At 64.4% G+C, this 228,550-nt stretch carries 209 protein-coding genes, 2 tRNA genes, 2 other RNA genes and 1 pseudogene (2 of these 214 running past the window's edge); 114 read left to right on the forward strand and 100 right to left on the reverse strand.

Annotated elements, in window-relative coordinates; all coding sequences use genetic code 11:
* Positions 1-39: the 5' end (the start) of an HpcH/HpaI aldolase/citrate lyase family protein gene (locus tag WQQ_RS12205; RefSeq protein WP_007185493.1), read on the reverse strand. 855 nt of this gene lie to the left of the window's left edge; only the first 39 of its 894 coding nucleotides appear in the window; it begins with the start codon at positions 37-39; the stop codon falls past the left edge of the window.
* 371 nt (positions 40-410) lie between these two features.
* Between WQQ_RS12205 and WQQ_RS12215 the strand changes: the two genes are divergently transcribed.
* Together WQQ_RS12215 and WQQ_RS12220 are read left to right on the forward strand one after the other, a co-directional pair.
* Positions 411-1,172: an SDR family NAD(P)-dependent oxidoreductase gene (locus WQQ_RS12215; protein ID WP_007185494.1), complete on the forward strand. Its 762-nt coding sequence runs from the start codon at positions 411-413 to the stop codon at positions 1,170-1,172.
* On the forward strand, positions 1,169-2,149 hold the full coding sequence (locus WQQ_RS12220) for an NAD(P)H-dependent flavin oxidoreductase (RefSeq protein WP_007185495.1): 981 nt from the start codon (positions 1,169-1,171) through the stop codon (positions 2,147-2,149). Before WQQ_RS12215 ends, WQQ_RS12220 begins: the two co-directional genes overlap by 4 nt.
* A 104-nt stretch (positions 2,150-2,253) precedes the next feature.
* Here WQQ_RS12220 and WQQ_RS12225 read toward each other — a convergent pair whose 3' ends face one another.
* Positions 2,254-3,441, reverse strand: a complete 1,188-nt coding sequence (locus WQQ_RS12225) for a lipid-transfer protein (protein ID WP_040454077.1) — start codon at positions 3,439-3,441, stop codon at positions 2,254-2,256.
* 283 nt (positions 3,442-3,724) lie between these two features.
* Here WQQ_RS12225 and WQQ_RS12230 point away from each other — a divergent pair, with 283 nt between their 5' ends.
* Complete coding sequence (locus tag WQQ_RS12230) at positions 3,725-5,155, forward strand: NAD-dependent succinate-semialdehyde dehydrogenase (RefSeq protein ID WP_007185498.1); 1,431 nt, start codon at positions 3,725-3,727, stop codon at positions 5,153-5,155.
* 77 nt (positions 5,156-5,232) lie between these two features.
* Here WQQ_RS12230 and acuI read toward each other — a convergent pair whose 3' ends face one another.
* Positions 5,233-6,216, reverse strand: coding sequence for an acrylyl-CoA reductase (NADPH) (acuI, locus tag WQQ_RS12235; RefSeq protein WP_007185499.1), 984 nt, complete (start codon positions 6,214-6,216; stop codon positions 5,233-5,235).
* A 242-nt stretch (positions 6,217-6,458) separates the two neighbouring features.
* Between acuI and WQQ_RS24730 the strand changes: the two genes are divergently transcribed.
* Positions 6,459-6,719, forward strand: coding sequence for a TetR/AcrR family transcriptional regulator (locus WQQ_RS24730; RefSeq protein WP_202800659.1), 261 nt, complete (start codon positions 6,459-6,461; stop codon positions 6,717-6,719).
* 323 nt (positions 6,720-7,042) lie between these two features.
* Here the strand turns inward: WQQ_RS24730 and pqqE are convergent, their stop codons facing one another.
* The 5 genes from pqqE to pqqA form a co-directional block, all read right to left on the reverse strand.
* On the reverse strand, positions 7,043-8,203 hold the full coding sequence (gene pqqE / locus WQQ_RS12240) for a pyrroloquinoline quinone biosynthesis protein PqqE (protein WP_007185501.1): 1,161 nt from the start codon (positions 8,201-8,203) through the stop codon (positions 7,043-7,045).
* Entirely contained in the window at positions 8,200-8,487 is a 288-nt protein-coding gene (gene pqqD / locus WQQ_RS12245) for a pyrroloquinoline quinone biosynthesis peptide chaperone PqqD (protein WP_007185502.1), read from the reverse strand. The genes pqqE and pqqD overlap by 4 nt, the downstream gene beginning before the upstream one ends.
* Position 8,488: 1 nt before the next feature.
* Positions 8,489-9,184: a pyrroloquinoline-quinone synthase PqqC gene (pqqC, locus tag WQQ_RS12250; RefSeq protein ID WP_007185503.1), complete on the reverse strand. Its 696-nt coding sequence runs from the start codon at positions 9,182-9,184 to the stop codon at positions 8,489-8,491.
* Positions 9,181-10,098, reverse strand: coding sequence for a pyrroloquinoline quinone biosynthesis protein PqqB (gene pqqB / locus WQQ_RS12255; protein ID WP_007185504.1), 918 nt, complete (start codon positions 10,096-10,098; stop codon positions 9,181-9,183). Before pqqB ends, pqqC begins: the two co-directional genes overlap by 4 nt.
* A gap of 107 nt (positions 10,099-10,205) precedes the next feature.
* Entirely contained in the window at positions 10,206-10,286 is an 81-nt protein-coding gene (gene pqqA / locus WQQ_RS12260; protein ID WP_157534732.1) for a pyrroloquinoline quinone precursor peptide PqqA, read from the reverse strand.
* Positions 10,287-10,530: 244 nt separating this feature from the next.
* On the opposite strand from pqqA, the gene WQQ_RS12265 reads away from it, so the two are divergent.
* Genes WQQ_RS12265 through WQQ_RS12275 form a run of 3 tightly spaced genes read left to right on the forward strand, consistent with a single transcriptional unit; the run spans position 10,531 to position 15,103 of the window.
* Positions 10,531-11,877 (forward strand): HAMP domain-containing sensor histidine kinase, encoded by a 1,347-nt coding sequence (locus tag WQQ_RS12265; protein ID WP_040454354.1) that lies wholly within the window; start codon positions 10,531-10,533, stop codon positions 11,875-11,877.
* Positions 11,874-12,515, forward strand: a complete 642-nt coding sequence (locus WQQ_RS12270) for a response regulator (protein WP_040454080.1) — start codon at positions 11,874-11,876, stop codon at positions 12,513-12,515. Before WQQ_RS12265 ends, WQQ_RS12270 begins: the two co-directional genes overlap by 4 nt.
* The gene (locus WQQ_RS12275; RefSeq protein WP_007185508.1) at positions 12,515-15,103 is read left to right on the forward strand and encodes a M16 family metallopeptidase; all 2,589 of its coding nucleotides are present in this window, start codon (positions 12,515-12,517) and stop codon (positions 15,101-15,103) included. Before WQQ_RS12270 ends, WQQ_RS12275 begins: the two co-directional genes overlap by 1 nt.
* On the opposite strand, the gene WQQ_RS12280 is transcribed toward WQQ_RS12275, so the two are convergent.
* Complete coding sequence (locus tag WQQ_RS12280; RefSeq protein ID WP_007185509.1) at positions 15,100-15,900, reverse strand: DODA-type extradiol aromatic ring-opening family dioxygenase; 801 nt, start codon at positions 15,898-15,900, stop codon at positions 15,100-15,102. The two genes, WQQ_RS12275 and WQQ_RS12280, sit on opposite strands and share 4 nt — an antisense overlap.
* A gap of 119 nt (positions 15,901-16,019) precedes the next feature.
* On the opposite strand from WQQ_RS12280, the gene WQQ_RS12285 reads away from it, so the two are divergent.
* Positions 16,020-18,407, forward strand: coding sequence for a TonB-dependent receptor (locus tag WQQ_RS12285; protein ID WP_007185510.1), 2,388 nt, complete (start codon positions 16,020-16,022; stop codon positions 18,405-18,407).
* An 11-nt stretch (positions 18,408-18,418) separates the two neighbouring features.
* Here the strand turns inward: WQQ_RS12285 and WQQ_RS12290 are convergent, their stop codons facing one another.
* The gene (locus WQQ_RS12290; RefSeq protein WP_007185511.1) at positions 18,419-18,784 is read right to left on the reverse strand and encodes a hypothetical protein; all 366 of its coding nucleotides are present in this window, start codon (positions 18,782-18,784) and stop codon (positions 18,419-18,421) included.
* Positions 18,785-19,018: 234 nt separating this feature from the next.
* On the opposite strand from WQQ_RS12290, the gene WQQ_RS12295 reads away from it, so the two are divergent.
* Entirely contained in the window at positions 19,019-19,831 is an 813-nt protein-coding gene (locus WQQ_RS12295) for a TOBE domain-containing protein (RefSeq protein ID WP_007185512.1), read from the forward strand.
* Between the two features lie 11 nt (positions 19,832-19,842).
* Here the strand turns inward: WQQ_RS12295 and WQQ_RS12300 are convergent, their stop codons facing one another.
* The 3 genes from WQQ_RS12300 to modA are packed head-to-tail and all read right to left on the reverse strand — an operon-like array spanning position 19,843 to position 21,977.
* Positions 19,843-20,502 carry an ATP-binding cassette domain-containing protein gene (locus WQQ_RS12300; protein ID WP_007185513.1) on the reverse strand — a complete coding sequence of 220 codons (660 nt, stop codon included), beginning with the start codon at positions 20,500-20,502 and terminating at the stop codon, positions 19,843-19,845.
* Positions 20,495-21,202 (reverse strand): molybdate ABC transporter permease subunit, encoded by a 708-nt coding sequence (modB, locus tag WQQ_RS12305; protein ID WP_007185514.1) that lies wholly within the window; start codon positions 21,200-21,202, stop codon positions 20,495-20,497. The genes WQQ_RS12300 and modB overlap by 8 nt, the downstream gene beginning before the upstream one ends.
* A gap of 4 nt (positions 21,203-21,206) precedes the next feature.
* Positions 21,207-21,977, reverse strand: a complete 771-nt coding sequence (gene modA, locus WQQ_RS12310) for a molybdate ABC transporter substrate-binding protein (RefSeq protein WP_007185515.1) — start codon at positions 21,975-21,977, stop codon at positions 21,207-21,209.
* 187 nt (positions 21,978-22,164) lie between these two features.
* Here modA and WQQ_RS12315 point away from each other — a divergent pair, with 187 nt between their 5' ends.
* On the forward strand, positions 22,165-22,515 hold the full coding sequence (locus WQQ_RS12315) for a DUF1304 domain-containing protein (protein WP_007185516.1): 351 nt from the start codon (positions 22,165-22,167) through the stop codon (positions 22,513-22,515).
* On the opposite strand, the gene alkB is transcribed toward WQQ_RS12315, so the two are convergent.
* Together alkB and WQQ_RS12325 are read right to left on the reverse strand one after the other, a co-directional pair.
* A complete protein-coding gene (gene alkB / locus WQQ_RS12320; RefSeq protein WP_007185517.1) occupies positions 22,512-23,162 on the reverse strand; it encodes a DNA oxidative demethylase AlkB in 651 nt (216 codons plus the stop codon). The two genes, WQQ_RS12315 and alkB, sit on opposite strands and share 4 nt — an antisense overlap.
* A gap of 28 nt (positions 23,163-23,190) precedes the next feature.
* A complete protein-coding gene (locus WQQ_RS12325; protein ID WP_040454082.1) occupies positions 23,191-23,379 on the reverse strand; it encodes a hypothetical protein in 189 nt (62 codons plus the stop codon).
* A 128-nt stretch (positions 23,380-23,507) separates the two neighbouring features.
* Between WQQ_RS12325 and WQQ_RS12330 the strand changes: the two genes are divergently transcribed.
* The gene (locus tag WQQ_RS12330) at positions 23,508-24,953 is read left to right on the forward strand and encodes a dihydrolipoyl dehydrogenase (protein ID WP_007185519.1); all 1,446 of its coding nucleotides are present in this window, start codon (positions 23,508-23,510) and stop codon (positions 24,951-24,953) included.
* A 104-nt stretch (positions 24,954-25,057) separates the two neighbouring features.
* Positions 25,058-25,501 carry a PA2169 family four-helix-bundle protein gene (locus WQQ_RS12335; RefSeq protein WP_007185520.1) on the forward strand — a complete coding sequence of 148 codons (444 nt, stop codon included), beginning with the start codon at positions 25,058-25,060 and terminating at the stop codon, positions 25,499-25,501.
* A gap of 71 nt (positions 25,502-25,572) precedes the next feature.
* On the opposite strand, the gene WQQ_RS12340 is transcribed toward WQQ_RS12335, so the two are convergent.
* Entirely contained in the window at positions 25,573-25,860 is a 288-nt protein-coding gene (locus tag WQQ_RS12340) for a hypothetical protein (protein WP_007185521.1), read from the reverse strand.
* A gap of 121 nt (positions 25,861-25,981) precedes the next feature.
* Positions 25,982-27,595, reverse strand: a complete 1,614-nt coding sequence (locus WQQ_RS12345; protein ID WP_007185522.1) for an ABC-F family ATP-binding cassette domain-containing protein — start codon at positions 27,593-27,595, stop codon at positions 25,982-25,984.
* Between the two features lie 230 nt (positions 27,596-27,825).
* Here WQQ_RS12345 and WQQ_RS12350 point away from each other — a divergent pair, with 230 nt between their 5' ends.
* The 3 genes from WQQ_RS12350 to WQQ_RS12360 all read left to right on the forward strand — a co-directional run bounded on the left by WQQ_RS12350 (position 27,826) and on the right by WQQ_RS12360 (position 29,487).
* Positions 27,826-28,092 carry an EF-hand domain-containing protein gene (locus tag WQQ_RS12350; RefSeq protein ID WP_007185523.1) on the forward strand — a complete coding sequence of 89 codons (267 nt, stop codon included), beginning with the start codon at positions 27,826-27,828 and terminating at the stop codon, positions 28,090-28,092.
* A 161-nt stretch (positions 28,093-28,253) separates the two neighbouring features.
* Positions 28,254-29,087, forward strand: a complete 834-nt coding sequence (locus WQQ_RS12355) for a DUF3014 domain-containing protein (protein WP_007185524.1) — start codon at positions 28,254-28,256, stop codon at positions 29,085-29,087.
* A gap of 70 nt (positions 29,088-29,157) precedes the next feature.
* Complete coding sequence (locus tag WQQ_RS12360; RefSeq protein ID WP_007185525.1) at positions 29,158-29,487, forward strand: glycine zipper 2TM domain-containing protein; 330 nt, start codon at positions 29,158-29,160, stop codon at positions 29,485-29,487.
* A gap of 89 nt (positions 29,488-29,576) precedes the next feature.
* On the opposite strand, the gene WQQ_RS12365 is transcribed toward WQQ_RS12360, so the two are convergent.
* Entirely contained in the window at positions 29,577-30,776 is a 1,200-nt protein-coding gene (locus tag WQQ_RS12365; RefSeq protein WP_007185526.1) for an MFS transporter, read from the reverse strand.
* A 94-nt stretch (positions 30,777-30,870) separates the two neighbouring features.
* Between WQQ_RS12365 and WQQ_RS12370 the strand changes: the two genes are divergently transcribed.
* The 9 genes from WQQ_RS12370 to WQQ_RS12410 all read left to right on the forward strand — a co-directional run bounded on the left by WQQ_RS12370 (position 30,871) and on the right by WQQ_RS12410 (position 39,333).
* Entirely contained in the window at positions 30,871-31,863 is a 993-nt protein-coding gene (locus WQQ_RS12370; protein WP_007185527.1) for an NAD(P)H-quinone oxidoreductase, read from the forward strand.
* Positions 31,864-31,974: 111 nt separating this feature from the next.
* Positions 31,975-32,403, forward strand: a complete 429-nt coding sequence (locus tag WQQ_RS24735; RefSeq protein ID WP_202800661.1) for a polyhydroxyalkanoic acid system family protein — start codon at positions 31,975-31,977, stop codon at positions 32,401-32,403.
* Positions 32,404-32,412: 9 nt separating this feature from the next.
* The gene (locus WQQ_RS12380; RefSeq protein WP_007185529.1) at positions 32,413-33,546 is read left to right on the forward strand and encodes an AI-2E family transporter; all 1,134 of its coding nucleotides are present in this window, start codon (positions 32,413-32,415) and stop codon (positions 33,544-33,546) included.
* A 157-nt stretch (positions 33,547-33,703) separates the two neighbouring features.
* Positions 33,704-34,927 carry a GTP-binding protein gene (locus WQQ_RS12385; RefSeq protein ID WP_007185530.1) on the forward strand — a complete coding sequence of 408 codons (1,224 nt, stop codon included), beginning with the start codon at positions 33,704-33,706 and terminating at the stop codon, positions 34,925-34,927.
* Positions 34,927-35,982 carry a CobW family GTP-binding protein gene (locus tag WQQ_RS12390; protein WP_007185531.1) on the forward strand — a complete coding sequence of 352 codons (1,056 nt, stop codon included), beginning with the start codon at positions 34,927-34,929 and terminating at the stop codon, positions 35,980-35,982. The genes WQQ_RS12385 and WQQ_RS12390 overlap by 1 nt, the downstream gene beginning before the upstream one ends.
* The gene (locus WQQ_RS12395) at positions 35,979-36,635 is read left to right on the forward strand and encodes an ABC transporter ATP-binding protein (RefSeq protein ID WP_007185532.1); all 657 of its coding nucleotides are present in this window, start codon (positions 35,979-35,981) and stop codon (positions 36,633-36,635) included. Before WQQ_RS12390 ends, WQQ_RS12395 begins: the two co-directional genes overlap by 4 nt.
* The gene (locus WQQ_RS12400; RefSeq protein WP_007185533.1) at positions 36,632-37,861 is read left to right on the forward strand and encodes an ABC transporter permease; all 1,230 of its coding nucleotides are present in this window, start codon (positions 36,632-36,634) and stop codon (positions 37,859-37,861) included. The genes WQQ_RS12395 and WQQ_RS12400 overlap by 4 nt, the downstream gene beginning before the upstream one ends.
* 4 nt (positions 37,862-37,865) lie before the next feature.
* Positions 37,866-38,804, forward strand: a complete 939-nt coding sequence (locus WQQ_RS23040) for a DUF3299 domain-containing protein (protein WP_007185534.1) — start codon at positions 37,866-37,868, stop codon at positions 38,802-38,804.
* 40 nt (positions 38,805-38,844) lie between these two features.
* On the forward strand, positions 38,845-39,333 hold the full coding sequence (locus WQQ_RS12410; protein WP_007185535.1) for a Fur family transcriptional regulator: 489 nt from the start codon (positions 38,845-38,847) through the stop codon (positions 39,331-39,333).
* 90 nt (positions 39,334-39,423) lie between these two features.
* Here the strand turns inward: WQQ_RS12410 and WQQ_RS12415 are convergent, their stop codons facing one another.
* From WQQ_RS12415 to WQQ_RS12450, 8 genes are all read right to left on the reverse strand, one after another.
* Positions 39,424-39,654 carry a hypothetical protein gene (locus WQQ_RS12415; RefSeq protein ID WP_157534670.1) on the reverse strand — a complete coding sequence of 77 codons (231 nt, stop codon included), beginning with the start codon at positions 39,652-39,654 and terminating at the stop codon, positions 39,424-39,426.
* Positions 39,655-39,756: 102 nt separating this feature from the next.
* The gene (locus WQQ_RS12420; protein ID WP_007185537.1) at positions 39,757-40,545 is read right to left on the reverse strand and encodes an SDR family NAD(P)-dependent oxidoreductase; all 789 of its coding nucleotides are present in this window, start codon (positions 40,543-40,545) and stop codon (positions 39,757-39,759) included.
* Positions 40,546-40,588: 43 nt separating this feature from the next.
* The gene (locus tag WQQ_RS12425) at positions 40,589-41,398 is read right to left on the reverse strand and encodes a phytanoyl-CoA dioxygenase family protein (protein WP_007185538.1); all 810 of its coding nucleotides are present in this window, start codon (positions 41,396-41,398) and stop codon (positions 40,589-40,591) included.
* Positions 41,399-41,422: 24 nt separating this feature from the next.
* Entirely contained in the window at positions 41,423-43,912 is a 2,490-nt protein-coding gene (locus WQQ_RS12430; protein ID WP_007185539.1) for a TonB-dependent receptor, read from the reverse strand.
* A complete protein-coding gene (locus WQQ_RS12435; RefSeq protein ID WP_007185540.1) occupies positions 43,909-45,591 on the reverse strand; it encodes a neutral/alkaline non-lysosomal ceramidase N-terminal domain-containing protein in 1,683 nt (560 codons plus the stop codon). The genes WQQ_RS12430 and WQQ_RS12435 overlap by 4 nt, the downstream gene beginning before the upstream one ends.
* 10 nt (positions 45,592-45,601) lie before the next feature.
* Positions 45,602-46,918: a D-arabinono-1,4-lactone oxidase gene (locus tag WQQ_RS12440; RefSeq protein ID WP_007185541.1), complete on the reverse strand. Its 1,317-nt coding sequence runs from the start codon at positions 46,916-46,918 to the stop codon at positions 45,602-45,604.
* Between the two features lie 11 nt (positions 46,919-46,929).
* Complete coding sequence (locus tag WQQ_RS12445) at positions 46,930-48,162, reverse strand: alanine racemase (protein WP_050997715.1); 1,233 nt, start codon at positions 48,160-48,162, stop codon at positions 46,930-46,932.
* Between the two features lie 17 nt (positions 48,163-48,179).
* Entirely contained in the window at positions 48,180-48,707 is a 528-nt protein-coding gene (locus tag WQQ_RS12450) for a TetR/AcrR family transcriptional regulator (protein WP_007185543.1), read from the reverse strand.
* Positions 48,708-48,940: 233 nt separating this feature from the next.
* Between WQQ_RS12450 and WQQ_RS23045 the strand changes: the two genes are divergently transcribed.
* Both WQQ_RS23045 and WQQ_RS12460 read left to right on the forward strand, forming a co-directional pair.
* Positions 48,941-51,589, forward strand: a complete 2,649-nt coding sequence (locus WQQ_RS23045; RefSeq protein ID WP_007185544.1) for a neutral/alkaline non-lysosomal ceramidase N-terminal domain-containing protein — start codon at positions 48,941-48,943, stop codon at positions 51,587-51,589.
* Positions 51,590-51,758: 169 nt separating this feature from the next.
* Positions 51,759-53,180 carry a histidine kinase gene (locus tag WQQ_RS12460; RefSeq protein WP_007185545.1) on the forward strand — a complete coding sequence of 474 codons (1,422 nt, stop codon included), beginning with the start codon at positions 51,759-51,761 and terminating at the stop codon, positions 53,178-53,180.
* A 213-nt stretch (positions 53,181-53,393) separates the two neighbouring features.
* Here the strand turns inward: WQQ_RS12460 and WQQ_RS23050 are convergent, their stop codons facing one another.
* The 5 genes from WQQ_RS23050 to WQQ_RS12480 all read right to left on the reverse strand — a co-directional run bounded on the left by WQQ_RS23050 (position 53,394) and on the right by WQQ_RS12480 (position 57,422).
* Positions 53,394-55,346 (reverse strand): CocE/NonD family hydrolase, encoded by a 1,953-nt coding sequence (locus WQQ_RS23050; protein ID WP_007185546.1) that lies wholly within the window; start codon positions 55,344-55,346, stop codon positions 53,394-53,396.
* Positions 55,347-55,674: 328 nt separating this feature from the next.
* The gene (locus WQQ_RS12470; protein ID WP_007185547.1) at positions 55,675-56,181 is read right to left on the reverse strand and encodes a YIP1 family protein; all 507 of its coding nucleotides are present in this window, start codon (positions 56,179-56,181) and stop codon (positions 55,675-55,677) included.
* A 106-nt stretch (positions 56,182-56,287) separates the two neighbouring features.
* Positions 56,288-56,512, reverse strand: coding sequence for a DUF4169 family protein (locus WQQ_RS12475; protein ID WP_007185548.1), 225 nt, complete (start codon positions 56,510-56,512; stop codon positions 56,288-56,290).
* Between the two features lie 36 nt (positions 56,513-56,548).
* Complete coding sequence (locus WQQ_RS25105; RefSeq protein WP_007185549.1) at positions 56,549-56,680, reverse strand: hypothetical protein; 132 nt, start codon at positions 56,678-56,680, stop codon at positions 56,549-56,551.
* Between the two features lie 136 nt (positions 56,681-56,816).
* Positions 56,817-57,422 (reverse strand): TIGR00645 family protein, encoded by a 606-nt coding sequence (locus WQQ_RS12480; RefSeq protein ID WP_007185550.1) that lies wholly within the window; start codon positions 57,420-57,422, stop codon positions 56,817-56,819.
* Between the two features lie 293 nt (positions 57,423-57,715).
* Between WQQ_RS12480 and WQQ_RS12485 the strand changes: the two genes are divergently transcribed.
* The 7 genes from WQQ_RS12485 (at position 57,716) to WQQ_RS12515 (ending at position 70,835) form a co-directional block, all read left to right on the forward strand.
* Complete coding sequence (locus tag WQQ_RS12485) at positions 57,716-60,646, forward strand: PEP/pyruvate-binding domain-containing protein (protein WP_007185552.1); 2,931 nt, start codon at positions 57,716-57,718, stop codon at positions 60,644-60,646.
* Positions 60,647-60,871: 225 nt separating this feature from the next.
* Entirely contained in the window at positions 60,872-62,203 is a 1,332-nt protein-coding gene (locus WQQ_RS12490; protein ID WP_050997677.1) for a serine hydrolase, read from the forward strand.
* The gene (locus WQQ_RS12495) at positions 62,200-63,519 is read left to right on the forward strand and encodes an Npt1/Npt2 family nucleotide transporter (protein ID WP_007185554.1); all 1,320 of its coding nucleotides are present in this window, start codon (positions 62,200-62,202) and stop codon (positions 63,517-63,519) included. Before WQQ_RS12490 ends, WQQ_RS12495 begins: the two co-directional genes overlap by 4 nt.
* A gap of 147 nt (positions 63,520-63,666) precedes the next feature.
* Positions 63,667-65,229 carry a glycerol-3-phosphate dehydrogenase/oxidase gene (locus WQQ_RS12500; RefSeq protein ID WP_007185555.1) on the forward strand — a complete coding sequence of 521 codons (1,563 nt, stop codon included), beginning with the start codon at positions 63,667-63,669 and terminating at the stop codon, positions 65,227-65,229.
* A gap of 456 nt (positions 65,230-65,685) precedes the next feature.
* Positions 65,686-67,905, forward strand: a complete 2,220-nt coding sequence (locus tag WQQ_RS12505; RefSeq protein WP_007185556.1) for a hypothetical protein — start codon at positions 65,686-65,688, stop codon at positions 67,903-67,905.
* Between the two features lie 50 nt (positions 67,906-67,955).
* Positions 67,956-69,770, forward strand: a complete 1,815-nt coding sequence (locus WQQ_RS12510) for a DUF1302 domain-containing protein (RefSeq protein WP_040454374.1) — start codon at positions 67,956-67,958, stop codon at positions 69,768-69,770.
* 285 nt (positions 69,771-70,055) lie between these two features.
* Positions 70,056-70,835 (forward strand): hypothetical protein, encoded by a 780-nt coding sequence (locus WQQ_RS12515; protein ID WP_007185558.1) that lies wholly within the window; start codon positions 70,056-70,058, stop codon positions 70,833-70,835.
* Positions 70,836-70,953: 118 nt separating this feature from the next.
* Here WQQ_RS12515 and WQQ_RS12520 read toward each other — a convergent pair whose 3' ends face one another.
* Together WQQ_RS12520 and WQQ_RS24340 are read right to left on the reverse strand one after the other, a co-directional pair.
* Positions 70,954-71,991 (reverse strand): fatty acid desaturase family protein, encoded by a 1,038-nt coding sequence (locus WQQ_RS12520; protein ID WP_007185559.1) that lies wholly within the window; start codon positions 71,989-71,991, stop codon positions 70,954-70,956.
* A gap of 258 nt (positions 71,992-72,249) precedes the next feature.
* Positions 72,250-72,537: a hypothetical protein gene (locus WQQ_RS24340; RefSeq protein ID WP_157534673.1), complete on the reverse strand. Its 288-nt coding sequence runs from the start codon at positions 72,535-72,537 to the stop codon at positions 72,250-72,252.
* A 155-nt stretch (positions 72,538-72,692) separates the two neighbouring features.
* Between WQQ_RS24340 and WQQ_RS12525 the strand changes: the two genes are divergently transcribed.
* From WQQ_RS12525 to galE, 3 genes are all read left to right on the forward strand, one after another.
* The gene (locus WQQ_RS12525; RefSeq protein WP_040454088.1) at positions 72,693-72,995 is read left to right on the forward strand and encodes an H-NS histone family protein; all 303 of its coding nucleotides are present in this window, start codon (positions 72,693-72,695) and stop codon (positions 72,993-72,995) included.
* A gap of 272 nt (positions 72,996-73,267) precedes the next feature.
* Complete coding sequence (gene kdsA, locus WQQ_RS12530; protein WP_040454090.1) at positions 73,268-74,122, forward strand: 3-deoxy-8-phosphooctulonate synthase; 855 nt, start codon at positions 73,268-73,270, stop codon at positions 74,120-74,122.
* Between the two features lie 164 nt (positions 74,123-74,286).
* The gene (gene galE / locus WQQ_RS12535) at positions 74,287-75,276 is read left to right on the forward strand and encodes a UDP-glucose 4-epimerase GalE (RefSeq protein WP_007185563.1); all 990 of its coding nucleotides are present in this window, start codon (positions 74,287-74,289) and stop codon (positions 75,274-75,276) included.
* 150 nt (positions 75,277-75,426) lie between these two features.
* Here galE and rfbD (WQQ_RS12540) read toward each other — a convergent pair whose 3' ends face one another.
* The 4 genes from rfbD (WQQ_RS12540) to rfbB (WQQ_RS12555) all read right to left on the reverse strand — a co-directional run bounded on the left by rfbD (WQQ_RS12540) (position 75,427) and on the right by rfbB (WQQ_RS12555) (position 79,070).
* Positions 75,427-76,296 carry a dTDP-4-dehydrorhamnose reductase gene (gene rfbD, locus WQQ_RS12540; protein WP_007185564.1) on the reverse strand — a complete coding sequence of 290 codons (870 nt, stop codon included), beginning with the start codon at positions 76,294-76,296 and terminating at the stop codon, positions 75,427-75,429.
* The gene (gene rfbC / locus WQQ_RS12545; RefSeq protein WP_007185565.1) at positions 76,296-76,847 is read right to left on the reverse strand and encodes a dTDP-4-dehydrorhamnose 3,5-epimerase; all 552 of its coding nucleotides are present in this window, start codon (positions 76,845-76,847) and stop codon (positions 76,296-76,298) included. The genes rfbD (WQQ_RS12540) and rfbC (WQQ_RS12545) overlap by 1 nt, the downstream gene beginning before the upstream one ends.
* A gap of 279 nt (positions 76,848-77,126) precedes the next feature.
* Complete coding sequence (gene rfbA / locus WQQ_RS12550) at positions 77,127-78,002, reverse strand: glucose-1-phosphate thymidylyltransferase RfbA (protein ID WP_007185566.1); 876 nt, start codon at positions 78,000-78,002, stop codon at positions 77,127-77,129.
* A gap of 3 nt (positions 78,003-78,005) precedes the next feature.
* A complete protein-coding gene (rfbB, locus tag WQQ_RS12555; RefSeq protein ID WP_007185567.1) occupies positions 78,006-79,070 on the reverse strand; it encodes a dTDP-glucose 4,6-dehydratase in 1,065 nt (354 codons plus the stop codon).
* 233 nt (positions 79,071-79,303) lie between these two features.
* Here rfbB (WQQ_RS12555) and WQQ_RS12560 point away from each other — a divergent pair.
* Positions 79,304-79,379 (forward strand) — tRNA-Phe (locus WQQ_RS12560).
* Positions 79,380-79,505: 126 nt separating this feature from the next.
* Here the strand turns inward: WQQ_RS12560 and WQQ_RS12565 are convergent.
* From WQQ_RS12565 to WQQ_RS12580, 4 genes are read right to left on the reverse strand one after another with little or no spacing between them, the layout of a single operon-like run.
* Positions 79,506-80,747, reverse strand: a complete 1,242-nt coding sequence (locus WQQ_RS12565) for a hypothetical protein (protein ID WP_007185568.1) — start codon at positions 80,745-80,747, stop codon at positions 79,506-79,508.
* Between the two features lie 2 nt (positions 80,748-80,749).
* The gene (locus WQQ_RS12570; protein WP_157534674.1) at positions 80,750-81,454 is read right to left on the reverse strand and encodes a hypothetical protein; all 705 of its coding nucleotides are present in this window, start codon (positions 81,452-81,454) and stop codon (positions 80,750-80,752) included.
* Positions 81,451-82,701 carry a hypothetical protein gene (locus WQQ_RS12575; protein ID WP_157534675.1) on the reverse strand — a complete coding sequence of 417 codons (1,251 nt, stop codon included), beginning with the start codon at positions 82,699-82,701 and terminating at the stop codon, positions 81,451-81,453. The genes WQQ_RS12570 and WQQ_RS12575 overlap by 4 nt, the downstream gene beginning before the upstream one ends.
* A gap of 53 nt (positions 82,702-82,754) precedes the next feature.
* A complete protein-coding gene (locus WQQ_RS12580; protein WP_007185572.1) occupies positions 82,755-83,459 on the reverse strand; it encodes a hypothetical protein in 705 nt (234 codons plus the stop codon).
* Between the two features lie 456 nt (positions 83,460-83,915).
* Here WQQ_RS12580 and WQQ_RS12585 point away from each other — a divergent pair, with 456 nt between their 5' ends.
* On the forward strand, positions 83,916-84,980 hold the full coding sequence (locus tag WQQ_RS12585) for a CE1 family esterase (protein WP_083844537.1): 1,065 nt from the start codon (positions 83,916-83,918) through the stop codon (positions 84,978-84,980).
* Positions 84,981-85,414: 434 nt separating this feature from the next.
* On the opposite strand, the gene WQQ_RS12590 is transcribed toward WQQ_RS12585, so the two are convergent.
* Entirely contained in the window at positions 85,415-85,789 is a 375-nt protein-coding gene (locus WQQ_RS12590; protein ID WP_007185574.1) for a hypothetical protein, read from the reverse strand.
* Between the two features lie 111 nt (positions 85,790-85,900).
* Here WQQ_RS12590 and WQQ_RS12595 point away from each other — a divergent pair, with 111 nt between their 5' ends.
* The 3 genes from WQQ_RS12595 (at position 85,901) to WQQ_RS24345 (ending at position 90,809) form a co-directional block, all read left to right on the forward strand.
* Positions 85,901-86,740 (forward strand): hypothetical protein, encoded by an 840-nt coding sequence (locus WQQ_RS12595; protein ID WP_157534676.1) that lies wholly within the window; start codon positions 85,901-85,903, stop codon positions 86,738-86,740.
* A gap of 190 nt (positions 86,741-86,930) precedes the next feature.
* Complete coding sequence (locus WQQ_RS12600; protein ID WP_007185576.1) at positions 86,931-88,274, forward strand: UDP-glucose dehydrogenase family protein; 1,344 nt, start codon at positions 86,931-86,933, stop codon at positions 88,272-88,274.
* 198 nt (positions 88,275-88,472) lie between these two features.
* Positions 88,473-90,809, forward strand: a complete 2,337-nt coding sequence (locus WQQ_RS24345) for a hypothetical protein (RefSeq protein ID WP_007185577.1) — start codon at positions 88,473-88,475, stop codon at positions 90,807-90,809.
* 81 nt (positions 90,810-90,890) lie between these two features.
* Here WQQ_RS24345 and WQQ_RS12605 read toward each other — a convergent pair whose 3' ends face one another.
* From WQQ_RS12605 to WQQ_RS23765, 13 genes are all read right to left on the reverse strand, one after another.
* Positions 90,891-92,321 carry a mannose-1-phosphate guanylyltransferase/mannose-6-phosphate isomerase gene (locus WQQ_RS12605; RefSeq protein WP_040454095.1) on the reverse strand — a complete coding sequence of 477 codons (1,431 nt, stop codon included), beginning with the start codon at positions 92,319-92,321 and terminating at the stop codon, positions 90,891-90,893.
* A gap of 95 nt (positions 92,322-92,416) precedes the next feature.
* Positions 92,417-93,286, reverse strand: a complete 870-nt coding sequence (gene rfbD / locus WQQ_RS12610; RefSeq protein WP_007185579.1) for a dTDP-4-dehydrorhamnose reductase — start codon at positions 93,284-93,286, stop codon at positions 92,417-92,419.
* The gene (gene rfbC / locus WQQ_RS12615; RefSeq protein ID WP_007185580.1) at positions 93,286-93,837 is read right to left on the reverse strand and encodes a dTDP-4-dehydrorhamnose 3,5-epimerase; all 552 of its coding nucleotides are present in this window, start codon (positions 93,835-93,837) and stop codon (positions 93,286-93,288) included. Before rfbC (WQQ_RS12615) ends, rfbD (WQQ_RS12610) begins: the two co-directional genes overlap by 1 nt.
* A gap of 187 nt (positions 93,838-94,024) precedes the next feature.
* On the reverse strand, positions 94,025-94,900 hold the full coding sequence (rfbA, locus tag WQQ_RS12620; protein WP_007185581.1) for a glucose-1-phosphate thymidylyltransferase RfbA: 876 nt from the start codon (positions 94,898-94,900) through the stop codon (positions 94,025-94,027).
* A gap of 1 nt (position 94,901) precedes the next feature.
* On the reverse strand, positions 94,902-95,963 hold the full coding sequence (gene rfbB, locus WQQ_RS12625; protein ID WP_007185582.1) for a dTDP-glucose 4,6-dehydratase: 1,062 nt from the start codon (positions 95,961-95,963) through the stop codon (positions 94,902-94,904).
* A gap of 85 nt (positions 95,964-96,048) precedes the next feature.
* Positions 96,049-97,149: a DUF1972 domain-containing protein gene (locus WQQ_RS23745; protein ID WP_083844538.1), complete on the reverse strand. Its 1,101-nt coding sequence runs from the start codon at positions 97,147-97,149 to the stop codon at positions 96,049-96,051.
* Between the two features lie 6 nt (positions 97,150-97,155).
* Positions 97,156-98,394, reverse strand: coding sequence for an oligosaccharide flippase family protein (locus WQQ_RS12635; RefSeq protein ID WP_157534677.1), 1,239 nt, complete (start codon positions 98,392-98,394; stop codon positions 97,156-97,158).
* Between the two features lie 68 nt (positions 98,395-98,462).
* Positions 98,463-99,737 (reverse strand): O-antigen polymerase, encoded by a 1,275-nt coding sequence (locus WQQ_RS23750; protein ID WP_007185586.1) that lies wholly within the window; start codon positions 99,735-99,737, stop codon positions 98,463-98,465.
* 34 nt (positions 99,738-99,771) lie between these two features.
* Complete coding sequence (locus WQQ_RS23755; RefSeq protein ID WP_192812975.1) at positions 99,772-100,890, reverse strand: glycosyltransferase family 4 protein; 1,119 nt, start codon at positions 100,888-100,890, stop codon at positions 99,772-99,774.
* A 50-nt stretch (positions 100,891-100,940) separates the two neighbouring features.
* On the reverse strand, positions 100,941-102,188 hold the full coding sequence (locus tag WQQ_RS23760) for a polysaccharide pyruvyl transferase family protein (RefSeq protein WP_083844539.1): 1,248 nt from the start codon (positions 102,186-102,188) through the stop codon (positions 100,941-100,943).
* A gap of 108 nt (positions 102,189-102,296) precedes the next feature.
* Positions 102,297-104,144 (reverse strand): LamG-like jellyroll fold domain-containing protein, encoded by a 1,848-nt coding sequence (locus WQQ_RS24350; protein WP_007185588.1) that lies wholly within the window; start codon positions 104,142-104,144, stop codon positions 102,297-102,299.
* 17 nt (positions 104,145-104,161) lie between these two features.
* Positions 104,162-105,052: a hypothetical protein gene (locus WQQ_RS24355; protein WP_157534678.1), complete on the reverse strand. Its 891-nt coding sequence runs from the start codon at positions 105,050-105,052 to the stop codon at positions 104,162-104,164.
* Between the two features lie 154 nt (positions 105,053-105,206).
* Positions 105,207-106,094 carry a polysaccharide biosynthesis/export family protein gene (locus WQQ_RS23765; RefSeq protein ID WP_237715073.1) on the reverse strand — a complete coding sequence of 296 codons (888 nt, stop codon included), beginning with the start codon at positions 106,092-106,094 and terminating at the stop codon, positions 105,207-105,209.
* 94 nt (positions 106,095-106,188) lie between these two features.
* Between WQQ_RS23765 and WQQ_RS12655 the strand changes: the two genes are divergently transcribed.
* A protein-coding gene (locus WQQ_RS12655) for an IS3 family transposase (RefSeq protein WP_157534484.1) occupies positions 106,189-107,309 on the forward strand; the annotation gives its coding sequence in 2 pieces (ribosomal slippage) (positions 106,189-106,447 and positions 106,447-107,309; 1,122 coding nt in all).
* A 247-nt stretch (positions 107,310-107,556) separates the two neighbouring features.
* On the opposite strand, the gene WQQ_RS24360 is transcribed toward WQQ_RS12655, so the two are convergent.
* The 5 genes from WQQ_RS24360 to WQQ_RS12670 form a co-directional block, all read right to left on the reverse strand.
* A complete protein-coding gene (locus tag WQQ_RS24360) occupies positions 107,557-108,777 on the reverse strand; it encodes a hypothetical protein (RefSeq protein ID WP_157534679.1) in 1,221 nt (406 codons plus the stop codon).
* Positions 108,778-108,889: 112 nt separating this feature from the next.
* Positions 108,890-111,136 (reverse strand): polysaccharide biosynthesis tyrosine autokinase, encoded by a 2,247-nt coding sequence (locus tag WQQ_RS12660; RefSeq protein ID WP_007185590.1) that lies wholly within the window; start codon positions 111,134-111,136, stop codon positions 108,890-108,892.
* Positions 111,137-111,159: 23 nt separating this feature from the next.
* Complete coding sequence (locus tag WQQ_RS23770) at positions 111,160-112,236, reverse strand: polysaccharide biosynthesis/export family protein (protein WP_083844541.1); 1,077 nt, start codon at positions 112,234-112,236, stop codon at positions 111,160-111,162.
* Positions 112,237-112,331: 95 nt separating this feature from the next.
* On the reverse strand, positions 112,332-113,591 hold the full coding sequence (locus WQQ_RS23060) for a sugar transferase (RefSeq protein WP_050997679.1): 1,260 nt from the start codon (positions 113,589-113,591) through the stop codon (positions 112,332-112,334).
* An 88-nt stretch (positions 113,592-113,679) separates the two neighbouring features.
* Positions 113,680-114,366, reverse strand: coding sequence for a sugar transferase (locus tag WQQ_RS12670; protein ID WP_007185593.1), 687 nt, complete (start codon positions 114,364-114,366; stop codon positions 113,680-113,682).
* A 538-nt stretch (positions 114,367-114,904) separates the two neighbouring features.
* Here WQQ_RS12670 and WQQ_RS12675 point away from each other — a divergent pair.
* From WQQ_RS12675 to WQQ_RS12705, 8 genes and pseudogenes are all read left to right on the forward strand, one after another.
* Positions 114,905-115,336, forward strand: coding sequence for a low molecular weight protein-tyrosine-phosphatase (locus WQQ_RS12675; RefSeq protein WP_007185594.1), 432 nt, complete (start codon positions 114,905-114,907; stop codon positions 115,334-115,336).
* Positions 115,337-115,555: 219 nt separating this feature from the next.
* A pseudogene (miaB, locus tag WQQ_RS12680) lies at positions 115,556-116,878 on the forward strand (tRNA (N6-isopentenyl adenosine(37)-C2)-methylthiotransferase MiaB); the annotation flags it as partial.
* A gap of 282 nt (positions 116,879-117,160) precedes the next feature.
* Complete coding sequence (locus WQQ_RS12685; RefSeq protein ID WP_007185596.1) at positions 117,161-118,162, forward strand: PhoH family protein; 1,002 nt, start codon at positions 117,161-117,163, stop codon at positions 118,160-118,162.
* A 212-nt stretch (positions 118,163-118,374) separates the two neighbouring features.
* Positions 118,375-118,785: an endonuclease domain-containing protein gene (locus tag WQQ_RS23065; RefSeq protein ID WP_272942417.1), complete on the forward strand. Its 411-nt coding sequence runs from the start codon at positions 118,375-118,377 to the stop codon at positions 118,783-118,785.
* Positions 118,757-118,830: transfer RNA gene (locus WQQ_RS12690), tRNA-Gly, on the forward strand. The genes WQQ_RS23065 and WQQ_RS12690 overlap by 29 nt, the downstream gene beginning before the upstream one ends.
* A gap of 188 nt (positions 118,831-119,018) precedes the next feature.
* A complete protein-coding gene (ybeY, locus tag WQQ_RS12695; protein WP_040454101.1) occupies positions 119,019-119,495 on the forward strand; it encodes an rRNA maturation RNase YbeY in 477 nt (158 codons plus the stop codon).
* 28 nt (positions 119,496-119,523) lie between these two features.
* Positions 119,524-120,384 (forward strand): CorC family transporter, encoded by an 861-nt coding sequence (locus WQQ_RS12700; RefSeq protein ID WP_050997680.1) that lies wholly within the window; start codon positions 119,524-119,526, stop codon positions 120,382-120,384.
* 317 nt (positions 120,385-120,701) lie between these two features.
* Positions 120,702-121,958 (forward strand): Lnb N-terminal periplasmic domain-containing protein, encoded by a 1,257-nt coding sequence (locus WQQ_RS12705; protein WP_007185599.1) that lies wholly within the window; start codon positions 120,702-120,704, stop codon positions 121,956-121,958.
* A gap of 332 nt (positions 121,959-122,290) precedes the next feature.
* On the opposite strand, the gene WQQ_RS24365 is transcribed toward WQQ_RS12705, so the two are convergent.
* Positions 122,291-122,464 (reverse strand): hypothetical protein, encoded by a 174-nt coding sequence (locus WQQ_RS24365; RefSeq protein ID WP_007185600.1) that lies wholly within the window; start codon positions 122,462-122,464, stop codon positions 122,291-122,293.
* Between the two features lie 99 nt (positions 122,465-122,563).
* Here WQQ_RS24365 and WQQ_RS12710 point away from each other — a divergent pair, with 99 nt between their 5' ends.
* From WQQ_RS12710 to WQQ_RS12725, 4 genes are all read left to right on the forward strand, one after another.
* On the forward strand, positions 122,564-122,872 hold the full coding sequence (locus WQQ_RS12710) for a hypothetical protein (RefSeq protein WP_007185601.1): 309 nt from the start codon (positions 122,564-122,566) through the stop codon (positions 122,870-122,872).
* Positions 122,869-123,771 carry a PhzF family phenazine biosynthesis protein gene (locus WQQ_RS12715; RefSeq protein WP_007185602.1) on the forward strand — a complete coding sequence of 301 codons (903 nt, stop codon included), beginning with the start codon at positions 122,869-122,871 and terminating at the stop codon, positions 123,769-123,771. The genes WQQ_RS12710 and WQQ_RS12715 overlap by 4 nt, the downstream gene beginning before the upstream one ends.
* Before the next feature lie 17 nt (positions 123,772-123,788).
* Positions 123,789-124,256 carry a hypothetical protein gene (locus WQQ_RS12720; RefSeq protein WP_007185603.1) on the forward strand — a complete coding sequence of 156 codons (468 nt, stop codon included), beginning with the start codon at positions 123,789-123,791 and terminating at the stop codon, positions 124,254-124,256.
* 664 nt (positions 124,257-124,920) lie between these two features.
* Positions 124,921-125,268, forward strand: coding sequence for an MGMT family protein (locus tag WQQ_RS12725; RefSeq protein ID WP_007185604.1), 348 nt, complete (start codon positions 124,921-124,923; stop codon positions 125,266-125,268).
* A gap of 76 nt (positions 125,269-125,344) precedes the next feature.
* On the opposite strand, the gene metW is transcribed toward WQQ_RS12725, so the two are convergent.
* The 4 genes from metW to proC all read right to left on the reverse strand — a co-directional run bounded on the left by metW (position 125,345) and on the right by proC (position 128,738).
* Positions 125,345-125,968 carry a methionine biosynthesis protein MetW gene (gene metW / locus WQQ_RS12730; RefSeq protein WP_007185605.1) on the reverse strand — a complete coding sequence of 208 codons (624 nt, stop codon included), beginning with the start codon at positions 125,966-125,968 and terminating at the stop codon, positions 125,345-125,347.
* Positions 125,969-126,157: 189 nt separating this feature from the next.
* Positions 126,158-127,306, reverse strand: coding sequence for a homoserine O-succinyltransferase MetX (gene metX, locus WQQ_RS12735; RefSeq protein WP_007185606.1), 1,149 nt, complete (start codon positions 127,304-127,306; stop codon positions 126,158-126,160).
* Between the two features lie 13 nt (positions 127,307-127,319).
* Entirely contained in the window at positions 127,320-127,883 is a 564-nt protein-coding gene (locus WQQ_RS12740) for a YggT family protein (protein WP_007185607.1), read from the reverse strand.
* Positions 127,884-127,892: 9 nt separating this feature from the next.
* Positions 127,893-128,738, reverse strand: coding sequence for a pyrroline-5-carboxylate reductase (proC, locus tag WQQ_RS12745; protein ID WP_007185608.1), 846 nt, complete (start codon positions 128,736-128,738; stop codon positions 127,893-127,895).
* Between the two features lie 349 nt (positions 128,739-129,087).
* Here proC and ilvA point away from each other — a divergent pair, with 349 nt between their 5' ends.
* Together ilvA and WQQ_RS12755 are read left to right on the forward strand one after the other, a co-directional pair.
* The gene (gene ilvA, locus WQQ_RS12750) at positions 129,088-130,626 is read left to right on the forward strand and encodes a threonine ammonia-lyase, biosynthetic (protein WP_040454385.1); all 1,539 of its coding nucleotides are present in this window, start codon (positions 129,088-129,090) and stop codon (positions 130,624-130,626) included.
* Positions 130,627-130,660: 34 nt separating this feature from the next.
* Complete coding sequence (locus WQQ_RS12755) at positions 130,661-131,281, forward strand: outer membrane protein (RefSeq protein ID WP_007185610.1); 621 nt, start codon at positions 130,661-130,663, stop codon at positions 131,279-131,281.
* 186 nt (positions 131,282-131,467) lie between these two features.
* On the opposite strand, the gene WQQ_RS12760 is transcribed toward WQQ_RS12755, so the two are convergent.
* The 9 genes from WQQ_RS12760 to sohB form a co-directional block, all read right to left on the reverse strand.
* Entirely contained in the window at positions 131,468-131,956 is a 489-nt protein-coding gene (locus WQQ_RS12760; protein ID WP_007185611.1) for an EVE domain-containing protein, read from the reverse strand.
* Between the two features lie 11 nt (positions 131,957-131,967).
* Positions 131,968-132,534, reverse strand: coding sequence for a 5-formyltetrahydrofolate cyclo-ligase (locus tag WQQ_RS12765; RefSeq protein WP_040454387.1), 567 nt, complete (start codon positions 132,532-132,534; stop codon positions 131,968-131,970).
* Positions 132,535-132,553: 19 nt separating this feature from the next.
* Positions 132,554-132,736, reverse strand: a non-coding RNA gene (gene ssrS, locus WQQ_RS23775) — 6S RNA.
* 101 nt (positions 132,737-132,837) lie between these two features.
* Positions 132,838-133,173, reverse strand: a complete 336-nt coding sequence (locus WQQ_RS12770) for a cell division protein ZapA (RefSeq protein ID WP_007185613.1) — start codon at positions 133,171-133,173, stop codon at positions 132,838-132,840.
* Complete coding sequence (locus WQQ_RS12775; protein WP_007185614.1) at positions 133,166-133,363, reverse strand: hypothetical protein; 198 nt, start codon at positions 133,361-133,363, stop codon at positions 133,166-133,168. Before WQQ_RS12775 ends, WQQ_RS12770 begins: the two co-directional genes overlap by 8 nt.
* Before the next feature lie 207 nt (positions 133,364-133,570).
* The gene (locus WQQ_RS12780) at positions 133,571-134,968 is read right to left on the reverse strand and encodes a DegQ family serine endoprotease (protein ID WP_040454105.1); all 1,398 of its coding nucleotides are present in this window, start codon (positions 134,966-134,968) and stop codon (positions 133,571-133,573) included.
* Between the two features lie 124 nt (positions 134,969-135,092).
* Positions 135,093-135,725 (reverse strand): YbhB/YbcL family Raf kinase inhibitor-like protein, encoded by a 633-nt coding sequence (locus WQQ_RS12785; RefSeq protein ID WP_007185617.1) that lies wholly within the window; start codon positions 135,723-135,725, stop codon positions 135,093-135,095.
* 168 nt (positions 135,726-135,893) lie between these two features.
* The gene (locus tag WQQ_RS12790; RefSeq protein ID WP_007185618.1) at positions 135,894-138,329 is read right to left on the reverse strand and encodes a DUF1302 domain-containing protein; all 2,436 of its coding nucleotides are present in this window, start codon (positions 138,327-138,329) and stop codon (positions 135,894-135,896) included.
* Positions 138,330-138,490: 161 nt separating this feature from the next.
* Positions 138,491-139,522 carry a protease SohB gene (gene sohB / locus WQQ_RS12795; RefSeq protein ID WP_007185619.1) on the reverse strand — a complete coding sequence of 344 codons (1,032 nt, stop codon included), beginning with the start codon at positions 139,520-139,522 and terminating at the stop codon, positions 138,491-138,493.
* Between the two features lie 214 nt (positions 139,523-139,736).
* Here sohB and WQQ_RS12800 point away from each other — a divergent pair, with 214 nt between their 5' ends.
* Entirely contained in the window at positions 139,737-140,828 is a 1,092-nt protein-coding gene (locus WQQ_RS12800) for an OmpA family protein (protein ID WP_040454106.1), read from the forward strand.
* A 205-nt stretch (positions 140,829-141,033) separates the two neighbouring features.
* On the opposite strand, the gene WQQ_RS12805 is transcribed toward WQQ_RS12800, so the two are convergent.
* Positions 141,034-141,426, reverse strand: a complete 393-nt coding sequence (locus WQQ_RS12805) for a hypothetical protein (RefSeq protein ID WP_040454107.1) — start codon at positions 141,424-141,426, stop codon at positions 141,034-141,036.
* A 195-nt stretch (positions 141,427-141,621) separates the two neighbouring features.
* Here WQQ_RS12805 and WQQ_RS12810 point away from each other — a divergent pair, with 195 nt between their 5' ends.
* Positions 141,622-142,026 carry an OmpA family protein gene (locus tag WQQ_RS12810; RefSeq protein WP_040454108.1) on the forward strand — a complete coding sequence of 135 codons (405 nt, stop codon included), beginning with the start codon at positions 141,622-141,624 and terminating at the stop codon, positions 142,024-142,026.
* A gap of 19 nt (positions 142,027-142,045) precedes the next feature.
* On the opposite strand, the gene hemH is transcribed toward WQQ_RS12810, so the two are convergent.
* The 5 genes from hemH to WQQ_RS12835 all read right to left on the reverse strand — a co-directional run bounded on the left by hemH (position 142,046) and on the right by WQQ_RS12835 (position 148,955).
* Positions 142,046-143,182 (reverse strand): ferrochelatase, encoded by a 1,137-nt coding sequence (gene hemH, locus WQQ_RS12815; RefSeq protein WP_007185622.1) that lies wholly within the window; start codon positions 143,180-143,182, stop codon positions 142,046-142,048.
* A gap of 9 nt (positions 143,183-143,191) precedes the next feature.
* A complete protein-coding gene (locus WQQ_RS23070; RefSeq protein ID WP_007185623.1) occupies positions 143,192-144,880 on the reverse strand; it encodes an alanine/glycine:cation symporter family protein in 1,689 nt (562 codons plus the stop codon).
* A 6-nt stretch (positions 144,881-144,886) separates the two neighbouring features.
* On the reverse strand, positions 144,887-146,332 hold the full coding sequence (locus WQQ_RS12825) for an amino acid permease (RefSeq protein ID WP_007185624.1): 1,446 nt from the start codon (positions 146,330-146,332) through the stop codon (positions 144,887-144,889).
* A gap of 213 nt (positions 146,333-146,545) precedes the next feature.
* Positions 146,546-147,460, reverse strand: a complete 915-nt coding sequence (locus tag WQQ_RS12830) for a hypothetical protein (RefSeq protein ID WP_007185625.1) — start codon at positions 147,458-147,460, stop codon at positions 146,546-146,548.
* Between the two features lie 220 nt (positions 147,461-147,680).
* Complete coding sequence (locus tag WQQ_RS12835) at positions 147,681-148,955, reverse strand: OmpA family protein (RefSeq protein WP_157534680.1); 1,275 nt, start codon at positions 148,953-148,955, stop codon at positions 147,681-147,683.
* A gap of 299 nt (positions 148,956-149,254) precedes the next feature.
* Between WQQ_RS12835 and WQQ_RS12840 the strand changes: the two genes are divergently transcribed.
* From WQQ_RS12840 to WQQ_RS12905, 14 genes are all read left to right on the forward strand, one after another.
* Complete coding sequence (locus WQQ_RS12840; RefSeq protein WP_007185627.1) at positions 149,255-149,545, forward strand: co-chaperone GroES; 291 nt, start codon at positions 149,255-149,257, stop codon at positions 149,543-149,545.
* A 41-nt stretch (positions 149,546-149,586) separates the two neighbouring features.
* Positions 149,587-151,239 (forward strand): chaperonin GroEL, encoded by a 1,653-nt coding sequence (gene groL, locus WQQ_RS12845; protein WP_007185628.1) that lies wholly within the window; start codon positions 149,587-149,589, stop codon positions 151,237-151,239.
* 153 nt (positions 151,240-151,392) lie between these two features.
* On the forward strand, positions 151,393-152,541 hold the full coding sequence (locus tag WQQ_RS12850; protein ID WP_007185629.1) for a glycoside hydrolase family 5 protein: 1,149 nt from the start codon (positions 151,393-151,395) through the stop codon (positions 152,539-152,541).
* A gap of 15 nt (positions 152,542-152,556) precedes the next feature.
* Entirely contained in the window at positions 152,557-153,357 is an 801-nt protein-coding gene (locus WQQ_RS12855) for a glycosyltransferase (protein WP_007185630.1), read from the forward strand.
* An 82-nt stretch (positions 153,358-153,439) separates the two neighbouring features.
* Positions 153,440-156,208, forward strand: coding sequence for a bifunctional [glutamate--ammonia ligase]-adenylyl-L-tyrosine phosphorylase/[glutamate--ammonia-ligase] adenylyltransferase (gene glnE / locus WQQ_RS12860; protein WP_007185631.1), 2,769 nt, complete (start codon positions 153,440-153,442; stop codon positions 156,206-156,208).
* Between the two features lie 262 nt (positions 156,209-156,470).
* Positions 156,471-157,133, forward strand: coding sequence for a sulfotransferase family 2 domain-containing protein (locus WQQ_RS12865; protein ID WP_007185632.1), 663 nt, complete (start codon positions 156,471-156,473; stop codon positions 157,131-157,133).
* A 45-nt stretch (positions 157,134-157,178) separates the two neighbouring features.
* Positions 157,179-158,984 (forward strand): asparagine synthase (glutamine-hydrolyzing), encoded by a 1,806-nt coding sequence (gene asnB, locus WQQ_RS12870; protein WP_007185633.1) that lies wholly within the window; start codon positions 157,179-157,181, stop codon positions 158,982-158,984.
* A 6-nt stretch (positions 158,985-158,990) separates the two neighbouring features.
* Positions 158,991-160,133 (forward strand): glycosyltransferase, encoded by a 1,143-nt coding sequence (locus WQQ_RS12875; RefSeq protein WP_007185634.1) that lies wholly within the window; start codon positions 158,991-158,993, stop codon positions 160,131-160,133.
* A 153-nt stretch (positions 160,134-160,286) separates the two neighbouring features.
* A complete protein-coding gene (locus WQQ_RS12880) occupies positions 160,287-161,153 on the forward strand; it encodes a glycosyltransferase family 2 protein (RefSeq protein ID WP_007185635.1) in 867 nt (288 codons plus the stop codon).
* Positions 161,154-161,209: 56 nt separating this feature from the next.
* On the forward strand, positions 161,210-162,205 hold the full coding sequence (locus WQQ_RS12885; RefSeq protein WP_007185636.1) for a glycosyltransferase: 996 nt from the start codon (positions 161,210-161,212) through the stop codon (positions 162,203-162,205).
* A complete protein-coding gene (locus tag WQQ_RS23075) occupies positions 162,202-163,359 on the forward strand; it encodes a glycosyltransferase (RefSeq protein WP_007185637.1) in 1,158 nt (385 codons plus the stop codon). The genes WQQ_RS12885 and WQQ_RS23075 overlap by 4 nt, the downstream gene beginning before the upstream one ends.
* Entirely contained in the window at positions 163,356-165,089 is a 1,734-nt protein-coding gene (locus tag WQQ_RS23080; RefSeq protein ID WP_007185638.1) for a glycosyltransferase, read from the forward strand. The genes WQQ_RS23075 and WQQ_RS23080 overlap by 4 nt, the downstream gene beginning before the upstream one ends.
* A 149-nt stretch (positions 165,090-165,238) precedes the next feature.
* A complete protein-coding gene (locus WQQ_RS12900) occupies positions 165,239-166,294 on the forward strand; it encodes a polysaccharide pyruvyl transferase family protein (RefSeq protein ID WP_007185639.1) in 1,056 nt (351 codons plus the stop codon).
* Entirely contained in the window at positions 166,291-167,154 is an 864-nt protein-coding gene (locus WQQ_RS12905; RefSeq protein ID WP_050997683.1) for a glycosyltransferase family protein, read from the forward strand. The genes WQQ_RS12900 and WQQ_RS12905 overlap by 4 nt, the downstream gene beginning before the upstream one ends.
* On the opposite strand, the gene WQQ_RS12910 is transcribed toward WQQ_RS12905, so the two are convergent.
* From WQQ_RS12910 to WQQ_RS12930, 5 genes are all read right to left on the reverse strand, one after another.
* A complete protein-coding gene (locus tag WQQ_RS12910; protein ID WP_007185640.1) occupies positions 167,090-168,289 on the reverse strand; it encodes a glycosyltransferase in 1,200 nt (399 codons plus the stop codon). The genes WQQ_RS12905 and WQQ_RS12910 overlap by 65 nt on opposite strands.
* Positions 168,286-168,966 (reverse strand): hypothetical protein, encoded by a 681-nt coding sequence (locus WQQ_RS12915; RefSeq protein WP_007185641.1) that lies wholly within the window; start codon positions 168,964-168,966, stop codon positions 168,286-168,288. Before WQQ_RS12915 ends, WQQ_RS12910 begins: the two co-directional genes overlap by 4 nt.
* A 92-nt stretch (positions 168,967-169,058) precedes the next feature.
* The gene (locus WQQ_RS23085) at positions 169,059-169,715 is read right to left on the reverse strand and encodes a hypothetical protein (protein WP_007185642.1); all 657 of its coding nucleotides are present in this window, start codon (positions 169,713-169,715) and stop codon (positions 169,059-169,061) included.
* A 54-nt stretch (positions 169,716-169,769) separates the two neighbouring features.
* The gene (locus WQQ_RS12925) at positions 169,770-170,867 is read right to left on the reverse strand and encodes a glycosyltransferase (protein WP_007185643.1); all 1,098 of its coding nucleotides are present in this window, start codon (positions 170,865-170,867) and stop codon (positions 169,770-169,772) included.
* Positions 170,864-171,901, reverse strand: coding sequence for a glycosyltransferase family 9 protein (locus WQQ_RS12930; protein WP_007185644.1), 1,038 nt, complete (start codon positions 171,899-171,901; stop codon positions 170,864-170,866). The genes WQQ_RS12925 and WQQ_RS12930 overlap by 4 nt, the downstream gene beginning before the upstream one ends.
* Positions 171,902-172,018: 117 nt before the next feature.
* On the opposite strand from WQQ_RS12930, the gene WQQ_RS12935 reads away from it, so the two are divergent.
* A complete protein-coding gene (locus WQQ_RS12935) occupies positions 172,019-172,939 on the forward strand; it encodes a branched-chain amino acid transaminase (RefSeq protein ID WP_007185645.1) in 921 nt (306 codons plus the stop codon).
* Positions 172,940-173,026: 87 nt separating this feature from the next.
* Here the strand turns inward: WQQ_RS12935 and WQQ_RS12940 are convergent, their stop codons facing one another.
* A complete protein-coding gene (locus tag WQQ_RS12940) occupies positions 173,027-174,139 on the reverse strand; it encodes a glycosyltransferase family 4 protein (RefSeq protein WP_007185646.1) in 1,113 nt (370 codons plus the stop codon).
* Between the two features lie 169 nt (positions 174,140-174,308).
* Between WQQ_RS12940 and hldE the strand changes: the two genes are divergently transcribed.
* The 4 genes from hldE (at position 174,309) to eutC (ending at position 180,638) form a co-directional block, all read left to right on the forward strand.
* Entirely contained in the window at positions 174,309-175,748 is a 1,440-nt protein-coding gene (gene hldE, locus WQQ_RS12945; protein ID WP_007185647.1) for a bifunctional D-glycero-beta-D-manno-heptose-7-phosphate kinase/D-glycero-beta-D-manno-heptose 1-phosphate adenylyltransferase HldE, read from the forward strand.
* A 140-nt stretch (positions 175,749-175,888) separates the two neighbouring features.
* Positions 175,889-177,805: an N-acyl-D-amino-acid deacylase family protein gene (locus WQQ_RS12950; protein ID WP_007185648.1), complete on the forward strand. Its 1,917-nt coding sequence runs from the start codon at positions 175,889-175,891 to the stop codon at positions 177,803-177,805.
* A gap of 641 nt (positions 177,806-178,446) precedes the next feature.
* A complete protein-coding gene (locus WQQ_RS12955) occupies positions 178,447-179,841 on the forward strand; it encodes an ethanolamine ammonia-lyase subunit EutB (RefSeq protein WP_007185649.1) in 1,395 nt (464 codons plus the stop codon).
* Positions 179,838-180,638: an ethanolamine ammonia-lyase subunit EutC gene (eutC, locus tag WQQ_RS12960; protein ID WP_007185650.1), complete on the forward strand. Its 801-nt coding sequence runs from the start codon at positions 179,838-179,840 to the stop codon at positions 180,636-180,638. Before WQQ_RS12955 ends, eutC begins: the two co-directional genes overlap by 4 nt.
* Here the strand turns inward: eutC and WQQ_RS12965 are convergent.
* Complete coding sequence (locus WQQ_RS12965; RefSeq protein WP_007185651.1) at positions 180,626-182,803, reverse strand: TonB-dependent siderophore receptor; 2,178 nt, start codon at positions 182,801-182,803, stop codon at positions 180,626-180,628. The two genes, eutC and WQQ_RS12965, sit on opposite strands and share 13 nt — an antisense overlap.
* A gap of 202 nt (positions 182,804-183,005) precedes the next feature.
* Between WQQ_RS12965 and WQQ_RS12970 the strand changes: the two genes are divergently transcribed.
* Positions 183,006-183,350 carry a hypothetical protein gene (locus WQQ_RS12970; RefSeq protein WP_007185652.1) on the forward strand — a complete coding sequence of 115 codons (345 nt, stop codon included), beginning with the start codon at positions 183,006-183,008 and terminating at the stop codon, positions 183,348-183,350.
* 78 nt (positions 183,351-183,428) lie between these two features.
* Here the strand turns inward: WQQ_RS12970 and WQQ_RS12975 are convergent, their stop codons facing one another.
* From WQQ_RS12975 to WQQ_RS13025, 11 genes are all read right to left on the reverse strand, one after another.
* Entirely contained in the window at positions 183,429-185,381 is a 1,953-nt protein-coding gene (locus tag WQQ_RS12975) for a family 2A encapsulin nanocompartment cargo protein cysteine desulfurase (RefSeq protein ID WP_007185653.1), read from the reverse strand.
* Positions 185,382-185,392: 11 nt separating this feature from the next.
* Positions 185,393-186,316, reverse strand: coding sequence for a family 2A encapsulin nanocompartment shell protein (locus tag WQQ_RS12980; protein WP_007185654.1), 924 nt, complete (start codon positions 186,314-186,316; stop codon positions 185,393-185,395).
* Between the two features lie 79 nt (positions 186,317-186,395).
* Positions 186,396-186,671, reverse strand: a complete 276-nt coding sequence (locus tag WQQ_RS12985; RefSeq protein WP_040454113.1) for a helix-turn-helix domain-containing protein — start codon at positions 186,669-186,671, stop codon at positions 186,396-186,398.
* Positions 186,668-187,615: a serine O-acetyltransferase EpsC gene (epsC, locus tag WQQ_RS12990; protein ID WP_007185656.1), complete on the reverse strand. Its 948-nt coding sequence runs from the start codon at positions 187,613-187,615 to the stop codon at positions 186,668-186,670. The genes WQQ_RS12985 and epsC overlap by 4 nt, the downstream gene beginning before the upstream one ends.
* Positions 187,616-187,702: 87 nt before the next feature.
* On the reverse strand, positions 187,703-188,194 hold the full coding sequence (locus WQQ_RS12995) for a rhodanese-like domain-containing protein (RefSeq protein WP_007185657.1): 492 nt from the start codon (positions 188,192-188,194) through the stop codon (positions 187,703-187,705).
* A 147-nt stretch (positions 188,195-188,341) separates the two neighbouring features.
* Positions 188,342-188,629 carry an Rdx family protein gene (locus WQQ_RS13000; protein ID WP_007185658.1) on the reverse strand — a complete coding sequence of 96 codons (288 nt, stop codon included), beginning with the start codon at positions 188,627-188,629 and terminating at the stop codon, positions 188,342-188,344.
* 4 nt (positions 188,630-188,633) lie between these two features.
* Complete coding sequence (locus WQQ_RS13005; protein ID WP_007185659.1) at positions 188,634-189,473, reverse strand: NYN domain-containing protein; 840 nt, start codon at positions 189,471-189,473, stop codon at positions 188,634-188,636.
* Positions 189,474-189,498: 25 nt separating this feature from the next.
* The gene (murA, locus tag WQQ_RS13010) at positions 189,499-190,767 is read right to left on the reverse strand and encodes a UDP-N-acetylglucosamine 1-carboxyvinyltransferase (RefSeq protein ID WP_007185660.1); all 1,269 of its coding nucleotides are present in this window, start codon (positions 190,765-190,767) and stop codon (positions 189,499-189,501) included.
* A gap of 47 nt (positions 190,768-190,814) precedes the next feature.
* Positions 190,815-191,033 carry a BolA family protein gene (locus tag WQQ_RS13015; protein ID WP_007185661.1) on the reverse strand — a complete coding sequence of 73 codons (219 nt, stop codon included), beginning with the start codon at positions 191,031-191,033 and terminating at the stop codon, positions 190,815-190,817.
* Positions 191,034-191,054: 21 nt separating this feature from the next.
* A complete protein-coding gene (locus WQQ_RS13020) occupies positions 191,055-191,822 on the reverse strand; it encodes an ABC transporter permease (protein WP_040454115.1) in 768 nt (255 codons plus the stop codon).
* Complete coding sequence (locus tag WQQ_RS13025; RefSeq protein WP_007185663.1) at positions 191,819-192,748, reverse strand: ABC transporter ATP-binding protein; 930 nt, start codon at positions 192,746-192,748, stop codon at positions 191,819-191,821. The genes WQQ_RS13020 and WQQ_RS13025 overlap by 4 nt, the downstream gene beginning before the upstream one ends.
* A gap of 164 nt (positions 192,749-192,912) precedes the next feature.
* Between WQQ_RS13025 and WQQ_RS13030 the strand changes: the two genes are divergently transcribed.
* From WQQ_RS13030 to WQQ_RS13120, 19 genes are all read left to right on the forward strand, one after another.
* Positions 192,913-194,364: a cryptochrome/photolyase family protein gene (locus tag WQQ_RS13030; RefSeq protein WP_040454117.1), complete on the forward strand. Its 1,452-nt coding sequence runs from the start codon at positions 192,913-192,915 to the stop codon at positions 194,362-194,364.
* Between the two features lie 25 nt (positions 194,365-194,389).
* On the forward strand, positions 194,390-195,382 hold the full coding sequence (locus tag WQQ_RS13035; RefSeq protein WP_040454119.1) for a KpsF/GutQ family sugar-phosphate isomerase: 993 nt from the start codon (positions 194,390-194,392) through the stop codon (positions 195,380-195,382).
* The gene (locus WQQ_RS13040) at positions 195,382-195,903 is read left to right on the forward strand and encodes a KdsC family phosphatase (RefSeq protein WP_007185666.1); all 522 of its coding nucleotides are present in this window, start codon (positions 195,382-195,384) and stop codon (positions 195,901-195,903) included. The genes WQQ_RS13035 and WQQ_RS13040 overlap by 1 nt, the downstream gene beginning before the upstream one ends.
* Complete coding sequence (gene lptC / locus WQQ_RS13045; RefSeq protein WP_007185667.1) at positions 195,900-196,472, forward strand: LPS export ABC transporter periplasmic protein LptC; 573 nt, start codon at positions 195,900-195,902, stop codon at positions 196,470-196,472. Before WQQ_RS13040 ends, lptC begins: the two co-directional genes overlap by 4 nt.
* The gene (gene lptA / locus WQQ_RS13050; RefSeq protein WP_007185668.1) at positions 196,447-197,118 is read left to right on the forward strand and encodes a lipopolysaccharide transport periplasmic protein LptA; all 672 of its coding nucleotides are present in this window, start codon (positions 196,447-196,449) and stop codon (positions 197,116-197,118) included. Before lptC ends, lptA begins: the two co-directional genes overlap by 26 nt.
* A complete protein-coding gene (lptB, locus tag WQQ_RS13055; protein ID WP_007185669.1) occupies positions 197,115-197,843 on the forward strand; it encodes an LPS export ABC transporter ATP-binding protein in 729 nt (242 codons plus the stop codon). The genes lptA and lptB overlap by 4 nt, the downstream gene beginning before the upstream one ends.
* Before the next feature lie 187 nt (positions 197,844-198,030).
* Entirely contained in the window at positions 198,031-199,491 is a 1,461-nt protein-coding gene (locus WQQ_RS13060) for an RNA polymerase factor sigma-54 (RefSeq protein ID WP_007185670.1), read from the forward strand.
* Between the two features lie 92 nt (positions 199,492-199,583).
* Entirely contained in the window at positions 199,584-199,925 is a 342-nt protein-coding gene (gene hpf / locus WQQ_RS13065) for a ribosome hibernation-promoting factor, HPF/YfiA family (RefSeq protein ID WP_007185671.1), read from the forward strand.
* A 131-nt stretch (positions 199,926-200,056) separates the two neighbouring features.
* Positions 200,057-200,515 carry a PTS sugar transporter subunit IIA gene (locus WQQ_RS13070; RefSeq protein WP_007185672.1) on the forward strand — a complete coding sequence of 153 codons (459 nt, stop codon included), beginning with the start codon at positions 200,057-200,059 and terminating at the stop codon, positions 200,513-200,515.
* 11 nt (positions 200,516-200,526) lie between these two features.
* Positions 200,527-201,078, forward strand: a complete 552-nt coding sequence (locus WQQ_RS13075) for a hypothetical protein (RefSeq protein ID WP_007185673.1) — start codon at positions 200,527-200,529, stop codon at positions 201,076-201,078.
* Positions 201,075-201,935, forward strand: a complete 861-nt coding sequence (gene rapZ / locus WQQ_RS13080) for an RNase adapter RapZ (protein WP_007185674.1) — start codon at positions 201,075-201,077, stop codon at positions 201,933-201,935. Before WQQ_RS13075 ends, rapZ begins: the two co-directional genes overlap by 4 nt.
* A complete protein-coding gene (locus WQQ_RS13085; RefSeq protein ID WP_007185675.1) occupies positions 201,932-202,330 on the forward strand; it encodes a PTS sugar transporter subunit IIA in 399 nt (132 codons plus the stop codon). Before rapZ ends, WQQ_RS13085 begins: the two co-directional genes overlap by 4 nt.
* 18 nt (positions 202,331-202,348) lie before the next feature.
* Positions 202,349-202,615: an HPr family phosphocarrier protein gene (locus WQQ_RS13090; RefSeq protein ID WP_007185676.1), complete on the forward strand. Its 267-nt coding sequence runs from the start codon at positions 202,349-202,351 to the stop codon at positions 202,613-202,615.
* 109 nt (positions 202,616-202,724) lie between these two features.
* Complete coding sequence (ptsP, locus tag WQQ_RS13095; protein ID WP_007185677.1) at positions 202,725-204,467, forward strand: phosphoenolpyruvate--protein phosphotransferase; 1,743 nt, start codon at positions 202,725-202,727, stop codon at positions 204,465-204,467.
* A 260-nt stretch (positions 204,468-204,727) separates the two neighbouring features.
* On the forward strand, positions 204,728-205,321 hold the full coding sequence (gene petA, locus WQQ_RS13100; protein WP_007185678.1) for a ubiquinol-cytochrome c reductase iron-sulfur subunit: 594 nt from the start codon (positions 204,728-204,730) through the stop codon (positions 205,319-205,321).
* Between the two features lie 18 nt (positions 205,322-205,339).
* A complete protein-coding gene (locus tag WQQ_RS13105; protein ID WP_007185679.1) occupies positions 205,340-206,593 on the forward strand; it encodes a cytochrome b in 1,254 nt (417 codons plus the stop codon).
* A complete protein-coding gene (locus tag WQQ_RS13110; protein ID WP_007185680.1) occupies positions 206,590-207,366 on the forward strand; it encodes a cytochrome c1 in 777 nt (258 codons plus the stop codon). Before WQQ_RS13105 ends, WQQ_RS13110 begins: the two co-directional genes overlap by 4 nt.
* Positions 207,367-207,483: 117 nt before the next feature.
* Positions 207,484-208,128, forward strand: a complete 645-nt coding sequence (locus tag WQQ_RS13115) for a glutathione S-transferase N-terminal domain-containing protein (protein WP_007185681.1) — start codon at positions 207,484-207,486, stop codon at positions 208,126-208,128.
* Positions 208,129-208,186: 58 nt separating this feature from the next.
* Positions 208,187-208,609, forward strand: coding sequence for a ClpXP protease specificity-enhancing factor (locus WQQ_RS13120; protein ID WP_007185682.1), 423 nt, complete (start codon positions 208,187-208,189; stop codon positions 208,607-208,609).
* 14 nt (positions 208,610-208,623) lie between these two features.
* On the opposite strand, the gene WQQ_RS13125 is transcribed toward WQQ_RS13120, so the two are convergent.
* Together WQQ_RS13125 and WQQ_RS13130 are read right to left on the reverse strand one after the other, a co-directional pair.
* Positions 208,624-208,974: a YraN family protein gene (locus tag WQQ_RS13125; protein WP_007185683.1), complete on the reverse strand. Its 351-nt coding sequence runs from the start codon at positions 208,972-208,974 to the stop codon at positions 208,624-208,626.
* Between the two features lie 6 nt (positions 208,975-208,980).
* A complete protein-coding gene (locus tag WQQ_RS13130) occupies positions 208,981-210,864 on the reverse strand; it encodes a penicillin-binding protein activator (protein WP_007185684.1) in 1,884 nt (627 codons plus the stop codon).
* A 45-nt stretch (positions 210,865-210,909) separates the two neighbouring features.
* Between WQQ_RS13130 and rsmI the strand changes: the two genes are divergently transcribed.
* The 17 genes from rsmI to ftsA form a co-directional block, all read left to right on the forward strand.
* Entirely contained in the window at positions 210,910-211,794 is an 885-nt protein-coding gene (rsmI, locus tag WQQ_RS13135; protein ID WP_007185685.1) for a 16S rRNA (cytidine(1402)-2'-O)-methyltransferase, read from the forward strand.
* Positions 211,795-211,820: 26 nt separating this feature from the next.
* Positions 211,821-212,207: RNase P RNA component class A (gene rnpB / locus WQQ_RS23210), an RNA gene on the forward strand.
* Between the two features lie 325 nt (positions 212,208-212,532).
* A complete protein-coding gene (locus tag WQQ_RS13140; RefSeq protein ID WP_007185686.1) occupies positions 212,533-212,973 on the forward strand; it encodes a division/cell wall cluster transcriptional repressor MraZ in 441 nt (146 codons plus the stop codon).
* Positions 212,974-213,048: 75 nt separating this feature from the next.
* Positions 213,049-213,957 carry a 16S rRNA (cytosine(1402)-N(4))-methyltransferase RsmH gene (gene rsmH, locus WQQ_RS13145; RefSeq protein WP_007185687.1) on the forward strand — a complete coding sequence of 303 codons (909 nt, stop codon included), beginning with the start codon at positions 213,049-213,051 and terminating at the stop codon, positions 213,955-213,957.
* A complete protein-coding gene (ftsL, locus tag WQQ_RS13150) occupies positions 213,950-214,288 on the forward strand; it encodes a cell division protein FtsL (RefSeq protein ID WP_007185688.1) in 339 nt (112 codons plus the stop codon). Before rsmH ends, ftsL begins: the two co-directional genes overlap by 8 nt.
* Positions 214,285-216,120 (forward strand): peptidoglycan D,D-transpeptidase FtsI family protein, encoded by a 1,836-nt coding sequence (locus WQQ_RS13155; protein ID WP_007185689.1) that lies wholly within the window; start codon positions 214,285-214,287, stop codon positions 216,118-216,120. Before ftsL ends, WQQ_RS13155 begins: the two co-directional genes overlap by 4 nt.
* Complete coding sequence (locus WQQ_RS13160) at positions 216,117-217,625, forward strand: UDP-N-acetylmuramoyl-L-alanyl-D-glutamate--2,6-diaminopimelate ligase (protein ID WP_007185690.1); 1,509 nt, start codon at positions 216,117-216,119, stop codon at positions 217,623-217,625. Before WQQ_RS13155 ends, WQQ_RS13160 begins: the two co-directional genes overlap by 4 nt.
* Entirely contained in the window at positions 217,622-219,022 is a 1,401-nt protein-coding gene (locus tag WQQ_RS13165) for a UDP-N-acetylmuramoyl-tripeptide--D-alanyl-D-alanine ligase (RefSeq protein WP_007185691.1), read from the forward strand. The genes WQQ_RS13160 and WQQ_RS13165 overlap by 4 nt, the downstream gene beginning before the upstream one ends.
* Positions 219,022-220,107: a phospho-N-acetylmuramoyl-pentapeptide-transferase gene (gene mraY / locus WQQ_RS13170; protein WP_007185692.1), complete on the forward strand. Its 1,086-nt coding sequence runs from the start codon at positions 219,022-219,024 to the stop codon at positions 220,105-220,107. The genes WQQ_RS13165 and mraY overlap by 1 nt, the downstream gene beginning before the upstream one ends.
* A gap of 53 nt (positions 220,108-220,160) precedes the next feature.
* Positions 220,161-221,519: a UDP-N-acetylmuramoyl-L-alanine--D-glutamate ligase gene (murD, locus tag WQQ_RS13175; protein WP_040454126.1), complete on the forward strand. Its 1,359-nt coding sequence runs from the start codon at positions 220,161-220,163 to the stop codon at positions 221,517-221,519.
* Complete coding sequence (gene ftsW, locus WQQ_RS13180) at positions 221,516-222,781, forward strand: putative lipid II flippase FtsW (protein ID WP_007185694.1); 1,266 nt, start codon at positions 221,516-221,518, stop codon at positions 222,779-222,781. Before murD ends, ftsW begins: the two co-directional genes overlap by 4 nt.
* Entirely contained in the window at positions 222,778-223,845 is a 1,068-nt protein-coding gene (gene murG / locus WQQ_RS13185) for an undecaprenyldiphospho-muramoylpentapeptide beta-N-acetylglucosaminyltransferase (protein ID WP_007185695.1), read from the forward strand. The genes ftsW and murG overlap by 4 nt, the downstream gene beginning before the upstream one ends.
* Positions 223,839-225,269: a UDP-N-acetylmuramate--L-alanine ligase gene (gene murC / locus WQQ_RS13190; protein ID WP_007185696.1), complete on the forward strand. Its 1,431-nt coding sequence runs from the start codon at positions 223,839-223,841 to the stop codon at positions 225,267-225,269. The genes murG and murC overlap by 7 nt, the downstream gene beginning before the upstream one ends.
* On the forward strand, positions 225,266-226,177 hold the full coding sequence (gene murB, locus WQQ_RS13195) for a UDP-N-acetylmuramate dehydrogenase (RefSeq protein WP_007185697.1): 912 nt from the start codon (positions 225,266-225,268) through the stop codon (positions 226,175-226,177). Before murC ends, murB begins: the two co-directional genes overlap by 4 nt.
* Positions 226,174-227,145 (forward strand): D-alanine--D-alanine ligase, encoded by a 972-nt coding sequence (locus WQQ_RS13200; protein ID WP_007185698.1) that lies wholly within the window; start codon positions 226,174-226,176, stop codon positions 227,143-227,145. The genes murB and WQQ_RS13200 overlap by 4 nt, the downstream gene beginning before the upstream one ends.
* A 1-nt stretch (position 227,146) precedes the next feature.
* Entirely contained in the window at positions 227,147-227,977 is an 831-nt protein-coding gene (locus WQQ_RS13205; RefSeq protein WP_007185699.1) for a cell division protein FtsQ/DivIB, read from the forward strand.
* Positions 227,970-228,550: the start of a cell division protein FtsA gene (ftsA, locus tag WQQ_RS13210; RefSeq protein ID WP_007185700.1), read on the forward strand. Its footprint extends 649 nt past the window's final position; the window shows 581 of its 1,230 coding nt (coding positions 1-581); the start codon lies at positions 227,970-227,972; its stop codon lies beyond the right edge, outside the window. Before WQQ_RS13205 ends, ftsA begins: the two co-directional genes overlap by 8 nt.

Genomic DNA, 228,550 nt, shown 5'->3' on the forward strand with positions numbered 1-228,550 from the left:
CCAGGAGCGGGCGCTGAAAGTTTTGCGTTCTGCCGCCATTTCGTTTCTTTTCCTCGTTCTTGTCGCGCCCAGATGAGATCAGCATCGCTACGAATCGGCAAGATTCATTGGGGCCAGGATTCGTCGCGACGATTGGGCTAGTTCCAGCCCTTTTTTGCGATCAAAGCAGGATCATCCGGAGGGCTGGCCGGCACGCTGCGCGGAATCGTCGCTTGGCGCAGCCGCCGGTCGAGGAACTGCCGCGCCGGCCCCTGCCGCCCGGCGAGCGTCGATGGCTCGGTTGCCGGACAGCCGGCGCATGGTGATCGCCTGCGCGCTGTAGGCTAGGCGTCCGCGCAGCGTCGCGATACCAGACATCGACTGAAAAACGCTCAAAACGATCATCGGGGCGAACCCGAAAAGGACTGTGAATGGAGATCAAAGGAGCCACGGCAATCGTCACCGGTGGCGCATCGGGCCTCGGTGGCGCGACCGCGGAGCGCCTCGCCAAAGCCGGAGCCAGGGTCACGATCTTTGACCTGAACGCCGAGCTCGGCAAGAAGAAGGCGGCCGAGATCGGCGGCCACTTCGTCGCCGTCAACGTCACCGACGAAGCCGCCGTCGAAGCCGGGCTCGACGAGTCCGAGGGCGTCAACGGCAAGGCGCGCATCCTCGTCAACTGCGCGGGCATCGGGCCTCCGGGCAAGGTCATCGGACGCGATGGCAAGGCGCTGCCGCTCGCCGAGTTCAGCAAAATCGTCGCCATCAACCTGTTCGGCACTTTCAACGTGCTGTCGAAGTTCGCGGCGCGCCTGCACACGGCCGATCCGATCGGCGAGGAACGTGGCGTGATCGTCAACACCGCGTCGGTGGCCGCCTACGAAGGCCAGATCGGCCAGCCCGCGTACGCCGCCTCGAAGGCCGGCGTCGTCGGCATGACCTTGCCGATCGCACGCGAACTCGCGCGCTACGGCATTCGCGTCAACACCATCGCGCCGGGCCTGTTCCTCACGCCGCTGCTCGAATCGCTGCCGCAGGAGGCGCAGGACTCGCTCGGCAGGCAGGTGCCGTTTCCGAGCCGTCTCGGCAAGCCGAACGAATACGCGCTGCTCGTCGAGAGCATCGTCGTCAACCCGATGTTCAATGGCGAAACCATTCGCCTCGATGGTGCGATCCGGATGGCCGCCAAATGACGATCAGGACACGCTTCACCGAACTGCTCGGCATCGAGCACCCGATCGTCCAGGGCGGCATGATGTGGGTCGGCCGCGCCGAGCTCGCGGCTGCGGTTTCCAATGCGGGCGGCCTCGGCATCCTGACTGCGCTGACGCAGCCGTCGCCCGATGCGCTGCGCGCCGAGATCGACCGTTGCCGCAAGCTTACCGACAAGCCGTTCGGCGTGAACCTGACGATCCTGCCGTCGGTGAACCCGCCGCCGTATGCGGAATACCGCAAGGCGATCATCGACAGCGGCATCAAGATCGTCGAAACCGCCGGCCACAAGCCGCAGGAACACGTCGACGATTTCAAGTCGCACGGCATCAAGGTCGTGCACAAGTGCACGGCCGTGCGTCATGCGCTGTCGGCCGAGCGCATGGGCGTCGACGCGATTTCGATCGACGGCTTCGAATGCGCCGGACATCCGGGTGAAGACGACATTCCGGGCCTGATCCTGATTCCGGCCGCCGCCGACAAGGTCAAGATTCCGATGATCGCTTCGGGCGGTTTCGGTGATGGCCGTGGTCTGGCCGCGGCGCTCGCGCTCGGGGCCGAAGGCATCAACATGGGCACGCGCTTCTGCGCGACCGTCGAGGCGCCGATCCACGACAACGTCAAGCAGCTCATCGTCAACAACGACGAGCGCGGCACTCGCCTGATCTTCCGCAGCCTCAAGAACACCGCGCGCGTCGCGGCGAACAGCGTGTCGGACGAAGTGGTCGCCCGCCTGTCGAAGCCCGGTGCGGTGTTCGAAGACGTGCGCGAACTGGTGCCGGGTGCCAAGGGCCGCGTCGCGCTGGAGACCGGCAATGTCGATGCCGGTTTGATCTGGGCGGGCCAGGTGCAGGGCCTGATTCACGACGTGCCCACCTGTAAGCAGCTGATCGATCGCATCATCGGCGACGCCGAAGCGATCATTCGCGGCCGGCTGGCTGGTTTCATCGGCAACTGAGTCATCCGGCATCGGCGGCCTGGCGTCGACACTTCGCGGGCATGAAAAAAGCCGGCTGCGGACTCGCTCCGCAGCCGGCCTTTTTCGTTGACCCGAGCGCCGGATCAGCGATCGTTGCGATACATCGTCACCACGCAGGCGCCGCCGAGACCGAGGTTGTGCTGCAAGGCGACACGCGCGCCCTCGACCTGGCGTGCGCCCGCGGTGCCGCGCAGCTGGCCGACCAGCTCGGTGCATTGGGCGAGACCGGTCGCACCGAGCGGATGGCCCTTCGACAGCAAGCCGCCCGACGGATTCGTCACGTAGCGGCCGCCGTAGGTGTTGTCGCCATCGTTGACGAACTTCTCGGCGCCACCGACCGGGCACAGGCCCAGCGCTTCGTAGGTGATCAGCTCGTTGTGCGCGAAGCAGTCGTGCAGCTCGACGACGTTCACATCCTCCGCGCCGACACCGGATGCTTCGTAGACCTGGCGCACCGCATCCTGCGTCATGCCGAAGCCGACCACTTCGCGCATGTCGCGCGCACCGAAGGTCTTGGCCGTATCCGTCGTCATCGCCTGCGCGGCGATCCAGACGTCGGCCTTCAGGCCGTTGCGCTTGGCGAAGGCCTCGCTGCAGAGCACCGCCGCGGCGGCTCCGCAGGTGGGCGGGCAGGCCATCAGCCGCGTCATCACGCCTTCCCACATCATCGGCGAGGCCATCACCTCTTCGGTGGTGACGGGCTTGCGGAACAGGGCGAGCGGATTGTTGACCGCGTGCTGGCTGGCCTTGGCGCGAATCTTCGCGAAGGTCTCGAGCCTGGTGCCGTACTGCTGCATGTGCGCAAGGCCGGCGCCGCCGAAGAAGCGCAGTGCGAGCGGCACTTCGCTATTGCCGACGAGTTCGTCGGCCGCGGCGTCGAAGCGCTCGAACGGGCTCGGACGATCGCCGAAGGCGGTCTTGAGCGCGCCGGGCGTCATCTGCTCGAAGCCGAGCGCGAGCACGCATTCCGCCGCGCCCGAGGCGATCGCCTGGCGCGCGAGGAACAGCGCGGTCGAGCCGGTCGAGCAATTGTTGTTGACGTTGACCACCGGAATGCCGGTCATGCCCACTTCGTAGAGCGCGCGCTGGCCGGCGGTGGAATCGCCGTAGACATAGCCGACGTAGGCCTGCTGGATCTGGTCGTAGCCGATGCCCGCATCGGCGAGTGCCGCATGCGTGGCCGCAGCCGCCATCGCGGGGTAGGGCTCGTTGGAGCCCGGCTTGACGAACGGGATCATGCCGACCCCGGTTACGAAGACTTTGCGACTCATGGCGTTTTCTTCTGTCTGGTGAAAGAGGGTATCGACAACGCTCGACTCTGCGGGCCGTCGCCTCGGCGGCCTGCCGATGAAATGCGGACCGGAGGCGTTCGATGGATAATCGCAGGCATTGTTGATCGATGTTGCTGCCCCGGCTCGCCGATTCAAGCCTTATGCCACAGGCGCGGGACGCCAGACCCCACTCTCTTGAGTGGGGCGCCGACCTGATCGGGCGTAATGAACCCTGCCGTTGCAGCGGTGTCGCGTAACGAGACACTTTTCAGGAGACGCCAGCATGACGCAGTGGATGCGCGAAGCGAGCCTGATCGCAGGGCAGTGGGTGACGGCGGATCGCTGGATCGACGTCGATGATCCGGCCACCGGCGAACGCATCGGCCGGGTGCCGCGTTGCACCGGCGAGCAGACCGCGCAGGCGATCGCCGCGGCCGAGCAGGCGATGGGCCCGTGGGCCAAGCGCCCGGCCAAGGAGCGCGCCGGCATCCTGCGCCGCTATTTCGACCTGATCCTGGCGAACCAGGACGCGCTGGCCGCGCTGCTGACGCGCGAGCAGGGCAAGCCGCTCGCCGAAGCCAAGGCCGAGATCGCCTATGCGGCCGGGTTCATCGAATGGTTCGCCGAAGAGGCCAAGCGTATCTACGGCGACGTGCTGCCGAGCCATGCGGCCGACAAGCGCATCGTCGTGCTCAAGCAGCCGATCGGCGTCGTCGCGGCGATCACGCCGTGGAATTTCCCGGCCGCGATGATCACGCGCAAGATCGGCCCGGCGCTCGCCGCCGGCTGCGGCGTGGTGCTCAAGCCCGCTTCGCAGACACCTTTCACCGCGCTCGCGCTCGGCGCCCTCGCGCAGGAAGCGGGCTTGCCCGACGGACTGCTCAACGTGGTGACCGGCAGCGCCGCCGAAATCGGCGACGTGCTGACCTCCAGCCAAACGGTGCGCAAGCTGTCGTTCACGGGCTCGACCGACGTCGGCGCCAGGCTCTATGCGCAGTCCGCGCCGTCGATCAAGAAGCTCAGCCTCGAGCTCGGCGGCAATGCGCCCTTCATCGTCTTCGACGATGCCGATCTCGAGGCCGCGGTGGTCGGCGCCATCGCCTCCAAGTTCCGCAACGCCGGCCAGACCTGCGTCTGCGCCAACCGCATCTACGCGCAGGCCGGCATCTACGACGCCTTCGTCGAAAAGCTCGCGGCCGCCACCGCGAAGCTCAAGGTCGCGCCGGGCACCGAAGCAGGCTCCGAGATCGGCCCGCTGATCGACGACAAGGCCGTCGCCAAGGTGCGCGAGCACATCGACGATGCCCTTTCGGGCGGTGCGCGCGTGGTCACGGGCGGGCAGGCGCACAAGCTCGGCGGCCGCTTCTTCGAGCCCACCGTGCTCGCCGACGTGAAGCCTTCGATGATGATCAGTCGCGAGGAGACTTTCGGCCCGGTGGCGCCGGTGTTTCGCTTCGAAACCGAAGACGAAGTCATCGCGCTTGCCAACGACACGCCATTCGGCCTGGCCTCGTATTTCTACGCGCGCGATCTGGGCCGGGTCTGGCGCGTGGCCGAGCGCATCGAGGCCGGCATCGTCGGCGTCAACACGGGCTTGATTTCGACCGAACTCGCGCCGTTCGGCGGCGTGAAGCTCTCCGGCCTCGGCCGTGAAGGCTCGCGCTACGGCATCGACGACTATCTCGAGATCAAGTACGTCTGCATGAGCGTCTGAGACGCTTGCGGTGCGCCGCAAGCGAAAAGAGGCGGGCCGCTTGCGCGAGCCCGCCTCTGGTTCGCGGCGATCGAAGCTCAGGCGTTCACATCGACCACGACACGGCCGCGAATCTTGCCCGAGACGATGTCCTCTCCGGCCTGCACGGCGCCGCTGAGGCCGACGAGCCTGCTGATCGATTCGAGCGCGTTTCCGTCGAGATCGCGAGCCAGGCGCTGCCAGGCGGCTTGGCGCAGGGCGATCGGGGCCATCACCGAATCGATGCCGAGCAGTGCGACGCTGCGCAGGATGAACGGGGCGACCGAGGCCGGGAAATCCATGCCCTGGGCGAGGCCGCAGGCGGTGACGACACCGCCGTAGCGGGTCTGCGCGGTGGCGTTGGCGAGCGTGTGGCTGCCGACCGCGTCGACGACACCCGCCCAGCGTTCTTTCTGCAACGGCTTGCCAGGGGCCGACAGCGTGTTGCGATCGATGATGTCGGCCGCGCCGAGCGACTGGAGGTAGTCGCCTTCGCTGGCCTTGCCCGAAGAAGCGACGACCTTGTAGCCGGCCTTGGCGAGCAGGGCGATCGCCACGCTGCCGACGCCGCCGGTCGCGCCGGTGACCAGAATTTCGCCCGCTTCGGGCCTCACGCCGGCTTTTTCGAGCGCGTTGACGCAGAGCGCGGCGGTGTAGCCGGCGGTGCCGATCGCCATCGCCTGCTTCGCGGTGAAGGCCGACGGCAGTGCGATGAGCCACTCGGCCTTCACGCGCGCCTTCTGCGCCAGGCCGCCCCAATGGCCTTCGCCGACGCCCCAGCCGTTGAGCACGACGCGGTCGCCTGCCTTCCACTGATCGCTCGTGCTCGACTCGACCACGCCGGCGAAGTCGATTCCCGGCACCATCGGAAACTTGCGCACCACCGGCGATTTGCCGGTGATCGCGAGGCCGTCCTTGTAGTTGATCGTCGAGTATTCAACGTTCACCGTTACGGCGGCTTCGGGCAGTTGCGACTCGTCGATGTCCGTGATGGAAACGGACTGCGCGGTCTCGTTCTTGTTGATGAGCAGAGCTTTGAACATGCGTTTCCTGTAGACACCGAGATGGGAGGGGTGGCCAGCGCACGGGCTGTCGTGAACGGCGAACTTAAAATAAACAACGGTATTGGTTTTGTGTCTTCGCTTAGCGTGCGGCTGAGCGTGACGGCGATCGGCCGGAGCTTCAGACCGGCCGCCAGCATACCGATCGGTATGTTTCGCTGCACGGCCTGGCCATCGGTCGACGCGATTCCGCATGCAGACGATTGCAGACCGATCGCGGCCCCTTGGATATCGGCTGGCATCGCCGTTTGGTTACAGGCTGGATTGAAGAGGGACAGGCAGAGGGCGCCAGATGGTGTCGGCGCCGCGATCCGGAGGGGACGCGCACGGCCATGCTCGAGGCGGCCGGCGCACTGCTCGCGAAAGAGGGCGCGGAAGGACTCAGCGTTTCGCAGATCGCACCGCTCGCCAGGGTCAACCGAGGCACCGCCTATCGGCACTTCCAGGCCCGCGTAGCTCGAAGCAAGCACGAGCTGGTTCGGTGAACAGCTCGTCGAAGCCGTTTTCGCGCGGCGCCGGACCCGCGCTTCGGTCGAGCCTTCGACGCGCAGGGCGTGATCGAGCACAGGGCCGGTTTCCCCTGCGCAGCCCTGGGCCCGGCCGTGCCCGGCTGTTCAACTGCTGAGCTCGCCGCATCCGGCCGACGCCCTGTTCTGCAGACACGCGTGCGGCGGCGGAGTCTCTACGGCAACACGCGCCGGATCACGATCCGGAGCGCGCCGCCACGCTGACGCGAAAGCCGGCCAGAAAGGCCGCAACGCCCCGGAATCGAGCCGCCAAGCCGTAGCGCCTGGGCCGAGGTGCTTTATTAAAAAGCGCGGTCGAGCGCGCGGGATTCCTTGGGGCCGCGAAACACCAGTGGCTTCTCGATCACGCGCGGCCGGGCTGCGGCTTCGATCGCCTGCTGGATCAAGTGATGGTGTGCTGACTTGTCGCAGACCGGGTCGGCAGCGGCCGGATCCTGCGCGAGCATGAACGCCTGGCAGCGGCAGCCACCGTGGTCCTTCTCTTTCTCGGGGCAGCTGCGGCAGGGCTCCTGCATCCAGCCGTCGCCGCGATAACGGTTGAAGCCTTCGGAGCGATACCAGACGTCCGACAGGCTCATGTCGCGCACGTTCGGAAACGCGAGGCCGGGCAGCATGCGCGCGGTGTGGCACGGAACCGCGGTGCCGTCCGGCGTCACGGTCAGGAACACGTTGCCCCAGCCGTTCATGCACTTCTTGGGCCGCGTCTCGTAATAGTCCGGCACCACGAACAGCAGCTTCATCTTGTTGCCGAGCTTCTCGCGCCATTGATTGGTGATCGCCTCGGCGCGCTGCAGCTGTTCGCGCGTCGGCATGAGCTGCTCGCGATTGAGCTGCGCCCAGGCGTAGTACTGCACGTTGGCGAGCTCGAGATAATCCGCATCGAGCTCGACCGCGAGCTCGATGATGCGCTCGACGTGATCGATGTTGAGCCGATGGATCACGCAGTTCATGACCATCGGATAATCCTGCGACTTGATCAGCCCGGCCGCCTTGCGCTTGAGGTCGAAGGTGCGCGTCGACGACAGGAAATCGTTGACCTCGCGCGTCGAATCCTGGAACGAGAGCTGGATGTGATCCAGCCCGGCCTGCTTGAGCGCGACGATGCGCTGCTCGTCGAGCCCGATGCCCGAGGTGATCAGGTTCGTGTAATAGCCGAGCCGGCGCGCTTCGGCGACGAGGATCTCGAGATCCTTGCGTTGCAGTGGCTCGCCGCCCGAGAAGCCGCACTGCACGGCTCCGAGCTCACGGCCTTCACGCAGCACGCGCAGCCAATCGTCCGTCGACAGCTCGTCTTCGTGACGCGCGAAATCGACCGGGTTGTAGCAGAACGCACAATGCAGCGGGCAGCGATACGTGAGTTCGGCCAGCAGCCAGAACGGCGCGCCGACATCGGGCCTGCGCTCGACCAGCGCCGGCGCCTTCGCATCGGCGACCGCGCTCACGTCCACTCCACCCAGCGCTGCTGTTCGGCGAGATCGAGGAAGGCGAGCACATCGTCGGCGAGGCCTTCGGTTTCGAAATCGCGTTCGAGTTCGGCGACCACTTCGCCGACGCTGCGCTGCCCGTCGCAGCGGCTCAGAATCTGCCCGGCGCTCGCGTTGAGCTGCACCATGCCTTCGGGATACAGCAGCACGAAAGCCTGCTGCGCTTCTTCCCATTGCAGGCGAAAGCCGCGCGCGACGCGCGGCTTCTTTTCCAGCGGCGCAGGCTGCAGTGTCGCGTTCATGTCAGCGCACTCCGTAGGCGAGCGCCATGGCGTCGTTCATGGTCCACAGGATGTCGAGCTTGAACTTCAGAATGGACAGCGCTTTTTGTTCCGCGTCCGGGCCCTTGAAGTAATCGATCGTCACGCGCAGCGCCTGGTCGACATCGCGGCGCGCTTCGGACAGGCGCTTCTGGAAGTAATACAGGCCTTCGCGCTCGATCCACGGATAATGCTGCGGCCAGTTCGCGAGACGTTCCTTGTGGATCTTCGGCGCGAACAGCTCGGTCAGCGACGAGCACATCGCCTCCTGCCAGGGCGCGCGCCGCGCGAAGTTCACGTAGGCATCGACCGCGAAGCGCACGGCCGGCAGCACGTGGCGCAGGTCTTCGAGTTCCTCGCGCGACAAGCCCACGGCGAGCGCCAGGCGCGCCCAGGCCTCGATGCCGCCTTCGTCCTCGCCATGGCCGTCGTGATCGAGGATGCGCTGTATCCATTGGCGGCGAAGTTCGCGATCGGGGCAGTTCGACAGAATCGCCGCGTCCTTGAGCGGAATCGAAATCTGGTAGTAGTAGCGGTTCGCCACCCAGCCGCGAATCTGTTCGGGGGTCGCGCGCCCTTCGTTGAGCATGCGATTGAACGGATGATGGATGTGATACGCCGTGCCCTGCTCGCGCAAGCGGGCTTCGAAGGCGGCAGCGGTGTCGAGCGCAGCGTTCATAGGATGATCTCCATGCCGTCATAGGCGACTTCGACGCCGGCCGCGCGCAACTCGGCGTATTGAGGGCCGTCCTCGTCGAGGATCGGATTGGTGTTGTTGATGTGGATCAGGATGCGCCGCGTGCTGCTGGGCAGCTGTGCGAGCCAGCTCAGCATGCCGCCTTCGCCCTGCTGCGGCAGATGGCCCATGCTGCGCGCGGTTTTCTTGCTTGCGCCGAGGTCGACGAGCTCGGTGTCGGTCCAGCAGGTGCCGTCGACGAGCACCGCGTCGGCACGGTTCATCGCATCCCAGACGCGGGCTTCCATTTCGCCAAGGCCGGGTGCGTAGAAGAGCCGCTTGCCGGTGTTCGCGTCCTCGATCAGCAGACCGATGTTGTCGCCTGCGACGGGCCGGTCGCGATGCGGCGAGTACGGTGGCGCATTGCTGATCAGCGGCAGCGCGGTGAAGCGCAAGCCCTCGAAAGCGGCGATGGTGAACGCTTGGCCATCGATGGGGATGGTGTTCCAGTCGACGCCGCAGTAATGACCCAACAGATTGAGCAGCGGATTGCCGCGCGTGAGGTCTTCGTGAACCGGCGCGGTACACCAGAGCGGCCAGCGTTCGCGATGTTCGCGCAGCATGTAGAGGCCGGTGGTGTGATCGATCTGCGCGTCCATCAGCAGGATCGCGGTGATCGCGGTGTCGCGCAGGGCGCGTGCGGGCTGCAGCTCGGGGAAGCGCTGCAGCTGCGTGAGAATGTCGGGCGAAGCGTTGCAGAGCAGCCAGCGGGTATTGTCGCCGGTGATGGCGATCGACGATTGCGTGCGCGCCCGGGCTTTCACGGTACCGCGACGAAGTCCGTCGCAATTGGGGCAATTGCAGTTCCACTGAGGAAAGCCGCCACCGGCTGCCGAGCCGAGCACGTGGATGCGCATGCTGCTCTCTCCTTTGGGCGGGAATCGGGGAACCGGCAATGGGAAATCGTCAGAAGCGACGGCAAGCCGTGCTTTTGCGATTCCCCATTGCCGATCCCGTTGCCAGCTCAGCGGTTGGCGATGTACATCGTGATTTCAAAGCCAAACCGCATGTCGCGGGCCGTCGGGGTTTCCCATTTGAGCTTCATGATGATGGTCTCCATTGATTTCGCATGACGGTCCGGTACTGACCGCAGGCGCAGTCTCGGCGAGCCGGCGGGCCGGCCGCCTCGCGATGCCCCTGAGTTGGCGCTCACGATTTTCTGTAGCCCGAAGCCGGCGCTCGGCCGGCACTGCCCGAGAAGCCGCTACGGCAGTAGCATGCGCAGCCATGAGCGCGATCCATGCACCGATGCCGGCAAGGCATCAGAACCCGATGGCCGGAGCGGCCGCTTGAGCCTGCGCTTGCGCATCAACCTGATGATCGCCGGGCTCATGCTCGTGTTCATCGCCGTGGTACTCGCGACGCAGATTCTGGCGACGCGCAAGAGCGTGCTCGAGGAGACTCGGGCCAGCAACAGCGTGGCTGTGCGCCTGCTGAGCGCCTTCATCTCGCCGGACGACGTGCAGAGCAACGAAGTGCTACGGGCCACCTTGCAGCGGCTCGGGCGCGTGCGCTCCACCGAGATCGTGCTGCGCGATGCGCTCGGGCAGGTGGTCTACAGCTCGCCTCCATCGACCTACAAGGCCGGCCGCAGTGCCCCGCGATGGTACGCGCGGCTGGTGAGCCCGGCGCCGATCGAAGAAGGCTTCATCCTGCGCGACGGTGCGCTTTCGCTGCAGTCGAACGCTTCGCGTGCCGTGCTCGACGGCTGGGACGACACCAAGCGCCTGCTGCTGCTCGGCCTGGCTTCGCTGCTGCTGGTGCAGCCGCTGGTGCTCTGGCTGGTTGGCCGGGCGACGCAGCCGCTGCGCGAGATCGTCGTCGGCCTCGAAAGCATGGAGCGCGGTGCTTACCACACACGCCTGCCGAAGCTGCCGAGCAAGGAATCCGACACCATCGGCCAGGCCTTCAACCGCATGGCGCAGGCGATCGAGGACAACATCGATGCACGGCGCGAGGCCGCCGAAGCCACCGTGAACCTGCGCCGCAGCCGCGAGCTCGCCAATCTGGTCGAACTGCGCATGGAGGACGAGCGCCGTCAGATCGCCCGCGAGCTCCACGACGAAACCAGCCAGAGCGTCACCGCCATTCACAGCCTCGCCTTGTCGCTCTCGCGTCGCGAGCTGCTCGACGAGGAGGCACGGCGTGTCGCCGGCACGATCGCCGCTGCGGCCGGCCACCTGCACGGTGTCGTGCACGAGATGATTCCGCGCCTGCGCCCGCTCGCACTCGACAACCTGGGCCTCGCTGACGCGGTGCAGAACCAGATCGACGACTGGCGCATGCAGCACGAGGGCCTGCGTATCGAAGGGTGCGTCGAAGATCTCCCAGAAGAGCTCGACGAGCGCGTTACGCTGGCCGCTTTCCGCCTGTTCCAGGAAGCCTGCAGCAACGCCTTGCGCCATGCGCAGGCCAGCCATATCGACGTTCGCATGGCGACGGATGGCGATAGCCTGGTCGTGCAGGTGCGCGACGATGGCATCGGCCTGCCCGACGACTGGCGCAGCAGCCGCGGCTATGGTTTGCGCGGCATGCGCGAGCGCGTGCAGACGCTCGGCGGCGAACTGGCGATCGAACGCCGCCATCCGCGCGGGACGCGCGTATCGGCCCGCCTGCCGCTCAAGGTGAGCGTATGAGCAGGAAGATCCGCGTCATGCTCGTCGACGATCATGCGATGGTGCGCATGGGTTTTCGCATGCTGCTCGGCGGGACTCAGGACATCGAGGTCATCTGCGAAGCCGAGGACGGCGAGGCCGCGTATCAGCTCTTCCCCGAGATACGGCCGGACGTGGTGGTGATGGATCTGTCGATGCCCGGCATGGGGGGCATCGAAGCCCTGCGCAGGCTCACCGCCCGAGATCGCGAAGCGCGCGTGCTCGTGCTGTCTGCGCATGAAGACAGCGCACATCCGCGCCGGGCGCTTAAGGCCGGCGCGATGGGCTATGTCTCCAAGCGCAGCGCGCCCGAGGAGCTCATCGACGCGGTGCGTTCGGTCGGTGCGGGGCGCATCTATCTGGGCGTGGAGCTCGCCCGCAAGCTCGCGGTGCAGGAGCTGCACGGAGCCGCGAATCCGGTCGAAAGCCTGTCCGAGCGCGAGTTCGCGGTGTTCCTGCAGCTCGCCAAGGGCCAGTCGGTCGCGCAGATCGCCGAGACCTTGCACCTGTCGCCGAACACGGTCGGAACGCACCTCTACAACATCAAGCAGAAGCTCGGCGTCGGCAACCAGGCCGAGCTCACGCTCATCGCGGTACGCAACGGGTTGCTGGACGTGTGATGGCGGCGCCCGCGCAGCTGCATGCTTTCAGCCTCGACAACGGGCTGCGCGTGCTGCTGAACGAGGATCGTCGTCTGCCGCTGGTGGCCGTGCATGTGGCTTATCGAGTCGGCTCGGCCGACGAAGCGCCCGGGCAGCATGGGCTTGCGCATCTGTTCGAGCACCTCATGTACGGCGGCAGCGAGAATCTGCCGGGCACCTACCTGAGCCATCTGTTCGCGGCCGGCGCACACGATCTCAACGGACGCACCACGCTCGACAGCACGCATTATTTCGAAACCGTGCATCGCGACGCGCTCGACTTCGCCCTGTTCGCCGAAGCCGATCGCATGGGGCGGCTCGTGCTCTGCGAAGAGACCTTGGAGAAGCAGCGGCAGGTCGTGCTCAACGAGCTGAGGCAGTATCGCGAGCGCTCGCGTGGCCGCCTCGTCGAGCGCATCGATGCCGAGTGCTATCCGGCCGGACATCCGTACCGGCACGGCGTCATCGGCAGCGAGGCCGACTTGCTGGCACTGCGCCTGGATCAGGCGCATGAATTTCGCCAGCGGCACTATCACGCGGCTAATGCGGTACTCGCGCTCGCGGGCGATTTGACCCGCGATGAGGCAATGCGCCGCTGCGAGCGCGCCTTCGGCGGTTTGCCCGCAGGCCCGCCGATCACCCGAGACCCCGTCGAAGTTTCATCGAAAGCAGCCCGCTCGTGGGGTTTCGACGATGCGTCGCCGAGCCCCCAGAAGCGCCTCGTCTGGCAGTTGCCCGCGATGCCTTCGCCCGATCGCGAGGGCATGCGCCTGTTCCAGATCGCACTCGAAAGCCGGCTGCGCGCCGAGTCCTCGGCAGGTACGAGCCTGCCGCGCATCGGACTCGCATTCCACCGTCTCGCGACTCGCCTGGAGTTCGAATGGAATGCGCCGGATCCGGCGCGGATCGAGCGATCCTTCGATGCGTTCGAGGCGCTGTGGAATCGATTGATGAAAAGCGGCTTCAGCGCTTCGGAAGCCGAGCAATCGCGCCGACTGCGCTGGCGCCAGCGCTTGCTGAATCTCGATGCGCGCAGTGGTGTCGCGGCGCTGATGATCGAAGGCGAGCTCGCGCAGGGCGACTTGGCGTCCGCATTCGTTTCACGTGAGCGGCTCGCTGCCATCGATCCGACAGCCGTCATGCGGCGCTGCTTCGCAGCGGATGACGTTGGCGCGGCTCCGTGGTCGCTCAGGTCTTCGGCTGATTCATTCCCTGCAAGCAGCACGGAGAATGCAGGGCCGGTCAGCCCAAGGCGTCGGCCGCCGCCAGCGAGCGCAGACTGCCGAACGCTCGAAAACGGTTTGCAGCTCACGCTGCAAGCTCGAAGCGGCGCCGAACTCGTTTCGGGCCGCTTGCTGCTGCGCGCGGGTTCCAGCGCCGAGCCTTCGGAGCAGATGGGAGTCGCCGAGCTCTGCGCCGAAGCCTCGCTGCAAGCCCGGGTCGGCGGCATGAGCTGGCGGCAGCGGGCCGAGGCGATGGGCTGCGAGATCGGCGTCGAGGTACAGGGCGAGGTCTTGCGCCTGAGCTGGTCGTCCGCGCTGGCGCAGTGGCGCGATGCGCTCGCGCTCGTCGAACAGTTTCGGGGCGTCGCAATCGACGCCGAGGCTTTCGCCGCCGCGCGCTCGCGCCAGCTCGCGGCGATCGAACTGGCTTCGGCATCGGCCGAAGCGGCGACCCAGCGTGTACTGCCGGCCCTGCTGTTCGATTCCGCGCAGGCATCGGTGCGCATCGCGAGCGGCTTGCGCTCGACCGTCTCGGCCCTGGGCCTGGATCAGGCGATCGCTTTCAAGCAGAAAGCCTGGGGCCTCGCCGATGCGCGATGCGTGCTCGTCGGCGATCTCGAACCGGGCGAGGCGATCGAAGCGCTCGAGCGCTGGAAAGCAGGGCCGGAAACGACGCGGCCAGGCATCGAAGCCGCTGTGCCGAAAGCGGCGAGCCCTTCGGTGCATCTGCTCGATATTCCGGGCGCGCGGCAGACGTTGCTGACCGTCGCCTGGGCGTTGCCGAATCCCGCGCGCGAAACCGAGCCGGCGCTGCGCGCACTCGATCTGTTGCTGGCCGGCAGCTTCTCCTCGCGCCTGAACCTGCGCCTGCGCGAGGAGCTCGGCTGGACTTACGGCGTGCGCAGCCGCCTCGGCGACATCGCAGCCGCTCGCCGCTACGAGATCCAGGCCTGGATTCCGGCCGAGCGCAGCCTCGATGCACGCGCGGAAATCCTGCGCGCGGTCGAGGCCTTCAGTCACCAGCGGGTCGACGCGGATGCGCTCGCGAGTCTGCAGCGCGGCGAGGCCTTGCGCACGCTGGGACGCAGCGAGCGCATCGAGGATGCGGCAAGCGAGATCGAAGGCCGCCTGCGGCTCGGGCTCGATCCGCGACTGGCACCCGATCTTTCCCGGGTGACGGCGGAACAGCTGCGCGAGATTGCCACAACGCGGCTCGATCCTGGCCGCGCCATCAGCCTGTTCGCGGGCGATGCGACGCGACTGCGTGGGCTGCCGTCGGCAGCGGGCCTCGCCGCGACCAGCGTTCACGCCGACGCCGAAGCGCTTTATTCGCGCCAGCGCTAGCCGAAGCGGAATCCCGACGTCGCGACACCGAAGACGAGCTCGCCGAACAGGCGCTTGCCGATGTCCTGGCCGGCCGCGCCGGCCGCGACCATCAGCGGCAGCAGATGCTCCTCGCGCGGATGCGCGGCGCGCGCGGACGGAGCACGCTCCCAATCGCGCAGCCGCTCCTTGCGCGTTTCGGGGTCGGCGGTGAGCGCCTCGTTGAGCCAGCGGTCGAACTCGATCGACGGCCGCTGTCCGGCGCCGCCGTAGCCGCGCATGTTGTGATAGCTGTAGCCGCTGCCGATGATCAGCACGCCCTGTTCGCGCAGCGGGGCGAGCGCCGCCCCGACCGCGAGATGCTCGGCCGGATTCAGGCCCGCGCGCAGCGACAGCTGCACGACCGGAATATCCGCCTGCGGATAGATGAGCTTCAGCGGCACGAACACGCCATGGTCGAAGCCGCGCTCGCGATCGATTTCCGCGGGCAGGCCGGCGACACCGAGGCGCCGTACGATCTCTTCGGCGAGCGCGGGATCGCCGGGCGCCGGATACTGCAGCTCGTAGGTGTGCTGCGGAAAGCCGTAGTAGTCGTAGATCAGCGATGGCTGCGGGTGCGCGGTGACGCTGTAGCGCTCGGCCTCCCAGTGCGCGGAGACCACGAGCAGCGCGCGCGGCTTGTCGCCCACCTCGACGGACAGTCCGCGCAGCCAGGCTTCGAGCGAGCGCCAGGTGTCGGGCGGATTCCACTCCATGAAGAAGCAGGGTCCACCGCCGTGGGCGATGAACAGCGTCGGCAGGCGGCTGGCTTCGGTCATGGGGTTTCCTCGCAACGTGGACACGCTAGCCTACACCGTCGCTAGTAGATGCCGACCCATCGGCGCGCCGTGGCCCGACTCTTGGGTTCTGCACGGCGACATTACAAGGGGAAGGGGACATGAAGATCGCATCGACGCTGGCCGCGCTGTGCCTGGCGGGCACGCTGCCCGTGTTCGCGCAGGAGCCGGCGCCAGCCGAGCTCGACACCATTGCGGTCGGTCCGCGAGCCGATGAGGCCGAAGCGAACCCCGCGCCTCAGGCCGGCGAGTCCGAGGCCGTCGCCGAGATCATCGTCACCGCGCAGAAGCGCGCGCAAAGCCTGCAGAAAGTGCCGGTGTCGGTCGGCGTGGTCGATGGCCAGGCTTTCGCGCAGTCGGGCAACTTCGATGCGGGCGCGATCGAGAATTTCGTGCCGAACGTCGAGATCGACATCGATGCGCAGGCGCCGGTGATCGGCATTCGCGGCTACAACACCGAGACCGACAACGTCGGCTTCGAGCCGGCCGTCGGCCTGGTGCTCGACGATCTCGCGCTCGGCCGTCCCGAGTTCGTGCCGGACGGCCTGTTCGACATCGAGCGCGTCGAAGTGCTGCGCGGCCCGCAGGGCACGCTGTTCGGCAAGAACACCATCGCGGGCGTCATCAACTTCCGCAGCGCCGAGCCGGACAGCGGGTTTGGCGCCGGCCTCGCGCTCACGGGCGGCGATCCGCGTCAGCGGCGGGCCGAGGGCTATCTCAACGCCCCGCTCGGCGACGATGCCGCCGCGCGACTCGCCGGCGTCTACTGGGACAAGCGCGGCGATGTCTGGAACAGCACGCTGCAGCGCCACGAGAATTCGCAGGAGCAGTCCGCGGTTCGACTCAAGACCGGCTGGCGCAGCGAGCGCTGGCATCTCGCGCTCGCCGGCCAGTATTCGGACACGCATGCGAGCTACGCGCCCTGGCAGCTTTATGACGCGAGCGCGGCCTCGCTGCGCTACGCGCAAGGCTATGACGTGCAGACCGAGGACGATCCGCTCGACGCGCGCACGGCCTTCGATCAGCCCGGCTTCGTCAATCGCACCTCGAACCTCGTGCGCGGGCTCGCCGAATACGAGGCCGGCGACTGGGGCGCGCTGCACGACGTCACGCTGACGACCATCGTCGGTCACGCCGGGTTCGACCTGACCACGCTGATCGATTCCGACGTCAGCGCGGCCGACATCATCCACACCGATTTTCTCGTCGACTACGCGCAGGATTCGATCGAGCTGCGGCCGTCCGGAACCGCGGACAGCCTGTTCGGGCTCGGCGGCAATGTGGAATGGACGCTCGGTCTCTACGCGTTCCGCTCGAAGATGACGAGCCATCTCGATGCGGTGGCGGGCGACGATCTGATCGACTTCGCGCTCAGCGCGGCCGGCGTCGAGGCGCTCGGCGGCCCGGATCTCGGGCCTGTCGGCGAGCTCATCGATTTATTGCCGAATCTGCCGGGCATTCCGCTCAACGATGCGCTGCTGCGCGGCTTCGCGCAGGACACCGAAAGCTACGCGCTGTTCGGGCAGATGAGCTGGTCGCTGACCGACCGGCTCGCGGCGATCGTCGGTGCGCGCTTCGGAATCGAATACAAGAAAGCCGACTTCGATGTGCGGCGCGTGGGCCTGGGCATCGTCGGTCTCGTGATCGGGGCCGAGCCGTTCACCGATACGCGCAAGCGCCGCGAGACCGATGTGTCGCCCAAGCTCGGCCTGCAATACGAATTCACGCCCGAGGCGATGGGCTTCGCGACCTACACGCATGGCTTCAAGGGCGGCGGTTTCAATGCCACCGCGAGCGACGACAGCAACCTGGAGTTCGAGCCCGAGCGCGCGACGAGCTATGAAGCCGGGCTCAAGTCGCGCTGGTTCGATCGGCGCCTCACGCTCAACACCACGGTCTATCGCACCGACATCGACGATCTGCAGACGGTGGATTTCGACGGCGTGGCCTACAAGACCGCCAATGCGGCGAAGGCGCGCTTGCAGGGCGTGGAGATCGAAACGCTGTGGCGACCGCAGAGCGGCTGGTTCAGCCTCGCGGCCGCGGCGGCTTTCAGCAAGGCCGAATACGTGAAATACGACAATGCGCCGGCGGCTTCGGAAAACGCCGATGCGGAAACCCAGGACTTGAGTGGACGCACGCTGGCGAATGCGCCGCGCGTGACCGCGACCCTCTCACCGCAGCTGCACTTCGGGCTGCCGTGGAACGCGAGCGGGCTGCTCGGCATCGACCTGAGCCATCGCGGAGATCAGTACTCGGCGGTCGATCTGGATACGCACAGCTTCCAGAAGGCCTACACGCTGCTCGGTGCGCGGCTGGCTTTGACGAGCGCAGACGAGCGCTGGCAGTTCGTCGTCAACGGCACCAATCTGACCGACAAGCGCACGCTCGATCTGGTGTTCGATCACAGCGTGTTCGCGAGCACCTACGTGGCGCAGCAGAATCCGCTGCGCAGCGTCTCGGCGACGCTGCGCTACGGGTTCCGTTAGGCCGCACGGGTTCAGCGCGCCGAGGCGACTTGTAGGGCGAGCGAGGGCAGCAGCGATTGCAGCTGCGTTTCCAGCTCGCTGCGCAGCTCGATCTGCTGCTGGAGCAGCGCAGCGTCGGTGCGGGCGGTGAACAGCTGCTGCTGCAGCTGTTGCTGCAGTTCGCTGCGCAGCTCGATGTCCTGCTGACGCAAAGCCGCATCGGCCTGGGCGGCGATCTGCAGGCCGACGGCGGTGCTCGCGAGCGGCATCGCGCTGGCATCGGCAGCCGTGCTGCTCAGGCTCGCGAATGCGATGCCGCAGCTCAGAACGAGGCCGCTGATGCTCATTGCGCGGGTGGCGTGGCTGAAGGTGTTGCGGATGATGTTGAGGTTCTGCATGGCACGACTCCTTGAGTGGATGGGTGTGGACGCCTGTTGGATAGCGACGCGCGTGCCAGCTTGGAAAAATTTCGCAAGCCTTTATTTTTGCTTGTGTTATTTGAATATGGTCAGCGCCGGAAAGTGTCCGCGGACAGTTGCCGGGGCGATCGGCGTCCGCGTCCGGTGACCGCGGACGCGCGCTACCATGCGACCCGTTGCCGGTTGTTCCACCCACGCCGTAGCGAGAAGCCCATGCCGCGTTCCACCCTGCAGGTCAGCTCCGCGCTGACGCTCGAAACCCGCTCGGGGCATCTCGCCGGCAAGCGTTGGGTCGAACTGCTGGCCGCCATCGAGACCACGCAGTCGATCTCGTCGGCCGCCAAGGCGATCAAGCTCAGCTACAAGGCGGCCTGGGACGCGGTGGAAGCGATGAACAATCTCGCCGATGCGCCGCTGGTCGAGCGCTCGGTCGGCGGCAAGGGTGGCGGCGGCACCAAGCTCACCGAGCGCGGGCGCCAGCTCGTCGAGACCTTTCGCGCGGTGGAGCAGGAGAACGCGCGCTTCCTCGCGGCCGTCAACGCGCGCATCCGCAATGCGGAGCGCGATCTTTCACTGATCGGAAAATTCAACATGCTCACGAGTGCGCGCAATCACTTCTCGGGCAAGGTGCTGCGCGTGCAGCGCGGCGCGGTCAACGACGAGGTGGAGCTGCAGATCGCCGGCGGCGAGCGGCTGATCGCCGTGGTCACGCACGAGAGCACCGAGACGCTGCGCCTTGCGCCCGGCGTCGAAGCGATCGCGCTGATCAAGGCTTCGTGGGTGATGATCGCGATCGAGGACGACGGCGCGCCGTACAGGCTGTCGGCGCGCAACCGCCTGCTGGGCACCGTGAGCCGGCTCACGCCCGGCGCGGTCAACACCGAAGTCGTGCTCGAACTCCAGGGCGGCAAGGTGATGGCGGCGATCATCACCAACGAAGCGGCCAGGGAGCTCGGGCTCGCCGTGGGCGTGAAGGCCTCGGCGATCTTCAAGGCTTCGAGCGTGATTCTCGGCGTCTCGGGCTGATTCGCGCGGCCTCAGCGCAGCGAAGCCTCTTCGCCAGCGGGCAATCGTCCGCTTCGCATGCTCAGCACGCGATCGGCCAGGTAATCGACCTCGGCGGTCGCATGCGTGACGTAGAGCATCGGGACGCGCGTTTCCTGCTTGATGCGCCGCAGGAACGGCAGGATCTGCTGCTTGAGCCGATCGTCGAGCGAGGACAGCGGCTCGTCGAGCAGCAGCAGGCGCGGCGAATACAGCAGCGCGCGGCCGAGCGCGACGCGCTGGCGTTCGCCGCCCGACAGCTGCGATGGACGGCGCGCCACGAGCGGCCGCAGTTCCAGCAGGTCGACCACCGCATCGAAGCCCAGCCGGCGCTCCGCCGGTTTCAGCCGGCGCCAGCCGTAGAGCAGGTTGTCGCGCACCGACAGATGCGGAAACAGCTGGCCGTCCTGGAACACGAGGCCGAAGTGGCGCTTCCACGGCGGAACGAACTGCCCGGCGGCGACGTCGACGAGGGTTTCGTCGCCGAAGCGCAGCGCGCCGGCCTGCGGTTTGAGCAAGCCCGCGAGCAGGGCCAGCAGCGTGCTCTTGCCGGCGCCCGAAGCCCCGACGATGCCGGTCACGCCGGCTTCGATGCGCGCAGTGGCGGCCAACGTGAACTCGCCGCGCCGGTAGCGCAGGTCGAACTCAAGCATGCGGGGTTCTCGCATCGCCGATCAGATGCTCGGCGCGGCGGCCGATCCAGTGGCTCGCGAGCAGCGCGCAAACCGCGAGCGCGATCGACAGCAGCACGAGCCGCGCGGCTGCGGCTTCGCCGTCGGGCAAGTGCGAGTACGAATAGATCGCCAGCGGCAAGGTGCGCGTCTGGCCCGGGATATTGCCGACGAAGGCCATCGTCGCCCCGAATTCGCCGAGGCTGCGCGAGAAGCACAGCACTGCGCCGATGACGATGCCGGGCAGCGCGAGCGGCAGCGTGATGGTGAAGAAGCTGCGCAGCGGCGTCGCCCCGAGCGTGGTCGCGGCCTGCTCGAGCCGCGTGTCGATCATGCGGAACGCCAGCCGCACGGGCTGCACCATGAGCGGAAACGCGATCACGGCCGACGCCAGCACCGCGCCTTTCCAGTCGAACGCGAAGACGATGCCGAAATGCTGCTGCAACCAGCTGCCGAGCGGGCCGCGTGTGCCGAGCAGCATCAGCAGCAGATAACCCGGCACCACCGGCGGCAACACCATCGGCAGCTGGATCAGCGTTTCGATCAGCGCCTTGCCGAAGAATTCGCGCCGCGCCATCAGCCAGGACAGCGCGATGCCCAGCGGCAGGCACAGCAGCGTCGCGAAGGCCGCGACTTTGGCCGACAGCCAGACGGCCTGCCATTCCTCGGGTGTCAGCGCCATGCGGTCAAGGCGCGGACGTGAGCCGCGTGAAGCCGTGGCGCTCGAATGTCGCGGCGGCTTCTCTGGAGGTGTGCAGATAGCGCAGGAACTCGCGCGCCGCCGGCCGCGCATTCCCGACCAGCGCCACCGGATAGACGATCGGCTCGTGCGCGTCTTCGGGGAAGGTGGACATGATCTCGACCTTGTCGCTGATCGCCGCGTCGGTCGCGTAGACGATGCCGGCCGCGCATTCGCCGCGCTCGACGAAATTCAGCGCGGTGCGCACGTCGTCGGTGCCGACGATGCGCGGCCTGATCGCCTCCCACCAGCCCAGGGCTTCGAGGCTTTGGCGGGCGTAGATGCCCACCGGAACCACGCCGGGTTCGCCCGTGCAGAGCTTGCCGTCGAAGGCCCTGGCGAAGTCGAAACCCCTGCGCATCTCGGCCCGGAAGCGCCGGCCCTTCGGCGCGATCAGCACGAGCGTATTGCCGAGCAGGTCGATGCGCGTGGAGGCTTCGATGCGACCGCGCTGCTGCAGGTAGTCCATCCAGTTGCGGTCGGCCGAGGCGAACATGTCGGCCGGAGCGCCGGCCTCGATCTGCTTGGCGAGCGCGGACGAAGCCGCGAACGCGAGCGTCGGTGCCGTGTGTCCGCCCTGTTTCCACTGCGCGGCGATGTCGGTCAGGGCGCTCGTGAGGCTCGCGGCCGCGAACACGCGCACGGCTTCCTCGGCGCGTGCGGTCAGCGACGAGCACAGCAGCAAGGCCAGAACGAACGGCCGCAGGAAAAGGCGCATGGTTTGCCGAAGACGAGGGACGCTATGGAGATTTGTATATAACGTGGGCAGTGTCAATCGAGCTCTCGTTCGAACCTTCGGTCGAGCCCTCGATTGAGCCGCCGGTCGAACCGGGCAATCGGCGCGGTCGTGCGCTGCGCGCCGAACCCGCGCGCGGCCTTATGATCGAGACAAAAGGGGAGAACGCATGAAGCTGATCGCCGATGTCGCCATCGTGCTGGTGGCCCTGCTGCACCTGTATTTCCTGGTGCTCGAAATGTTCTGGTGGACCAAGCCGATGGGCCGGCGCGTGTTCGGCCTGTCCGCCGAATTCGCGCTCGCGTCGAAGGCGCTCGCGGCGAACCAGGGGCTCTACAACGGCTTTCTCGCCGCCGGCCTGCTCTGGGGCCTCATCGACGGGCTCGCCGCGTTCAAGCTGTTCTTCCTGGGCTGCGTGATCGTGGCCGGCGTGTTCGGGGCGATCACGGTGAACCGGCGCATCCTGTACGTGCAATCGCTGCCGGCGGTGCTGGCGCTGGTGCTCGTTCTCTCGAGCTAGAAGACTTTGCGGAAGGTCAGGTTGTAGCGCAGCGATCCGGTTGCCGGATGCTGCGCCTGGGCGATCGGTTGCACGCCGTGATACGCGAGCCGCGACACGCCGCCCCACACCACCACGTCGCCGTGCACGAGGCGCGAGCGCTTGGTCGGGCCGCTGCGCGTGTTGCGGCCGAACACGAAAATCGCGGGCACGCCGAGCGAGACCGAAATGATCGGCGCCTGCACGTCGTGCTCGTCGCGATCCTGGTGCAGCGTGAGCCGGCTTCCGGGTTCGTAGCGGTTGACCAGGCAGGCATCGGTGCTGAGTTCGTCGTGATAGCCCGCCGCATTCGCGGCCTGCTGCGCGAGTTCGGTGAACACACGCGGCAACGCGGGCCATGCTCGCTGCGTGATCGGGTCGATCGCCTCGTAGCGATAGCCGTGCGTATCGCTGACCCAGCCGAGTCGCCCGCAATTGGTCATCGCCACCGACATGCGCTTGCCGCCCGGCACGATCAGGTGGCGAAACGGTGATTGCGCGCTGATCGTGTCGATCTGCGCGAGCAACTCGCTTGCGACATCGAGCGCGAAGCCGCGCAGGATCACGGCTCCATCGGCGAGCGCTTCGGTGCGGCGCTCGGTTTCGATCGAGTCGAACAGATCGCTCATCGCGAGGCTCTGCGTCCGTTCGCGGCCGTCATTCGAGACGCTTGAGCAGTTCGAGTCCGCGCTGCGTCACGACATGCATGTGATTCCAGCCCGCCATCAGCAGTCCGAGCTTTTCGAGTCGCGCGAGTATCGGCATCGGGGCCTGCAAATCCTGCTTGTCCTGCGCGTAATTGCGCAGCCATGCCAACTCATCGGCGGTCAAGCTTGGGTCATCCATGATCGGCTCCAACAGGGTTGAACAGCGAGCTGAAAGCGGTTTTTCCGCAGCGTGTCTGGCCAACATCGTGCAGGTTCCCACTATAACGCCGGCTTTCGACTTCGCTGGGCGAGAAACCAGGAGGGCGAATGAAAGAGTTGAGCTGCGATGTCGCCGTGATCGGCGCCGGTACAGCGGGACTCGCGGCCAGCGGAGCGGCTCATCGCGCCGGCGCGAAAGTCTTGCTGATCGAATCGGGCTCGTCGGGAACCACCTGTGCGCAAGTCGGCTGCATGCCTTCGAAGCTGCTGATCGCCGCCGCCGAAGTCGCCCACCAGGCCGCGACCGCGAGCATTTTCGGCATCGAAACCGCACCGATTCGCATCGATGGCCGCTCGGTCATGGCGCGCGTGCAGCACGAGCGGAACCGCTTCGTTCGATCGGTGCTCAAGTCCTATGAGGCGATTCCGGCCCAAAGCCGGCTCACCGGGCTTGCGCACTTCGTCGACGGGCAAACCCTCGAAGTCGAAAACGAGGCAGGTGAACGCTCGCGGGTGCGTGCAAAGGCCATCGTCATCGCCACCGGCTCGCGCGCCAGCGTGCCGAAGACCTTCCAATCGGTGGCCGCGCGGGTACTGACCAACGAGACGATCTTCGAGCTCGAGACGCTGCCGGCGTCCGTCGCGGTGATCGGCGCCGGAGCGGTGGGCCTCGAACTCGGCCAGGCTTTGCATCGGCTCGGCGTGCGCACGGCGATTTTCGATCGCGATACCGATATCGGCGGCTTGCGCGACGAAGGCATGAATCGTCATGCCCGCAGCTTGTTCGCCGAAGAACTCGATCTGCGGCTCGGCGTCGACATCCAGGCGGAGCCTGCGCCCGGAGCCGCCGATTGCGTGCGCATCAAGTGGCAGGCCAAGTCGGGCGAGGGCGCGGAGGGCACCGCGGATTTCAGCCACGTGCTCGTCGCGGCGGGCCGTCCGCCGAATCTCGAGGCCCTGCGCCTGCAGCGCGCAGGCGTGAAACTCGATGAGCATGGCGTCCCCGAGTTCGATGCCGGAACGCTGCGCTGTGGAGACAGCCGGGTCTTCATCGCGGGCGATGCGAGCGCCTGGCGCCCCTTGCTGCACGAAGCGGTCGATGCCGGAACCATCGCGGGACACAATGCGGCGCGTTTCCCCGACGTTCGCGTTTCGACGCGCAGCGCTCCGCTCGCGATCACGTTCACCGATCCGCAGATCGCGATCGTCGGTGACACCTCGCTGAAGCCGCGCCTGGTCGGCAAGGCGGACTTTTCGGATCAGGGACGCGCGCGCGTGATGAACCGCAATCGCGGCTGCGTGAGGCTCTACGCCGATCCTTCCACGAATCGCCTCACCGGCGCCGAGATGATCGGCCCCGCGGTCGAGCATCTGTCGCATCTGATCGCCTGGGCCGTGCAGGGCGATGCGCAGGTGCGCGAGCTGCTCGAATTGCCGTTCTACCACCCCACGCTCGAGGAAGCCTTGCGTTCGGCCTTGCGCGATCTGTGCGCCCAGCTGCGCCTGGTGCCCGCGTACGAAGTGGGATCGATGGAGTATGGGCCTGCGATCTAGGGGCCTGTAGGAGTTTTCGTATGAACCATTGGCGACATCGTGGTTCAAACACCGGCGGCATGGACGTCGCGTCGTAGTTTCATTCACGTAAAAAGGAGGATGTCATGGACGACACCATCAAGACTTTGAACAACCTGATCGAAACCTCGGAAGATGGGCTCAAGGGTTTCAAGGAAGCGGCCGAGAAGGCCACCGAAGCTAAGCTCAAGCTGCTGTTCAACGAGCGCGCGGCGGCCTGCCAGCAGAGCGCCAACGAGTTGCAGTCACTGGTGACTTCGCTGGGCGGGAAGCCCGAGACATCGGGCAGCGTGGCGGGTGCGGCCCATCGCGGCTGGGTCAAGGTCAAGGCGGCGGTGAGCGACAGCAATGTCGCGGTGCTCGAGGAAGTCGAGCGCGGCGAAGACTACGCCAAGGCCGCGTACGGCAAGGCGCTCAAGGCCAATCTGCCGCCGCAGGTTCGCAGCGTCGTCGAGCGCCAGTATCAGGGCGTGCTGAGCAATCACGATCGCATTCGCGATCTGCGCAACCAGTACCGCGCAGCCGCTTAGCTTAGTGGTGCGATACGGCCGGGCGGCTTTCGGGCCGCCCGGTTTTTTGTGCCCGATGCTGTGTGGATGGATCAGGGAATCCAGTTCCAGATGTCCGGCTGCGTGTCGAGCCAGTCGTGCGCCGCAGTCTTGAGGTCATGGTTGGCGGCGTCGATCGAATACACCGAGCTTCCTTCCTGCGTATCCGATGTCAGCACGTAGCCGCTTTTCTGCGCCTCGTCTTCGAGAAAACGCAGATAAGCGCTGATGTTGGCATCGTAGGCTTCCACCGCGACGCGCTGGTTGCTTTCGATCTTGAGCGCGGTTTCGCGGTGTTGCGGCAGATGAAAGGTGATCGTGGCTTGGGGCGCTGAACTCATTTCGGTCTCCTGTCGTCGGTAGCGCCGACGCGGCGCCACCGGTGCGGGTGGTTGTGGCGACAGGCTGAGCGATGCTTGCTGAGCTCAGGCTGGCTGATGAGGCCCGCGCGCGAGCGTCTCCTCAAACCGCCGCGCGCTTGCCGGGTTTCTTGGCTGCGCCGTTGAGGTCGCGCGTGTTGAGCCACTTGGCGTAATCGTCGAGATCGCCGTCGAAATCCACGCAGCGGCCGTCGGCGATCAGCCAGAATTTTTCGCAGGTGCTCGTGAGCAGGTGGCGATCGTGCGAGACCACCAGCACCGCGCCGGCGAACGACATCATCGCGTGCTCGAGCGCGTGGCGCATGTCGAGATCGAGATGGTTGGTCGGCTCGTCGAGCAGCAGCAGGTTCGGGCTTTGATACACCACCATCGCGAGCGCGAGGCGCGCCTTCTCGCCACCCGAGAACGGGCCGACCGGCTCGTAGACGCGATCGCCCTTGAAGTTGAAGCCGCCGAGGAAGGTGCGCAGGCTTTGTTCGGTCGCGCGCGGGTCGATGCGCCGGAACAGCACGATCGGCGAAGCGTCCGCATCGAGCTCCTCGGTAGTGTGCTGGGCGAAGTAGCCGACGCGCAGGTGCGGATCGCGCATGAGCTCGCCACCGAGCGCCGGAATGGCGCCCGCGATGGTCTGCACGAGCGTGGATTTGCCTGCGCCGTTCTGGCCGAGCAGGCCGATGCGTTCACCCGGCGCGACCAGCACGCGCAGCTTGTCGAGAATCACGGCCTCGCCGTAGCCGGCGGTGACGTCGTCGAAACGAACCAGCGGCGAAGGCAGGCGATCGGGCTCGGGGAATTCGAAGCTGAACTCGGAATCGGCGTGCACGGCCGACACCATCTCCATGCGTTCGAGCGCCTTGATGCGGCTCTGCGCCTGCGTGGCCTTGGCGGCCGAGGCGCGGAAGCGGTTGATGAATTTCTGCAGGTGCGCGACCTGCTTCTGCTGCTTGGCGTAGGCGCCGGCCTGCAAGGTCATGCGCTCGGCGCGCTGGCGCTCGAACTGGCTGTAGTTGCCGGTGTAGAGCGTCGCCTTCTGGTTTTCCAGGTGCAGCGTGTGCGTGGTGACGTCGTCGAGGAACTCGCGATCGTGGCTGATCACCATCAGCGTGCCCGGATACTGCTTGAGCCAGCCCTGCAGCCAGATCACCGCGTCGAGATCGAGGTGGTTGGTCGGCTCGTCGAGCAGCAAGACATCGGAGCGGCGCATGAGCGCGCGCGCGAGGTTCAGGCGCATGCGCCAGCCGCCCGAGAAGCTCGACACCGGCCGCTGCTGGGCTTCCTGCGAGAAGCTCAGCCCGTGCAGCAGCGAGGCGGCGCGGGCGCGGGCCGAATAGCCGCCGATGATCGCCAGGCGCTCGTGGATCGCGCAGATGGTGTCGATGTCCTCGGCGGCCTCGGCCTTTTCGAGCCGGCGTTCGAGATCGCGCAATTCGACGTCGCCGTCGAGGGCGAAATCGATCGCGAGGTCGGGCAGGGCGGGCGTTTCCTGGGCCGCGGTGGCCACATCGAGGTGCTTGAGCGACGACATCTCGCCCTTGTCCGGTGCGAGCTGCCCCAATACGGCCGCGAACAAAGTCGACTTGCCGGTGCCGTTACGGCCGATGAGGCCGACATGCCAGCCTCCATGGATCGAGAAGTTGGCGTCTTCGAGCAGGGCGCGGGGACCGCGGCGGAGGGTGAGGCGAGAGGCGGAAATCATCCGCCATTGTACGGGGCCGCAGCGTCCCGCCTCATTGGCCTTACCGATGCATCCGCAAGGATTTTTTTGTGAGGCCCGGTTCAGCTGCCAGTTTTGAGCCCGTTTTTTGCTTAAGTGGAGCTTGCCGAGCGGCAACGAAGCCGAGCGGCGGCTACCGAGCGTTTTTCGCCGGGCGCGTCATGAGGGCGCTATCCACTTAATTTTCGTCAAATTTTTTTGGGAGCGTTACCGTGTCCAAGACTTTCCTCGCCGCCATCGCCCTCTCGCTCGTCTCGTCCGCCGCGCTTGCCGACGGCTACAACAAGGGCACCTACACCGGCACCTCGGGCGCCGACAGCCCGCTCGCCGTCAACAACTCCGACTACGAAGACAAGAACGGCGACGGCTGCCTCGACGCCAGCGAACTCAAGCCGGGCTCGCAGCTGTTCAAGCGCCTGCAGACCCGCGACAAGAACGGCGACGGCAAGCTCTGCAAGGACGAGTACTACTTCAACTAAGCGCCGATCGGCAGCATCCAACCCCCGGCGCCATCCTGGCGTCCGGGGGTTTTGTCTTTTGGTGGCACGCCCTTACGCGGCGGCACTGCCTTGATATTCCGGGCGCTCTTCACGAAAGTCGGACCTGAGCCCGCAGACGTGCAATGCAAGGAAACAACGGAATGAAGGCAAAGGATCTGATCGGCGCGCTATTGGTGGTCGCCATTGTGGCGGCCGGTGCGCTGTGGCTGTTCCGCGAGCAGCTCGGCCTGGCCGCGAAGACCGAACCCGCCCCGGCGGTCGTCGAGCACAGGCCGGAGAGCATTCTCGAACCGGGCCGCGCGCTTACGCCGCCGCCGCCCGAGGTGGCCGACGACGCGCCGGCCAGCCCGAACGAGGATCCCGCCGTTGCGCCCGCTCCGCTGCCGAGCCTGCAGGACAGTGACGAACCCGTGCGCCAATCGCTGATCGATCTGTTCGGCCTCGACGTGGTCGAGCAGTATCTGCTGCCGCAGGCGCTCATCATGCGCTTCGTGGTCATGGTCGATAACCTGCCCAATCCGAACCTGACCGCGAAGATGCGCTCGATCCGCAAGGTCGGCGGCGATTTCGTCGTCGAGCAGCGTGACGACCGCATTTATCTGAGCGACGCCAACCCGGCTCGCTACGCTGCGCTCGTGCAGGCCTTGCAAGTGGCCGACATGAGTCGCGTCGCGGCGTTTTATCGCCAGCATTACCGGCTGTTCCAGCAGGCTTACGACCAGCTCGGCTATTCGCAGAGATCGTTCAACCAGCGCTTTGCTTACGTGCTCGATCACCTGCTCGCGACGCCGCAAGTCGAAGGACCGATCGAACTCCTGCGCCCGCGGTTTTTCTACGAATTCGCCGATCCGCAGTTGCAGGCCTTGTCGTCCGGACAGAAAGCGATGCTGCGCCTGGGAGCGGGGAACCGGGTCATCGTCGAAGCCAAGCTAAGTGAACTGCGCAGGCTGATTTCGCAGCTGCCGCCGAGCTGAGCTGAGTTCACAGCCAATTCATCGCCGAGGGCTAGCTTGAAGCCGTCTGACGACAAGGAGGTAGCACGACATGGACGTCTCTACAAAACTAGCTCTCGCCGCATTTCTCGCCGCCAGCTTCACGGCTCCGGCGATGGCCGACACCTATGTCAACGACCAGGGACAACGTGTCGAATGCCACGATGAACAGGTCAAGACCAAGGACGGTCATCCGGTTGCGGCACCGCTCGCCGGTGCGGTGGTCGGCGGCGTCGTGGGTCACCAGTTCGGTGGCGGCCGCGGGCAGGACATCGCGACGGCGGCCGGTGCGGTCGGCGGTGCTTATGCCGGCAAGAAGTACAACGACAACAAGACCGACGACAACATGTCGGTGCGCCAGGTGTGTCGGCCCGTGGGCTGATCGATTTCTCCCGATGACGTGATGTGAAGAAACCCGCCGCATGGCGGGTTTCTTCGTTTCTCAGGCTGGACGGGATACCGGCATGCGCCTCAAGGAGCCGTCCCGCCCGCCGCGGGCAGCGGTGATGGCGCATCCTTGGGCGGCCTGCTCGCGAAACGAAAGCTGCGGAACCCCAGCGCGACCGAAATGGCGCCGACGAGCGCGATCATTCCCGCCACGCCGCTCCAGCCTGCGTGTGCCCAGATCGCGGCGGGCAGTACGCCGCCGACGCTGCCGCCCAGGTAGTAACAGGTCACATACAGGCCCACCGAAGGCGCGCGCGCCTCGCCCGACGCTTCGGCGACGAAGCTCGTCGCGGCGGCCTGGGCGCTGAAGAGGCTCGCCGAAAACAGCGCGAGCGCCGCCACCACTGCGGGCAACGAGGGCAGCAGGCTCAGCAGCAGGCTCGCGATCACCGCGAGCCAGGACAGTGCGAGTACACGTGCGTGACCGTAGCGATTGAGCAGCCTGCCGCTGTATGAAGTCGCGAAAATGCCGAACAGGTAGACGGTGAAGATCGACGACATCGCCGCCGGCCCGAGCGAAAACGGCGCTTGCGCGAGCCTCAGCGTGATGTAGGTGAAGCCCGCGATCAGCGCGAACAGCAGCGTGAATCCAACCGCATAGGCGCCGCGCAGTTCGCGGTGCGCGAGCAGGCGTCGCATCGTTACGAGCGGGCGGGCGCTGGGGCGCGCAGGCTGGGTTTCGGCCGGCAGCCAGGCGCGGATCGCGATCGCAAGCCCGAGCTGGATCAGCGCGAGCGCGGCGAAGCCCCAGTGAAAGCCGGCGAATTCGGAGACCATTCCCGACAGCACGCGCCCGCAGAAACCGCCGCCGATGGTACCGGCGACGTAAAGGCCGGTGACTTGCCGGGCTTCGGCGGCCGGCCATTCGGAGCCGATGTAGGCGACCGTGACCGCGAAGATGCCGGGCAGGAAAATCCCTTGCACGAAGCGCGCTGCGATCAACTGTTCGGGCGTCTGTGCGAGCGCCGCGCCGAGCGAGGGCAGGCAGACGGCGAACGCGGCGAGTACGATCACGCGCCGACGGCCGATGCGGTCGGCCAGCAGCCCTGCGAATGGCGCAGCGAAGGCGACGCCGAGCGTGCCGGCGGAGACGATGGTGCCCGCGAGCGCCGCGCTGTCGCCGAGCCAGGCGTGCAACAGCGGCATCAGCGACTGCGGCGCATAGAGGCTGAAAAAGGCCGCGGCACCGGCGAGGATCACCGCGAGACGGCGGCGGTCGGGCATGAGGTTCTTAAGCGAGGTGGATGAGTTCAGCGCGCTAGTGTCCCACAGCGGCTGGTTTCGCTCAGCGAGGCTGCAGGCAATTTTGGAGATTCCCATGCGGATGCGTTACGTAAAAATGAGTGGAGCCGGAGGCCCGGAACTGCTGAGCCTCGATCAAATGCAGGCCCCGCAGGCCGGGCCGCAGCAGGTGCTGATCCGCGTGCTTGCGGCCGGCGTCAACCGGCCCGATCTGGCCCAGCGCCAGGGCCTTTATCCGCCGCCGGCCGACGCGAGCCCGATCCTCGGGCTCGAAGTGGCCGGCGAGATCGCGGCGGTCGGCGAGGGCGTGACGCAGTGGAAGGCCGGCGATCGCGTCTGCGCGCTCGTGCATGGCGGCGGCTATGCCGAATACGCGCTCGCTCACGAGTCGCACTGCCTGCCGTGGCCCAAGGGATTCGACGCGATCCGTGCCGCCGCGCTGCCGGAGACCTTCTTCACGGTGTGGGTCAACGTGTTTGGCATGGGCGCGCTCGCGCCCGGCGAGACGCTGCTCGTGCATGGTGGCAGCAGCGGCATCGGCACGACGGCGATCCAGATCGCCAAGGCGCTCGGCTCCAGGGTTTTCGTCACCGCGGGCAGTGCGTCCAAGTGCGAAGCCTGCGTGAAGCTCGGCGCCGACGCGGCGATCCACTATCGCGAGCAGGATTTCGAAGCCGAGATTCGCGAGCTCACCGGCAAGCGCGGCGTGGACGTGATCCTCGACATGGTCGGTGGCGCGTATCTGCCGAAGAATCTGCGCTGTCTCGCGCTCGACGGGCGCATCGTGATGATCGCGACCATGCAGGGCGCCAAGGTCGATGGCGTCGACCTGCGCGAGATCATGAAGCGCCGTGCACGGCTCACGGGGTCGATGCTGCGCCCACGCAGCGTCGCCGAGAAAGGCGAGATCGCGGCCGACTTGCGCGAGCACGTCTGGCCGCTGCTCGATGCCGGTCGTGTCGCGCCTGTGATCGAGCGCGTGTTCGCGTTCGAAGACATCGCCAAGGCCCATGCGGCGCTCGAAGCGGGCTCGCACGTCGGCAAGATCATGCTCAAGCTCGGCGACTGAATCGCACCGATCCGGAGTTCACCACCGATTCAGTGCTGGAGCTCCACCGTGAGCGTCAAAGTGTCGATGCGGCAGTGACGATGATCCCGAGAAACCGGCCTCGGCTCGCGTATGCCTCATCAATGGCGGCTCCTGCTCGGTGCTATTGAGGCGGCCAGCGCTCTTTTGCAGAATCAGGTGCTGGTCACACCGGCGCACTCGGTTGTTCAAACATCCGACGCCGCCTCGACATTTCTCAAATCAATAAATAACCAGGGAGCCGACATGGCCGATATCGAAGTCACCCGCGCACACGGAAAATCCGTCGAAGAAGCACGCAAGATCGCGGAGAGGCTGGTCGCCCAGCTCAGCGAAGAATTCGATTTCAAGCATCGCTGGGAAGGCGACACGCTCAAGTTCGAGCGCAGCGGCGTCCACGGCCAGCTCGCGATCACACCCCGGGATCTGCAGATCTCGGCCAAGCTCGGCCTGTTGCTGAAGCCGCTCAAGGGGCGTATCGAGAAGGAAATCCAGGTCACGCTGGACCAGCAGCTCGCCTGAGCCCGAGCGATGAGCGCCTCCACCGGATCGGTCACGCAGTCGGCTTCGCCGGTCTCGTCGGGCGAACCCCTCGCGCTCGATCGCAGGCGCGACTCATCGACCGCCTCGGCGATCGCGGTGGTCAATCACACCCTCGTCGTCGTCCTCGCCATCGCCGCGCTCGTCGCGGCGCTGCTGACCCTCAAGCTCGTCGTCATGAGCGCTTTGATCGGGCTCGGCATTGGCGTGTTGCTGGCTCCGCCGCTGCAAGGCTTCCAGCGCCGTTTCCATCTGCCGAAGGCAGCAGGCGCCGCAGTGGTGCTGCTCGTCACCGTGCTCGCGGTCGGCGGCGTCGGCTACGGCATTTTCTATATCGCCGATGCGCAGATCACTTCACTGTCGGAGCGCATGCCGCAACTCATCGAGCGGCTGCAGGCGATCACCAACGGCGTCGCCGCGCGCTATCCGTGGATCGGGGATCGCGCCGAGTCGTTCAACGTGGCCGACACCGCGCGCACGGTCGGTGAGAAAGTGTTCCTGGGCGCCTGGTCGAGTTTCGGCCTGCTCGGCGGTCTGGTCTTCGCGTTCGTGATCGGCCTGTACACCGCAGTCGAGTCGGAGACCTATTACCGGGCGGCGCTCCAATCGCTTCCGTCCCGGCATCGCGAAGCCGCGGCGAGTTTTCTGCAGGAGAGCGCACGCACGCTGCGCAACTGGTTCCGCGCTCAGCTCACCGACATGGCGATCATAGGCTCGCTTACGGCGGTCGGCCTGTGGATCGTCGGTGCCGACTACTGGCTGCTGTTCGGTCTGCTCACGGGCTTGCTCGGCATCATTCCGTATGTGGGCATCGCCATCGTCGTGACCTTCTCGGGGCTCGTGACCCTGGCGTCGGATCCGTCCCGCCTGCCCTGGGTGCTCGGCGTGTTCGTCGCCACGCAGCAGCTCGAAGGGCATTTGATCCTGCCGCTGGTCATGAGCGGCCGTGCTTCGCTGCCGGCGGTGCCGCTGCTCGTGTTCATGCTCGTGCTCGGCAGCTGGGGTGGCCTGCTCGGCGTGCTGATGGCCCCGCCGGTGTTCGCCTTGCTGCTGCTGGCGTACAAGCGGTTCTATCTGCCGCGCATGGAGCGCGACCGGTCGCCGCCCCAGGCCGCATCAGCCTGAGCGCTCGCTGCGCATCAGCCGCGCCATGGCGGCTCCCGGCCGCCGATCCGCGGTTGTCTCCGAGCCACCGGCAATGATCGATCCCCGTATCCGAACACCTCGGTCGAAGTGCATTGATGTTATGTTATAACGTACATAACTCGGGCAAGGTGAACCCATGGAAACGAACGTCCCGGCCGGGCTTCCGGTCACGGTGCTGTCCGGCTATCTCGGTGCGGGCAAGACCACGCTGCTGAATCACATCCTGGCCAACCGTGAAGGAAGGCGGGTGGCGGTGATCGTCAATGACATGAGCGAGGTCAATGTCGATGCGGCGATCGTCGGCGAGCAGGCTTCGCTCTCGCGTACCGAGGAAAAGCTCGTCGAATTCAGCAATGGCTGCATCTGCTGCACGCTGCGCGACGATCTGCTCAAGGAAGTGACCCGGCTCGCGCGTGAAGGCCGCTTCGATCATCTGCTGATCGAATCGACCGGAATTTCCGAGCCGATGCCGGTGGCGGCGACGTTCTCGGTTCGCGACGAGGCCGGCTTCTCGCTGTCGGATCTGACCTGCATCAGCTCCATGGTCACCGTCGTCGATGCGCGCAATCTGCTGGCCGATTACAGCTCGACCGACTTCCTGCGCGACCGTGGCGAAGCGCTCGGCGAGGATGACGAACGCAATGTGGTCGACCTGCTGGTCGAGCAGATCGAGTTCGCCGACACCATCGTCGTCAACAAGATCTCCGAGGTCGACGACCTGCAGCGACGCGATGTGCTCGCGGTGGTCAAAGGGCTCAATCCGGGCGCGCATGTCGTGCTCGCCGACTACGGCCGAGCGCCGCTGCACGAGCTGCTCGATACCTTTCGCTTCGATCCGGCGCAGGCGGAACGCAATCCGGGCTGGGCCAGGGAATTGCGCGGCGAGCACACGCCCGAGACCCAGCAATACGGCATCGGCAGCTTCGTTTATCGGCAGCGCCGGCCGTTTCATCCGCAGCGCCTGTATGCGTTGTTTCATTCGAGCTGGGACGGCGTGATTCGCTCCAAGGGCTGGTTCTGGATCGCCAGCCGGCCCGACTTCGTCGGCCAGATGTCCCAGGCCGGCGGAACGCTCACGCAAGGTGCGGTCGGGCTTTGGTGGGCCAGTCCGCGTGCCGGACAGGCGCCGCCCGAAGTAATGCAGAGACTGCGTGCCATCTGGGATCCGGTCTATGGCGATCGCCAGCAGGAGATGGTCTTCATCGGCATCGGCCTGCAGGAGCAGGCGTTGCGCGCGCGGCTCGATGCCTGCCTGCTCAGCGACGATGAACTGGCGCTCGGACACGAGGGCTGGCGCCGCTTCGAGGATCCGTTTCCGCATTGGGGCATGAGCGCGGACGACAGCCTCGGCGAGCACTGATGAGCGACGACGTCCACCAGGCTTCAGCCGATACGCGCCTTCCGGTCTGCGTGCTGACCGGCTTTCTGGGCGCGGGCAAGAGCACCTTGTTGAACTTCGTGCTGCGGCATCCGCGAATGGCCGGAACCGCCGTCGTCATCAACGAGTACGGTTCGGTCGGTGTCGATCATCATCTCGTCGAGTCGGCGCCCGAAGACACCGAACTGGTCGCCGACGGTTGCCTTTGCTGCACGGCCAACGGACAGCTCGCCGACGCCCTGATGAGCCTGTTCCAGCGTGCGCAGCGGCGCCGGTTCGCGCTCAAGCGCCTCATCATCGAGACCACCGGCCTGGCCGAACCGGGGCCGATCCTTCAGCAGTTGCTACGTCACCCGCAGCTCGCGGAACGCTTCGTGATCGACAGCGTGGTGACCTTGGTGGACGCGCTCAACGCACCGCCGACGCTGGATACCCAGGACATCGCGGTTCGGCAGGTGACGGGCGCCGATCGGCTGCTGGTGACCAAGACCGACCTGGTCGGCGAAGTGGCCGCGCTGGCGCTGGAGTCGCGCCTGGCCGCGATGAACCCCGACGCGACCGTCGAACGCGTGCTTGCCGGTGCGGCGCAGCCCGGGCAGCTGTTCGGTGGAGCGCATCGGCGCAGCTCGGATGGCGACGATCTCGGGCAGCTGTTCGCCAATGCGGATCGCATTCGCTTCACCCCGGCTGCGACGATGAAGCTCGACGCTTCCGTGCGTCCGGGGCCTACGCCGGCGGAGCAGGACATTCAGACCTTCAGCCTGATTCTCGACGAACCGGTCGCGGCATCGACGTTCTACGGCTGGCTGCCGTTTCTGCGCCAGCTGTGCGGCCCGACGCTGCTGCGCGTGAAGGGACTCGTCAATCTGAAAGGGCAGTCCGCGCCGATCGTGATTCACGGTGTGCAGGAGACCTTTCACCCGACGCGACAACTGCAAGCCTGGCCGAGCGACGATCGTCGTACCCGGCTAGTCTTCATCACCCGCGGCTGGGGGCAGGAAATCGTCGGTTCGACGCTGGAGTGGTTGCGCAGGTGACGCAAAATTCAGCGGTGCTGGACATTCGATCGCTTCGATTCGCCTACGGCGATCGAACGGTGCTGCAGCTCGAAGAGCTGTCGTTGCAGGCGGGCGAAACCGGCGCCGTGCTCGGACCTTCGGGCTCCGGAAAAACCACCTTGCTGCACCTGATCGCGGGCCTGCTGCGGCCGACGCAGGGCACGGTGGCGATCTGCGGCCAGCGCCTCGATGCGCTCGGCGCCGCCGCTTGCGATCGTTTTCGCGGGCGGCATCTGGGCATCGTGTTTCAGCGCCTGCATTTGCTGCCCGCCTTGAGCGTGCTCGACAACCTGCTGCTCGCTCAGCGGCTCGCAGGCGTGGCGCATGACGCCAAGGCCGCGCAATCGCTGCTCGATGCGCTCGACATCGGCTCGCTGGCAGGCTCGCGTCCGGCAAGTCTGAGCCAGGGGCAGGCGCAGCGCGTGGCGATCGCGCGTGCGCTCGTGCACAAGCCCTCGCTGCTGCTCGCCGATGAACCGACGTCGAGCCTCGACGACGACAACGCGGCGCGCGCCATCGACTTGTTGCGGACTCAAGCCAGGGCCGTCAACGCGGCTTTGCTCGTGGTGACGCACGATCGGCGCATTCGCGGCAGGCTCGATCGCGAACTGCGCATCGGGAGCGCGTCATGACCTGGTTGCGACTGGCGTTCGCCAACCTGCGCGCGGCGCCGCTGACGTCCTTCATCAACGTGCTGCTGTTCGCGCTGGGAACCGCGAGCATCGTGCTGCTGTTGCTGATCGGCGATCAGTTCGCGCGCAGCGTGTCGCGCGATGCACGCGGCATCGATCTGGTGCTCGGCGCCAAGGGCAGCCCGGTGCAGCTGATCCTGTCCAGCGTCTATCACGCCGACGTGCCGACCGGAAATATTCCGAAGGCCGAGGCCGATCGCTGGGCAGCCGATCCGCGCGTGGCCCGCGCGGTGCCACTGTCACTGGGCGACAGCTATCGCGGCTTTCGCATCGTCGGCAGCACGTCGGATTACATCGCGCTGTATCGCGGCCATCTCGCAACCGGACGCGAATGGAAGGCTCCGATGGAAGCGATCGTCGGCGCCGCGGTGGCGCGTGAAGCCAGGCTCGCCGAGGGCGCTCGGTTCGCCGGCGCGCACGGACTGGTCGCGGGTGGCCACGCGCACAAGGCGCATCCGTATCAGGTCGTGGGTGTGCTGGCGCCGACCGGCACCGTGCTGGATCGTCTCATCCTCACCTCGCTGGACAGTGTCTGGGCGCTGCATGCGGATCATCACGACGACGAAGACCAGGACCACGATGCCGACGAAGCGCACGATCACGCAGAGCCTGCGAGTGGGAAGCGCGAGATCACCGCGATGCTGTTGAGCTACGCCTCACCGCTGGCCGCGGCGACATTGCCGCGCCAGATCAATGCCGGATCGAATCTGCAAGCCGCGGCTCCGGCGTTCGAATTCACGCGGTTGCTGCAACTCGTCGGCATCGGTCTCGATGGCCTGCGGGCCTTCGCTGCCGTGCTGATCCTCACGGCCGGCTTCAGCGTGTTCACCGCGCTTTACGGAGCGCTCAAGGCACGCCGCCTCGATCTCGCGATGCTGCGTTGCCTGGGCGCGACACGTAGCGAGCTGTTGGTCAGTCTGTTGCTCGAAGGCCTGATGCTCGCATTGCTCGGCGCGCTGCTGGGTTTTGCACTCGGCCATGGCGCGATGGAATTGCTCGGTCACTGGCTCGCGAGCACGCGTGGCGTTGCCGCGACCGGCTGGATCTGGGTTGCGGACGAAGGCGGGCTGTTGCTCGGCTTGCTGGCCGTGGGCCTGCTCGCTGCCGCGCTGCCCGCGTGGCAGGCCTATCGCGCCGATGTCGCGCGCACGCTCGCACAGGGCTGAGACGATGCGCGCCATCACCATGCCGTGGCTGTTCGTTCTGCTCGTGTTCGCAATCGGCGGCTGCAGCAAGACGCGGAGCGATGCCGAGGGCACAGCGGAGACGACCGGATCGGAATCTGCGCTGGCGGCCGACGAGCAAGCAGAGCCTCCGGCTGCTGATGAGGCGAGTGCAGATACCATCGACCTCGGTGAAATCCCGGCTCCGATCGCGGCCAAGGACGCCAAGACCGTCAAGCTGCAGGTGGTTTCCGAAAGCGGCTATGTCAACGAGCGCAATCAGTACGTGATCGATCTGCTCGAGCGCGATTACGCCTATCTGAGCGCCCGCGTCGAAACGCCCGAAGGCCGGCCGGTGCAGGGCGCACGCGTGCATTTCGCTGTCTCCGGAACCAGCCGCGTTGCGGGCGTTGACGAGGTCGAGGCTGGCATCGCCACCGACGAAAGCGGCACCGCGGAGTTCGGCGTGGTCGGCGGGGCCATGGGTCTCGACGTGATCAAGCTCAGCGTCGGTGAGTCCACGGCCGATCTGGTCGTCAACGTCATCAGCCTCAAGGCGGCCGGATATGCGGCGCTCGACGAGGTGGAAGGCGCCCTGCGCTGGGACGATCTGATGAAGGCTCGTGTGCGCTACGAAGGCGAGGCGATGCGCGTCGATTTCCCGGCCGCCGTCAGCGCACAAAGCGGCAAGCCGGTGAAGCTCACCGGTTTCATGATGCCGCTGGAGCCGCAGCAGAAGCAGACCCATTTCCTGCTGGCCTCGAATCCGCCGAGCTGCTTCTTCCACGTTCCCGGAGGGCCCGCCGGTGCGGTCGAGGTGTTCGCGCCCAAGGGCATCGAATCGTCGTGGGACCCCCTCGTGCTCGAGGGGCGATTCGAAACCGTGCGGCGCAGCGAAATGGGCGTCATCTATCGGCTGCGCGATGCGCGCATCGTCAAGCCCTGAGTCCGTGCCAAGCCGAGCGTCCCCGACTATCCTTTGCGACATGCCCGCCAAGCCCGCCGCCAAACGCAAGCGCCCTGCGCCGTCCGATCTCGCCGCGCCGCTGCTGCGTCGCGCCGAGAAGCGCTGCGCTGAGGCCGGCGAACAGCTCACGCCGGCACGCATCAACGCCTATGCAGAACTCGTCGCCCAGGGCCGCGCGGTCAGCGCCTATGAGCTGCTGGCGCTGCTGGAGACGCGCGAAGGCCGCAAGCTGGCGCCGCTGACGGTCTACCGGCAGCTCGAATTCCTGACCCGCGTGGGCCTCGTCCACCGGCTGGCCTCAACGCAATCCTTCCTCGTCTGCGAGCACCCCGACCATCCGCACGAAGGGCTTTATCTGGTCTGCTCGTCCTGCGGGCGTGCCGACGAACTCGAATCGGACAGCCTGACGCAGCTGATCGGCAAGGCCGCCAAGAGCCGTGGCTTCAAGTCCGAAAAGCGCATCGTGGAAGTTCAGGGCACCTGTCACGACTGCGCCGAAAAGCAGTAGCGCCACGCCGCGGAAACCAGCAGCGCCCGCAATGCTGCGGTGTGTAATCCCGCGGGTGTCGTGCAGGCCTGCCGGACTCGCCGCCAGGGCTCAGGTCTTGGCCTTCATGGTGTAGCCGTGATCCATCATGCAGCGCTGCACGAGCGTTTTCTGGTCTTCTTCCAGGCGCGTGATCAGCGATTCTTCCTTGCAGGCCATCAAATCGTTGCGCATGGTGGCCTCGCTGACGCCCGGTGCGGAGTAGACCCAGCGATCCCCCGCGCAGGCGCCCAGCGCAAGACAGCACAGCAAGGCCAGCCGGGAGAGGAGCGATCGGGACATGGGTGACAGGTGGCGGCGACGGAGGCGCAAGCCTAACGCAGCCGCCTCCATGGCGCTGAATCGGTTTGCATCGGCCCCCGAAGGCTCGCCAAGGCCCTGGCCCTACTGGGTCGCGACGCTGCGATAAAGCGCGCCGACCACCTTGCGCAGCAGCCAGCGCGGGCCCAGGCGCGGGCTGATGGCGAGCAGCTTGTTGTGGAAGCGCGGAATGATGATCGCGGGCTTGCGGGCCAGCGCGTCGACGGTGATGCGGGCCACGTCGGTGGCCGACATGATCAGCGCGTCGGGCGCCGCCTTTTCGATCTGGATGCCGGCCTTGTCGAAGAACGGGCTGCGCGTGGTGCCCGGGCACAGCACGGACACGCTGACGCCACGCGGGGCGAGCTCTTCGCGCAGCGATTCGGAGAAGATCAGCACGTACGATTTGCTCGCCGCGTAATTGCTCATCCACGGGCCGGGCATGAAGCCCGAAACCGACGAGACGTTGAGAATCTGCCCGCGTCCGGCGGCGGCCATGCGCCTGCCGATGCGATGGCACAGCGCGACGAGCGCCAGCACGTTGACCTGCAACAGGTCGCGCTCGGATTGCCAGCTGTTGTCGACGAAGCTGCCGCTGGTGGTGAAGCCGGCGTTGTTGACGAGCAGGTCGATCTCGAGCGCCTCGGCTTCGAGCGCATCGAGCAGCTGAGTGACCTGCTGCGCGTCGGCGAGGTCGCAGACGCGTTCGATCACTTCGACGCCGTTCGCGGAGCGCAATTGCTGGCCGATCGTCGCGAGCGCCTCGGCCCTGCGGCCGACGAGGATCAGCGAGCGGCCGCGAGCGGCCAGGGTTTCGGCGAGCGCCAGGCCGATGCCGCTGGTGGCGCCGGTGACGAGTGCGTAGGCCGTCATTGGCAATAATCTCCCTTGGTCTTCAAAAAATCCGGCTTGCGATTCATTTCGAAAGCTTGGCGAGCCGCTGATACAGCGGCGTCGGGCTGGCTTCGTGCTTGGGCGCATAAGGCCCGGACACCACCGGGATATAGATCACGCGTCGGCGGCTCGCTTCGCCGGTCTGCGTCGATTGCGCGACGCGATGCCAGAGCCGGCCGTCGTGCACGGTCAGATCACCCGCGCGCGGCACGATCGCCACTTCGCGCGGGTCTTCGCGGTGATCGATGAAGTAGCGCTTGCGGAACAGCATCTGCCAGATCGACTGCCGATGCGTTCCGGGCAGCAGGCGCAGACCGCCGTGCTCGGTGCCGAGCGTGCTCAGGTGCACGCCGACGTTGAGCAGCGGCTGCAGCCGCGTGCCGAGGAAGATGTCGCGCAGGCCGTCGGTGTGCCAGCCCAGGCGGCTGAATTCGCTGTCCGGCCCGTGCACGTAATGGTTGAGCACCATGCCGTCCTTTTCGTGCGTGCCGATGCGCACGTCGTCGCGCCCGATCAGCTCGAACAGCAGATTGAAGCGGGGATCGTCGAGGAAATTCGCGAGCCGCTGGTCGTAGAGATTGGCGAACGCGAAGCGCTGCACGATCTTGCTTCCGTCGAGATCGCGGCCGTAGCGGATCGGCACGCCGTTGACCTTCTCGCGCGCCTCCGCCACCCACTGGCGCTCGACGGCCTTCGACGCTTCGATCAGCGTCGCCACCTGGCGCTCGTCGATGAAGTTGGCGAAGTGCAGAAAGCCGTGGCGCTCGAAGTGCTCGCGCTGTTCGTCGGTGAGCTTCGATCCGAGTTCGAAGCGCTGGTAGTCGTTAACCATGTTGCGGTCCTGAGTGCTTGCGCACTAATCGAAATTGAAACGCAGGGTCATGCCGTAGCTGCGCTCGTCGCCCGCGGTTCCGCCGTAGTCGCCGACGCCGTAGAGCGCGTAGATGGCGGCGAGGTAGCGTTCGTCGAACACATTGCGCACGAACGCGGAGACGTCCCAGCGACGCTGCGCATCGCGCAGGCCCAGTCGCGCGTTGACGATGTCGTAGGCGTCGATATAGCTGCCTTCGCCGTGCTCGACCGTGGCCCAGGCGCCGCTGCGGTAGTAGTAGTCGAGCCCGCTGTAGAGCTCGAAGGCCTCGCGCAGGCGCAGGCTGTATTCGGCACCCGTGCTGACGGTCCAGCGCGGCGCGTTGTAGAGCGTCTCGCCGGACAGATCGCGCGTGTTCTGCCGCGTTTCGACATCGGGCGCGTTCGGAAAATCGAGCGTGACGGCGTCGTTGTAGGCGGCCGATGCGCGCAGCAGCAAGCCGGGCGCCGCGATGCCCTGCGCCTCGGCCTCGGCGCCGCGCAGGCGCACCTTGCCGACGTTGAGCAGGTTGATCTGCCGCGGGTTCGGAATCAGCGTCTGCTCGTCGTCGAAAGTCAGCGCCTGGTAGTCGTCGACATCGGTCTGGTAGATCGCGAGCGCGGTGCGCAGGCGGTTGGCGAGCCAGCGGTTCTTGAGTCCGATCTCGTACGACAGCGCCTTCTCGGGCTTGAACGTCGGCGGCACCGAGTCGCCGGTCGCGCCGAGGTTGATGCCGCCGCCCTTGTAGCCGAGCGCGATCGAAACGTAGGCGTTCGTATCGTCGTTGGGCTTGTAGCTCAGCGCGGTCTGGCCCGAGAAGTTGCCCTCGTCGCGCTTGGTGTAGCGCTCGTAGTCGCCGCCCGCGACGCCGTCGAGCAGGCCGTCGAAGGTGGCGCCACGCAGGTCGATTCCGAGCAGGTCGCCGAGCGGCGTGAGCACATTGGTGGCCGCCAGCACCGAGCAGTTCGGGCAACCGCCCGTGCGCGTACGCAGCACGCCGGCATCCTTCCACTCGTGCGTGTAGCGCAGACCGGTGGTCAGATCGAACTGCTCGCTCAGATGCCAGTCCACCGAGCCGAACGCGGCCGCGCTATGGCTCTTCTGGTAGGTGTCGGTGTCGATGCGCATGCCGTCGAGCGTCGCGGGCGGAATCAGCGCGTAGAGCACCGGCCCGAAGTTCGAAACGGTGGCGAACGGCAGCGCCTGGCGAATGATGCCGCCGAAGGTCCAGCCGCCGATGTCCTTGCCGAGGATGTTGCGCTCGTCCCCCGTCAGGTCCTGATACAGGTAGAACAGGCCGGCGGTGGCGTTGTAGCGCTCGTCGTCGATGTTGATGCGCAGTTCCTGGCTGAACTGCCGATGGTCGTTGGCGATGCCGGTTTCGGGAATCAGCTCCAGCGAGGTGGCGTCGTCGCTGGTCGGCTTGGCGGTCCAGTGCCGGTAGGCGGTGATGCTCGTGAGCCGCTGCGCTTCGGCGTAATCCCAGTTGAGCTCGACCGAGACGGCCTTCTGCTCGACTTCGCTGTGCGTGCGCGTGTCCGCGTCGGCCTGGCGGTCATACGGGTTCAGCGAGGCGCGCTCGTACTCCATGAACTCGTCGCGTGCGCGCACGGCGTCGCGATAGACGATCAGCGGATACACGCAGCAGGTTTCGTCCTGTTTGCCGTATTCGGCGATCAGCCGCGCCGACAGGCTGTCGATCGGCGTCCACAACAGCTGCCCGCGCACGCCGTAGCGATTCTGCTCGTTGAGATCGCTGCCGTCGTAGCGGTTGGTGTACTGGCCTTGCTTCTGCGTCACGTAGCCGGTGAGGCGGCCGGCGAGCACACCGTCGACGAGCGGCCCGGTGACGCTGCCTCGCGCCTGGCGGAAATCCTGATCGCCCAGGCTGCCTTCGATCGAAGCCTCGTAGGTCTGCGACGGCAGCTTGGTGGCGATGTTGAGCGCGCCGGCCGTGGTGTTCTTGCCGAACAAGGTGCCCTGCGGTCCACGCAGCACCTCGACGCGATCGAGATCGACGAGGTCGAACATCGACAGCCCCTGCCGGCCCAGATAAACGCCGTCGAGGAACAGGCCGACGCTGCTCTCCATGCCGTCGTTCTGCGAGGTCGAGCCCAGGCCGCGGATCGTGTATTGCGTGAGGCGAGGGCTCGCCACGCTCACGGTCATGCCGGGCGTGCGCTGCTGGATGTCCTGCGGACGAAACAGCCCGGCTTCGGCCAGATCGTCTCCGCTGACTACGGCCATCGACACCGGCACCTGCAGCGCGCCTTCCTCACGGCGACGCGCGGTGACGATGACTTCGGCGAGTCCGGTCGCCGGGCCGCTGTCGGCTTGTCGCGGCGCCGGCTCGCTTTCACTTTCCGCGGTGCCCTCGACCGCGATGGCGTCGAGCCCGGCGGTGCCGCCGTCGGTCGCGGAAGTTTCCTGCGCCGGCGCGCCGCTCGCGAAGCCTGCCAGCAGGGCGAGCAGGCAAGTGGATGTCAGCGGCCTCATCGCACACTCCGTTTTTCGAGTGTTTCGGGCGAGAAGATTTTTTCGGGCAGGGACTCGAACCGACGCTCCGCCGCGGGCTTGGTGCATTCGCGCAGCAAACGGCGGTACTCGGTGCGAAACGCGTCGTGCGTACGACTACCGAACATGGTGTGGCCTCCTTCATACGACTGCGCCTGGTATTCGTGCCAGGTCGTGCAGTAGCCGGAATAGGAATTCGCGTAACTGGAGATCACCACGTGGCGTACGCCGCAGGACGCAAGTGCTTCGAGACAGAGTTGCTGCAACTGCTGACCGGCGACGGTGGTGATTTCGCCGGGAAAACCGATGATCGCGAGCTCGCCGATGCGCAGCATCTGCAGCGGCAGCACGGTGGGAACCCAGGGCAGCTCGTCGAGCGCGCCGGCACGATCCTGGCGCTGCATTTCGGCCAGCGCGCGATCGAGGAAGGACGGCAGGAACTGCCGGCTCTTCATGCCGACCAGCACGCCGTCTCCCGATTCGCTGACGATGAGCTTGGGCTGCTGCGCGCGCAGCAGCTCGGGACGCTCGCGCTGCAGGCGCTTGTTGGCGCGCGAGGCGAGCAGGCGGACGAGCGACACCACCGGCTCGCGGATGCCCGGGCCGTCGACCGGCGAGCCACGATAGAACGCCAGCCCGTGACACGGCGCGCTCGTGCGTTCGCCGCTTTTTCCATCGGCGAAATCGGCATCGATCTCGACCTTCGACAGATCGCGATTGACGAGCGCCGCATCGAGCGTGTCGACGCCGAGCGCATGCGTGGCGTCGAGCTCCTGGATGATCTTCCAGGCCTGCTCGCTTTGCAGCTCGCCGTTGTAGCGCGCGTTGTCGATCTCGTCGCGCGTCGGTCCGCGCAGCCAGTCGGGCTTGGTGTCGCCCTGCGCGTTCGGTGACACGTCGCCCGCGAAATGCTGGGCGAAGATCGCCACGCTGCCGGGCCCGAGCCGGGCTTCGAGCGATACCGCCGCATAGCCCTTGTTGTCGGACGACAGCACCGACAGCCGGCTGCTGATGCTCGTCGGATGCACGCCGAACCAGTTGATCTGGCCGATGCAACGGCCATCCTCGCTGCTCGCTTCGAGCAGCCACATGCGCCGGTCGATCGCCTTGTGCGTCTCGTGGTCGCCGAACTTCGCGACCTGCGGATTGCGGTTGTAGGCCGACAGCGAGCGATTGAAGGCGACGTCGATGTCGTCGGCGAAGGCCTGGCAGGCGAAGCGCAGCTGCGCGGCTTCGCGCTGCGACCAGGCCTGCAGGCTCGCGGTCACGAGGCTGTCGACGATGGCGTCGAAGATCTGCGGCCGGAAGCCCGGCACCGCGAAGTTGTAGAACGGATAGTGCGAATAGCCGCCGGGCCCGCAATGCGTGTGCTGCGAGCACAGCATGTAGCGCTCGCTCTCGAGCGACTCGCGGCCGAGCCTGGCCTGCAGGCGTTCGACCACGGCGCGCCGCAGCTCCGGAAACACCATGCAGATTTCGGACTGCGCGAAGAACAGCGGCTTGGCTTCGTCGTCGTCGGCGGCGAAGCAGAACACGCGGCTGTAGAGCGGCGTCGAGCGGGCCAGCGCCTTGTGGTTCGGCTGGCCGTAGCCGAGCAGGCCGTAGTCGCCCGTCGGCACGTGGATCTCCTGTTTTGCGGCTCCGATTCGCAGTGCTTGCATGGCGAGCCTTTCAGGGATTGAACAGGCGTTGCAGCAAGGGGTTCAGGAACAAGCCCTTGGGATCGAGCTCGCGGCGCAGGCGCTGGAAGTCGTGCCAGCGCGGATACCGCGCGGCGAGGTCGCTCGCGCCGAGCGAATGGATCTTGCCCCAGTGCGGACGGCCGCCGTGATTCAGGAAGATCGCCTCGGCCGCGGCGAAATAGCGCTCGTGTTCCATGCCGACGTACTGGTGCACCGAGATCGATACCGAATCACGTCCGTAGAACGGCGACAGCCAGATGTCGTCGCCGCGCACGTGGCGATACTCGATCGGGAAATGCACGAGCACGGGCTTGCGGTTGACGTACTCGGCGAGCTCGCGCATCGCGTCGGGGCCGCGCTCGATCGGCAGCTCGTATTCCATTTCCTGGAAGCGCACCAGCCGCGCGGTCGCGAACGCGCGATGGCAGTCGGCCACCATCGTGCTCTGGTTGCTCGGGCTGATGTTTGCGATGAGCCTGCTGACGCCCGGAGCCCAGCCCGGCTTGGCGCGCACGAGCCGCGAAAGCAGCCCGAACAGGCCGTTTTCGAGCACCAGTTCGGAAGCCGTGGTCAGGCCGTTCGACGACTCCGGCTGATCGGTCCAGTCCATCAGCTTCACCTGCGTGAGCTGCGTGTGCGGCATCCAGAAGAATTCGAAATGCCGGTACAGCTTGGCGAGATCGAGCGACTGTTCGAGGCACTCGTCGAGCGGCATGTTGCGCTTGATGAGCTTGAGCCGGTACGCGGGCTCGAGCTCTATGTCCATTGCGGTGATGATGCCGAGCGCGCCGAGCGACACGCGTGCCGCGTCGAACAGCTCGGCGTTCTGCGTCGCCGAGCAATGCACTGGCTCGCCGCTGGCGAGCACCAGGCTCAGGCCGCGCAGCTGCGTCGAGATCGAGCCGAGCTTCAGGCCCGTGCCGTGCGTGCCGGTGGATACCGCGCCGGCGAGCGTCTGCTTGTTGATGTCGCCGAGGTTGGTCATGCCGAAGCCGCGCCTGGCGAGCTCCTTGCCGAGCCAGGACAGCTGCGTGCCGGCCTGGATGCGCGCGCGATGACCATCGATCGAGTCGATGCCGCTCAGCCGGTCGAGCGTCACCAGCGTGTCGCTGGTCTTCACGAGCGGGGCGAACGAATGACCGCTGCCGGCCACGCGCAGCTTGCCGCCGCGCATCGCCACTTCGCGCACGATTTCCTGCAGGGCCGGAACGCTCGCGGGCGCGATCGTGTGGCGCGGCGTGAAGCGCACCGAGCCCGACCAGTTGCTCCAGGGTTTCGAATCCGCGATCAAAGTGCTGTGCGTCATTGCAAGCGTCCCTAGAAGAAGTTCTGTCCCTGGCCGCGATAGGTCGGCGTGGTCGCCACCGCCTGGTCTCCGCGGAACAGCAGCAGCCGGTCGAAGCGCTCCATCATTTCGCCGGCCTTGGCATGCCTGAAAAACAGCGGGGCTCCGAGCCCCGGCGTGAAACCCGGCGGCAGCTTCACCGGCGTCTGGACTTCGCCCGCGCCCTCGTCGCCGAGCAGGCGCATGCCGGACGGCAGGAACGGGCTCGGCAGGCGATCGGCGCCGGCCGGGCCCGAGGCGATGTAGCCGCCGCCCGTGCAGGTCGCCAGGCCCGGAGCCGGACGGCGCACGACGGGCAGCGCGAAGAAGGCCGCGGGCAGGTGGTGGAAGTGGCCGAAGTGATCGAACAGCGTCGGCGAATACAGCCCGGAGCCCGCGGTGGCTTCAGTGATGCAGGTATCGGCCGCGGTGGCTTCGAGGCTGCCGGTGCCGCCGCCGTTGACCAGGCCGATGTCGTGTCCGGCTTCGCGCAAGGCCTGCACGATCTGCCGGCGGCGCCTGCCGAGTTCGCGCTGCGAATGCCGCTTGAGCGCGCGCAGCAGCTGATTGCGCAGCGGCGAACCCGGCGCACGATCCTGCAGGCCGGCGAGCTGCGCTTCGTAGCCCATCGCGCCGACCAGTTGCAGCGCACCGGCCTGCTCGCGAATGCAGGCGGCCACCGCGAGCGCGGCCTGCGCATCGCGCAGCGGCGAGCGGCGCACACCGAACCAGAGGCCGGGCAGGTCGCTCGACATGTCGAGGTCGAGCGCGACGCGAAAGCGCACGCCGAGCGTCCGCGCGGCCTGCGCGAGCGCGAGCGCCTGATCGGCTTCGTCGATCATCAGGGTCAGCGTGGCGCCGCTGCGCACGGCTCGCGCGGCGGCGGCGAAATCGTCGGCTTCGAGCGTCGGATATCCGACCAGCAGATCGTCGAAGCCCTGCTGGTGCAGCCAGGCCGCTTCGCGTGCGCTGTAGCAGAACAGTCCGCGGAACTGCGCGGACATCGCCTGCACGTGGCGCAGGATCTCGACGCAGCGGATCGACTTGGTGCCGAGCCGGATCGGCAAGCGGCCCGAGCGCAGTTGCAGGGCCTGCGCATTGGTTTCGAGCCGATCGAGATCGACGAGCGCGAGCGGCAGGCGCTGACCCTCGACCACGCGCAGCAGCCGCCGGTAATAGGCCTCGCCGTCGCGCAGGGCCGGTTCGGCCATGGGCGTGGGCAGCATGGATGCTTCGGCGCGCGTCATTCGCGCAGCCCCTTGCTGTCGCCGTTGGCGAGCTGCTTGAGCAGCTTGACCACGCGCGCGCGCTGCCGGGCGTCGAGCGGCGAAACCTGGAACAGCTCCATGAGCCAGAGCCCTTCGGTCGCCAGGTGCACGAGCGCGGCGCGCTCGAACGGCACGTCGTGCGAGATCGCGGCGAAGCGGGCGCGGAAGTAGTCGCCCACGCTTTCGATCATCGCCGGGCTGCTGTTGAGCACCGCGAGCAGCGCGCCGCTGACGTGATCGTCCTCGTCGGGTTCGCGTACCGAATTGGTCACGTAGGCCTTGAGCTCGCGGCCCGGCCCGACTGGTGTTTTGGCGAGCACGCTTTCGTAGGCCGCGCGGTTGTGCGAGGTCACGCGTTCGAGCAGGGCTTCGAGCAAGGCTTCCTTGCTCGGAAAGTGATACAGCACGCCGCCCTTGCTCGCGCCCGCGCGCAGGGCCACCGCATCGAGCGTGAGCTTGCCGGCGCCCTGTTCGAGCACCACCGCGGCGGCGGCGTCGAGCATGAGCTCGCGCGCGCTCGGCCGGCCGCGTGTGGCCGCGCCGTCGCTTTTGGATGCTGCTCTGGAGCTTCGCGTGACCGGCATGCCTGGGATTGATGCTTGATGCGCTAATTTATGTACCGACTGGTCGGGACAGTAAAACCGGTGTCCGGCAGGGTCAAGCTGAGGGGGATTTACCCTTGTGGCCTGCATGCAAAAGGTCTATCGATATTCGTCCTGAGCATGGGGAAACGGGAATGAAAAAGGTCACCAACGCCGGCCTGCGAACGCAGGGGAATTCGCACCGGCCACCGTCGCGGATTCGCGCCTGGTGCCTGGCGCTGCTGCTCGCGGGCTGCGGCGGCAGCAACTCGCCGGATGGTCCGCCGTCGTCGCCACAGGCGGCGCTGCCGCCCGAGGCGAGCTGCGTGCTCGAAAGCCCGGCGCTCGCGGTCGGCACCACGCCCGAGCTGACCGTCAACGGCACCACCTACACGCGCAGCCACGTGCCCGACGCGCCGGGCCCGCTCGAGCTGCCGCGCAAGGACGTCGGGCCGGCGCCCGAAGGCCCCTGCCGCGACAGCCGGCGGTTTCGTTTCGGCAGCGGCCTCTACGACACCACCGGCCCGATCGGCGGGCAGCCGACCGGCCACGCCGACCTCGCCGGCATGGTGCTGCCGCCGCAGCCGCAGATCGGCATCCACACGCGGTTGTACGCGCGTGCATTCGTGATCGAGTCGCCGTGCAACGGCAAGCGCGTGGTCTACGTCTCCGACGATCACACCTTCTCGACCGCGCTGGTGCGCCAGGAAGTGCTCAAGCGCCTCGCCGCGGACGCCAGCCTCGGCGGCAAGTACACGGGCGACAACGTGATGCTCTCGGCCACGCACACGCATGCGGCGGGTGGCGGCTACGGCGATCCGACCGTGTTGCCGGCGCTGCCGGCCGGCGTGCCGCAGGTGTTCATCGACGTCTACAGCTACGCGCAGTCGCTCGCGCTGAGCGTGAGTCCGTTCGACGCCGACAATTTCGAAGCGATCGTCGACGGCATCACGCGCGCGATCGTGCGCGCGCACCGCAATCTCGAGGCGCATCCGCAGAGTGCTTCGATCAAGCTGTCGATCGGCGAGCTGCTCGATGCCAACCGCAGCCGCGATCCGCCGGCCTATCGGCAGAACGCGCCGAGCGAACGCGCGCGCTACGTCAACAAGGCCGGCAACGAGGTCGAGGTCGACAAGCGCTTCCTGCAGCTCACTTTCGTGCGTGACGACGGCAGCGCGGCCGGCGTGCTGAACTGGTTCGGCGTGCATCCGACCGTCATGGGCAATCACGGACTGATGATCTCGGCCGACAACAAGGGCGAGGCCTCACTGGGCTTCGAAAAGCTCATGCGCACGCGCTACCTGCCCGATGCGACGGCCGGCGACGGCGCGGCCGACAACTTCGTCGCCGCGTTCGCGCAGACCGACGAAGGCAATTCGGTGCCCGATCTGTTCATCTTCGACAAGGATCTGAACGGCAGCGACGCGCCCGGCGAAGGCGTGCCGTATCGCTATCGGCTCGGCACCGACGACCCCTACGATTTCGACACGCCGTACTACGAGCGCGGACTGCCCAAAGCCTCCGCGATCTTCGGCACCAAGCAGCTCGCGCAGGCGCTGCGCCAGTACGGGCAGGGCGATGCGCTCAAGGGACCGGTGGACTTCCGTTTGTTCTACGTCGACATGGCGGCGGTGACGATCGACGATCCGACGGTCACCGAGCGATCGACCTTCGCCGACCTGCCGGCCGAGCTGTATCCGGAGCAGCGCAATACCTGCACCGGTGCGGTGGGCCTCGGCAAGCTCGTCGGCGGTGCCAACGGGCCTGCGTTCGGTGCGGCCGGCTTCGCCTGCGTGGTCGATGCGCCGGTGGATGTCGGCAACGATCTGCGCAATCACTACAACGGCCTGTTCAACGGCAGCGGCTCGATCACCGCCGTGGTCGAGGGCAACAAGATCAACGTGCCGGTCAACGGCGTCGCGCTCTACAGCCTCGTGACGCCCGTGCTGTGCACCGCGCAGCTGCTGATGCCGCAGTACCAATGCCAGCGCGAGAAAGTGGTGGTCACCGAGTTCGGTGCGGGCCCGGCGCCGATCCAGCTGTTCCGCATCGGCAATCTCGCGATTCTCGGCGTGCCGTGGGAAGTGACCACGATGGCCGGTCGCCGGCTGCGCGAGACGGTGCTCGACGTGCTCGCGCCCGTGGGCATCGACACCGTGGTCATTGCGGGATTGTCGAACGCCTATCTCGACTACATGACCACGCGCGAGGAATACGCGGCGCAGCTCTACGAAGGCGCTTCGACCAACTACGGTCCCTGGCAGCTCGCCGCTGCGCAGCAGCAGGCGCGCAAGCTCGCGTTGACGATGGCGTCGAACACGCCCGCGCCGGCCGGCGTCGCTCCGGAGGCGTTGGCGCTGGGCCCGGCCTCGCCGGTCACCACCGATGCGGCGGCCCAATTCGGTGCCGTGGTCGACGATGCGCAGCCGAGCTACGCGCGCGGGCAGACCGTCGAAGTGAGCTTCGTCGGCGGCTACCCGGGCAACGATCTCAAGCGCATGTCCTCGTACCTGTTCGTCGAGCGCCAGCAGGGCGACGGCTGGGTGACGGTGGCCACCGACAAGGATCCCGAGCTCATGTTCATCTGGGACGGCCGCACGCACCTGGTGTCGACGCTCGGCCACTACATCGCGAACTCCGAGAACCGCGCGGTGTGGACGATTCCGCGCGACGCCCCGGCCGGGCGGTATCGCATCCGCCACGAGGGTGTGTCACGGGCCTCGGCGGATAGCGCGCCGGTGCCGTATACCGGCATCAGCGCGACCTTCGAGCTCGGCGGTGCGCCGGCGCAGTGCGCGCAATAGGAATGCAAATCGGAAGGCCGCCCCGGGCACCGCCGCGACGAGCTCGGGACGGCTGAAATCGGGAAATGCTCCCGGTCCATCGTGGTGTCGGTTGCGGGACACTCGCGGTGTACCGATGCGACCGTTGGAGCTTGCATGACCCGAAATCTGCCCGCGATGGCGATCGTCCGTGCCTGACCTGCTTCCGCCCGTGCAGGCCGATGCGATCGACGGCCTGATCGCCAAGGCCGGACAGCGGCGGCGCTCGCGCTTCGATCTCAAGCGGCGGCTGTCGATCTCGATCGCGGGCCTGCTGGTGATCGTGCTCGGACTTTCGGTTGCGGCGGTGCTGCGCAATTCCGCCCAGTCGGTACGGGGCGAGATCGAGGCAGTGATGCGGCTCGCGGACCGGCTCGTCGGCCAGGATATCGCGAGCGCAGCGGCTCGCGGTGACGAAGCGGGCTGGAACGCGCTGCTCGACGTGCTCGACGACAGCCGCCATCTCTGCGTGCAGCGCACGCGCGCCGCACGGCCTTCCAACTGCCCGGCCCCGATGCCCGCCGAAGTGCCGCGCTGGTTCTCGCACACGGTGGCGCCGCCGACCCTCGAACTGCGACGCGAATTCATCGCGAGCGATGGTCGCGTGCTCCACGCGGTGATCCGCGCCGATGCGGCCGACGAAGTGCTCGAAGCCTGGAGCGAAGCGAGGCCGCTGCTGACCGCGATCGCGCTGATCGGCTTTCTGATCAACGCCATCGTCGTCGTCACCGTCTGGTTCTTCCTGCGCCCGGTCGATGCGATCCGGCAGGCCATCGTGCGCATGAGCCGCGGCGAGCTGCAGCCGCAGCTGCCCCGCGCCGCGACGCCCGAGCTCGGCGGCATCGTCGAGGGGCTGGTCGATCTCGGCACGCGCCTGCGCCAGGCTCGCGAGGACAAGCACAGGCTGCTGCGGCGCAATCTCGAATTGCAGGAGAGCGAGCGCTCCGCGATCGCGCGCGAACTGCAGGACGAACTTGGCCAGGGCCTCGCCATCATCGACGCCAACGTGAGCCTGTTGCAGCAAAGTCTCGACGAAGACGCGCAATCGCAGGCGGAGTCTCAGCAAACGCTGCTGCTGATCCGCGACAGCGTCGCCGACTGCTGCGACCGCCTGCGCGCGATGCTCGTGCAGCTGCGTCCATCGGGCCTATCCGAATTCGGGCTTGGCTATGCCTTGCAAAGCCTGATCGGCAACTGGGAGCGGCATTGCCCGCACATTCGCTTCGAATCGCAGGTCGATCCGAACGCCGCGCCCGACGATGCGCTCACACAGGTTTACGTGTATCGGGTCGCCCAGGAAGCGTTGACCAACGCGGTGCGGCACTCGGGTGCGCGGCACGTTCGCATGGAATTCGGCACCGCACGCGGAGAGCCGGTGTGCCTGCGGATCGTCGACGACGGCGCCGGCCTGCGCGAAACGCGCCGGTCGCGCAAAGGGCATGGCTTGCGCGGCATTCGCGAGCGAGCCGAAGCGCTCGGCGCGGTGCTCGATCTGCAATCGCCACCGAGCGGCGGCACGCAGCTGGAGCTGTGGTTGCCGGACAGCGTGATGCAGGTTTCGAGGTTGGGGTGAGACGAATGTGGAGTGGGCCCGCGCGCATCGCGGATCCTCTCTCCCGCTTGCGGGAGAGAGTCCCGCCGAAGGCGGGGAGAGAGGGTAAGCCCGAGAAAGTGCGCTCACCTTCCCGCCAGCCCCTCTCCCGCAGGCGAGAGAGGGGACCGCATCTAGCGCGTAGCTTTCCCGGGTTTTGTGTCACCGCACAACAGGAGCGGGGCGGCTCCACCGCTACTGCAACAACCGGCTCCCCGAATACTCTCCCGGCACCAGGATCGGCAGCTGCACGTCGCTGAGCTCGACGCTGTATGGATTCACGTACAGCAAGCCCAGCACCGGCTCCAGCGCCGAGGTGATCGGCGGAATCGGCGTGCCCGCGATGTAGTTGACGATGCCCGTGAGTCCCGACAAGCCTTCGGCGCTGACGATCGCGGCGTACTGGATATGCTGCGGATACAGCAGCAGGCCCACCTGGTCGCCGTCCTGCAGGCGCTCGCCGATCGCGGGCAGCAGGATGCGATCGTCCTCGGCGATGTTGCGATTGTTCGTGTGCTCGCCCTCGACGAACGGCGTCAGCTGATCGTCGACGAGGATGGTCTGCGAGCCGCGCTTGATGCCCACGCCGACGAAGGCATTGGTGCTCTGGTTCGGCAGCGCGGGCGAGCCGCGCAGCACCGTGATCCTGGCGATCGTCGGTGCTCCGGCGAGCACCTTGTCGTTGCCCGTGATCGTCGTCACCGGCACGAAGGTCGGCGAGATCGCAGCGGCGGCGACGGACGCCGTCGCGGTCGCGAGCGTCGCCGGCACCGAGCCGCTGCCGCTCAGCGCTCCGACCGGAAAACGCTCGAGCGCGAGGCCCACGTCGGCGGCCGGAGCGCCACGCGTGTCGGCGACCGACAGGCAGATCTTCGGCAACGCATCGTAGGCTGCGGAATCGATGTGCTTGAGGTGATGATCGAACCAGCCGAGCACCGCGGCCACGCCGGTCACGCTGCCGCAATTGGCGTTGCCTTCGATCTGGTTCGCGAGCGGATTCATGTGCCCGCCTTCGGTCGAGATCAGGCGCACGTCGCCACCGGCTTCCGAAAAGTAGCGGTGGTTCCAGTACGCTTCGGTGAGATTGAACAGCACGTCGCGATTGCCCTGCACGAACAGCGCGGGAACCTTGCGCAGCCTGGCATCGCGCTCACCGAACCCCCAGCCCTGGCCGGCTTTCTGCTGGCGGCGGAAGTAGTTCATGCCATGCGTGTCGAAGAACGGAATCATCTCGGCTTCGCTCACCGCTCGCGGCCTGGCAGTGGGGCGCGAGACCGCGGCGACCAGGTCGGCGCGCGAGCGCACGTTGTAGGCGCCCAGGCCGAACGGGCCGATGGTGTTGCAGAGCGTCGCCACGATCGGCGTGTTGCTGACGCCGCCGGTGAGCGCGAGCACGCAAAGCAGCCCGCCGAAGCCGAGCTTGAGCGAATCACCCGGCATCAGGCTGTAGAGCAGGCCGTGCCAGGTGCCGTTCGGCACGATCGCATCGATGCGCGGATCGATCGCCGCGAGCGGCATCTGAAACGCCCCGCCGTAGCTGTAGCCGAGCGTGCCGACCTTGATGTCGCGCTCGATGCCGGTGCCGCTCTGGCGCAGGATGCCGAATTCGTCGGCGTGGTCGTAGGCCCAATCGAGCAACGCGCGCGCGTCCTGGGTTTCGGCCGCCGGATCGATGATGCGCGCGTTGGCGTTGGTCGATTCGCCGTGCCCGCGCTCATCGAAGCTGATCACCACGTAGCCGTGATACGGCAGCGCCTGCGTGAGTTGATCCATCGACGGGAAATGCGGCGACTCCGGATGCAGCGTGCCATCGGTTGCGAGCGCGGTTTCGCGCGTTCCACCATAACCGTGGCTTTGCAGCACCACCGGAAACGCATCGCCGGCGCAGCGCGCGGGCGTCATCACGGTGTAGAAGATCTCGGTGGTCGCGGCGGGATTCGCGGTCGGATCGGGGTCCGAAGGCGAGGCGATGACGAGGCTGTGCTGCGTGGCGGCAGGCGGCATCGGCGTGTCGCAGCTCGGCGTCAGCGTGCCGCCGTCTCCGCCGCCGACGTCGGCGTCGTCGGGGCTGTTGGACGAACAGCCCGTGATCGCGACGAAGGCTCCGACCATCAGGCTCAGCAATACGGCAGAGGCTGGCTTGCGCATCTGCGTTCTCCTCTTGTCATCGTTATGTCACGCAGTATGGCGCGGGTTTTTCGTGCTGAGCCCGGTATCAGGTCGGCATGAGCTGTTTTTGCGGGTGTGGCTCAAGCAGCGTGCTGAGCGAAGCGGTTGACGTTCCTCTCCCCCGCTTGCGGGAGAGAGTCCCTGCGAAGCAGGGGAGAGAGGGTTCGCTCGGGAGCGTGAGCGTATTTTTCAGGCTTTCCCTCTCCCGGCTCTTCGAGCCACCCTCTCCCACAAGTGGGAGAGGGGACAAACAAAAAGCCCTTCGAATTCGCGAGAACTCGAAGGGCTCGATCGAAGCGCGCTGCGCCTACGGCGCGAGCAGATACAGAATCAGCAGATTCACCAGCCAGCCGATCAGCACCACCACCACCGCCCGCCAGGTGTCCTTGTAGTCGAGCGCCTGGCGCACGGCGATGATCATCGCGACGAGCATCCAGATGTTGACGGCCAGCATGATGATCCAGCCGACCACCGGGATGAAGCCGAAGACGCGCAGCACGCCCGGGGTCTGCGCGAAGCCGGTGGTGCGGGCCACTTCGCCCCAGTCCGAGCTGGTCTGCGGCTCGGCGAGCATCTTGGTGCCGATAAGCCAGATCACGGCGGCCCAGATGGCCCAGCCGAGCACGGCGCCGACGATGCCGGTGGCGATGCCGGCAATGCCGTTGTAGCCCATGCCGCCGATGCCGAGCGCGATCGAGGCGATCACGACGACGGTCAAGGCCTGGAAAGTGGCCGAACGATCGGCCTCCACTTCTTCGTAAGTCGCGACGTTGAGCCGGGCCGCGCCCAGCATGCGATCGGTGAAGCTCGCCATGAATTCCTCCTTGGTCGGTGCCGGCGTGCGAGAAACGCGTTTCGGACAGTTGCCGAAAATTGCGGTCCACCCCGATTCTGGCTGCTTTAGCTGAACCTCGGCCTGTCTAAGCGGAGTCTATTGTCTCGGGGCCCTCTTCGCCCGTGTGTTCATCGCCAGGCTCGCGGCGCAAGCCATCGAGCTTGCGATGGGCCTCCTCCATCTGCGCGGCTTCGAGCTGCTTCTGTTCCTTGGTGCGACCGAAGCGCACGCGATTTTCGGCCGCCTGCGCCTGGGCCTGCTCGCGTGCCTTGCGCTTGCGCGCCTTGTTGAAGTTGATGATCTCGGCCATGACCCATTGTGCTCCGTGTCGCCGGCAAAAGGCGCCTCAGCTGCGGCAGGGCGGCCCTGGAATCAGCGGCAAGCCGAGCGCCGCGCGCAGGCTCGCGGTGGCCTGCGTGCGCAGCGCCGGGCTCGCCGGATAACGCTGCACCCAATCGAGCAGATCGGCGATGTCCACCGCCTGCGTCCGCAGAATCGCGCGCGCCCGCTCCAGCGCCTCGCGCCCGGCCTCCTCGTCGAGAAACGCGCCGAGCGTTTCGACGAGCGAGGTCGGCAGCGAATCCGGCGGTGAATGCGCGCTGTCGATGGCGGCCTCAGTGCCCGTCGCGCGGATGCTGAGACGCGAGCGCGTTCATGAGCTTGTCGGTGTAGGCGATGCCGATGGCCGAGGCGATGAACGCCAGGTGGATCAGCGTCTGCCACATGATGCCGGTCTCGCTGACGCGGCTGCAGGCGATGTCGGCCGCCACGCTCGCGCAGGACGGCAGCGCGCCCATGTTGCCGGCTTCGATGAAAGTCTTGAGCAGATGGATCGAGGAGATGCCGATGATCGCCATCGCCAGCTTGACCTTGAGCACCGAGGCGTTGACGTGGCTGAGCCACTCGGGCTGGTCCGGATGGCCTTCGAGCCGCAGGCGCGAGACGAAGGTCTCGTAGCCGCCGACGATGACCATGACCAGCAGGTTCGAGATCATCACCACGTCGATGAGCCCGAGCACGATCAGCATCACGTCCTGTTCCTTGAACGAGAAGGCCCCGTGCAGCAGGTGCCAGAGCTCCTTGACGAACAGCACGACATAGACCGCCTGGGCGACGATCAGTCCGAGGTACAGCGGCAGCTGCAGCCAGCGCGAGGAGAAGATCAGTGCGGGCAGCGGGTTCAGGCGAAAGGCTTCGGTATCGGACGTCGGATTACGCATCGGGGAGCAAGCGCAGGGGCAGGGAGGAGGCGAGGATTCTAGCCGCCGCAGACCAGGCTCGCGTGACATTGGGCAATCTGACCGCGGGGCGCCGTTTCAGGACGAGTTCATAGCCTGCCGGCATAGTCCCGAGCGGTGCCTGGAGCACCGCCGGGCGATCGCGACACACATCGCGACACACAGGGAATGACGATCGTATCGCTCAGACAGTACGATCCGAACACAAGATCCGAATCGACTCGCAGGGGGCTGGAATGCGGTTGCAGCGACGCAGGGCTGCGGGACTCATACGGATGACGGTGACGGCGGCGCTGGTGGCCGCGTTGACCAACGCAGCGCGGGCCGCGGACGAGCCGGCAGCGCCTGCCGCCGGCGGGCTTTCCCTGGCGACGATGCGCGGCTGGATCGAGCAGATGAAGCGCGAGCCGCGCGGGCCGTTCGATCGCATCCGCTACTTCTGCAAGGACGGCCAGGTGCTCGAACCCAAGGCCTACGCCTGCGAGCCTTACGGCGGCGGCTATCAGCACGGCGAATGGAGCGCGCGCACCAGGGCCATCCGCGAGGCCGGCTATCCGATCGCCAACCTGCTCGTGATGGTGAAGCCGGACGATGTCGTCGGGCCGAACGCGAAGGCCGATCTGCTGCAGGTGCTCGTCGTCGAGCGCTTTTTGATCGCGAGCGACGATGGCTGGGTGTTCCGCCGCGCGCTGTCGTATCGCGGTGCGATCCAGGATCACAACGAGAAGGAAAGCGCGCGCGATCTGTTGCAGGCGCTCGCGCGCGGCGACACCGCCTACATTCCGCTGCGCGAAGCCGCGCGCGCGTTTCCGCACGGCCCCGACACGCCGAGCCTCACGCGCGTACGCGGCATGGCCACCTCGCTCGACGAGAAGGACGCCAAGTTCCACTCGCTGCGCTCGCGCATCCACAACACACCCGAGTCGGGAGATGCGGCGCGCGTGCGCGCCTATGCGAGCAGCACGAGCGCCAGGCCCGAACTGGCGGCCGAATACGAAGCGCTCGCCGCGGCCATCGATGCGGCGTACCAGCCCAAGCCCTTGTCGATCGAGCTCAAGCAGCTTGGCCGCTACTTCAAGGACGAAGCCGCGCGCGACGAGCTGCAGAAGCTCATCGAAGCGCAATTCGCCACCGAGCAGCCGGGCGCAACGCTCGACGCCCAGCTCGCGGGCGCGGCGAACACGCTGGTGTGGCTCAAGGATCGCGCGCTGCAGCGGGTTCCGGCGAGCGGTCGCCTGGCCGCGATCGACGTGAGCCTGGAAGCCGAGAACCGCTTCATGGTCACGGCTTCGAAGGCCACCGCGCAGATTCCCACGCTGACGCGCGAAGCGCGGCTCCATCAGCTGCGCATCTCGGCCAAGGCGCTCTACGGCATCGGCCTGCTCAACCAGCGCGAGTGGGATTCGCTCGGCGAGTCGCTGTCCGAGCTCGAAGGCAAGGTCAAGCTCGATACGTATCGCGAAGCGCTCGAATATCTCGAACGCGCATCCTCGTGGAGTACGCAGCGGCTGCATTACGAATTCGGCAACGGCGTCGACAAGCTCACGCCGATCGCGCCCGAGGCCGAAGGCTTCGTCGCCGATCGCCTGCGATCGAGCCCGCTGCTGTTCTACTCGTCGCTGCTGCAGACGCTGCGCGAGGATGCGGACAAGCTCGCGGGCACTTCGCAGACGGCGTTCGGCGCATCGGTGGGCGGCGGCTTGCGCCGGCTCAATCCGGGCATCGCGCGCGGCTTGTTGCGCGTGTCGGTCGATGAAGAAACCAACGGCCAGCCGGCGATCTACCTGGTTCCCGAAACCACCTCGGATCTGCCGGCCGCCGCAGGCATTCTCACCGAAGCGGAAGGCAACCCGGTGTCGCACGTGCAGCTGCTCGCGCGCAATCTCGGCATTCCCAACGTGGTGGTGGCCAGCGAGCTGATGCCGACGATCCGCCAGCATGACGGCGAGCGCATCGTCGTCGCCGCCAGCGTCGGCGGCGTGGTGCAGATCGATGCGGACGGACCCAGGTGGGATCAGCTGCTCGGCAGCGCAGGCGAAGCCAAGCCCTCGCTCATGATCGTGCCAGACCTCGCCAAGCTCGATTTGCTGCGCCAGGATTTCGTCTCCACCGACGAACTGCGAGCCAGCGATTCCGGGCGCATCGTCGGGCCAAAGGCCGCGCACGTCGGCGAACTTTCGCACCGCTTCAAGGGCCATGTCGCGCCGGGGCTCGCGGTGAGCTTCGGCATCTTTCGCGAGTTGCTCAAGCAGCCTGTGAAAGCGGGCGGAGAGCCGATGTACGACTGGATGCGTGATCAGTACGCCGAGATGGCGGTGCTGCGCAAGCTCGATCCTTCGCGCCACGAGCAGCGCGTCAAGCAGTTTCTCGCGTTCACGCGCAACTGGTTCGCAACGGAACAGCTGCCGCAAGCCCTGCTCGACCGCCTGCACGGCGCGATGATCGAGCGCTTCGGCATGGACGGCACCTACGGCGTGTTCGTGCGCAGCGACACCAACATCGAAGATCTGCCGGGGTTCACCGGCGCGGGCCTCAATCTCACGGTGCCGAACGTCGTCGGCTTCGAAGAAACCGTCGCCGCGCTGCGCAAGGTCTGGGCCTCGCCGTACACCGAGCGCGCCTACGGCTGGCGCCAGGACTTGATGGACCAGCCCGAGCACATCTACGTCTCGGTGCTGCTGCACCGCTCGGTGCCGAACGAAAAATCCGGCGTGATGATCACCGCCGACGTCGACACCGGCAGCCTCGAAGCCCTCACGGTGACGACCAGCCTCGGCGTCGGCGGCGGAGTCGATGGAGAAGCTTCCGAAACCCTGCGCGTCGATCGCGACAAGGCCAAGGCGCAGCTGCTGTCGTCCGCCACTGCGCGTCGGCAGCGCCAGCTGCTCGCGAGCGGCGGCGTGAGCCTGCTGCGCGCACCGGCGCCCGAGCGCGTGCTGACGGACAAGGAGATCGAGCTGCTCGCCGAGTTCGCACGCGAAGTGCCGCGTGCCTATCCGGAGCTGCACGACGACCAGGGCAAGACCACGCCGGCCGATGTCGAATTCGGCTTCGTCGCGGGCAAGCTCATGCTGCAGCAGATACGCCCGTTTTTGCAGAACCGTGCGGCTGCGAGTCAGGGATACCTCGCGAAGATGGACCAGGGCTTGCGTGCACGGGACAGCAAGCGCGTTCCACTCGATGAAAAGCCGGAGGCGGGGAGCTAGATGCTGCGGATCATGGCGAGGGTGGTGAAATCGATTCAGCGCCGCGGTGCGCTGTTGATGTCCTCTCTCCCGCGTGCGGGAGAGAGTCCCTCGCGCAGCGAGGGGAGTGAGGGAGCGCACCTGGAGCAAAGCACCATGTTTGAAGTCTGTTCCCTCACCCGGCGCTGCGCGCCACCCTCTCCCGCACGCGGGAGAGGGGAGAAAGCCGGCGCTCTGTTGCTGACGATGGCTTTGCTGGGCGCCGCCATCCCCGCCCACGCCTACCCCGTCGACGGCTACGCCTACACCGGCATCCGCCGGCTCGACTACATCGCCGGCGTCGAAGCCGGCACCATCCCGGGCCGCAAGATGCAGCCGGGCCAATACCTGCGCATGGAGCAGGTGCAGCCGGGCTGGAAGACCAACGAGGGCAAGCTGCTGCCCGATGTCGACGCCGACTTCAGCGCGCAGCTGTCGAAGATGCTCAAGTCCTCGGGCTATGGCAGCTACAGCGTCGCGCTGCTCGATCTGTCGGACCCCAGCGCCGCCAAGTACGCGGGCTACGACGACGACAACAAGGCCAACGTCGGGAGCGTGGGCAAGGTGCTGGTGGTGCTCGCGCTGTTCCAGACGCTGGCCGATCTGTATCCAGGTGACGGGCCGGACGCCATCGCGGCGCGCGAGCGCGTGCTGCGCGATACGCGCGTGGTCGCCGACCAGTACAGCCAGTACGACCATCACACGGTGACGTTCTGGGACCCGGTGACCAAGGTCCGCAAGAGCCGTTCGATTCGCGCGGGCGACGAGGCGAGCCTGTGGGAATATCTCGACTGGATGCTCTCGGCGAGCAGCAATTCGGCGGCCGGCATGGTGCAGAAGGAGCTCATCGCGCTCAAGCATTTCGGCCGCGCTTATCCGGCCTCGAAGGAAGACACCGAAGCCTTCTTCAAGTCGCAGAGCGGCAAGCAGCTCGGCGATCTGTACCTGCAGACCATGGACGACGCGGTGCTGCGCAACGGGCTTGATCCGGGCCAGTTCCGCCAGGGCAGCCTGTTCACGCGCGGCGGCAAGCAGAAAGTGGTCGGCACCAACAGCTTCGCCACCACCGAGCAGCTGGTTCGCTACCTGTACCGGCTCGAAGCGGGCACGCTGGTCGACGCCTTCAGCAGCCGCGAGATCAAGCGCCTGCTGTACATGACGCAGCGGCGCATCCGCTACGCCTCGCATCCGGTGCTCAACGATTCGGCGGTGTACTTCAAGTCCGGCTCGTTCTATCAATGCAAGGTGAGCGGCAGCTGCGGCAAGTACAAGGGCGACAAGACCAACCGGCTCGCGTCGGTGGCGATGGTCGAGTCACCGGCCGGCACGCCGCGCCTGCGCTATCTCGTCGCCATTCACTCCAACGTGCTCGGAGTGAATTCGGCGGTGGCGCATCAGACGCTCGCGCTCAAGATCCAGCGGCTGATCGAGTCGCGCCATCCGGTCGAAGTGCAAGCTCCGGCCACTCCCGAGAATGCCTTCCCGCAGGTTCCGGTCGACGATCCGGAAGCCGGCGGCGACCGTGACGAGCCGCAATGAACGATCCCTTGAACCATGCGACACCCTCGCGCCGCCAGTGGCAGGGCAGCACCGCGCTGCGCTCGGTGCTGCTGTTCGTCAATTTCTTTTTGATCCTGCTCGCCTACTATCTCGTCAAACCGGCGAGCCGCTCGCTGTTCCTCGAGCACAGCAGCTCCGATGCGCTGCCTTACGTCTGGACCGCGAGCGGCCTGCTGCTGCTCGTGCTCGTTCCGAGCTATCAAGGCCTGCTCAAGCGCTACGGCCGCATGCGCACGGTGCTCGGCAGCTGCGTCGCCACCGCGGGCGCCTTGCTGATTTTCCGCTCGCTGTTCCACCATGCCGGGCCGCCGACCGCGATCGCCTTCTACGTGCTCGTCGACATCTTCAGCGTGGTGCTCGTCGAGCAGTTCTGGAGCCTCACCAACAGCGTCTATGACAGCAAGGAAGGCAAGCGCTGGTACGGGCTCATCGCGAGTGGTGGCCTGGTCGGCGGCATGGTGGGCGGTCTCACCGCGAGCACGCTCGTCGATACCGGCTTGCTCGATACGCCCGACCTGATCAGCGTCGCCGCCGCACTCGTGCTGTTCATGATGCTGCTGACGAGCCGGCTCGCGCGCGCCGGGCTGTATCGCGAAAAGCCCGCGGTCGCGGCGGCGCGCCTCGAAGCGCAGGCGCAGCCGGTGGATTTCGGCCTGGTCTGGGATTCGATCCTGTCGAACCGCTTCATCCTGCTGATCACCCTGCTGCTGCTGTTCTCGCAGGTCTGCGAGCCGATCGTCGAATACCAGTTCATGCATCACGTCGAGCAGACCTACACCGACCAGAACGCGCGCACCGTGTTCCTGTCGGAGTTCCTGAGCCTGCTCAGCGCGATCGCGCTCGGCATCAACCTGCTGCTGACGCCGCTGATCCACCGCTATCTCGGCGTGGTCGGCGGCCTGATGGTGCAGCCGGTGCTGCTCGGCATGGCCTCGCTCGCGTATCTGGTGCATATCGACCTGCGCATGGCGATGGCGATGAAGCTCACCGATCGCGGGCTGTCGTACTCGATCAACCGGGCCTCGCGCGAGCTGCTCTACGTCGGCGCCGACGCGGCGCGCATCTTCAAGGTCAAGGCCTGGATAGACATGGTCGGCTATCGCACCTTCAAGATCGTCGGCAACGTCGCCATCATCGGCATCTCGGCGCTGCCGGATCGCTTCGGTGACTACATGCTCGGCGGCGTGGTGCTGAGCATCTGCGTGGCCTGGGCGCTCGCGGTCTGGGCGCTGCGCAGCACGCGCCGTGCCCCGCCCAAGGCGAGGCCGATCGGCGACGCCATGCCGCATGCTTGAGATCCTTCTCCCGCCGGGAAAAGGCGCCCGACGGCCGGTGAAGGGTTCTCAGAGATCACGAGGCTGCTTATCCCTGAAAGGCCCTCACCCCTTCCCCTCTCCCGGTGGGAGAGGGGTTCTAAATGCAGCAAGCCGCTACCATCGCCCATGGCCGACGCATATCCGCTGATCCGCAACACCGCCGCGCTGCGCGGCGGCTTCGATCTGCTCGTCATCGGTGGCGGCATCTACGGTGCCTGGACCGCGTACGACGCCGCGCTGCGCGGGCTCAGGGTTGCGCTGGTCGAGAAGAACGACTGGGGCAGCGGCACCTCGAGCGCATCGAGCAAGCTGATTCATGGCGGCCTGCGCTATCTCGAGCACTTCGAGTTCTCGCTCGTGCGCCATGCGCTCGCCGAACGCCGCGTACTCACCGACATCGCGCCGCATCTCGTGCGTCCACTGCGTTTCATGGTGCCGATCTGGAAAGGTGCGCGTGTCGGCAAGCTGCAGATGCGCGCCGGCCTCGTGCTCTACGACGTGCTCTCGGGCTTCGACCAGCCCGTCGAGCGGCACAAGTCGTTCTCGGCGTCCAAGCTGCTCGAACGCCACCCCTACCTGCGCAGCGACGGGCTCAAGGGCGGGCTGTCATATGGCGATTGCCAGGAAGACGACGCGCGCATGACGCTCGCGGTGGTCGCGGCCGCGCAGGCGGCCGGCGTGGTCGTCGCCAACCGCATGGCGGTGCAGACGCTGCGCCACGACGAGAACGGATTCAGCGGAGCCAACCTCGTCGATCAGATCAGCCACGAGCGCTTCGTGCTCGCGGCGCAGGCCGTCGTCGTCGCGGCGGGCCCGTGGTCGAACGCGATCGTCGGTCGCAAGGCGCCGCGCGTGAAGCTCGTCAAAGGCGTGCATCTGGTGATGCCGCCGATTCCCTCGTCGATCAAGGGTTCCGGTGACGCCTTCCTGTTCACGGCGCCGCAGGATGGTCGCGTCTACTTCGTGATTCCGTGGTACGGCCGCACCTTGCTCGGCACGACCGAATCCGAAGTGAGCGACCCTTCGCAAGCCGTCGTCACCGATGTCGAAGTGCGCTATCTGCTCGACGCGGCGCGCCATGCCTTGCCCAGGCTCGACTGGCAAGAATCCGACATCGTCGGACGCTTCGCCGGCGTGCGGACCTTGCAGGCCGAGGACGAGGATTCACTGTCGGCGGTCACGCGCGAATTCACGATATTGCAGCCCGAGCCGCGTGTGATCCTGCCGATCGGCGGCAAGTACACGACCGCGCGCTGCGATGCGGTCGACATCGTCTCTACCGTCATGCGCGCGCTCAAGCGTGAGCGCGTGCCATCGAAGACGCATGAGCGTTCGCTGCCTGGAGCGCCATCGGCCGAGCACTACGAAGCGTGGTTGCAGCAGGCTTGCGCGCAACTCATGCAGGCGGGCATCGCGCGGGACGGCGTCGAGCAGATCGCCAATCGCCATGGAACGCGCGTCGAGCGCCTGATCGCGCTGCTCGAAGAGAACCCGCAATGGGCGCGTCGCATCGTCGACGATCTGGCTTTCGTCGACGCCGAGATCGTGCTCGCGGTGCGGGAGGAAATGGCCATTTCGCTCGACGACGTGCTGCGCCGCCGCATGCCACTGACCTTGCTGACGACGCTCGATGATGCTGCGTTGCAGCGTATCGATTCGCTGATCAGGCAGAACCTGCCGCAGCATTGATTACTGTGTAGCGCAAATTGTTTGTCCTCTCTCCCGCTTGCGGGAGAGAGTCCCTCGCGCAGCGAGGGGAGAGAGGGCCAGATCGATAAGTGAGCGCACTTTCCAGGCTTTCCCTCTCCCGGCGCTACGCGCCACCCTCTCCCGCAAGCGGGAGAGGGGACCAGTAGAGCATGCGTAATTTCATAAAACCCGCGCTCCCACGTAAGGGTTTCGTCCCGATCACAACAGGCTTTTCGCAACACCACCACGACGAACGGTTGCAACAAGTCGACGAAGTTCCGTCTTCAATTCGCAACAGCGAAACAACGAATCGTGACGATTCGATCGTCAGTAGAAATTCCCTGTTGCAGATACGGTACAACCGGCAAACACTAGCGTCGATCACAAAGCGGCCCGCAGCGAGCGGGTCGCGTACGGAGCGGGAAGCTCCATGGTGCACATTGAGAGGAGAGGCTCATGAAGATTCGCAACGCGGCGATGGCGTTCGTTGTGCTGTGCTCGGCTGCCGGGCTATCGGCTTGCAGCAGCCGCAATGATCCGGGCGGTGAGGATGGCGGTCTCGAGAGCGGCGTGTTCTCGCTGTTCGATCCGGTGGCCGCAAGTCCCCAGGTTCCGTTTCCGTTCGACGGATTCTTCTCGGGCTTCACCGATCCCACCTTGAACATTCCGAATGCGTCGAATGCGCCGTTCGTGACGCAGGCCAACCTGCAGGACGGCTTTTCGACCACGGCATCGATGTTCACCGACCTGCTCGGCAAGCTCGATTACGGCAGTCTCGATCGGGGGCTGATCATCATCGACGGCTCCACCGGCCGCCCGCTCGTCGCCGGTACCGATTACACCACGCAGCCTTCGGTCGCCACGGCCTTGAATCCGCTGTCGCGCGTCGAAGAGCCGATCAGCAATTTCCGTTCGCGCGTGCTGATCGAGCCGCTGCGTCCGCTCAAGCCGTCGACGCGCTACGTGGTCGTGCTCACGCGCGCGCTGCAGAGCGAAGAGGGCACTCCGGCGCGTGCGAGCGAGCTGTTCACCGTCGTGCGTTCGGGCACGCCGGTGGCCGAGCAGACCGCAGGTGTTCTGCAGACGCTCAACGCCACGCAGAAGGCCACGCTCGAAGCGCTGCGCAGCACGCTGATCCGTCCGATCGTGGAGCAGCTGACGGGTGCTAACCTCGTCGCCGAAGACGACATCGTGCTGGCCTGGAGCTTCACCACGCAGTCGGTCAGCAACACGCTCGACAGGTTGCAGGCGAACGCCACCGCGAGCAGCTTCGCGGCGCGCAACACCGGCGCCACGCTCAAGCAGTTCAACGATGCGTTTCCGGCCATCGCCAACGTTTACTTCGGCACGCTGAGCGTTCCGTATTACCTCGCGACTTCCGGTGGCGACACGCACTCCACCGATCCGCTGACCAAGTACTGGCTCGCGGATGCGACCAAGCCCGACACCACCAAGAGCTTCCTCGGCCAGGTGCCTTGCGGTGCGTTCGCCGCCGGCGTCAACGGCTTCAAGCCGAGCGAATCGACCACGCTGTGCTTCCCCGAGCCGACCAAGCGCGCGGACGTCACCATTCCGGTGATCGTGACGCTGCCGAACGCGAACAGTGGCCGCACGATGCCCGCCGCCGGCTGGCCGGTGGTGATCTTCCAGCACGGCATCACGGGCAATCGCTCGCAGGCGCTCGCGCTGGCTCCGGCGTTGACGATGGCCGGCTTCGCGGTGGTGTCGATCGATCTGCCGCTGCACGGCATTCAGGAAAACCCCAGCGCGCTGCGCATTCCGGGCGTCGCCGAACGCAGCTTCGATCTCGACCTCGTCAACAACACCACGGGTGCGCCGGTGCCGGATGGCGTCACCGACAGCTCGGGCACGCACTTCATCAACCTGTCGAGCCTGCTGACGAGCCGCGACAACATTCGCCAGGCGGTGTCCGACCTGATCGTGCTGAGCAAGTCGGTTCCGGGCGCCATTCTCGTGAGCACGGCCGGCGCGCCGGACGGCAACAAGTTCGATGGCGGCAACATCCGCTTCGTCGGCCATTCGCTCGGTGGCATCGTCGGCGGCACGCTGCTCGGCGTGAACGGCGACATCGGCGCTTCCACGCTCGCGATGCCGGGCGGCGGCATCGCCAAGCTGCTCGATGCATCGGTCAGCTTCGGTCCGCGCATCGCGGCGGGCTTGCAGGCGAGCGGTGTGGTCGAAGGCAGCGACAACTACGAAACCTTCATGCGCTTCGCGCAGACCATCGTCGACTCGGCCGATCCGATCAACTACGCGGTCGCGGCCAAGACCAAGCATCCGATCCACATGCTCGAAGTCGTCGGCAGCGCAACCTCCGCGCCCGACCAGGTGGTGCCGAATTCGGCGCCGGCCAACGACGGCGTGGCGGTGGGCGGCATCAAGGCCAACGACAAGGTGACGATCGAAGGCTTCTTGTCGGGCACCGCTCCGCTGCATGAAACCATGGGACTCGCGGCGCACACGTTCGGCGGCAGCGCCAACGTCCTGCTCGGCGAAGCGGCGCGCAGCAACGTGGTGCGCTTCACCGCGGGCGATCACGGTTCGATCCTGAGTCCGGCGGCTTCGGCGACGGTGACGCAGGAGATGCAGAAGGAGACGGCGAGCTTCCTGGCCAGCGGTGGCCTGTGTCTGCCGATCGGAGGGTCGTGCCCATGAAGCGCGCGACCGCTTTCGCAGATCTCTCCAACCGTATTCAGGAGCTCTCCATGACTCGCACTCATCACTCACGCAAGAGCGCCATCGCGCTCGCTGCCGCCGCCTTCGGTTGCCTGCCTTTTTCCGCCAGCGCACTGAGCTGGGAAAACGACGATGTCTCGCTGCGCGTCGACAGCAAGCTCACCGTCGGCGGCGCCTGGCGCATGCAGAAACAGGACAAGGACAACATCGGCATCAGCAACGGCGGCAACGCGTATTCGACCAACAACGACGACGGCAACCTGGCCTTCGACAAGGGCGATGCGATCGCCTCCGCCATCAAGCTCACCAGCGATGCCACGCTGAGCTACGGCAACTACGGCGTGTTCGTGCGCGGCAGCTACCTGTACAACGACACGCTCAACAACAAGCGCTATTTCAACCAGGCCAACTACGGCCAGCCCGGCAAGGAAGCGCCGGCCTACGAGTACCAGCAGCGCACCGACGCCGTGCGCGATCGCCTCGGCAACGATGCCGATCTGCTCGATGCCTATGTCTACGGCAGCAACTCCATCGCGGGGCGCACGCTGACCTACAAGATCGGTCGCCAGGTGCTCAACTGGGGCGAATCCACGCTCGTGCAGAACGGCCTCAACAGCCTCGTCGCGGCCGACCAGAACCAGCTGCGCGTGCCGGGCTACGACATCGCCGAAGCGCTCAAGCCGGCCGGCATGGTGTTCGCGGGGCTCGACCTGATCGAGAACGTGAGCGTCGAAGCCTTCTACCAGTTCGAATGGCGCCGCACCGACCCGGATGCGTCCGGCAGCCCGTTCTCGATCAACGATTTCGTCGGCATCGGCGGCAACCGCGCGAACATCTCGTTCGGCATTCCAGGCGAGAACGACATCGGCAGCAGCATTCCGCGCATCGATGACCGCAAGCCCGAAAACGGCGGCCAGTACGGCGCCGCGCTGCGCTTCTTCATTCCGCAGTTCAACGGCATCGACTTCGCGCTGTACGCCGCCAACTATCACAGCCGACTGCCGCTCATCAGCGGCCACTCGGGCAGCGAGCCGCTGCGTCCGTTCGGCAGCGACTACTTCATCGAGTACCCCGAAGACATCCGCATGTACGGCATGTCGTTCAGCTCGACCTTGCCGTGGGGCCTCGCGCTGCAGGGCGAGTACAGCTACAAGGACGGCCAGCCGCTGCAGATCGACGACGTCGAGATCCTGCTGACGGGCCTCGGCGTGCCGAGCCAGATCGAGCCCACGCTCGGCGGCGCTTCGGGCCAGCAGTACATCAAGGGCTGGCGCCGTCACAACGTCTCGCAGTTCGACTTCTCGCTCTCGCGCGTCTTCGGCCCGGCCAAGTGGCTGCGCAACGACCAGACCATCGTCGTCGCCGAAGTGGCTTACGACTACATCCACGATCTGCCGTCGACCAGCGAGCTGCGCTACGACGCGCCGGGCACCTTCCTGCCGGGACTGGCGGCTTCCGATGGCCCGGCCCGCGCGGGCTTCCTCGTCGGCCGCGGCAAGTTCAGGACGGACGGCACGCGCGAAGACCTGCCATCCGAATCCAACAGCTACGCCACGACGATGTCCTGGGGTTACAAGCTGCTCGCCCGGCTCTCGTACAACAACGCGATCGGCGCGGTGGGTCTGGACCCGACCATCCGCTTCGATCACGACGTTTCGGGCTACACGCCGACGCCGATGGGCAACTTCGTCAAGGGCCGCAAGCAAGTGGCGCTGTCGATGGGCTGGACCTATCACCAGGCCTGGACCGGCGATGTCGGCTACGTGGTCTACATGGGCGGCGGCGACCAGAACCTGCTGTCCGACCGCGACTATCTCGAAGCGCACGTCGGCTATTCGTTCTGATCGGCTCTGATCGGAAGTTCGATCGCGGGTCCGATCAACTTTCCGGAGAAACCTCTCTTTCTTCGGGCTTTTGAGTTTTTAGCCGGGCTCGCCCGGCTTCTCTTTGAGCGGCCCGGCCTCGCAGGGGCGGGCGTGGCCCGCCGTTTCGCCGTTCTTCCCGGACGCGCGAACGGTGGCGTCACGCCCCGCCCCACGAGGCCGGTCGACGGCATGAGCCGATCGTCAGATCGCGGCATGCGACTTGCTCCGTGTACCGGGTTTTTCAGCCTACACAGGGACGTTCGCATGCACCGTTTCAGCCCCATTTTTGCCGCTATCCTCGGACTCGTCGGTCTCGACGCCCAGGCCGCTTCATACAGCGAGCTGCTCAAAAGCGTGCCGACGCCTCCGGCCGACCCGGCCACTGCACTGTCTTGGATCAAGGACGGGCAGATCGTCGCCCCCGAATACACCCGCATCAAGCAGGCGATCGAAGCCGAGCGCGCCGCCATCGCCACGCTGGCCGGCGGCAACGCGCCCACAGCGGGCACGCCGCCGCCGGCGGTCTCGGGCGATGCGCCGGAAGTGCAGGGCGCCGTCGTCGGCTACAGCGCCTACCTGGCCTCGAACTCGGACAAGAACGAGCCCGCAGCCGCCATGGCCAAGCGCACGCGCTGGATCCAGGCTGCCATGGGCCAGCAGCTCAAGACCATCCTCGACAACACCAAGCCCTGCCCGGACCCGTGCCAGGACCAGGCCATCGCCGCCGCCAACCTGCCGTGGCAGCAGAAGAAGCAGACCTTGTCCGAACAGGAGCTCAAGCTCTGGAACACGCTGTTCGCGGACTGGATCAAGACCCGAGCCCCGCTGGTCGACCGCGGGCAAAACCAGATCGCCGCGACGGGCGAGGGCGCCAAGGCGACGACGCCAGCGGGCAAGGCCGCGATCGCGGACTACCGGGCTTCGATGCTCAAGGAAGTGGAGGTGGCGCTGTCGCTGACCGAGCTCTCGGTCAAGCGCGCCGAAGCGATCGCCACCGGCAAGATCGACGCGACGAGTGGGGCGACGAAGAAGAAGGCTTCTTAGGGCTGAGGCCGCAGTAACGGCGTCTCTGTGGAGTCGTAGCCGGGAGAGGGTGGTCCGATAGGGCCGGGTGAGGGAGCGCCGTCGGAGCGGAGCGGGCCCATTCTCCAGTCAGTACTCCTTACCCCTCGCCACCCGCCGCCAACTGCCCCGGAATCGGGCTCAACACCGCCGGCGCCGCCGGGTAAACCGAAGCCGAAGCGGAAGCAGCCCCGCGCTTCTCGCTGCGTTCTTTCAAGAACTTCTCGCAGCGCGCCTCGCTCTCCGGCCCGCGAACCACCGCCTTGGCGAACACCGCCACGTAGCTCTTGTCGACCACGCCGCCGCAGGCTGCGATGTCGGGTTTCACCATCTCGTAGAGTTTCTGGAGATTGAAGTAGGGCACCTTCGGATACAGGTGATGCCCGGCGTGATAGTTGATGTTGTTCCAGAAGAAGCTGTGCACCGGGTTGGACGTCAGCGTGCGCGTGCCGGCGAGCTTGCCCTGGTCCCACGGGGTCTCGTAGTGCTCCACGATGAAGCGCATCGAGTTGAACAGCGAAAATGCCGCGATCGGCCAGAGCCAGACCTCGAGCACGTCCTCGATCAGGCCGGCGTGCCGGGCCCAGCTGATCAGCGCCCAGTAGCACAGCAGCTTGAGCGCGATCTCGCCGAGGTGGATCGCCCATAGCTTGGGCGTGAACGCCTTGATCGGATAAATGATCGTGAAGTGGATCATCGTCAGCACGATGCTGATCGCGATATAGGCGTAGTAGGTCAGAAAGTCCAGAAAGCCGCGCTTGCCCATCGTGAACGAGTCGGGGTCGCGGTAGGAGCGGTTGTACTTGTGATGCTCCATGTGGTCTTCCTTGAAGGCCACGAAGGTGATCATCACCGGCAGCATGCTGACCACGCCGTAGAGCCAGTTCTGCCACTTCTTGGGGAACAGGGTGTAGTGCGTGGCCTCGTGCATGAAGGTGACGAGGCTCATCCACATGTAGCCCAGGCCGAGGTAGCAGGCCCACTCGATCCACGGATTGCCTTCGGCGCGCCAGGAGAGCCAGCTCAGGGCCGCCATGATCGCCACGAACAGCGCAAGCTTGGCGAGCGTGTAGCCGTTGCGGTAATAGATCAGCGACTGCAGTTGATCACGCGAAAGACGCGCGGTGGTTTCGCTCATAAGCGCGATGCTCTCGGTGCGGGGGCGACAGGCGATCAGCGGGCTGCAACATGCAGGCCAACGCGTTGAACCCTATCGTATTTCGCAGCACCAGGGGAAGCCCGTAAGGGCGCCTGGCGACTGGACCGCCGATGGACGGCAGGCCCCGGGCGTCGAACCGACTGAACGGTGAGCCACCCATCAGTGCAATGTCACCGAAAACGTGCGGCCTCCGGAGACCGCCGGCGCGCTCTGTTGCAGAGCCGCGGAAAAATCAGATCAGAACAGCACCTCTACGGCCAGGATTCCAACGGCCATGCCTGCCACGAAACCCCAGAAAGCCCAGATGAAGCGGCGTTTGAAGCGGGGTTCGTTGGTGACAGGGTCCAGATACCGAAGATTCATTGCACTTGCGCCTTTCAATCGCGATCCGGAAATCATCTGCGTGCCGGGCCCGGTCACCCATGGAGCAGCAGCCACCGAAGTAACACGCATTATCGATGCCAGACATTGCATTTTATGCACCGGGATGTTTGCGACTGTTTGACAGTGCAGTGGCGCGGGCATGACGGCGGGTCGTGCCAACGCCGCTGCATTCGATCGGGGGTGAAATAATTTCCAACAGGGCCGTATTTACCTGGCGAAAAGATGTGAGGATTTATTTGATAAATATTATTCCGTGTTTATAATCACCGCGCTTTTATTTTTCATCGGAGTGAAACATGACGACTTATAACGATCTCCTCAAGCAGATCGAGTCCTTGACCAAGCAGGCCGAAGAGCTGCGCAAGACGGAAATCAGCACGGTAATCGCTGATATCAAAGATAAGATGGAAACCTTCGGCATTACGCTCGCCGACCTGGGTGCTGCGCGTGCGACCAAAAAGACCGGCGGTTCGGGTTCCAAGGTGGCGGTCAAATATCGCAATGGCAGCGATACCTGGTCCGGTCGCGGCCGCACCCCGAAATGGCTGGCCGATGCGGAAGCCTCAGGCGCCAATCGTGAAAGCTTTTTGGTGAAGTAGTCTTTGCTGAGGCAATAGCGGTGTCCCGGAATCGTGCAATGCGATTCCGGGCTTGAAAAGGTCCGCCGATTATGAAAGGCGGCCGGTATCCAAGCGGTTCCGTTTCTCCCCATTTAAAAAGGCAGCTTTTACTCGGCCGGCGTCCATGCGAACTGCGCGGCGCTCATCCGTGCTCGGGGCCGCTTGCAGATTAAAAGCAATAAGGCAGGCCACGCGCTCACTGCGTAAACTGCGCCCGATACGTGGCCGATCAGGCCCGCCGCATTTCAGGAGTGTGTCCAGTGAGCGTCGTCGTCAACGGAATCCAGGTCGCGAACGACCAGCCCTTCGTGCTGTTTGGCGGCATCAACGTGATCGAGAGCCGCGACCTCGCCATGCAGGCCTGCGAGCACTACGTGAAGGTCACGCAAAAGCTCGGCATTCCGTACATCTTCAAAGCCTCGTTCGACAAGGCGAATCGCTCGTCTATCCACTCGTTCCGCGGCCCGGGCCTGCAGGAAGGGCTCAAGGTCTTCGAAGAGATCAAGAAGACCTTCAATGTGCCCGTCATCACCGATGTGCACGAGATCGATCAGGTGGCTCCGGCCGCCGAAGTCATCGACGTGCTGCAGCTGCCTGCCTTTCTCGCGCGCCAGACCGATCTCGTGGTGGCGCTCGCAAAGACCGGCAAGCCGATCAACGTCAAGAAGCCGCAGTTCTTGAGCCCCTCGCAAACCGCGAACGTGGTCGCCAAGTTCAGGGAAGTGGGCAACGAGAACGTGATCCTGTGCGAGCGCGGCACGCTGCTCGGCTACGACAATCTGGTGGTCGACATGCTGGGCTTCGGTGTCATGAAGCAGGTCTCCGGCGGCAAGCCGGTGATCTTCGACGCCACGCACGCGCTGCAGACGCGCGATCCGCTCGGCGCTGCATCCGGCGGCCGCCGCTCGCAGGTCGCCGAGCTCGCCCGCGCCGGTTTGGCGGTCGGCATCGCCGGCCTGTTCATCGAAGCGCACCCGAACCCGGACCAGGCCAAATGCGACGGCCCGAGCGCGTTGCCGCTCTCAAAGCTCGAGCCGTTCCTCGCGCAGATGAAGGCGGTGGATGATCTGGTGAAGGGTTTCGCGGAGCTCGATACGGGGAACTAGCCGATGGGTCTTAGCCGTTCCTCTCTCCCGACTGCGGGAGAGAGTCCCTCGTGCGAGCGAGGGGAGAGAGGGGCTTTGCTTCGTGCGACGCCCTTCGGCATCCAATGGAAAACCTTCCGTAGACTGCCGCGCCGGTTCGCCGCGGTTCAAGAAAAGGGCGGCCCGTGAAAGCTCTGGTCGTAGGCGGTGCGGGATACATCGGCAGCCACATGGTGCGCATGCTGTCGCGAGCCGGCCATCAAGTGGCCGTGATGGACAACTTTTCCACCGGCCACGCCGAAGCCATCGAAGGCTACAGGCTTTATCGCGGTGATCTGCTCGCGCCCGCCGACATCGACCGCGCATTGGCCGATTACCGGCCCGACCTGGTCATGCACTTCGCGGCCCGCTCGATGGTGGCCGAGTCGATGGCCGAGCCGATGCTCTACCACCACAACAACGCGTTCGGCGTGTTGAACCTGCTCGACAGCATGCGCCGTCATGACGTGAGCCGGCTCATGTTCTCGTCGACAGCGGCGGTATACGGCGTGCCGATCAAGCGGCGCATCGAAGAAGATCATCCCACCGCGCCGATCAACCCCTACGGCTGGAGCAAGCTGTTCGCCGAGCACATGATCCACGATCATTGCCGGGCCTACGGATTGCGCGCGGTGGTGCTGCGCTACTTCAATGCCGCGGGCGCCGACGAATCCGGCGAGATCGGCGAATCGCACGTGCCCGAAACCCATTTGATCCCGAGCATCCTGCGGGCCGCGGCCGCGGCTGGAGCCGAGCAGCCGAGGGTGAAGCTGTTCGGCAACGACTACGACACGCGCGATGGCTACGCCGTGCGCGACTTCATCCACGTCACCGATCTATGCGAAGCGCATTTGCTCGCCGCGCAGGCGCTTTCGAGAACCGACCTGCCGGACTACCAGCTCTACAACCTCGGCAACGGGCAGGGCTTCTCGGTGCTCGAAGTGCTCAACGCGGCGCAGGAAATCATTGGCCGCAAGGTAGAAACCGAAATCTGCGCGCGCCGCCCTGGCGATCCGCCGGTCCTCGTCGCCGATGCGAGCCGTGCCCGCGCGGTGCTGGGCTGGGCACCGAAGACGCACAGCCTGCAAGAGATCGTCGAATCGGCGTGGCGCTGGCATCGGGCGCAACGGTATTGAGGCGGCGTGGCAGCACTCGGTAGCTGCGGCACGCCTTGGCAGGGGATGGCTGGAGAGTGCACGCCCCTTTAGGGCTACCCCTCTCTCCCCGCTACGCGGGACTCTCTCCCGCAAGCGGGAGAGAGGAACGGCTACGACGTCAGCAGCTGCCTAAACCTTCAAATCCCCCAGACAAAGTTCCAGCGCCGTCTTCCAGTCCGGCAGCGCAACTCCGAATGTCGAGCCGAGCTTTTCGTTCGACAGAACCGAATACGCCGGGCGATGCGCCGGCGTGGGGTAGTCGGCCGTGCCGATGGCGTCGACCGGAACGTTCGGGCACAGCCCGAGTTCTGCACCGCGCGCCACGATGACGGACGCAAAGCCATGCCAGGACGTCTGGCCCTGCGAGGTCAGGTTCAGCGTTTCGGCGACCGGGCTTTTGGCCGTCTTCTGCACCAGCGCGGCGCTGGCCTCGGCGATCAGCCGGCTCCAGGTGGGGCTGCCGACCTGGTCGCCCACTACGCGAAGGCGATCGCGCTCCCTGGCCAGGCGCAGCATGGTCAGCAGAAAGTTCTTGCCGCGCACGCCGTAAACCCAGGCCGTGCGCAGGATGAGATGGTGGGCTCCGCTTTCGCGAATCAGGCGCTCGCCTTCTTCCTTGGTGCGGCCATAAGCCGAAACGGGGGCAACGGCATCGCTCTCGCGATACGGCTGCGTGGCCTCGCCGTCGAATACGTAGTCGGTGGAGTAGTGCACGAACAAAGCGCCGAGTTTCGCTGCCTCTTGCGCCATCGCACCGGGCGTCAGTGCGTTGATGGTGCGGGCCAGCGGCTCTTCGGATTCGGCCTTGTCCACGGCGGTGTAGGCCGCGGCGTTGACGATCACCTGCGGCTTGAGCGCCCGCACTACGCCGGCGGCTTGCTCGGGGTTCGAAAGATCGAGCTGCGTGCGATCCACCGCGATCACATCGCCGAGCACCGCGAGCGTGCGGCGAAGCTCCCAGCCGACCTGGCCGTCCTTGCCGGTGACGAGGATGCGCATCAGGCGTAGAACTCCGCGTCCTTGAACAGCGGGGCGGCGGCATCCTTGGCCGACAGCGAGGGCGTGAGCCCTTCGGGCAGGCGCCAGTCGATCGCCAGCTCCGGATCGTTCCAGGCGATGGCGCGCTCGTGCTCCGGTGCGTAGAAATCGGTGGTCTTGTAGAGAAAATCCGCCGACTCGCTGAGCACCACGAACCCATGGCCGAAACCCGGCGGAACCCAGAACTGCCGCTTGTTCTCGGCAGAGAGAATCGCGCCGGCCCATTGGCCGAAGTGAGGGCTGCTCTTACGCAGGTCCACAGCCACGTCGAAGACTTCGCCGGCCGAAACGCGAACCAGCTTTCCCTGCGGCTGCACCATTTGGTAATGAATACCGCGCAACACGCCGCGCGATGAGCGCGAGTGATTGTCCTGCACGAAATCCATCGTCACGCCGGTGCCTTCGCGAAAAGCGTTCTGGTTGAAGCTTTCGAAAAAGAATCCACGCGCATCGCCGAAGACGCGCGGTTCGATGATGAAGACGTCCGGAAGGGCGGTGGGGATGAAGTTCATCGGCATATCTCATTGATCGTTTGTCCCCTCTCCCACTTGTGGGAGAGGGTGGTCCGAAGGACCGGGAGAGGGGAGGCCTGATAGAAGCGCTCATTTTCCAACCCGACCCTCTCTCCCCGCTACGCGGGACTCTCTCCCGCAAGCGGGAGAGAGGAACATCGACACAAGCCCGTCGCCTGCTTGTCCTCTCTCCCGCTTGCGGGAGAGAGTCCCTCGCGCTAGCGAGGGGAGAGAGGGGCTGCCCGGGAAGGGTGACTGCTATTCAACCCAATATCCCACTCAATACACCCGATCCTGCAACAAGCTCAGCAAATGCTTGCCGTAACCGCTCTTGGCCAGCGGCTTCGCCAGGGCTTCCAGCTTGGCATCGTCGATCCAGCCCTGGCGCCAGGCGATCTCCTCGGGGCAGCACATCTTCAAGCCCTGGCGCTTTTCGATCGTCTGCACGAACTGCCCTGCGTCCAGCAGCGAATCGTGCGTGCCGGTGTCGAGCCAGGCGTCGCCGCGGCCCAGCAGTTCCACTTCGAGCTCGCCCCGCTGGAGGTAAAGATTGTTCAGATCGGTGATCTCGTATTCGCCGCGCGCCGAAGGCTTGATGCTTTTGGCCAGCTCCACGACACGGTCGTCGTAGAAGTACAGCCCGGTGACGGCATAGCGGCTCTTGGGCTTGGCGGGCTTCTCGACGATGCTGAGCGCCTTTCCGGCCGCATCGAATTCCACCACGCCATAGCGCTCCGGATCGCTCACCGGATACGCGAACACCGTCGCGCCCGACTTCTTCTGCGCAGCGCGCTCCAGGCGATCGCCCAGGTCGTGGCCGAAAAAGAGGTTGTCACCGAGAACGAGCGCGCTCGGCGCGCCGTTCAAGAACGATTCGCCGATGACGAATGCCTGCGCCAGTCCCTCGGGCGAAGGCTGCACCGCATAGTCGAGCAAAATGCCCCAATGCTGACCATTGCCGAGCAATTGCTGGAAGCGCGGCGTGTCCTGCGGAGTGGAGATGATCAGAATTTCGCGTATGCCCGCCAGCAGCAAAGTGCTGAGCGGGTAATAGATCATCGGCTTGTCGTAGATCGGCAGCAGCTGCTTGCTCACTGCCATGGTCAGCGGATAAAGCCGGGTGCCGGATCCTCCGGCCAGAATGATTCCCTTCATGACTCAAGCATCCCGCTTTTCGTAGTTCTTTTCGAGCCAGTGGCGATAGTCGCCACTGCGAACCGACGCCACCCAATCCGGATTATCCAGGTACCACCGCACGGTCTTGCGCAGCCCGGTCTCGAAACTCTCCTGCGGGCGCCAGCCAAGCTCGCTTTCGAGCTTGGAGAAATTGATCGCATAGCGCCGGTCATGGCCAGGGCGATCCTTCACATACGTGATCAGCCGCTCGTGCGGAGCGCCCTGCGGATGCAGCTCATCGAGAATCGAGCAAAGCGTGTTCACCACCTCGATGTTCGCGCGCTCCGCAGCGCCGCCGACGTTGTAGGTTTCGCCCGGCGTGCCGCGCTCGAGTACCAGGCGCAGGGCGCGGGCGTGATCTTCGACATACAGCCAATCGCGCACGTTGAGCCCATCGCCGTAGACGGGCAGGGGCTTGCCATCGAGCGCGTTGAGGATCATCAGCGGGATCAGCTTCTCGGGGAAGTGATACGGCCCGTAGTTGTTCGAGCAGTTGGTCATCAGCGTCGGCAGGCCATAGGTATGGTGCCAGGCGCGAACCAGGTGATCGGAGCCGGCCTTGCTCGCCGAATACGGCGAGTTGGGCGCATACGCCGTGGTTTCTTCGAAAGCCGGATCGCTGGGCGATAGCGAGCCGAAGACCTCGTCCGTGGAAATATGCTGAAACCGGAACGCGCTCTTGCGGGGCTCCGGCAGCTTGCGCCAGTAATCGAGCGCAACCTGCAGCAGCGTCAGTGTGCCAATGACATTGGTGCTGACGAATTCCGCCGGGCCGTGAATGGAGCGGTCCACATGGCTTTCGGCCGCCAGATGCAGGATCGCGCGGGGCTGATAACGCTCGAAGATGGCCTGCATACGAGGCTCATCGCGAATATCCGCATGCTCGAAATGATGCCGGGGAGACTTGGCCGCATCGCCAAAGGAGAGTGGATTGCCCGCGTAGGTGAGCGCATCGATGCTGATGATGGTCTCCTGTGTTTCCGCGATCAGTTGGCGGAGTACGCAGGAGCCGATAAAACCGGCAGTGCCGGTTACGAGTAAGGTCATTTGGTCGAACAGTGAATATCCACTAACAAAGCGTAAGGCTAGCACTTCATGTGATCCGGCTTTCAGCCGAGCGGCGCTGCAGTGGGGACGGCGGCAATTTAAAAGGGCCTTTTTTCCTCCTTTTCTCGCGGGGTTTGTCCCCTCTCCCACTTGTGGGAGAGGGTGGTCCGAAGGACCGGGAGAGGGGCGGTTCGAGAGAAGCGCTCATTCTCCGGCCTAACCCTCTCTCCCCCGGCCCGGTAGCTCAGTCGGTAGAGCAGAGGATTGAAAATCCTTGTGTCGGCGGTTCGATTCCGTCCCAGGCCACCAGGGAGAGGGTGGTCCGAAGGACCGGGAGAGGGAGGCCTGAAAGAAGCGCTCATTCTCCAAGCCGAACCGACGCCATCATTCCCCTGACATTGCTACTCGCAAGAGCCGCTCCGAGCGATCCAGTCATCAGAACCCGAATACGCCAGAGTCCTGTGATAAGCCTCCCTCGCTATTGTGCCGGGCTTTCTGCTTTGCCCGTTTCACCGCGGTGAGGTCGCTTTTCACGTCGTCGATCACGTCGGTAAAGGCATGTTTGCGGCTCAGGGGGAAGGTGGCGTCGCCGATCGAAACCACGGCTTTTTTTGCCTTGGCCGGCCAATAGAAGTCCGAGGCGAAGCTGCCGGTCTGTTCGGTGATGGGGACCAGCACCAGGTCCAGTGATTCCCGGGAATCGAAAGCGATCGTGCCGCGCAGGTATCGAGGTGCGATGGTGTCGCCGTCGCGAAGCGTGACCAGCAGGCGATCGGCGAAGGGGCTGTCGCCGCAGGCAAGCCTGCCGCTGATGCCGGCTATGGGCCGCGACCAGAACAGATCTTCGTCCGCCAGCGTGCGGCTCAGCTCCTTTCGGAACGCACGTTCGGCGACGAACTGCTTGTCGACGGCAGACAGCTCCGAAACGTAGGAGTCCAGCAGCTGTTCGTACTGCCGCTGGCGCTTGGCGAGTTCGTTGGCCTGGCGGGCGAACAAACGCTCTTTTTCCGCAGTGGCCTCCGAACTGTTCGACGCCCGGTCGGAAAGCCATTGCGAGGTGTTCCGAATCTGGGCGTCCTCGACGAGTGCACGCCGCTTCTTCGCCAGTGCGTCACCCTCGGCGCGCAAGCGATCGTATTCGGACGCCGATCCGTCATGGTCCATGAGCTCGGCATACCGCATGTCGCCGACGTAACTCATCCTGGTGTCGAGCGAGTCGAGCTGGGCTCCGAGATCGGGGTCGGATTCGCGAAGCTGGTAAGCCTGCTTGGCGATCTCGTCCATGTCGCTGCGCGAGCTGTCGATAAGAACGGCGGCCTCGTCGACGGCGCTGGCAATCGCCTGGTTCGACTTTTTGTAGGGGCTGTAGATCTGCACGCGATCAGCCAGGGAAAGCGGTGCACAGCGGCTCTTTTGCGGGGCCTCCATGCCCAGTGCCGCAGGAATCACCCGCTTGATTCGCACCACGCCGCCGCCGATCGATCGGCTAGCCCCCGGTTTGAGCGTGATCGAGCTGCGCTCTCCCTTGCGCTCGAACATCACCACCTGCGGCAGCTCGGTGAGGTTCTGCAATTGTCCGCCCTTGATCGTGACCGGCTCGTACTCGCTCTGAGCCTGCGCCGACGGAGCGACCAACATCATCGTGACCAGTAGCGCAGCGAAGCGCGGATTCGGCATGGCTATTCCAGATAAGTCTTGCCCGCGGCATCGACGACGAAGCCCAGTTCGTCGAAGCGCTCGGGTTTGGCGCAGCGCCCGCCAGCCAGATCACAGCGTTGCAGCAGCCGGGCCTTGCGCTGCACGGCGACCAGCGAGCGCTTTTCGATGTCGGCGAAAATGCGCTCGGTGCCCGACGCGACGACGAAAGTCTTGAACGGCTTGGCGGTGCGAAGCTCGATCATTTCCACCAGGCCATCGTTCGATAGAACCGCAACCGTGGTCTCGCCGGTTCTCGCCGCGTCGAGCAGCGTGCGAGGGCTTTTCCAGAGTTCGGCTGCGTTGCTGGCGCTCTTGAGGTACAGCAGCTTGGATCCGCCCGGCTGCGCAATCAGTGCAACGACGCTCCGATCGGCCAATGGCAGCAGCTGGCGCAGGCCGCTCATGGTGGACAGCGGGACGATATCCTGGCCTCGCAGCAGGCTCAGCTGTTCCCCCCGGCGGATTCCGAACCCGAGATGCTCCGGCAACAGGAACACCTGATCGACGCCCGCCGCGAACTTGAGCGAGCGCTGGCTCTTTCCATTGCGCAGGCGCACTTCGGCTCCGCACACGGTCACCTCGTCCGAGGCGTTCAGGCGCAGCACCTGCCGCAGCTCGCAGCGCGGTGCGGCTTGGGCGCAGAGCGTGAACAGCCAGGCGGCGGTTGCGAGCAGTAGTGCTCTCATCGCGGCCACAACCAGGTTTCGGCCAGCTTGTCGTAGAGGTCCGACGCCGGAGGCTGCACCATCTCGACGATGTCGTCCTGCCCGACGCTTTCGATCGCCACGGTCCAGGTGCTGGGCAAGAACTCCAGGGTGTCGTTGGCCTGCAGCGTGTTGCTGACGACGTTGTCGGCAACGGTGCGCCGAAGCAGGTTCTCAACACTGAAGACTTCGCCGTAAGCGCCCAGCGCACGGTCGAGAGGCTCGGCCGAGGCGCTGCCGGTGCGGTTGAAATCATCGATAACGTGTTCGATGGCCATCACGTTCTGAAAAGTGACGCGCGTGATGTCCTTGACCAGCGCCATGGGAATGCTCGCGAAATTGGCCTGGCCCCTGGCCGAGTAATAGCGGTCACCGATGACGCCGATCGTGTCGAGCTGAGACTCCAGCTCAGCGGCCGACCTCGGCCCGCCGGAACGCGATGGAGCCGGCGCGGGCACCCCGAAGCGGCTTTCCACCAAGCGGCGCGCATCGGCGATCAGCCCGCTCTTGCGCTCTTCGGAGGCGGCCTTGTTCTGCTCCAGCTGCTCGGTCTTGCGGTCGAAATCCTTGTAGCGGGCCTCGCTCACCTGGGCGTCTTCCTGCACCTGCTTCCAGTAGTCGTCGAGAGCCTTGTCGCGACGGTCCGCGGATTTTTGCTGGTTCTCCATGTAGCGCTTCTTTTCTTCGCGTGCGCGCCGCTCGTCATCGATTCGCTTCTGTTCGGCTACGCGATCGCGTTGCTCTTGGTCGGCGTCCCTCTTTTTCTGCCGCTGCTCCTCGTCAAGCGCCGCTTGCTCGATGCGGCGTGCGTTTTCTTCGGCCTGCTTTTTCAGCAGACGCTCGTTTTCGGCATCCTGGGCTACGGCGTCCCGTTCGGCTCGCTCCTTCTCGTCCGCCGCCGTATAGCAGGCCCTGATCGCGGTGCGCGCCTCCACATCCTTGCTGCCCACGTCGTGATAGGGCTCGCAGGCCGCGTACGAACAGCTGCCTCCGCCTTCCTGCCGGCTGGAGCCCCCTTCGGAATGGGCATCCAGGCAGGGCTGATGCCGCGCACGCAGCTCGTCCCAATAAGCGTCCCACTCCTGCTTGAGGCTGTCGCACTCCGACTTGTCCGGGGAAGACGAAAAGTAGGTTCGGAAAGGCTTGGAAGGTTCGAGGTACGGCGGCGTTGCCGCCGCTGCCAGCGGTTGCGCGAGCAGCAGCAACGCAGAGGCAAGCAGGGCCGGCAAGCCTGCGCGCGAGAAGCCGTGTGGGCGCCCCATCCGCACGAGAAAGCCGCCGATCAGAAGTAGCGGCCGAGATTGAGTGTGACGCTTTCGATGCGGCGCGGCTCCGCCGTCGGCGTCGAATTGGCCGCGTCGTAATGGGTGCGGCGTCCTTCGACGAAGAGCGTCCAGCTTTTGGCGAAGCCATACCCCAGACGAACCTTGAGATCGTCGATGTCGTAATTCTTCTTGGGCGCCTTCACCCCCGGCGCGGCGAGTTCGTTGACCGAAGCCGAGCCCAACAGATAGCTGCCCTGTGCATACAGCGGCGCCAGGAAAGACCCGGCCGGACCGAGGCGCAGGCGCAGACCTCCGCCCATGGCGACGTACGAGCCGGACCCGCTCTCGTTCTCGTTGTTGGCGTAAGTGGGATAGCGGCCTTCGACAATCAGCATCAGGGCCGCCGGACCGATGCGCCAGCCCACGCCCGTGTTACCGGAGAAATCGAAGACCCCGAAGCTCTCGCTTTTGCCCGCCACACGGCCCGGCCCATCGTATTGGCTGAAGCCCAAGCCGCCGAACCACATGCCGCCGCTGTTCTGGCCGCCCCAGATCGTGGTGTAAATGAACTGCAGGTTGTAGGTGAAGCTTTTCTCGACGTCTTCGGCGATACGAAACTCCGAGATGCCTGCTCCGCCTATCAACGCGCTTTCGGCATGCGCGGCGGATACCGAGGCGAGCAAGCTCAATGCACCGAGGGTACGGCGCGCCAGTTCTTTCATGTGGGTTCCCCGACAGTTCTTGGTTTTTGTGGGCAGAGGAAAAGGGGATCAGCCAAATCGTCGTCCAACCGTCGAACGACTCATGCCCGCGCGCCGCCGTGCCTGGACTCGGCAGAACGCAAAAAAGATGGGCTGATGTGTCAATCGAACAGCAAGACGAGGCGCGAACCGCCCGACATACGCATGCTGGCGTAGCCAACCGACATGAACGAGCATGACTCCCCCCGGAAAATGCTCCGGCACATCAACCGAAAAGCCCTGGATCGGTAATAACCGGGAGCGCTTCCAGCCGATTTGCCTCCAGCGCAGATTAGAGCGTCCGCTGGGGGCTTTCAATATGAAAGCTCGGCTCATCAAACGTAGCGTCCATCTTTCATTCAGCCGCAATTAATTTCGCAGGCAAAGGCTCTCACCACGCGGCTAATCCAGACCGCGATCGCGTGAGAGGAGATAACAATGAAAGGGAAGCACTATGTAGGCGCACTGTGCCTGTGCGGCAGTCTTTTCGTTACGGCCAGTACCGCCTATGCCAGCAATGTATTGACGGAGCTCTACGGAGCCGCTGTCAACGGCGTCTCAAATCTAGTGGGCACGGTCACCGATCCATTGGCCGGGGTCCTGGTGGGAGCCACCCAGGTCGCGCCGCGCTGGCTCCAGCGGACGGTGATCCGAGTACAGGGCCGTACCCTGGAACTGACTCCGGGGACCGCGGCCTTTGACCTCACGCTCGTCCACAACGGCGTTTCACGCAGCATCATCGTGGTTCGCCCCGAGCCCGCAACGAACCGCGCGCCCGTGGTGGTCATGCTGCATGGCAACGGCGGCACGCCGCAGAACCAGGCAAACCTCGCCGAGATTGCGCCCTTGGTCGCCAGCAGCGGCACGTGGGTCTTCTTGCCCTCGGCCGTCAACGGAGTCTGGGACGACGATCCTTCCAGCTCGGACCCGTCCAAGGACGATGTCGGCTTCATCTCCCGCGTCATCGACATTGCGGTCGCCGGCTACCAACTCGATGCCGATCGTGTCTACGCCGCGGGGCTTTCCAACGGGGGATTCATGAGCCAGAGGCTGGCCTGCGAGCTCTCCGATCGCATCGCCGCCGTGGGCGTCGTTTCGGCGGCGTTGCGCACGGGCGTGCAATCGAACTGCGCCGGCGGTGCGCCCCGGCCCATCACCCTGATCGTCGGCACCACGGACCCCATCGTGCCGTATGGCGGCATCGGCAACATCCGCTCGGCAGATGCCACGCTGGCTTTCTGGGCCGCGCGTAACGGCTGCGTGAGTTCCGCCGCCATCGTGACCGACCTGCCCAACAGCACTGCCGATGGAACCACCGTGCGCCAGACCGTGCACCAGGCCTGCGCATCGGGCAAGGACGTGATCCGCTACACCGTCAACGGCGGCGGCCATGCGTGGCCGGGTGGATGGCAATACCTGCCGGTTCCCGTCATTGGAACCACCAGCACCGACATCGACGCCAGCGCCATCCTGTTCGGGTTCTTCTCGCGCTATACGCGGTGAGCGTGCCGGTGACCGAGGGCAGTGTTCTGGCCATTATCGGCATCGACGCTGCTTTACCGTGATGCCGGCCAAGTTACCGGCTTTTCAACAACCAAACTCGACTGCCGGAAACAGAAACAGGAGTCTTTTTCAGCCTTCGTTCCGGTCCAAACACGCCAATAGGCGTTAGAAAGAGCCGTCGACCGGTGTTGGACAGCCCAAGCTAGGTGTTGATGACGGGCGCTGCTCCAAAATAAGTCGGTAGCCGAGTGATTTTGAAGCACGCACGCCTGGCGCTTGAACGTGCTGGCTTCATTTTGAGTGGAAGGCGGGTTCTGGAAACCCGCCTTCCACTTACTGAGAATGTTGTATGCCTCTGGCGCACCCGTCGCGACGACTGTCGCCCCTCAGCCCACCATCAGCGTACTCAGAGCCTTCCGGAACGGGCGAAGGCTTCACCGTCCTGCGGCTGCCTCTTCAGCTGCCTCCGCGGCCTTGAGTTTACGCTGGGCCTTGGTCGGCGCTCCCGGGAAATGCTTCTGCGTATCCTCGTAGATGGCCTTCGCACCCGGAAGCCCGCCGCTGGCGGCTTCCCTGACGGTGTTGTAGTAGGCGAGATTGCCCTTGTGGATCTCGCTGTTGAGCTTCAGATACGTGTCGTCCAGCGTATACGTCAGCGCCGAGACCGCAGTGAAGATCATCGACATCGGCCCGCGCAGCTCGCGGTCATTGGTCACCTCCGAAAGCGGCAAAAAGCCCGGCATGAACTCCGGGTTGCTGTTCATGTAGACCTTGGCCTTGTCTTCGAAGCCGATCAGCTTGTCCGCCATCGTGGCGAGCCTACGGCGCTCGCCGGCGGTGAGGGTCCTACAACAAATAATCGATTTGAACGAAGCCCAGCCGCGACTCGTCTTGCATGCGCCATCCGGGGCTTGCGTCCCGTGGCTAATACCTTCGACCGGCGCAACAGGGGAGTGAAAATGGTGCAAAGGGATACGAGTACGGAACAGGGCGGCCAACACGGCCGCATCGCCAAAGCATGGGGCTGGGTCAAAGATCTGCCAGCCGAGGCTTGGTGGCGTGTATTGAGCATTGGACTGTCCATATTCGTCATAACGCCGTTGTTTGCCACGATGATGTTTGTGTTCTACATGGCCGAGCATGGCTTCTTCTCGTACGACTTCATCAGCCAGGGTGTATTCGGCATGAAGCTCTTCATCGTTACAGCGCTGCTGTCAGCTGCTATCACGGCTGCGGGCCTCTACGGGTTGCCTTTTTTGGGCTTTGCGGCGCTCAAGAAAAAGTCGGTGGGCTGGCCACTGTGGCTGGCCTTTAGCGTGCTTGGCTTGATCGCCTGGTGCATCGTTTTTATGGCGGTCTATAACGGACCCGATGTTTCCCGGGTGATCTTCATGTGTGGTATCACCGCTGTTCTGGCGGTGCATGCGGCGATCACGACCATGTGCCAAGCCAAGTACGGGTTTTTCTCGCTGCTGGCGGTTACCGTGCTCGCGGTCTACCTGCCGGCCAGCTGCAGTTCGCAGGCAGCTCAATGGGTCGGATTGGGACTGGCATCCTACGGTGCGGGCGGCTTGAGCCCTATCACGGTTCACGCTAAAGATTCCAAGGACGTCGTACACGGGAAGTTGTTGCTGCAGTCGCCGAACACGTTGTATTTGGTCACCGAAAGCAGCGGCGATGCGCCGGTGACGTTTCCCATCGCCAATGCAAAGGCCTTTTGCGTGGGCCGGAAGGGCAAGGCGCCTGATCGCTGCATTTGACTTCCCGGACATGCCACAAAAGGTTCATCCGATAAACTTCACACAGTTTTTATAAACTTGCGGATGGGTTATCCCCCTCTCCCGCACGCGGGAGAGGGTGGTGCAACGCTCCGGGCGAAGGAGCGTCAGCCTGTCCATTCCTCCAAGGCCGTATTCAAGCCGCAAACCCTAACCAACCCCAAAGCCAGCCATGAACATCACCATCTTCGGCTCCGGCTACGTAGGCCTCGTGACCGCCGCCTGTTTCGCCGACGCCGGCAACGATGTGCTCTGCGTGGACATCGACCCTGCCAAAGTAGAGCGCCTGCGCAACGGCGAATGCCCTATTTACGAACCAGGCCTCGAAGCGCTGCTTCAGCGCAATCTCGATGCAGGACGTATGCGCTTCACCACCGAGGCTGCCGAAGGTGTCGCACATGGCCTTTACCAATTCATCGCCGTCGGCACCCCGCCGAACGAAGACGGTTCCGCCGACATGAAGTATGTGCTCGCGGTGGCCAAGTCCATCGGCCAGTACATGGACGATTATCGGGTCGTGATTAGCAAATCCACGGTGCCGGTCGGCACTGCGGACATGGTGGAAGACGCAATCACTAATGAACTCAAGGTTCGTGGTGTAGCGTTGGAATTCGACGTGGTGAGCAACCCGGAATTCCTTAAGGAAGGCGCTGCGGTAGCTGATTTCAACAAGCCCGATCGCATCATTGTGGGCACTAGCTCAAACAGAGCTACATTGGCCATGGAAGCGCTCTACGCCCCATTCAACCGCAACCATGACAAAGTCATCGTCATGAACGTGCGCAGTTCGGAGCTCACCAAGTACGCGGCCAACGCCATGCTGGCCACCAAGATCAGCTTCATGAACGAGATCGCGAATCTTGCGGAAGCCTTGGGCGCCGATGTGGAAAAGGTGCGCGTGGGCATCGGTGCCGATCCGCGCATCGGCTATCACTTCATCTATCCGGGTTGCGGCTACGGTGGCAGCTGCTTCCCTAAGGACGTAAAAGCGCTCGTTCATACAGCTGGCGCGGTGGACTTCGACGCCAAACTGCTTAAGTCGGTGGAGGCGGTAAACGCCCGCCAGAAGACGCTGGTCTACAGCAAGCTCGAAAAGCACTTTGGCGACTTGAAGGGCAAGACCATCGCCCTGTGGGGGCTGGCCTTCAAGCCCAACACCGACGACATGCGAGAGGCTCCGAGCCGCGACCTGATGGAAGCGGTCTGGGCGGCCGGCGGCAAGATCAAGGCGTATGACCCGGTTGCACAGCACGAATGTGCGCGCCTGTATGCAGAGCGTACCGAGAGCCGTGACGGTAAGCATGCGGACTTGGAACTGGTCAGCTCGCCGGAGGCAGCCTGTGATGGTGCAGATGCCTTGGCCATCGTCACCGAATGGCGCGTTTTTCACTCGCCGAACTTCGCCCGGCTCAAGAAACTGCTCAATAATCCGGTCGTGGTCGACGGCCGTAATCTTTACGATCCAGCGATGATGAGGCGCGAGGGCTTCAGTCACTACCCGATAGGTCGCAGCTGAGTCGCGATCATGCTAGGGGGCATTTTGCCCAAGGGCGTCAGTATCCTGCAGGCATAGCAGCTCAATCAGATGTCGTTGAGTCGCTGTACAAATGGCAGCAGTTAATCACTCGACGATTCTGGGATGCCTTTTGCTTAGCAGTATTGACGCTGATTTCTCGGTCGGAGAGGTCGGTTGGAGCATCATCGGAGTCCGTAGATGGGCAAGCGGACGCTGCACCTAACAATCACAGAATCTGAGACGAGCGTGACGTCAATAAGTGCTGGTAGTGACCAGGAGCTCCACATCAGTTTGCCTGATGAGGCGGCCGATCAGATAAAGCCTGAAGCTGGCGAATGTAGCCAATCACCATTAATCCCGTCGTCTGTAAATGTCACCGTGCCAGGATTGTTCTCCGCATTAGCTTTAGCCGGATTGGCTACGGCTGGTTGTGAGGAAACGCCACATCGAGACAGTCCCTCCGATCCGACGATTCCTCCAAAGCCCAATCCAAATCCCACATACCTCGATGATCCGGCGACGCTGACTGTTCACTGGCCACTGACTTGCAACACTTTCGCTGATGTGGGCTCCGATCTTTCCACTGGGAGATCCGGGCCCGCTTCGGTGGTCGATTGTTATGGCGCTTTGCAGATGACCCGCGATCAAGAAGCGAGGTTTTGGGGTGCGCGCCGCGTGGACAACTTTGTTGCAGACGACGTCTTTAGCTCTGGTTGGTCGATTGGACCGAGTGTCACTAAGAGATTGTTGAGTGACGTAGGCCCATATCGACAGCGTCGGAATGTTTATGAATTTTCGCAGGCGCGCGGCACCTCCTACCTTGCGAAGTTCAACATAGGCCAACGATGGCCTGGAACTTACGCATTCTCGGTTTATGTGGGCGGCTACACTTCTTTACCTGTTCAATTACAAATTCAACGATCTTCGGATGCGGTGATTGTGGCTGAAATTGGTTTTACTCCGCCTCAGAATGGGCTTGCACGCTACGCCGTTAGCGCCGAACTCGATGAGGCGACCGCTTCCTATGACCTTATCATCCGAGGTCAGGACAGATCACAAAAGATTAAGCTTGCGTGCGCTCAGTTAGAGCGAATTCAGGGGCAGGTTGGTGCGCCCAATGAGTACGTTCCCAGGGGAAGTGCTTTAGATGGTCCCCCGTGGAATGGAGCAAACGTCGATGGAGTCCGCTATTTCGATTATTTCAATCCATGCAGCCTGATAGCGGACGGTGAAGTTGTATCGAGCGAAACTCCGACCCCAATTCCGGCAGATGTGATCAAAGGCTACATGCTGGGACCAACTCGAGCCAACCGGTGGTGGTCCTCTCGAGATTTTGCAGCACCGCAATGGTCAAAAATCAATGTCACTTCGCAAAGCGCGATGATCGGCAGTGTCATGCTAGGACCGGCAACCTTGCGAAAAGTAGAAGAAACTAGTGATGCAGGGCTTCATCGCATTTGGCAACCATGGCGCGGGGTATTGCCAGGCACTATAAACAGACACGGGCAGACGGTGGGCGTGCAGTTGACTGTTTCCATCCATATCGACCACAAAAGAATCGATAGAAATCGCGCCCTGGTCCTCGGTTTCGTCGATACACAGGGGCAAGAGCACAAGGCCATCGTTGATGTGGCAAGCCGCCGTGTACTGAATGAAATGGGTGGAAAATTTACTTATTACAGGTCCGGATACCCTGATGCATCAGACGTAACGTATAAAACGCATGTCACCGAAATCGGTGACTTGCTGCGAGTCAGTTTCACCGATTCATGCGGTACGGGGTCGTTAACACCCGTAGGGTTTATTGGGCTTGCCGATGTTTCCTCCGATACTCCTGTCGAAAGCTATGCAGGTGTAGTGGGCGCTGGCTTATATATCGGAGCGATGCAATTTGAGCGCACGGATCACGGCATGCTCTATCTTGGGGATACTGGGAGCAGTTCGTCTTTTGGGACAGGCAGCGACACCAATGAGCCTTACTTCCCAGAAGAGGTAGGGCAGCTGGATTGGAGCGTCTACTGCGAAGTCACCACTCTTTACGATACGGACAGTCCAGCTAAAACAAGCTGGGATGATATTTGGTACGCGCGTCAGAACAGCGACGACCTACGGTGGGGCTGTGCAATTCGTCCAGGCCTTTACGGCGGAGCAGGCCCAGAGGACCATATTAAACAACCTGTGTTTGACATCTTTGCTGGACCAGATGGGACTGGTGCTGTCGGGGGAAAATTTGATGTCGCGAATGTAAGTTATTCATCACTAGCCCTCCAGACCTCACCTTGGCAACTTTCTCTTGCGTCAGCTGCTGTGGACGGTAGTAGCAACATTCGAATGTACGTGGGCGCAAAGCAAGGCTCGCTCGATTCGAATGGCACTCATATTGTGAACAAGAGTTCGATTGGCGGCTCTTTCCATATCGGATATCGCCAAGGGGCGATACCTTATGGCGAAAAATGCGTGAAGAACTTTCGCATCCTTAAGGCCGCTGCAACTTGGGAGCAAATGGCGGCTGCTGCGAACCTTGCCGGCAAATAGTTGCGCTGATTGGGTGAGCGCTGGCAAGTGAGGCAAAAGCGGAACCCGTGCAGACGGGCTCCGTTTGGGTGTCAGAAAGTGTCAAGCTTTGGCAGCTGGCGTCCTTCCATAAACATCTTCGAGGCGGACGATATCGTCCTCACCCAGATAAGCCCCCGACTGCACCTCGATGAGCTCGAGCGGCACCTTGCCGGGGTTCTCGAGCCGGTGCGTGTGGCCGAGCGGGATGTAGGTCGACTGGTCTTCGGTCAGCAGGAAGTTCTTCTCGCCGCAGTACACCCGCGCGGTGCCCGAGACCACGATCCAGTGCTCGGCCCGGTGGTGGTGCATCTGCAGGCTCAGCTTCTGGCCCGGTTTGACGATGATGCGCTTGACCTGAAAACGGTCCGCCAGCGCCACCGTCTCGTAGCTGCCCCAGGGCCGGAACACGCGCGGGCTCGTCTCCGCTTCCGTGCGCTTGGCCTTCTTGAGCTTCTGGACGATCTTCTTGACCTCCTGCACGCGCTCGCGCGGGGCCACCAGCACGGCGTCCTCGGTCTCGACCACCACCGTGTCCTTCATGCCGACCAGGCTGACCAGGCGCGTGCTCGCATGCACGAGGTTGTCCTGGCTGTCTTCGACGATCACATCGCCGCGCAGGCGGTTGCCGGATGCGTCGGTCGCCGGCAGCTTGCCCAGGTAGGTCCAGGAGCCGACGTCGTCCCAGCCCGCGTCGAGCGGCACCAGGGCGATGTTCGCGGTCTTCTCCATCACCGCGTAGTCGATCGACTCGTTGCGGCAGCGCTTGAACGCGGTCGGCTCCAGGCGCACGAAGTCGATGTCCTTCACCGCGTGGTTCCAGCTCTGCAGGCTGGCCGCATGCATCTCGGGCTCCAGGCGCTTGAGCTCGTCGAGGAAGACATCGGCGCGGAACAGGAACATGCCGCCGTTCCAGTAGTAGCCGCCTTCGTCGAGGAAGGCCTGGGCCTTTTCGAGCACGGGCTTTTCGACGAAAGCCGCGACCTCGAAGGCGCCGTGCTCACCCGCCGGGCCGGCCTTGATATAGCCGAAGCCGGTTTCCGGATGCGTGGGCTGGATGCCGAAGGTGACGATCTTGCCTGTGGCCGCGACCTTGGCGGCGGCTTCGACGGCGGCGACGAAGGCCGGCGTGTTCTCGACGGCCTGGTCGGCGGCGAGCAAAAAGACCAGCGCCTGCGGACCGAAATGCGTGCTCGCGTAGTGGGCGGCGACCGCCGCGGCCGGAGCGGTGTTGCGGCCCTCGGGCTCGAGCATGACGGTGGCCTGGTCGAAGCCGATCTCGCGCATCTGTTCGGCGATGACGAAGCGGTGCGCGTCGCCGCCGATGACCAGCGGCGGGGCGGAGTCTTCGAGCCTGGCGACCCGCAGCGCGGTGTTCTGCAGCAGGCTGCGCTCGTTGAGCAGCTTCAGGAACTGCTTGGGGTACTGCTCGCGCGACAGCGGCCACAGGCGGGTGCCGGAACCGCCGGCCATCAGGACGGGGACGATAGTCATAAAAGGAGTGTTGATTGATTACGGATATGCAGGAGAGCAAATCTTCTGCCAGCTGAAGGGCGCGCATCGATGTCTGGTTGCGCGTTTTAGTACGGTCAACGTTTTAGATCGTCCAGACAAAGCTCAAGCGCAGTTTTCCAATCTGGCAGAGCAATATCGAATGTCGATTTGAGATTCTCGGCCGAGAGCACCGAATAAGCGGGCCGATGCGCCGGCGTCGGATAGTCAGCAGTACCGATAGCATCTACTGGAATATTGGGACACAAACCGAGCTCAGCCCCGGTCGCCACGATCGCTGATGCGAAGCCGTGCCACGAGGTTTGCCCCTGCGAGGTCAGGTTCAGCGTCTCAGCAACGGGCTTCTCCGCTGTCTTCAGCACCAGCGCCGCAGTTGCTTCGGCGATCAGGCGGCTCCATGTGGGGCTGCCGATCTGGTCCCCCACCACGCGCAGGCGATCGCGCTCCTTGGCCAGGCGCAGCATGGTCAGCAGAAAGTTCTTGCCGCGCACGCCATAAACCCAGGCGGTACGCAGGATCAAATGATTAGCGCCGCTCTCACGGATCAGGCGCTCGCCTTCTTCCTTTGTACGACCATAAGCCGACACCGGCGCGACCGGATCGCTTTCGCGATACGGCTGCGTGGCTTGGCCATCGAAGACGTAATCGGTTGAGTAGTGGACGAACAGCGCTCCGAGCTTCTTGGCTTCCAGGGCCATTGCGCCTGGTGTCAGTGCGTTGATAGCACGTGCGAGCGGCTCTTCGGATTCGGCTTTATCCACCGCTGTGTAAGCCGCAGCATTCACGATGACGTGTGGCTTGAGCTCACGCACCACGCTGGCGGCCTGCTCTGGGTTGGAGAGATCGAGCTGTGTGCGATCCACCGCGACCACATCGCCGAGCACGGCAAGCGTGCGGCGCAGCTCCCAACCTACCTGACCGTCTTTGCCGGTGACGAGGATGCGCATCAGACGTAAACCTCGGCATCCTTGAAGCGCGGAGCGGCGGAATCCTTGCCCGACAGCGATGGCGCAAGGCCTTCGGGCAAGTGCCAGTCGATGGCCAGGTCCGGATCGTTCCAGATGATGGCGCGCTCGTGCGCGGGCGCGTAGTAGTCCGTGGTTTTATAGAGGAAATCCGCGGATTCGCTCAGCACCACAAAGCCGTGGCCGAATCCCGGCGGCACCCAAAACTGACGCTTGTTCTCGGCGGATAAGATCACACCGGTCCACTTGCCAAAGTTGGGGCTGCTCTTGCGCAGATCCACTGCAACGTCAAAAACCTCGCCTGACGATACGCGTACCAGTTTTCCCTGAGGTTGCACCATCTGATAGTGAATGCCGCGCAGCACACCTAGCGAGGAGCGCGAGTGATTGTCCTGCACAAAATCCAGCGTCACGCCTGTGCCTTCACGGAAAGCTTTCTGGTTGAAGCTTTCGAAGAAAAAACCACGAGCGTCACCAAAGACGCGCGGCTCGATGATGAAGACATCGGGGAGTTCGGTGGGGGTGAAGTTCATGGTGTTGGACTCATCGACTGAACTAGCTTGTTCCCTCTCCCGCTTGCGGGAGAGGGTGGTCCGAAGGACCGGGAGAGGGGTGTTCTGAAAGATGAGTTGATCATCAAACGAGCCCTCTCTCCCCGCTTCGAGGGACTCTCTCCCACAAGTGGGAGAGAGGAACAACATTCCGCTCAAACAGCAGCGTTTAGTACACCTTGTCCTGCAACAAGCTCAGCAAATGCTTGCCGTAGCCGCTCTTGGCCAACGGCTTCGCCAAGGCTTCGAGCTTGGCGTCATCGATCCAGCCTTGGCGCCATGCGATCTCTTCTGGACAGCACATCTTCAGGCCCTGACGCTTCTCGATGGTCTGCACGAACTGGCCGGCCTCGATCAGCGATTCATGCGTGCCGGTATCGAGCCAGGCATCTCCACGACCGAATTTCTCGACATCGAGTTCGCCGATTTCCAAATACCGATTGTTGAGGTCGGTGATCTCAAGTTCGCCGCGCGGCGAAGGCTTGATGGACTTTGCGACCTCGACAACGCTTTCATCGTAAAAGTACAAACCGGTCACCGCGTAGCGGCTCTTGGGCTTGCTGGGCTTTTCTTCGATGCTCAGGGCTTTGCCGGCGGCGTCGAATTCCACCACGCCATAACGCTCAGGATCGACCACCGGATAGGCGAAAACGGTTGCGCCCTTTTTCTTCTGGGCAGCCCGTTTCAGGCGATCGCTGAGGTCGTGGCCAAAGAAAAGGTTGTCGCCCAACACGAGTGCGCAAGGATCGCCACCGATGAAAGACTCCCCGATGATGAAGGCTTGCGCCAAGCCATCGGGAGATGGCTGCACAGCATAGGTCAGCGAAACGCTCCAATCCTTGCCGTCGCCGAGCAGCTGCTCGAAACGTGGCGTGTCTTGCGGGGTAGAGATGATGAGAATTTCGCGAATGCCCGCCATCAGCAGCGTACAAAGCGGGTAATAAATCATCGGTTTGTCGTAAACCGGAAGCAGTTGCTTGCTCACCGCCATGGTGAGCGGATACAGCCGGGTGCCGGAACCGCCGGCCAGGATGATGCCCTTCATTTCAGTTCCGCCCTTCGTAGTTCTTCTCGACCCACTTGCGATAGTCGCCGCTGCGAACCGAAGCGACCCAATCCGGGTTGTCCAGGTACCACTGCACGGTCTTGCGCAAGCCCGTTTCGAAGCTTTCCTGCGGGCGCCAGCCGAGTTCGCTTTCCAGCTTGTTGAAGTTGATGGCGTAGCGACGATCGTGCCCAGGGCGATCTTTTACATAGGTGATGAGCCGATTGTGTGGCGCACCCTGCGGGTGCAACTCATCCAGAACCGCACAAAGCGTATGAACCACGTCGATGTTCTTGCGCTCTGCTGCGCCACCAACGTTGTAGGTTTCGCCCGGGGTTCCGCGTTCAAGGACCAGGCGCAAGGCGCGGGCATGGTCCTCCACGTACAGCCAGTCCCGCACGTTGAGCCCATCGCCGTAGACGGGCAGGGGCTTGCCCTCCAGAGCGTTGAGGATCATCAGCGGAATGAGCTTCTCGGGAAAGTGATACGGCCCGTAGTTGTTGGAGCAATTGGTCATCAACGTGGGCAGGCCATACGTGTGATGCCAGGCGCGCACGAGGTGATCGGAGCCGGCCTTGCTCGCCGAGTAAGGCGAATTCGGCGCATACGGTGTGGTTTCTTCGAAAGCCGGATCGGTGGGCGAGAGCGAGCCGAAAACTTCGTCGGTGGAAATATGCTGAAAGCGGAAGGCGCTCTTCTGCGGTTCCGGCAAGCCACGCCAGTAGTCCAACGCCACCTGCAGTAGCGTCAACGTACCGATGACATTGGTGCTGACGAACTCCGCCGGCCCGTGAATGGAGCGGTCAACGTGGCTTTCGGCGGCCAGATGCAAAATGGCGCGCGGTTGATATTTTTCGAAGATCCCGCGCATACGGGCTTCGTCGCGGATATCCGCATGCTCGAAGTGATGACGCGGTGAATGCGCGGCTTCGCCGAAGGAAAGGGGATTGCCCGCATAAGTGAGCGCGTCGATGCTGACGATGGTTTCATCCGTCTCCGCGACCAGCTGTCGCATGACGCAGGAGCCGATGAAGCCGGCGGAGCCGGTGACGAGTAGGGTCATAGGTAGAGTTGCAGATGCAATGTCTTGAATGAACTGGGCGCCATCCAGCTATTTGAGGGATGCCACCAACAGTGATGAAGGGAATTTATGCAGGGAGAAAGCGGGTCAGCAGTGCCTCGTACTCCTTGCAAATCTTGTCCCAGGTGAACTCAGCCTCATAGCGTGCAACAGATGCAGCACGCATCTGGTTCACCCTCTCAGGGTCAGCCACGAGCTCCTGCAGAACGCGAGCGAAGTCATCCGCTCCATCAAAATAGACCCCTCCATCGCCGACGACCCACCGATTAAATCGGTTGCTATGTGCGATAACGGCGTTGCCTGCGCCCAGGGCTTCTACCAGAGAGGGATTAGTGCCGCCGACTTGGTGTCCATGTACGTACGCCCAGCTATGGAAGCGCAAAGCTTGAACAATGGGCTTCTCATAAATAGCGCCCAGAAACTTCACTTCGTCGCTGGCCGCCTGTTGTACGGCGCGGTGATAAGCATTTGTCGGATCGTACCTGCCGAGTACGGCAAGATGAAGACCACGTCGCTCACGGGAAAAGCCGCTTACGATTTCGAGAAGTGAGTTCTCTGGCTCGGGGCGCGCAATGACGGTTAAAAACCTCCCGGGCTCCAATCCATATGGGGTGACAACCTCCATTGGTGCACTAGCAACTTTGTCGGCTCCGTAGGCGATTGTCGTGATCTTGCTAGCGCGCACCCTGCTCTTAAGGTGTTCTTTGATCTCGGGATGATCTGCAACCAAATGGTTGCCGAGCCAGCAACCGGCCCAGTCATTTAGCCAAAACCAAGTCTTGGCTGCTTTCCCCCACTTTGCGCGGGACCACTCGATGCCATCCATATTGATGACGTTTGGGATGCTATGGACGCGGAGCCAAGCACTGAAGACCGCAGTGTTGTATCCCAGGGTTAGACAAAGATCTTTGTGGCGGGCCGCATGCAATGTCGTGTGCCAGTCGAAGCGCATCGTCGCTCCGGGGCCATCGCCAGCAACCGGTATATGAATGCGCTCTACGTTCTTCCATTTGTCCTCATATATCGGGCCTGTGCCACTCTCTTGGCAATACACGATAACGCGCCAACCTTGTGACACGAAATAAAGTGCAGCCTGCTCAGCAAAGGTCTCGAAGCCGCCATGAGCAGCCGGAATTCCTCTAATCCCTAATATACGTAGTACTTTCATATGTAACTATTTGGGGTCGGTCGAAAAATCACTGCGTACAGGCCTGGCCAAGACAAAACCCAGCATTTTTTGCGCCAGAACCCCCAGAAAAACGCCTGCGGCCGCCCCTTGTGCGCCATGCCAATAAGCCAGTATTAATGTCATGCTGAAAGTGACAGCGGCACCTAAAAACATCGCGCACGAGTAGGCTCGGCGCCTATCACTCATGATAAGAAGCATAAGTGTGGGCCCGAATAGTGCATGGATGACCTGAGCGCTCAGAAGAAAAAGCAAAACATAGAACGCGTCTCGGTATTCGTTGCCGAATACCGAAAGCACTGGCTTCCCAATAGCGCCCAAAAAAAAGCAACCTGGGATTACTGTGATAATCATCATGCGCGTAAAGCGGCGATATATGTCGCCCGCTCCAACCCCCATCTTTATTGCCCTTCCGATTTGTGGAGCGGCCACTGCGTTAATAGAGGCAAAACCAAAATAAACCACGCTGGCAATTCTTTGAGGTACGGAAAAAAGGGCGACACTGCTTGGTGTGGACGCAATTCCGACTAATGTCGTGGGCAGGGCATTGATGGCCATATCTGCGAGAGCCCCAGGCCACAGTGGTATCGACGCTCTGAGAGTATTGATTCCATTACTCGTGCGCAGCTCTTTGAGTTTTGGAAAACCAGAGCATTGAACAAGCAAGAAAATGGAGTAAAGCGCAGTGAAGCACGCCGCAAGGAAATAGGACCAAGCAATAGCTAGCTCGGTATCTGAGTACAAGTGAGTCAGGGAAAACAGGATAACAACCACCAAGCACTGCTGCATTCCCGTTTGAAGAAAGGATGCAGATACATTCCTTTCGAGGCCATTAAGAATCGACGCAATGATCATGTAAACTGATATTGGACCAATGGCGAATATCATGATAAGCACCAAAAGCGTGCTGTCTTTGGGAAGATTGCAAAAAGCCAGAATGGGGTTGCGAAAAATCAGAAACAGCAAGCAGAGCGCCATCGAAAATAAGAAAGAGAGTAGGATTACCATGTACATCTCAGAACGCAATGCGGAATTACGCAATCCATCCTTTTCCTGGCTCACTAATTTTATTACCGCAAAATCCAAGCCGACGCGCGTTACTGTCGACGCAGCCAAAGAAAACGCAATAGCCCAGAAAAACACACCGGCTCTATCAGTGGCAACAAGCCGACTGATCTGCGCATAAAAAACGAAAGCCATGGCGGCACCGCCCAGCTTCAAACCCATGCTGAGAGCCGACCGGAACCCCGATCCCTTAACCTTTAAAAACATATGCCAGCCTCTCATGAACAGCACTAATATGCAGAGAAACTGGGCAGCCCAGACTTCTGATTGGAGGCACTAAAAAAGATTTTCCTAGAGATCTTAATGGATGCTAAAACAATAAATACCCAAAGAGCACCCATTGCTTGGGCAGAAATCCCTGAAGTTAGTGTTCTTATTGCCACTTCCAAGATCATAATATATGAAACAATAGTTATTGGGGATCTTGATGTCGGATGAGTAGAGCGAAGATAATAGCTTCTCAAAAGATATGCGAATACAAAGCACCCAAGCGCAACTCCTGGAATTCCAAAATTGATATAAAGGTCACCAACGATTGTAGGAGGAACCCCGAACCCTTCAAACTCCATGCCGGTTACTTCTTTGATCCAAGATTGGAAATCAACTTGTTTACCGGGCAGAACGGTCAAGATATCCATAAAGAAAGTCTTGCCATACATTAGTTCCGCGCTCTGGAAAGCTGAAAATGTGGCCTCTAAGTTATTAAAATAAACAATTACTCGGTAGTAACTAGCGGTAAGTAGGCTGGTAGTTGTGTCGCTTCCGGCGTTTCTATACATTTCAAATAAATTAACGCCCAAAAAAGCAAGCAAGCCAAAGGCGATAAAATACTTAAAGCTAATCTCTTTTCTAAAATAATGAAAGCTCGAAAGTATATATATTAAAGTCCAGAATGTGTAACGCCTTGAGCCAGTTCCTGCTAGAGCGATGCCGACAAAAATTCCTGAAATGATAATCCAGGTGGATGGTGACGTTCCATACTTTTTGCTGTTCCAATATTCAATCGCTGCATAGAGCAAGATCCCAGTCATCGACAACGTGGCCAACCATAAAATGTAGCCGGCACCTGAGTTCTCTAAAGCCGCGGTCCGAGCTGCTTCCTTGTTTGTGGCTAAAAGTGGAATACCACCTGCACGTAAGAAAAAAAGCAGAAGAAATACAGTGCCAATCCCAATCAAGAGCTTCGCAATTGATCTATAGCCAGTCGGCTTGAACGTAGCTGCACGTTTTTGAGCTGCTCCGCTAATCATTGACGAATTAAACGTCAACTTTGAAAGTAAAAATCCGGCGTTAAGACTTATATAACCTAGCGATATCAGTTGGAGAACAAAATCATAGTTGCCGGAAAGATAAAGCGAGGGCGCAAAAGCTTGCATCGCAAGAGGGCCAATGCCAATAAAAACAACAAAATAAGCATTGACGATCATCTCTGGCTGAAAAATATCCCGCTTCTTAAATAGAAGAAGGGGCGCAATCAAGCATAGACAATACAAAAAAGTTGCCATAGTGGCGGAGCCTATGTTGAGGTGCTTCCCGCACTCAAAGCGAGGAGCCGGGTGGTAGAACTTTCAGATAATCGGTGTACAAGCTTTGGCCAATTCTGTTCCAGGAATAAACGTCGATCATCTTGCGATACGCTGAGTCAATCAATTCTGTCGACACACGCTTCTCGCTGAAAAGCGCTTTGAGCAGAGCAATGCTTAAACTCTCTGGAGAATCTTTCTTAAAAATATATCCGTTGACGCCATCGTCTATCACTTCGGTCATTCCAGGGAGGTCCGAAGCAACAGTCAAAGTGCCTAAGCTCATGGCCATCAATAAAACCCCACTTTGGTAAATGCGGCGATATGGTAGAGCCACAACATCCGCTGCTTTGTAATATGCAACGGCCTCATAGTCCGGGATGTATCGAATATTCTGGATTACGTCATCCGCAATGCCCAAGTCCGAAATTTGTCTCTGATAACTAGAGAAGTCATCCTTCCAGACTTTTCCTGCAATGACCAAGTAAACTTTTTCGGGGGACTGCTTTCTGACTATGGAAAAAGCATCCAGAAGCACATCCAGTCCTTTGACCTGTTTTATCTGACCAAAAAAAAGGATGATTGGAGCGTTTGCAGGAAGACCTAGCATCTCTCTTGCCTGCTCTTTGGTGAGAGCGGCATTCTGAAAACCGACGTAGTTTCCATGAGGGACGACTGAAACCTTTTCTATGGAGCTCGGAAAAACTCGAATAATTTCTTGCTTGCTCACTTGGTTATGAACAATAAGATGGTGGGACAATGCAATGACCAAGCGACTTAGCCAAGCAACATCCCGTCCGGCAAAGCTTTCAACATCATGTGCGGTTACGACGACTCTCAAAACACAGAGCCTAGCCAGCGAGACCATTAGCAGCTCGGCAGCTCCGTAGCGAAAAAAATGGAAATGCGCAATTGAGGTCTTGTTCCATCGGGCATGCAGAACGGACCATGCTGCTCCTGCAGCAAACTTCAGCATCCTTATTGGTAGCGACCCTGCACCATACACCCCTTTGAAAAAACGACGTACGGCAAAAGATGCATCGGATGGAACTACCGTCTCTTGACAGGTGTAAACGGTCACTCTGCATCCCGCTTCTGACAGGCCATGAGCCAAGCCAAAGTCGTAGTAGTTCATGCCTCCGTGGCCTCCGACAGGCTCAATAATGGCTACTCCAAGGGAGCTCGTCATGGCTTTCGAGGGGGGGCGTAATAATTCGATCGGGAAAGGTCCATGACTGAAGGCAAGTTGGATTCCACTCTCTTGCGATAGAAATCCAACTGGGAGCGCCAGGTTGAGAAAGCTCTATCCAGAACTCCTTCTTTCACTATTTCAGCCGGGCCCATGGCGCAATCCTTGGGCAAATCAAAGTGGTCTAGCAGGCCTTCAAACTTCCCTTGATACGCAATTCCAAAAACAGGGACACCGGTACCAAGAGCGGCGATGGCTAGATGCATTCGGCCTGTGAATGCCCCGTCGACATGCGAGCAGATCTCTTTTATTTCCGACGCCCTTATGACTTTTCGAACGATGTAAGTTCGCTCCTGAGCTTCCTGGGGTAAGCCTAAAAAAATTTGAGCTAATGGCCTACGATCGTCTATATAGTGACGAAAATCATGGGGGATTAAGACGAAGCTGCAGTCCTTGTTTTTTGATATGAGCTTGGAGAATTGCTCAACTAAAGAAATGGTAATGCCAGGCCCATGCTCTTTGGCAAAAAGCTCATGAATATTGATGGCAAAAGTTGGGCGGCAGTATGTTTTTGCCTGAGCAATGAACTCGACCACGGCACGGGTCTCTGGCGAGCTTTCAGGCTCTAGTCCAAATGCAACATCGGCTGATAAACGAAGGTCCCCATCGATAAAAGCGCGGGCACGCTCATGCGAAATCGCGTCACGCAAATATAAGGGTGCCTTTCCCTTGAGGGAGTTGAACTCACGTATAACCGCCTGGTGAGGGCTGGAATTCAGGCTAAAACCCACTATCCTGGAATCAAAGCCCAACTCCTTCGCATACTTAGCCAGTCGAATCCGCATCACAGCATCAGGGCAGGAGTAGTGCCCGTCCAAAATGTCTGCTCCAAGAATAAAAAAGCCGCCGTTGCCTGGCAATGCGCTGAAGATACCACTCGGAAGTTTCCAGTTGCTGATGACGCGCTTAACAGGGGCGCCATCAGCGAAGGGTGCAGTATCAGGATAATTTCTGGGCGCGAGTACAACAGGGTTTAGTTCAGGCCGGCAGGAAGCAAGGGAATTGATGGACCCTGCTGTCATGGCGTCGTCTCCGATGCCCCCCGGAGCGTCGGCTGGTAGTACATACGCCACTAAAGAATCTGATCTCGGACTCAGCTTCGGCTCAAAGGTTTTATGTGTCCAATTATCGGCAGCGAGCAAAGAGCTTTGTAACTTATGCTTTAGGCTTGATTTCCAATTCATCTATATTTTCGCTTACCGCTCAAGCCTCACTTCATTTTATTGAAATAGCTCCGAAGAGCTTTGGCCAGTAGCGTTGGTTGAGAAATGCCCTGAGAGAGTGACCAAGAATCAGACAACTTCGCCATCAATGATCTGTCCATCGTTGAGATGGGAGTTCGTGGCTTTTAGTACACCATTTGCAGCATTGTCAGCGAGCCATTCTTCAACAAAATCAGAGACGGGTAAGGGGCCATTTTCCCAGATGGATAACCAATTGTTGAAAGCTTCCGCTGGCGATAGCTCTCGAGAATAAATACGAGCTTCCTTGAAAAGCAGGTCGTTGGTTTGCTCAATAAAATCCTTTTCACGCTTTCTGCCACCAAAAATAAGACGGTGACCGGATACCCCTTGGATGTTTGAGGGTGGTGCTCCGCCCGAACTTGGGTCTGTACTCAAATCGTGGTTGCAGTCCTTAACCAGTGATCCATTGACATAGAGCTTCCACTTTCCGTGGCCATTATGGGTTAGCAGTAAGTGCTGAAGATCATGAGGGGCAACCCCGATTCCGGACATCAAAGCGCAGACCTGCTGAGGAATCACATCATGATCCCATATTTGCCAGATTGGAGACTGAGCCCATGCTATTGAAGCAAATGGCATTGGAACGCCAGCTGCCCAAGTGATTGGCCATTGAGCGATAACGGATAAGCCGAAAGAAACCGAGCCCATATCGGCATCAGGACCATTGGAACGAAATATAAGAGGCGATTGCTTGCCGACCTCGTTATTGTAATCCGGGCCAACGAATACCGTTGTATCAGTCTGATTATGCGCGCACAGAATTTCAATCGTTATCGGGCCCGAAATAACCAAGGAGTCGTCACTGCCGCAGTCGATGTAGCCGGTGCTTTGCGTGGCGATTGTGTTCTTCGTCCTGTAGTTCTCACGCTCGGGGACAAAAATGGCGTTTCTCGATCGCCGAAAAGCGTAGCAAACATAGCTGACGCCGCTTTGATTGAGATTCGGATCGCCAGAGAGTTGTATTGTCCGGTTTTTAACTTCCTTGAGGCCAATCGGCTGCACAGAGCTTCCAGACATTGGCTTGTAAGTTGAACCCATTCCCTCAATCCATACACCACCTCTAAAGGGCGCTGGAGTTAAAGGCATAATTAATACCGCGTCTGGGTTCCAAGGCAAGGACAAGGACCTAGGCTGCGATTCCCCAGCATATGCGAACGCGATTGTGTCTTCTGAATCTGCAGGAAAGGCCAAGACATTGCAGGATTCACCTGTATTGACAATGTTCTCTGTCCCCACCGTAAACGTACCATCCGCATTGATTTCTGCGTTTGCGGCATTGCCTCTGTAATCAGCGCCTCCCAACTCATAGAAGGCATGTGCAGCAGGAGGATCGTTATCTCTTTTAAGGATGATTGCCTTCAGCTTCTGTTCCTTGAAGAGCTCGACTGTTCTCGGGCCATCGTAAGGATGACTACCATAGTAGTCGCCATTGAGGAGTGCTAATCGCTGATTATCTTTATAGGCGAACCAATGATATGTGACTCCATCGACATTGACGTCGATCAGGCTTCCAACTTCAAATCCGTTCTCTAGTAGGACTATGCCTCGCGGCCGGGTGACGCCGCCCCCCAGTTCCGTCTCACAAAAATAGCTGGTTCGGCCATTCCATGTTGTATGGGTGACATATGAGGGAGGGCGGTCGCTTAAGGGAACAATTAGAACAAAGTCAGGACGAAATCCTACGGTGGTCCGGACGGTCGTCCCATTGCCCGTGTATGTACCAACGGCGGTTGCCGTTCTGAGCTCACCTTCCTCGATCGGACCATCTGAGCCTTCACCACGCGAAACATCCTCACAACCGGCAATACCAGAAGCGAGAAAAGCGATCCCACCTTTAACTAGAGTTCGGCGGCGAATACCGCCCAAAAAATGAGGATGCTGCCCTTTGGTGTGCATTTTGTACGGTCTCTAATTTATTGGCACTGAAAATACTGCTTGTCCAGGGCATCTGCTGCCCAAATTTCGAGCCATCGGGGCCGGAGTGAATTGGAACGTTGAACCATTGATCGAAATCCCGACACATCATTCGATTTGGAATAAATTTTGATTGCTTGTAAAGCACCTTGAGCCTGACCACGATTAATAATCAGACCGGCGTACCCATTCCTTTCATTGAACCAGCCTTTACCTTCAAAGCCAAGCAGCATGGGCACATAACGCTCGCCAAGAAGCTCTCTAAGCTCTCTGCTCAACTCTCTGCTCACCGCCGGACGCTTTGCCGAACCAATCTGTTCATGCAAAGCTACTGTCAACGTGGTGTCTGGTAGATCTTGAGAGAATGTTTTGGCCATCTCTAGCCATGCAGAGATAAAGCTTTTATCCGAATAATTATGAGCTCGAAGTTGCTCATCCGCTGAAATGACAGCCGCTTCTAGGCCATTGGTGTTGCTGGGGCCTGTAACGGCAACCGAATTAATATTCTTGAAAGGCGCTAATGCAGGCAAAAACTTGCGGATGAGAGCTGTGAAGTTGGCCAGGTAAGTTGCATCCCACGGAACTGGCGCCGAGCTAGGCTTGCCATTGACATTGTCCACATAGTTATCAGTGTGAGACCAGTTCATGTACTTCACACCTTGTGCCGAAAGCCAGTTAGGACTCCAAAGACCAGGCAATATGGCGATATTAACCTTCTTGCCTGCTGCCTGCGCCTCCTTAACAGCATCAATGAGTCCATTGAAATCGGGCTGATCTTTTACTTTCTCTATTGACCGCCAGCTCCAGTAAATTGTCACCCCTTCCACACATGAAAGGCTGAGCGCTTTGGGGAGCAGATTTAGTTCGTTGTTCCGGACGATGACGTACACCGGCCGCTCGCTGGGCGACGCAGCCTCTGAGGAACCGCTAGACAACACGATCAGTATAGTTGCGAAACAAAATAACAGGCCCGAAATGAATCGAAATGTCGACGAAGCTGATTGCATGGCAAAGCTCTCTGCATTTAGATCGCGGCCTACATATTTACTGAAATAGACTGTCGATCTGAAATGCTGCGGTAACTGTTGGCAATATCTGGCTGATGAAGGAATTATACTGTGAGAAGTTGGTGGCTTTTATGTAAACAACGTCCGATGGATTAAGGATAAACTCACCCGCAAGAAGCATTCCACCTGGATTTGACATGTCCAGTCCAAATATCCGGGCCACGCTATTTGAATCGTCAGCGCGGCGGAAAATCAGAACTCCGGAATCTTCGGCGGTGAGCTTGTCGAGCCCCCCTGACTTTGCCAGAGCTTCTGACAGCGACAAATTCTGCTGACCTATTACAATCGGGCCGGCAGAATTTATCTCACCCATGACAAAAATCTGGTCACCTCGATTGTCTGGAATTTGAATTATATCTCCCGCTACGAGCAGGGGATTTGCTCCTGCTGTTTGACCAGATAGCAGACTGGCAAGGTTAATTTGATAGGTAAGACCGTCTCGAATAAGAAGAACAACTCTGCGGCTTGCATTGGCATTCAAGCCTCCCCGTTCGTTCAGTGCCTCCAGTACACCCTTAACTGTGTCATCTAGTGTGACGACACCCGGACTATTAACTTCCCCAGTTACTTGGACTCGATGCGATCGAAAAGCGACCACTCGAACGTCTACCTGCGGCTCTTTTATTGTTATTAACTTTGAGCTGACGTATCTGCGAATTTCCTGGATGGTCATCCCAGCCGCAGCAAATGACCCTACATAAGGGAAATTAAGATGCCCACTTGAGTCAATGAGTTGGCCTGTAGAGGCTGCGTCTTGAATGGCCGTGCCGAACGGATTCGTTAGATTAATATTATCCCAAACGATGATTTGAAGAACGTCACCGGGTCCGACTTTATACTCTGCTACTGGTCCGGAAGAATTCACACTCGGCAAGGCGCTCAGTTTGGAAGCGACGTCCCCCCGTAGTTGAGTAGCGGCCCGGTTTGGAATCCAATCCCTGACATCAAGGAGATTGGACGTGAAGAAGCGGTTCAGCGAAGAGCAGATCATCGGATTTCTGAAGGAAGCGGATGCCGGCGTGCCGATCAAGGAGCTGTGCCGGCGGCACGGGTTCTCGGACGCCAGCTACTACCTGTGGCGGAGCAAGTTCGGCGGCATGGACGTGTCGGATGCCAAACGGCTGAAGGCGCTGGAAGTCGAGAACGCGCGACTGAAGAAGATGCTGGCGGAGAGCCTTCTGGAAACGGAGGTGATCCGTGAGGTTCTGCGAAAAAAGTGATGACCGCACCGGCTCGACGCGAGGCGGTGTGGGAGATGAAATCGCTGGGACTGACAGAGCGACGTGCGCTGACGGCGATCGGCATGAGTGCCAGTTCGCTGCGCTACGTGCCAGCGCCGGACCGCAACGTCGATCTTCGGCGGAAGATCGTGGCGCTGGCGCAGAAATATCGGCGTTACGGCGCGGAGATGATCTACCTGAAGCTGCGGCAGGATGGCCTGCAGGTGAACCACAAGCGCGTGGATCGGCTGTACGCACTGGAGAAACTGCATGTGCGCCGGCGTCGCCGAAAGAAGGTACCGCCAGCGAACCGTCAGCCGCTGATCCGTCCCAGCGCGGCGAACGAGATCTGGTCGATCGATTTCATCTTCGACCGGATCGCATCGGGTCGCGCGCTCAAGTGTCTGGTCATCGTCGACGACGCGACGCACGAAGCGGTTGCCGTGATGGCTCAGCACAGCATCGGCGGCCACCAGCTCACGCGGATGCTCGACGAAGTTTGCGCGCGTCGCGGCAAGCCGTCGGTGATCCGCTCGGACAACGGCCGCGAACTGATCGGCAAGGCCATGCTGACCTGGGCACATCGAAACGGCGTCACGCTGCGACAGATCGAACCGGGCAAGCCCAATCAGAACGCCTACGTCGAATCTTTCAACGGACGCCTGCGCGATGAATGCCTCAACGAGCACTGGTTCGTCAGCCTCGCGCACGCGCAGGCGGTGATCAACGCCTGGGTCCGTGAGTACAACGAGGAGCGACCGAAGAAAGCGCTCGGCGGACTGACGCCCGCCAGCTATGCAAAGCAGTTGGCCGCAAAGGCCGTTACATTAACCTCGGATTCCAAAACCGCCTGCTACTGAACGCGGGGGGACGTCGGAAGCTTCTTGTTGTAACTTTAGAGAGGAGAGCAAGTTCGGCGTTATGTTAAGAACCTTGTAATTCACCACCTTTTCGCGGGCACTGGCAGTCTCGTTAACGCGCAGGCCTGGAAGAGAGGAGCATGCCGAACTGGTAAATACGAGTAATCCAGTAATGCACCAAGCAGAAAGTGAGGAAATCAACTGATGTAAGGACGCCTCGGTAGTGCGGGCGGGAGTTTTTCTCATTCTATTCCCGCTCTGAATCATCAATGTATGCGGGATAAAGACGATCGGAGTCCAGCCAATCAACAGAGAGGTTGTAAATCGGCTCGGGTAGGGTTTGCATCGGGGGACGAATCGGATTCAGCCTCGAAGCGCGACTGGTTGCAGTGAGAAAATCCTGCTTCAGGCGCGGAGCACCTACGATACTTAACGGACCTCTATGCAGGCCTAGTCGCGGCGTGAGCGGTAGGCTCAAACTGAGACCAGCTAGTTGGTCTTTATCGTCGACCTGGAAGACAACCCCTACAGAAAAATCTCCAATAAAGCGGTTGGCGCTTGCGTAGACTCCGTAGTCGCCATAGAAGAATTTCCCTCCTCCAACTTCGAAGGCCGTGTTCCAAGATCTGACCCACTGCATCTGACTGGCGACAGCAACTTCTCGACTGGGATAATCCAAGCTGTTGTCTTGTGATGGTTCATACTTCCCAAGCGTTACCTTGGTCCGCCCGGAACCGCGGCCCCAGAAGTAAGCAGCTTCAACGTTGGCAAAGTCATACTGAATCTTATTGACATACGTACGGCCTCCTGTAGCGACGCCAATTGCTCCCCGGAAAGGGTGGCTCGCCAGCTGAAGGGCATATTCACGTATCCCATCCTTCACGCCATAGAAATCGTATTCATTTCCATCGCGAAATGATCGACTTTCATCTATTAAAATATTGGACGTTATATACGCACCTAGCCCAAAAGGGCCCTGAGCTCTGACGCTATACTGAAAAGCAGCTGAATGCTCAAAATCTTTTGAGGTGGTATCTGTAGTAAAGCGATCCTCAACTCCTAGACGCAACTCTATTCCAAAAGGATACTCAGCAGTCTGCCAGAATGGAACCGGATCGAGCTGTGAAATCCAGCGCGTCGAGGAGTATCTCAGGGTATTACAGTCCAATTCGGAGAGTACTAAAGGAATACCATAGCGGCTTTGGATATAAGTGATCTTTGCCGCTTCTGCATGAGCAATACCGCAGGCGGCCGCACCAGAGTCCTTCTGGTTCCGAAAAAAAGCTGCATTCTCGCCAGCTACTACTTTTCGGTGGTCTACCTCCGCCAGCTTCACATTTCTGAGACCGCGTTCAGAAAATTCACTGTGATCGGGTTGCCGATCAATAGATGTGTCAGCCTCTGCCCTGCCGACAGCAAAGGCCATCGTAGTCAATGCAAGCGATACCGCGACGGCCTTTTTGTTCATGGAAGTAAATTGCAGCAGTCAATTTTGCGCTTTATTAATGGGCATATGCCTGGCCACTTTGGCCGCGATCTTAGTTAATGTCGCGGTAAATCGAAGGCGTCAATCAGAGCAGTTAGCGAATATCTGTGCTGTATTTGGTGTTGTATGCCCCGCCATAGGCACTGAAATAACCATAATACCCGCCACCACTTTGCCCAACTTGATTGAACACTGTTCCTTTTATCTGCACGCCAGCCTGACGCAAGCGGCGGACAGTTTCTTCAACACTCCGCATCGGGTGGGCACCTTCTTTTAGTACAAGTAGCACGCACCCAGCCAATCGCCCTATTACGCTCGCATCTGTTACAGGGAGAACAGGCGGGGTATCGATGATCACAAAGTCGGCTGCCTGAGATAATGTGTTCATCATTTGAATGAAGCGTTCGTGTAACAGCAGCTCAGATGGATTGGGAGGTGATGTCCCGTTGGTGACCAAATGCAAATTTGCGATAGAAGTGCTACGTACAATGCTTTTTAAATCGGCATTGCCTGCGATATAGTCACTAATACCCGGTGTAGCGCCCTCAGCGAAGTATTTGTGCAGTCTTCCACGGCGCAAGTCGCTATCGACTACGATTACCTTCTTGCCGCTCTTTGCCAAAATTGCGGCAAGATTCATCGAGACGAATGACTTTCCCAGGCCCGCTGTTGGGCCAGTAAACATTATAATGTTATTAGGGGCTTCCAACAGCGCGAATTGAAGCGAAGTTCGGAGGCTGCGCAGGGCCTCAATAGCAATGTTATCGGGCTCAGTTTCTGCCAAGATTTGCTGTTGAGTTTGCTTGCGTAGAAGTGCTTGAGCCAATCGCTTTTGGCTGGCTGTGTAAGGAATGGCGGCGTAAGTAGACAAACCAAGCAGCCTTTCGACCTCATCGGGATTATCAACGCCGCGCAGAAGAGCTTTTCTTAGAAAGATATATACGATTCCAATAACTCCTCCAAAACCCAAGCACAAGGCGCCTACAAGAACTCCTTGGGGTTTGGATTTCTTGCTAGGAATCATGGGATAGTCGACGATCCGTACGTTTCCAACGGTGCCTGCTTTAGCAACCTGTAGTTCCTGCACCGAGTTAAGGAGAGTCGTGTATATCTGCGTATTCACCTCCAAATCACGCATTAGGCTAAGGACTTCTTGCTGGGTTTCAGGAAGTGTCTCGGTACGCTTTTTTATTGAGCCTTGCTCTGCGTCGAGTGCTTTAATCTGAGCGTCCAGGGCCTGGACCACCGGATGTTGTGGCGTGAATCGCTGAATAGCTTGCTGCCGCTGCCCCATGATCTCTAAACGCTTGGTTTCAAGGTTTACAGACTGCTCCAGAACGAGCTCCGTTTCCTTCGTGACGTCAACCGAGCCTTGACGAAGTTGATAGCTATTCAACTTTGCCTGTGCGGCATCCACTCTTCCTCTAATTTCAGGTAATTGCTGCTGCAAAAATTCCAGAGATTGTGCAGCTTCTGCCGAACGTCGCTCAACGTTTTGACGAACATAGGCGTCCTGAATCTGCCGGATGATGTCGGCGACAATAGTTGCAGATTCCCCTTCGACTTTTACGCTGATGATGCCTGACTGTTTCCCTTGCTCAACAACCGTAAGTCTTTCTCCAAGGCTGGTAAGCACATCTGCCCGAGCCCATCTGACGACCGAATATTGAGTCCCAGGAAATCCCTTCAAGTCTCTTACAAAGATTTCCACATGCCCTATTGGAGTCTCAGCTTTTGCGGAGGCCCCGACTCGCCCATTCAGAATGTTTTTGCCGTCGGGAGCTTTCAAACTATAGCTGTCGTCACCTGCGGCAACCACGGTGAATGTTTCTCCCACCCATGCCGGGGGGACTTCAAAAGTGCCAACCTCAAGGGTTTCGCCACTCCAAGCATATCCATTCTGTCCAAGCAATGGTTGTGCAAGCGTCTGATTTTCCCCGCGTTTGCGCGAGATAAACGCACCAATAATCGGAAAATAATGGGGTTGAACTTCGACTAACAAATTGAGATTGTCGATAACTTTGTTCAAGACCATTCTGCTTTTGAGGATCTGGATTTCTGCTTCGGTTTCCATAGGGGCGCCGAACAGAGTGGCCATGTCACCCAACGCGCTAGTCATACTCTTGCCATCTTGCTCCACTTGAACCAAGCCGTTGGCCTCATAGATTGGCCTGGCTGAAATCATATAGACGACGCCAAGAAAGCAAGTTGCTACGGTGCACAGGAAAATGACCCACCGTCCTGCCCAAAGGATAGAAAGCAGTTGACCTAAGTCGAGCTCGTGCTCCTCATCTGGCCGGCCAATAAGATGGGCTGGCGCCTGCGAGGTCTCTTGCTTCATATAATGTGAATCCTTGAAAATTATTATTGAGTCAGGCGGTCGATCTGGAAAACGGCGGAGATCGTGGGCAGCAGCTGATTGATCACACTATTATATTGAGCAAACGCCGTGGCTTTTACATATACAACGTCACGAGGCTGCAAATTAAACTCTCCTGCTAGCAGCATTCCACTAGGCGTAGACATATCCAATGCATAGATAAGCGCGGGCTTTTGAGGATTCGGTTGACGCCGAAAAATAAGCACACCGGAATCGTTTGCGGTCAATCGATCTAGCCCACCTGATTTCGTAAGGGCCTCCGTCAGGCTCATGCGTTGCTGGCCCATTACAACCGGGGCCTGCTTAGCTAACTCGCCAAGTACAAAAACCTGATCATTTCCCGTATCTGGAACATGCACGATATCGCCAGCATTCAGTTGTGGGTTAATGGCTGGGCTATTGCCAGACAGTAAGCTGGCGAGGTCTATTTCGTAGCTTGTGTCGCCGCGAATCAATATGGCTATGCGCCTGCTGGCAGTTGTATTCAGCCCCCCGCGTTCATTGAGGGCTTCAATAACTCCTTTAGGTGTATCGTCTAAGGTTACAACACCAGGATTTTTAACTTCCCCAGTAACTTGAATTCGACCAGAGCGGAATGATGCCACGCGAACATCGACCTGAGGTTTATTCACCACAACTGATAATCTGTCGGAAATATACTCACGGACTTGGCGAACGGTCATGCCGCCAGCCTTGAAGACGCCAACATAAGGGAAATGAAGAGTTCCATCCGCCGCTACCAGCTGACCTGCAGAAATAGGATCTCGGGTTGTGGCGCCGAAGGGATTGGTTAACTCTAAATGATCCCAAACTACAATTTGTAGGATGTCTCCGGAGCCCACAATATACTCGTTGAGATTATGAAGATCTAAAGGAACTAATCCTTCGGTTGAGGGATGTGATGAGGGTTGCTCTGCAATGAGAGTTGGAGTGATTTCAAGAACTTCGTAAGGCGGGGAGTTCGAAAAGCCACTTTCGTTGACATTGATACGCAGTCCAGGCACACAGCCCGTGACCCAAAGTAAGGTGGCTAGTAGACAACTGGACGTGAATCCACGCATTACATAATCCCTTAGGGTAGTTTTTTATATACGATAATAAGGCAACCCGCTTAACGGGTTGCCTTTAAAGGCGCAGAGTATTCTAGGAGGCGCGGCTAATAGGCACCGCGTTGCCGAAAGGGAACAGCGACAGTTTCGAAAAGATACTTGATGTCCTTCCAAAAGGACCATTCTGTAGCATATTTAACTGCGTGCTCGAACTGCTCGTCATACGGGTGATCGCTACGAAAATAAAGCTGCCACGGTCCAGTAAGACCTGGGCGCAGGCGTTTATATAGACGAAAGTAACTTCCCCAGCGGTCGCGCTCGTCGACGGCAATCGGGCGGGGGCCTACAAGGCTCATCTCGCCAACAAGCACGTTGAAAAGTTGTGGCAGCTCGTCCAGCGAGGTTTTACGCAGAACTTTGCCGATTTTGGTCACGCGTGGATCGTTGCGAAGCTTGAAGAACTGCGCGTATTCGGCTGCGGCAACCGGGTCTTTCTGCAGTACTTCCTCCAGCAGTTCCTCCGCATTGACCACCATGGTGCGGAACTTCCAGCACGGGAAGATGCGGCCGTGCTGCCCCACGCGGCGCTGCGCATAGAACACTGGTCCCTTCTCCTGCTTGATGGCGAAGTACAGGAACAGGAATACGGGGCTCAGCATCAGCAGGATGCAGAGGGCGCCCATGAAGTCCAGGCTGCGCTTGAGCCACTCGTTCGGCACCTTGGCGGTGTCGGCCTCGTCGCCGATCAGGTCCAGGTCTTCGCCGATCTCGGATTTGTTGAGGCAGCCGTAGCGGTCGCAGAACAGGTACAGGTGCTGGTCGCGATCGTCGACCAGCGTTGCAAGGTCCACCGGCACGCCCAGTGCGTTGAGGGCGGAGGTGCGGACCACTTGGGCTTCCATCGCCAATACCAGGGCCAGGTCGTGGCGCAGGTGCTTTTGATGCGCGGTGAGCTTGGCCCGGGTGTTGGTGGGCCTGAGCAATGCGCTTTCGATGGCGGAGCGCAGCCCTGCGAAGGTGCGCGTGTTCTCCATGCGTGCGTCGTGCATGGTGATGCTGCGTTCCATGAGCTCCTTGGGGTTCATCTCGCCGCGCTGGCCGGCGAGTTCGGCCGAGGCTACGGAGCACACGGCGGCAAAGCGCCCTTGTACTTCGCTGGCATCCACGCTCGGGGCATGAAGCAAGGCGTCGTAGATGAGCGCCAGGTCAAAGAGTAGGGAATCGTTTTGCGACGCGGGCACGAACAAGCCGGCCCGATAGGTTTGTTTGACGTTGGCTTCGTGGATACGCAGCCGCACGTAGTGCAGCAGTTTGTCCGACGCAGAGTGGACGGCGAGAACCTGAGTTCTAGGGAGGTTTGGTGACATGGAATTGTTTACAGGATCAGTCCTGGAGCCGTGTCCCCCGACACCGGATCCAGACTCCCCTGTCCCCCGCTGGTGATGGTTGGCTGTCTTAACCGCCGTGAATCATAAGCAAGGTGCGGGCAACGATGCGAGCATCCAGCGACAGGCTAGCCCTTTCGATATAGCTGCGATCGAGGGCCAGGCGGCGGCGCAGATCGGTCTCTTCGTGCAGCCACCAGAGGCCGGTCAGGCCGGGGCGAACCGACAGGCTGAAGCGGGCGGCGCGGCCGGCACCGATGAGCTCTTCCTGCGAAAGCGGGCGCGGGCCGACCAGGTTCATGTCGCCGCGCAGCACGTTGATGAGCAGCGGAAGGTGATCGAGCTTGGTGCGCAGCAGAAAGCGGCCGAACTTGTCCATGGCCGGCTGCAGGCGGCCGGTGGAGGCGTCGTAATGGCGCAGCGAATCCGGCAGCATCGTCCGAAAGTAATAGCTGACGAACAGGTGGCCATGCAGGCCCAGGCGCTTGCGGCGGATGAAAACCGGGCGGCCCTGGCGGGCGAGCACCACCGCGATCACGAGGAAGGCCGGCAGGGAAACCAGTGCGGCCAGCAGGCCGATGGCCAGGCCAATGGGGCGCTTGAGGCTCCAGTACTTGCCGCGAAGCTCGGCAAAGTCTCGATTGGCGACCTCTTGAGCCGTGTCGGTCAATGAAATGGCTCCCACGACCGGGCCGCGCGAAGCTGCCGAGGTCTTTGCCGTTTCAAGCGTGTAAATCGATTCGTCGCCGCCAGCCATATGCTTTACTCAAAATTCCATCGGGTCGAAAACAGCAGTTCGGGAAGGCCCGGCACCGATACGTAAGATCAATAACCGTGCCACATGACCTGAACATCAACTTTCCCTAACGTCATCCATGACGACCGCAATGTACTTTCACTGATCAGTGCCCGCATGAACGTAGTTCGCAGTATTGCACGCACTTTGTTACACGCTGGTAACTGATGTTCTTCTATGCAAAGGCTTTTGTTCTGCCGCCATTGTAGCTTGCGAGTCTGTGGCGTGGATATCCAGCTCGCCATACCCCGATTGGGGGGTACAGGGTTTTGTCTAGAAGTTTGGCGTCGCCACGGGTGAACCAAAGTGCGGCAGTCCCTTGGAAAAAGCGCTGAGTTGTTTGTTGTGTTGCCATCAGTCCGGACCAAATTGCGTGAACGTTTCCTGAATGCGCAATTCGCCACCGAATGGGCCAATGCACGGCCAATACGGAAGCGCGTTGATTTCCTAGGTAGAATCGGGGTCTTTCCACCGCTGTACCGCTCATTCGGTCGTACTCGTGATTTCCAACATTCTGGTCGTTTGCACCGGCAACATCTGTCGCAGTCCCATTGGTGAATACCTGCTCAAGGCGCGCCTGCCCAACAGCAAAGTGCTGTCCGCCGGCACCGGCGCCATGATCGGCTGGCCGGCGGACCCGCTGTCGGTGGAGGTGATGCTGGAGAAGGGCATCGACATCAACGCCCACCGCGCCCAGCAGCTCACGCGTCCGTTGCTGGCGGGGGTGGACTTGGTGCTGACGCTGGATCGCGGCCATAGCGACTGGATCAATTCCCGCTATCCGGAGTTTCGCGGCAAGGTCCACAAGGTCCTGCGCTGGCGCGAGAACGCGGATGTGCCGGATCCGCATCGGCTGCCGAGGGCGGCGTTCGATGAGGCTTATGAGTTGATCGAGGGTGGGGTTGAGGATTGGGTGAAGCGGTTGGGGTAGGGGTGGTTGGCTGGCGAGTTTTTCTGGCGGGCCCTCTCTCCCCTCGCTGGCGCGAGGGACTCTCTCCCGCAGGCGGGAGAGAGGAAGGCGGGAGAGAGGAGGGAGTGACCCCGCTCTCGCGCCACCCTCTCCCGCCCGCGGGAGAGGGGATAAGCCAAGCGCGGCCTTGGGGGGACAGTCCAAGCCTTATACTGCCTTCCCTTTGCGCTGTCCCCTCCGATGAACCCCAAGCTTTACCTCGTCACCTACGGGTGTCAGATGAACGAGTACGACTCGACCAAGATGGCCGACGTGCTCGCCAAGTCTCATGGCTACGAACGCACGTCCGTGCCTGAAGAGGCCGATGTGCTGCTGCTCAATACCTGTTCGGTTCGCGAGAAGGCGCAGGAGAAGGTGTTCTCCGAGCTCGGCCGCTGGCGTGAGTGGAAGCAGGCCAGGCCGGGGCGGGTGATCGGGGTCGGTGGTTGCGTGGCGAGCCAGGAGGGCGAGCAGATCGCCTCTCGCGCTCCGCACGTGGACTTGGTGTTCGGCCCGCAGACGCTGCATCGCCTGCCGGAGCTGCTCGAGCAGAACAAGCGCACGGCGCGGCCGGCGGTGGACATCAGCTTCCCGGAGATCGAGAAGTTCGATCGCCTGCCGGAGCCGCGCGCCGAAGGGCCCACGGCATTCGTCTCGATCATGGAAGGCTGCTCCAAGTACTGCACCTTCTGCATCGTGCCGTACACGCGCGGGGCCGAGGTGAGCCGGCCGCTCGACGACGTGCTGGTGGAAATCGCGCAGCTCGCCGAGCAGGGTGTGCGCGAGATCACATTGCTGGGTCAGAACGTCAATGCCTATCGCGGCCGCATGGGCGATACGGCGGATATCTGCGACCTGGCGCTGCTGATCTCGTACGTGGCGCGCATTCCGGGCATCGAGCGCATTCGCTTCACCACTTCGCATCCGGCCGAATTCACCGACGCGCTGATTGATGCCTTCGCCGAAGAGCCCAAGCTCGCGAGCTATCTGCATTTGCCGGTTCAATCCGGCAGCAACCGCATCCTCGCCATGATGAAGCGCGGTTATACGCGCGAGCAGTTCCTGGCCAAGATCGATCGCGTCAAGCGCGCGCGGCCGGGGCTTTCGCTGTCGACCGATTTCATCGTCGGCTTTCCGTCCGAGAGCGAAGAGGACTTTGCGCAGACGATGGATCTGATCGATCGCTGCGAATTCGATGCGGCCTTCTCGTTCGTCTACAGCCCGCGTCCCGGCACGCCGGCGGCGAATCTGCGCGACACCGTCGGCGCGCAGGTGAAGAGCGACCGGCTGCAGCTGCTGCAGGCGCGCATTCGCGAGTTCGACGATGCGTACAAGCAAAGCCTCGTCGGCACCGTGCAGACGGTGCTGGTCGAGCGGCCTTCGCGTCGCGGCGGTGGGCAGATGACGGGCAAGACGTCTTCGAACCGCAGCGTGAACTTCGATGCGCCGCTGAGCGCGGTCGGGCAGTTCGTGGAGGTGCTGGTGACGGAGATGACGACGAATTCGTTGCGGGGGCGGGTGGTTTCGGGGGATGGGGTATTTGTTTCGGGTGGTGTTCCCTCACCCGGCGCTGACGCGCCACCCTCTCCCGCACGCGGGAGAGGGGATGCAAGCGGCCTTTCTTCGTCTATCGTCGGAGTCGGAGTCGGAGTCGGAGTCGGAGTCGGAAGCGGAAGCGGAGGCGGGCAGCCGGGTGCGGACGGCGTGCGCCTTTATTCCCCTCTCCCGCTTGCGGGAGAGGGTGCCCCGCAGGGGCGGGTGAGGGAGCCCGGCCAGCAAAACGAACCGCAAGGCGAGGCCCACTGAATGTCCGACCAAGACCACCTCGACCTCACCCTCGAGCCCGACGACGGCGGGCGAATCGCCAACCTCACCGGCCCGTTCGACGCGCACCTGCGCCAGATCGAAGTGCGCCTCGGCATCGAGATCCGCAATCGTGGCAACCGCTTTCGCCTGGTGGGCAAACGCGCCGACACCGAGCGCGCCGAAGCGGTGCTGCTGAACCTGTTCAAGCAGACCGACAACAGCCTCATCACCACCGAAACCGTGCATCTGGCGATGCTCGAAGAAGGCGCGATCGGCGCCGATCGCAATCGCGACGACTCGCCCCTGGATCGCGACGAGATCGTGGTGCGGACCAAGCGCGGCGTGGTACGCGGGCGTGGGCCGCATCAGAAGCAGTATCTGCAGGCCATCGCCAACCACGACCTCTCGTTCGGCATCGGCCCGGCCGGCACCGGCAAGACTTACTTGGCCGTGGCCAGCGCCGTGAACGCGCTCGAGAAGGATCGCGTGCGGCGCATCATTCTCACGCGTCCGGCTGTGGAGGCCGGCGAGAAGTTGGGCTTTCTGCCGGGTGACATGACGCAGAAGGTCGACCCGTACCTGCGTCCGCTGTACGACGCGCTGTACGAAATGCTCGGCTTCGAGCGCGTGGCCAAGCTGGTCGAGCGCAGCGTGATCGAAGTGGCTCCGCTGGCCTTCATGCGCGGCCGCACGCTCAACGAGAGCTTCATCATCCTCGACGAAGCGCAGAACACCACGACCGAACAGATGAAGATGTTCCTGACGCGCATCGGCTTCGGCTCCTGCGCGGTGGTGACGGGCGATGTGACGCAGATCGACCTGCCGCGCGCGGACAAGAGCGGCCTCAAGCACGCGATGCGGGTGCTCGATGGTGTGCCCAAGATCAGCTTCACGTACTTCAGGAAGGAGGACGTGGTGCGGCATCCGCTGGTGCAGGCGATCGTGCAGGCGTACGAGGAGCATGAGAAGCGGGAGGCGCCTGCGGAGGGGCAGGGTGGCTGAGTGGAGGGCCGGCTCTTGAATCGGCAAGGGCTCCGTTAGTGAAGCGCCGGCTGCTTTTATCCCCTCTCCCGCGTGCGGGAGAGGGTGCCCCGCAGGGGCGGGTGAGGGAGCTCAGTTCCGAAGAAGGCGCGCGGGTAGCGGACGGTGTTCCCTCACCCGGCGCTGACGCGCCACCCTCTCCCGCACGCGGGAGAGGGCACGGCGAGCACTCGTTGCGATCTAACGCTGCCGTCGATGGAGACACGCTGCGTGAGCGGGCTCGTGGCATGCGCTCGGAGCCTACCGATGCCGAGTCCAAACTCTGGTATCGGTTGAGAGACCGCCGTTTTTTCGGGCTCAAGTTCAAACGACAGAAGCCTCTCGCTGGCTACATCGTCGATTTCATTTGTTACGAGTCTCGGCTCGTCATCGAGCTCGATGGTAGCCAGCACGCCGACATGCAGCGCGACTACGACGCCAAGCGTGATCGAGCGCTATTCGAGCAGGGCTACCGCGTTTTGCGCTTCTGGAACGATTCGGTGCTACGTGATATCGACGCTGTACTCGAAGCCATCCGCCAGGCCTGCTTGTCCCCTCTCCCACTTGTGGGAGAGGGCGGGAGTAGTTCAATGGTAGAACCCTAGCCTTCCAAGCTAATGACGCGGGTTCGATTCCCGTCTCCCGCTCCACATCCGCCAGGCCTGCTTGTCCCCTCTCCCACTTGTGGGAGAGGGTGGTCCGAAGGACCGGGAGAGGGGAGGCTCGTAAAGAGTGCTGACCTTGCCGGGCTTACCCTCTCTCCCCGCTGCGCGGGCCTCTCTCCCGCAAGCGGGAGAGAGGAACGTCAACAGCAGGAGCAAATAGTGAACTCGCTCCGATGACTCACTTGATCCACATCCAACGCCAACTCCCCCCCCAAGGCCTGCCCTCGGCGCAATCCCTGCGCGCCTGGGCCATCGCCACCCTGCCCGAAGACCACGGCGAGCTCACCATCCGCCTCGTCGACGAGGCCGAAAGCCAGGCTCTCAACCGCAGCTACCGCGGCAAGGACAAGCCCACCAACGTGCTGTCCTTCGGCTACGACATGGATGGCGACGACATGCCGGGCCTGCCCGGGCAGGCCATTCTCGGCGACCTCGTCATTTGCGCCGCGGTGGTTCGGCGTGAAGCCAGTGAGCAGGGCAAGACCGAGCGCGCGCATTGGGCGCACATGGTCGTTCACGGGTGTTTGCATTTATTAGGGTACGATCACGAGAGCAATACCGAGGCCGAGGAGATGGAGCACCGGGAGAAAATCATCCTGGCGCGACTCGGGTTCCCAGATCCCTATGAGGTCGAACACGATGGGCCATAGGCGGCCTGTCGTCTAAAGACCGGACGACATGAGCGAAGAAGGCGAAAGTAGTAACGAGACAAGCATCAGCCGGTGGTGGCGCAAAGTGGCGCATCGGCTGGGGGGTGGACCCAGGACCCGCAAGGAGCTTCTGGACGTGCTCCAGGAGGCGCGCGATTCGCAGCTGATGGATGCGGACGCGCTGGCGATGTTCCTGGGCGTGCTCGAAACCGACGAGCTGCAGGTGCGCGACATCATGGTGCCGCGCTCGCAGATGGTGGTGGTGGAGCGCGACTGGTCGCTCGAGCAATTGCTGCCGGTGGTGGTCGAATCCGGCCACTCGCGGTTTCCGGTGATCGGCGACAGCCGCGACGAGATTCTGGGCATTCTGCTGGCCAAGGATCTGCTGCGTTTTTCGTCGAGCCTTCCTGGCAGCGGCGAAAACGCCCGGTTTGATCTCGACCGCGTGCTGCGTCCGGCTTCGTTCGTTCCCGAATCCAAGCGCGTCAACGTGCTGCTGAAGGATTTCAAGCGCGGTCGCAGCCATATGGCGATCGTCGTCGACGAGTACGGCGGCGTCGCCGGGCTGGTGACGATCGAAGACGTGCTCGAGCAGATCGTCGGCGAGATCGACGACGAATACGACGACGACGACGCAGCCCGCATCCTCAAGCAGGACGACCGCCGCTTCGTGGTTCACGGGCTCACGTCGATCGAAGAGTTCAACAAGTACTTCGGCAGCCACTTCCCGACCGAGGACTACGACACCATCGGCGGCCTGGTGGTCCACCGCTTCGGCCACATGCCCAAGCGCGGCGAGAGCGTGCGGATCGAGGGCTTCGGCTTCAACGTGCAGCGCGCGGACAACCGGCGGGTGCTGCAGCTGCAGGTTACGGTGGCGGGGGAGTAGCTGTAGTGCGCTCGATCTTGGCGGTGATCGTGCAGCGGCTTGCCTTTTCTCCTCTCCCGCGTGCGGAGGGTGCCCCGAAGGGGCGGGTGAGGGAACACTGTTGCGATCGGGCCATGTTTTCTGGGAGCAGCGCTCCCTCACCCGGCGCTGACGCGCCACCCTCTCCCGCACGCGGGAGAGGGCAAAGCAAGAGCCTGCTTTCGCTGTTGTTGTTCTTCTCTCCCACGCGCGAGAGAGGGCAAAGCAAGGGGCTGCTGTCGCTGCTGATGTTGTCCCTCTCTCCCGCGTGCGGGAGAGAGTCCCCGCGTAGCGGGGGAGTGAGGGCGCATCGTCTGGTCAAGGCGAGTCTGTCGGGGCTTTTACTGACGGTTCTTTGTCTGCCCGTCCAAGCCCAGCAGCCTGTCGCGCAGCCCCCCACCGTCAGCGTCCTCACCTTCGCCCCCGGCGAAATCTACTGGCAGCGCTTCGGTCACAACGCCCTGCTGCTGCGCGACGAGGCCAGCGGCCGCGCCACCGTCTACAACTACGGCATCTTCGACTTCCAGCAGAAGAACTTCTTCCTCAACTTCGCACGCGGGCAGATGCTGTATCAGCTCGACGCCGAGCCGCTGCGCCGCACGCTGCAGCTCTACCGGGCCGAGGATCGCTGGATCTACGAGCAGCGGCTGGCGCTCGACGAAGCGCAGCGGCGCGAGATCGCCGAGTTCCTGCAATGGAACGCGCAGCCCGAGAACGCGCAGTACCGCTACGACTACTTCCTTTCCAATTGCTCGACGCGCGTGCGCGACGCGATCGATCGCGTGCTCGGCGGCAGCCTCAAGGCGCAGCTGCACGGCGGCCAGCTGAGCCCGGCCACGTTCCGCTCCGAAGTCACGCGGCTGATGTCACCCGACCTGCCGCTGGCCATCGGCATGGACCTGGGCCTGGGACCGAAGGTCGACGAGCCGCTCGATCGCTGGAGCCACGCCTTCGTGCCGATGTCGCTGATGCAGTCGCTGCGCGAGGCCAAGGTGGCCGATCCCGAAACCGGGCTATCGAAGCCGCTCGTCGAGCAGGAAGGCTGGCTCTACGAATCCGACCGCATCAAGGAACCCGAACAGGCGCCGAACCTGCTGTGGCCGTTCCTGGCGCTCGGGGTGATCTCGGCCTTGGCGGTGCTGCTGCTCGCGCGAGCGCGTGCGAAGCCGGTCGCCCGGATCACGCTGGCCCTGGCCGGGCTGATGTTCTACGCGACCGCGAGCGTGTTCGGCCTGGTGATGCTGGCCGGCTGGCTGCTGACCGATCACTGGGGCATGTGGAGCAACCAGAACCTGCTGCTGCTCAACCCGCTGGCGCTGCTCGCGATCCCGGTCTGGGCGCAGGCTTTCCGCGCGGACTGGCGGCCCGGGCCCAAGGCCCAGCGCGTGGTGCGCATCATCGCCCTGCTCGCGGCGACGGCCTCGCTGATCAAGCTGCTGCCGACCGCGCCGATGCAGAACAACGCGGCCTGGATCGCACTGCTGCTGCCGGTGCATGCGGCCTTGTTCTGGGTGGTGTTGCAGCTGGGGCGGGGGCTGAAGGCGGTCGCGAAGTAGCTTGTGATGGTCCTCTCTCCCGCTGGCGGGAGAGAGTCCCTCGCGTCAGCGAGGGGAGAGAGGGTTCGGCCGGTAGAGGGCGCGCACTTTCCCTGGCCTCCCCTCTCCCGGTCCTTCGGACCGTCGTTGGCTTAACTCGGACTGACATCGAGTCAGTCCTCGCCCTGAGCCAACGGCCTCACCGCAAGCGGGAGAGGGGAACTGCAAGGGGCGCTGCGCTTTTGCTGCACTGCTGTTGTTGTCCTCTCTCCCGCGAGGGGGAGAGTCCCGCCTAGCGGGGAGAGAGGGGTTTCTAGGCTTTGGCCGTCAGCGAGGCGAGCCGCTGCTTCCAATCAATGCACCTTCCGCGACTTCCCGGCCCGCCGTTCCGCGTCCTTCGCCACCTTGCCGCCGCCCATTTGCGGGCGCAGCTTCTGCTTGCCCGGCTGGTTCTCGGCCTTCTTGGCGGCGAGCGCTTCGCGGAGCAACTCGGCGGTGGTTTTCTTTTCCTTCGGTTCGTCGGTCATGACTGCGGTGCTTCGCTGCTAAAGCGCGAATTGTAGCCGCACGGGCGGCTGCTACCATGCCGGCCCCGATTCCGATTCCCGCCACGAGGCGCCGCTCCGATGATCCTTCGCACGCTCTTGTTGTGCAGCACGCTGGCCGCCGCGGCGCTCGCGGTCGCCTGCCAGAATTCGCCGAATGCGGCCGAGCCGCAGCAGGACATCGTGGTTCCGGGCAAGGTCGAGGACGTGCCCGCGTTCGATCGCTTCATCAGCGGCAAGCCGACGCCCGAGCAATTCCGCAAGCGCTATCCGGACGTGAAGCTCGTGCTGCCCGGCGAGATCGCGACGCGTGAATTCCGCATGGACCGCAGCCGCTATTTCGCCGAACTCGACGCCGACGGACGCATCAGCGGCGGGAAATTCATGTGAGCAACAGCAGCGCCTTGCAGTACCACGTGCTCGATGTCTTCACCGATACGCCGCTGACCGGGAACCCGCTGGCCGTGGTGTTCGGCGGCGAGTCGCTGTCCGATGCGCGCATGCAGGCGATCGCGGCCGAATTCAATCTGTCCGAGACCGTGTTCGTGCTGCCGGCGACGCGGCCCGGCGCGCTCGTGCGGGCGCGCATCTTCACGCCGACGCTCGAGCTGCCGTTCGCCGGCCATCCCACGGTCGGCACGGCTTGCCTGCTCGCCGACCTCGGTCTGGCCGGCGAGGGCGAGGCGCTCGATATCGTGCTCGACGAGAAAGTCGGGCCGGTGCCGGTGCGCATTCGCAAATCGGCCGATGCGCTGACCTATGCCGAACTGACGACCGCGGTGCTGCCGAGCTTCGGCGAGGCGCCGCCGGCCGAAGTGCTCGCCGATTGGCTCGGCCTGTCGGTCGCCGACCTCGAAACCGATGCCGATGCTCCGCGCGGGGCGTCCTGCGGCGTTCCGTACAACCTCGTGCCGCTGCGCTCGATCGAGGCGCTCGGCCGTGCCCGCTTGCAGGCGCACAAGCTGGCGGGTGCCCGACCTGTCTGGTCGAGCTCCTTTTATTTGTATGCCGCAACGCATCAATACGGTGTTCTAAGATCGCGCATGTTTGCACCGGACTTGGGCGTCGGTGAAGACCCGGCAACGGGTTCGGCTGCGGTCGCGCTTTGCGGTCATCTGGCCGATCGCTCGCCGACCGAGGGCGTACTGCGCTGGACGCTGCTGCAGGGCGTCGAAATGGGCCGTCCGAGCCGGCTGCAGATCCAGGCCGAGAAGCGCGATGGCCGTATCATCGCGGTCAAAGTCGGCGGCCAAGCCGTGCGCATCGCGTCCGGCACCTTGAACCTTTGATCCTCATGCGGAGTTCCATGCGTTTCGCACTTCCCTCGGCCGCCCTTGCGCTGGCCCTGCTGCTCAGCGCCTGCGCCCCGCAGCTCTACAAGCGCAGCACCGTCACGCTCGACAGCCGCGAGGACGATGCGCTGACGACGCACTACGGCGAGCTCGACGGTTGCCTGCTCAAGCACCAATTGCCGGTGGAATACACGCTGCGCCGCCCGCGCTACACGCTGGTGCTGCGCCCGATTCCGGCCATGCAGGACGCCAGGCCGCGCATCGAAATCCGCCTGCAGGCCGACGCCTCGGTGAGACTCACGGTGACGAGCGTCGAACAGTCGCCCGAGCCGCTCTACGCCGAAAGCGGCGCGCGGTATGTGGTCGATACGGGCGATCTGCGCGACAGGACGCTCGCCTTGTCGCTGACCCGCTCGGGCGAAGTGCTCGGAACCGAGCGGTTCGGGGTCGATGAGAGCAGCTGCCGCGTCCTGTCGCCGTAGGTTGATGGTTTCCTCTCCCGCGAGCGGGAGAGAGGAAAAACAAGTTCGGCTCTTGATGGCGAAAAAGTTGCAGGCAAAAAGAAGGCGGTGGAAGCCTTGTCATTCCACCGCCCAAGTTCTGCCGCAGGGTAACGGCAGGGGAGTTTCACTGGAGGCGGTGCCGAAGCAGCGCCGTCCTTGTTGAGACAGAGTGTGGCTCCATCCGTTCGTTCGTGGGATGGAGAAGCTGAACCATTGGTCGCCCGCCGGTGACCACTGGTCCTGCCGGAAATCTGAGAGGCCGTTCATCTGTCAGGTGCGGCCGCTCATCCTCGATTCCGGTGGGGATGCCTTTCGCTGCAAACAAAAAAGCCTCTTCCCTCTGGAAGAGGCTTTTTTGAGGCCTAAATAAAAATGAGGCGGCCGAGTGGGGGGCTCGACCGCCTCGCTGCAACGCAGTTGGGGAGAGTGGGGGAGACTGCGCCGCAGGGACCGGGTGTTCGTGATTGAAAAGATCGCGCCGCCCTGTCTCATTGCTGCACCGCGATCCGTTGAACACAGTCTCTGTTTGGAGGGCTGAATCCAACCTGAAGTGGTTAGGAGCAAATTTTGTCGTGTTTTTCCTCATCGGAATCGGATAATTGGCCTACGAAATGAAGCCATTCCGAACGAGCAAAAGGCTGACATGACGACCGATTCAAGGCTGACGCCGGCGGTTATCGCCATTCGCGCCGCACTTCGTAAAGTTCCTGCAGGGCGGGTCGTGACTTACGGACAACTCGCGGCGATCGCGGGCTTTCCGGGCCGGGCGCGGCTGGCCGGCAAAAGCCTTTGGCAGGAGCAGGGCGAGGACTACATGCCCTGGTATCGGGTGCTCGCATCGCCGGGCCGTATCGCGTTCGCCCAAGGCACCCAGGCGTTCAGGGAGCAGCGCAAGCGGCTGCTGTCCGAGGGAGTCGAAGTGCGGGCCGGCAAGGTGAATCTGGAGGTCTACGGCTGGCGCCCGCATTCGGCCGCGCCGGTGCTCGACTGAGTGAGTCGCCGCGCAAATCTTCAACACGGACGGCGCTGGTCTTGGGCAGGGCGGGCCTCGCCCCACCCTGCATCGCTCAGGTGTTCCTGCTCGGCGGTTTGCCCTGCTGCAGCAGGTAGATCGCGATCTCGCTAAACAGGTTCGGCAGCAGACGGATGCTGGTGCCTTCGAGATGCTGGCTGTTGAGCAGGCGACGCCGCTCGATGCGCCAGCCGCGTTCGGCGCACAGGGCTTCGAAGTCGGCGACCGTGCAGAGATGGATGTTCGGCGTGTCGTACCAGGTGGCCGGCAGCGAGCGCGTCATCGGCATGCGGCCGAGCGCCAGCGCCATGCGCACGCGCCAGTGCCCGAAGTTGGGGAACGTGACGATGGCCGTGCGGCCGACACGCAGGATGTCGTCGATGACGTCGTCCGGGCGCTGCAGGGCCTGCAAGGTCTGCGTGAGCAGCACGTAGTCGAACGAGTTGTCCTCGAAATCGCGCAGGCCTTCGTCGATGTCGCCCTGGATCACGTTGACCCCGGCCTCGATACATTTGGCGACCTTGCCGACATCGATCTCGATGCCGTAGCCGTGCGTCTGCCGCTGCTCGGCCAGGTGCGCGAGCAGCTTGCCGTCGCCGCAGCCGAGATCGAGCACGCGCGAGCCGGGCTTGATCCATTCGGAGAGGATCGCGAGATCGCGGCGGAGGGCGGCGGTCATGCAGTTACGCTTCCTGCTGGTCCCCTCTCCCACTTGTGGGAGAGGGTGGTCCGAAGGACCGGGAGAGGGATGGTTGGAAAGTGCGCTCACTCTGCCGAGCGAGCCCTCTCTCCCCTCGCATTCGCGAGGGACTCTCTCCCGCAAGCGGGAGAGAGGACAGGCTGTTCGTGGCGATGAAGCTTCGGTTCATCACGCCCCCACCTCGTCCGCCACGCGCGACAGATAGCCGCGCAGCACGCGGTGATAGTCCGGCAGCGGCATCAGGAAATCGTCGTGGCCGAGCGCCGATTCGATCAGCGCATAGCTCACGTCACGCCCCGCATCGACGAGCGCCTTGACGATCTCGCGCGAGCGCGCCGGCGAGAAGCGCCAGTCGCTCGAGAACGCCACCACCAGGAAGCGCGCCTGCGCCTGGCGGAAGGCATCGACGAGCGAATCGTCGTAGTCGCGCGCCGGGTCGAAGTAGTCGAGCGCCTTGGTCATGATCAGGTAGGTGTTGGCGTCGAAGCGATCGACGAAGCTCTCGCCCTGATAGCGCAGGTAGCTTTCCACCTCGAACTCGACGTCGAAGTTGAACGACGGCTGCGGCGCCTTGAGGTCGTTGCCGAACTTGGCGCGCATCGCCGCATCGGACAGGTAGGTGATGTGCCCGAGCATGCGCGCCAGGCGCAGGCCGCGCGCGGGCACCGCGTTGTGATCGTAGTAGCGGCCGCCGTGGAAATCCGGGTCCGACAGGATCGCCTGCCGCGCGATTTCGTTGAACGCGATGTTCTGTGCCGAAATCTGCGGGGCCGAGGCGATGACGACGGCGTGGCGCACGCGTCGCGGCAGATCGACCGCCCACTGCATCACCTGCATGCCGCCGAGCGAGCCGCCGACGATCGCCGCCCATTGGGTGATGCCGAGCTTGTCGGCGAGCAGGGCTTGCGAGCGCACCCAGTCGCGAACGGTCAGCAGCGGAAAATCCGGCCCCCACTGGCGACCGGTTTCGGGGGCGATGCTGTTGGGGCCGGTGGAGCCGCGGCAGCCGCCGAGGTTGTTGAGGCTGACGACGAAAAAGCGATCGGTGTCGATCGGCTTGCCCGGGCCGATGCAGTTGTCCCACCAGCCGGGCTTGCGGTCGTCGGCCGAATGCACGCCGGCGGCGTGATGGTCGCCCGAGAGCGCGTGGCAGATCAGCACCGCGTTGCTGCGCGCGGCGTTGAGCGTGCCGTAGGTTTCGACCATGAGGTCGTGCCACATGAACAGCCGCCCGCAATCGAGAATCAGCGGCGAATCGATGCGGATCTTGCGCGGCTCGACGATCCCGACCGAGCCTTCGGTCACTTCGCTGGTCACCGGCGTGATGCGCTCAGCCGAGGCCGAAGTAGCCGGGCAGCGGCAACAGCATGCCCAGCACCTGCAGCAACAGGATCGCCACGAGCGGCGACAGATCGAGCCCCGACACCGGCGGAATCAGCCGGCGCAGCGGGCGCAGCAGCGGTTCGTTGATGCTGTAGAGGATGTTCGCGGCGGGATTCGAGAAGCCCGGGCCGAACCACGACAGGATCGCGTAGATGGCGATGGTGGCCGTGTACAGCGACAGGCCCAGGCCGACGACCTTGAGCGCCGCGAACCACAGCGTGCGGCCGATGCCGATGTCGAGATTCCACAGCGCCGCGATAACCTGGATGTAGAGCGCCGCGAGCACCAGCAGCAGGATCGCGGCCGCGATGTCGAGCTTGCGATGCTTGGGCACGATGTTCTTGAACGGCGCGAGCACCGGCTGCGTGACTTTCCAGACCAGCTGCGAGATCGGGTTGTAGAAGTCTGCGCGTACCCACTGCAGGATGATGCGCAACAGCACCGCGCCCATGTACAGATTGAACAGGGTGCTGATCAGGAAGATGAAGGCATTGGTCGCCTGGGCGCCCATCGCGTGTCCTTAGTTGATTGAGGGCCGCGAGGCGGCGGCGAACTCGTCGCCGAGCTCGCGGCTGCGGTCGGCCGCGGCGCGCAGCGCCTCGGTGAAGATGGGGCGCAGGCCGGCTTTTTCCAGCGATTGCAGCGCCGCGAACGTGGTGCCGCCCTTGGACGTGACCTGCGCGCGCAGCTCGGCGACGTCGGTACTGCCCGCGTCGACCATCTTCGCGGCGCCGACCAGCGTGCGCGCCGCGAGCTGGGCCGAGACTTCGGGCGACAGGCCCAGCGCGACGCCGGCCTCGCGGATCGCTTCGGTCAGCAGGAAGAAGTAGGCAGGGCCGGAGCCCGAGACGGCGGTCACCGCGTCGAGATCGCTTTCCTTCTCGACCCAGCAGGTCTGGCCGGCCGCGGCGAGGATGCGGTCGGCCAGCGCCCGCGTCGCCTCGGGCGTTCCGGCCGGCGCGTAAAGCCCGGTGATGCCGGCGCCGTAGAGCGAAGGCGTATTGGGCATGCTGCGCACCACGTGCACGCCGGCCGGCAGGGCCGAGCGCAGGGTGTCGATGCGCACGCCGGCCGCGATCGACAGCGCCAGCGCGCCCGCATCGGGCGCAAGGCCGGCCAGCGCCGCGATCATCTGCTGCGGCTTCACCGCGAGCACCAGCGCGCTGGCTCCGGCCGCGATCTCGGCGCCACTCGCGGCGACGACGATGCCGAAACGCTCGCGCAGGGCTTGCGCCTTGCCCGCATCGGGCTCGGCCACGCGCAGCTGATCGGGCGTAAAGCCGCTGGCGAGCAGGCCGCCGACGAGGCTGGTGGCCATGTTGCCGCCGCCGATGAAGGCGACGATGGGCGAGGCGGGGAGGCTCATTCCGGGGCGGCTGCGAGGGGAGGCGTAAGAGCCGGGTATCATAAGGGAAACGTCTTTCGGTCAACGGTTATCGAGGTTGATTGTGGCGTTTCTTCTGCCATTTGCAGAGGGAACTTGCTTGTCCCCTCTCCCACTTGTGGGAAAGGGTGGTCCGAAGGACCGGGAGAGGGGATGGTTGGAGAGTGCACGCACTTTCGGGCTGCCCCTCTCTCCCCCGCTACGCGGGGACTCTCTCCCGCAAGCGGGAGAGAGGAACGGCAGGAACAGTCGTCGCCGTCTCTTCAATCAGGTCACCGAAGTGAACAAAACCCCCCAGCGGACCGCCGCCGCGTCCGCCGAAGCCCAGCGCCTGCTGGCCCAGTACGCCAAGCGCATCGAACAGGCCGCAGGCCGCGTCTACGACGTCGCCGACGTGACCGCGCTCGAACACGCGCCCAAGCTCTCCGCGCGGCTCGGCTGCAAGCTGCTGCTCAAGCGCGAGGACACCCAGCCGGTGTACTCGTTCAAGCTGCGCGGGGCCTACAACAAGATGGCCTCGCTGTCCGACGAGGCGCGCGCGCACGGCGTGGTGACGGCGTCGGCCGGCAATCACGCGCAGGGCGTGGCGCTGTCGGCGGCCAAGCTCGGCATTCCGTCGTCCATCGTCATGCCGCGCACGACGCCGGCGATCAAGGTCGATGCGGTGCGCTCGCTCGGCGGCAAGGCGATCCTGCATGGCGATGCCTACGACGACGCGCTCGCGCATGCGCTCGAACTCGTCGATCGCGGCATGACGCTGGTCCACCCGTACGACGATCCCGAAGTGATCGCCGGCCAGGGCACCATCGCGCGCGAGATTCTCGAGCAACTGCCGCAGCTTGGCGTGGAGAAGCTGGATGCCGTGTTCGTCTGCGTCGGCGGTGGCGGCCTGCTGGCCGGCATCGCGGCCTGGATCAAGCACAAGAGCCCGCACACGAAGGTCATCTGCGTCGAGCCGGACGACTCGAACTGCATGGGCGCGGGCTTGAAAGCCGGGCGCCGCATCAAGCTCGCGCAGGCCGGCCTGTTCGCGGACGGCGTGTCGGTGCGCCAGGCCGGCGAAGAGCCGTTCAAGCTCGCGCGGCATTTCGTCGACGACTGCGTCGAAGTCAGCATCGATGAGATCTGCGCCGCGATCCGCGACCTGTTCAACGAGAAGCGCGCGGTGCCCGAGCCCGCGGGCGCGCTCGGCATCGCCGGCGTGAAGCGCTACGCGCAGACGCACGATCTGTCGGGCAAAACGGTGTGCGCGATCGTCTCGGGCGCGAACATCAATTTCGATCGCCTGCGTTACGTGGCCGAGCGCGCCGAGCTCGGTGACGACGCCGAGACGCTGCTCGCGGTGACGATTCCCGAGAAGCCCGGCAGCTTCAAGAAATTCCTCTCGCATCTGCGCCGCCGGCCGATCACCGAATTCAACTATCGCTACTCGTCGTCCGGCGCGGCGCACGTGTTCGTCGGCATCAAGATCACCGAGGGCGCGGCAGAGCGCGAGAAACTGATCCAGATCCTGCGCGAGCAGGATCTGCCGGTCGCCGACATGACCGGCAACGAGATGGCTAAATTGCACGTGCGCTTCATGGTCGGCGGCCGTGCGCCGGGGCTTGCCGACGAGCATCTGTTCCGTTTCGTGTTCCCCGAGCGTCCCGGCGCGCTCGAGGATTTTCTCCATGCGATCGGCGGCCGCTGGAATATTTCCTTGTTCCATTACCGCAACCACGGCGCCGCGTTCGGCCGCGTGCTGTGTGGACTGCAGATTCCGCGCGGGCAATTGGGCGACGTGCGCCGCTCCCTTGACCAGCTCGGCTACGAATACTGGGAAGAGACCGACAACCCGGCCTACGCGTTATTCTTGGGCACGCGAGCCTGACACTGCGGTCGGGCCGCGATCAGGGAGATTCTAAATGCGTGCTCGTATCGCTCAGGGGGCCTTGCTCGGCCTGTTGTCCGTCGCACCGTTTCAGATGGCCCAGGCCGAATCGCCGGCTGGTTTCGTCGATGCTTATTACCTGCCGTGGACCCAGCTCAAGGTCGATGCCGGCGATGACGTCGACGGCGATGTCGATGGTGACGGCTGGGGCGTGAAGGGCCTGCTCAAGCTCACCGACCAGATCGCATTCAATGGCGAATATCAGCGCTCCGACTACGACGGCCCCTCGAAGCTCGACAGCTATCGCCTCGGTGCCGGTTATTACTGGCGCTATTTCGGCGCGACCGCCGAATACATCAACTTGGACATCGACTCGGGCGACGTGGAAGGCACGGCCGATGGCGTCGGCTTGTTCCTGCGCACGAGCTGGCTCGCCACGTCGGGTCTCGCGTTCACGGGCGGTATCGGCTATGTGCGGCTCGACGATGGCGGCGAAACGCTCGACGGCCTCGAATACAACCTGGGCCTCGATTTCCGCATCACCCGCAACCTCGGCGTGTTCGCGGACTATCGCTCGACCAATCTCACCGAGAACGGAGTCGACTTCGAACTCAACGACGCGCGCGTGGGCCTGCGCTTCGTGTTCGGGGTTTGAGCGCAACGAACGCAGTGCGTGGCTAGTCGTGCTGTCCCTCTCCCGCTTGCGGGAGAGGGTGGTCCAAAGGACCGGGAGAGGGGAAGGTTGGAAAGAGCGCTACTTTTTTGGGCTAACCCTCTCTCCCCTCGCATTCGCGAGGGACTCTCTCCCGCACGCGGGAGAGAGGAACATCAACATCACAGCTCAGAGCTTCACCCCCGCCAGCCTGGTGATCAGCTTCCAGTGCTCGGCTTTCACTGGCGTCACCGATAGCCGCGTGCCTTTTTCGAGTACGCGCAGCCCTTCGAGCTTGGCCTCGTTCTCGCGCAGGGTGCTCAGCAGCACCGGCTGCTCGAACTTCTGCAGGAACTGCACGTCGACGAGCAGCCAGCGCGGGTCTTCCGGCGTGGATTTGCCATCGTAGTAATCGGACTTCGGATCGAACTGCGTCGGGTCCGGATACGCGTTGCTGACGATCTTCATCGCGCCGTAGATTCCGGGCTCCGGACAGCTCGAGTGATAGAAGAAGGCGAGATCGCCCGCTTTCATCTGGTCGCGGAACATGTTGCGCACCTGGTAATTGCGCACGCCGTTCCACGGCTCGGTCTGCTTCGGACGCTTTTCGAGATCGTCGATGGAAAAGGCGTCGGGCTCGGATTTCATGAGCCAGTAAGACGGTTTTTGAGTCGCCATGTCGTCGTGTTCTAACCGTGAAAGCGCCGCAGCCCGCGTTCGGTGCAGACGGCGTGAAGTTTGATGTCCCAGGGATCGTCGGCGATCGGCTCGCACTCCTGCAACGCATAGGCGTAGCCGATGCGCCAGGGCCTGCGACGCGTGCTCAGCGCCGCGAGCGTGCGATCGTAATAGCCGCCGCCGGTCCCGAGCCTGCGGCCTTGCGCATCGAAGCCGGTGAGCGGCATCACGATCGCGTCGATGTGTGCCGGCATCACCCGAGTGCGGCCGCAGGGCTCGTCGATGCCGAAGCGATTCGCTCGCAGCGCTTGTCCAACTTTCCATTCGACGAAATGCATGCGCTGTCCGCGCAAGCTCGGCAGCAACAGGCGACAACGCGAACGCCGCAGCTTTTGCAGCAGCGGCGCGGTCGAGAGTTCGGAGCCGTAGGCGAGATACAGCGCGATGCTGCGAATGTCGCTGCGATCGATAACGCGCATCAGGTGATCGGCGCATCGCTGCGCGGCGCGTCGCCGCTCGCGTCGCGAGATCGTCGCTCTGCGCTTGCGCAGCGTTTTACGCAGCTGCGCCTTGTGCAGGGCTTGGGAAGAAGAAGTGGTGACTCCCGCCTGTGCCGTCATTCGCTCGGTACCTTGAGACGAGGTCTCAAGTGGGTGCCGCAATCTGACTTTCGGGCTTCCCGCCGACAACGCGGGCTTGCACGCCCAACCAGCTTTGGCTCCCGGGGGGTTGCAAATAGGCTCAAGGGTTTAGAGCGTTCGTCGAACACCGCAGGAGACACCGTCGCCATCATAACACCGACGACGCGTGCGCTTTGAGCAAATCACTCGACGCGACGATGTCGCCGACGAGCACGCATGCCTGCGTGCAATGAACCCGCGCTATTCGAGCGCGAGCGTTGAATCGATGTCGAGCTTGAGCTGGCGAACGCGCGCAAGCGCCGCCTCGTCGAGTTTGAGCACCGCTTCCGCGCCGCGCAGCTCGAGCAGCTCGCGCGAAATGTTGAGCGCGGCCATCACCGCGATGCGCTCGGCTCCGAGCGCCTTGCCGCGACGGCGGATGGCGGTCATGCGTTCGTTGAGGAAATCGGCCGAGGCGACGAGCGCTTCGTGTTCGTCGGGCGGGCAGACCACGGTGTATTCGCGACCCATGATGCGCACGGTCACGCTGAGCGCATCGCTCTTGTCGCTGTCTTCGAAGCGGTCCTTGTCACTCATGATCCTGCTCCGATTCGAGGTTGCGGACGCGATCGACGATGCCTTCGATGCGCCGCCGCAACTCGTTGTTGAGCGCCATCAGGCGATCACGCTCCTGCTGCGCGCGCCGGGCTTCCAGGCGAGCCTGCCGGTAGGCGGCGGTCAGGCGCTGGATGCGTTGTTCGAGCTGTTCGAGTTCCGAGTCCAGCATGCGTGGCTTGATTTGAGGGAAAGCGTCCGAGGCAGTATAGCCGTGGATGTTTCCGATGTTCCCCTCTCCCGCTTGCGGGAGAGGGTGGCGCGAAGCGCCGGGAGAGGGGAAGGTGGAAAAGCGCGCGCCCTCTGTAGGCGAACCCTCTCTCCCCTCGCTGTCGCGAGGGACTCTCTCCCGCAAGCGGGAGAGAGGAACGTCAACGTCTCAGCGAATGATCAGGAACAGCGCCCCCGGCCCACGCTGGATGTGCAGCAGCAATTCCGGCGTCTTCGGATTGGCGAGCTTGGTGAACTGCTCGATCGTCTTCACGGGCTGGCGGTTCACGCTCAGGATGATGTCGCCGGGGCGCAGGCCCGCGCGTGCGGCGGCCGAGGTCGGGTTCACGTCCTGCACCTGGATGCCGCCGTCGGCGCGCGCCCGGCGGGCGCTGCTTTCATCGAGCGGAGCGAAGGTCGCGCCGGCCAGCGAGGGATGCAGGTTGCCGCCGCCCTTGCCGTCGGCCGAGGCGGTTTCGGCGCCGGCCTTTCCGATGACCACGTTGACCGTCTGCGGCTTGCCGTTGCGCAGAATCGACAGCTCCACCTTCTCGCCGACGCGCATCAGGCCGACGATGTTGCGCAGCTGGTCGAAGCTCGAAATTTCGCGCCCGTTGACCTTGAGCACGATGTCCTCGCTCTTGACGCCGGCCTTGTCGGCCGGCGAGCCGGGCACCACCTGGGTGATGACCGCGCCGCGCGAGGACGACAGGCCGAAGGCCTTGGCGAGCGCCGGATCGAGGTTCTGGCCGCCGACGCCGATGCGTCCGCGTTCGATGGAGCCGAACTGCGTGAGCTGCCCCATCACGGTTTTGGCGAGGTTGGTCGGAATGGCGAAGCCGATACCGATGTTGCCGCCGCTGCGCGAGAGGATCTGGCTCGGAATGCCGACGAGTTCGCCGCGCAGGTTCACGAGCGCGCCACCGGAATTGCCCGGGTTGATCGAGGCGTCGGTCTGGATGAAATCCTGGTAGCCCTCGCCCATGCCGTTGCGGCCGAGGCCGCTGACGATGCCCGAGGTCACAGTGGTGCGCAGGTTGAACGGCGAGCCGATGGCGACGACGAAATCACCGACTTCGAGCTTGTCGGAATCGGCCAGCACCAGCGCTTTGAGGTTGTCGGCCTTGATCTGCAGCACGGCGATGTCGGTCTCCGGGTCCTTGCCGATCAGCTTGGCGTCGAACTCGCGATCGTCGACGAGGCGCACCTTGATCGAATCGGCGCCGTCGATGACGTGATTGTTGGTGATGATGTAGCCCTTGGCCGCATCGACGATGACGCCCGATCCGACGGCCTGGCTTTCACGCTCTTGCGGGGCATCGTCCGGAATGTCGAAGAAGCGGCGGAAGAAGGGGTCCTGCAGCAGCGGGTTCTGGATCTCCTGCTTGGAGGTGACCGCGATGTTGACCACGGCGGGCGTCGCCTGCTTGAGCATCGGGGCGAGCGAGGGCATGCCCTGCTGCAGGGGCAGAGCGGCCTGCATTTGAGCCTGGGCTGGAAGATGGAACGCGAGGCCCAGCGCCAGAACGAGCGGGGCGAGGGCGATAGTCGGGGAGGTGCGGAGCATGGAGCGAATCTCGGGCGAGAACTCGAAAGGGCGGTTGGCGATGGATCGCCTGTGACCATCGGGCCGACTGCAAGTTTCGCGGTCGGCCGAGGTCATTCATTGGTTCGTGCTGGCTTTGTGGAACTCAGTTCAGGCGAATGCGTGGGTTGAGGCTGTAGCGGCCGGTGAGGCTCGCGCTTGCGAGCACGTGACCCTCGACGGCCTTGAGCACATCGGCGGCGGTGAAATCGGCCTGAACGGAAAGGCTTTCGACGTCGAGCGCGAACACTTCGAAGCAGTAGTGATGCGGCACGCTGTCGTTCCACGGCGGGCAGGGGCCATCGTAGCCGCGATAAGTGCCACCCATGTCGGCGTCGCCCTTGAACCAGCCGGTGTAATCGTTGACGCCCTGACGGGCGCCTTCGATGCCGCCAGGCTGCTGCTTGCCGCGCGGCGTGACGCCGTTGGAGGCCGCGCCTTCTTCGATCTGCGTGACGGTGGGCGCGATGTCGACCACCGCCCAGTGGAAGAACCTGGCGCGCGGCAGCTTGAGCGGCACTTCGCGACCTTCCTTGTTCACGTCGTCGGGCTTGGTGGGGGCGTCGGGATCGATGCAGACGAGTGCGAAGCTGCGCGTGCCGGCCGGGGCGCCGCTCCACGTCAGTTCGGGGTTGAGGTTCTCGGAAAGACGCACATGGCCCTTGGGGGCCTTGACGGCGAAGGCGCAGCGCCCGGGTATCACACCGCCGTCCGAGAACGTCTTGCTGGTCAGTTTCATGCCTAATCCTTGGTTCTGGGTGGCTGACTTTCGAGGGGGTCTTATCAACGGCGAAAGCAGCGCGGATTATGTGTCAGAGCCGCAAGCAACGACCAGCGCGCGCAAACAGAAGAGCCCGCATCGGCGGGCTCTTCTGCAAGGCGCTCGGCTCGGTTTCGGAGGCTGCGATCAGAACAGGTAGCGCAGCCCCACCTGCACGAAATCGCGATCGCGCAGCAGGTTGGCCGAGCCGCCGCCGAAGAAGGCGGTGTAGCCGACGGCCGCGTTCCAGGCGGGCGAGAAGCGGATGGTGGTGCTGACGATCACCGACTTGCGGCCTTCGACGAAGTTTTCGCCCGGGCCGGGCGAGACGCCCTGCACGTCGTGCGACCAGACGATGGTCGGCTCGATGCCGATGCCGGGCAGCACGTTCTCGTAGCGCAGGATGCTGATGATGCGGTAGCCCCACGAAAAGTCGGTCACGAAGCCGCTCTTCTGCTGCGTCGGGTTGAAGCGGATGCCCGAAGGCCCGATGACGCCCGAGTTCGACCGTGCCGAGCCATCGGCGCCGGTGCCGTCGGCGCCCGCGCTCGCATGAGTGAAGGTGCCGGGGCCTTCGAGCTGCAGGCGCGATTTGCTCGGCATGTCGAAGATCTGGTTGGCGCCGAGTTCGCCGATCAGAATGATCTGGTCGGCGGCGACCCAGTTGTTCGGACCGATGACATTGGTCGCACCGAGGTTGTAGTTGGCGGTCTTGAAGCGTTCCCATCCGCGGATGTAGGCGCCCGGCGCGTAGCCGAGCGGATCGAGCCCGCGATAGGCGGAGACGAAGTCCGGAATGCCGTAACGCGCGCCGGGCAGCTGGGCGATGGTGCCAGCATTGAGCAGCGCGCCGGGCAGGCCGGGGATCGAGTTGCCGAGATCGCCGAGGACGCCGAAGTCGTATGAATCGCCGGTGGTGCCGGTGCCGTTGCCGCGCGGGAAGATGTTCTGCATCGCCGCGAACGCGAGGTCGGTGTCGTCGATCTGCAGCGGCTGGTTCGGGCGGTAGGCGATTTCACCCTGGATCGACAGATCGCCGAACGCGGTGTTGAAGCTGATGCCGTAGAGGTCGATGTTCTCGGGATACTGCAGCTGGGCTTCGACGGTATCGAGCGTGAAGGCGCTGCCGTTTTCGCCGATGCGCTGGTCGCGCACGCCGGGAGCCAGGGCGCCGGGCAGCGCATTGCTGATGAACAGCGTCGAATCCAGGCCCGGGCAGGCGCCCAGCACGCCGAGCGTGTCCAGCGGAGTCTTGGTGGCGCCAACGGCGGCGGGAGCCAGGGCGCCGGGGCCGGACAAGCAGCCGTAGTCGCCCTCGTAGAAGCTCAGATAGGGCAGGCGGCTGTGGTAGCGGCCTGCATACAGCGCGATCTCGGTGCCGCTGTTGAGCCATTCGGCGTAGTACTTGAGCGAGAAGCCGAACTGGCCGCTGCTCTTGGCTTCTTTTTCGGGACGCAGGTAGATGGTGCCCGAAGTGTCGGTGATCGCCGACAGCATGAGCTGGTCCGGCAGGCCGAGGCGGTCGGGATCTTCGGCGGTCTTGCCGAAGTCCAGGAAGACGTAATCGCGCTGGCTGTCGGTGCCGATGTCGACGGTCGACAGGTACGAGCCTGCGGTCGGCACGATCGCCGGTTCCCAGTCGTACTGGTAGAACGCCTCGAGCGTGAGGTTTGGCACGATCGTGGTCGAGGTCCAGATCGCCGGCGTCGGCTGCAGCACTTCGGAGAGTTCGAGGAAGGCCGGGCGATACAGCGAGTTCACGTTCGGCGTGGAGAAGGAGTTGAGGCTGCCGACGACCAGCAGCGTGCTCTCGCCCCAGTTGATGTTCTGGCGACCGATCTTGATGGTGAAATCGCGCTCGTCGCTGATCGCGTAGGTCTTGGCGACGTAAAGGTCGAGCAGCATCGCGCCGACGCCGATCTGGTCCTCCGTGACGCCGTTGCGCCGGCGCGAAGACGCTTCGCCGATGCCGCGGCGCATGCCGCTGGTGCTGTCGACCGTCTGGATGTTCGGGTTGAAATCCTTGCGATTGTGGTTCTCGGCGTCGTAGAAGCCGTAGCCGCGCACGAAGAAATCGTAGCCCTTGTAGTTGAGCGTGAGATCCATGGCGAGCTTGCCGATCGCCTGGGTCACGTCCCACTGGTCGTAGTTGATGTTGCCGTCATCGTTGTTGTTCGAAAACTGGCCCGGGGCATCGACAGCGACCTGGTTGGCATAGCTGCCTTCGCCGATGTAGCTGTTGAGCCCGAGCAGTCGATGCGATTCGTTGGCGTAGTCGAGATGGCCCTGGCACGAGGTGCCCGCACCGTTTGGCGCCACCGGACAGAAGTTCGGATTGACCTTGTTCTTGCCGATCAGGTCGTTGGAGCGGTTTTCCGCACGCCACTGGGCGCCGATGCTCAAATTGGTGTTGAGCACGCCGGTGATGGAGTCGTCGCCGAAATCGAGGCGAAAATCGGTCGCCAGCGCGGTTGGTGACGTCAGTGTCAACGCCAGCGCGCAAGGCGCCAGCCAGCCGATCCAACTGCCACGCACGCGGGCACGAGCCGCCGGGCGCAGGCGCCCTGGTCGAACGGATTCCATCAGCTTCTCCTCTTGCCTTCTAATAATCTGCGTCGCCGTATCCGATTCGTTGTCGGTGTTTGTCGGCGAGCCCCACGGTCATCGGAAGGCTACTCCGCTTTCTTTCGGCTGATAAGCCGGAGTTCCGCCCAGATCAGCTAAAACCCCGAAGTAAATCCAGCTCAAAGCAGATCGAGCTTGCTGGGTCGCAGCTGTCGGCGCCCCGCCAGGAGCAGGCGCGTCAGTTGCTGTGAAAGCCGTTCCGACAGCGGGCGCGGACGGCGATAGCGAATTTCGTAGACCTCGGCTTCGCTGGCTTTTTCGAGCAGGTAATCGTCCGAGGTGAGAATGCGATCGATCAGCTTGAGGCCGAGTGCCTGGCTACCGAACCAATGCTCGCCGGTGGCCACCTTGCCGATATCGAGCACCGGGCGGTTCTGCAGGACGAAGCGTTTGAACAGCGTATGGGTTTCTTCGATCTCTTCGCGGAACTTGGCGCGGCCGCTGTCGGTGTTCTCGCCGAACACGGTCAGCGTACGCTTGAAGTCGCCGGCCGTATGCAGCTCGACATCGATGTCGTGCTTGCGCAGCAGCCGGTTGAAGTTGGGCAACTGGGCCACCACGCCGATCGAGCCGACGATCGAGAACGGCGCGGCCAGAATATGATCACCAACGCAGGCCATCATGTAGCCGCCGCTGGCCGCGACCTTGTCGATGGTGACGGTCAGCTTGAGCCGGCGCTCGCGCAGTCGCAGCAGCTGAGACGCTGCCAGGCCATAGGCATGGACGAGGCCACCTCCGCTCTCGAGACGCAGTACCACCTCATCGGTTTCGCGGGCCACCTGCAGGACGCTGCTGATCTCCTCCCGCAGGGCCGAGACGGCCGAAGCCTGGATGTCTCCGTCGAAATCGAGGACGAATACGCGGTTCTTGACCGCCGCATGTGGATTTTTGGCTGCTTTTTCAAGCTGCTTATCCTGCTTCTTTCGGGCCGCTGCCGCCTTCTTCTGCTCGGCCGGCGAGAGCAGCTCGTCGTTGAGCGCGTCCGCGAGTTCACTCAACCGCTGGTTGACGTGCCGAATCTCCAAGTGACCCTGCGAACTCTCCCTGCGGGCCCGAGCGGCCGAGGCAACCGTGACGATGATGACGACCACCGCCCCAAGCCAGGTCAGGGTCTTGGCCAGGAACAGGCCATACTCGGTCAAAAAAAACATCGTGTTTGACGACTCCGGGGAGCGAAAATAAAGGTGAAATACCACTCAGAACTGACGTTCATTGCAGGTTTCGAAGAAAGCCCGCATGCTACGCTCAAGAACGCTTGCGGTGGTGCAGCAAATTTGTATACGAATACCGTTCAGCTTTCTCTATAATACTGTTCAGGGTTAACAAAAGCCGATAAAGGCTGGCTTGTTCAAGGGAGTTACAGGAATGAAAACGATGCTTCGCGCCGGGCTGCTCCTTGGCCTGTCGTCGCTGGCTTTTGCCGGGCACGCACAAGAAGCCGACTCGACCGTCGCTTCCGAAACGCGTCCGTATCTGTCGGTGCTTTATAGCTATACCTTCGAAAACTCCGACCGTGTCGGCGTCGAGGAAGGTCAGGGCGCCCAGCTCGGTGTCGGCAAGGCACTCAGCGAGCACTGGGGTTTCGAACTCAACGGTTTCTATAGCGAGTTCCCGCACGACAATACGCCGGGTGCGAACGCCCAGCGTGAATATGGCGGCAAGCTCGACGGCCTGTATTTCTTCAGTCGCAACCCGAAGTTCTCTCCGTATTTCGGAGCTGGCGTCGGCGGCGTGACGACCGAATTGCGCGGCACCTCGCTGGACACCACCGATCCGTTCGCGGATGTCGGCCTGGGTTTCATCAAGTACTTCACCCTCGCGGGCGCTGATCTCGGCTTCCGCGCCGATCTGCGCTATCGCCATATCTGGTTCGACGATAACGCGCTCGGCGGCACCAATGTCGGCGATCTCGGTGAGGCCGTGCTGAAGGTGGGCCTGGTCGTTCCGCTGGGTTCCAGAGCGGTTGCCGCTGCGGCCCCGACCCCTCCGGCCGCGTGCATGGATAGCGATGGCGACGGCATCTGCGATACCGCCGACCTCTGCCCGGGCACTCCGTCCGGTACGGTGGTCGATGCCAAGGGTTGCCCGAAGGCGACGGCCGAAGGCGCCAACCGCAAGTTCGACGACGTCCACTTCGAGTTCGACAAGTCCGAACTGGCTGAGGGCGAGAAGAGCAAGCTCGACAAGGCGGCCACGACCATCGACGGCATGTCCAAGACCTATCCGAACCTGAAGGTCGACGTTTCCGGCCATACCGACTGGATCGGTACCGACGGCTACAACCAGGGCCTGTCCGAGCGTCGTGCCAATACGGTCAAGAGCTACCTGAGCCGCAAGGGCGTCGATGCAGGCCGCATCAACACCTTCGCTTATGGTGAGTCCAAGCCGATCGCGACCAACGAAACTGCGGAAGGCCGTGCGCAGAACCGTCGTGCGGAGATTCAGACGCACGAGTAAGTATCCGATAGGCTCGATCGCAATATCGAGCGGTGGTTGGGAGCCCCGCCGGCGCAAGCTGGCGGGGCTTTTGTTTGGCTTGCCAAAGTCACCCGTCGAGCGGGCGAATCGTGCGGCTTCAGCGGCCTTGAGTCCTGTGAACCACGTCGCTAGTCTGCCCTCATAACTCGAATCGAGAACGATCGCGATGGGGTGGCCAGGCAGATCAGGACGGGAGCGCTTCGGCCAGGCCTGCTCGGGTGGATTGCTTGGGCTGCTGGCGGGCGCTTCGCTCGCCGCCGGTATCAGCGTAGTGCCGATCCGGCCTTTCGTTGACGGCGACGGCGATCGGGTCGACGACACCCTCGATCAATGTCTGTATTCCGCGCCGGGTGCCGTCGTTGATGTGCACGGCTGCAGCGCGGAGAACGATCAGGACGCGGATCAGGTGCCGGACAACGTCGACGATTGCCCGTACTCGCCGCCTGGCGCGAGAGTCGATGGTCGCGGGTGCGCGCTCGATTCCGATTTCGATGGTGTTGCCGACGGGCCGGATCGCTGCCCGGATTCGGAGCTTGGCGCCATCGTCGACGAACTCGGTTGCGCGAGCGGGCAGCATCCGCTTGCTGCGGCAGTAACACGTCCGGCTTTCACGTCGTCTACGTCCTCCACAGCGACTCCTCGACCGGCGATGCCATCCCGGGCCGTGACTGGCGCGAAACCGGAGCCGGCGCCGGCTGTTTCCCTTCCCGTCGTACCGCCGAAACCCGCGCCGATTCCGTCACCTGCCGGTCGCCAGGCCGTGCCGCCATCTGTGCCTGCGCCTTCAGCGCACTCGCCGCAGCCGCTGCCGGCGCGTCCGCTGGCGCCGTCGCCGTCCCCTGCGCTGTCCGCTGCCGCGGTGACCGTGCACTACGGCAAGGGCGTGGCTGCGCTCGGCGCTGGCGAGCTGCAGAAGCTGCGCGATGCTTTGCCGAGGCTGCGCCAGCAGCTCAAGGGCAACGCGCTTATCGTGGTGCAGGGCTACGCCGACCTCGACGAGGGCCCGAGCCCCGACACGCTCGCCCGCACTCGTGCGAACCGGGTGCGTCGTTTCCTCGAACAGAACGGCTTCGAAATTCGCGAGCTGTCGTCGGTCGGCTTGCCGGCCGGCAAGCCGGCCTCGGGCGCAGCGGCGGATGCGATGCGCCGCGTGGAGCTCGTGATCGAGCGCGACTGAGGCCGCCGCAAGCCCTGATTTAGGTCGACTGCGCCGCGCGCGGCGGCGTCAGCAAGGTCGGCGAGTGCAACTGCGCCTGTGCGGCCTGGGCTCGCGCGCTGCGCCGTTTCGGCTCGTCGGCACTTTCGAGATCGAGCCAGCCTGGCAGATGCTGCATCAGCAATTGCCCGAGCGCTTCGATATGCGGGGCATCGGCATTGAGCGCGGGCACGTAGCGGAAGCTCGCGCCGCCCGCGGCAATGAAATCGTCGCGATAGCGCAGGGCGACTTCTTCTAGCGTCTCGAGGCAATCGGCGGCGAAGCCCGGACAGATCACGTCGAGCGTGCGCACGCCGGATCGGGCCAGCTGTGGAACGACGAGATCGGTATAGGGCTGCAGCCAGGGTTGCCTGCCGAGCCGGCTCTGGAAGCTGACCGACCACGAGCCTTCGGCGAGCTCGAGCTTTTCGGCGAGCAGGCGCGCGGTCTTGTGGCACTGGCAGAAATAAGGATCGCCGGCCAGGAAATACTGGCGCGGAATGCTGTGAAACGACATCAGCAGGTGATCGCCGCGACCGTGGATCTTCCAGTGCTTGCGCAGGCTGTCGGCAAGCGCATCGATGAACGGGCCGTGGTCCTGGTAGCTGTTGATCGTGCGCAGCTCCGGCAACCAGCGACGCGGCTTGAGCGCGGCGAACACGGCGTCGAGTGCGGCGGCGGTGCTAGTCGCCGAATACTGCGCGTAGAGCGGCAGCACGAGTACGCGACGAACGCCTTGCGATTCGAGCTCGTCGAGCGCTCCGCTGATCGAAGGCTCGCCATAGGTCATGCCGAGCGCAACCGGAACCTCGTGGCCGATGTTCGCGAACAGCCATTCGCGGATCAGCGTTTTCTGGCGCAGCGAGTGATGCATCAGCGGCGAGCCTTCCGGCCCCGGCTTCATCCAGATGCTCTGATAGCTGTGCGCGAGCTTGCGCGGGCGCAGCGGCAGGATGAAGCCGTAGAGCACCATCAGCCACAGCGGGCGCGGCAGTTCGACGACGCGCCGGTCCGATAAAAACGGGCGCAGATAGCGGCGGATGGCGGCGGGCGTCGGCGCTTCGGGCGTGCCGAGGTTGATCAGCAGTACGCCAGTGCGAGGGCCATCCGCGTGCGGACGGTCGATCGGGTCGGTCACGAGCAGTTTTTACCGGGATTCTGGAGCGGCGTTGCGGGCGATTTCGCCGTTTTTCAGGCGACGGAAGTAGTCATGATACTGGCGCATCGCTTTGTTGCCGAGAATCAGCAGCAGGGGCAGGTTGATGGCGTACATGAAGCCCATGCCGATGGTGCTGAGCGTGTCGAGTTGGCCCGAGGTCTTGATGAAGCCGAAGCAGGCGCTCGCCGCGGCCACGCACCAGAGCCAGCGGAACGGCGTCACCCAGCGTTCGCCGGCCAGATAGATCACGCTCTGCTCGCCGTAGTAGCCGTAGCTGATGATGCACGAGAGCCCGAACACCCAGACTGCGATCGTGATGAGCCAGCGGCCGAGGCCTTCGTGCACGGTGTCGAAGCCCTTGGCGACGAGCGTGGAGCCGCGGTAGTCGGCGAATACGCCGCCTTCCGCATAGCTCGGTGCCTGCGTGCTGGCGACCGGCTGCCAGTCGAAGCGCATGCCCTGGCTGTTCATGACGTAGGTGCCATAGACGCGCTGGCGCTGGCCGTCGATCTCGGCCATCACGAACACCGGCGTTCCGGCCGGATTGGCGGGCAGGGCGCTGCCGCGCACCGAGAGCGAAGTGGTGTCGACCTGCGGCTGCCAGTGGCCCGGTGCCGATTCGACCCAGGCCGGCGGTGTTTGCCAATTGGCGGCCGGTGCGCGGTTCCAGACGCCGGTCAGCAGCACGACGAGGCCGGTGACGGTGCAGACGAAGATCGTGTCGATGAAGGGTTCGAGCCCGGAGACCACGCCTTCGGTCACCGGCTCGGGCGTCTTCACGGCCGCATGCGCGACCGGCGCGGTGCCCAGGCCCGCCTCGCTCGAGAACAGCGCCCGCTTCATGCCCCACATGAAGGCCGAGCCGATGGTTCCGCCCATGAAGGCGCCGACGCCATCGGTCTTCGAGAATGCGCCCGCGAAGATCGCGCGAAACGTATCGGGCAGCGCGTCCGCATGTGTGACGATCACGTAGAGTCCGCAGAGCACATAGACGCCGCACTTGAACGGCACCAGCGTCTTGGTGACGTTGCCGATGCGCTTGATGCCGCCCAGGATCACCACGCCCGCGGCGATCGCCAGGATCAGCCCGGTGATCCAGGTCGGCACGCCGAAGTATTCGCGCGTGGTGTCGGCGACGCTCCAGGTCTGGAACATGTTGCCGCCGGTGAATGCGAACAGCAGCAGCGAGATCGCGAACACGAAGCCGACCACTTTGCCGAGCGGCTTGAGTGCCGGCGCCAGTCCGCCGAGCCCGTCGCGCGCCACATACATCGCGCCGCCGTGCGGATTCTCCGGGTCGTGGGTGTCGCGATAGAGCAGCGACAGCGTGACCTCGGTGGTCTTGAGCCCCATGCCGACGAGGCCGACGACCCACATCCAGAACACCGCGCCGGGGCCGCCGAAATCGACCGCAATCGCCATGCCGGCGATCGCCCCGAGCCCGACGGTGCCCGACATCGCCGCGGTCAGCGCCTGGAAGTGCGTGAGCGCGCCAGGGCCGTGCGAGGTGTCGATGCCCTTGCCGGCGACCAGCGCGACGCCGTGCGTCAGCGAGCGGTACTGGCAGAAGCCGCTCCAGAGCGTGAACAGCAGGCCGATGCCGAGCAGGGTCAGCAATACCGGAACGGAGAGCAGAACCCCATTGATGGCGTCGAGGACCGCAAAGAAGGCATCCATGACGGCTTAGACGATCGTTGGAGTGAAGACGCCCTTGCCGAGCCGGCTGTTTCGGTAGCCGTAGAGGAAATAGGTGACGAGGCCGATCGCCATCCAGCCGCCGAAGGCGATCCAGGTGTGCGGGCCGAGCAGATACATGAGGTAGCTGCAGGACAGCACGCCGAGCGCCGGGATGACGGGCGAGAACGGGGTTTTGAACGGGCGCGGCAGATCCGGACGAGCCCGGCGCAGCACGATGACGCCCGCGCAAACCACGACGAAAGCGCCGAGCGTGCCGATGTTGGCGATCTCGGCCAGACGGCCCAGCGGCACGAAGCCCGAGAACACCAGCATCACCAGGCCCGAGACCAGGATCGAGCCGAGCGGCGTGCCGGTCTTGGGATGCACGTAGGCGAAGAACGGCGGCAGCAGGCCGTCGCGGGCGATCGCGAAAAGCACGCGCGTGAGGCCGAAGTACATCACCAGCATGACGGTTGTCAGGCCGGCGACGGCGCCGATCGAAATCAGCCCGGCGGTGGTCTTGGCCCCGATCTGCAGCAGCGCATGGGCGACCGGCGACGGCACGTTGAGCTCGGTGTACGGAACCAGCCCGGTCAGCAGCACCGACACCACGATGTAGAGCGCGGTGCAGGCGAACAGCGAACCGAGAATGCCGATCGGCAGATCACGCTGCGGGTTGCGGGTTTCTTCGGCGGCGGTGGAGACGGCGTCGAAGCCCAGATAGGCGAAGAAGATGGTTGCCGCGCCCGTGAAAATGCCGTTGATGCCGAAATGCGGGCGGCCGTCGGTGCCGATGACTTCGGGCGGAATGAACGGCGTCCAGTTCGCCGGCGTCACATGCGGAATCGCGGCGACGATGAAAGTGAAGATGGCGAGTACCTTGACCACCACCATGATCGCATTGAACTGGGCGCTGACCTTGGCTCCGACCGCGAGCAGCCCGCCGAGCACGAGCACGATGATGAAAGCCGGCAGATTGATGAGGCCGGGCAGCTTGGGATCGAGCGGGGTATGCGTGAGCGCATCGGGCAGGCCCAGTCCGATCGCGCGCAGGCCGTCGGCCGCGTAGCCCGACCAGCCCGCCGAAACCGCCGGAATCGCCACCATGTATTCGCAGAGCAGCATCCAGCCGATGATCCAGGCCGGGAACTCGCCGAGCGCCGCATAGCCGTAGCCGTAGGCGCTGCCGCTGCCTCCGATCGACGAGGCCATTTCCGCATACGACAGCGCGGCGCAGGCGCAGGCGAAGCCGGCGACGACGAACGACAGCACCACCGCCGGCCCGGCCTGGGTGGCGGCGGTGATGCCGCTGAGCACGAAGATACCGGCGCCGATGATCGCGCCGATCCCGAGCAAGGTGAGGTCCAGGGCGCCAAGAACGCGTTTGAGGCCCGAGTCGGTACCCGCTTCGACGATGGGCTTGGTGCGCAGCAGCTTGGCGGCCAGACTCATTGATTCTCCCGGTGCACGTTGGTCTGTGATCTTGATACGGCGAAAGGCCGTTGTTTGCAGAAAGTATGCCGCCCGGCCCAGGTGCGTGCCTGAGCAGATTCCCGATCGCGCAGCAGACCGAAGCCTGCGCCGCGCGCAAAGAAAAACGGCCTGATGCGGGGCGCGCATCAGGCCGTCGTTCAGCCTTCTTCAGAAGAAGGCGGATGAAGCAGCTTACGGCCGGTTGAGGCCGAGCAGGCCGCCGATGTAGTCGACGACTTCGCCGATGGTGGAGCCCAGGCCCGTGAACAGGTTCTGCAGCGCCTGCACGAGGCCGCTCGGAACGCCGGCGTCGGGTTCGCCGATCAGCAGCACCTGCAGCGCGCTGGCGAGCTGGCCTTCCTGAATCAGGCCCTGGAGCAGGCCCGGCAGCGAGCCGTTGGATGCGAGCAGATCGCCGAGCGTGGCGACGACATCGTCGGTGACGCCGTTGGTCAGCGTCGGGCTCAGCGCGCCGAGCAGGCCGTTCGAGGTGGCGAGCAGATCGACGAGGCCGACCTGGTCACTGTTCTCGCCGGCGATCAGGCAGAGCGTGCCGAGCGGGGCCTGGCAATCCGAATCGGCGCCGGTGGCGAGCGCCACGACCAGGCCCTGGATGCCTTCCTCGCCGAACAGGTTGACCAGCCCCTGGCCCTGCTCGTTCGGGGTCAGCACGCCCTGGATGATCGAAGCCAGGCCGTTGTTGCCGGTGCCGTCGACGCCGAGCAGCAGCTCGCGCAGACCGGCGACCAGCTGGCCGTCCATGAACAGGCCGGTCAGGATGCTGGCCAGCGAGCCGTTGTCGTTCTCCAGCAGCGTAACCAGCGCGTCGGTCAGTTCGGAAGAATCGATGGCGCCGGCGATCGGACCGAGCGGGCCGTCCGGGGAGAGCAGCACATCGACGAGGCCGCCCTCGTGATCTTTGCCGCCGAGCACGCACAGCGTGCCGCTGACCGGGACCGCGCATCCCTCGACATCGACGATGCTGCCGGCGCTGCCGTTGCCGGGAAGGTCACTGCGATCGCCCTGAGCCTCGCATCCGGCGAGGGCGGCGGATGCCAGCACGAAGCCGGCAACCAGGGTTTTCTTGATTACGTCGAAGGTGTTCATTAGCGAGTCCGTTTACTAACAAGGTACTGATAAGGGGAATTGGCGAGCTGGGATGGGAGGGCAACACGAGTCGCAATCGCCGTGATCGGGCGATGGCGCCGGCCGACGGCATCGGATGAATCGTCGTACAGCGTGTGGATGCAGCGAAGGGATGCTGCGTAACCACGATGCGCGCTCTGCAGTGAGGGCACGCATCGTGGTTATTTAACGCCTTGCCTCGTTACAGCGGAGCCGCTTCATCGGCGGCCACCGGTGCGGCCTCTTCGGCCGGCGCCGGAGCGTCGGCCGGAGCGGTTTCGGCGGCCGGGGCTTCGGCCGGCGCGGGAGCGCCAGCGCCTTCCAGCGGAGCGCCGTTGGCGTCGACCGGCACGCTCGGCGCGGCCTGCTGGCCGGCGATGTGCAGCTCGACGCGACGATTCAGCGCGCGACCGGCATCGGTGCCGTTGTCGGCGACCGGGTGGCTTTCGCCGAGGCCCTTGGCGGTGAGCTTGTCGCCCGGGACGCCCTGCTCGATCAGGAACTCACGCACCGAGTTCGCACGCAGGTCGGAGAGCTTCTGGTTGTAGGAGTCCGAACCGATGCTGTCGGTATGGCCTTCGAGTTCCATCGGCACGTCGGCGAAGTGCTTCACCTTGAGCGCCACTTCCTCGAGGATCTTGCGCGAGTCCGGCGTCAGCGAGGCCTTGTTGAAGTCGAAATTCACGCCGGTGAGGGTGATGACCTGCGAGAGGCCGCAACCGACGCCGTCGACCGGCATGCCCTGCGGGGTGCCCGGGCACTTGTCGCCCGCGTCTGGCACACCGTCACCGTCGCTGTCAGCCAGCGTTTCGGTGCGAACCACCGAGACCGGCTCGGCAGCCGGCGGCGCAACCGGTGCGACCGGCGTGCGGTCGTACGGGGAGAGCGGAATCTCGATACCGGCGCTGTAGCGGAAGTCGTTGTTGCCGCTCTTGTAGTCGTCGTAGACGTAGCGGGCTTCGGCGCGGAAGCGCAGGCCGTAGGTGCCCATCGGCTTGGAGACGAGGCCCAGGCCGGCGTTGGCGAAGAACGCCCACTTGTCGTCGCTGTCCGGCACCACGTCGGTGTAATCGCCACCGATACCGAGCAGCAGGAACGGCGACCAGGTGCGGCGTTCGTTGAGCGAGTAGACCAGGTCCAGGCCGCCGGCGTGGCGGTAGAAATCGGTGAAGCCGTTGACGTCGGTTTCCTGCACGTCGGTCAGCAGCTGGGCTTCCCAGAACCAGTTGCCGCCGATCTGGCGGCCGTAGAAGGCGTTGATGCCGGTGCCGTCTTTCGGGAAGCGCTTCTTGTCGAGATCGAGGTAGCTGCCGGTCAGGCCGATGTAGCTGAGCGTCTCGGAGCTGGTTTCGGTTGCCGACGAGCTGGCGTCGGTCGATTCGGTGCTGGTTTCGTCCTGCGCCAAGGCCTGCGCGGAGATCATCGAGACGAGCAAGGCGGCCGCGGAGGCCCACGCGTTACGGCGGAAGCTAGGCATGTAAAGGTTCCCTGAGTGAACGAACATTCTTATTAAGGCTGGCGATCCAGCCAGTTACCTCCCAGATTAAACAGCTCTTGGACGATTGTGAAGGGTGATTCAGACCGGCGGTTGTAGGCTTGGCCGAACAGGTTCACCAGACTTTTCCTTACACCGTCGCTCCTGGACCCTCTTGAAAGCTGAAAGCGCGTCCACAAGAATTAGCAGCCTCGATGGGAGAGTGCTAACAAAGGTCGACCAAGACCGCCGCGCCGCCTTCGATGCCCGACCAGTTTTGAACAATGAATGGAGTGAACCCTATGAGTCTGCGTCCCCTGCACGATCGCGTGATCGTCAAGCGTCTTGAAGAAGAGAAGAAATCCGCCGGTGGCATCCTGATTCCGGACTCGGCCGCCGAGAAGCCGCTGAAGGCCGAAGTGATCGCAGTGGGCCCGGGCAAGCGCACCGACGACGGCAAGCTGCAGGAGCCGGCCGTGAAGGCGGGCGACACCGTTCTGATCGGCAAGTATTCGGGCACCGAAGTGAAGATCGACGGCGCCGAACTGGTCGTGCTGCGCGAAGACGACATCCTGGCCGTCATCGTCAAGTAAGTCGTCGCCTCAACCCCTATTCGATTCAAGGAGCAATCAACATGGCTGCAAAAGACGTCAAATTCGGCGACGACGCTCGCTCGCGCATGGTGCAGGGTGTCAACGTCCTCGCCAACGCCGTCAAGGTGACCCTCGGCCCGAAGGGCCGCAACGTCGTGCTCGACAAGAGCTTCGGCGCCCCGACCGTAACCAAGGACGGCGTGTCCGTGGCCAAGGAAATCGAGCTGGCCGACAAGTTCCAGAACATGGGCGCCCAGCTGGTCAAGGAAGTGGCTTCCAAGACCTCCGACGCCGCCGGCGACGGCACCACCACCGCCACCGTGCTGGCCCAGGCCATCGTCAACGAAGGCCTGAAGTCGGTCACCGCCGGCGTCGACCCGATGGACATCAAGCGCGGCATCGACAAGGCCGTCGAAGCCGTCACCGCCGAACTCAAGAAGTTCTCGGTTCCGTGCAAGGACCGCAAGGCGATCGCCCAGGTCGGCACCGTTTCGGCCAACGCTGACGACGCCATCGGCGCCATCATCGCCGACGCCATGGACAAGGTCGGCAAGGAAGGCGTGATCACGGTCGAAGAAGGCAAGGGCCTCGAAAACGAGCTCGACGTCGTCGAAGGCATGCAGTTCGACCGCGGCTACCTGTCGCCCTACTTCATCAACAACGCGCAGAGCCAGACGGTCGAGCTCGACAGCCCGCTGATCCTGATCACCGAGAAGAAGATCAGCAACATCCGCGATCTGCTGCCGATCCTCGAAGGCGTCGCCAAGCAGGGTCGTCCGCTGCTGATCATCTCCGAAGACGTCGAAGGCGAAGCGCTCGCCACCCTCGTCGTCAACAACCTGCGTGGCATCCTCAAGGTCGCGGCCGTCAAGGCTCCGGGCTTCGGCGATCGCCGCAAGGAAATGCTCAAGGACATCGCCACCCTGACCGGCGGCACCGTGATCGCCGAGGAAGTCGGCCTGTCGCTCGAGAAGGCCACGATCCAGGATCTGGGCCACGCCAAGAAGGTGCAGATCGACAAGGAAAACACCACCATCGTCGACGGCGCCGGTGAGAAGAGCCAGATCGAAGCTCGCGTCCTCGAGATCCGCAAGCAGGTCGAAGTGGCCACCAGCGACTACGACCGCGAGAAGCTGCAGGAACGCCTCGCCAAGCTCGCCGGCGGTGTTGCGGTGATCAAGGTCGGTGCCGCCACCGAAGTCGAAATGAAGGAAAAGAAGGCCCGCGTCGAAGACGCCCTGCACGCCACCCGTGCGGCCGTCGAAGAAGGCATCGTCCCCGGCGGCGGTGTTGCGCTGGTTCGCGCTTCCAAGGCTCTCGATGGCCTCAAGGGCAGCAACGAAGACCAGACCATCGGCATCAACATCCTGCGTCGCGCCATTCAGGAGCCGCTGCGTCAGATCACCAAGAACTCGGGCGATGAGCCGAGCGTGGTGCTGAACAAGGTTCTCGAAGGCACCGGTGCGTACGGCTACAACGCCGCCAACGGCAACTACGGCGACATGATCGAGTTCGGCATCATCGACCCGACCAAGGTGACGCGTCTGGCCCTGCAGAACTCGGCCTCGGTGGCCGGCCTGCTGCTGACGACCGAAGCCATGGTCGCCGAAGCGCCGAAGAAGGACGCTCCCGCCATGGGCGGCGCTCCGGACATGGGTGGCATGGGCGGCATGGGTGGCATGGGCGATTTTTGATGTCGTCCTGACAGGACGCCGCCATCCTTGGCGGCGCCTTTCAAAACGAGCAGTACGAAAAGGGCGCCTTCGGGCGCCCTTTTCGCTTGAGCCGAGCCGTCGCTGAAAACAGAGGCTTTTGAAACTAAAGCGGCCAGCAGGCATCTTTGCCTCATGCGCTTCGTGATCACCCGATCGTTTCACCGCTTCCGCCTGCTGGCGGTATTCGCACTCCTGGCATTGGGCGCGGGTTCCGCGCTCGCCGAAGTGCCTGCCGTCGTGCAGTCCAAGCTCTCGCGCGGCATCAATCTCTCGTTCTGGTTCGCCAATCGCGACAACCCCAAGATCGAGCCACGGCTGTTCTGGCCCGATCGCTCCGATCTTGCGCAGTTGCGCAGCATAGGCTTTCGCCATGTGCGCATTCCGCTCGAACGCGCCTGGATCGCCGATCCGCGCGATCCCTCGAAGATCGATCCGGCGCATGCCGACGAATTCGCGCGCGCGGTCGAGCTCGTCGCCGCGAACCAGCTGCTCGCGGTGGTCACGCTGACCACGACCACCGACGATCTCGATCGCATGCTCACCGACAAGCCCTGGCGCGACACCGTCGCCGCGCTCTGGTGGAGCCTGGCCAGACAGCTGTCGGCGCGCGTTCCGGCGGACAAGCTGGTGTTCGAGGTGATCAACGAGCCGGCGACCGAGAACGCGGCGGCCTCGGTCGCGCTCATGCAGACGCTTGCCGGCGCGGTGCGCGACGCGGCGCCCCGGCACACGATCGTCGTCGCGGGGCACAAGTATTCCTCGGTCGACGAACTCGTCACGCTGAAGCCCTTCCTCGATACCAACCTGGTCTACAGCTTTCATTTCTACGAGCCGATGAACTTCACGCACCAGGGCGCCTGGTGGGGCTGGCCGATGTGGGCGAAGCTGCGCGGCCTGCCGTATCCGTCGACCGAAGCGCTGGTCGCGCCGCTGCTGGCCTCGCTCGACGCCGACGCGCAGCCGCACGCGCGCTACTACGGCCAGCAGGAATGGAATCGCGGCAAGCTCGCCGCGATTCTCGACAAGGTCGCGCAATGGCAGGCGCAGAACGGCGTGCCCGTGTGGTGCAGCGAGTTCGGCGCGGTCAAGACCAATACCGCGCCGGCTTCGCGCCAGGCCTGGTTGCGCGACACGCGCACGCTGCTCGAGCAGCGCCGCATTCCGTGGACGCATTTCGATTTCAGCCAGCACATGGGCATCGTCGACGGCGCGCAGGGCGAGCGTGTGTGGGACCGCGGCGCGCTCGAGGCGCTCGGGCTCGGCGCTCCGCGTTCGAACTGAGCGGGCTCGTCACTCGTGCCGCCGAAGCTGCGACTGGTCTATCCGTATTACGACAACCCGCAGATGCTGCGCCGCCAGGTGCGCAACTGGAACACGTATGCGCCGGAGCTCGTCGACCGCGTCGAGATCGTGCTCGTCGACGATGCGAGTCCGCAGCATCCGGCACTGCCGATCTTCAGCGAGTGCCGTGTGCACAAGAAACTGCTGCGCGTCGACCGCGACATCGCCTGGCATCAGCACGCGGCGCGCAATATCGGGGCGCACGAAGTCGGAGAGGACGAGGCCTGGATGTTCATGAGCGACATGGACATCCTGCTGCCACCGCTGGCCCTGCGGAGGCTGCTCGCCAAGGCGCTGATCGCCGACCGGCACTACGGTTTGCAGCGCGTGTTCCTGCCGCGCTCTTTCGATCGCCTGTTCGGCGACTCTTCGAGCGGCGTGCTCGATGCGATGCTGCATCGCCCGGGCTTGAGCGCCCTGCGCAATCGCTTCGCATCCAGGCCGCATTGCAACAGCTTTCTCGTGCGCCGCGATCGCTATTGGAAGATCAACGGCTACGACGAAGACTTCGTCGGCACCTATGGCGGCGACGGCTTGTTCATCGACCAGCTCAGCGAGATCGCGCCCTACGCCCTGCTCGACGACGTCTACGCCATCGCCATCACGCCCAAGCTCGTCGCGGACGCGAACACGCAGCGCTGGGAACGGGGTGGCGAGATGCGCAAGGCCTTCGAGCGGCGCCTGCAGCGCAAGCGCGAGGCCGGCGACCTGCGCTCGCGCGATCCGCTGCGTACGCCGTGGACGCGCCTGCTCTGAGGCGTGTGCGCACGGCGCGGCGGACGCTGGCCTAAACTGCGCCCCTGCCAGAGTCCGAAGTTCACGAATCCGGGGAGTTTCGATGCCGGTTGCCGACATTGCCGATACCGTGCGCGCGAGCCGTTTCATCGGCGCGGTTCTCAAGCGCCATCCGCAGTGGGCCGAGAAAAAAGCCTATGCGCAGCCGCGCGCGGCCGGTGAGCTCGAGGCCGAACTCAAGCTGCTGCTCGGCGACGAAGCGGACGAAGCCCGCGTGATGCGCGAGCTGCGCGGCCTGCGCGATCGCGAGATGGGCCGCATCGGCTATCGCGAGCTCGCCGGTCTGGCCCAGCTCGACGAAACGCTCGGCGATCTGTCCACGCTCGCCGAAGTCTGCTGCGCGGCGGCGCTCGATCACGCGATGCGCACGCTCTGCTTGCGCTATGGACAGCCGCGCGATGCGCAGGGCGCGCGCGCGACGCCGGTGATCCTTGGCATGGGCAAGCTCGGCGGACGCGAGCTCAACTTCTCTTCCGACATCGATCTGATCTGCTGCCACACGGCGAGCGGTGAAACCGACGGCAGCCATGCGCTCGACAACAGCGAGTTCTTCAAGCGCGTCGTGCAGATGGTCACCAAGCTGATTGCCGAGCGCACCGAGCATGGCTTCGTGTTCCGCGTCGACCTGATGCTGCGGCCTTTCGGCAGCGCGGGCCCGGTGTCGATCGCCTCCGACGCGGCCGAGGACTACTACCAGCAGCATGGCCGCGAGTGGGAGCGCTACGCGCTGATCAAGGCGCGGCCCGTCGCGGGCGACATCAAGGCGGGCAACGAATTGCTGCAGCGCCTGCGGCCTTTCGTCTATCGGCGCTATCTCGATTTCAACGCGATCGGCAGCCTGCGCTCGCTCAAGAAGCTGATCGCCGACGACGTCGCGCGTCGACGCCAGGACGACAACGTCAAGCTCGGCCGCGGGGGGATCCGCGAGGTCGAGTTCATCGTGCAGTCGTTCCAGCTCGTGCGTGGCGGGCAGGAGCCGAGGCTGCGCGATCCGCGCCTGCGCCCGGTGCTGCGCTATCTCGCCGAGGCCGGGCACCTGCCGGAGCCGACCGCGAAGAAGCTCGACGAGCATTACGTGTTTCTGCGCCGGCTCGAGAACGCGATCCAGATCTACGCCGACGAGCAGACGCACTCGCTGCCGCTCGCGGACGAGCCGCGCGCGGCGCTGTGCCTGGCGCTGAACTTCGACGGCTGGCCCGCGCTCGTGCAGCGTTTCACCGAGGTGCGCGAAGACGTGCATCACGAATTCGCGCGCGTGTTCGCCGAGCCCGGCCATGAAGATCCCGAGCAGGACCTGGCCGCGCTGATCGAGCGCCTGTGGGCCGAATCGCCGGATCTGAGCGTCGAGCAGAGCGCGCTCGAGCCGCTCGCCCGCGAAGACTTCGGCGATGCCGCGGCCGATATCTGCAAGCGCCTGCGCGATCTGCGCGATGCACGCGGAACGCGCACGCTGTCGCAGACTTCGCAAGACCGCCTGCGCGCCCTGCTGCCGCTGCTGCTCGCCGAAACCCTGCAGGAGAGCGAGCCCGCAACCGCTGCGACGCGCGTGCTCGGCGTGCTGCAGGCCATCGGCGGGCGATCGACGTATCTGACGCTGCTGCGCGAATCGGCTATCGCGCGCGGGCATCTCGTGCGCCTGTGCGCCGCGAGCCCGTGGGTGTCGCAGCTGCTGTCGACCAACCCGGCGCTGCTCGACCAGCTGCTCGATGCGCGCACGCTCTATGCGCCGCCCGACAAGGCCGAAATCCGCGCCGAACTCGATCATGTGTTCTCGCAGATCACGGACGATGAAACCGAAGCCGGCATGGACGCGCTGCGCCGCTACCGGCTCGAAACCACGCTGCGCATCGCCGCGGCCGACGTCGCCGGCAGCTTGCCGCTCGTGCAGGTTTCCGATCGCCTGACCTGGCTCGCGGAGGCGGTGCTGCAGGTCGCGTTCGATCGTGCGTACGCCGAGCTGCGCGCGAGCTATGGCGTTCCGCTGCGGCGCGATGGCCAGGTGGCCGGGCTCGCCGCGATCGGCTACGGAAAATTCGGCGGCATCGAGCTCGGCTACGGTTCCGATCTCGATCTGGTCTTCGTGCACGATTGCGATGCGCCCGACCAGGAAACCGAAGGCGGGCGCCGGCCGATCGGCGGCGACGTGTTCATGGTGCGCTGGGCACAGCGCGTGATTCACTGGCTGCAAACGCTGACGCCGGCCGGGCGCGCCTACGAAGTCGATCTCGAACTGCGACCGAGCGGGCGTTCCGGGCTCACGGTGAGCAGCATCGAGGCCTTCGCGCAGTATCAGCGCCGCGAGGCCTGGACCTGGGAACATCAGGCGCTCACGCGGGCACGCACGGTCGCCGGCAGCGCGAGCCTCGGCGAACGCTTCGAAGCCATACGCCGCGAGGTGCTCAGCGCAGCGCGCGATCCCGACAAGCTGCGCCAGGACATCATCGACATGCGCGCCAGGATGCGCGCGAGCCTCGATAAATCCACGGCGACGAACTGGGACATCAAGCAGGGCGAGGGCGGGCTCATCGACCTCGAGTTCATCACGCAGTACCTGTTGCTGCGCGAGGCGCCCGGCAAGCCCGAGCTGCTGCGCTGGTCGGACAATTGGCGCCAGCTCGAAGACCTCGTCAGCGCCGGTGTGCTGGCTGAAACCGATCGTGACACTTTGATTGCGGCCTATCGGAGCCTGCGTGCCTGGAGCCATGCGCGCGGCCTGCAGCAGCAGCCCGTGCTGGCGCCGGCCGAGGCGTTCGCCGAGCAGCGAGCGCAGGTGCGCGAGATCTGGAAGCGGGTAGGTCTGGCGTCCGAGTAAGCGCCTGTTTACGGGCTGTCGGCCACGGCGCCTCCTGGGCATCAACCCTTCGTTGGGCTGTGAAATGGCCCATTGCGGCGTCATTCTCTCGTCGCGTACGTCCGGTACGCCGCGTCGGTCCTTCCTTGCACCGGGCCGTTTTACAAGCCAGCGCAGCGATCGCCGGATCGTGAACAGGCTGAGGGCTGCGGGCGGCGATCTCCCGCGCCCGGGCGGAAAGGTTGGGTAGACTACGCGTCTGATTTGCCGCCGAACCCCTGCCGTGGTCCTGAGCCATCGATTCCGCTTTCTCTACGTCCACATCGCCAAGACCGGCGGCACCAGCGTGCGCGCCTCGCTGCGCAAGCTGCAGATGCGCGATCCGATGTATCTGCTGCAGGCGATCTGCTCGCGTCTCGATCACCTGTCGGGCCATCGCATCGCGGCCAAGCTGCCGCGGCATTCCAAGATCATCGCAGCGCTCGAAATGCTGCCGCGCGATTACTTCGATTCGCTGTTCAAGTTCGCGTTCGTGCGCAACCCCTGGGATCTGCAGGTGTCGAGCTACCACCACCTCAAGCGCGAGCGGCCGCAGCTGCTGGCGGGGCAGGAGGATTTCGAATCCTTCCTGCGCTGGAAGCTCAATCTCGAGCGTCCCTGGCAATATCATCTCGACACCTCGATCACGCTGCAGACCGATTACCTGGTCGACCTGCAGGGGCGCAAGCTCGTCGACTTCATCGGCCGCTACGAGAGCTTGTCCGATGACTGGGACACGATCTGCAAGCGCATCGGCGTGGGCCGTCGCGAACTCCCGCACAAGCGCAAGGCCACCGATCGTACTCGCGACTATCGCAGCTACTACACGGACGAGACCGCCGAGCTCGTCGCGCGCCACTTCGCACGCGATGTCGAAATGCTCGGCTATCGCTTCGATCCGGTCTGAGCCCGTGAATGTTCCGGTGAGCGCGGTTCTGCAGGAACGCAGCTGATGTGCGGCATCGCCGGAGTCGTGCATCGTGACCGTCGCGCGCAGGAGTCCGAGCTCGCCGCCATGGCCGAGCGCATCGGACATCGCGGCCCCGAGGACACCGGCTTCTATCTCGCGGACGGCTTCGGCATCGCGCATACGCGGCTCGCGATCATCGACATCGCGGGCGGGCATCAGCCGATCTTCGATGCGCGCAAGCGCTACGCGATCGTCTGCAACGGCGAGATCTACAACTTTCCGGAGCTGCGCGCCGAACTCGAAGCGCTCGGGCGGCAGTTCTCGTGTGAATCGGACAGCGAGGTCGCGCTGCAGGCTTTCGCGGCCTGGGGACGCGAATCGTTCAAGCGCCTGCATGGCATGTTCGCGTTCGCGCTCTACGATCACCTCACGCAGGAGCTCTGGCTCGTGCGCGACCGGCTCGGCATCAAGCCGCTGTACTACGCGGTGCTGCCCGATCGCGTGCTGTTCGCATCCGAGCTCAAGGCCTTGCTGCCGCAGATGCCCAAGGTGGAACTGCACGAGGGCGCGCTCGCGCAGTATTTCCAGAACCAGTATTCGACCGGCGAAGACACCATCGTGCGCGGCATCCGGCGCGTGCCGGCCGGCCATGCGCTGCGCATCGACGCCAGGCTCGGCATCGAGCGCCAGCGCTGGTGGTCGGCGCTCGACGTGGCGCCGCGCAAGCTCGATCAACGACAGGCGCTCGAGGAATGGGAGCCGCTGATCGCGCAGGTGATGCGCGAGCACGTGCGCTCCGACGTGCCCTACGGACTGTTCCTGTCGGGCGGTGTCGATTCGGCGGTCTTGCTCGGCCTGCTGACGAAGCACCAGAGCACGCCGGTGCGGACGTTCTCGATCGGCTACAGCGATGCGCGCATGCGCGACGAACTCGACGACGCAGCCCGCATCGCGCAGCACTTCGGCGCCCATCACACGCCGATACGCCTGAGCCCTGCGCAGGTGTTCCATCGGCTGCCGCGATCGGTGTGGGCGGCCGACGATCTGATGCGCGACTACGCCTGCCTGCCGACGCTCGCGCTCGCCGAAGCGGCGAGCCGCGAGCTCAAGGTCGTGTTCAGCGGTGAAGGTGGCGATGAGGCCTTCGCAGGCTATGGACGCTATCGGCCCGGCGCGGCCGAACGCTTCTACAAGAGCCTGCGCTTCGGGGGCAGCGGCGGTTTTCGCGTGCGTGCCGAACTCGATGCCGCATGGACGCGCAAGCTGTTCGTACCCGAGCTGCAGCCGGCGCTCGCGGCATATCGCCAAGGCGTCGTCGCGGCCTGGCAGCAGACGCCCAAATCCTGGAGCGATCTGCAACGCAGGCAGTACGTCGACCTCGTCGGCAACCTGCCGGACGATCTGCTCGTGAAGGGCGATCGCATGCTCATGAGCTTTTCGGTCGAAGGCCGCGTGCCGCTGGTCGATCATCGCGTGATCGAGTTCGGGCTTGCGCTGCCCGACTCGCTCAAGGTGTCCAAAAAGGCAGGCAAGACCTTCATCAAGCATTGGGCCGAAGGCTTCATTCCGAAAGACCATCTATGGCAGCCCAAGCGCGGCTTTCACGTACCCGTGGGCGAATGGCTGGCCGGTGCGTTTCTCGATGGCTTGCGCGACAAGCTGCCGCGCAGCGAGGCGATCCGCCGCTGGTGCGATGCCGCATCCGTGCGGCAATTGCTCGCCGGTGATACCGCGCAGCGCTCGCGCGAAATCTGGAGCCTGCTGCAGTTCGCGATCTGGCATCGGCTGTTCATCGAGCAGACCGCGAGCGCGCCCGGTGCGGAAGAAGATCCGCTGGCCTGGCTGTAGCGGCGCATGCACGACCCTCATTCCGGGCAGGCTTCCGGCGGCGTTGCAAACAAGCGCCTCGCGGTGCTGCTGTCGTTCTCGGGCGATGGCGGCGTCGAGCGCATGGTCACCCATCTCTGCGCCGAGTTCGCGAATCACGTGCAGGTCGATCTGCTCGCGATCAAGGCGCAGGGGCATCACGTGAGCCGCATTCCGCCCAGCGTGAACCTGATCCGGCTCGAATCCCGGCATTCGTGGACCAGCGTCGGCGAGATCGCGCGCTACCTGCGGCAGGCCAGGCCCGATGCGATGCTCGTCGCCAAGGATCGCGCCGGGCGCGCCGCGATCCGCGCGCGTGCGCGCGTCGGTGCGCAGATGCCGCTGTGGATACGCCTGGGCACCAACCTGTCGGCCGCGCTCGAACGCAAGTCGGCGTTCAATCGCTGGTTGCGCACGGCGCCGATGCGCAGGCTCTACGCGCTCGCGAGCGGCGTCATCGCGGTCTCCGAAGGCGTACGCCAGGACACCCTCGCGATCACCGGCCTGGCGCCCGAGCGCGTGCGCGTGATCCGAAACCCGGTCATTACGCCCGAGCTCGAAGCGCTGGCGCGCGAGCCCGTCGACCACCCCTGGCTGCCGCCGCGCGAGCAGCGCGGCGAGCCCGTGATCATGGGCATGGGCAGGCTCACGCGGCAGAAAGATTTTCCGACCTTGATCCGCGCGTTCGCGGCCATGCAGGCGCAGCGACCCGCGCGCCTGATCCTGCTCGGCGAGGGACGCGACCGCGATGCGCTGGCCGCGCTGGCGCAGGAGCTCGGCGTCGCCGATCGACTGCACTTCGCGGGGTTTCAGAAAAACCCCTATGCCTGGCTCTCGAAGGCCGACCTGTTCGTGCTGTCTTCGGCTTGGGAAGGCTCGCCGAATGCATTGACCGAAGCGCTCGCGCTCGGCGTGCCCAGCGTCTCGACGCGCTGTCCGAGCGGCCCCGATGAACTCCTCGCCGAAGGCCGCTATGGACCCCTCGTGAACGTCGGCGACCATGCGGCCCTGGCAGTCGCCGTGTCGCAGGTACTCGCCGAGCCGCTGGCGCCCGAGATGCTTAGACAGGCCGTCGACGAGTATCGCGTCGAGCGCAGCGCCGCCGCTTATCTGCGCACCTTGGGCCTGTAGTTCACAAGGCGGTCCGTCGCCTGCACGCAACCCTGCGGTCTACCCGTAAGTGGACAGCGAAGGTTCAGGCGTTCGACAAGAAGATTGCGCCGTACCCGCAGGAGCGCGGGACACTGAATCCAAGCAATAAATCCAAGGACGGAGGCGGCTTCAATGCTCGCAAAACTGCCGACGAGGCTGCCGCTGCGCGCGGGTGAACGGCGCACCCTTTCCGCACTGATCATCTGCTGCAACGAGGCCGATCGCATCGAGGACTGCCTGCGATCCCTGCATGGCTGGGTCGATGAAATCATCGTTTTCGACAGCGGCAGTACCGATGGCACCTTGGACATCGTGCGCCGCTATACCGACAAGATCTGGAAAACCGACTGGCCCGGGTATGGGCCGCAGCGCAATCGAGCCTTGCAGCAGGCCAGTGGCGACTGGGTTCTGTATATCGATGCCGACGAGCGCGTGACGCCCGAGCTGCGCCAGGAGATCGACAACGCGCTGATCGATCCGCATCTCGACACGACCCTGTTCCGCATTCCGTGGCGCACCTACCTGTTCGACGGCGAACTGCGCCACGGCCGTTACGCGACGCCGCAGAATCGACTGTTCAAGCGCCAAGGCGCTCGCTTTCGCGACCATCAGGTGCACGAGCAGATCGTGCTGCCCGAGCGCCGCGCTGCGGTGATGAAGGCCAAGCTCGAGCATCGCAGCTGGCGCGACTACGCGCACCTGCAGCGCAAGCATCGTCGCTATGCGAACCTGCTCGCGAGGCAGAAGTTCGAAGAAGGCGCACGCGGCAGCATTCCGTATGCGTGCATGCGCTTTGTCACCGATTTCGTGCAGCAATATGTGCTGCGCCTGTCGGTGCTCGACGGCTGGCGCGGGCTCATGATCTCTGCGGTGCTCGCGCAGTACGCGTACTGGAAGTACGCGGACCTCAAGGCGCTCGAACGCGAAGCCGCCCGTACCGCGGCACCGGCCGCCAACAAGACGCTGGCGCCGGTCTCGGCCGCCTTGCTCCGACGGTGAGCGGCCGGCAAGTCCACCTGTTTTTTCCATACCACGCGGGTCTGGGTGGATCGCAGATGCGTGCGCTCGAAATCGCCAGGGGTTTGCGCGAGCGACATGGTGCCAAGGTGAACTTGTGGGCCACGTCCTCGCGCCTGCCGGCGTCGCTGCGCAAACAGCATGGCGTCCGCTGGTTCGCACCGTGGCGGGGTTTCGACTCGCGCCTGGGCTCGAGCAGCTTCGTCTTCATCGGCTCGTTCTGGAAGCCCAAGGCCTGGCTGCGCCGCGCTCGGCCCAAGCAGCTCACGATCATCGTCAACGACATGAACGTCGCCAACCTCAGGGCGCATCTGCCGGTTTACCGCGAAATGCACGCGCAGCCCCAGATCGCGTTCACCTCGCACACGCAGCGGCGCCTGTTCGACGGCGAGGCGCTCGGCGGTGTGCATGTGTCGCCGATCGATCTCGAGCGCTTCAAGCCCGTGGCGGACAAACCCGCGCAGTCGGGTCGCCTCAAGCTCGGGCGCCATAGCCGCGACACGCTCGACAAGCATCAGTTTCTGTACGACCCCGAGCTCTACGCGACGCTCGCGGCGGAAGGCGTCGATATCGACCTGATGGGTGCGAGCTGCATCGAGCATCTGATTCCGGAGTCGCTGAACATCCGTCTGCGTCCCGCAGGCTCGATGGATGCGGCCGATTATCTGCGCAGCCTCGATTGCTTCATCTATCGCACCGGAACGTTCTACGACACCGCCGCTCGCGCGGTGCGCGAAGCCATGGCCTGCGGATTGCCGGTGGTGTGTCATCGCTTCGGCGGCCATGTCGAGAATATCGTGCATGGCGAGAACGGCTTCGTCTTCGACGACCAGCATCAGGCCATCGAGATCGTTCGCCGCCTTCGCGACGACGTCGAGTTGCGCCGGCGCATCGGCGCCAATGCGCGCGCGACCATGGAAGCGCTGTTCGCGCCGTCCAAGCTCGATGCGATGTATGCGAGCTACCTCGATGGCGCTCAGGTCGAGAAGGCTGTCAGCGCGAATGGCGTGTCTGTCCTGAGCCGCGCCGCATGAGCCCTTCGGCCGACGCCTCTTACCCCAGCGCGCCGATCCGACTGCTCGTGGTGCTGCCCGACCTGTCGGGTGGCGGAGCGCAGCGCGTCACCTTGCGCCTGCTGAGCCTGTTCGACGAACGGCGCTACCAGATCACCTTGCTCGTGCTCGACGGCCCCGGCGAGCTCGTTTCACTGGTGCCGCCGAACGTGCGCCTGATCTATCCGCCGCGCAGCCGCCTGCTGCGGGTCGGCAAGCTGTCGACGATGCGCAATGCGCTCAACCACGACGTGCTGATCGCGGCGATGGAATTGCGCGCGAGCTTCTGCGTGCACTTCGCCGCGACCGGCCTGCGCAAGCCGAGCATCGGCTGGGTGCGCATCGCCTTCGGTGAATACGCACGCGAGATCAGCGACAAGAATCGTCGCAAGGCCAAGCAGACCTATGGCGACTTCGATCGGCTCGTGTTCGTCTCCGACGGTGCGCAGGCCTCGTTCGAACGCTGGTACGGCGAAAGCCGGCGCGGAGACTGGCGGCGCATCTACAACCCTTACACGGTTGATCCGGCGATCGATCCGGCGGTCGCAGCGTCGGCCCCTTCGAACCCGGCCGGTACGGCAGCGCGTCCGCTGATCGTCGGCGCCGGACGGCTCGAGAAGCGCAAGGGCTTCGACGTGCTGATCGATGCGGTCGCGGCGCTTCGCAAGCGCGGCATCGTCGTCGACCTGGCCCTGCTCGGCGAAGGCCCGCTGGCCGAGGAGCTGCGCGAGCAGGCGCGCGAGCGAGGCATCGCCGATCAGCTGCAACTGCCGGGCTTCGTGCAGAACGTGGGTGATTGGCTGGAGCGCGCCACGCTCTACGTGCTGTCCTCGCGCATCGAAGGCCTGCCCGGCACGATCCTCGAAGCCTTTGCGGCCGGCACGCCGGTGGTGGCGACGCGCTGCCCGCATGGTCCGGAAGAGCTGCTGCAGGAAGGCAAGGCCGGCCTGCTCGTGCCGATGGACGATGCGCAGGCGATGGCCGATGCGATGCAGTCGCTGCTCGAATCGCCCGAACGCCGGGCCGAATTCGCCAGCGCCGGCCGGCAGCGCTTGGTCGATTTCTCGGCCGACCGTATCCTGCCCCAATGGGAAGCCCTGATCTCCGAACTGGTCACCCCGAGTCGCTCTGCGTGAGCAAGCCGCTGCGCCTGCTCCACCAGATTCACTTGGCGAACGATGTCTGGGGCGGCATGGAAAAGCAGTTCGCCAACCTGTTGCTGCAGACGGCGGGCGATGCGCGCGTCGAGCATTACCTGATCGAAGATCTGCGCGGTCTCGCGCCGGGTGTGCGCGCGGCCTTGCCTGCACTGAAGGCGCAGGCCGAAGACGCGCGACGCTGGCATGGCCTGGCCATTCCGAACTGGCGTGGGCTGCGGCAATCCAGGCAGCGACGCGTCGCGCGGCAGTGGGACATCGACACCGTGCTGAGCTGGAACCGCTTCGGCGATCCGCGCCCGGCGCAGCTCGCACAAAGGCTCGGCGCGCGCTCGGTCTACTGGGAACGCGGCGCCGCCTGGTTCGCGCGCCATCGCGTACCGGACGTCGATTTCCTGAGCGGCTTCGATCGCTATCTCGCCAACTCCAAGGCCTGCGCCGCCATGCTGCGCCACTGGGGCGTGAAGGCGCCGATCGAAATCTGCAGGCCCGGAATTCGCAGCGAGCGTGCTCCATCCGCGCAGGCGCGCGCGCTCGACGGCTCGCGTCCGCTCACGCTCGGTTTCTGCGCGCGCCTGCAATCGTTCAAGGGTGGTGTGCTCGTGCTGCATGCGCTGCGCGAGCTGCGTTCGTTGGGCATCGAAGCGCGACTGCTGGTTGCCGGTGACGGCCCCGAGCGCGCGCACCTGCAGGCGCTGTCCGCGCGCCTGGACGTGAACGATCGAACCGAGTTCCTCGGCCGGCTCGACGACACCGATTCGTTTTATTCGCGCATCGACGTGCTCGTGCATCCGGCGCTGCGCGAGCCTTATGGCAACGTCTGCGCGGAGGCCTTGAGCCTGGGTATTCCGGTGGTCGCGGCGGCGGTCGATGGCCTGCCCGAAGTCGTCGATCACGAGCGCGACGGCCTGTGCGTGGTGCCGACGCTCACGCTGGCCGATTTCGCCGAACTCGGAGGCGATGCGAGCGGCGTCTATCCGCGCGTCTATCGCCCGGAACTCGATCGGATCGCCGAGCCCGGCGCCGTCGATCCGCTGCAGCTCGCCGAAGCGGTGCTCGCGATCGCGGCCGATGCGCAGCGCTACCGGCGCTACAGCCAAGCCGCGCTCGCCGGCGCGGCGAACAAGTTCTCGTATCCGGCGCACGTCGATCGCCTGTTCGAGCTGCTGGCTCCGCGCGAGCCCCCGCAGAGCTTCAACTGTCGCGATCAGACGCGTCCGGCCTGGCAGGACCGCGCGCTCAAGGCTTGTGCGCTGATCGAAAAGGCGATCGAAGGAAGAAGGCTGCCGAGTGTCGCCGACGTCGGCTGCGGTGATCGCAAGCTGAGCTACTGGCTCGTGCAGCAGGGCATCGCCTGCCGCTACCAGGGCTACGACCTGGTGCCGCAGTCGGCGGCGGTGCAGCGGCTCGATATTCAGTCCCAAAGCCTGCCGGCCAGCCATGACGTCGTCGTGATGCTGGGCGTCAGCGAGTACCTCGCGAGCCTGCCGCGCGTGCTGACGACGCTGCGGCGCAACGCGGGCGCGCTCGTGATCAGCCATACGATCGCCGACCAGCCGCGTCCGGCCGAAGAACTGCAGAGACTGGGCTGGACCCAGCACCTGACGCGCGCCAGGTTCGAGCAGACGCTCGTCGAGGCCGGCTGGCGCGTGGTCGAATCCGTGCTGACCGATGACGGAAAGACCGTGATCTGGCGATGCGCATGCTGAGGAGACTCTGCTTGAGCTATTGCGCTCCGCATCTCATCCGAGGGCGGTGCCCGGCATCCTCTCGGACTGCGAGCAGGCGCCGGCTCCTGCGCCGCGTCCCCCAGTGGCCTGCGGTCGCTCGCCACGCTTGATCGGAGCTTGCTGCGGACATGGATTATTCGCTGCTCACGCCATACCGGGTTCCGCCGCGCATGACGGCGTACAAGATTCCGAACCTCGGTGACGGTTTCATCCTGCGCGCGATCGAGCGGCTGCTCGCACCGCGTCGTTCCGTAGGTTGCTATTCCACGCGCATCGCGCCCGGCGCCGCGGCGCGCAAGGCGATGCAGCAGGCCGGAACCGTGGTGATCGCGGGGGCCAACCAGCTCGACGATCGCTATCGCATCTGGCCGGGCTTCGATGCGCAGCAGCTGCGCGAAGCGAGCTGGCGCTTCGTTCCGTTCGGACTCGGCTACAACGGCGAGCCGAATCGCAACGAGCGCATGTCCGAGCTCACGCGCGAGCTGCTCGAAGCGGTGCACGAGCGTATCGAATATTCGTCCTGGCGCTGTCCGGTGACGCTGCGTTACCTGCAGCGCGAGTTGCCGCATTTGTCCGATCGCTTCCTGATGACCGGCTGCCCGGTGCTGCTCGATGCGCCGCTGCTCGAATCGCAGCGCTTTCGCGCCGACGAATCGCATGTCGCGGTGACCTCGACCGAGCGCGGCGATTTCTGGGATCGCGAGACGCGCCTGCTGCAGACGGTCGCGCGGCTGTGGCCGAAGGCGCGACGCAGCTTCGTCGTGCACCAGGATTTCCGGCGGCCCTCCTGGATCGCACGCCTGCGCTCGCGCGATGCGCCCGCGGTGGCCGATCCGGCGCGGGCTTTCGCGCTGCGCGAGTTCGCGACCCATCTCGGCTTCGAGGTGGTGATTCCGCCCGGTGCCGACGAAGCACGCCATTTCTACGAAAGCGTCGATCTGCATGTCGGCAGCCGGCTGCATGCGCATCTGCTGCTGCTGAGCCGCAACCGGCGCAGCTGGCTGCTGCCGATCGACGGGCGCGCGCTCGGCATGGCCGAGGCGTTCTCGTATCCCCTGCTCGATGCGCAGACCATCGAAAGCTCGCTCGAGAGCACGCTCGGCTACGACTTCGAGCCGCTGCGCGAGCAGGCACGCGCGGCGCATGGAACCATGCAGCGCTTCATCGCGAGCTGGGCCCGGTGAGAGTCGTCACCTTTCACGTACAGACCCTGGATGCGCATCCGAACGTGCGCTGGTCGCATGCCGAGTACCTGCGCCTGCTCGACTGGATGCTGCGCTCGGTGCTGCGTTTTCACCCCGAGGCCAGGCTCGCGGTGCTGACCGATGCGCAGACCGATCTGTCGCCGCTGAGCGTCGCGTTCGAGCGCATCGATCATCCGGTCGATCATCGCCGCATCATGCTGTCGCGCGCCGAAGCCCAGCAGCGCTTTTTGCAGACGCACTTCGACGACGATGTCCTGTTTCTCGATTCCGACATGCTGCTCAACGGGCCGCTCACGGAACTGTTCGAAGACGGGCAGGGTGCCGCCGATTGCGATGTCGCGTTGACCGTGCGCGACGATGCCGACATGCCCGTCAACGGCGGCTTTCTGCTGTTGCGGCATCGGCGAGCCGATGTGGCGCGGCGGTTCTTCGATCGGTACCTGCGCCTGTTCCGCGAGGTCTACGTGGGCGAAGCCGCCTGGTACGGCGACCAGCGCGCGCTACGCGATGCGATCGGCTGGAACGGCAGCGGTGCTTCGTCGCAGATCGAAGCACGCATTCGCCTGCTGCCTTGCGAGCGCTACAACCACACGCCGGGCGATCGCATCCGCAAGGTGCTGCGCCCGCAAGGCGACAAGCGCGTGCTGCACTTCAAGGGCGACCGCAAGCGGCTGATGGCCTTGTTCTGGTACGCCTGGCTCGCGGGGTTGCCGAAGCCGGTGGGGATCGTCGTCTGGTGCTTCGACGAAGCCCGGCAGCGCCTGCGCAGGGCGCTCAAGCCTCGTATGGACGCCCTGCCGGCATCCCGACCGGCGCGGAGCGAATCGACGATTCGATGAACTGCTCCCACTGCGGAACCACCGACTGCGCATCGTAGCGCTGCACGCGGGCGAGCCCGGCGGCGCGCAGTTCCGCCCTGCGTTCGGGCGATTGCAGAATGCGCCGCATCGCTTCTGCGAGCGCCTCGAGATCGTCCATCGCCACGAGTTCTCCGGCGCGGCCGCCGGCGAGCAGCTCGGACGGCCCGGAGGGGCAGTCGTTGGCGATCACCGGCGTGCCGCAGGCGAAGGCTTCGAGGATCGTCGTGGGCAGGCCTTCGAGGCGTGAGGTCAGCACGTAGGCGGTCGAGGCGCGCAGCCAGGGCAGCGAACTGCTGACGTGCCCGGGCATGTGGACGCGAGCCCCGATGCCGAGCTCGCTCGCGAGCGCTGCGAGCGAATGGCGAAGCGGCCCTTCGCCGAGCAGCACGACATCGAAATCGAGGCCCTTGCGCAGGGCCAGCGCGGCCGCGCGCAGCAGCACGTCGAAGCCCTTGCGTGCTTCGAGGCGGCCGATGCCGATCAGGCTCGGACGCGACTGCATGGCCTGCAGCAGCTTGCGCTGCTCGATGCTCGGCGCGCGATCGTCAACGTAGTTGTCGGCCCGGAACAGGTTCGGGATCACGGTCCAGTTCGCGCGCTGTCTCGCCGACGGCAGCGCCTGCTGCGCGCTGAGCCAGTTGCGCATCGAAACGCGTGCGCCCTCGGAGACGAAGGCCAGGTTCAGGATCTCGCGATACGCGTTTCGCGAGCGCTTGCGATGACGTTCGGAGTATCCGCGCGCCCAGTGCTCGTAGGCGATGTGCACCCAGGCCGCTGCGGGCTTCTGCAGCAGCCTGGCGGCCCAGTGCACGCAGAAGGTCGCGCGTGTTTCCTGGCCCGCGATCAGCAGATCGCGATCGCGCCCATGCCAGAGCGTGGCGAGCTTCGCGCCGAGCAGGCCTCCAGGCCAGCTGTGCCGCGTTTTCACCGCAGGCGGCATCTGCGATTCGAGCGCCTGTCCACGAGGCCCCAGGTTGAGCAGGGCGATGTCGTAGCGCTGCGGATCGAGCGCACCGAGCAGGCTCAGGATCACGCGCGGAGCACCACCGCCCTTGAGATCGGGCACCACGAACAACAGCTTGCGGCGTTCGGTGGCGATCCCGGCTGGCGTCATCGGCGATCGAATGCGGGCGTCGAATAAGCCGTCGATGCCGATGTCGCCCCGCGCCGGTACTGCACGAGCGCGACGATGAACAGCAGCGGCAGCGACATCTCCACGCCTTCCTCGAGCGCGTTGATGATGAGCCCGTAGATTTGCGGCAGCCAGTGGCCCGTGAAGTCGTGGACGAAGGATTGCAGCTTGTCGAGAACCTTGGTCGCCGCCGTGGTGACGAAGGCCAGCGCTGCGGTGAGCATCCAGTCCTGCCGCAAGGCGCCCTGGCGCAGGGCGCGGACACCGGCGAGGACGACGTCGACCAGTACGGCGAGGATGGCGAGCGCGAGCAGGCCGACGAGCAGTTTCTCGGCGACCGGCGCCGGCGTCTTGAGGTAGTAGTGCGACTTGAAAATGCTCACGCCGGTGATCGCGGTGTGCAGGTCGAGCTCTCGGGCGCAGCCGACGAACGCCGCGATGCCGCATGGAATCAGGCGGCGCGGCGCCTGTTTGGCGGTCATCAAGCAGAGCAGACCGAGCGCCGCCCAGAACACCGCGCTGAGCACTTCGAACGGGCCTTCCTCGGAAAACACCCACTGCATTTCGTGCTTCGTCAGCAGCCACGGAAATGGCACGAGCAACACGATGTAGATGATTTCCGCGATCAGAATATTGCGAAAGCGCAAAGCCGAATCCATGGCGACGATCTCCGACGATCCTGTGTCGATACAGCCGGCCGCAAGCTTTGCACGCAAAAGCTGAATGCTTCCTGCGCGTCCTGAGCCTGCGCTCAGGTGGCGAGCGCGTGCTGAGCCTGCATGCGCCGGTACTGCACGAGCGCGACGATGAACAGCAGCGGCAGCGACATTTCGACGCCCTCTTCGAGCGCGGCCACCACCAGTCCCCAGCTCTGCGGCAGGTGGTGGCCCGTGAGGTCCCGGGTGAAGGCCTCGGCCTTGTCGAGGCCCTTGGTCACCGTGGTGGTGACGAAGCCCAGCAGCGCGCTGCACATCCAGTCCTGTCGCAGAGCACCGTGGCGCATCGCGCGCAGACCGGCGAGCAGCACATCGATCAGCAGGGCCAGGATCGCGATCGCCAACGCGCCGACGAGCAGCTTCTGCGCGATCGGCGCGGGCGTCTTGAGGTAGTAGTGCGATTTGAAAATGCTCATGCCGGTGATGGCGGTGTGCAGATCGAGCTCGCGCGCGCAGCCGAGAAATCCGGCGATGCCGCAGCTGATCAGCCGGCGCGGTCCCCGCTTCGCGCTCAGCAGGCACAGCACGCCGAGCACCGCCCAGAGCACGGCGCTGAGCACTTCGAACGGGCCTTGTTCCGAGAACAGCCAGCGCATCTGCTGCCAGCTCAGCAGCCACGGCAGCGGAAGCAGCAGCAGGATGTAGGCGAACTCGGCGAGCAATACGCTGCGAAAGCGCAGGAAAATAGGCACGAGCGGGCCTCTGTTGTTATGTGTCGTGATGTGCTGCCAATGCGCCTGCAACCGCTATGGCGTGGCGCGGCGCTCGCGATAGACCGCCAGGTTTCCGTCGACCATCGTGTCGACCGAGAAGGCTTCGGCGATCAGCCGTGGGCCGCCATCGGCGAGGCGACGGCGCAACTCGGGTTGCGCGATCAGCTCATCGAGCGTCTCTTGCAGGTGCTGCGCATCGCCCGGCGGCACGAGCCGGCCGTTGAGGCCGTCGCGCACGGCCTCGGGCATGCCGCCCGCACGGCTCGCGATGATCGGCACGCCGGCCGCCGAGGCCTGCAGCAGCGAGACGCCGAGGCCTTCCATGAGCGCCGGATGCACGAGCAGATCGAGGCAGCCGACCCAGCGCGTCAGATCGCGCCGGAAGCCCGCGAAATGCACCGGCACCGCGAGCGAGCGCGATTCGGCTTCGAGCGCGGCGCGCAACGGGCCCTGGCCGAAGATCACGATCGCGAGCTTCTGCGTCGTGCGGCGGCGCGCGAGCGCTTCGAACAGCACGCGGTGGCCCTTGCGCTCGATCAGCTGTGCGACCACGCCGATGATGATCGCATCGGAATCGACGCCGAATTCGGCGCAGAAGGCTGCGCGCGATTCGGGCTGCGTCCACGGTGCGGCATCGACGGCCGAGCGCACCACGCGCACGCGCGCAGGCTCCACGCCTTCGGACAGCAGCACGTCGGCAATGCCCTGCGAAATGCAGATCACGCGATCGAACAGCTGGTACTTGAGACGCGCCAGCCACGGCGCTTCGGGGTTGTCGACGCGTCGCGACAGGATCGCGCGCACGCCGGCTTTGCGCGCCGCCAGACCGCCGAGCACGTCGGCGCCGCGGCGGCTGTGCAGATGCACCAGATCGGGCCGCTCGGCTCGCAGCACGCGCGCCAGGCGAAACACGAAGCCGATGTCCGCGTCGCCCGAGCAAGGCACTTCGATCACCTTCACGGCGCTGCCCGCGAAGTGCTGGCCGATCGCCGCGCCGGGCGGGCAGACCAGCACGTTGTCGACGCCGCGGTCGGCGAGCCCGGCCAGCAGATAGGCGACCTGCTGGGCGCCGCCGTAGAGATGCAGGCCGGTTTCGACGTGGACGATCTTCATGCGCTCAGTGCGGCTCATGCGCGGCTCAACAATTCACGCGCGGCCGCCGCGACGCGCAAGGGCGTGATGCCGCGCAGGCAGTCGAAGCGTCCGTTGCAGGTCGGGTGGCGCTTGCACGGCGCGCAGGGCAGGGCGTCGTAGATCACCTCGAGCGGCGACTCCGCGCCTTGAAGATACGGACAGGTGGAGCCGAACAGCGCGAGCGTCGGCCGGCGCACCGCGGTGCCGATGTGCGTGAGCCCGGTGTCGACGCCGATGACGAGCCCGGCCTGCGCGATCCAGGCCGGCAGGTCTGCGAGCCTGGTACGCCCGGCGAGATTCACCACCGGCACTGGGCTCGCGTCGACGATGCGCTGCGCCGCCTCGACGTCGGCCGGGCCGCCCAGGATCGCGCAGCGATGGCCGGCCTCGAACAGAAGCGATGCGAGCTCGGGCCAGTAATCCTCCATCCAGTGCTTCTGCGGCCGCGTCGTGAACGGGCACAGGGCGATGAAGCCCGCTTGCAGTCCGTGCCCGGCGAGCGCCTCGCGGGCCCGCTGCGCGGCCTCGTCGCGCACGATCAGCGTCGGCGGCGGCGCGGGCTCGCCCGTGATCGCCTCGGCCAGGAAGCGATACTCCGAGGCGATGTCGCGAATGTCCCCGCCCTTGGGCAGTACATGCTCGAGCACGAAGCCGAGCGGCTCCTTCGACGCAAAACCGATGCGCGTCGCCCCGGGCGCCAGCGCGGCGAGCAGCCGCGACTTGGCGAGCCCCTGCGCATCGATCACCCAATCGAAGCGGCGGGGCGCGAGTTCGCGGCGCAATCCCAGCCAGGCTCGGGGCGATCGGTAGATTTCTGCGGGAACAGCGATCACGTCGTCGATGCGCGGATCGCCGCTCAGGATCGAGGCGAAACCGGCCTGCGCGAGCCAGCCGATATGCGCCTGCGGCCAGCGCGCACGCAGCCCCGCGAGCAGGGACGTGGCGAACACGAGGTCACCGAGCGCGGAGAGCCGCACGATGAGAATGCGCGGCTGGCTGCCGCGACAGCTGAGCGTTTGGGCGAGGGCCAAAGCGGCGGGCGTCGTCGGGGGCGGGCGCCTATAATAGCCGCCGCTCGCAGGCCGACCTCGACAGATCAAGGGCCGCGGCATCCCGAACACCCCCACGAACACACAGGATTCCCGGTCATGAGCTTTTCCGATCGCGACGGCTACATCTGGTACGACGGCAAGATGGTGCCCTGGCGCGAAGCCACCACGCACACGCTGACCTACACGCTGCACTACGGCGCCGGCTGCTTCGAAGGCGTGCGCGCCTACGAGACCTCCAAGGGCACCGCGATCTTCCGTCTGAAGGAACACACGCGCCGCCTGTTCAACAGCGCCAAGATCATCGGCATGGCGATGCCCTTCAGCGAGGACGAGCTCAACGAGGCCCAGCTCGAAGTGCTGCGCGCGAACAAGCTCAAGGAGGCCTACCTGCGTCCGATGGTGTTCTACGGCAGCGAAGGCATGGGCCTGCGCGCCGCCGGCCTCAAGACCCACGTGATCGTCGCTGCCTGGACCTGGGGCAGCTACCTGGGTGCCGAGAACATGGAGCGCGGCATCCGCGTCAAGACCAGCTCGTTCCAGCGCCAGTACGTCAATGCGGCGGTCTGCCGCGCCAAGGCCAACGCCAACTACCTCAATTCGTCGATGGCCTTGAACGAGGTGCTCAAGGACGGCTACGACGAAGCGCTGATGCTCGATCCGGAAGGCTTCGTCGCCGAAGGCTCGGCCGAGAACATCTTCGTCGTCACCGACGGCGTCATCAGCACGCCGGACGTCACCTCGGCGCTCGACGGCATCACGCGCCGCACGGTCATGAAGCTCGCCGAGGACCTCGGCTACAAGGTGCGCGAGCGCCGCATCACGCGCGACGAGATCTACGTCGCCGACGAGGCCTTCTTCACCGGCACCGCGGCCGAAGTCACGCCGATCCGCGAGCTCGACAATCGCGCGATCGGCAGCGGCTCGCGCGGCCCGATCACGCAGAAGCTGCAGGCCACCTACCTCGCCCAGGTCAAGGGCCAGCGCGAGGAGTATCCGGAGTGGCTCAGCCACATCTGAGCGGCCTGCCGATGTAGAGAACGCCCCGTCCGCGATGGTGATGATCGCGGACGGGGCGTTTTCGTTTGCGCGCTCCGGAACGCTCGCTCAGGTCTGCAGCGGAGGCAGCGCCCGCGGCGGCTCGAGCTTCCGCCGGCGCGAGTCGATCGCCTCGCTGTAGACGGCCACGGTGCGCCGGATCATCGCCTCGTCGGTGAACTCGCGCTCGTAGCGCTCGCGCGCCGCGGCCCCGAGCCGCTCGCCGAGGCCGGGTTCGTCGCGCAGCCGGCGGATCGCGCTCGCCAGGCCGGCGACCGACTCGGGCTCGGCGAGCAGGCCGGTCACGCCGTCGACGATCATCTCGGCATTGCCGTCGACGGCGGTCGCGATCACCGGCTTGCCGACCGATGCGGCCTCGATCAGCGTGAGGCTGAAGCCTTCCTGGCGCGACGGCGCGAGCACGAAATCGAAGCTCGCCATCAGCGGACCGACGTCGTGGCGTTCGCCGAGAAAGCGCAGCCGGTGGGCCACGCCGAGGGATTCGGCGAGTTCGCGCACCTGCCGGCCCCAGCGCGTGCGATCGGGGCCGACGACGACGAGGAAGAAGTTGTGCAGGTCGGCATGCTCGGCCATCAGGCGGACGATCAGGTCGTGGCCTTTCTGCGACACCAGGCGCGAGACCATGCCGCCGATCAGCGCATCGGGCGGCAGGTCGAGTTCGGCGCGCAGCTCGGGCGCGTTGCCGATGCCCGGCAGCAGATCGACGACGCCGTTGTAGACCACGCGGATCTTGCGCTCCGCGCGCCCGTGTTCAACCAGCGTGCGGCGTACCGAATCGGAGACCGCGATGATGCGCCGGGCCGCGCCGAAGAAGCGCCAGGAGCGCGGCGAATGCGCGGTCGCGACCGCGGGCAGGCGGGCGATGAGCCCGGCCATCGCCGCGTAATGCGAGCCGCGCTGCGAATGCCCGTGCAGCAGGTCGGCGCCGAAGTCGCCCGCGTAGCGGGCCAGGCGCAGCATCGATGGCAGGTCCAGATAGCCGCGCATGCGCAGATCGAGCATCGGCAGCCCGAGCTCGGCGACCCGCCGGCCGAGCCAGCCCTTGGCCGGCCCCGCGTAAGCGACCTCGTGCCCGCGCGCGCGCAACCCCTGCATGAGCGCCATCGCATGGCGCTCGACACCGCCGACGGTGCGCGTGTGGATGACGAGGAGGATTTTCATGGGCGGACTATATGACGGGAGATGGGGAACGGGAGACGTAGAAGCGGCGGCTGTGGCGAAATCGCTTGGGTGGGACATCGGTAAGACTTTTTCCTTGCGTCTCCCGTCCCCGTCTCCCGTCTCCCGGTCTGTTGTACCCTCGCCAGCCCATGCCCGAGACGAGCTTTTCATGAGTCTGCTGCCGCGCTTCGCCAAGGCCCGCGTGCTCGTGGTCGGGGACGTGATGCTCGATCGCTACTGGACCGGCAGCACCTCGCGCATCTCACCCGAAGCGCCGGTGCCGGTGGTGCGCGTGAGCCGCGATCAGGCGCGTCCGGGCGGCGCGGCCAACGTGGCGCTCAACCTCGCGGCGCTGGGCGTGCAGACGCGCCTGCTCGGCGTGATCGGCGCGGACGAAGCCGGCGCGGTGCTGCGCGAACGCGTCGCCGAAGCCTCGATCGCCGCGCACTGGATCGAAGCGCCGACGCATCCCACCATCACCAAGCTGCGCGTGCTCTCGCGCAACCAGCAGGTGATCCGGCTCGACTTCGAAGAATCGTTCGCCGCGGGCGATGCCTTCGCGCGCGAAGACTTCTCCAGGGCTTTCGACGCGCTGCTGCCGCAGGTCGACGCGGTGCTGCTGTCCGATTACGGCAAGGGCACGCTGGCGCAGGTGCAGGCGCTGATCGAGGCTTGCCGGCGCGCCGGCAAGCCCGTCACGGTCGATCCCAAGGGCAGCGATTACGCGCGCTATCGCGGGGCCACGCTGCTGACGCCGAACGTGCCCGAGCTCGAAGCCGTGGTCGGCGCCTGTGCGGACGAGGCTACGTTGGTCGCCAAGGGCGAAGCGCTGCTGCACGAGTTGCAACTGCAGGCGCTGCTCGTCACGCGCAGCGAAAAGGGCATGACGTTGTTGCGCGTCGATGCGGCGCCGCTGCATCTGCCGACGCAGGCGCGCGAAGTGTTCGACGTGACCGGTGCGGGCGACACGGTGATCTCCACGCTCACGGCCGCGCTCGCGGCCGGCGCTGATCTCGAACGGGCGGTGACGTTGTCGAACGCCGCGGCCGGCATCACCGTCGGCAAGCTCGGCGCGGCCACGGTGTCGCCGGCCGAACTCGAAGCCACGCTCGATCCGCACCCGGTCGGCGACAGCGAGGCCGGCATGTTCGACGAGGACGCCTTGCTCGGCTGGATGGAACGCGCGCGCGCGCAAGGCCAGCGCGTGGTGATGACCAACGGCTGCTTCGATCTGTTGCACGTCGGCCATCTGCGCTATCTCGAACAGGCGCGCAAGCTCGGCGACCGGCTCATCGTCGCGGTCAACGACGACGATTCCGTGCGCCGACTCAAGGGTCCTGCGCGCCCGCTCAACACGGTGGCCGATCGCATGCGCCTGCTGGCCGGGCTCAAGTGCGTCGACGCGGTGGTGGCCTTCGGCGAAGACACGCCGGCGCGGCTGATCGGCCGCGTGCTGCCCGACATTCTCGTCAAGGGCGGCGATTACACGGTCGAGCAGGTGGCCGGCCACGAGGCCGTGGCCGCGGCCGGCGGCCGCACCGTGATCCTCGACTTCTACGACGGTTATTCGACGACCTCGACGATCGCCCGGGCGCAGAAGCCCGTCTGATCCGCGAGACTCCGGGCTCGCACAGCTGAACGGCGGGTCTTGGGAAGATTGACCTAGTCCGCGCAACAGAAGCGAAATTCCTACTTCACCGTCGATGGCGCCGCGTTTTAATGGACCAATCGTTTGGGTGGAGATGCAGCATGGATGGTAGCCACGCTCCCTGGAGCCTGCTGTTCAAGAACGCTTTGGTGTTCGACGGAACCGATGCCGCGCCGCGCGTGCAGGACGTCGCGGTGGCCGATGGGCGCATCGCCGCGATCGGCGCCGATCTGCCGGCCGCGCAGGCCACGCAAACCGTCGATGCGAGCGGCCGCTGGCTGATGCCCGGCCTGCTCGACATCCACACGCATTTCGATCTCGAAGTCGAACTCGAACCCGGCCTGCCCGAAGCCGTGCGCCACGGCACGACGACCGTCGTCGTCGCCAACTGCTCGCTGGGCCTGGCGTTCGGCGCACTGCGCCGCGACGGCGCCGATCCGATCGTCGACTGCTTCGCGCGCGTCGAGAACGTGCCCAAGACCGTGCTGAGCAAGGTGGCCGACATCGTCGACTGGAACGATTCGGCCGACTATCTCGCGCACTTCGATTGCAAGGCGCTCGGCCCCAACGTGGCGCCGATGATTCCGCATTCGATGCTGCGCATCGAGGTGATGGGCCTGCAGGCTTCGATCACGCGCGATCCGAGTTCGGCCGAGCTCGCGCGCATGGAAGCGCTCGTCGAGAAAGGCATGCGCGAGGGCTACATCGGTTTTTCCACCGACGCGCTGCCGTTTCACTACCTCGCCAACGAGCCGAACACGCGCAAGCAGATTCCGACGCAGTTCGCCGGCTACGGCGAGCTCAAGCGGCTCACCCACGTCGTGCGGCGCTGGGGCCGCGTCTGGCAGGCCACGCCGCCGAAGGACGACAAGCTCGCGATCATCCGCAACTTCCTGCTGACTTCGGGCCTGCTGTTCGGCCGCACGCTCAAGACCACCGCGGTCGCGGCGATGGAGTTCAACACCAATCGCTCGCTGCTGCCGATGGCGATGATGCTGTCGCGCATCCTGAACTCGAAGCTGCTGCGCGGACGCTTCCGCTTCCAGGCGCTCGCGGCTCCGTTCCAGACCTGGGCGGACGGCGTCATCACGCCGATCTCCGAAGAAATTCCGTGCCTGCGCGCGCTCAACGAATGCGATCTCGAAGATCGCGCCGCGCGGCTCGCGATCATGAACGATCCGGCCTGGGTCGCCGACTTCCGCCGCATGTGGAACCAGGGCAAGCGCGGCTTCAACCTCGCGCGCATCGCGCGCTGGCTGCGTCGCGAGAACAACGTGCTGTCGCGCGACCTGCGCGACATGCGCATCGATCGCGCGCCGATCGCGGAGTGGGCCGGCGAAACCCTGCAGGCGGTGCACGAGCGCCTGTTGAACTGGCAGCGCAACGGCCAGGGTGCGCGCAGCGAATCCGAGCGCGAGACCTTCGCCTCGTTTGCGCAGTCGCCCGACGATGCGGATTTCCTCATCCACCTGCTGCGCCGTTTCGACACCGAACTTCGCTGGACCACCATCACCGCGAACGCGGATGCGCGGACGATCAAGCGCCTGCTGTTCGAGCCGCTGCTGCTGCCGGGCTTCAACGACAGCGGCGCGCACCTGACCAACATGGCCTTCTACGACGGCAACCTGCGCATGCTCAAGATCGCGCAGGAAGACGGTGTGTCACGCGTGGCGACGGCCGTGCGGCGCCTGACGAGCGAGCCCGCGGAATTCTTCGGACTCGATGCGGGCCGGCTGGAAGTGGGCGCTGCCGCGGATATCGCGGTGGTCGATCCGCAGGCCTTGAAGCGCTGGAATCCGGAGCGCACGGTGGAATACGTCTGGCGCGAGTGCTTTGCGCATCATCAACTCGTGAACCGGCCTGATGGCGTGGTCGCGGCCGTGGTCGTGGGCGGCAAGCTGTTGTGGCGCGATGGGGCTTATCTGCCGGTGTTCGGTGTGGAGTCGGCGGGGCGGGTTTTGCGGCATCGCGAGCATGGGGTAGTGGGGTCTGCTGCTGCTGCTGCGTTGGCGGTTTGATCTGTTGTTGTTTTGCTTGCTCGCTTGCGGAGATGGTTTTTGATTGTTGGGGGGTGCTGTTGTTTCAGTTGTGAGCTGAGGGCTTTTGACCTCGCCGGTCGGGCCTTACTTTCTTTGCTCCTGCAAAGAAAGTAAGCAAAGAAAGCAGGCCCCGAAGTCCGCGCCCGTGGGGGGTGCTGTTGTTTCAGTTGTGAGCTGAGGGCTTTTGACCTCGCCGGTCGGGCCTTACTTTCTTTGCTCCTGCAAATCAGGGAACACACCTCGTAAATTGCACACTGCCCAAGAGCGCTCCCTCACCCGGCGCTGACGCGCCACCCTCTCCCGCTCGCGGGAGAGGGGACAGCATGGACCCGCTGGGTTTCGCTTTTGCTGTTTGCTTTTGACTTACCCGGGTTCCCTTGTGACGCACCGAGCAGCGGAGCGCGCGCAGGGGACTTTCGCGCAGCGAAAGTGCGTCACCAGGGTGTGCGCTCGATGCGGACTTTCTTTGCACAAGCAAAGAAAGTACGGCCCGACCGGCGAGGTCAAAACCCTCAGTGCTCAGCTGCTGCCCCGGCGCAAAGCCCATAACGCACGGTTCATACTCCCAACAGCAAAATCTCGACACACCGCCCTGGTCCAATCATTGCTGGAGTGCCGGCATGTCCTACGCCCACACCATCGGCGTCCGCAGCTACCGCTTCGATAGCTTGCGCGAACTCATGGCCAAGGCCACGCCGTTGCGTTCGGGCGACTTGCTCGCCGGTATCGCGGCCGCGACTGCCGAGGAGCGCATGGCGGCCAAGCTCGCGCTTGCGCAGGTTCCGCTCCAGCGCTTCGTCGAAGAAGCGTTGATCGCCTACGAGACCGACGATGTCACGCGCCTGATCGTCGACACGCACGACACCAAGGCCTTCGCCGCAATCGCGAGCCTGAGCGTCGGTGAGTTCCGCGATTGGCTGCTGTCCGATGCGACCGACGGCGCTACGCTGCAAGCACTGGCGCCGGGCCTCACGCCCGAGATGGTCGCGGCGGTCTCCAAGCTCATGCGCAACCAGGACCTGGTGCTCGCGGCGCGCAAATGCAGCGTGGTGACGCGCTTTCGCAACACCATCGGCTTGCCACGACGGCTCGCGGTCCGCTTGCAGCCGAATCATCCGACCGACGATCCGCAAGGCATCGCCGCTTCGATCCTCGACGGCCTGTTGTACGGCTGCGGCGATGCGGTGATCGGCATCAATCCGGTGTCGGACGAACCCGTCAAGCTCGCGGCGCTCTGGCGCCTGCTCGACGAACTCATCGCACGCTTCGAGATTCCAACGCAGTCCTGCGTGCTCACGCATGTGACGAGGCAAATCGAGGCGATCGAAGCCGGCGTGCCGATCGATCTGGTGTTCCAGTCGATCGCCGGCACGCAGGCGGCGAACAAGAGCTTCGGCATCACGCTCGCGATGCTGCAGGAAGCCTACGACGCCGCGCGTTCGCTCAAGCGCGGAACCGTCGGCGGGAACCTCATGTACTTCGAGACCGGGCAGGGCAGCGCGCTGTCGGCCGATGCGCATCACGGTGTCGATCAGCAGACCTGCGAGGCGCGCGCCTACGCGGTTGCGCGGCAATACCGGCCGCTGCTCGTGAATACCGTGGTCGGCTTCATCGGCCCCGAATATCTCTACGACGGCAAGCAGATCATTCGCGCCGCACTCGAAGATCATTTCTGCGGCAAGCTGCTCGGGCTGCCGATGGGTGTCGACGTCTGCTACACCAATCACGCCGAAGCCGACCAGGACGACATGGACAACCTGTTGCTGCTGCTCGGTGCGGCCGGTGTGAACTACGTGATGGGCGTTCCGGGTGCGGACGACATCATGCTCAATTACCAGAGCACCAGTTTTCACGATGCCTTGTACGTGCGCGAAGCCCTGGGCTTGAAGCACGCGCCCGAGTTCGAAGCCTGGCTTGAGAAGATGCAGATCATCGACGAGCGGGGGCGGCTGCGCGATGCGCGCCAGACCAGGGCGTTCACCGCGCTGAGTGCGTTCGCAGCGGTGGCCTCATGAGCGACGAGCCCGACCTCGTTCGCGGCCGCAGCGAGCCGGCGCTCGATCCCTGGAGCGAGCTGCGCCGTCACACCGCCGCGCGCATCGCGATCGGTCGCAGCGGCAGCAGCCTGCCGACGCGCGAGGTGCTCGCCTTCGGCCTCGCCCATGCGCAGGCGCGTGACGCGGTGCATCTGCCGCTCGAGGTGCCGGCCTTGCGTAGCGAACTCGAGCATGCGGGCTGGCGCGTGATCGAGGTCAGGAGCCGGGCCGATGATCGTGCGGCTTATCTCGCGCGCCCCGATTGGGGCCGTCGCCTGCACGCGCAATCGCTCGCAGAGCTTGCCGAAGTGGAGCGCGAAGCCGACATCGTCTTCGTGATCGGCGATGGCCTGTCTTCGATCGCGGTGCAGCGCCATGCGGCTGCGCTGCTCGCGCAATTGAAACCGCTGCTCGAAGGCTTTTCGGTCGCCCCGATCGTCATCGCGACGCAGGCGCGCGTGGCGCTCGCCGACGAAGTCGGCGAATACATCGAAGCGAAACTCGCGGTCAGCCTGATCGGCGAGCGCCCCGGGCTGTCGTCACCCGACAGCCTCGGGGCCTACGTCACCTACGCGCCGAAAGTCGGCACCACCGACGAGGCGCGCAACTGCATCTCCAACATCCGGCCCGAGGGCTTTTCGATCGCCGCGGCGGCGCAGCTCATCGCGGCGCACATTCGCGCGAGCTTGCGCGCGCGGCTGTCGGGCGTCGCGCTGCGCTTCGATCCGTCGCGCGCGCTCGGCGAGGGCGCGCGAGCGCCGGATCAGAAGCTGTAGCTCAGGCTCGCCGCGACGCTCGCGGGCTGGCCGAAGTACAGGTTTCCGTACTCGTCGATCACGTAGTACTTCTTGTCGAACAGGTTGTCGGCGTTGAGCTGCGCGGTGATCCTCGGCGTGATTTCGTAGCGCGCCATGAGGCTCGCGAGCGCGACGCCCTTCTGCGACACCGGCTCCAGCTCAAAGCTCGGGTTGGACACGGGAACCTCGTTCTTCGAGCGCCAGTTCACGCCGCCACCGACCGTGAGCTTATTCCAGTCGCCCGGCAGCGTGTACGTGGTGAACGTGCGGAGCGTCGTGCGTGGAACGTAGCGGCGAATGCCGTTGCCGTTGCCATCTTCCAGCTTGAAGTAGGACCAGCCGGCGCTGAGGTTCCAGTGCCGTGCGAGTTCACCGGAGACTTCGAGCTCGAAGCCGCGCGAGCGCGTGCCGTCGACCGACGCGTAGATCGGCAGGTTCAGGTTGCCGTCGATGTATTCGCCGGTCGGGTTGGCCACATTGTCCTGGCGCGTATCGAACAAGGTCAGCGAGGTGTTGAACTTGCCGTCGAAGTGCGAACCCTTGATGCCGACTTCGGTGCTGTAGCCGTCGAGCGGCTCGATGATGCGCTTGTCGGCCAGGAAATAATTCTGCGGATTGAAGATCTTCGTGTAGCTCGCGAAAGCCGACCACTGCGGCAAAAAGTCGTAGATCAGGCCCGCGTACGGCGTGAGCTTGTCGTGATTCTGCAAGAAGGGCTCCGGGCCGCTGTAGATGTAGAAGTAGTCGCTCTTCCACTGGCTCAGGCGCGCGCCCGCGATGAGCTTGAGCGGATCGGCCAGCGAGAGGCGCAGCGCGGTGTATGCGGCGCTCTGGCGGCCGCGCACGCGCATCGCGTAGTCGGCATTGGGCGAATACGTCGGCTCCGGATACGAGCCGTCCCAGTCGAAGAAGTTGCCGGTGCCTTCCAGTTCGCCCACCACCTGGTGCTCGTAGGCGTCCTGGTGTCGCAAGGCGCCCATGGCGCCGACGACGAGCTCGTGCCGGCGTCCGAACAGCTGGAACGGCCCGCTCGCGTAGACGTCGATCGCGTTCTGCCGGCCGTGATCGTCGCTGCGATACGCGTAGGGCTCCAGGCCCAGGCCACTGTCGCGATCGGGAGCGCCGGAGAGATAGAACAGGTTCGAGTCGCCATCGATCTGGCGGCGCGAAACGCTCGAGCGCAGCGACCAGCCGTTGGCGAATTCGTGATGGAGCTCGGCGAAGGCCGTCTGCGTCTTGTTGTTCCAGAACGACCAGTCGGCCGCGGTGGTGACCGAGCGTGACCAATCGGTGCGCGTGCCGTCGCTGAAGAACAAGGGGAACGAGCCCCAGGTGTTTCCTTGAGGCAAGGTCTTCTGAAAATCGTAGCCGAGGCTCAGGCGCGTCTGCGATGTGAGATCCGCATCGACCACGCCGTAGAAAACCTGTTTCTCGTTCTCGTACAGATCCTGATACGACTCGCGATTCTGGTAGACCGCGACGACGCGGGCTCGCACGCTGCCGTCCTGGTTCAACGGCGTGCTGATGTCGCCGACACTGCGGAAGTTGTTCCAGGAGCCGTAGCTCAGCAACAGCGAGCCTTCGGGTTGCTGCGCATCCGCATGCTTGCGCACGAGGTTGATCGCGGCCGACGGGTTGCCGGCGCCGGACAGCAGCCCCGTGGCGCCGCGCACGATCTCGATGCGCTCGTAGAGCGCGGTGTCGAGCGTCGGGTCGGCGGAGCCGGCGTTGAGTCCCACCGGCATCGGCACGCCGTCGTTGAGGAGGTTGTCGATCACGAAACCGCGCGCGGTGAACACCACGCGCTCGGTGTCGTAGGCGTACGAGTAGACGCCCGGCGTGTTGTCGAGCACGTCGCGCAGCGATTGCAGGTTCTGGTCCTGGATGCGCTGCTCGGTGAACACCGTGAGCGACTGCGGCGTGTCGCGCAGGCTCAGGGGCAGGCGCGTCGACGACGCCGTCACTTCGACGGTATAGGGAGACGGATTTTCGGTCGATTCGGTGACCGTGACGGCGTCGAGCGTGACGGCAGGCGACTCGGTGTCCTGCTGGGCTAATGAGGCGACGGACCAGCACAGCGGAAGCAGAACAGCGACACGCGAAGACGATGCGCGTAAGCGCGCGCGGCGATAGGCAGCGGACATGCGGAATCCTTGTTCGGTGGCGTAGGGGCTGCCTGCCGGACAAGCGATCGATGTCGGTGGGTGGCGCGCATTCTAATCGCTCGCCGGCAGCACATGCCATCGCTGCGCGGTTTCAGCTTGTACGGCCGTGTCGGAACCTTTCAGGACAGGCTCATCGCGGGCGCCGACACTGCAGGCTCCGCACGCAAGACAGGAGTCCGTCATGCCCAGAGGAGACAAGTCCACCTACACGGCCGAGCAAAAGCGCAAGGCCGAGAAGATCGAGAAGAGCTACGAGAAGCGCGGAACGCCCAAGAAGGAAGCGGCCGCCCGTGCCTGGGCCACTGTCAACAAGCAGAGCGGCGGTGGCGAAAAGAGCGGCTCGGGCCGCAAGGTCGCCAAGACCGCGAAGAAGGCCGCGCGCAAGGATTCGGCGCGCCGGGCCGCCGCGACGCGCAAGGGGCGTTCGCCGAACAAGGGGGCGGTATCGAAGCGCTCCGGCAGCAGCACGCGTCGACGCAGCACGACCAAGACGGCGGCTCAACGCAGCCGTGCGAAGTCGAAATAGCCCAACGGCGCAGCAAAGAAAATCGCCGGCGTATGAGCGCCGGCGATGATTTGTGCTGCTTTCGACGACTGACGAGGTTTAGCGCCGCTTGCCCTTGAGCTTGCGAAGCACCGCGATCATCGCGTCGATCTCATCGAAGGTGTTGTAGAACGCCACGCTCGGACGCACCGTGGTTTCCTGGCCGAAACGGCGCAGGATCGGTTGCGCGCAGTGATGGCCCGTACGCACGGCGATGCCTTCCTCGCTGAGCGCCTGACCGACTTCGTGCGTGGTGTAGCCGTCGAGCACGAAGCTCATCACGCTGGTCTTGTCCGCCGCCGTTCCGATCAGGCAAAGCCCCGGAATCGTGCAGAGCTGTTCCTGGCCGTATTCCAGCAGCTCATGCTCGTAGCGCGCGATGTTCTCGATGCCGATGCGATCGACGTAATCGAGTGCCGCACCCAGTCCCACCGCATCCGCGATATTGCCCGTGCCGGCTTCGAAGCGCGTCGGCGCGCCGTGATAGACCGTCTTGTCGAAGCTCACGTCGGCGATCATGTTGCCGCCGCCCTGATACGGCGGCATGTGCTCGAGAATGTCGCGCTTGCCGTAGACCGCGCCGATGCCGGTCGGGCCGAAAATCTTGTGGCCCGAGAACACGAAGAAATCCGCATCGAGCTGCTGCACGTCGATGCGCAGATGCGAGACCGATTGCGCGCCGTCGATGACGACCTTGGCGCCGTAGCGATGCGCGATGTCGATGATCTGCTTGACCGGAACGACGGTGCCGAGCGCGTTCGAAACCTGCGTCACCGAGACGATCCTGGTGCGATCGGACAGCAGCTTCTGGAACTCGTCGAGCCGCACCTGGCCGGTGTCGTCGACCGGAATCACGCGCAGCTTCGCGCCCTTTTCGGCGCACAGCATCTGCCAGGGCACGATGTTGGCGTGATGCTCCAGGTGCGAGATCACGATCTCGTCGCCTTCGCGCACGTTCTGCTTGCCGTAGGTCTGGGCGATCAGGTTGATGCCTTCGGTGGTGCCGCGCACGAAGATGATTTCTTCGGGCTGCGATGCCCCGATGAACCTGGCGATCTTCTTGCGCGCGCCTTCGTAGGCATCGGTCGCGCGAGCGGCGAGTTCGTGCGCGGCGCGGTGGATGTTCGAGTTCTCGTTCTCGTAGAAGTACGAGAGCCGCTCGATCACCGCGCGAGGCTTCTGCGTCGTCGCCGCGTTATCGAACCAGACCAGCTGATTCTTTCCGCCGTTGACGCGCGTGGCGAGGATCGGGAAATCGCGGCGGATCGCATTCACGTCGAACGCGCCGCGGCCCTGCGGAACCGCTGGCGGCGGGTTCGCGCGCGGCGTGCTCAGATCGGTGAAGTAATAGCTCGGAGCGGACGGCAGCGCTGTGGCGGCCGAACCGTTTTTCGGATTCGAGATCGCAGCGCCCGGCAGGCCCGGAGCGGGCAGTGAAGCTGCGGCGGGTACCTGCGCGGATTGCGGCGGGACGCCCGGCAGCGCGAACGCCGAGAGCTGCGACAGATCGAGCGCCGGCGCAGCGGCGGAGCTCGTATCGCCGATGAAGTAGTAGGGACTGCTCGGCGGATTCTTCACCGAGGCCGGCGCGGTCTCGGCCACTGCAGCGGGCGCCTCGGGCACGCCGGCCAGCGGGCCGCCGCCACGCGAATGCATCGGCAACACCGTGCTTTGCACACCGGGCAGGTCGGCCGACACCGCCTGCGTCGGCAGGATGCGCGGCGTCAGCAGCACCGGAGGCGCCGCGAACTCAGCGGCAGCCTGTGGCGTGGCCTTGAACGGCGGGGTTGCCGGCAGCGAAGTCGCATACGGCACCGGCGGCAGATGCGACAGCGGCGACACGCCACCGCCCGGCAAGCTGCCGGGCGGGGCGAGCTGCACCGGTCGCGTCGGCGCGGTGGGCGCCTGCTGCGCGGCGCCCGGCGGCGTCTGGAACAGCTCCGACGCGAGCAGGCTCAGCGTCGCGTCGTCGGGCAAGCCGGCGCGGCCGTCGAAGTCCTGATCCGAGGCCATGACCCGATCCTTCACTTATACGTATCGGGATAGTCGTGGTACTTGCCGATCTCGACGTCTTCGAGCACGGCGAGCGCGTCGGGCGTGAGCACCGCGAGCGAGCAGTACAGCGAGACCAGGTACGAGGCGACCGCGTGATCGTCGATGCCCATGAAGCGCACCGACAGGCCCGGCGTCTGCTCGCCGGCGAGGCCCGGCTGGAACAGGCCGACCACGCCCTGACGCTTTTCGCCGACGCGCAGCAGGATGATCTTGGACTTGCCGTCGTCGATCGGCAGCTTGTTCGACGGAATCAGCGGCACGCCGCGCCAGGTGATGAACTGCGAGCCGAACAGGCTCACGGTCGGCGGCGGAACGCCGCGGCGCGTGCACTCGCGGCCGAACGCGGCGATCGCGAGCGGATGCGCGAGGAAGAACGCCGGCTCCTTCCAGACCTTGGTCAGCAGCTCGTCCATGTCGTCCGGCGTCGGCGCGCCGGTGAGCGGGTAGACGCGCTGCTCTTCGGCGACCTGCGCGAGCAGGCCGTATTCCGGGTTGTTGATGAGCTCGCTTTCCTGGCGCTCCTTGATCGTTTCGATGATCAGGCGCAGCTGCTCCTTGATCTGGTCGTAGGGGCTCGAATACAGGTCGGCGACGCGCGTCGCGATGTTGAGCTTGGTCGCGACCTGCTTGAGCACGTATTCCGGCGGATGCGGGTCGTAGTCGACGAAGGAATTCGGCAGCTCGCCCTGCTCGGTCACCGAGCAGGCGGTGCGGATGTCGGCCGGGTTGCGCACCTGGTTGACGCGATACACGCCCGCTTCGACCGGCGTCCACTGCAACAGGTGGGTGAGCCAGCGCGGCGTGATGATCGGCAGTTGCGCCGGGGTCTTGGTGGTATTGGCGAGTTTGCGAGCGCTGGCATCGCCAAGCGTCTGCGGGACTGAATCGACCATCGCGACTCCAATCGGGGAAAGTTGAATGGATCAGGCACTGCGGGAATAAGGTAAGAATGCGCAGTGCTAAGCCGATGGTCTACGGACTATCGCCCGCAAGCGGTAAGCCGGAATTCTGCGTGGGGTCGGGCGGGCTGCGCAGCTCGCAGCGGCCGATCAGTTCCGATGGCGAGAGCCGCAAGGCGGTGGCGAGCTTTTCGAGCGTCAGCAGCGTGGGGCTCACGCGACCGCGCTCGATTTCACCGACGTAGCTGCGATCGAGGCCCGCGGTTTCGGCGAGCCTTTCCTGTGACCAGCCTTGTGCGATACGGGCCTCGCGCACGATGGGCCCCAGCCGCTGATGCACGGGTTTCATGCGGAGTGGCCGTCGGTCGGACCGCGATTGGCGTGCTGCGACTGGGCCTGCGTGATCTGGCTGTTGGGCGGCACCGAGCGCGTGAGCCAGACATTGCCGCCGATGCTCGACCCCCTGCCGATGACGATGCGCCCGAGCACGGTCGCGCCGGCGTAGATGACGACATCGTCTTCGACCACCGGATGGCGCGGCTGGCCCTTGGCGAGCGAGCCGTCTTCGCCGACTTCGAAGCGCTTGGCGCCGAGCGTGACGGCCTGGTAGAGCCGCACGTGATTGCCGATCTCGGCGGTCTCGCCGATGACCACGCCGGTACCGTGGTCGATGAAGCAATAGCGGCCGATGCGAGCGCCCGGATGAATGTCGATGCCGGTTTCCGAATGCGCGAGCTCGGCGATGATGCGCGCGATCAGCGGCAGGCCGAGCTGATAAAGCCGATGCGCGAGGCGGTGATGGATCAGCGCATGCACGCCCGGATAGCAGAGCAGTACTTCGTCGACGCTGCGCGCGGCCGGATCGCCCTGGAACGCGGCTTCGACGTCGGTGTCGAGCAGCGCGCGCAGCTCCGGCAGGCTGTGCGCGAACGCGCTGATGCGTGCTTGCGCGAGCCTGCGCGCCTCGTCCGCGGTGGCGTGGCTCGCGAGCTCCAGCCGTGCTTCCTCGACGAGCCCGGTCAAGGCGCGGTCGAGCGCATGACCGACGTAGAAGTCTTCGCCGCCGCGCTGCAAATCCGTCGGCCCGAGGCGCAGCGGGAACAGCGCGCCGCGCAGCAAGCCCAGCAGGTCGCGCACGCGATCGGGCGACGGGAACTCGCGGTCGCCCTTGTCGCGATCACGATGGCGACGGTGCCGCCATTGCTCGCGTGCGGCCTTGAGGTCCTGGACGATTGCGGTCAGGTCCCAATGCGGGACGGGCTCGGATTCCGGGTTGGAGTCGGGAAGGCTCACGTGGCGATCGATTCCGTTGCTTTAGTCATGCACCACGGCAAGCCGTGACTCATTCAATCTTGTTTTACACACGGCAAGCCATGACCACTAATCCTGTTTCCATGGCAAGCCATGGAAACGCCATCCGTTGTCATGGCCGCGCTGCTGCTGCGCATCGAGATCGCCTTCGAAGCCCTCGAGCACGTTGGCGATGCGGCTGAAGCCGGCCTTGATCGCGGCTTCGACGGCCTGCGCCGACCGCTTGCCGCTGCGGCAGATCAGCAGCGTGGGCCTATCCTTGCCGCCGAGCTTGGCTTCGAGTTCGCGCGCAAAGCGCGGGTTGCGCGTGAGCGCGGTGCCGGTCGCCCACGGAACGTGCACGCTGTCCGGGACATGGCCGACGAACTTGCGCTCTTCGCTCGTGCGCACGTCGACGAGCGTGACCTGGCCGCTGCGGACGAGCGCCCAGGCACTGGTGGGGGCCAGCCCGCCGCCATGCGGCAGCTCGAGTGCCTCGAACCGGTCTTCGTCACGGGCCGACACGGAAGGCTCCGGGGCGGAAATTCCTGCCAGCGGGGCGCGCGCTGCATGAAACGACATGAGGTGCTCCTGGCGTTGGACGCCTCGAAGAAGGCTCGGACGAGCCCTGAGAGCAGCCAATCTAGGCGCTGATCACCCAATGCAAAAGGAATATCTTCAAATACCGTAATCGTATTCGGTTATAAAAAGGCCGCGCGGCAAGGGGCGTCAACTTTTGCGGTCGCTGTGGCCCAGATCGCGCTCGGGCGCGATGCGATCGCGGATGCGCTGCTTGAGCTCCGGCAGCTCGATGAAACCGCCGTCGCGCTTGCGGTCGTGGACGGTGTCGCCGTCCACCGAAACGCGAAACACGCCGCCGCTGCCGGGCCTCAGGGCGACTTCGCCGAGCTCGTCGGCGAAGGTCGTCAGCAGCTCCTGCGCGGTCCAGCCGGCGCGCAGCAGCCAGCGGCACTGCATGCAGAACTCGATCTCGATGCGCGGCTTGGCGGCGTTCACGCGCTTACTTGCGATGCACGTAGATCGCGGTGGATTTTCCATCCGCGCCCGGCCGCGCCTCGACCACCAGGCTGTCGAGGGTCTTGACGAGGTCGCTCAGGCGCTTCTTGCCGTAGGTGCGCGAGTCGAAGTCGGGCTGCTGTTTGCTGATGTACTGGCCCAGGCTGCCGAGATGCGCCCAGCCGGACTCGTCGGCGCAGGCGTCGACGGCTTCGGTAAGCAGTTCGTCGAGATCGGTCTCGGCGGGTTTTTCGGGTTCCGCGGGCGCGGGTATTTCGGCACCTGTGCCAGGCGGCACGTCCACGGCGGGCTTGGCCCTCTTGCGGGCGCCGGACGCCTTTTTGGAGGTCGGCTCGACAGCCGGCGCGGCAGCGGCCTGGGCGGGCTTCTTTTCGCTGGGCCTGGCGCCCGCTTCGGGCCGCAGGTTCTCGACATAGATGAACTTGTCGCAGGCGCCGATGAAGGCGCGCGGGGTTTTCTTCTCGCCGAAGCCGTAGACGGTCAGCCCGGCTTCGCGCAGGCGCGTCGCCAGGCGCGTGAAATCGCTGTCGGACGACACCAGGCAGAAGCCGTCGAATTTCTCCGTGTACAGCAGATCCATCGCGTCAATGATCAGCGCGCTGTCGGTGGAATTCTTGCCGGTGGTGTAGCCGAACTGCTGCATCGGCTGGATCGCATGCTCGACGAGCTTCTTCTTCCAGCCGCCGAGCCGGGTCTGGGTCCAGTCGCCGTAGATGCGCTTGACCGAGGCGACGCCGTACTTGGTCACCTCCTTGAGCAGTGGCTCGATCAGGTCGGCCTGCGCATTGTCGGCGTCGATCAGCACTGCGAGTCTGGCCTGCATGGCGATGCGCTCCCGTTGTTTCGTGCTACCCGAACTGCTTGCCGATGCGCTTGATGTTGGCCCCGAGCGCCTGGAACTTGCCCTCGATGTCCTCGTAGCCGCGATCCATGTGGTAGATGCGGTCGATGACGGTCTCGCCGTCGGCCGCGAGCGCCGCGAGCACCAGCGAAGCCGAGGCGCGCAGGTCGGTGGCCATGATCGGCGCGGCCTGCAGGCGCTCGCGGCCGGTGATGACCGCGAGATTGCCCTCGATGCGAATGTCCGCGCCGAGGCGCAGCAGCTCCTGCGCATGCATGAAGCGGTTTTCGAAGATGGTTTCGCGGATCGTGCCGACGCCTTCGGCCACGCAGTTGAGCGCCATCATCTGCGCCTGCATGTCGGTCGGAAAACCCGGATGCGGCATGGTGTGGATGTTGACCGCGCCGGGCCGCTTGCCCTGCATGTCGATGTCGATGAAATCGGTGCCGGTCTGCACCTTGGCCCCGGCCTGCTGCAGTTTCACGAGTACCGCATCGAGCATCGACGGATCGGTCTGCGTCACGCGAACGCGTCCGCGCGTCACCGCAGCGGCGACGAGGTAGGTGCCGGTTTCGATGCGGTCGGGCAGTACGCGATGGGTGGCGGCGTGCAGCTTGTCGACGCCCTGGATGCGGATGGTGGTGGTGCCGTCGCCGCTGATCTTGGCGCCCATCGCGCGCAGGCAGTTGGCGGTGTCGACCACTTCGGGTTCGCGCGCCGCGTTCTCGAGGATGGTTTCGCCCTCGGCGAGCGTCGCCGCCATCATCAGGTTTTCGGTACCGGTGACGGTCACCGTGTCGAAGACGATGCGCGCGCCGCGCAGCTTCTTGCACTTGGCGTGGATGAAGCCGCCTTCGAGCGTGATCTCGGCGCCCATCGCCTCCAGGCCCATCAAGTGCAGGTCGACCGGACGCGCGCCGATCGCGCAGCCGCCCGGCAGCGACACGTGCGCTTCGCCGCGCTTGGCGACGAGCGGGCCGAGCACCAGGATCGAGGCGCGCATCGTGCGCACGAGTTCGTACGGCGCCACGCAGGTGGTGATCGGCTTGGCGTCGATCACGTAGGTGTGCGAATCGGTCTGCTCCATCGTCACGCCCATCTGCGTCAGCAGCTTGCGCGTGGTGCCGATGTCCCAGAGCTTGGGTACGTTGGTGACGGTCAGCGGCTCGTCCGACAGCAGGCCGGCGCAGAGGATCGGCAGCGCCGCGTTCTTGGCGCCCGACGCGACGATTTCGCCGCGCAGCGGGCCGTTGCCTTCGATGATGAACTTGTCCACTTAGAGGCCGGGAGACGGGAAGCGGGAGGCGGGAGACGTTGAAAGCATCAGCTGGCTCGGGTTTTGAGTTGTAGCGCGTGAATTTCGCGGCCCATGCGATCGCCGAGCGTCGCGTAGACCATGCGGTGCTGTGCGAGCGGCAGCTTGCCTGCGAAGCCCGAATAGATCACCTCGGCTTCGAAGTGCTGGCCGTCGTCGCTGATGACGCGAACGGTGGCGCCGGGCAGGCCGGCTTCGATGAGCTGCTGAATATCGTGTTTGGTCATCCAGAATCCCTGCGCGGCGGCTCAGCGCCGCATCTTGTAGCCGGTCACCAGCATCCACAAACAGATGGCCGATGAAATGAGGAAGAAGCCGCCGGTCCAGGCCAGGCTTTGCCAGATGGCGACGTCGGCCTTGCCGAAAAAGCCGTAGCGGAAGCCGTCGATCATGTAGAAGAACGGGTTGGCGTGGGAGGCGTGATACCAGAACTTCGGCAGCGCGTGCACCGAGTAGAACACGCCCGACAGGAACGACAGCGGGTTGATGAAGAAATTGGTGAACGCGGCAATGTGATCGAACTTCTGCGAGAGGACGCCGGCGATCAGGCCGATCACCGCGAGGCTCGCGCTCGACAGCAGGAAGATCGCGAGCATCGCCAGCGGCTGCTGCGGCAGCAGGTGCACGAACGGCAAGGTCACGAGCAGCATCGCTACCGCGACCAGCGCCGCACGTGTGAGCGCTGCGAGCACGTAGGCGCCGAACCATTCGAGCGGGCCGAGCGGCGCCATCTGCAGGAACACGAGGTTGCCCATGACTTTCGACTGCACGAGGCTCGACGACGTGTTGGCGAACGAGTTCTGCAGCACCGTCATCATGATGAGCCCCGGAACCAGGAACTCGGTATAGCTGACGCCCGCGTACGCCGAGGCGCGGCCTTCGAGCGCCTGCGCGAACACCAGCAGGTAGAGCAGGGCGGTGATGACGGGCGCGGTCACGGTCTGGCCGAGCACCGACCAGAAGCGCATCACTTCTTTCTTCAGCAGCGTGAAGAAACCCAATTGATCCGGGCTCATTTCACCGCCTCCCGCTTGGTGAGCTCGACGAAGATGTCTTCGAGGTCGGGTTCGCGCGTATGCACGTCTTCGATCGCGATGCCGGCGTTGCGCAGCGTGTCGAACACGCCGCCGATCGGGTGCTGCGAGGTGTCGAGCTTGAGTTCGATCACGCCGTCGCTCTCGCTCGATACCAGGGGACGCAGGGCGTCGGGCAGCTGCGCGTCGCCGGCGAGCTTGATGCGCAGGAAGCGGAACGGATGGCGCTTGAGCAGCTGGCGCGTCGATTCGAGCGCCTTGATCTCGCCCTTGTCGAGAATCGCGATGCGCGAGCACATCTCCTGCGCTTCTTCGAGGTAATGCGTGGTCAGAACGACGGTCTGGCCCTGGCGGTGCAGGTCGGACATGAAGCTCCAGAGCGTGCGCCGCAGCTCCACGTCGACGCCGGCCGTGGGCTCGTCGAGGATCACCACGGGCGGCTTGTGCACGAGGGCTTGGGCGATCAGCACACGGCGCTTCATGCCACCCGACAGCGCGCGCATCGGCGAATTGCGCTTCGATGAGAGATCGAGGCGTTCGAGCATCTCGTCGATCCACGGCCAGACTTCCCTGCCCGAGCCGTAATAGCCGGCCTGGATGCGCAGCATGTCGACGACCTTGAAGAACGGGTCGAACACGAGTTCCTGCGGCACCACGCCGAGCTTGCGCCGGGCGGCGCGGAAGTCCTTGACGGTGTCGTGGCCAAGCACCGCGATATGGCCGGCGTCGGGTGCGACGAGGCCCGCGATGGTGTTGATCAGCGTGGATTTGCCGGCCCCGTTGGGGCCCAGCAAGCCGAAGAACTCGCCGCGCGCGATCGAAAACTCGACGCCCTTGAGCGCTTCGAGCCGGCCATAGGATTTGCGAACGCCGACGATGTCGATGGCGTTCGGGGAGGGAGTGGTCATAAGGGGCGAAATTATACGCACGGCCTGCGGACGGGGCCGGGAAACGGGAGCGGGAGGCGGAAACATCGAGGCGGTTCAGCTGCGCGTTGCTAGCTTCGCACGTCGCAACCGAGACCCACCCGTTACCGTAATCGACTGCGCTCCCTCGAGACGACCGACTCCGAATGAAGACTGCTCTGGTGTGGTTTCGCCGCGACCTCCGCCTGGCCGACAACCCGGCGCTCGCGCATGCGCTCGGTCATGCCGAGCGCGTCGTGCCGGTCTACATCCTGCCGCCCGAGGCGCTCGAAGGCGCCTGGACGCCCGGTGCCGCGAGCCGCTGGTGGCTGCATCACTCGCTCGCCGCGCTCGATGCGCAGCTGCGCGAGTCCGGCGCGCAGCTGGTGATCCGGCAGGGCGACCCGCTGGCGCAGCTGCGCAGGCTGGTTGGGGAAACCGGGGCCGAAGGGGTGTTCTGGAACCGGCGCTACGAACCGGCCTGGGTGAAGTCGGATCGCCGCGTCGGCGAGGCTTTGATCGAAGACGGCGTCGAGGCCCAGGCCTTCGCCGCGAACCTGCTCGTCGAGCCCTGGGCGCTCAAGACCGGCTCGGGCGGGCCGTATCGGGTCTACACCCCCTTCTCGCGCTCGGCCAGGGCGCTCGGCCTGCCTCGGCAGCCGATTCCGGCGCCCAGGCGCATCCCGATGCCGGCGAAGAAAATCGCGAGCGACGATCTGGCCTCGCTCAAGCTGCTGCCCACGATCGTCTGGGACGGCGGCCTCGTCGAAGCCTGGACGCCCGGCGAGGACGGCGCGCACGCGCGCCTCGACCGTTTCTGCCGCAAGGCGCTCGACGGCTACGCGGCCGGCCGCGACCGGCCCGACCAGGTGCTGACTTCGCTGCTGTCTCCGCACCTGCATTTCGGCGAGATCACGCCGGTGCAAGCGCTGGCCCGGGTGCAGCGCGAGCTCGCGAGCGAGAGCCGGGCCGGCCTGCACGGCGGGGCCGAGGTCTACGAGCGCGAGCTCTACTGGCGCGAATTCGCGCACCATGTGCTCCACCATTTTCCGAAGACGCCCGAGGCGCCGATGAACGAGCGCTTCGCCGGCTTCGTCTGGCGCAAACCGCGCGAGTACGCGGACGACCTGCGCCGCTGGCAGCGCGGGCAGACCGGCGTGCCGATCGTCGACGCCGGCATGCGCCAGCTCTGGACCACCGGCTGGATGCACAACCGGGTGCGCATGATCGTGGCGAGCTACCTGGTCAAGAACCTGCTGATTCCGTGGCAGGAGGGCGAGCGCTGGTTCTGGGGCACGCTGGTCGACGCCGACCTCGCCAACAACACGCTCGGCTGGCAGTGGGTAGCCGGCTGCGGGGCCGATGCGGCGCCGTATTTCCGCATCTTCAACCCGGTCACGCAGAGCCAGAAATTCGACCCGGAAGGCCGTTACCTGCGGCACTGGGTGCCCGAGATCGGCAAGCTGCCCGACAAGGCCCTGCACGCGCCGTGGCTGGCCGACGCCGGGCTGCTGCGCCAGCACGGGTTCACGCTCGGCCAGCACTATCCGCGGCCCGCGGTCGACCTCGGCGAATCGCGGGCGCGGGCGCTCGAAGCCTTCGCGCGCATCAAGGGCTGAGGCTCTCAAGTAAACTCCCGTTCTTATGACCAAGCACCCCCACGCCGTGAAACCCGAACAGCTGCAGGCCAGCGGCCGGCGCACGCTCGAGATCGAGCGCGACGCCTTCGCCGGGCTGCTCGAGCGGGTCGACGCGCATTTCGCCGAAGCCTGCACGCTGATGCTCGGCTGCCATGGCCGGGTCGTCGTCACCGGCATGGGCAAGTCCGGCCACATCGGCGGCAAGATCGCGGCGACGCTGGCCTCCACCGGGACGCCGGCCTTCTTCGTGCATCCGGGCGAAGCCAGCCATGGCGATCTCGGCATGATCACTCCGCAGGACGTGGTGATCGCGATCAGCTATTCGGGCGAAACCGCCGAGGTGCTGACGATCCTGCCGCTGATCAAGCGCATGGCCACACCGCTGATCGCGATGACCGGCAAACCGGCCTCGACGCTCGCGCGCATCGCCGACGTGCACCTGGACGTCTCGGTCGCCAAGGAAGCCTGCCCGCTCAACCTCGCGCCGACCGCCTCGACCACCGCCACGCTCGCGATGGGCGATGCGCTGGCCGTCGCGCTGCTCGAAGCGCGCGGGTTCACGTCCGAGGATTTCGCGCTGTCGCATCCGGGCGGCTCGCTGGGCCGTCGCCTGCTGCTGCGCATCCAGGATCTCATGCATACGGGCGACCGCCTGCCCAGGGTCGCGCCCGGAACGCCGCTGACCGCCGCGCTGCTCGAGATGACGCAGAAGGGGCTGGGTATGACCGCCATCGTCGATGCGGACGATCGCGTCGTCGGCGTCTACACCGACGGCGACTTGCGTCGCTCGCTCGAGGACCAGATCGACCTGCGCAGCGCGACGATCGATCAGGTGATGACGCGCGGCGGCAAGAACGCGCGCCCGGACTGGCTCGCGGCCGAGGCCGTGCAGCTCATGGAGAAGCACAAGATCACCGCGCTGCTGGTCACCGATGATCAGCTGCACCTGCAGGGCGTGATCCACATGCACGACCTGCTGCGTGCCGGGGTGGTCTGATGCAGAACCCTGGACTCAGCCTCGACCAGGTGCGCGAGCGTGCGGCGCGCATCCGCTGCGTGTTCCTCGACATCGACGGGGTGATGACGGACTGCAAGCTCTACCTCGGCCCGGACGGCATGGAGATCAAGGCCGTCAACGTCAAGGACGGGCTCGGTATCAAGAACCTGCTGCGCAACGGAATCGAGGTGGCGGTGATTTCGGGCCGGCCGTCGGAGGCCATGCAGCGTCGCCTGGAGCACCTGGGCTTGCGCCATATCCGTCTGGCGACCGAGGACAAGCTGCCGGCGTATCGCGAGATCATCGCCAGCCTTGGCCTGACCGACGAGCAGTGCGCCCACATGGGCGATGACACGCCCGATCTGCCGTTGATGCGGCGCGTCGGTCTTGCGCTGTGCGTGGCCGATGGGCATCCGAAGGCGATCGCCGCCTCGCACTGGGTCAGCCGGTATCGCGGTGGCGACGGCGCGATTCGCGAGGCCGCGGATCTGATCCTCGAAGCCCAGGGGATCGACGCATGAACCGGCTCAAGTCGGCGCTGATCTGGCTCGCCCTGCCGTTGATGGTCGCAGCCTGGCTGCTGTTCGGCTCGCCCGCGATGGAACCCGAGGCGCCGCCCGAGGCCGAAGGAGACAAGGTGCCGCGCTACAGCCTCAAGGGCGTGGAATGGACACGACTCAACCAGCAGGGTCAGCGCGATTTCACCGCCACCGCCGAAAGTGCCGACTATTACGACGACGAATCGGCACGCTACGAGCAGCTCAAGGTCAACGTGCTCGGCATCAGCAAGACGCCGTGGAATCTGACGTCGCCGAATGGCGAAGCGCCGCCGCACGAGCGCCGCATTTCGATGCACGGCCCGGTCAATGTCGAGGGCGCCTGGCCCGACGGCGAGCCGGTGACCTTGCAGATGGCCCAGCTCTGGGTCGATCCGGACAAGCGGCAGCTGCAGACCAACGAGGGCGTGCAGTTCGAAAGTACGAGCCGCAAAGGCAAGTCCAAGGGACTGCAGGCCGATTGGGAGAAGCAGACCGTGCAATTGCTTGGCGATGTCAGGATGGAATATGTGCCCAAACCCCAATCCCGTTAAGGACCGCGCCGAGGCGCGCATCGTAGCCGGGCTGCTGGTCGCGCTGATGCTCGGCGCGCCGGCCACGGCGTTGGCTCAGGCGTCGCCCGCCAAGCCGGCGGACAAGTCGACTGAACCGGCGGCAAAGCCCAAGGCCGAGAAGAAATCCAATGAGACCGCCGAGCGCCTGCGCCCGACCGGCCCGGTAACGATCACCGCCAAGAACGTCGACTGGGCCCAGAACGGGCTCATGGTCTATTCGGGTGACGTCAAGCTGGTTTCCGACACGCTCAAGATCGAAGGCGACAAGCTCGAACTCGAGCAGCTCGGCGAGGGCCAGTACCGCGCCAAGGTGTTCGGCAATCCGGCCAACCTGCGCCACGACGCGGCGCCCGGATCGACCGAAAAGCCCGAGCCGCCGGTGACCGCGCGCGGCAAGACGCTGGTTTACGACACCAAGGCCGGGTTGATCGATGTCACCGGCAACGCCCGCGTCACGCGCGGCGAAGACGAGCTCACCAGCGAAACGATTCACTACAACGTCAATCAGCGCCGTATCCAGGCCGACGGCGGCAGCGGCGGGCCGGTGAAGATCATCATCCAGCCCCAGCCTCGCGGCGGCGCTGCGCCTTCCACCAAGCCCGACACCAAGCCGACCGCACCATGAGCTCGATTCTTTCCGCACGCGGCCTGGTCAAGCGTTACAAGAAGCGAACCGTGGTGCGCGACGTCTCCCTGCAAGTGCAGGCCGGTGAGACGGTCGGCCTGCTCGGCCCGAACGGGGCCGGCAAGACCACTTCGTTCTATATGGTCGTTGGTCTGGTGCCGGCCGATGGCGGCGTCATCGAGCTCGATGGCCAGGACATCACGCGGCTACCCATGCACGCGCGTGCGCGGCTCGGCATCGGTTACCTGCCGCAGGAAGCTTCGGTGTTCCGCAAGCTGTCGGTACAGGACAACATCCTCGCGATCCTCGAAACGCGCAGCGAGCTGAACCGTGCCCAGCGCGGCGAGGAGCTCGAGCGCCTGCTCGGCGAATTGCACATCGCGCACATCCGGGCCAGCGAAGGGCAGGCCTTGTCGGGCGGCGAGCGCCGTCGTGTGGAGATTGCGCGCGCCCTGGCCGCCAATCCGCGCTTCATCCTGCTCGACGAGCCGTTCGCGGGCGTCGATCCGATCGCGGTGGGGGACATTCAAAGCATCGTCGCGCATCTCAAGAGCCGCGGCATCGGCGTGCTGATCACCGATCACAACGTGCGCGAGACCCTGGGCATCTGCAGCCGCGCCTATATCCTTGCGGAAGGCACGGTCATCGCAGAGGGGGCACCGCAGGAATTACTGCAGAACGAGACCGTCAGGAAGGTCTACCTGGGCGAGCAGTTCAGGCTCTAAGCCGTTATTTGCACGGCATATCGCGACGAAAGTCGGATGTCTGGGCGGCTGATCAATGCCGCAGTATGCACATCGGGTCGACCGTCGTCTAGCCCACTTGATGCAAGGTTTGTACCGGCGTATATCTTGAGTCGTATGAAACGCAAACCTTGCTCTCAAAACAGTTTCAACTCAGGAACGGCCTAGCATGAAGCAGTCGCTTTCATTGCGGGCCGGCATGGCCCTGACGATGACGCCTGCCCTGCAGCAGGCGATCCGTCTTTTGCAGCTGTCTAGCCTCGATCTGCAGATGGAAATCCAGCAGGCGCTGGATTCCAACGTCATGCTCGAAATGGACGCTGAGACCTCCGAATGGGACGCCAGCGAGCCGGTCGACGAAGCCGCCTCGGCCTCCGAATCCGACAGCGGCGAAATCACCGAGGTCACCGCCAGCGAATCGATCCCCGAGGACATGCCGGTCGACGCCGACTGGCAGGACGTTTTCGACGATTACGCTCCGAGCGGCAGCGGCTCGTCCGACGACGAGGGGCTGCAGGAATATCTGCAGGCCAACCTGCGCGGAAGCGCCACCTTGCAGGAGCACCTGATCTCCCAGGCGCAGCTGATGTCGGTCGATGCGGTCGATGCCGAAATCGCCGCGCACCTGATCGATGCGATCAACGAGGACGGCTATCTCGAAGACTGGCCGGGCCTCTGCGTTCGGCTGGAGCACGAGTACAGTGTCACTCCCGAGCGTGTCGAGGCGGTGCTGCGCCAGATCCAGGATTTCGATCCGCCCGGCATCGCGGCGCGCGATCTGGCCGAGTGTCTGCGCCTGCAGCTGCAGCAGCTCGACCCGACCACACCCGGCATCGCGGCGGCACTCAAGATCACCGATGGCCATCTGCTGCTGCTTGCACGTCGGGACGAAAACGGCCTGCGTCGTGCGACCGGGCTCGACATCAACGTGATCCGCACCGCGGCTGCGCTGATCCGCAACCTGCAGCCGCATCCCGGCCGTCCGTTCCAGGCTCACGAGTCGGACTATCTGCGTCCCGACGTCATCGTCGCCAAGAAGAGCGGTCGCTGGCGCGTTTCGCTGAACCCGGAGCACATGCCGCGCCTGCGGATCAACTCGCACTACCAGAGCTTCATCAAGCGCGCGGACCAGTCGCGCGATCAGCTCACGCTCAAGAATCACCTGCAGGAAGCGCGCTATTTCATCAACAGCCTCGAATCGCGGAACGAGACGATTCTTCGCGTGTCCCAATGCATAGTGGAAGAACAACGTGCCTTTCTCGAATACGGTGAAGAAGCCATGCGGCCGCTGGTGCTGCGTGACGTGGCCGAGCAGCTCGGCATTCACGAATCCACCGTGTCGCGCGCCACCGCCAACAAGTACATGCTGACTCCGCGCGGCCTGTACGAGCTCAAGTATTTCTTCTCAAGCCACGTTCAAACCACTCAAGGAGGTGTCTGCTCTGCAACCGCCATTCAGGCCATGATCAAGCGCATGGTCGGTGGTGAGGATCCCGCGAGGCCGCTATCGGACTCCACGCTGGCCGATCTGTTGCTGAAGGAAGGAATTCAAGTCGCACGCAGAACGGTCGCCAAGTATCGAGAAGCCCTCAACATCCCGCCGTCGCATGAGCGCAAAGCCGTAGCCTGAATCCTTTTGTTGTCCCCGTTGGCGGCGGGGCCGCCGCCGATGGGTGCTATCCCCGAGCCAATGTCGGCTCGAACGTAAAGGAGTCACTCACGATGAACCTGAACATCTCCGGCCATCACCTCGATCTGACGCCGCCGCTTCGCGACTACGTCACCACCAAGATCAAGCGGATCGAGCGCCACTTCGACCATCTCATCAACGCCGATGTGGTGTTGTCGGTCGAAAAGCTGCGACATAAGGCCGAAGCCACGGTTCACGCGAGCGGTGCCGATCTCCACGCTGAGGCGACCGTCGAAGACAACATGTACGCCGCCATCGACGTGCTGATGGACCGGCTCGATCAGCAGACGCGCCGCCACAAGGAAAAGCTGCGCGATCACCATGTGAAGCAGGCCGCCAAGCGCATGCCGTTCCAGGAAGCCCAGCCCGAGTGAGCGATGTTGCAGCGAGCCCCGTCCGGCGCGAGCCGGGCGGGGCTTTTTCGTCTGCGCAGCCCATGATCCGCCCAGGCGATTCCGTTAGCCCCAGTTGGGCTAGAATCCCGGGCTTCCACAGGAGCGAATCGATGAAATTGAGCGAAATTCTGAGTGCGGACCGGGTCTCTTACGGAGCTTCGGTGACCAGCAAGAAGAAGGCGCTCGAAGAACTTTCCGCGCTGCTCGCCAAAGGCACCGGCACGCTGACCTCGGCGGAGGTGTTCACGAGCCTGACCGGCCGCGAAAAGCTCGGCAGCACCGGCCTGGGCCACGGCGTCGCGATTCCTCACGGCCGTGTCGCCGGCGTCGAGACCAGCGTCGGCGCTTTCATGCGGCTCAAGCAGGCGGTCGACTACGATGCCCACGACGGCAACCCGGTCGATCTGGTGTTCGGCCTGCTGGTTCCGCAAAGCGCGACCGAAGCGCACCTGAAGCATCTGGCCGCGATCGCCGAGATGTTCTCCGACGAAGATTTCTGCGCCAAGCTGCGCTCGGCTTCGGACGACAAGGCGCTGTATTCGCTGCTGTCGGGCTACGGCTCCAACTGATCCGAGCCCCGATGAGCGCCGGCGCGACCGCCTCGGTCACCCTGCACGGCGTCTTCATTCAGATATTCGATCTCGGCGTGCTGCTCTCGGGCAGCAGCGGCGTCGGCAAGAGCGAGCTCGCACTGGAGCTGCTGTCGCGCGGCCATCGCTTGATCGCGGATGATGCCGCCGAATTCGTGCTCGACCCGCAAGGCCAGCCAATCGGCCGCTGCCCGGCCTTGATCGAGGGCTTTCTCGAAGTGCGCGGACTCGGTGTGCTCAACATCGGACGCATGTTCGGCGCCGAAAGCCTGTTGCGCAGTTGCCCGCTCGACCTGGTGCTGCGCCTGCTGCCGCCCGAGATCAGCGGCGTGCCCGATCGCGTCTACGGCCAGCGCAATGCACGTACGCTGCTCGGCGTCGAAGTACCCGAGATCGCGCTGCCGATCCGCGTCGGACACAATCTGGCGGCGCTGGCCGAGGCGGCTTGCCGCGATCAGAAGCTCAAGCGTTCGGGCTACGATGCGGCCGAAGATTTCATTCGTCGCCAGCATCGCGCTATCGAGGCCTCGAAAAACCCATGAAGCTCGTGATCGTCAGCGGTTTGTCCGGTGCGGGCAAGACCGTCGCGCTCAAACAGTACGAAGACGTCGGCTGGTACTGCATCGACAACATTCCGCTCGCGCTGATCGAGCCGATGATGCGTCGCGCCATGGCCAAGCGCTCGGGCAAGCGTTTCGAGCGGCTCGCGCTGGGCATCGATGCGCGCGAGTCCGAGGCGCAGATCCGGCGCTTTCCGAGCTATCTCGCCAAGCTGCGCGCCAAGGGCGTCGACGTGCGCGTGCTGTTCCTGACCGCCGAGGACGACGTGCTGCTGCGCCGCTACAGCGAGACGCGGCGCAAGCATCCGCTGTCGAGCGGCAAGCTGTCGCTGCTCGAAGCGGTGCGCAAGGAGCGCCAGCTGCTGCAGCCGATCGCCAATTCAGCCGAAGAGCCGCTCGACACCTCGCGCATGAACCTGCACGAGCTGCGCGAGGCGGTGTACCAGCGCATGGCCGAAGCGGTCGAAGGCAAGCTGTCGGTGCTGTTCCTGTCGTTCGGCTTCAAGAACGGAACGCCGACGGGCGTCGACTATGTGTTCGACGTGCGCTGCCTGCCGAACCCGCATTGGGAGCCCGGCTTGCGCAAGCTCACCGGCCGCGATCCGAAGGTCGGCGAATGGCTCAAGAGCCACACGCCGGTGACCGCGATGATCGACGACATCGCGAAGTTTCTCGAAACCTGGCTGCCGGCTTTTCGCGCCCAGGATCGCGCCTACCTGACGGTCGCGATCGGCTGCACCGGCGGCCAGCATCGCAGCGTCTACATCGTCGAGCGGCTTGCCGAACGTTTCAGCGGGCGCTTCGATCAGGTTCTGCACAAGCACCGGGAATTGTCGTGAGCATCGGCCTTCTGCTCGTCACGCACGGCAAGCTCGGGCATCTGATGCTCGAGACGATGACCGACATGCTGGGCGAACTGACGCTGAAGACCGACGTGCTCGAAGTGCGCTGCGTGCAGGCTACCGACGTGTTGCTGCGCCAGGGGCTGCGCATGATCGAACGTCTCGACGAAGGGCAGGGCGTGCTCGTCTTGACCGACGCATATGGCTCGACGCCCGCGAACATCGCCAACAAGCTCGCCGCGAATGCGCAGCGCACGCTCGTCGTCGCCGGCGTGAACCTGCCGATGCTCGTGAGGGTTTTCAACTATCCGGCGCTCTCGCTCGACGCGATGGCGCAGACCGCCGTGGAAGGCGGACAGAAGGGCATCATGCTGTGCCCGCGCATCGCATGAGGCGATAAGGGAATTCTTATGGAACGCAGCGTCACCATCGTCAATCGTCTGGGTCTGCACGCACGCGCCGCGGCCAAGTTCGTCACGCTGGCTTCCAAGTTCGAGGCCGACGTGCGTGTGCGCAAGGATCAGCGTGAAGTCAGCGGCAAAAGCATCATGGGCGTGATGATGCTGGCCGCCGCGCAAGGCAGCCAGATCACGCTGATCGCCGAGGGCGAGGACGAACGGCAGGCGCTCGAAGAGCTCGAGGCGCTGATCGCCAACCGTTTCGGAGAAGAGGCGTGAACAGCCAGGAGACGGGAGACGGGAGACGGGAGACGCAAAGGCCGCTCTGTGGACTCGCTCCTCCGCCTTTGCTTCTACGTCTCCCGTCTCCCGTCTCTCGTCTCCCGTAATGAGCCTCTGGCTTTCCGGCATCGGGGTTTCTCGCGGCATCGCGATCGGCCGCGCGCAGAAGCTGCATTCGGACGAGCTCGAGATTCCCGAATACACGCTGGCGGCGGCGGATGTCGAAGGCGAGGTCGTGCGCTTCTACGGCGCGCAGCGTCGCGCGAAGGAACAGCTGCGCGAGGTGAGGGCGCGTATTCCGCTCGGCACGCCGGGCGATATCGCGGCCTTCATCGATACCCATCTGCTGATGATGGACGATCGCTCGATCACCGATGCGACGGTGGCGCGCATCCGCAGTGATCGCAGCAATGCCGAGGTGGCGCTGCAGAAGGCGCGCGATGCGCTGATCGCGGTGTTCAACCAGATGGAAGACCCGTATCTGCGAACGCGCCGGGACGATGTCGAGCACGTCTGCGATCGCATCCTGCGCGTGCTGCTCAAGAGCGAGCGCCAGCTCACGCTCAAAAGCGATGCGATCACCGAGCCTACGGTGATCCTGTCGGACGACATCACGCCGGCCGACATCATCCTGCTCGCGCAGCAATCGGTGGTCGCCTTCGTCACCGAATACGGCGGCCCGCTGTCGCACACCGCGATTCTCGCGCGCAGCCTCGGCATTCCGGCCGTGGTCGGTCTGCACAACGCGCGCCGGCTCGTGCGCGAGGGTGAGCAGTTGATCGTCGACGGCGAAAGCGGCCATGTGCTGGCCGATCCCGAAGTGCTGGCGACGGCTTTCTATCGGCGACGCCAGCAACAGCAGGTCCAGCACCGGAAGCGCCTGACCCAGCTGCGCGACATGCCGGCCGAATCGGTCGACGGTATTCGCGTGCACCTGCACGCCAATATCGAGCTGCCCGAAGATGCGGCGGTGGCTTCGGCCAACGGCGCCGAGGGCGTCGGTTTGTACCGCACCGAATTCCTGTTCATGAATCGCAAGGGCCAGCCGAGCGAGGACGAGCAGTACGACGCTTATTCGCGCGTGGTGTCGGCCGTGAAAGGGCCGATCACGATCCGCACGCTCGATCTCGGAGCGGACAAGCAGGTCGATTCGGGGCGCAGTCACGGCCCGACGCCGAACAACCCGGCGCTCGGCCTGCGCGCGATCCGGCTCTGTCTCAAGGACCAGGAGATGTTCCGCACGCAGGTACGCGCCCTGCTGCGAGCCGCTCACCACGGGCAGATGAAGATCATGCTGCCGATGATCTCCAACCTCGCCGAGTTCCGGCAGGCGGCGGCGATCATCGAAAGTTGTCGCGAGGAGCTGCGCCAGCAGGGCCTGGTCATCGCCTCGCCGCCGATCGGGGCGATGATCGAAGTGCCCGCCGCCGCGATCGCGGCCTCGATGATCGCCCGGCACGCCCGCTTCTTCTCGATCGGCACCAACGATCTGATCCAGTACACGCTGGCGATCGACCGCGTCGACGACGAGGTCAACTATCTCTACGACCCGCTGCACCCGGCGGTGCTGCAGCTCGTGCGCCTGACCATCCAGGCCGGTGCCGCGGCCGGCATCGACGTGTCGATGTGCGGCGAAATGGCGGGCGACCCGCGTTATACGCGGCTGCTGCTCGGGCTCGGCCTGACCGAGTTCTCGATGCACCCGACCAGCCTGCTCGAGGTCAAGCGCGTGGTCCGCGAATCTTCGATCGGCGATCTGCGCAGCAAGGTGTCGCAGCTGCTAGACCGCATGATCACGCAGGCCGAGGGTGCCGATGAACTCGAGGCGCTGCTCAGCGCGGGCAGCTGAGCGGGCGATCCGGGTGTCACGCGGATGGAGCGACGGCTGTCGCCGACGGGTGACATTCCGGGTTACAACCGTCGCATTTATGGGTTACGTCCGGCGCAATAGGGCTTTATAATCGATCGGCTTTAGTGCGTCTTAGGGGGAGTTCCGCAGCATGTCCTGGCACATGAACGCCGGTATCGCTGCGTCGAGACGTCAATACCAGACAGGCCGTTATTCGCTTTTTCAATCCTTGGCCCTATCTAAAAATGGAACATGTTGCGATGAGCAATGAAGGTGTGGATACCGGTCGACGCCGGTTCCTGACCCTCGCCACGACAGGCGTGGGCGCTGTGGGCGTGGGTGCGGTGGTGTGGCCTTTCCTGGCCTCCCTCAAGCCCAGTGAACGAGCCAAGGCGCTCGGCGCGCCGGTGACGGCTGACATCGCCGGGCTCGAAGCCGGTCAGATGATCACGCTGGCCTGGCGCGGCAAGCCGGTCTGGATCATCAAGCGGACGCCCGAGATGGTCGAGAGTCTCGCCAAGGTCAAGGGCGACCTGGCCGATCCGGAATCCACCGTCGATCACCAGCCCAAGTACGCGCAGAACGAAACCCGGTCGGTGAAGCCCGACATCATGGTCATGGTCGGCTCCTGCACCCACCTGGGTTGCTCGCCGACCTTCCGCCCGGATCATCCGGCTCCGGAAATCGCGCCGAACTGGCAGGGCGGCTTCTACTGCCCCTGCCACGGATCCAAGTTCGATCTCGCCGGCCGCGTTTATCGTGGCGTTCCGGCGCCGACCAACCTCGTGGTGCCGCCTTACAAGTTCGAAGGCGACAACTCGGTGGTGATCGGCGAAGACCAGGCTGCGGCCTAACCGACAGGGCAGACAGCAATGGCCATCGTACCCAATCCCTACAAGACCACCGGCTTCCTCGGCTGGATCGACGACCGCTTCCCGCTCACCAAGCTCTGGCGCGATCACCTCACCGAGTATTACGCGCCGAAGAACTTCAACTTCTGGTACTACTTCGGATCGCTCGCGCTGCTGGTGCTCGTCAACCAGCTGCTCTCGGGCATCATCCTGGCGATGCACTACAAGCCCAGCGCGGCCGAGGCTTTCGGCAGCGTCGAGTACATCATGCGCGACGTGCCCTGGGGCAACGTCATCCGCTACATGCATTCGACGGGCGCCTCGGCTTTCTTCATCGTCGTCTATATGCACATGTACCGCGGACTCATCTACGGCTCGTTCAAGAAGCCGCGTGAGCTGATCTGGCTGTTCGGCTGCCTGATCTTCCTCGTGCTGATGGCCGAAGCCTTCGCCGGCTATGTGCTGCCCTGGGGCCAGATGAGCTACTGGGGTGCGCAGGTCATCATCTCGCTGTTCGGAACCATTCCGTTCATCGGTCCTGACATCGTGGTCTGGGTGCAGGGCGACTACATCCCATCCGACGCCACGCTCAACCGCCTGTTCTCGCTGCACGTGGTGGCGCTGCCGTTCGTGCTCGTGGGCCTGGTGGTCGCGCATCTGATCGCGCTGCACGAAGTGGGCTCCAACAACCCCGACGGCGTCGAGATCAAGAAACACAAGGATCCGGAGACCAAGATTCCGCTCGACGGCATCGGCTTCCACCCGTACTACACGGTCAAGGATCTGGTCGGCGTGGCGATGTTCCTGATCATCTTCGTCGCAGTGATCTGCTTCGCTCCGGACGGCGGCGGCTATCTGCTCGAGAAGCCGAACTTCCAGGAAGCCAACCCGCTGGTCACGCCCGAGCACATCACGCCGGCGTGGTACTTCGGTGCCTTCTACGCGATGCTGCGTGCGACCCCGTCGATGTTCAGCTCCGCACTGCCGGGCGTGATCGTGATGTTCGGTGCCGTGCTGATCCTGTTCCTGCTGCCTTGGCTCGATCGCAACCCGATCAAGTCGATCCGCTACAAGGGCAATCTCACCAAGCTGCTCACGCTGATCTTCGCGATCGACTTCGTCATGCTGAACTACCTCGGCATGCAGCCGACCAGCGTGCTGTACACGATGCTGTCGCGCATCGGCACGGTGTACTACTTCGCGTTCTTCTTCTCGTTGCTGTTCATTCATAACTTCGAAAAATCCAAGCCGGTGCCGGAAAGGGTGACGGGATGAAGCGCTTCGCCAAATTGCTGACCGCGTTTGCGGGTCTGGTCGTCTCCGGTTCGGCGTTCGCCGCCGGTGGTCATGCGCTGCCTTACAGCTACACGCCCGATACTTCGAACCTGGCTTCGCTGCAGCGTGGTGCGCGTGATTTCATGGCGTACTGCTCGGGCTGCCACTCGATGAAGTACCTGCGCTACAACCGCATCGGCCAGGATCTCGGCATCCCGGACGATGTGCTCAAGAGCAGCCTGATGTTCACGAGTGACAAGCCGGGCGACATGATCCTGTCGTCGATGCCGGCCGAAGCGTCCAAGGCCTGGTTCGGCCAGACGCCGCCCGATCTGACGCTCGAAACGCGTGCTCGCGGTGCCGACTGGGTCTACAGCTATCTGCGCACGTTCTATGTCGATGCCAAGCGTCCGCTCGGGGTCAACAACCTCGTGCTGCCGAACGCCTCGATGCCGCACGTGCTGTGGGCGCTGCAGGGCTGGCAGGTCAAGCTCGACGAACACGCCGAGCCCAGCGATCACGGCGAAGGCGGGCATGCCGACGGCGGTGGCGAGCACCACGGCGTGCCGCTCAAGCTCGTGCAGCCGGGCAGCCTGACGCCCGACCAGTACGAGAAGTTCGTCGGCGACCTCGTGAACTTCATGGCCTACGCGGCCGAGCCGGGCAAGAGCATCCGCACGGGCGTGGGCCCGAAGGCGATGTTCTACCTGCTCATCCTGCTGACGCTCTGCTACTTCCTCAAGAAGGAATTCTGGCGCGACATCAAGCACTGATGTCCGTCTGAAAATCGCTTTGCCAGAAGCCGCTATGGAATCCTCCGTAGCGGCTTCTTCGTTTTTGGCCCTGCCGTGCTGTCGACTTTTTGCCCAGTGATCGCCTAGAGTCCCGGGATGTCTCTGCGCGCCAAAACGAAATACGTGCCGCCGAACAAGCCCGCGGCCAATTCCGGTATCACACTGTTCTACAGCGCCGGCGCGGTGGCCTGCCTGTGGGTGCGGCTGGTGCTCGCCGAGAAGGACGTCGACGGTGCCCGTTTGCAGATCGAGCGGCCCGGACGTCCGAGCGAAGACCTCGCCCTGCTCAATCCGACCCATGCTTTGCCCACACTCGCCGATCGCGACACGGTGATCTATCCGGCGCGCGTGATCGTCGAATACCTCGACGAGCGCTATCCGCATCCGCCGATGATGCCGCCCGATCCAGCCCAGCGCGCCCGCCTGCGCATGGTGCTCGATCGCATCGAGGCCGATCTGTATCCGTTGCTGCCGGCCGCCGAGAACCCGACCAGCGCGAGCGGTCGCGATGCGCGCAAACGGCTCGTCGAACGACTCGTCGCCAGCGCGCCGCTGTTCGGTGGCCGCAGCTGGTTCCTCGGTCAGGATCATTCCATCGTCGATAGCGCCTGGACGGCATTGTTCTGGAAGATCGCCGAGATCAAGCTCGATTTGCCGCCCTCGGCCGATCCGCTGCGTCGCTACGCGCAGCGTGCCTTCGCCCGCGCCGCGGTGGCCAAGGTCATGCAGGCGTCACGCTGAGCGGCGGAACCGACTACACTCGGCTTCGCTGCAGCCACCACCGATTTCGCACGATCCCATGCCGGTTTTTCGCTCTCGCCGTCCTTATCTGATCCGCGCTATCTACGACTGGGCGACCGACAACGGCCACACGCCGCACTTGCTCGTGTCGGCCGATTATCCGGGTGTGGTGGTGCCGCGCGAGTACGTGCAGGAAGGGCGCATCACGCTCAACGTGAGCCCGATGGCGGTGCAGAACCTCGACGTGCAGAGCGATCCGATCTGGTTCTCTGCGCGCTTTTCGGGACGCTCGTTCGACGTGCAGGTGCCCAGCGGCGCGGTGCTCGCGGTGTTCGCGCGCGAGAACGGCGAGGGCATCGTGTTCGGAGAAGTCGAGCCGCCCGAATCCGGTGACGGCAAGCCGACGGATACTCCGCGGCCACCCGACGAGCCGAGCAAGCCGCCGCGTCCGGGCCGGCCGAACCTGCGCGTCGTCAAATAGCCGCCGCGACGCCGTCAATCGGCGTCGAAAGCCCCGCGTATCCACTCGATGCGATCGGTCGAATCGAGCGCGATGACATCGAAACGCACCGGCATGTCCGCGAATTTCGCATTCGATGCGAGCAGCCAGCGCGCTGCTAGCACGATGCGTTGCCGCTTGGTTGCCCCGATGGTCTCGATCGCGTTGCCGTAGCGTGCGTTGCCACGCTTGCGCACTTCGACGATCACGAGCGTGTCGGGCTTGCCGCGCTCGCGCATGACCAGATCGAGCTCGCCGCCGCGAGCGCGGAAATTCCGCTGCAGCAGCGTCAGCCCCTTTGCCTGCAGATGGCGCAGCGCGAGGTCTTCGGCATCTGCGCCCTTCATCTTGAATCAGGGCGCCGAGCTGGCGACCGCCGTGTTCATCGGCGCGCTGCAACCGAGTTCGCGCGCGATGCGCCCATCGCCGCCGATCACGAGCCGGCCGCTCGCCCCGTCGATGCGGTCGCCCGCATGCAGATTGTTGGCGAGCAGGCGGTTGGCGACGCGAAACGCGTCGCCACCGAGTGCGACCAGGCGCGGGTAGTCTCGCATCGGCCCCGCGTCCATCGCCGCCGCTTCGCTGCGCGCCTGCGCCCACTGGCCCTGGGTTTCGAGCATCCACGGCATGTCGCAGACGCTCATGCGTTGCCAGTCGATGCCGCGGCCTTCATAGATCAGCGAGGTGCTCACGATCGGCAGGCCGCTCGCGCGGTAGAAGCGCAGCTGCGGCAGGATCAGATAGCTGTCCGAGGGCTTGGCGGCGAGGAAGATGAAATCGACATCCTCGCGCCGGCGCGCATCGAACTCGGTGTTCTTGCCGAGCACCGCGGTCAGCGCCTTGTGCCGGCCTTCGCTCGCGTCGAGCGCCATGAGCTTCTTGACCACCTTCGACGGATCGGGCGAGCCGGACTGGAAGGCCTCGGCCGACACCACGGTGCCGCCGAGCGAGGTGAACTGCTCGCGGAACGCGATCAGCACGCGATTGCCCCATTCGCTGGATGGAACCAGCGCGAGCGCCCGGCGACGGTTCTGGGCGATGGCCTGCGTGGCCGCAGCCCGGGCTTCGTCTTCGGGGGCGAGGCCGAACTGCAGAAAATTCGCGGGAGCCGGCTGATTCGCGTCGAGCGCGTTGAGCGCCAGCAGCGGAACCGCCGGCGGGCCCATGCGGGCGAGCGCGGCGACGGCTTCCTTGACGAGGGGGCCGACGATCACGCCGGCGCCTTCGCTCAGCGCGGTCTGGTACGCGCCGATCGCCTGGCTCGCGTCAGCCCCGCTGTCGTAGACCCGAATGCCGCCGCCGGCTCCACCCTTGTTCGCTGCAGCCATGAAGCCGACGCGCACCGCTTCACCGGTCGCGGCCAGCGGGCCGCTGAGCGGGACCAGCAGGGCAATGCCGTTGCCGCTGCGGTTGCCCGCGTAGACCTGCAGCGGCGCATTGCTGATCGGCGCCGGCGCAGATACCGGCGGGTAGCCGGCTGGGGCCGGCGCGGCCGAGAAACCGTTCGCCGCGCCCGGCGGCAGGGCGGCCGATGGTGCAGACGCGAGGGGCGAGGGCGCTGCCGGCGTCGCGACGGCCGGCGTTTGCGCAGGGCGCGCCGTGAAGCCCGCGATGCGCGCATTGCCCGGATGACCGGGAAATTTCGCGCTCCAGGAGTTGTAGTTCGCCATCGAGCCTTGGCGCCAGTTCTGGAACAGCTCGAGCCAGCCGCGCGTCGCCGTGTTCTGGGCGGCGAATTTCGGCAGGTCGTTGGCCTCGGGCGGGTTGCGCATCAGCCCGTTCCAGATTTGGTCGCGGTTTTCGGCGAGCGCGGCCGGGTCGTTCTGCAGAAAGCGTTCGCGCTGCACGAGCGCACGCACCGCCGCCACCGGATCGCCGAGCGCGAACAAGGCCTGTGCACGCAGCTGTTCGATCTGCGCCGCGTAGAGCGGAACATGGTCGGAGCTGCTCGGCAGCGTTTGCAGGGCCGGCATCGGCTGGCCGCGCTTGAGCAGGATATCGGCGCGCACGATCTGCGCGCGCGCCATCTGCGGCATCGTCAGCGAGCCGGCCGGAATCCGGCTGAGCCAGGTTTCGGCGAGCTTGTCGTTGTCGGTGTTGATCGCCGCTTCGGCGGCGGTCAACGCCTGCTCGGCTGCGGGCTGGGGATCGGCCGCGGCGCTGGAGGTGCCCAGGGCGCTGGCCAGTGCGAGGCTGAGCCCGAACAGGCTCGCTGAGAAAAGTCGGGATCGCAGCATCGGTAAAGTATCGCACGCCAATTGCGCACCAGGATTGCAGTTCCCATGTCCGAGCTTTCTTCCAGCACTGCCGAAAACGCCGTCGCGCCCGGCCATCTCTATGTGGTGGCGACGCCGATCGGCAACCTCGGCGATCTGTCGCCGCGCGCCCAGGCGGTGCTGCGCGGAGTCGATCGCATCTGCGCCGAGGACACCCGCACCTCGGGCAGCCTGCTCGCGCATTTCGGCATCCAGCGGCCGCTGAGCCCCTTGCACGAGCACAACGAAGACCGTGCCGTCGCCGACGTGCTCGCCCAGTTGCGCGAGGGCCGCGCGGTGGCGGTGATCTCGGATGCCGGAACGCCGCTGATTTCCGACCCGGGCTTCGTGCTCGTGCGGGCCGCGCGCGAGGCCGGGATTCCGGTCATCGCCGTGCCGGGGCCGTGCGCCGCGATCGCCGCGCTGTCGCTGGCCGGGCTGCCCAGCGACGCCTTCTGCTTCGCCGGCTTTCTGCCGCACAAGCAATCCGCCCGCCGCGAACGCCTGCGCGAACTCGGCGGCCTGCCGCAGACCTTGATCTTCTACGAATCGAGCCATCGCATTGCCGAGACGCTGGACGACCTCGTCGCCGAACTCGGCCCCGAGCGCCGCGTCTGCCTGGCGCGCGAGATCACCAAGCGCTTCGAGCAGAGCGTGCTGCTGCCGGCGTCCGAGCTGGTGGCCTGGCTCGCGGCCGACAGCAACCGCGGGCGCGGCGAGTTCGTGCTGGTGATCGAGGGCGCACCGGCTGCCAGCGCCGGCAAGACCGAACAGCTGCGCCTGCTGCGCGTGCTGCTCAAGGAGCTGTCGCCGGCCAAAGCGGCGCGCGTCGCCGCCGAGCTGACCGGGGCGCGCAAGAACGAGCTCTACGCGCTCGCGATGGAGCTCGGTAGTTCGGGCGGCTCGGAATAAGGCGGCGGCTGCAGTAGACTCCGCGCCGAGTCGGCCGAACAACCGCCGCCGTCGCAAGACGGGGGAGGAAAGTCCGGGCTCCATAGGGCAGAACGCCAGGTAACGCCTGGGAGGCGCGAGCCTACGGCCAGTGCAACAGAGAGCAAACCGCCGATGGCCCGCGCAAGCGGGATCAGGCAAGGGTGAAACGGTGCGGTAAGAGCGCACCGCGAGTCCAGCAATGGACCGGCACGGTAAACCCCGTTCGGAGCAAGGCCAAATAGGGTGGGACGCGGTCGCAAGATCGCAACGCGTGGCCCACGCGCTCACCGGGTAGGCTGCTGGAGCTGCACGGCGACGTGCAGCCTAGAGGAATGGTTGTTGAGGGGTCGCAAGACTCCAGACAGAACCCGGCTTATAGGCCGACTCGCTTTTTTCGTTTTCGAATCCCCATCGAACGCCACGAGCTGACTTCCACTTCAGGAAGTTGGCGCAAGTGGCTGTTTTTTCGTCAGTCTTTCCCCCAGAAGTCCTGAATCCCACCTGAAGCTCAAGCCCTTGTTTCGGCTTGGTATTTCGGTTGCGCGCACCAAGGCCGTGGAATATAGTGGCGCGGAGTGGGGCAAAGTGGGGCATCAAAACCATCGAGTGGTGAATTCGGCGGGCTTGAGGCTTTGAAACATTGTTTGGAGCGGGGGGTTGCTTCCGTAACGACTTTCTCAGGCGGGTGGACCGGCTGCGGTCCAAAGTGAGTGCTCGGTGTTCTCAGGCTGGTATGCCGTTTCCTTGGACGAGAAGGGCCGTGTCGCGGTCCCGGCCTCGTTTCGGCATGCGCTCGCCAAATCCGACGCCGGCCCGCTGTACCTGACTCCGTTTTCCCACGATGGCAAGCCGCATCTCGAAGTGTTCCCGTCGGCCGAATTCGCCCGCTTGGCCGAGCAGATCCAAAGCCTCGAAGACAGCGAGCAGGCCGAATTGCTCAAGCAGGAAATCATCGGCCGCTCGGTCGCCGTCGAACTCGACGGCCAGGGCCGCATTGTGCTGCCGCAGTGGCTGCGCGAAGAATCCGGCCTGCTCAACGGCCGCGTCGTCGTCGAAGGGCAGATCAGCCGTTTCGATATCTGGGACGAATCGCGTTACCAGGCGCGCCGTGCCGAGCCCGAGCGCGTCAAGCAAGCGCTCAAGCTCATCAAGCGGTGATGCGCCATGGAAATCCCTTTCCCCCAAGCGGCCGCCTCTGGCGGCTTTTCTGCCTCTATCCGACCTGAGCGCTCCATGGCCGACCCGCACCGCCCGGTGATGCTCGACGAAGCCCTGGCCGGTCTGGCCCCGCGGCCCGGTGGCATTTATCTCGACGGCACCTATGGCCGTGGGGGGCACAGCAACGCGATCCTCGAAGCGATCGGTGACAGCGGCTTCCTGCATGCAATGGATCAGGATCCGGCCGCGATCGCGGCAGCCAACGAGCGCTTCGCCGGTCGCGCGAACTTTCGCATCCACCATCGCAATTTCGGTGAACTCGGGCAGCTTGCGCGCGAGCTCGATCTGGTCGGCCGCATCGACGGCATCCTGCTCGATCTCGGCGTGTCGTCGCCGCAGTTCGACGATGCCGATCGCGGCTTTTCGTTTTTGCGCGACGGCCCGCTCGACATGCGCATGAACACCTCGGCTGGCGAGCCGGCCTCTTCGTGGATCGCGCGCGCCAAGGACAACGAGATCGCCGACGTGCTGTATCAGTACGGCGAAGAGCGCGCGAGCCGTCGCATCGCGCGGCGCATCGTCGAAGCACGCACGCAGACGCCGATCACGCGGACCACGCAACTGGCCGAGATCATCGCGCGCGCCATGCCCGGCCCGCGGCAGAAGATCCATCCGGCCACGCGCAGCTTCCAGGCCATTCGCATCTACATCAACCGCGAGCTCGACGTGTTGCCGCAGGCGCTCGGCGCTGCGGCCGAAGTACTCGCGCCGGGCGGACGGCTCGCAGTGATCAGCTTTCATTCGCTCGAAGATCGCATCGTCAAGCGCTTCATTCGCGACAGCCGGCAGACGGCAGACGGCAGACGCGAGACGCAAGTCGCTCTGCGCCGCGTTTCTCGTGATTTTCCGACCGATGCCGAATGCGAGATCAATCCGCGCGCGCGCAGCGCTGTGCTGAGGGTCGCGGAGAAGCTTCATGAGTGAGCGCAAGAACGTCTCCCGTCTGCCGTCCGCCGTCTCCCGGCAATCGATGCTGTTGCCGATGCTGCTCGCCATCCTCGTGATTCTGAGCGCGCTCGCGGTCGTGCGCGTCAAGCATGAGAACCGCCTGCAGACCACCGAGATCGAGCGCCTTCGCAAGGAGCACGACCGGCTCGAGATGGAATGGTCGCAGCTGCAGCTCGAAGACGCCGCGCTCGCCAATCACGGGCGCATCGAATCGCTCGCACGCGATCAGCTGGGCATGTCCGAGCCGCGCGACTACGTCGTCGTCGAACAACCTCGCGCACGCGGCCTGCGCAGGGATGGCCAGTGAAGCCCTACCTCAAGCACGAACGCGGCAACAACGGGCGCAGCAACGGCGGGCGCGGCGCGGGCGCGATTCCGAACGCGGCGCCTCACAAGGTGCAGCCGGTGGCGTCCTGGCGGCGCGTGCTCGTGCTGTGCCTGCTCTGCGTGGGCGCGACCGGGGTTTTCGCGCGCGCGTTCCAGCTGCAGGTGGTCGAGAACGATTTCCTCACGCGCGAGGGCAGCAAGCGCCACGTGCGCACGGTCACGCTCGAAGGCGGGCGCGGTTCGATCCGCGATCGTCGCGGCGAGCCGCTCGCGCTGTCGGCTCCGGTGGATTCGATCTGGACGGTGCCGAAGGCCTTGCTCGCCTCGACCGGCCACGTCGAGGCGATTGCGCGCATGCTCAATTTGAAGCCGCGTGATCTGACGCAGTTCCTGAAGGAGCGCGAGAACAAGCAGTTCGTCTATCTGCAGCGGCAGATGAACCCGGACGAGGCCAAGCGCCTGCTCGCGATCAAGGCGCCCGGCGTGTTCGCGCAGCGCGAGTACCGCCGCTATTACCCGGCCGGCGAAGTCGCGGCGCAGCTGGTCGGCTTCACCAATCTCGACGGCCGTGGCCAGGAAGGCATGGAAGTCGCGCAGAACAAGCTGCTGACCGGCCAGAGTGGTTCGCGCCGCGTGATCCGCGATGCCAAGGGCCGCATCGTCGAAGACACCGAAGACGCCAAACCCGCGCAGCCCGGGCAGGATCTCGAACTCACGATCGATCTGCGGCTGCAGTACCTCGCGTATCGCGAGCTCAAGAATTCGGTTTCCAAGTTCAACGCCAAGGGCGGGCTCATCGTCGTCGCCGACGTCAAGAGCGGCGAGATTCTGGCGATGGCGAGCCAGCCCGGCTACAACCCCAACAATCCGGACGAGCGCAAGGTGGGCGGCGCCCTGCGCAACCGCGCGATCGTCGACAGCTTCGAGCCCGGTTCGACGGTCAAGCCGCTGCTGATCGCACAGGCGCTCGACATCGGCGCGGTCAAGCCCGACGACCACTACGACGTCGGCCCGGGCTGGTGGAAGGTCGGCGCGCTGACGGTGCGCGACACGCATTCGCACGGCGACATGGACCTGATGTCGATCCTGACCAAATCGTCCAACGTCGGCGCGGCCAAGATCGGTCTGCAGATCGGCCCCGAGGCGGTCTGGAACGGTTATCAGAAATTCGGTTTCGGCGATCCGATCCATTCGGGTTTCCCGGGCGAGGCGAGCCCGGTGCTGCGCAACTTCCGCGAGTGGGGAACCATCGCCACCGCCACCGCCTCGTACGGCTATGGCCTGTCGCTGAGCTCGATGCATCTCGTGCGCGCCTACTGCGGGCTCGCGAACGACGGCCTGATGCCGCAGCTGCGCCTCGTCAAGAGCGGTGAGCCGGTGGCGCCGCAGCGCACCGTGTCGGCCGAGACGGCGCGCCAGGTTCGCCGGCTCATGCAGGGCGTGGTGTCGAAGGAAGGCACCGCGAGCCGCGCCGCGATTCCGGGTTATCGAATCGCCGGCAAGACCGGCACCGTGCACAAGGTATCGGACACCGGCGGCTACGCGAGCAAGCGTTATCAATCGGCGTTCATCGGCATGGTGCCGGCCGAGCATCCGCGCCTGGTCGGCCTGGTGCTGATCGACGAGCCCGGCGAAGGCGGCTACTTCGGCGGCCTCGTTGCGGCGCCCGCGTTTTCGACGGTCATGCAAGGCGCGCTTCGCCTGCTGCAGATTCCACCCGACGAGCCGATGCCGGTGATTCCGGCGACACAGCCTGCGGGCTCGATCGCAAGGCTCGGTACTGGCGGCGGCACGGCCGAGGTGCTGCGTTGAAGTCGGTCGCGCTCAAGGCCTTGTTCGACGGATTCGGCGCCGCCGCGCCGGATCTGAGCGTGAGCGGGCTCACGCTCGATTCGCGCGCGGTCGCGCCGGGTGACTTGTTTCTCGCCGTGCGCGGCAGTGCGGCACATGGACTCGCGCACGCGGCGCAGGCGGTGGAAAACGGAGCCGCGGCGATCGCCTGGGAGCCGGCGGGCGGCATCATGCCGCCGCAGCTCGGCGTGCCCGAGTTCGCGGTCGAATCGCTCGCACAGCGTGTCGGCGCGATCGCCTCGCGCTTCTACGGTGAGCCTTCGAAGAGCGCGTTCACGTTCGGCGTGACCGGCACCGATGGCAAGACCTCCACCGCGCATCTCGTTGCCCAAGCTTTCGATCGACTCGGCCGTCCGGCCGCGTATATCGGTACGATCGGCTACGGCCGACTCGCCGCGCTCGCCGACGCGAGCCATACGACGCCCGATCCGGTTTCACTGCAGCGCTGGTTCGCGCAAATGGTCGAAAGCGGTTGCAGCGCCGTGTCGATGGAAGTGTCCTCGCATGCGCTCGACCAGAACCGCGTCGGCGGCATTGCCTTCGATGCGGTGGCGCTGACGAATTTGCAGCGCGATCACCTCGACTACCACGGCACGCTCGAGGCCTACGCGGCCGCCAAGCGCAAGCTGTTCGAGCCCGGCGACGGCCGCGTGCTGATCCTCAATCGCGACGATGCGACCGGCGCGCGCTGGATCGAAGAATTTTCGCGCCTCACGCCTCACGCCTCACGCCTCACGTGCTATGGCCTCGACGGCGACAAGCCTTCGACGCCGCGCTACGTGATCGGCCGCGAATTGAAACTGCATGGACGCGGGCTGAGCCTCGTGCTCGACACGCATGCGGGCCGCGCGCAGCTCGACGCATCGCTGCTCGGACGCTTCAATGCCTACAACCTCATGACCGCCGCCGCTGCGCTGCTCGCAGCCGACGTGCCGCTGCAGGCCGTGGTCGAGGCGCTTTCGCAATCGCAGACAGTGCCGGGGCGTATCGAAGGTTTTCGCGGCGGCGCGGGCAAGCCGCTCGTGGTCGTCGACTACGCACATACGCCGCAGGCGCTCGAGCAGATTCTCAAGGCCGTGCGCGCGCATACCGCCGGCAAGCTCTGGTGCGTGTTCGGTTGCGGCGGCGATCGCGACAAGGGCAAGCGTCCGTTGATGGGCGCTGCCGCTGCTGCGCATGCGGATGCGCTGATCGTCACCGACGACAATCCGCGCACCGAATCGCCCGAGTCGATCACGCAGCAGATTCTCGAAGGTCTGCCGGCCGGCATCCAGGCGCCGGTCATTCACGATCGCGTCGAGGCGATCCGCACAGCGGTGAATCAGGCCGGCGAACACGATGTGGTGGTCGTCGCCGGCAAGGGGCACGAGGACTATCAGATCATCGGCACCCAGAAGCGGGCGTACTCGGATCGCCTGTTGGTCGCGCAACTGCTGGGCGGATCGACGCTCGGAGCGCGCGCATGAAGCCGACGCTCGCCGATCTCGCACGTCGTCTGAACGCGCCACTGAGCGGAGCCGACGCCGGCTTCTCTCGCGTGATTTCGGATACCCGCCAGTTGCAGCCGGGCGACCTGTTCGTCGCGCTCGTGGGCGAGCGTTTCGACGGTCATGATTATCTCGACGAGGCGCGCCAGCGCGGTGCGGTCGGCGCGCTCGTTTCGCGCGCCATCGACGTCGCGCTGCCGCAGGTGCTCGTCGGCGACACGCTCGCGGGCCTGCAGGATTACGCGCGCTCCTGGCGCGGCGACTACGCGCATCCGGTGGTCGCGGTGACCGGCAGCAACGGCAAGACCACGACCAAGCAGCTGCTCGCCGCGGTGCTCGCCGCGCGCGGTCCGGTGCTCGCCACCGAAGGCAATCTGAACAATCACATCGGCGTGCCGCTGACGCTCGCGCGCCTGCGCGACGACTATGCGACCGCCGTCATCGAAATGGGCGCGAATCATCTGCACGAGATCGAGGCGCTCGCCGCGATCGCGCAGCCGCAGATCGGCATCGTCACGCAGGCCGGCGATGCACATCTCGAAGGCTTCGGTTCGCGCGATGGCGTCGCACGCGGCAAGGGCGAGCTGTTCGCCGCGATCGCGCGGCAGCCGCAGGGCATCGCGATCATCAATGCGGACGACGTCTATGCGCCGCTGTGGTCCGCGCTCGCGGGCGGAGCACAGCAGATTCGCTTCGGCCTGTCGGCCGCTGCCGATGTGAGCGCCGACGAAATCCAGAGCTACGCGATCGACGATGGGCGCAACGGCATGCGCTTCACGCTGAGCCTGCCGAACGGCGAGGCCGAGGTGAGCCTGCCGCTGCCGGGCCGCCACAACGTGCTCAACGCACTCGCCGCCGCCGCCGCCGGTTACGCGCTCGGCCTGTCGGCCGACGTGATCGCGGCCGGCCTCGCGCAAGTGCAGGCGCCGAGCGGTCGCGTGGCCTGGAAGCGCATCGCGCCGAACGCGAGGCTCATCGACGACAGCTACAACGCCAATCCGACCTCGCTCGCCGCCGGCCTGCAACTGCTCGCCGCGCTGCCCGGCGAGCGTTGGGCGGTGCTCGGCGGCATGGCCGAACTCGGGGCGACGGCCGAATCGCTGCATGTCGAAGCGGGCCGGAGCGCGCGTGCGCTCGGGCTCGATCGGCTTTACGTCACCGGCGCGATGTCGCCGCATTACGCAGCCGGCTTCGGCGAGGGCACGCGCGTGTTCGCAACGCACGCGGAGCTCATCGCGGCGCTGCGGGCCGATATCGCGGCCTGCGCTTCGCCGCTGACATTGCTGGTCAAGGGCTCGCGCTCCGCGCGCATGGAGCTTGTCGTTCACGGGGTGGTTCAGGCGCCGCAAGACGGCGTCGACGGGGGAGTTCACTAATGCTTTATCACTTGGCCGAAGCGCTGAAAACGCATATCAGCGGCTTCAATGTGTTCGGCTATCTGACCGTGCGCGCGATTCTCGGCGTGCTGACGTCGCTGATCTTTTCGTTCACGTTCGGGCCGCTGCTGATCCGCAAGCTGCACGACTTCAAGTTCGGCCAGGTCATTCGCGAAGTCGGGCCGAAGTCGCACCAGGCCAAGACCGGCACGCCGACGATGGGCGGTGTGCTGATCCTTGCCGCGATCAGCGTCGCCACGCTGTTGTGGGCCGATCTGTCGAACCGCTTCGTCTGGTTCGCGCTGATCGTGACGGTGGCGTTCGGGCTCGTCGGATTCGCCGACGACTACATCAAGATCAAGTACCGCCGCAATCTCGGCTTGACCGCGAAGCAGAAGTATTTCTGGCTTTCGCTGGCCGGCTTCGGCACCTCGATCGCGATCTACCTGACCGCCAAGACGCCGGCCGAGACGCTGCTGATCGTGCCGATGCTCAAGGACGTGGCCTTGCCGCTCGGCGGCTTCTTCGTGATCTGGGCGTATCTGGTCATCGTCGGCACCAGCAACGCGGTGAATCTGACCGATGGCCTCGACGGCCTCGCGATCATGCCCTGCGTGCTCGTCGCTTCGGCGCTCGCGGTGTTCTCGTACTGCACGGGCAACGTGAAGTTCGCCAACTACCTGGGCATTCCGTACATCGCCGGCGTCGGCGAACTGGCGATCTTCTGCACCGCGATCGGCGGTGCGGGCCTGGGTTTTCTGTGGTTCAACGCGTATCCGGCGCAGGTGTTCATGGGCGACGTCGGCGCGCTCGCGCTCGGCGCGGCGCTCGGCGTGGTGGCGGTGCTCGTGCGCCAGGAACTCGTGCTCGTGATCATGGGCGGCGTGTTCGTCGCCGAAACCCTGTCGGTGATGATCCAGGTCGGCTATTTCAAGTGGTCGGGCGGCAAGCGCATCTTCCGCATGGCCCCGCTGCACCATCACTACGAACTCAAGGGCTGGCCCGAGCCCAAGATCATCGTGCGCTTCTGGATCGTCACGCTGATTCTGGTGCTGATCGGACTGTCGACGCTCAAGATCAGGTAATGAAAGCCGTGAGACGAGAGACGGGAGACGGAAGACGCTATGCAGGCCAGCGCATGCTGGTCGTGGGTCTCGGCGCGTCCGGCGTTTCGGCTTTGCGCTATCTCGCGCGCGAGGGCGCTGAACTTGTCGTCACCGATTCGCGTGAGGCGCCAGCTGGGATCGAACAGTTGCGCAGCGAGTTTTTCGATGTCGAATTCCATCTGGGCGAATTCAGGGCTTCGACGTCTGCCGTCTCCCGTCTCCCGTCTCCCGGTTTCAGCGCGGCCGTGGTGTCTCCGGGTGTTTCGCTGGACGAGCCCTTCGTGCGCGAACTCATCGCGGCCGGTGTTCCGGTGATCGGTGACATCGAGCTGTTCGCGCGTGAGGCCGACGCACCGGTGATCGGGATCACGGGATCGAACGGCAAGAGCACGGTCACCACGCTCGTCTACGAGATGGCGAAGGCCGCGGGCCTGCGTGTGGCGGTCGGCGGCAATCTCGGCGTGCCGGCACTCGATCTGCTCGCGAGCGACTGCGAGCTCTACGTGCTCGAACTCTCGAGCTTCCAGCTCGAAACCACCTACACGCTCAAGCTGCGCGCGGCCGCGAACCTGAATCTCTCGCAGGATCATCTCGATCGTCACGGAACGATGGAGCATTACGCCGCGGTCAAGGCGCGCATTTTCGCGCACTGTGAAACCGCGGTGGTCAATCGGCAGGACGAACTGGTGATGCGTTATGCCGGGAGACGGGAGACGGGAGACGGGAGACGTTGGGTCAGTTTCGGACTCGATGCAGCAACTGATGGCGATTACGGCATTGGGATGAGCGAGGGTGATATCTGGTTGATGGCGCCGGGCGCAGACGCCGTCCCGTCTCCCGTCTCCCGTCTCTCGTCTCTCCGCATCCAAGGCCTGCACAATGCAGCCAACGCACTCGCCGCGCTCGCGCTTGCGGATGCGGCCGGCATCGCGCGCGAACACAGCCTGCGCGCATTGACCGAATTCGCGGGCTTGCCGCATCGCTGCGCGTTCGTTGCCGAGAGCCACGGCGTGGTCTGGCTCGACGATTCCAAGGGCACCAACGTCGGTGCGACGCTCGCCGCCCTTCAAGGTTTGTCGGGGCCGATCGTCTGGCTCGGCGGCGGGCAGGGCAAGGGGCAGGATTTTTCTCCGCTCGCCGAACCGCTTGCACAGAAGGGCCGCGCTGCGGTGCTGTTCGGCCAGGACGCGCAGGCGATCGAAGACGCCATTCTCGGTGCGCTGCCGGTGTATCGCGAGGCCGATCTGCAGGCTTCGGTGCTGCGTGCGCGATCGCTCGCACAAGCGGGTGACCGCGTATTGCTGTCGCCGGCCTGCGCGAGCCTCGATCAATTCAGGAACTACGTCGAACGCGGCCAGCGCTTCGCGCAGGCGGTGAAGGCACTCGCATGATCACGCTCGCACAAAAGTTCTTCACGCTCCCGCGTGCGCGCGTCGGACTCGATGGGCCGATGTTCGCGGGCATCGCGCTGCTACTGTCCTGGGGCCTGGTCATGGTGGCCTCGGCGTCGGTCGCGCAGGCCGAGAAGATGACCGGCGCTCCGTTCCACTACTTCTGGCGCCAGCTGCTGTTCGTCGGCATCGGCGGCGTGGCCGCGTTCGGCGCGTTTCTGGTGCCGATGCATTTCTGGGAGCGCAAGAGCGCGCTGATCGCGATCAGCGCGGTGGCGCTGCTCGTGCTCGTGCTGATCCCGGGCATCGGCATCAAGGTCAATGCGGCGCGTCGCTGGATCGACCTCGGCTTCATTCGCATGCAGCCTTCGGAGCTCGCGCGCCTCGCGCTGATCGTGTACCTGTCCGGCTACATCGTGCGCCGTCAGGCGCGCTTGCAGAACGAATGGCGTGGTTTGCTGCTGCCGTTCCTGCCACTGCTGGTCGCCGGCGCGCTGCTGATTCTGGAGCCGGATTTCGGCGCCACCGTGATCCTGCTGACGGTGGCTTTCGTCATGCTGTTTCTCGGCGGCGCGAAGCTCTGGCACCTGCTCGTGCTGATGGTCACGGGCATCAGCGCACTGACCTTCGTGGCTTTCGCGGAAGCCTACCGCGTGCGCCGGATGATGAGCTTCACGGACCCCTTCGCCGACATCAACAACAGTGGCTGGCAGCTCGCCAATTCGCTCATCGCAGTCGGCCGCGGCGAGTGGACCGGCGTCGGTCTGGGCAACAGCATCCAGAAGCTGCTGTACCTGCCCGAAATGCACACCGATTTCATCTTCGCGATCCTGGCGGAGGAATTCGGCCTGCTCGGCGTGCTCGTGCTGATCGGTCTGTTCGCGCTGGTGGTCTGGCGCGGTTTCGTCATCGGTGGCCGCGCCGAAGCAGCGGGCGAGCGCTTCAAGGCTTACGTCTGCTACGGCTTGTCGACCTGGCTCGGACTGCAGGCGCTCATCAACATGTGCGTGAACATGGGCGCGCTGCCTACCAAGGGGCTCACGCTTCCCTTGATCAGTTACGGCGGCGCTTCGCTGATCTGTGTGCTCGTCATGCTCGCGCTGATCCTGCGCGTCGATTACGAGAATCGCCTGCTCTCCGCGGACGGAAGACGGGACACAGGGGACGGGAGACGTAGAAGCACCGCCTCCGCGCGCGCCGATGAAGCTTTTGCGGCTTCCGTCTCCCGTTCCGCGCCTCTCGATATCGGAGGCGCCCCATGAACGTGATGATCATGGCCGGCGGCACCGGTGGTCACGTGTTCCCCGCGCTCGCGGTCGCGCACGAGCTGCGCGCACGCGGGCACGAGATCGTCTGGATGGGCGCGCCCGATTCGTTCGAAGCGCGCACTGTCGTTCCGCAAGGTTTCGAGCTCGAAACCATCGACGTGCGCGGCCTGCGCGGCAAAGGCTGGAAGACCTTGATCGGCGCTCCGCTGCTGATCTGGAAGGCGGTGAGCCAGGCACGCGGCATCATTCGTCGCCGGCGGCCCGACGTGGTGCTCGGCATGGGCGGTTTCGCGAGCGGGCCGGGCGGCCTGGCTGCGCGTCTGGCGCGCGTGCCGCTGGTGATTCACGAGCAGAATGCGGCGCCGGGCCTCACCAATCGTTGCCTGGCGATGATCTCGAACAAGGTGCTCGAAGCGTTTCCTCGCACGTTCCGCCAGGCGACCACGGTCGGCAACCCGGTGCGCGCCGCGATCGCAGAACTGCCCGCACCTGAAGAACGCCTGCCCGAGCGCCAGCAGCCGCTGCGCGTGCTCGTGCTCGGCGGCAGCCAGGGCGCGCGCGCGCTCAACGAACTCGTGCCCGCCGCGCTCGCGCTGCTGCCCGATACGCAGCGTCCGCAGATTCGCCATCAGGCCGGTCGCACCTACGACGTCGCCCGCGCGGCGTACGCCAATGCAGGCGTGGTGGCGCGCATCGAATCCTTCATCGACGACATGCCGTCTGCCTATGCCTGGGCCGATCTGGTCGTCTGCCGTTCGGGTGCTTCGACGATCGCCGAACTCTGCGCGGCCGGCTGCGCCTCGGTGCTGGTGCCGTTTCCGCATGCGGTCGACGATCACCAGACCGCCAACGGCCGCTATCTTGCCGATGCCGGCGCGGCCGTGTTGATACAGGAACGCGAACTCGATGCCGAGAGCCTCGCGGCGTTGCTGCGCGATCTGCTCGGCAATCGCGCCAAATTGCTGCAGATGGCGCAGGCCGCGCGCTCCAAGGCCTGGCCGCAGGCCACGCGCGAGATCGCGCACGAAGTGCTCACCGCGGGAGGCCAGGCATGGTGAACGCCAGTTTCACGTCGTCGCTTTCGCAGATGCGTCGCGTGCGTCGCGTGCACATGCTCGGCATCGGTGGATCGGGCATGGCCGGCATCGCCGAAGTGCTGCTCAACCTGGGCTACCGAGTCTCGGGTACCGATCTGAAGGAATCGGCGGCGACGCGCCGGCTGGCTTCGCTCGGCGCGCAGATTTTCTTCGGTCACGCCGAACAGAACACCGAAGGTGCGGACGTGGTGGTCTGCTCGACGGCGGTGAAGGCGAGCAATCCCGAAGTCGCCTACGCGCATGCGCATCGCATTCCGGTCGTGCGCCGTGCCGAGATGCTTGCCGAGCTCATGCGCTTTCGCTATGGCATCGCGATCGCCGGCACGCACGGCAAGACCACCACCACGAGTCTGGTCGCGGCGGTGCTCGCCGAAGGCGGGCTCGATCCGACCTTCGTCGTCGGTGGCAAGGTCAAGAGCGCGGACACCAACGCGCGCCTCGGCGCCGGCCACTATCTCGTCGCCGAAGCGGACGAGAGCGATGCCTCGTTCCTGCATCTGTCTCCGCTGATGGCGGCGGTGACGAACATCGATGCCGATCATCTCGAAACCTACGGCGGCGACTTCAACACGCTCAAGGACACCTTCATCGAGTTTCTGCACCGGCTGCCGTTCTACGGCCTCGCGGTGCTGTGCATCGACGATCCGGTGATCGCCGAGCTGATCACCGAAATCGGCCGGCCGACGCTGACCTATGGCCTCGGCGAAGAGGCCGACGTACGCGCGGTGAACATTCGCGCGGTCGGCAGCGGGCACGATTTCGATCTCGTCACGCGCGAAGGCTTGCGCGCCGAACTGCATCTGAATCTGCCGGGCCTTCACAACGTGCAGAACGCACTCGCGGCGATCGCGATCGGCCTCGAACTCGGCGTGAGCGTGGAGGCGATCCGCAAGGCGTTTCTCGAGTTCCAGGGCATCGGTCGTCGTTGCGAGCCGCATGGACTCGTCGCGCTGCCCAAAGGCGGCAGCGCGCTCGTGGTCGACGATTACGGCCATCATCCGCGCGAGATCGCGGCGACCTTCCAGGCCATGCGCGCCGCGCATCCGCAGCGCCGGCTGGTGGTGGCGTTCCAGCCGCATCGCTACACGCGGACGCGTGATCTGTTCGACGACTTCTGCCTGATCCTGTCGGAGGCCGACGGGCTGCTGCTGACCGAGGTCTATGCGGCCGGCGAAGAACAGATCGCCAATGCAGACAGCCGCTCGCTCGCGCGCTGCGTGCGTTCGCGTGGCAAGGTCGAACCGGTGTTCGTGAAGACGGTCGCCGACTTGCCCGATGCGCTCGCCGGCGTGCTGCAGGACGGCGATCTGCTGCTGACGCTCGGAGCGGGCGACATCGGCGGCTTGCCGGCCACGCTGATCAAGCAATTCGGAGTGCCGGCGTGAGCCGCGCTGCGAGCCCCTCGTCACGGCAAAGCGTGCGCGGCGAACTGCGCGAACGCGAGCCTTTGTCGCAGCACACGAGCTGGCGCGTGGGCGGGCCGGCCGATCGCTTCTTCGAACCGGCCGATCGCGACGACCTGCTGCAGTTCATCGCGCGCCTGCCGGCGAAAGAGCCGGTGCTCTGGCTCGGGCTCGGCAGCAATCTGCTCGTGCGCGATGGTGGCTTTCGCGGCACCGTCATTTCGCTGCACGGCGCGCTCGATGGCCTGGTCTCGGCCGGCGACTTCGAGATCTACGCCGAAGCCGGCGTGCATTGCGCGCGGCTCGCCAAGTTCGCCCAGCAGCACAAGCGCGCGGGGCTCGGTTTCATGGCCGGCATTCCGGGCACCGTCGGTGGCGCGCTGGCGATGAACGCAGGCGCCTGGGGCGGCGAAACCTGGCCGCAGGTGATCGCGGTCGAAGCCGTGTTTCGCGGTGGCCGTGCCGAATGGCTGGAGCCGCACGACTTTTCGTGGAGCTATCGCCATGTCGATCTGCCGAATGGCTTCCTCGGCTTTCTCGGCGCGCGCCTGCGCGTGGCGAACGACGAGCACGGCGAGCACGAACGCGTGACGCGCGAATGGCTCGCGCGCCGCAAGGCCACGCAGCCGGTCGGCAAGCCGACGGCGGGCAGCACCTTCCGCAATCCGCCGGGCGATCACGCGGCCCGGCTCATCGAGTGCTGCGGGCTCAAGGGCGCGCGCATCGGCGGAGCGGAAGTGTCGAAGCTGCACGCCAATTTCATCGTCACCGACGAAGGCGCCAAGGCGTCCGACGTGGAGTCGCTCATCGAACACATTCGAAACACGGTGCGCGCGCAGAGCGGCATCGATCTGCATCCCGAAGTTCGAGTCGTAGGAGAGCCGCTGTGAACGCCTCACGCCTCACGCCTCACGCCTCACGTCCCGAAGATTTCGGCAAGGTCGCCGTGCTCATGGGTGGCTGGTCTTCGGAGCGCCAGGTCGCGCTCTGGAGCGGCGAGGCTGTGCATCAGGCGCTCGTCGAGCGCGGCGTCGATGCTCATGCGGTCGATCTGACGCGCGAGCGTCTGTTCGGACTCAAGGCCGAAGGCTTCGATCGCGCCTTCAACGTACTGCATGGTACCGGCGGCGAAGACGGCACCGTGCAGGCCGTGCTCGATTTGCTCGGCGTTCCGTATACGGGCAGCGGCGTGCTCGCGAGCGCTTTGGCGATGGACAAGCTGCGCACCAAGCGGATATGGAAATCAGAAGGCCTGCCGACGCCCGAATGGCTCGTGCTGCGCTCGAACGAAGACGCGCTCGCGGCCGGAACGCAGCTCGGTTTTCCGTATTTCGTGAAGCCGGCCGCCGAGGGCTCCAGCGTCGGCATCAGCAAGGTCAAGTTCGCGACGTCCGCGGTCTCCGCGTATCGCAAAGCGGCGGGCGAGTACGAGGATCGTCCGCGCGTGGTGCTGGCCGAACGCATGATCACCGGCGGCGAATACACCTGCGCGATTCTCGATGGCCAGGCGCTGCCGACGATCCGCATCGAGCCCGACGGCGAGTTCTACGACTACAACGCCAAGTACATCTCCAACGACACGCGCTATCACTGCCCGAGCGGCTTGCCGGCCGCGCTCGAAGCCGAGATCCAGGCGCTGAGCCTGCGCGCTTTCGAACTGCTCGGCGCGAGCGGCTGGGGCCGCGTCGATTTTCTGCTCGACGAGCAGCAACGTCCGTGGCTGCTCGAAGCCAATCTGGTGCCGGGCATGACCTCGCATTCGCTGGTGCCGATGGCCGCCAAGGCCGTCGGTCTTTCGTTCGCCGATCTGTGCTGGCGAATCCTGCAAACCACTTTGTCTTCCGAAGGAACGATCTGACATGCGCGCCATGACCGTAGAACGCGGGGCTCGAGCGCTCGAACTGCCCGCGATCGATGAGCTTCGCAATTTTGAAATCCCCTCGCGCTGGCTGTGGATCGCGAGCCTCACCGCGCTGCTGATGGCGACCACCACGCTGGCGATGCAATGGCGCGATCCGGACCTGAGCCGCCTGCGCATCGAGGGCAAATTCGAGCGCGTGTCTCCGCAGGTGCTGCGCGAGGCGGCGCTGCCGGCGCTCGGGCAGGGTTTCTTCTCGGTCGACGTCGATGCGGTGCGCGGCGAACTCACGCAACTGCCCTGGGTCGCCAAGGCGCGCGTCGAGCGCGATTGGCCGACGGGTTTGAGCATTCGCGTCTGGGAGCGCGAGCCGTTCGCGCGCTGGAACGGCGAATCGCTGCTCGATACCGGCGGCGTGGCGTTCACGCCGGCCGCGCAGGACATGCCCGAATCGCTGCTGCGCAAGCTGCCGCAGCTGTCGGGCACGCCGGGCAATGAAGAACTCGTGGCGAGCAGCTATCGCCGGCTGTCGGCGGCGCTCGAAGACACGGTGCTCGCGATCAACGGGCTCACGCTCGACGCACGCGGCGAGTGGACCGCGCAGACGCGCATGGGCCTGACGCTGAGGCTCGGCGACGGCGATGTCGCCGACAAGCTGCCGACGCTCACGGGCGCGCTGCTCGCGGCCGTCGGCAACCGTCTCGATGAAGTCGCCTACGTCGATCTGCGCTATACCAACGGCTTCGCCATCGGTTGGATCGCCAACCAGACCGGCGAGGGCAAGGCAGGAGCGCCGGCCGCCGCAATTCAAGGAGTGAAGAACAATGGCTAAGCGCGAATCGCGCAATCTGCTCGTGGGCCTGGACATCGGCACGTCCAAGGTCACCTGCATCGTCGGGGAGCTGATGCCCGAGGGCCACGTCGAAATCGTCGGCCTCGGCTCGCATCCGTCACGCGGCCTCAAGCGCGGCGTGGTGGTGAACATCGAAGCGACCACGCAGGCGATCCGTCGCGCGGTCGAAGAGGCCGAGCTGATGGCCGGTTGCCGGGCGCAGTCGGTGTTCGTCGGCATTTCGGGCGCGCACATCAAGAGCCACAACTCGGTCGGCGTGGTGCCGGTGCGTTCGCGCGAAGTGTCCGAGAAGGACGTCGAATCGGTCATCGAAGGCGGCCGCGCGATCGCGATTCCGGCCGACCAGAAAGTGCTGCACGTGGTGCCGCAGGAATTCGTCGTCGACGGCCAGGAAGGCATCCAGGAGCCGGTCGGCATGTTCGGCGTGCGCCTCGAAGCCAAGGTGCACATCGTCACGGGTTCGGAATCGGCCGCGCAGAACGTGCAGAAGTGCGTGGAGTCCTGCGGCCTACACGTCGACAAGCTCTGCCTCAACCACCTCGCCTCGGCCTA

The organism is Hydrocarboniphaga effusa AP103, from assembly GCF_000271305.1.
GTDB lineage: Bacteria > Pseudomonadota > Gammaproteobacteria > Nevskiales > Nevskiaceae > Hydrocarboniphaga > Hydrocarboniphaga effusa.

Bases quoted from the DNA above. Each gene is read 5' to 3' on its own strand.
- WQQ_RS12215 (WP_007185494.1), top strand. From the start codon at position 411: ATGGAGATCAAAGGAGCCACGGCAATCGTCACCGGTGGCGCATCGGGC.
- WQQ_RS12220 (WP_007185495.1), top strand. From the start codon at position 1,169: ATGACGATCAGGACACGCTTCACCGAACTGCTCGGCATCGAGCACCCG.
- WQQ_RS12225 (WP_040454077.1), bottom strand. From the start codon at position 3,441: ATGAGTCGCAAAGTCTTCGTAACCGGGGTCGGCATGATCCCGTTCGTC.
- WQQ_RS12230 (WP_007185498.1), top strand. From the start codon at position 3,725: ATGACGCAGTGGATGCGCGAAGCGAGCCTGATCGCAGGGCAGTGGGTG.
- acuI (WP_007185499.1), bottom strand. From the start codon at position 6,216: ATGTTCAAAGCTCTGCTCATCAACAAGAACGAGACCGCGCAGTCCGTT.
- pqqD (WP_007185502.1), bottom strand. From the start codon at position 8,487: ATGAACGCGACACTGCAGCCTGCGCCGCTGGAAAAGAAGCCGCGCGTC.
- pqqC (WP_007185503.1), bottom strand. From the start codon at position 9,184: ATGAACGCTGCGCTCGACACCGCTGCCGCCTTCGAAGCCCGCTTGCGC.
- pqqB (WP_007185504.1), bottom strand. From the start codon at position 10,098: ATGCGCATCCACGTGCTCGGCTCGGCAGCCGGTGGCGGCTTTCCTCAG.
- pqqA (WP_157534732.1), bottom strand. From the start codon at position 10,286: ATGAAGCTCAAATGGGAAACCCCGACGGCCCGCGACATGCGGTTTGGC.
- WQQ_RS12270 (WP_040454080.1), top strand. From the start codon at position 11,874: ATGAGCAGGAAGATCCGCGTCATGCTCGTCGACGATCATGCGATGGTG.
- WQQ_RS12275 (WP_007185508.1), top strand. From the start codon at position 12,515: ATGGCGGCGCCCGCGCAGCTGCATGCTTTCAGCCTCGACAACGGGCTG.
- WQQ_RS12280 (WP_007185509.1), bottom strand. From the start codon at position 15,900: ATGACCGAAGCCAGCCGCCTGCCGACGCTGTTCATCGCCCACGGCGGT.
- WQQ_RS12285 (WP_007185510.1), top strand. From the start codon at position 16,020: ATGAAGATCGCATCGACGCTGGCCGCGCTGTGCCTGGCGGGCACGCTG.
- WQQ_RS12290 (WP_007185511.1), bottom strand. From the start codon at position 18,784: ATGCAGAACCTCAACATCATCCGCAACACCTTCAGCCACGCCACCCGC.
- WQQ_RS12295 (WP_007185512.1), top strand. From the start codon at position 19,019: ATGCCGCGTTCCACCCTGCAGGTCAGCTCCGCGCTGACGCTCGAAACC.
- WQQ_RS12300 (WP_007185513.1), bottom strand. From the start codon at position 20,502: ATGCTTGAGTTCGACCTGCGCTACCGGCGCGGCGAGTTCACGTTGGCC.
- modB (WP_007185514.1), bottom strand. From the start codon at position 21,202: ATGGCGCTGACACCCGAGGAATGGCAGGCCGTCTGGCTGTCGGCCAAA.
- modA (WP_007185515.1), bottom strand. From the start codon at position 21,977: ATGCGCCTTTTCCTGCGGCCGTTCGTTCTGGCCTTGCTGCTGTGCTCG.
- WQQ_RS12315 (WP_007185516.1), top strand. From the start codon at position 22,165: ATGAAGCTGATCGCCGATGTCGCCATCGTGCTGGTGGCCCTGCTGCAC.
- alkB (WP_007185517.1), bottom strand. From the start codon at position 23,162: ATGAGCGATCTGTTCGACTCGATCGAAACCGAGCGCCGCACCGAAGCG.
- WQQ_RS12325 (WP_040454082.1), bottom strand. From the start codon at position 23,379: ATGGATGACCCAAGCTTGACCGCCGATGAGTTGGCATGGCTGCGCAAT.
- WQQ_RS12330 (WP_007185519.1), top strand. From the start codon at position 23,508: ATGAAAGAGTTGAGCTGCGATGTCGCCGTGATCGGCGCCGGTACAGCG.
- WQQ_RS12335 (WP_007185520.1), top strand. From the start codon at position 25,058: ATGGACGACACCATCAAGACTTTGAACAACCTGATCGAAACCTCGGAA.
- WQQ_RS12340 (WP_007185521.1), bottom strand. From the start codon at position 25,860: ATGAGTTCAGCGCCCCAAGCCACGATCACCTTTCATCTGCCGCAACAC.
- WQQ_RS12345 (WP_007185522.1), bottom strand. From the start codon at position 27,595: ATGATTTCCGCCTCTCGCCTCACCCTCCGCCGCGGTCCCCGCGCCCTG.
- WQQ_RS12355 (WP_007185524.1), top strand. From the start codon at position 28,254: ATGAAGGCAAAGGATCTGATCGGCGCGCTATTGGTGGTCGCCATTGTG.
- WQQ_RS12360 (WP_007185525.1), top strand. From the start codon at position 29,158: ATGGACGTCTCTACAAAACTAGCTCTCGCCGCATTTCTCGCCGCCAGC.
- WQQ_RS12365 (WP_007185526.1), bottom strand. From the start codon at position 30,776: ATGCCCGACCGCCGCCGTCTCGCGGTGATCCTCGCCGGTGCCGCGGCC.
- WQQ_RS12370 (WP_007185527.1), top strand. From the start codon at position 30,871: ATGCGGATGCGTTACGTAAAAATGAGTGGAGCCGGAGGCCCGGAACTG.
- WQQ_RS24735 (WP_202800661.1), top strand. From the start codon at position 31,975: ATGCCTCATCAATGGCGGCTCCTGCTCGGTGCTATTGAGGCGGCCAGC.
- WQQ_RS12380 (WP_007185529.1), top strand. From the start codon at position 32,413: ATGAGCGCCTCCACCGGATCGGTCACGCAGTCGGCTTCGCCGGTCTCG.
- WQQ_RS12385 (WP_007185530.1), top strand. From the start codon at position 33,704: ATGGAAACGAACGTCCCGGCCGGGCTTCCGGTCACGGTGCTGTCCGGC.
- WQQ_RS12390 (WP_007185531.1), top strand. From the start codon at position 34,927: ATGAGCGACGACGTCCACCAGGCTTCAGCCGATACGCGCCTTCCGGTC.
- WQQ_RS12400 (WP_007185533.1), top strand. From the start codon at position 36,632: ATGACCTGGTTGCGACTGGCGTTCGCCAACCTGCGCGCGGCGCCGCTG.
- WQQ_RS23040 (WP_007185534.1), top strand. From the start codon at position 37,866: ATGCGCGCCATCACCATGCCGTGGCTGTTCGTTCTGCTCGTGTTCGCA.
- WQQ_RS12410 (WP_007185535.1), top strand. From the start codon at position 38,845: ATGCCCGCCAAGCCCGCCGCCAAACGCAAGCGCCCTGCGCCGTCCGAT.
- WQQ_RS12415 (WP_157534670.1), bottom strand. From the start codon at position 39,654: ATGTCCCGATCGCTCCTCTCCCGGCTGGCCTTGCTGTGCTGTCTTGCG.
- WQQ_RS12420 (WP_007185537.1), bottom strand. From the start codon at position 40,545: ATGACGGCCTACGCACTCGTCACCGGCGCCACCAGCGGCATCGGCCTG.
- WQQ_RS12425 (WP_007185538.1), bottom strand. From the start codon at position 41,398: ATGGTTAACGACTACCAGCGCTTCGAACTCGGATCGAAGCTCACCGAC.
- WQQ_RS12430 (WP_007185539.1), bottom strand. From the start codon at position 43,912: ATGAGGCCGCTGACATCCACTTGCCTGCTCGCCCTGCTGGCAGGCTTC.
- WQQ_RS12435 (WP_007185540.1), bottom strand. From the start codon at position 45,591: ATGCAAGCACTGCGAATCGGAGCCGCAAAACAGGAGATCCACGTGCCG.
- WQQ_RS12440 (WP_007185541.1), bottom strand. From the start codon at position 46,918: ATGACGCACAGCACTTTGATCGCGGATTCGAAACCCTGGAGCAACTGG.
- WQQ_RS12445 (WP_050997715.1), bottom strand. From the start codon at position 48,162: ATGCTGCCCACGCCCATGGCCGAACCGGCCCTGCGCGACGGCGAGGCC.
- WQQ_RS12450 (WP_007185543.1), bottom strand. From the start codon at position 48,707: ATGCTCGACGCCGCCGCCGCGGTGGTGCTCGAACAGGGCGCCGGCAAG.
- WQQ_RS23045 (WP_007185544.1), top strand. From the start codon at position 48,941: ATGAAAAAGGTCACCAACGCCGGCCTGCGAACGCAGGGGAATTCGCAC.
- WQQ_RS23050 (WP_007185546.1), bottom strand. From the start codon at position 55,346: ATGCGCAAGCCAGCCTCTGCCGTATTGCTGAGCCTGATGGTCGGAGCC.
- WQQ_RS12470 (WP_007185547.1), bottom strand. From the start codon at position 56,181: ATGGCGAGCTTCACCGATCGCATGCTGGGCGCGGCCCGGCTCAACGTC.
- WQQ_RS12475 (WP_007185548.1), bottom strand. From the start codon at position 56,512: ATGGCCGAGATCATCAACTTCAACAAGGCGCGCAAGCGCAAGGCACGC.
- WQQ_RS12480 (WP_007185550.1), bottom strand. From the start codon at position 57,422: ATGCGTAATCCGACGTCCGATACCGAAGCCTTTCGCCTGAACCCGCTG.
- WQQ_RS12485 (WP_007185552.1), top strand. From the start codon at position 57,716: ATGACGGTGACGGCGGCGCTGGTGGCCGCGTTGACCAACGCAGCGCGG.
- WQQ_RS12490 (WP_050997677.1), top strand. From the start codon at position 60,872: ATGGCTTTGCTGGGCGCCGCCATCCCCGCCCACGCCTACCCCGTCGAC.
- WQQ_RS12495 (WP_007185554.1), top strand. From the start codon at position 62,200: ATGAACGATCCCTTGAACCATGCGACACCCTCGCGCCGCCAGTGGCAG.
- WQQ_RS12500 (WP_007185555.1), top strand. From the start codon at position 63,667: ATGGCCGACGCATATCCGCTGATCCGCAACACCGCCGCGCTGCGCGGC.
- WQQ_RS12505 (WP_007185556.1), top strand. From the start codon at position 65,686: ATGAAGATTCGCAACGCGGCGATGGCGTTCGTTGTGCTGTGCTCGGCT.
- WQQ_RS12510 (WP_040454374.1), top strand. From the start codon at position 67,956: ATGACTCGCACTCATCACTCACGCAAGAGCGCCATCGCGCTCGCTGCC.
- WQQ_RS12515 (WP_007185558.1), top strand. From the start codon at position 70,056: ATGCACCGTTTCAGCCCCATTTTTGCCGCTATCCTCGGACTCGTCGGT.
- WQQ_RS12520 (WP_007185559.1), bottom strand. From the start codon at position 71,991: ATGAGCGAAACCACCGCGCGTCTTTCGCGTGATCAACTGCAGTCGCTG.
- WQQ_RS24340 (WP_157534673.1), bottom strand. From the start codon at position 72,537: ATGCCCGCGCCACTGCACTGTCAAACAGTCGCAAACATCCCGGTGCAT.
- WQQ_RS12525 (WP_040454088.1), top strand. From the start codon at position 72,693: ATGACGACTTATAACGATCTCCTCAAGCAGATCGAGTCCTTGACCAAG.
- rfbD (WP_007185564.1), bottom strand. From the start codon at position 76,296: ATGCGCATCCTCGTCACCGGCAAGGACGGCCAGGTCGGCTGGGAGCTT.
- rfbC (WP_007185565.1), bottom strand. From the start codon at position 76,847: ATGAACTTCATCCCCACCGCCCTTCCGGACGTCTTCATCATCGAACCG.
- rfbA (WP_007185566.1), bottom strand. From the start codon at position 78,002: ATGAAGGGAATCATTCTGGCCGGAGGATCCGGCACCCGGCTTTATCCG.
- rfbB (WP_007185567.1), bottom strand. From the start codon at position 79,070: ATGACCTTACTCGTAACCGGCACTGCCGGTTTTATCGGCTCCTGCGTA.
- WQQ_RS12565 (WP_007185568.1), bottom strand. From the start codon at position 80,747: ATGCCGAATCCGCGCTTCGCTGCGCTACTGGTCACGATGATGTTGGTC.
- WQQ_RS12570 (WP_157534674.1), bottom strand. From the start codon at position 81,454: ATGAGAGCACTACTGCTCGCAACCGCCGCCTGGCTGTTCACGCTCTGC.
- WQQ_RS12580 (WP_007185572.1), bottom strand. From the start codon at position 83,459: ATGAAAGAACTGGCGCGCCGTACCCTCGGTGCATTGAGCTTGCTCGCC.
- WQQ_RS12585 (WP_083844537.1), top strand. From the start codon at position 83,916: ATGAAAGGGAAGCACTATGTAGGCGCACTGTGCCTGTGCGGCAGTCTT.
- WQQ_RS12590 (WP_007185574.1), bottom strand. From the start codon at position 85,789: ATGGCGGACAAGCTGATCGGCTTCGAAGACAAGGCCAAGGTCTACATG.
- WQQ_RS12600 (WP_007185576.1), top strand. From the start codon at position 86,931: ATGAACATCACCATCTTCGGCTCCGGCTACGTAGGCCTCGTGACCGCC.
- WQQ_RS24345 (WP_007185577.1), top strand. From the start codon at position 88,473: ATGGGCAAGCGGACGCTGCACCTAACAATCACAGAATCTGAGACGAGC.
- WQQ_RS12605 (WP_040454095.1), bottom strand. From the start codon at position 92,321: ATGACTATCGTCCCCGTCCTGATGGCCGGCGGTTCCGGCACCCGCCTG.
- rfbD (WP_007185579.1), bottom strand. From the start codon at position 93,286: ATGCGCATCCTCGTCACCGGCAAAGACGGTCAGGTAGGTTGGGAGCTG.
- rfbC (WP_007185580.1), bottom strand. From the start codon at position 93,837: ATGAACTTCACCCCCACCGAACTCCCCGATGTCTTCATCATCGAGCCG.
- rfbA (WP_007185581.1), bottom strand. From the start codon at position 94,900: ATGAAGGGCATCATCCTGGCCGGCGGTTCCGGCACCCGGCTGTATCCG.
- rfbB (WP_007185582.1), bottom strand. From the start codon at position 95,963: ATGACCCTACTCGTCACCGGCTCCGCCGGCTTCATCGGCTCCTGCGTC.
- WQQ_RS23745 (WP_083844538.1), bottom strand. From the start codon at position 97,149: ATGAAAGTACTACGTATATTAGGGATTAGAGGAATTCCGGCTGCTCAT.
- WQQ_RS12635 (WP_157534677.1), bottom strand. From the start codon at position 98,394: ATGGGTTTGAAGCTGGGCGGTGCCGCCATGGCTTTCGTTTTTTATGCG.
- WQQ_RS23750 (WP_007185586.1), bottom strand. From the start codon at position 99,737: ATGGCAACTTTTTTGTATTGTCTATGCTTGATTGCGCCCCTTCTTCTA.
- WQQ_RS23755 (WP_192812975.1), bottom strand. From the start codon at position 100,890: ATGAACTACTACGACTTTGGCTTGGCTCATGGCCTGTCAGAAGCGGGA.
- WQQ_RS23760 (WP_083844539.1), bottom strand. From the start codon at position 102,188: ATGAATTGGAAATCAAGCCTAAAGCATAAGTTACAAAGCTCTTTGCTC.
- WQQ_RS24350 (WP_007185588.1), bottom strand. From the start codon at position 104,144: ATGCACACCAAAGGGCAGCATCCTCATTTTTTGGGCGGTATTCGCCGC.
- WQQ_RS24360 (WP_157534679.1), bottom strand. From the start codon at position 108,777: ATGAACAAAAAGGCCGTCGCGGTATCGCTTGCATTGACTACGATGGCC.
- WQQ_RS12660 (WP_007185590.1), bottom strand. From the start codon at position 111,136: ATGAAGCAAGAGACCTCGCAGGCGCCAGCCCATCTTATTGGCCGGCCA.
- WQQ_RS23770 (WP_083844541.1), bottom strand. From the start codon at position 112,236: ATGCGTGGATTCACGTCCAGTTGTCTACTAGCCACCTTACTTTGGGTC.
- WQQ_RS23060 (WP_050997679.1), bottom strand. From the start codon at position 113,591: ATGTCACCAAACCTCCCTAGAACTCAGGTTCTCGCCGTCCACTCTGCG.
- WQQ_RS12670 (WP_007185593.1), bottom strand. From the start codon at position 114,366: ATGGCTGGCGGCGACGAATCGATTTACACGCTTGAAACGGCAAAGACC.
- WQQ_RS12685 (WP_007185596.1), top strand. From the start codon at position 117,161: ATGTCCGACCAAGACCACCTCGACCTCACCCTCGAGCCCGACGACGGC.
- ybeY (WP_040454101.1), top strand. From the start codon at position 119,019: ATGACTCACTTGATCCACATCCAACGCCAACTCCCCCCCCAAGGCCTG.
- WQQ_RS12700 (WP_050997680.1), top strand. From the start codon at position 119,524: ATGAGCGAAGAAGGCGAAAGTAGTAACGAGACAAGCATCAGCCGGTGG.
- WQQ_RS24365 (WP_007185600.1), bottom strand. From the start codon at position 122,464: ATGACCGACGAACCGAAGGAAAAGAAAACCACCGCCGAGTTGCTCCGC.
- WQQ_RS12710 (WP_007185601.1), top strand. From the start codon at position 122,564: ATGATCCTTCGCACGCTCTTGTTGTGCAGCACGCTGGCCGCCGCGGCG.
- WQQ_RS12720 (WP_007185603.1), top strand. From the start codon at position 123,789: ATGCGTTTCGCACTTCCCTCGGCCGCCCTTGCGCTGGCCCTGCTGCTC.
- WQQ_RS12725 (WP_007185604.1), top strand. From the start codon at position 124,921: ATGACGACCGATTCAAGGCTGACGCCGGCGGTTATCGCCATTCGCGCC.
- metW (WP_007185605.1), bottom strand. From the start codon at position 125,968: ATGACCGCCGCCCTCCGCCGCGATCTCGCGATCCTCTCCGAATGGATC.
- WQQ_RS12740 (WP_007185607.1), bottom strand. From the start codon at position 127,883: ATGGGCGCCCAGGCGACCAATGCCTTCATCTTCCTGATCAGCACCCTG.
- proC (WP_007185608.1), bottom strand. From the start codon at position 128,738: ATGAGCCTCCCCGCCTCGCCCATCGTCGCCTTCATCGGCGGCGGCAAC.
- WQQ_RS12755 (WP_007185610.1), top strand. From the start codon at position 130,661: ATGCGTGCTCGTATCGCTCAGGGGGCCTTGCTCGGCCTGTTGTCCGTC.
- WQQ_RS12760 (WP_007185611.1), bottom strand. From the start codon at position 131,956: ATGGCGACTCAAAAACCGTCTTACTGGCTCATGAAATCCGAGCCCGAC.
- WQQ_RS12770 (WP_007185613.1), bottom strand. From the start codon at position 133,173: ATGAGTGACAAGGACCGCTTCGAAGACAGCGACAAGAGCGATGCGCTC.
- WQQ_RS12775 (WP_007185614.1), bottom strand. From the start codon at position 133,363: ATGCTGGACTCGGAACTCGAACAGCTCGAACAACGCATCCAGCGCCTG.
- WQQ_RS12780 (WP_040454105.1), bottom strand. From the start codon at position 134,968: ATGCTCCGCACCTCCCCGACTATCGCCCTCGCCCCGCTCGTTCTGGCG.
- WQQ_RS12785 (WP_007185617.1), bottom strand. From the start codon at position 135,725: ATGAAACTGACCAGCAAGACGTTCTCGGACGGCGGTGTGATACCCGGG.
- WQQ_RS12790 (WP_007185618.1), bottom strand. From the start codon at position 138,329: ATGGAATCCGTTCGACCAGGGCGCCTGCGCCCGGCGGCTCGTGCCCGC.
- sohB (WP_007185619.1), bottom strand. From the start codon at position 139,522: ATGTTTTTTTTGACCGAGTATGGCCTGTTCCTGGCCAAGACCCTGACC.
- WQQ_RS12800 (WP_040454106.1), top strand. From the start codon at position 139,737: ATGAAAACGATGCTTCGCGCCGGGCTGCTCCTTGGCCTGTCGTCGCTG.
- WQQ_RS12805 (WP_040454107.1), bottom strand. From the start codon at position 141,426: ATGCTGCCCGCTCGCGCAACCGAGTTCGTCGACGATGGCGCCAAGCTC.
- WQQ_RS23070 (WP_007185623.1), bottom strand. From the start codon at position 144,880: ATGGATGCCTTCTTTGCGGTCCTCGACGCCATCAATGGGGTTCTGCTC.
- WQQ_RS12825 (WP_007185624.1), bottom strand. From the start codon at position 146,332: ATGAGTCTGGCCGCCAAGCTGCTGCGCACCAAGCCCATCGTCGAAGCG.
- WQQ_RS12830 (WP_007185625.1), bottom strand. From the start codon at position 147,460: ATGAACACCTTCGACGTAATCAAGAAAACCCTGGTTGCCGGCTTCGTG.
- WQQ_RS12835 (WP_157534680.1), bottom strand. From the start codon at position 148,955: ATGCCTAGCTTCCGCCGTAACGCGTGGGCCTCCGCGGCCGCCTTGCTC.
- WQQ_RS12840 (WP_007185627.1), top strand. From the start codon at position 149,255: ATGAGTCTGCGTCCCCTGCACGATCGCGTGATCGTCAAGCGTCTTGAA.
- groL (WP_007185628.1), top strand. From the start codon at position 149,587: ATGGCTGCAAAAGACGTCAAATTCGGCGACGACGCTCGCTCGCGCATG.
- WQQ_RS12850 (WP_007185629.1), top strand. From the start codon at position 151,393: ATGCGCTTCGTGATCACCCGATCGTTTCACCGCTTCCGCCTGCTGGCG.
- glnE (WP_007185631.1), top strand. From the start codon at position 153,440: ATGCCGGTTGCCGACATTGCCGATACCGTGCGCGCGAGCCGTTTCATC.
- asnB (WP_007185633.1), top strand. From the start codon at position 157,179: ATGTGCGGCATCGCCGGAGTCGTGCATCGTGACCGTCGCGCGCAGGAG.
- WQQ_RS12875 (WP_007185634.1), top strand. From the start codon at position 158,991: ATGCACGACCCTCATTCCGGGCAGGCTTCCGGCGGCGTTGCAAACAAG.
- WQQ_RS12880 (WP_007185635.1), top strand. From the start codon at position 160,287: ATGCTCGCAAAACTGCCGACGAGGCTGCCGCTGCGCGCGGGTGAACGG.
- WQQ_RS12885 (WP_007185636.1), top strand. From the start codon at position 161,210: ATGCGTGCGCTCGAAATCGCCAGGGGTTTGCGCGAGCGACATGGTGCC.
- WQQ_RS23075 (WP_007185637.1), top strand. From the start codon at position 162,202: ATGAGCCCTTCGGCCGACGCCTCTTACCCCAGCGCGCCGATCCGACTG.
- WQQ_RS12900 (WP_007185639.1), top strand. From the start codon at position 165,239: ATGGATTATTCGCTGCTCACGCCATACCGGGTTCCGCCGCGCATGACG.
- WQQ_RS12910 (WP_007185640.1), bottom strand. From the start codon at position 168,289: ATGACGCCAGCCGGGATCGCCACCGAACGCCGCAAGCTGTTGTTCGTG.
- WQQ_RS12915 (WP_007185641.1), bottom strand. From the start codon at position 168,966: ATGGATTCGGCTTTGCGCTTTCGCAATATTCTGATCGCGGAAATCATC.
- WQQ_RS12925 (WP_007185643.1), bottom strand. From the start codon at position 170,867: ATGAGCCGCACTGAGCGCATGAAGATCGTCCACGTCGAAACCGGCCTG.
- WQQ_RS12935 (WP_007185645.1), top strand. From the start codon at position 172,019: ATGAGCTTTTCCGATCGCGACGGCTACATCTGGTACGACGGCAAGATG.
- WQQ_RS12940 (WP_007185646.1), bottom strand. From the start codon at position 174,139: ATGAAAATCCTCCTCGTCATCCACACGCGCACCGTCGGCGGTGTCGAG.
- hldE (WP_007185647.1), top strand. From the start codon at position 174,309: ATGAGTCTGCTGCCGCGCTTCGCCAAGGCCCGCGTGCTCGTGGTCGGG.
- WQQ_RS12950 (WP_007185648.1), top strand. From the start codon at position 175,889: ATGGATGGTAGCCACGCTCCCTGGAGCCTGCTGTTCAAGAACGCTTTG.
- WQQ_RS12955 (WP_007185649.1), top strand. From the start codon at position 178,447: ATGTCCTACGCCCACACCATCGGCGTCCGCAGCTACCGCTTCGATAGC.
- eutC (WP_007185650.1), top strand. From the start codon at position 179,838: ATGAGCGACGAGCCCGACCTCGTTCGCGGCCGCAGCGAGCCGGCGCTC.
- WQQ_RS12965 (WP_007185651.1), bottom strand. From the start codon at position 182,803: ATGTCCGCTGCCTATCGCCGCGCGCGCTTACGCGCATCGTCTTCGCGT.
- WQQ_RS12970 (WP_007185652.1), top strand. From the start codon at position 183,006: ATGCCCAGAGGAGACAAGTCCACCTACACGGCCGAGCAAAAGCGCAAG.
- WQQ_RS12975 (WP_007185653.1), bottom strand. From the start codon at position 185,381: ATGGCCTCGGATCAGGACTTCGACGGCCGCGCCGGCTTGCCCGACGAC.
- WQQ_RS12980 (WP_007185654.1), bottom strand. From the start codon at position 186,316: ATGGTCGATTCAGTCCCGCAGACGCTTGGCGATGCCAGCGCTCGCAAA.
- WQQ_RS12985 (WP_040454113.1), bottom strand. From the start codon at position 186,671: ATGAAACCCGTGCATCAGCGGCTGGGGCCCATCGTGCGCGAGGCCCGT.
- WQQ_RS12995 (WP_007185657.1), bottom strand. From the start codon at position 188,194: ATGTCGTTTCATGCAGCGCGCGCCCCGCTGGCAGGAATTTCCGCCCCG.
- WQQ_RS13005 (WP_007185659.1), bottom strand. From the start codon at position 189,473: ATGCAGGCCAGACTCGCAGTGCTGATCGACGCCGACAATGCGCAGGCC.
- WQQ_RS13015 (WP_007185661.1), bottom strand. From the start codon at position 191,033: ATGACCAAACACGATATTCAGCAGCTCATCGAAGCCGGCCTGCCCGGC.
- WQQ_RS13020 (WP_040454115.1), bottom strand. From the start codon at position 191,822: ATGAGCCCGGATCAATTGGGTTTCTTCACGCTGCTGAAGAAAGAAGTG.
- WQQ_RS13025 (WP_007185663.1), bottom strand. From the start codon at position 192,748: ATGACCACTCCCTCCCCGAACGCCATCGACATCGTCGGCGTTCGCAAA.
- WQQ_RS13030 (WP_040454117.1), top strand. From the start codon at position 192,913: ATGAAGACTGCTCTGGTGTGGTTTCGCCGCGACCTCCGCCTGGCCGAC.
- WQQ_RS13035 (WP_040454119.1), top strand. From the start codon at position 194,390: ATGACCAAGCACCCCCACGCCGTGAAACCCGAACAGCTGCAGGCCAGC.
- WQQ_RS13040 (WP_007185666.1), top strand. From the start codon at position 195,382: ATGCAGAACCCTGGACTCAGCCTCGACCAGGTGCGCGAGCGTGCGGCG.
- lptC (WP_007185667.1), top strand. From the start codon at position 195,900: ATGAACCGGCTCAAGTCGGCGCTGATCTGGCTCGCCCTGCCGTTGATG.
- lptA (WP_007185668.1), top strand. From the start codon at position 196,447: ATGTGCCCAAACCCCAATCCCGTTAAGGACCGCGCCGAGGCGCGCATC.
- lptB (WP_007185669.1), top strand. From the start codon at position 197,115: ATGAGCTCGATTCTTTCCGCACGCGGCCTGGTCAAGCGTTACAAGAAG.
- WQQ_RS13060 (WP_007185670.1), top strand. From the start codon at position 198,031: ATGAAGCAGTCGCTTTCATTGCGGGCCGGCATGGCCCTGACGATGACG.
- hpf (WP_007185671.1), top strand. From the start codon at position 199,584: ATGAACCTGAACATCTCCGGCCATCACCTCGATCTGACGCCGCCGCTT.
- WQQ_RS13070 (WP_007185672.1), top strand. From the start codon at position 200,057: ATGAAATTGAGCGAAATTCTGAGTGCGGACCGGGTCTCTTACGGAGCT.
- WQQ_RS13075 (WP_007185673.1), top strand. From the start codon at position 200,527: ATGAGCGCCGGCGCGACCGCCTCGGTCACCCTGCACGGCGTCTTCATT.
- rapZ (WP_007185674.1), top strand. From the start codon at position 201,075: ATGAAGCTCGTGATCGTCAGCGGTTTGTCCGGTGCGGGCAAGACCGTC.
- WQQ_RS13090 (WP_007185676.1), top strand. From the start codon at position 202,349: ATGGAACGCAGCGTCACCATCGTCAATCGTCTGGGTCTGCACGCACGC.
- ptsP (WP_007185677.1), top strand. From the start codon at position 202,725: ATGAGCCTCTGGCTTTCCGGCATCGGGGTTTCTCGCGGCATCGCGATC.
- petA (WP_007185678.1), top strand. From the start codon at position 204,728: ATGAGCAATGAAGGTGTGGATACCGGTCGACGCCGGTTCCTGACCCTC.
- WQQ_RS13105 (WP_007185679.1), top strand. From the start codon at position 205,340: ATGGCCATCGTACCCAATCCCTACAAGACCACCGGCTTCCTCGGCTGG.
- WQQ_RS13110 (WP_007185680.1), top strand. From the start codon at position 206,590: ATGAAGCGCTTCGCCAAATTGCTGACCGCGTTTGCGGGTCTGGTCGTC.
- WQQ_RS13115 (WP_007185681.1), top strand. From the start codon at position 207,484: ATGTCTCTGCGCGCCAAAACGAAATACGTGCCGCCGAACAAGCCCGCG.
- WQQ_RS13120 (WP_007185682.1), top strand. From the start codon at position 208,187: ATGCCGGTTTTTCGCTCTCGCCGTCCTTATCTGATCCGCGCTATCTAC.
- WQQ_RS13125 (WP_007185683.1), bottom strand. From the start codon at position 208,974: ATGAAGGGCGCAGATGCCGAAGACCTCGCGCTGCGCCATCTGCAGGCA.
- WQQ_RS13130 (WP_007185684.1), bottom strand. From the start codon at position 210,864: ATGCTGCGATCCCGACTTTTCTCAGCGAGCCTGTTCGGGCTCAGCCTC.
- rsmI (WP_007185685.1), top strand. From the start codon at position 210,910: ATGTCCGAGCTTTCTTCCAGCACTGCCGAAAACGCCGTCGCGCCCGGC.
- rsmH (WP_007185687.1), top strand. From the start codon at position 213,049: ATGGCCGACCCGCACCGCCCGGTGATGCTCGACGAAGCCCTGGCCGGT.
- ftsL (WP_007185688.1), top strand. From the start codon at position 213,950: ATGAGTGAGCGCAAGAACGTCTCCCGTCTGCCGTCCGCCGTCTCCCGG.
- WQQ_RS13165 (WP_007185691.1), top strand. From the start codon at position 217,622: ATGAAGCCGACGCTCGCCGATCTCGCACGTCGTCTGAACGCGCCACTG.
- mraY (WP_007185692.1), top strand. From the start codon at position 219,022: ATGCTTTATCACTTGGCCGAAGCGCTGAAAACGCATATCAGCGGCTTC.
- murD (WP_040454126.1), top strand. From the start codon at position 220,161: ATGCTGGTCGTGGGTCTCGGCGCGTCCGGCGTTTCGGCTTTGCGCTAT.
- ftsW (WP_007185694.1), top strand. From the start codon at position 221,516: ATGATCACGCTCGCACAAAAGTTCTTCACGCTCCCGCGTGCGCGCGTC.
- murG (WP_007185695.1), top strand. From the start codon at position 222,778: ATGAACGTGATGATCATGGCCGGCGGCACCGGTGGTCACGTGTTCCCC.
- murC (WP_007185696.1), top strand. From the start codon at position 223,839: ATGGTGAACGCCAGTTTCACGTCGTCGCTTTCGCAGATGCGTCGCGTG.
- WQQ_RS13205 (WP_007185699.1), top strand. From the start codon at position 227,147: ATGCGCGCCATGACCGTAGAACGCGGGGCTCGAGCGCTCGAACTGCCC.